General features: G+C 63.2%; 209 protein-coding genes, 5 tRNA genes and 25 pseudogenes (1 of these 239 only partly in view). 71 read left to right on the top strand and 168 right to left on the bottom strand.

The genetic code is table 11. From position 1 onward, the window contains the following. Positions 1-162: 162 nt before the first annotated feature. Positions 163-657, bottom strand: coding sequence for a transcription/translation regulatory transformer protein RfaH (rfaH, locus tag ACFQDL_RS06270; RefSeq protein ID WP_379908269.1), 495 nt, complete (start codon positions 655-657; stop codon positions 163-165). A gap of 90 nt (positions 658-747) precedes the next feature. After that, on the bottom strand, positions 748-2,031 hold the full coding sequence (tviB, locus tag ACFQDL_RS06275) for a Vi polysaccharide biosynthesis UDP-N-acetylglucosamine C-6 dehydrogenase TviB (protein ID WP_379908270.1): 1,284 nt from the start codon (positions 2,029-2,031) through the stop codon (positions 748-750). A 303-nt stretch (positions 2,032-2,334) separates the two neighbouring features. On the opposite strand from tviB, the gene ACFQDL_RS06280 reads away from it, so the two are divergent. The 5 genes from ACFQDL_RS06280 (at position 2,335) to ACFQDL_RS06300 (ending at position 6,893) form a co-directional block, all read left to right on the top strand. Next, positions 2,335-2,799, top strand: a complete 465-nt coding sequence (locus tag ACFQDL_RS06280; protein ID WP_379908271.1) for an IS110 family transposase — start codon at positions 2,335-2,337, stop codon at positions 2,797-2,799. After that, positions 2,796-3,608 carry a transposase gene (locus ACFQDL_RS06285; RefSeq protein ID WP_379908272.1) on the top strand — a complete coding sequence of 271 codons (813 nt, stop codon included), beginning with the start codon at positions 2,796-2,798 and terminating at the stop codon, positions 3,606-3,608. Before ACFQDL_RS06280 ends, ACFQDL_RS06285 begins: the two co-directional genes overlap by 4 nt. Before the next feature lie 568 nt (positions 3,609-4,176). Continuing rightward, entirely contained in the window at positions 4,177-6,129 is a 1,953-nt protein-coding gene (mnmC, locus tag ACFQDL_RS06290; protein ID WP_379908273.1) for a bifunctional tRNA (5-methylaminomethyl-2-thiouridine)(34)-methyltransferase MnmC2/FAD-dependent 5-carboxymethylaminomethyl-2-thiouridine(34) oxidoreductase MnmC1, read from the top strand. 117 nt (positions 6,130-6,246) lie between these two features. Continuing rightward, positions 6,247-6,723 (top strand): DUF294 nucleotidyltransferase-like/CBS domain-containing protein, encoded by a 477-nt coding sequence (locus tag ACFQDL_RS06295; protein ID WP_379908274.1) that lies wholly within the window; start codon positions 6,247-6,249, stop codon positions 6,721-6,723. Further along, complete coding sequence (locus tag ACFQDL_RS06300) at positions 6,687-6,893, top strand: CBS domain-containing protein (RefSeq protein ID WP_379908275.1); 207 nt, start codon at positions 6,687-6,689, stop codon at positions 6,891-6,893. Before ACFQDL_RS06295 ends, ACFQDL_RS06300 begins: the two co-directional genes overlap by 37 nt. Before the next feature lies 1 nt (position 6,894). Here the strand turns inward: ACFQDL_RS06300 and ACFQDL_RS06305 are convergent, their stop codons facing one another. The 17 genes and pseudogenes from ACFQDL_RS06305 to ACFQDL_RS06385 all read right to left on the bottom strand — a co-directional run bounded on the left by ACFQDL_RS06305 (position 6,895) and on the right by ACFQDL_RS06385 (position 21,278). Further along, entirely contained in the window at positions 6,895-7,788 is an 894-nt protein-coding gene (locus tag ACFQDL_RS06305; protein WP_379908276.1) for a DUF4126 domain-containing protein, read from the bottom strand. Between the two features lie 74 nt (positions 7,789-7,862). Beyond that, positions 7,863-8,099: a YheU family protein gene (locus tag ACFQDL_RS06310; protein WP_379908277.1), complete on the bottom strand. Its 237-nt coding sequence runs from the start codon at positions 8,097-8,099 to the stop codon at positions 7,863-7,865. Next, positions 8,090-8,665, bottom strand: coding sequence for a transglycosylase SLT domain-containing protein (locus tag ACFQDL_RS06315; protein ID WP_379908278.1), 576 nt, complete (start codon positions 8,663-8,665; stop codon positions 8,090-8,092). Before ACFQDL_RS06315 ends, ACFQDL_RS06310 begins: the two co-directional genes overlap by 10 nt. After that, positions 8,649-11,011, bottom strand: a pseudogene (ligA, locus tag ACFQDL_RS06320) (NAD-dependent DNA ligase LigA). Before ligA ends, ACFQDL_RS06315 begins: the two are co-directional and overlap by 17 nt. Before the next feature lie 233 nt (positions 11,012-11,244). Then, positions 11,245-11,961 carry a cell division protein ZipA gene (zipA, locus tag ACFQDL_RS06325; protein ID WP_379908279.1) on the bottom strand — a complete coding sequence of 239 codons (717 nt, stop codon included), beginning with the start codon at positions 11,959-11,961 and terminating at the stop codon, positions 11,245-11,247. Then, a complete protein-coding gene (locus ACFQDL_RS06330) occupies positions 11,931-12,641 on the bottom strand; it encodes a hypothetical protein (RefSeq protein ID WP_379908280.1) in 711 nt (236 codons plus the stop codon). Before ACFQDL_RS06330 ends, zipA begins: the two co-directional genes overlap by 31 nt. Positions 12,642-12,941: 300 nt before the next feature. Continuing rightward, positions 12,942-14,198: a c-type cytochrome biogenesis protein CcmI gene (gene ccmI, locus ACFQDL_RS06335; RefSeq protein ID WP_379908281.1), complete on the bottom strand. Its 1,257-nt coding sequence runs from the start codon at positions 14,196-14,198 to the stop codon at positions 12,942-12,944. Further along, entirely contained in the window at positions 14,198-14,674 is a 477-nt protein-coding gene (locus tag ACFQDL_RS06340) for a cytochrome c-type biogenesis protein (protein ID WP_379908282.1), read from the bottom strand. The genes ccmI and ACFQDL_RS06340 overlap by 1 nt, the downstream gene beginning before the upstream one ends. Further along, positions 14,671-15,210 carry a DsbE family thiol:disulfide interchange protein gene (locus tag ACFQDL_RS06345; RefSeq protein WP_465263950.1) on the bottom strand — a complete coding sequence of 180 codons (540 nt, stop codon included), beginning with the start codon at positions 15,208-15,210 and terminating at the stop codon, positions 14,671-14,673. The genes ACFQDL_RS06340 and ACFQDL_RS06345 overlap by 4 nt, the downstream gene beginning before the upstream one ends. Continuing rightward, positions 15,207-17,191, bottom strand: a pseudogene (locus ACFQDL_RS06350) (heme lyase CcmF/NrfE family subunit). The gene ACFQDL_RS06345 and the pseudogene ACFQDL_RS06350 overlap by 4 nt, the downstream one beginning before the upstream one ends. Then, a complete protein-coding gene (gene ccmE, locus ACFQDL_RS06355) occupies positions 17,188-17,649 on the bottom strand; it encodes a cytochrome c maturation protein CcmE (protein ID WP_379908283.1) in 462 nt (153 codons plus the stop codon). Before ccmE ends, ACFQDL_RS06350 begins: the two are co-directional and overlap by 4 nt. Beyond that, the gene (gene ccmD / locus ACFQDL_RS06360; RefSeq protein ID WP_379908284.1) at positions 17,646-17,825 is read right to left on the bottom strand and encodes a heme exporter protein CcmD; all 180 of its coding nucleotides are present in this window, start codon (positions 17,823-17,825) and stop codon (positions 17,646-17,648) included. The genes ccmE and ccmD overlap by 4 nt, the downstream gene beginning before the upstream one ends. Before the next feature lie 104 nt (positions 17,826-17,929). Next, positions 17,930-18,685: a heme ABC transporter permease gene (locus ACFQDL_RS06365; protein ID WP_379908285.1), complete on the bottom strand. Its 756-nt coding sequence runs from the start codon at positions 18,683-18,685 to the stop codon at positions 17,930-17,932. A 10-nt stretch (positions 18,686-18,695) separates the two neighbouring features. Beyond that, positions 18,696-19,415: a heme exporter protein CcmB gene (gene ccmB / locus ACFQDL_RS06370; RefSeq protein ID WP_379908286.1), complete on the bottom strand. Its 720-nt coding sequence runs from the start codon at positions 19,413-19,415 to the stop codon at positions 18,696-18,698. After that, positions 19,412-19,950 (bottom strand): annotated as a pseudogene (ccmA, locus tag ACFQDL_RS06375) (cytochrome c biogenesis heme-transporting ATPase CcmA). Before ccmA ends, ccmB begins: the two are co-directional and overlap by 4 nt. A 535-nt stretch (positions 19,951-20,485) precedes the next feature. Then, positions 20,486-20,950: a hypothetical protein gene (locus tag ACFQDL_RS06380; RefSeq protein WP_379908287.1), complete on the bottom strand. Its 465-nt coding sequence runs from the start codon at positions 20,948-20,950 to the stop codon at positions 20,486-20,488. A gap of 136 nt (positions 20,951-21,086) precedes the next feature. After that, complete coding sequence (locus ACFQDL_RS06385; RefSeq protein ID WP_379908288.1) at positions 21,087-21,278, bottom strand: hypothetical protein; 192 nt, start codon at positions 21,276-21,278, stop codon at positions 21,087-21,089. Between ACFQDL_RS06385 and fliK the strand changes: the two genes are divergently transcribed. Next, the gene (gene fliK, locus ACFQDL_RS06390) at positions 21,218-21,460 is read left to right on the top strand and encodes a flagellar hook-length control protein FliK (RefSeq protein ID WP_379912925.1); all 243 of its coding nucleotides are present in this window, start codon (positions 21,218-21,220) and stop codon (positions 21,458-21,460) included. The genes ACFQDL_RS06385 and fliK overlap by 61 nt on opposite strands. A 13-nt stretch (positions 21,461-21,473) precedes the next feature. Next, on the top strand, positions 21,474-21,743 hold the full coding sequence (locus tag ACFQDL_RS06395) for an EscU/YscU/HrcU family type III secretion system export apparatus switch protein (RefSeq protein WP_379908289.1): 270 nt from the start codon (positions 21,474-21,476) through the stop codon (positions 21,741-21,743). Between the two features lie 237 nt (positions 21,744-21,980). Here the strand turns inward: ACFQDL_RS06395 and ACFQDL_RS06400 are convergent, their stop codons facing one another. The 34 genes and pseudogenes from ACFQDL_RS06400 to ACFQDL_RS06565 form a co-directional block, all read right to left on the bottom strand. After that, positions 21,981-22,394 (bottom strand): DUF2802 domain-containing protein, encoded by a 414-nt coding sequence (locus tag ACFQDL_RS06400; protein WP_379908290.1) that lies wholly within the window; start codon positions 22,392-22,394, stop codon positions 21,981-21,983. A 29-nt stretch (positions 22,395-22,423) separates the two neighbouring features. Continuing rightward, positions 22,424-23,386, bottom strand: a complete 963-nt coding sequence (locus tag ACFQDL_RS06405) for a chemotaxis protein CheW (RefSeq protein ID WP_379908291.1) — start codon at positions 23,384-23,386, stop codon at positions 22,424-22,426. Continuing rightward, the gene (locus tag ACFQDL_RS06410) at positions 23,383-24,156 is read right to left on the bottom strand and encodes a ParA family protein (protein WP_379908292.1); all 774 of its coding nucleotides are present in this window, start codon (positions 24,154-24,156) and stop codon (positions 23,383-23,385) included. Before ACFQDL_RS06410 ends, ACFQDL_RS06405 begins: the two co-directional genes overlap by 4 nt. 265 nt (positions 24,157-24,421) lie before the next feature. Continuing rightward, positions 24,422-25,324, bottom strand: a complete 903-nt coding sequence (motD, locus tag ACFQDL_RS06415) for a flagellar motor protein MotD (protein WP_379908293.1) — start codon at positions 25,322-25,324, stop codon at positions 24,422-24,424. A 6-nt stretch (positions 25,325-25,330) separates the two neighbouring features. Further along, positions 25,331-26,071 carry a flagellar motor protein gene (locus tag ACFQDL_RS06420; RefSeq protein ID WP_379908294.1) on the bottom strand — a complete coding sequence of 247 codons (741 nt, stop codon included), beginning with the start codon at positions 26,069-26,071 and terminating at the stop codon, positions 25,331-25,333. Further along, positions 26,071-27,180 carry a protein-glutamate methylesterase/protein-glutamine glutaminase gene (locus ACFQDL_RS06425; protein ID WP_379908295.1) on the bottom strand — a complete coding sequence of 370 codons (1,110 nt, stop codon included), beginning with the start codon at positions 27,178-27,180 and terminating at the stop codon, positions 26,071-26,073. The genes ACFQDL_RS06420 and ACFQDL_RS06425 overlap by 1 nt, the downstream gene beginning before the upstream one ends. Before the next feature lie 448 nt (positions 27,181-27,628). After that, positions 27,629-29,730 (bottom strand): annotated as a pseudogene (locus ACFQDL_RS06430) (chemotaxis protein CheA). Between the two features lie 12 nt (positions 29,731-29,742). Next, positions 29,743-30,447, bottom strand: a complete 705-nt coding sequence (locus tag ACFQDL_RS06435) for a protein phosphatase CheZ (RefSeq protein WP_379908296.1) — start codon at positions 30,445-30,447, stop codon at positions 29,743-29,745. Positions 30,448-30,461: 14 nt separating this feature from the next. Further along, positions 30,462-30,836 carry a chemotaxis response regulator CheY gene (gene cheY, locus ACFQDL_RS06440; protein WP_379912927.1) on the bottom strand — a complete coding sequence of 125 codons (375 nt, stop codon included), beginning with the start codon at positions 30,834-30,836 and terminating at the stop codon, positions 30,462-30,464. A 103-nt stretch (positions 30,837-30,939) separates the two neighbouring features. Next, entirely contained in the window at positions 30,940-31,650 is a 711-nt protein-coding gene (locus ACFQDL_RS06445; protein WP_379908297.1) for an RNA polymerase sigma factor FliA, read from the bottom strand. Between the two features lie 62 nt (positions 31,651-31,712). Beyond that, positions 31,713-32,519, bottom strand: coding sequence for a MinD/ParA family protein (locus ACFQDL_RS06450; RefSeq protein WP_379908298.1), 807 nt, complete (start codon positions 32,517-32,519; stop codon positions 31,713-31,715). Between the two features lie 19 nt (positions 32,520-32,538). Then, complete coding sequence (gene flhF, locus ACFQDL_RS06455; RefSeq protein WP_379908299.1) at positions 32,539-34,002, bottom strand: flagellar biosynthesis protein FlhF; 1,464 nt, start codon at positions 34,000-34,002, stop codon at positions 32,539-32,541. Positions 34,003-34,146: 144 nt separating this feature from the next. Further along, a pseudogene (flhA, locus tag ACFQDL_RS06460) lies at positions 34,147-36,251 on the bottom strand (flagellar biosynthesis protein FlhA). 171 nt (positions 36,252-36,422) lie between these two features. Next, positions 36,423-37,556 (bottom strand): flagellar biosynthesis protein FlhB, encoded by a 1,134-nt coding sequence (gene flhB, locus ACFQDL_RS06465; protein ID WP_379908300.1) that lies wholly within the window; start codon positions 37,554-37,556, stop codon positions 36,423-36,425. 331 nt (positions 37,557-37,887) lie between these two features. Then, positions 37,888-38,577, bottom strand: coding sequence for a flagellar biosynthetic protein FliR (fliR, locus tag ACFQDL_RS06470; RefSeq protein ID WP_379908301.1), 690 nt, complete (start codon positions 38,575-38,577; stop codon positions 37,888-37,890). Between the two features lie 95 nt (positions 38,578-38,672). Next, complete coding sequence (gene fliQ, locus ACFQDL_RS06475; RefSeq protein ID WP_379908302.1) at positions 38,673-38,948, bottom strand: flagellar biosynthesis protein FliQ; 276 nt, start codon at positions 38,946-38,948, stop codon at positions 38,673-38,675. A 168-nt stretch (positions 38,949-39,116) separates the two neighbouring features. Further along, positions 39,117-39,857, bottom strand: coding sequence for a flagellar type III secretion system pore protein FliP (gene fliP, locus ACFQDL_RS06480; protein ID WP_379908303.1), 741 nt, complete (start codon positions 39,855-39,857; stop codon positions 39,117-39,119). 115 nt (positions 39,858-39,972) lie between these two features. Beyond that, positions 39,973-40,269 (bottom strand): annotated as a pseudogene (gene fliO / locus ACFQDL_RS06485) (flagellar biosynthetic protein FliO); the annotation flags it as partial. Then, the gene (fliN, locus tag ACFQDL_RS06490) at positions 40,266-40,664 is read right to left on the bottom strand and encodes a flagellar motor switch protein FliN (RefSeq protein WP_379908304.1); all 399 of its coding nucleotides are present in this window, start codon (positions 40,662-40,664) and stop codon (positions 40,266-40,268) included. The gene fliN and the pseudogene fliO, both read right to left, overlap by 4 nt. 25 nt (positions 40,665-40,689) lie before the next feature. Beyond that, the gene (fliM, locus tag ACFQDL_RS06495) at positions 40,690-41,664 is read right to left on the bottom strand and encodes a flagellar motor switch protein FliM (protein WP_379908305.1); all 975 of its coding nucleotides are present in this window, start codon (positions 41,662-41,664) and stop codon (positions 40,690-40,692) included. 13 nt (positions 41,665-41,677) lie between these two features. Then, complete coding sequence (locus tag ACFQDL_RS06500) at positions 41,678-42,193, bottom strand: flagellar basal body-associated FliL family protein (RefSeq protein ID WP_379908306.1); 516 nt, start codon at positions 42,191-42,193, stop codon at positions 41,678-41,680. A gap of 51 nt (positions 42,194-42,244) precedes the next feature. Then, positions 42,245-43,612, bottom strand: coding sequence for a flagellar hook-length control protein FliK (locus ACFQDL_RS06505; RefSeq protein WP_379908307.1), 1,368 nt, complete (start codon positions 43,610-43,612; stop codon positions 42,245-42,247). A 222-nt stretch (positions 43,613-43,834) separates the two neighbouring features. Next, the gene (gene fliJ / locus ACFQDL_RS06510) at positions 43,835-44,278 is read right to left on the bottom strand and encodes a flagellar export protein FliJ (protein ID WP_379908308.1); all 444 of its coding nucleotides are present in this window, start codon (positions 44,276-44,278) and stop codon (positions 43,835-43,837) included. Positions 44,279-44,354: 76 nt separating this feature from the next. Further along, positions 44,355-45,719 carry a flagellar protein export ATPase FliI gene (fliI, locus tag ACFQDL_RS06515; RefSeq protein WP_379908309.1) on the bottom strand — a complete coding sequence of 455 codons (1,365 nt, stop codon included), beginning with the start codon at positions 45,717-45,719 and terminating at the stop codon, positions 44,355-44,357. Positions 45,720-45,734: 15 nt separating this feature from the next. After that, the gene (locus ACFQDL_RS06520; RefSeq protein ID WP_379908310.1) at positions 45,735-46,487 is read right to left on the bottom strand and encodes a flagellar assembly protein FliH; all 753 of its coding nucleotides are present in this window, start codon (positions 46,485-46,487) and stop codon (positions 45,735-45,737) included. Continuing rightward, positions 46,484-47,496: pseudogene (fliG, locus tag ACFQDL_RS06525) on the bottom strand (flagellar motor switch protein FliG). The gene ACFQDL_RS06520 and the pseudogene fliG overlap by 4 nt, the downstream one beginning before the upstream one ends. After that, entirely contained in the window at positions 47,486-48,226 is a 741-nt protein-coding gene (locus ACFQDL_RS06530; protein WP_379908311.1) for a flagellar M-ring protein FliF C-terminal domain-containing protein, read from the bottom strand. Before ACFQDL_RS06530 ends, fliG begins: the two are co-directional and overlap by 11 nt. 68 nt (positions 48,227-48,294) lie before the next feature. Then, positions 48,295-49,158, bottom strand: a pseudogene (gene fliF / locus ACFQDL_RS06535) (flagellar basal-body MS-ring/collar protein FliF); the annotation flags it as partial. A 44-nt stretch (positions 49,159-49,202) separates the two neighbouring features. Then, a complete protein-coding gene (gene fliE / locus ACFQDL_RS06540; protein ID WP_379908312.1) occupies positions 49,203-49,556 on the bottom strand; it encodes a flagellar hook-basal body complex protein FliE in 354 nt (117 codons plus the stop codon). A gap of 321 nt (positions 49,557-49,877) precedes the next feature. After that, positions 49,878-50,495 (bottom strand): 3'-5' exonuclease, encoded by a 618-nt coding sequence (locus ACFQDL_RS06545; RefSeq protein ID WP_379912928.1) that lies wholly within the window; start codon positions 50,493-50,495, stop codon positions 49,878-49,880. 2 nt (positions 50,496-50,497) lie between these two features. Then, positions 50,498-50,821: a putative nucleotidyltransferase substrate binding domain-containing protein gene (locus ACFQDL_RS06550; RefSeq protein ID WP_379908313.1), complete on the bottom strand. Its 324-nt coding sequence runs from the start codon at positions 50,819-50,821 to the stop codon at positions 50,498-50,500. A gap of 292 nt (positions 50,822-51,113) precedes the next feature. Beyond that, positions 51,114-52,328: pseudogene (locus ACFQDL_RS06555) on the bottom strand (DUF294 nucleotidyltransferase-like domain-containing protein); the annotation flags it as partial. 184 nt (positions 52,329-52,512) lie between these two features. After that, positions 52,513-54,311 (bottom strand): annotated as a pseudogene (locus tag ACFQDL_RS06560) (sodium:solute symporter family protein). A 33-nt stretch (positions 54,312-54,344) separates the two neighbouring features. After that, on the bottom strand, positions 54,345-54,605 hold the full coding sequence (locus ACFQDL_RS06565; RefSeq protein WP_379908314.1) for a DUF4212 domain-containing protein: 261 nt from the start codon (positions 54,603-54,605) through the stop codon (positions 54,345-54,347). 502 nt (positions 54,606-55,107) lie between these two features. On the opposite strand from ACFQDL_RS06565, the gene ACFQDL_RS32855 reads away from it, so the two are divergent. The 3 genes from ACFQDL_RS32855 to ACFQDL_RS32865 are packed head-to-tail and all read left to right on the top strand — an operon-like array spanning position 55,108 to position 58,696. After that, complete coding sequence (locus tag ACFQDL_RS32855; protein WP_417568586.1) at positions 55,108-56,631, top strand: SLC5/6 family protein; 1,524 nt, start codon at positions 55,108-55,110, stop codon at positions 56,629-56,631. Beyond that, positions 56,628-58,553 carry a hybrid sensor histidine kinase/response regulator gene (locus ACFQDL_RS32860; RefSeq protein ID WP_417568587.1) on the top strand — a complete coding sequence of 642 codons (1,926 nt, stop codon included), beginning with the start codon at positions 56,628-56,630 and terminating at the stop codon, positions 58,551-58,553. Before ACFQDL_RS32855 ends, ACFQDL_RS32860 begins: the two co-directional genes overlap by 4 nt. After that, positions 58,550-58,696 carry a hypothetical protein gene (locus ACFQDL_RS32865; protein ID WP_417568588.1) on the top strand — a complete coding sequence of 49 codons (147 nt, stop codon included), beginning with the start codon at positions 58,550-58,552 and terminating at the stop codon, positions 58,694-58,696. Before ACFQDL_RS32860 ends, ACFQDL_RS32865 begins: the two co-directional genes overlap by 4 nt. Before the next feature lie 288 nt (positions 58,697-58,984). Here the strand turns inward: ACFQDL_RS32865 and ACFQDL_RS06575 are convergent, their stop codons facing one another. From ACFQDL_RS06575 to ACFQDL_RS06620, 10 genes are all read right to left on the bottom strand, one after another. Beyond that, a complete protein-coding gene (locus tag ACFQDL_RS06575; protein WP_379908315.1) occupies positions 58,985-59,650 on the bottom strand; it encodes a response regulator transcription factor in 666 nt (221 codons plus the stop codon). Between the two features lie 200 nt (positions 59,651-59,850). Further along, positions 59,851-61,803, bottom strand: coding sequence for an acetate--CoA ligase (gene acs / locus ACFQDL_RS06580; protein WP_379908316.1), 1,953 nt, complete (start codon positions 61,801-61,803; stop codon positions 59,851-59,853). Positions 61,804-62,001: 198 nt separating this feature from the next. Next, entirely contained in the window at positions 62,002-63,369 is a 1,368-nt protein-coding gene (locus ACFQDL_RS06585; protein WP_379908317.1) for a sigma-54-dependent transcriptional regulator, read from the bottom strand. A 43-nt stretch (positions 63,370-63,412) separates the two neighbouring features. Then, complete coding sequence (locus ACFQDL_RS06590; RefSeq protein ID WP_379908318.1) at positions 63,413-64,504, bottom strand: sensor histidine kinase; 1,092 nt, start codon at positions 64,502-64,504, stop codon at positions 63,413-63,415. Beyond that, positions 64,501-65,931, bottom strand: coding sequence for a sigma-54 dependent transcriptional regulator (locus ACFQDL_RS06595; RefSeq protein ID WP_379908319.1), 1,431 nt, complete (start codon positions 65,929-65,931; stop codon positions 64,501-64,503). Before ACFQDL_RS06595 ends, ACFQDL_RS06590 begins: the two co-directional genes overlap by 4 nt. A gap of 90 nt (positions 65,932-66,021) precedes the next feature. Then, entirely contained in the window at positions 66,022-66,423 is a 402-nt protein-coding gene (gene fliS, locus ACFQDL_RS06600) for a flagellar export chaperone FliS (RefSeq protein ID WP_379908320.1), read from the bottom strand. Between the two features lie 214 nt (positions 66,424-66,637). Continuing rightward, on the bottom strand, positions 66,638-68,251 hold the full coding sequence (gene fliD, locus ACFQDL_RS06605) for a flagellar filament capping protein FliD (protein WP_379908321.1): 1,614 nt from the start codon (positions 68,249-68,251) through the stop codon (positions 66,638-66,640). A 53-nt stretch (positions 68,252-68,304) separates the two neighbouring features. Continuing rightward, entirely contained in the window at positions 68,305-68,694 is a 390-nt protein-coding gene (locus ACFQDL_RS06610; protein ID WP_379908322.1) for a flagellar cap protein FliD N-terminal domain-containing protein, read from the bottom strand. A 75-nt stretch (positions 68,695-68,769) separates the two neighbouring features. After that, the gene (locus ACFQDL_RS06615; protein WP_379908323.1) at positions 68,770-69,171 is read right to left on the bottom strand and encodes a flagellar protein FlaG; all 402 of its coding nucleotides are present in this window, start codon (positions 69,169-69,171) and stop codon (positions 68,770-68,772) included. 43 nt (positions 69,172-69,214) lie between these two features. After that, a complete protein-coding gene (locus ACFQDL_RS06620; RefSeq protein WP_379908324.1) occupies positions 69,215-71,287 on the bottom strand; it encodes a flagellin N-terminal helical domain-containing protein in 2,073 nt (690 codons plus the stop codon). 280 nt (positions 71,288-71,567) lie between these two features. Here ACFQDL_RS06620 and ACFQDL_RS06625 point away from each other — a divergent pair, with 280 nt between their 5' ends. Further along, positions 71,568-71,888: a flagellar protein FliT gene (locus ACFQDL_RS06625; RefSeq protein WP_379908325.1), complete on the top strand. Its 321-nt coding sequence runs from the start codon at positions 71,568-71,570 to the stop codon at positions 71,886-71,888. Between the two features lie 195 nt (positions 71,889-72,083). Here the strand turns inward: ACFQDL_RS06625 and ACFQDL_RS06630 are convergent, their stop codons facing one another. The 15 genes and pseudogenes from ACFQDL_RS06630 to ACFQDL_RS06700 all read right to left on the bottom strand — a co-directional run bounded on the left by ACFQDL_RS06630 (position 72,084) and on the right by ACFQDL_RS06700 (position 87,485). Further along, on the bottom strand, positions 72,084-72,614 hold the full coding sequence (locus tag ACFQDL_RS06630) for an REP-associated tyrosine transposase (RefSeq protein ID WP_417568589.1): 531 nt from the start codon (positions 72,612-72,614) through the stop codon (positions 72,084-72,086). 775 nt (positions 72,615-73,389) lie between these two features. After that, the gene (gene flgL / locus ACFQDL_RS06635; RefSeq protein ID WP_379908327.1) at positions 73,390-74,607 is read right to left on the bottom strand and encodes a flagellar hook-associated protein FlgL; all 1,218 of its coding nucleotides are present in this window, start codon (positions 74,605-74,607) and stop codon (positions 73,390-73,392) included. Between the two features lie 12 nt (positions 74,608-74,619). Next, positions 74,620-76,626: a flagellar hook-associated protein FlgK gene (gene flgK, locus ACFQDL_RS06640; RefSeq protein ID WP_379908328.1), complete on the bottom strand. Its 2,007-nt coding sequence runs from the start codon at positions 76,624-76,626 to the stop codon at positions 74,620-74,622. Between the two features lie 384 nt (positions 76,627-77,010). Next, complete coding sequence (gene flgJ, locus ACFQDL_RS06645; RefSeq protein ID WP_379908329.1) at positions 77,011-78,039, bottom strand: flagellar assembly peptidoglycan hydrolase FlgJ; 1,029 nt, start codon at positions 78,037-78,039, stop codon at positions 77,011-77,013. Then, positions 78,039-79,112: a flagellar basal body P-ring protein FlgI gene (locus tag ACFQDL_RS06650; protein WP_379908330.1), complete on the bottom strand. Its 1,074-nt coding sequence runs from the start codon at positions 79,110-79,112 to the stop codon at positions 78,039-78,041. The genes flgJ and ACFQDL_RS06650 overlap by 1 nt, the downstream gene beginning before the upstream one ends. A 211-nt stretch (positions 79,113-79,323) precedes the next feature. Further along, entirely contained in the window at positions 79,324-79,998 is a 675-nt protein-coding gene (flgH, locus tag ACFQDL_RS06655) for a flagellar basal body L-ring protein FlgH (RefSeq protein ID WP_379908331.1), read from the bottom strand. 21 nt (positions 79,999-80,019) lie between these two features. Then, positions 80,020-80,803: pseudogene (gene flgG / locus ACFQDL_RS06660) on the bottom strand (flagellar basal-body rod protein FlgG). A 23-nt stretch (positions 80,804-80,826) separates the two neighbouring features. Continuing rightward, positions 80,827-81,570 (bottom strand): flagellar basal-body rod protein FlgF, encoded by a 744-nt coding sequence (gene flgF, locus ACFQDL_RS06665; protein ID WP_379908332.1) that lies wholly within the window; start codon positions 81,568-81,570, stop codon positions 80,827-80,829. A 332-nt stretch (positions 81,571-81,902) separates the two neighbouring features. After that, positions 81,903-82,334: a flagellar hook-basal body complex protein gene (locus tag ACFQDL_RS06670; protein ID WP_379912930.1), complete on the bottom strand. Its 432-nt coding sequence runs from the start codon at positions 82,332-82,334 to the stop codon at positions 81,903-81,905. Then, a complete protein-coding gene (locus ACFQDL_RS06675) occupies positions 82,319-83,839 on the bottom strand; it encodes a flagellar hook-basal body complex protein (protein WP_379908333.1) in 1,521 nt (506 codons plus the stop codon). The genes ACFQDL_RS06670 and ACFQDL_RS06675 overlap by 16 nt, the downstream gene beginning before the upstream one ends. Positions 83,840-83,853: 14 nt before the next feature. Continuing rightward, positions 83,854-84,528, bottom strand: a complete 675-nt coding sequence (locus ACFQDL_RS06680) for a flagellar hook assembly protein FlgD (RefSeq protein WP_379908334.1) — start codon at positions 84,526-84,528, stop codon at positions 83,854-83,856. Positions 84,529-84,547: 19 nt separating this feature from the next. Further along, positions 84,548-84,979, bottom strand: a complete 432-nt coding sequence (gene flgC, locus ACFQDL_RS06685) for a flagellar basal body rod protein FlgC (RefSeq protein ID WP_379908335.1) — start codon at positions 84,977-84,979, stop codon at positions 84,548-84,550. A gap of 2 nt (positions 84,980-84,981) precedes the next feature. Further along, positions 84,982-85,383 carry a flagellar basal body rod protein FlgB gene (gene flgB / locus ACFQDL_RS06690; RefSeq protein ID WP_379908336.1) on the bottom strand — a complete coding sequence of 134 codons (402 nt, stop codon included), beginning with the start codon at positions 85,381-85,383 and terminating at the stop codon, positions 84,982-84,984. A gap of 294 nt (positions 85,384-85,677) precedes the next feature. Continuing rightward, positions 85,678-86,529: a CheR family methyltransferase gene (locus ACFQDL_RS06695; RefSeq protein ID WP_379908337.1), complete on the bottom strand. Its 852-nt coding sequence runs from the start codon at positions 86,527-86,529 to the stop codon at positions 85,678-85,680. Between the two features lie 11 nt (positions 86,530-86,540). Then, on the bottom strand, positions 86,541-87,485 hold the full coding sequence (locus ACFQDL_RS06700) for a chemotaxis protein CheV (RefSeq protein ID WP_379908338.1): 945 nt from the start codon (positions 87,483-87,485) through the stop codon (positions 86,541-86,543). 76 nt (positions 87,486-87,561) lie between these two features. Here ACFQDL_RS06700 and ACFQDL_RS06705 point away from each other — a divergent pair, with 76 nt between their 5' ends. The 4 genes from ACFQDL_RS06705 (at position 87,562) to ACFQDL_RS06720 (ending at position 89,256) form a co-directional block, all read left to right on the top strand. After that, positions 87,562-87,777: a hypothetical protein gene (locus tag ACFQDL_RS06705; protein WP_379908339.1), complete on the top strand. Its 216-nt coding sequence runs from the start codon at positions 87,562-87,564 to the stop codon at positions 87,775-87,777. 74 nt (positions 87,778-87,851) lie between these two features. After that, entirely contained in the window at positions 87,852-88,265 is a 414-nt protein-coding gene (flgA, locus tag ACFQDL_RS06710) for a flagellar basal body P-ring formation chaperone FlgA (RefSeq protein ID WP_379912932.1), read from the top strand. 183 nt (positions 88,266-88,448) lie between these two features. Further along, positions 88,449-88,766 (top strand): flagellar biosynthesis anti-sigma factor FlgM, encoded by a 318-nt coding sequence (flgM, locus tag ACFQDL_RS06715; RefSeq protein WP_379908340.1) that lies wholly within the window; start codon positions 88,449-88,451, stop codon positions 88,764-88,766. Then, entirely contained in the window at positions 88,759-89,256 is a 498-nt protein-coding gene (locus tag ACFQDL_RS06720; protein WP_379908341.1) for a flagella synthesis protein FlgN, read from the top strand. Before flgM ends, ACFQDL_RS06720 begins: the two co-directional genes overlap by 8 nt. On the opposite strand, the gene ACFQDL_RS06725 is transcribed toward ACFQDL_RS06720, so the two are convergent. Continuing rightward, a complete protein-coding gene (locus ACFQDL_RS06725) occupies positions 89,253-90,212 on the bottom strand; it encodes a methyl-accepting chemotaxis protein (protein WP_465263951.1) in 960 nt (319 codons plus the stop codon). The two genes, ACFQDL_RS06720 and ACFQDL_RS06725, sit on opposite strands and share 4 nt — an antisense overlap. An 8-nt stretch (positions 90,213-90,220) precedes the next feature. On the opposite strand from ACFQDL_RS06725, the gene ACFQDL_RS06730 reads away from it, so the two are divergent. Next, positions 90,221-90,418 (top strand): hypothetical protein, encoded by a 198-nt coding sequence (locus ACFQDL_RS06730; RefSeq protein ID WP_379913482.1) that lies wholly within the window; start codon positions 90,221-90,223, stop codon positions 90,416-90,418. A 2-nt stretch (positions 90,419-90,420) separates the two neighbouring features. Here ACFQDL_RS06730 and ACFQDL_RS06735 read toward each other — a convergent pair whose 3' ends face one another. From ACFQDL_RS06735 to dctP, 22 genes and pseudogenes are all read right to left on the bottom strand, one after another. Next, positions 90,421-91,533 carry a protein-glutamate methylesterase/protein-glutamine glutaminase gene (locus ACFQDL_RS06735; RefSeq protein ID WP_379908343.1) on the bottom strand — a complete coding sequence of 371 codons (1,113 nt, stop codon included), beginning with the start codon at positions 91,531-91,533 and terminating at the stop codon, positions 90,421-90,423. 19 nt (positions 91,534-91,552) lie between these two features. After that, positions 91,553-92,406, bottom strand: a pseudogene (locus ACFQDL_RS06740) (CheR family methyltransferase). A 36-nt stretch (positions 92,407-92,442) separates the two neighbouring features. Continuing rightward, on the bottom strand, positions 92,443-94,752 hold the full coding sequence (locus ACFQDL_RS06745; protein WP_379908344.1) for a methyl-accepting chemotaxis protein: 2,310 nt from the start codon (positions 94,750-94,752) through the stop codon (positions 92,443-92,445). Beyond that, a complete protein-coding gene (locus ACFQDL_RS06750; protein ID WP_379908345.1) occupies positions 94,749-94,973 on the bottom strand; it encodes a chemotaxis protein CheW in 225 nt (74 codons plus the stop codon). The genes ACFQDL_RS06745 and ACFQDL_RS06750 overlap by 4 nt, the downstream gene beginning before the upstream one ends. After that, entirely contained in the window at positions 94,973-95,284 is a 312-nt protein-coding gene (locus ACFQDL_RS06755) for a chemotaxis protein CheW (protein WP_379908346.1), read from the bottom strand. Before ACFQDL_RS06755 ends, ACFQDL_RS06750 begins: the two co-directional genes overlap by 1 nt. Next, complete coding sequence (locus tag ACFQDL_RS06760) at positions 95,253-97,322, bottom strand: chemotaxis protein CheA (protein WP_379908347.1); 2,070 nt, start codon at positions 97,320-97,322, stop codon at positions 95,253-95,255. Before ACFQDL_RS06760 ends, ACFQDL_RS06755 begins: the two co-directional genes overlap by 32 nt. 6 nt (positions 97,323-97,328) lie before the next feature. Then, positions 97,329-97,691, bottom strand: a complete 363-nt coding sequence (locus ACFQDL_RS06765; protein ID WP_379908348.1) for a response regulator — start codon at positions 97,689-97,691, stop codon at positions 97,329-97,331. A gap of 38 nt (positions 97,692-97,729) precedes the next feature. Then, entirely contained in the window at positions 97,730-98,056 is a 327-nt protein-coding gene (locus tag ACFQDL_RS06770) for an STAS domain-containing protein (protein ID WP_379908349.1), read from the bottom strand. A 275-nt stretch (positions 98,057-98,331) separates the two neighbouring features. Then, positions 98,332-98,856, bottom strand: coding sequence for a gamma carbonic anhydrase family protein (locus ACFQDL_RS06775; protein ID WP_379908350.1), 525 nt, complete (start codon positions 98,854-98,856; stop codon positions 98,332-98,334). 81 nt (positions 98,857-98,937) lie between these two features. Beyond that, positions 98,938-100,017, bottom strand: coding sequence for a 4-hydroxyphenylpyruvate dioxygenase (gene hppD, locus ACFQDL_RS06780; protein WP_379908351.1), 1,080 nt, complete (start codon positions 100,015-100,017; stop codon positions 98,938-98,940). A 119-nt stretch (positions 100,018-100,136) separates the two neighbouring features. Continuing rightward, positions 100,137-100,856: an LrgB family protein gene (locus ACFQDL_RS06785; protein ID WP_379908352.1), complete on the bottom strand. Its 720-nt coding sequence runs from the start codon at positions 100,854-100,856 to the stop codon at positions 100,137-100,139. Next, complete coding sequence (locus tag ACFQDL_RS06790) at positions 100,853-101,185, bottom strand: CidA/LrgA family protein (RefSeq protein ID WP_379908353.1); 333 nt, start codon at positions 101,183-101,185, stop codon at positions 100,853-100,855. The genes ACFQDL_RS06785 and ACFQDL_RS06790 overlap by 4 nt, the downstream gene beginning before the upstream one ends. Positions 101,186-101,225: 40 nt before the next feature. Further along, positions 101,226-102,053, bottom strand: a complete 828-nt coding sequence (locus ACFQDL_RS06795) for an IclR family transcriptional regulator (protein ID WP_379908354.1) — start codon at positions 102,051-102,053, stop codon at positions 101,226-101,228. A gap of 233 nt (positions 102,054-102,286) precedes the next feature. After that, positions 102,287-103,495, bottom strand: coding sequence for a glycolate oxidase subunit GlcF (glcF, locus tag ACFQDL_RS06800; protein ID WP_379908355.1), 1,209 nt, complete (start codon positions 103,493-103,495; stop codon positions 102,287-102,289). Positions 103,496-103,579: 84 nt separating this feature from the next. Continuing rightward, entirely contained in the window at positions 103,580-104,461 is an 882-nt protein-coding gene (gene glcE / locus ACFQDL_RS06805) for a glycolate oxidase subunit GlcE (RefSeq protein ID WP_379908356.1), read from the bottom strand. Between the two features lie 96 nt (positions 104,462-104,557). Next, on the bottom strand, positions 104,558-106,012 hold the full coding sequence (locus tag ACFQDL_RS06810) for an FAD-linked oxidase C-terminal domain-containing protein (protein WP_379908357.1): 1,455 nt from the start codon (positions 106,010-106,012) through the stop codon (positions 104,558-104,560). Positions 106,013-106,050: 38 nt separating this feature from the next. Further along, a complete protein-coding gene (locus tag ACFQDL_RS06815; protein ID WP_379908358.1) occupies positions 106,051-106,476 on the bottom strand; it encodes a GlcG/HbpS family heme-binding protein in 426 nt (141 codons plus the stop codon). A 65-nt stretch (positions 106,477-106,541) separates the two neighbouring features. Next, positions 106,542-108,720 (bottom strand): annotated as a pseudogene (locus ACFQDL_RS06820) (malate synthase G). A 118-nt stretch (positions 108,721-108,838) separates the two neighbouring features. Continuing rightward, a complete protein-coding gene (locus ACFQDL_RS06825) occupies positions 108,839-109,066 on the bottom strand; it encodes a TRAP transporter large permease subunit (RefSeq protein WP_379908359.1) in 228 nt (75 codons plus the stop codon). Continuing rightward, a complete protein-coding gene (locus tag ACFQDL_RS06830; protein WP_379908360.1) occupies positions 109,036-110,391 on the bottom strand; it encodes a TRAP transporter large permease in 1,356 nt (451 codons plus the stop codon). The genes ACFQDL_RS06825 and ACFQDL_RS06830 overlap by 31 nt, the downstream gene beginning before the upstream one ends. Further along, entirely contained in the window at positions 110,391-111,089 is a 699-nt protein-coding gene (locus ACFQDL_RS06835) for a TRAP transporter small permease subunit (protein ID WP_379908361.1), read from the bottom strand. Before ACFQDL_RS06835 ends, ACFQDL_RS06830 begins: the two co-directional genes overlap by 1 nt. Before the next feature lie 60 nt (positions 111,090-111,149). Further along, positions 111,150-112,274, bottom strand: a complete 1,125-nt coding sequence (dctP, locus tag ACFQDL_RS06840) for a TRAP transporter substrate-binding protein DctP (RefSeq protein WP_379908362.1) — start codon at positions 112,272-112,274, stop codon at positions 111,150-111,152. A gap of 285 nt (positions 112,275-112,559) precedes the next feature. Here dctP and ACFQDL_RS06845 point away from each other — a divergent pair, with 285 nt between their 5' ends. The 4 genes and pseudogenes from ACFQDL_RS06845 to glxR all read left to right on the top strand — a co-directional run bounded on the left by ACFQDL_RS06845 (position 112,560) and on the right by glxR (position 117,237). Beyond that, positions 112,560-113,318 (top strand): FCD domain-containing protein, encoded by a 759-nt coding sequence (locus tag ACFQDL_RS06845; RefSeq protein ID WP_379908363.1) that lies wholly within the window; start codon positions 112,560-112,562, stop codon positions 113,316-113,318. Between the two features lie 257 nt (positions 113,319-113,575). Then, positions 113,576-115,350: pseudogene (gene gcl, locus ACFQDL_RS06850) on the top strand (glyoxylate carboligase). Between the two features lie 112 nt (positions 115,351-115,462). Further along, positions 115,463-116,245 (top strand): hydroxypyruvate isomerase, encoded by a 783-nt coding sequence (gene hyi, locus ACFQDL_RS06855; protein WP_379908364.1) that lies wholly within the window; start codon positions 115,463-115,465, stop codon positions 116,243-116,245. A gap of 107 nt (positions 116,246-116,352) precedes the next feature. Continuing rightward, the gene (gene glxR, locus ACFQDL_RS06860) at positions 116,353-117,237 is read left to right on the top strand and encodes a 2-hydroxy-3-oxopropionate reductase (RefSeq protein WP_379908365.1); all 885 of its coding nucleotides are present in this window, start codon (positions 116,353-116,355) and stop codon (positions 117,235-117,237) included. 95 nt (positions 117,238-117,332) lie between these two features. Here the strand turns inward: glxR and ACFQDL_RS06865 are convergent, their stop codons facing one another. The 3 genes from ACFQDL_RS06865 to ACFQDL_RS06875 form a co-directional block, all read right to left on the bottom strand. After that, the gene (locus ACFQDL_RS06865; RefSeq protein ID WP_379908366.1) at positions 117,333-117,923 is read right to left on the bottom strand and encodes an NADPH-dependent FMN reductase; all 591 of its coding nucleotides are present in this window, start codon (positions 117,921-117,923) and stop codon (positions 117,333-117,335) included. Between the two features lie 49 nt (positions 117,924-117,972). After that, complete coding sequence (locus ACFQDL_RS06870; RefSeq protein ID WP_379908367.1) at positions 117,973-118,308, bottom strand: hypothetical protein; 336 nt, start codon at positions 118,306-118,308, stop codon at positions 117,973-117,975. Positions 118,309-118,540: 232 nt separating this feature from the next. After that, positions 118,541-118,616, bottom strand: a tRNA-Arg gene (locus tag ACFQDL_RS06875). Positions 118,617-118,878: 262 nt separating this feature from the next. Here ACFQDL_RS06875 and ACFQDL_RS06880 point away from each other — a divergent pair. Genes ACFQDL_RS06880 through ACFQDL_RS06900 form a run of 5 tightly spaced genes read left to right on the top strand, consistent with a single transcriptional unit; the run spans position 118,879 to position 121,222 of the window. Beyond that, entirely contained in the window at positions 118,879-119,652 is a 774-nt protein-coding gene (locus ACFQDL_RS06880) for a MotA/TolQ/ExbB proton channel family protein (RefSeq protein WP_379908368.1), read from the top strand. Next, positions 119,642-119,830: an ExbD/TolR family protein gene (locus ACFQDL_RS06885; RefSeq protein ID WP_379908369.1), complete on the top strand. Its 189-nt coding sequence runs from the start codon at positions 119,642-119,644 to the stop codon at positions 119,828-119,830. Before ACFQDL_RS06880 ends, ACFQDL_RS06885 begins: the two co-directional genes overlap by 11 nt. Continuing rightward, positions 119,755-120,036, top strand: a complete 282-nt coding sequence (locus ACFQDL_RS06890; RefSeq protein ID WP_379908370.1) for an ExbD/TolR family protein — start codon at positions 119,755-119,757, stop codon at positions 120,034-120,036. The genes ACFQDL_RS06885 and ACFQDL_RS06890 overlap by 76 nt, the downstream gene beginning before the upstream one ends. After that, the gene (locus tag ACFQDL_RS06895; protein ID WP_379908371.1) at positions 120,033-120,461 is read left to right on the top strand and encodes an ExbD/TolR family protein; all 429 of its coding nucleotides are present in this window, start codon (positions 120,033-120,035) and stop codon (positions 120,459-120,461) included. The genes ACFQDL_RS06890 and ACFQDL_RS06895 overlap by 4 nt, the downstream gene beginning before the upstream one ends. Next, positions 120,458-121,222 carry an energy transducer TonB gene (locus ACFQDL_RS06900; RefSeq protein WP_379908372.1) on the top strand — a complete coding sequence of 255 codons (765 nt, stop codon included), beginning with the start codon at positions 120,458-120,460 and terminating at the stop codon, positions 121,220-121,222. The genes ACFQDL_RS06895 and ACFQDL_RS06900 overlap by 4 nt, the downstream gene beginning before the upstream one ends. A gap of 47 nt (positions 121,223-121,269) precedes the next feature. Here the strand turns inward: ACFQDL_RS06900 and folE are convergent, their stop codons facing one another. Both folE and ACFQDL_RS06910 read right to left on the bottom strand, forming a co-directional pair. Next, positions 121,270-121,908: a GTP cyclohydrolase I FolE gene (folE, locus tag ACFQDL_RS06905; protein ID WP_379908373.1), complete on the bottom strand. Its 639-nt coding sequence runs from the start codon at positions 121,906-121,908 to the stop codon at positions 121,270-121,272. Between the two features lie 344 nt (positions 121,909-122,252). Next, a complete protein-coding gene (locus tag ACFQDL_RS06910) occupies positions 122,253-123,380 on the bottom strand; it encodes an FAD-dependent monooxygenase (RefSeq protein WP_379908374.1) in 1,128 nt (375 codons plus the stop codon). A 141-nt stretch (positions 123,381-123,521) separates the two neighbouring features. Between ACFQDL_RS06910 and ACFQDL_RS06915 the strand changes: the two genes are divergently transcribed. The 3 genes from ACFQDL_RS06915 (at position 123,522) to ACFQDL_RS06925 (ending at position 125,225) form a co-directional block, all read left to right on the top strand. Continuing rightward, the gene (locus tag ACFQDL_RS06915) at positions 123,522-124,010 is read left to right on the top strand and encodes a helix-turn-helix domain-containing protein (RefSeq protein WP_379908375.1); all 489 of its coding nucleotides are present in this window, start codon (positions 123,522-123,524) and stop codon (positions 124,008-124,010) included. Then, complete coding sequence (locus ACFQDL_RS06920) at positions 123,905-124,333, top strand: IclR family transcriptional regulator (protein ID WP_465264012.1); 429 nt, start codon at positions 123,905-123,907, stop codon at positions 124,331-124,333. The genes ACFQDL_RS06915 and ACFQDL_RS06920 overlap by 106 nt, the downstream gene beginning before the upstream one ends. 109 nt (positions 124,334-124,442) lie before the next feature. Further along, the gene (locus tag ACFQDL_RS06925) at positions 124,443-125,225 is read left to right on the top strand and encodes an IclR family transcriptional regulator (protein WP_379908376.1); all 783 of its coding nucleotides are present in this window, start codon (positions 124,443-124,445) and stop codon (positions 125,223-125,225) included. A gap of 68 nt (positions 125,226-125,293) precedes the next feature. Here ACFQDL_RS06925 and ACFQDL_RS06930 read toward each other — a convergent pair whose 3' ends face one another. Beyond that, positions 125,294-126,388: a porin gene (locus ACFQDL_RS06930; RefSeq protein ID WP_379908377.1), complete on the bottom strand. Its 1,095-nt coding sequence runs from the start codon at positions 126,386-126,388 to the stop codon at positions 125,294-125,296. 475 nt (positions 126,389-126,863) lie between these two features. Between ACFQDL_RS06930 and ACFQDL_RS06935 the strand changes: the two genes are divergently transcribed. From ACFQDL_RS06935 to ACFQDL_RS06945, 3 genes are read left to right on the top strand one after another with little or no spacing between them, the layout of a single operon-like run. After that, positions 126,864-127,652 carry an ABC transporter ATP-binding protein gene (locus ACFQDL_RS06935; RefSeq protein ID WP_379908378.1) on the top strand — a complete coding sequence of 263 codons (789 nt, stop codon included), beginning with the start codon at positions 126,864-126,866 and terminating at the stop codon, positions 127,650-127,652. A 21-nt stretch (positions 127,653-127,673) separates the two neighbouring features. Then, positions 127,674-128,642: an ABC transporter substrate-binding protein gene (locus ACFQDL_RS06940; RefSeq protein WP_379908379.1), complete on the top strand. Its 969-nt coding sequence runs from the start codon at positions 127,674-127,676 to the stop codon at positions 128,640-128,642. A gap of 30 nt (positions 128,643-128,672) precedes the next feature. Next, on the top strand, positions 128,673-129,437 hold the full coding sequence (locus ACFQDL_RS06945) for an ABC transporter permease (protein ID WP_379908380.1): 765 nt from the start codon (positions 128,673-128,675) through the stop codon (positions 129,435-129,437). 375 nt (positions 129,438-129,812) lie between these two features. Here ACFQDL_RS06945 and ACFQDL_RS06950 read toward each other — a convergent pair whose 3' ends face one another. The 19 genes and pseudogenes from ACFQDL_RS06950 to aptA form a co-directional block, all read right to left on the bottom strand. Beyond that, a complete protein-coding gene (locus ACFQDL_RS06950) occupies positions 129,813-130,298 on the bottom strand; it encodes a nucleotidyltransferase family protein (RefSeq protein WP_379908381.1) in 486 nt (161 codons plus the stop codon). A 96-nt stretch (positions 130,299-130,394) separates the two neighbouring features. Beyond that, on the bottom strand, positions 130,395-131,804 hold the full coding sequence (locus tag ACFQDL_RS06955) for an aspartate ammonia-lyase (protein ID WP_379908382.1): 1,410 nt from the start codon (positions 131,802-131,804) through the stop codon (positions 130,395-130,397). Positions 131,805-132,083: 279 nt separating this feature from the next. Then, complete coding sequence (locus tag ACFQDL_RS06960; protein WP_379908383.1) at positions 132,084-133,724, bottom strand: thiamine pyrophosphate-binding protein; 1,641 nt, start codon at positions 133,722-133,724, stop codon at positions 132,084-132,086. Between the two features lie 32 nt (positions 133,725-133,756). Next, positions 133,757-135,134, bottom strand: a pseudogene (locus ACFQDL_RS06965) (aldehyde dehydrogenase). Between the two features lie 101 nt (positions 135,135-135,235). Next, complete coding sequence (locus ACFQDL_RS06970) at positions 135,236-136,012, bottom strand: aspartate dehydrogenase (protein ID WP_379912936.1); 777 nt, start codon at positions 136,010-136,012, stop codon at positions 135,236-135,238. After that, on the bottom strand, positions 135,894-136,757 hold the full coding sequence (locus ACFQDL_RS06975) for an SDR family oxidoreductase (protein WP_379908384.1): 864 nt from the start codon (positions 136,755-136,757) through the stop codon (positions 135,894-135,896). Before ACFQDL_RS06975 ends, ACFQDL_RS06970 begins: the two co-directional genes overlap by 119 nt. Before the next feature lie 73 nt (positions 136,758-136,830). Continuing rightward, positions 136,831-137,712 carry an alpha/beta fold hydrolase gene (locus ACFQDL_RS06980; protein ID WP_379908385.1) on the bottom strand — a complete coding sequence of 294 codons (882 nt, stop codon included), beginning with the start codon at positions 137,710-137,712 and terminating at the stop codon, positions 136,831-136,833. Between the two features lie 2 nt (positions 137,713-137,714). After that, the gene (locus ACFQDL_RS06985; protein ID WP_379908386.1) at positions 137,715-138,236 is read right to left on the bottom strand and encodes a cupin domain-containing protein; all 522 of its coding nucleotides are present in this window, start codon (positions 138,234-138,236) and stop codon (positions 137,715-137,717) included. Positions 138,237-138,328: 92 nt separating this feature from the next. Beyond that, positions 138,329-139,582, bottom strand: a complete 1,254-nt coding sequence (locus tag ACFQDL_RS06990) for an MFS transporter (RefSeq protein WP_379908387.1) — start codon at positions 139,580-139,582, stop codon at positions 138,329-138,331. A 40-nt stretch (positions 139,583-139,622) separates the two neighbouring features. Further along, positions 139,623-140,843 (bottom strand): NAD(P)/FAD-dependent oxidoreductase, encoded by a 1,221-nt coding sequence (locus tag ACFQDL_RS06995; RefSeq protein WP_379908388.1) that lies wholly within the window; start codon positions 140,841-140,843, stop codon positions 139,623-139,625. A 63-nt stretch (positions 140,844-140,906) separates the two neighbouring features. Further along, positions 140,907-141,515: a VOC family protein gene (locus tag ACFQDL_RS07000; RefSeq protein WP_379908389.1), complete on the bottom strand. Its 609-nt coding sequence runs from the start codon at positions 141,513-141,515 to the stop codon at positions 140,907-140,909. Between the two features lie 344 nt (positions 141,516-141,859). Continuing rightward, on the bottom strand, positions 141,860-142,618 hold the full coding sequence (locus tag ACFQDL_RS07005; RefSeq protein WP_379908390.1) for an SDR family oxidoreductase: 759 nt from the start codon (positions 142,616-142,618) through the stop codon (positions 141,860-141,862). After that, a complete protein-coding gene (locus ACFQDL_RS07010) occupies positions 142,611-143,633 on the bottom strand; it encodes an aromatic ring-hydroxylating dioxygenase subunit alpha (protein ID WP_379908391.1) in 1,023 nt (340 codons plus the stop codon). The genes ACFQDL_RS07005 and ACFQDL_RS07010 overlap by 8 nt, the downstream gene beginning before the upstream one ends. Before the next feature lie 17 nt (positions 143,634-143,650). Next, positions 143,651-143,950 carry a recombinase-like helix-turn-helix domain-containing protein gene (locus tag ACFQDL_RS07015; protein ID WP_379908392.1) on the bottom strand — a complete coding sequence of 100 codons (300 nt, stop codon included), beginning with the start codon at positions 143,948-143,950 and terminating at the stop codon, positions 143,651-143,653. Positions 143,951-143,961: 11 nt separating this feature from the next. Then, the gene (locus ACFQDL_RS07020; RefSeq protein ID WP_379908393.1) at positions 143,962-144,270 is read right to left on the bottom strand and encodes a non-heme iron oxygenase ferredoxin subunit; all 309 of its coding nucleotides are present in this window, start codon (positions 144,268-144,270) and stop codon (positions 143,962-143,964) included. 723 nt (positions 144,271-144,993) lie between these two features. Further along, positions 144,994-145,119, bottom strand: a complete 126-nt coding sequence (locus ACFQDL_RS07025; protein ID WP_465263952.1) for a hypothetical protein — start codon at positions 145,117-145,119, stop codon at positions 144,994-144,996. Continuing rightward, entirely contained in the window at positions 145,089-145,781 is a 693-nt protein-coding gene (locus tag ACFQDL_RS07030; RefSeq protein WP_379908395.1) for an IclR family transcriptional regulator, read from the bottom strand. The genes ACFQDL_RS07025 and ACFQDL_RS07030 overlap by 31 nt, the downstream gene beginning before the upstream one ends. 133 nt (positions 145,782-145,914) lie before the next feature. Continuing rightward, entirely contained in the window at positions 145,915-147,405 is a 1,491-nt protein-coding gene (locus ACFQDL_RS07035; protein WP_379908396.1) for a CoA-acylating methylmalonate-semialdehyde dehydrogenase, read from the bottom strand. Between the two features lie 229 nt (positions 147,406-147,634). Beyond that, complete coding sequence (gene aptA, locus ACFQDL_RS07040; RefSeq protein WP_379908397.1) at positions 147,635-148,978, bottom strand: omega-aminotransferase AptA; 1,344 nt, start codon at positions 148,976-148,978, stop codon at positions 147,635-147,637. Positions 148,979-149,113: 135 nt separating this feature from the next. Here aptA and ACFQDL_RS07045 point away from each other — a divergent pair, with 135 nt between their 5' ends. From ACFQDL_RS07045 to ACFQDL_RS07060, 4 genes are all read left to right on the top strand, one after another. After that, entirely contained in the window at positions 149,114-150,034 is a 921-nt protein-coding gene (locus ACFQDL_RS07045) for a LysR family transcriptional regulator (RefSeq protein ID WP_379908398.1), read from the top strand. Positions 150,035-150,198: 164 nt separating this feature from the next. Continuing rightward, complete coding sequence (locus tag ACFQDL_RS07050; RefSeq protein WP_379908399.1) at positions 150,199-151,683, top strand: NCS1 family nucleobase:cation symporter-1; 1,485 nt, start codon at positions 150,199-150,201, stop codon at positions 151,681-151,683. 64 nt (positions 151,684-151,747) lie between these two features. Next, positions 151,748-153,193, top strand: coding sequence for a dihydropyrimidinase (gene hydA / locus ACFQDL_RS07055; protein WP_379908400.1), 1,446 nt, complete (start codon positions 151,748-151,750; stop codon positions 153,191-153,193). A gap of 375 nt (positions 153,194-153,568) precedes the next feature. Further along, complete coding sequence (locus ACFQDL_RS07060; RefSeq protein ID WP_379908401.1) at positions 153,569-154,123, top strand: magnesium transporter; 555 nt, start codon at positions 153,569-153,571, stop codon at positions 154,121-154,123. Between the two features lie 297 nt (positions 154,124-154,420). Here ACFQDL_RS07060 and ACFQDL_RS07065 read toward each other — a convergent pair whose 3' ends face one another. Beyond that, positions 154,421-154,762, bottom strand: a complete 342-nt coding sequence (locus ACFQDL_RS07065; protein ID WP_379908402.1) for a cytochrome C oxidase subunit IV family protein — start codon at positions 154,760-154,762, stop codon at positions 154,421-154,423. Positions 154,763-154,772: 10 nt separating this feature from the next. Next, positions 154,773-154,994, bottom strand: coding sequence for a cytochrome c oxidase subunit 3 (locus ACFQDL_RS07070; protein WP_379908403.1), 222 nt, complete (start codon positions 154,992-154,994; stop codon positions 154,773-154,775). A gap of 138 nt (positions 154,995-155,132) precedes the next feature. Between ACFQDL_RS07070 and ACFQDL_RS07075 the strand changes: the two genes are divergently transcribed. After that, positions 155,133-155,288: a hypothetical protein gene (locus ACFQDL_RS07075; protein WP_379908404.1), complete on the top strand. Its 156-nt coding sequence runs from the start codon at positions 155,133-155,135 to the stop codon at positions 155,286-155,288. A 174-nt stretch (positions 155,289-155,462) separates the two neighbouring features. Here the strand turns inward: ACFQDL_RS07075 and ACFQDL_RS07080 are convergent, their stop codons facing one another. From ACFQDL_RS07080 to ACFQDL_RS07090, 3 genes are read right to left on the bottom strand one after another with little or no spacing between them, the layout of a single operon-like run. Then, positions 155,463-156,113 carry a cytochrome c oxidase subunit 3 gene (locus tag ACFQDL_RS07080; RefSeq protein ID WP_379908405.1) on the bottom strand — a complete coding sequence of 217 codons (651 nt, stop codon included), beginning with the start codon at positions 156,111-156,113 and terminating at the stop codon, positions 155,463-155,465. Further along, complete coding sequence (gene ctaD / locus ACFQDL_RS07085) at positions 156,110-157,873, bottom strand: cytochrome c oxidase subunit I (RefSeq protein ID WP_379908406.1); 1,764 nt, start codon at positions 157,871-157,873, stop codon at positions 156,110-156,112. Before ctaD ends, ACFQDL_RS07080 begins: the two co-directional genes overlap by 4 nt. A 4-nt stretch (positions 157,874-157,877) precedes the next feature. Further along, positions 157,878-159,305, bottom strand: coding sequence for a c-type cytochrome (locus ACFQDL_RS07090; RefSeq protein ID WP_379908407.1), 1,428 nt, complete (start codon positions 159,303-159,305; stop codon positions 157,878-157,880). Positions 159,306-159,850: 545 nt separating this feature from the next. Between ACFQDL_RS07090 and ACFQDL_RS07095 the strand changes: the two genes are divergently transcribed. Genes ACFQDL_RS07095 through ACFQDL_RS07110 form a run of 4 tightly spaced genes read left to right on the top strand, consistent with a single transcriptional unit; the run spans position 159,851 to position 162,138 of the window. Beyond that, the gene (locus tag ACFQDL_RS07095) at positions 159,851-160,948 is read left to right on the top strand and encodes a tryptophan 2,3-dioxygenase family protein (RefSeq protein ID WP_379908408.1); all 1,098 of its coding nucleotides are present in this window, start codon (positions 159,851-159,853) and stop codon (positions 160,946-160,948) included. Positions 160,949-160,964: 16 nt separating this feature from the next. Further along, complete coding sequence (locus ACFQDL_RS07100; RefSeq protein WP_379908409.1) at positions 160,965-161,273, top strand: hypothetical protein; 309 nt, start codon at positions 160,965-160,967, stop codon at positions 161,271-161,273. Next, complete coding sequence (locus tag ACFQDL_RS07105; protein WP_379908410.1) at positions 161,225-161,953, top strand: aminotransferase class V-fold PLP-dependent enzyme; 729 nt, start codon at positions 161,225-161,227, stop codon at positions 161,951-161,953. Before ACFQDL_RS07100 ends, ACFQDL_RS07105 begins: the two co-directional genes overlap by 49 nt. Beyond that, the gene (locus ACFQDL_RS07110) at positions 161,890-162,138 is read left to right on the top strand and encodes a hypothetical protein (protein WP_379908411.1); all 249 of its coding nucleotides are present in this window, start codon (positions 161,890-161,892) and stop codon (positions 162,136-162,138) included. Before ACFQDL_RS07105 ends, ACFQDL_RS07110 begins: the two co-directional genes overlap by 64 nt. Positions 162,139-162,311: 173 nt before the next feature. Here ACFQDL_RS07110 and ACFQDL_RS07115 read toward each other — a convergent pair. The 15 genes and pseudogenes from ACFQDL_RS07115 to ACFQDL_RS07185 form a co-directional block, all read right to left on the bottom strand. Further along, positions 162,312-163,639 (bottom strand): annotated as a pseudogene (locus tag ACFQDL_RS07115) (NAD(P)(+) transhydrogenase (Re/Si-specific) subunit beta). Positions 163,640-163,643: 4 nt separating this feature from the next. Then, entirely contained in the window at positions 163,644-163,931 is a 288-nt protein-coding gene (locus ACFQDL_RS07120; RefSeq protein ID WP_379908412.1) for an NAD(P) transhydrogenase subunit alpha part 2, read from the bottom strand. Next, positions 163,931-165,093 (bottom strand): annotated as a pseudogene (locus ACFQDL_RS07125) (NAD(P) transhydrogenase subunit alpha). Before ACFQDL_RS07125 ends, ACFQDL_RS07120 begins: the two are co-directional and overlap by 1 nt. 32 nt (positions 165,094-165,125) lie before the next feature. Next, complete coding sequence (locus tag ACFQDL_RS07130; RefSeq protein ID WP_379908413.1) at positions 165,126-166,358, bottom strand: Zn-dependent hydrolase; 1,233 nt, start codon at positions 166,356-166,358, stop codon at positions 165,126-165,128. A gap of 134 nt (positions 166,359-166,492) precedes the next feature. Then, positions 166,493-167,500 (bottom strand): TIGR03842 family LLM class F420-dependent oxidoreductase, encoded by a 1,008-nt coding sequence (locus ACFQDL_RS07135; RefSeq protein WP_379908414.1) that lies wholly within the window; start codon positions 167,498-167,500, stop codon positions 166,493-166,495. Positions 167,501-167,560: 60 nt separating this feature from the next. Continuing rightward, positions 167,561-168,229, bottom strand: coding sequence for an NADPH-dependent F420 reductase (gene npdG / locus ACFQDL_RS07140; RefSeq protein ID WP_379908415.1), 669 nt, complete (start codon positions 168,227-168,229; stop codon positions 167,561-167,563). Positions 168,230-168,297: 68 nt separating this feature from the next. After that, positions 168,298-169,146: a coenzyme F420-0:L-glutamate ligase gene (cofE, locus tag ACFQDL_RS07145; RefSeq protein WP_379908416.1), complete on the bottom strand. Its 849-nt coding sequence runs from the start codon at positions 169,144-169,146 to the stop codon at positions 168,298-168,300. A gap of 4 nt (positions 169,147-169,150) precedes the next feature. Then, a complete protein-coding gene (locus ACFQDL_RS07150) occupies positions 169,151-169,927 on the bottom strand; it encodes a hypothetical protein (RefSeq protein WP_379912938.1) in 777 nt (258 codons plus the stop codon). A gap of 39 nt (positions 169,928-169,966) precedes the next feature. Continuing rightward, positions 169,967-170,730 (bottom strand): annotated as a pseudogene (locus ACFQDL_RS07155) (2-phospho-L-lactate transferase CofD family protein); the annotation flags it as partial. After that, positions 170,727-171,842, bottom strand: a complete 1,116-nt coding sequence (gene cofH, locus ACFQDL_RS07160) for a 5-amino-6-(D-ribitylamino)uracil--L-tyrosine 4-hydroxyphenyl transferase CofH (RefSeq protein WP_379908417.1) — start codon at positions 171,840-171,842, stop codon at positions 170,727-170,729. The gene cofH and the pseudogene ACFQDL_RS07155, both read right to left, overlap by 4 nt. A 115-nt stretch (positions 171,843-171,957) precedes the next feature. After that, a complete protein-coding gene (locus ACFQDL_RS07165; RefSeq protein WP_379908418.1) occupies positions 171,958-172,119 on the bottom strand; it encodes a hypothetical protein in 162 nt (53 codons plus the stop codon). Positions 172,120-172,166: 47 nt separating this feature from the next. Beyond that, complete coding sequence (cofG, locus tag ACFQDL_RS07170; RefSeq protein WP_379908419.1) at positions 172,167-173,084, bottom strand: 7,8-didemethyl-8-hydroxy-5-deazariboflavin synthase CofG; 918 nt, start codon at positions 173,082-173,084, stop codon at positions 172,167-172,169. A 410-nt stretch (positions 173,085-173,494) separates the two neighbouring features. After that, positions 173,495-174,097, bottom strand: coding sequence for a TetR family transcriptional regulator C-terminal domain-containing protein (locus tag ACFQDL_RS07175; protein ID WP_379912940.1), 603 nt, complete (start codon positions 174,095-174,097; stop codon positions 173,495-173,497). 120 nt (positions 174,098-174,217) lie between these two features. Further along, the gene (locus tag ACFQDL_RS07180; RefSeq protein ID WP_379908420.1) at positions 174,218-174,877 is read right to left on the bottom strand and encodes a hypothetical protein; all 660 of its coding nucleotides are present in this window, start codon (positions 174,875-174,877) and stop codon (positions 174,218-174,220) included. Further along, positions 174,835-175,830, bottom strand: coding sequence for a tetratricopeptide repeat protein (locus ACFQDL_RS07185; protein WP_379908421.1), 996 nt, complete (start codon positions 175,828-175,830; stop codon positions 174,835-174,837). The genes ACFQDL_RS07180 and ACFQDL_RS07185 overlap by 43 nt, the downstream gene beginning before the upstream one ends. 535 nt (positions 175,831-176,365) lie before the next feature. Here ACFQDL_RS07185 and ACFQDL_RS07190 point away from each other — a divergent pair. Further along, a complete protein-coding gene (locus tag ACFQDL_RS07190) occupies positions 176,366-177,289 on the top strand; it encodes a histone deacetylase family protein (protein ID WP_379908422.1) in 924 nt (307 codons plus the stop codon). 130 nt (positions 177,290-177,419) lie between these two features. On the opposite strand, the gene ACFQDL_RS07195 is transcribed toward ACFQDL_RS07190, so the two are convergent. The 13 genes and pseudogenes from ACFQDL_RS07195 to ACFQDL_RS07255 form a co-directional block, all read right to left on the bottom strand. Next, entirely contained in the window at positions 177,420-178,721 is a 1,302-nt protein-coding gene (locus tag ACFQDL_RS07195) for a sodium ion-translocating decarboxylase subunit beta (protein ID WP_379908423.1), read from the bottom strand. 12 nt (positions 178,722-178,733) lie between these two features. Further along, positions 178,734-180,518, bottom strand: a pseudogene (gene oadA, locus ACFQDL_RS07200) (sodium-extruding oxaloacetate decarboxylase subunit alpha). A 53-nt stretch (positions 180,519-180,571) separates the two neighbouring features. Then, entirely contained in the window at positions 180,572-180,823 is a 252-nt protein-coding gene (locus tag ACFQDL_RS07205) for an OadG family protein (RefSeq protein ID WP_379908424.1), read from the bottom strand. Between the two features lie 533 nt (positions 180,824-181,356). Continuing rightward, positions 181,357-182,817, bottom strand: a complete 1,461-nt coding sequence (thiI, locus tag ACFQDL_RS07210) for a tRNA uracil 4-sulfurtransferase ThiI (RefSeq protein WP_379908425.1) — start codon at positions 182,815-182,817, stop codon at positions 181,357-181,359. A gap of 1,176 nt (positions 182,818-183,993) precedes the next feature. Further along, a tRNA-Arg gene (locus tag ACFQDL_RS07215) sits at positions 183,994-184,070 on the bottom strand. Positions 184,071-184,208: 138 nt separating this feature from the next. Beyond that, positions 184,209-184,285, bottom strand: a tRNA-Arg gene (locus tag ACFQDL_RS07220). A gap of 80 nt (positions 184,286-184,365) precedes the next feature. Further along, positions 184,366-184,442, bottom strand: a tRNA-Arg gene (locus tag ACFQDL_RS07225). A 10-nt stretch (positions 184,443-184,452) separates the two neighbouring features. Then, a tRNA-Ser gene (locus ACFQDL_RS07230) sits at positions 184,453-184,541 on the bottom strand. 59 nt (positions 184,542-184,600) lie between these two features. Beyond that, the gene (gene csrA / locus ACFQDL_RS07235; RefSeq protein WP_379908426.1) at positions 184,601-184,792 is read right to left on the bottom strand and encodes a carbon storage regulator CsrA; all 192 of its coding nucleotides are present in this window, start codon (positions 184,790-184,792) and stop codon (positions 184,601-184,603) included. A 223-nt stretch (positions 184,793-185,015) separates the two neighbouring features. Continuing rightward, the gene (locus ACFQDL_RS07240; protein WP_379908427.1) at positions 185,016-186,251 is read right to left on the bottom strand and encodes an aspartate kinase; all 1,236 of its coding nucleotides are present in this window, start codon (positions 186,249-186,251) and stop codon (positions 185,016-185,018) included. A 191-nt stretch (positions 186,252-186,442) separates the two neighbouring features. Continuing rightward, positions 186,443-187,060: a DHHA1 domain-containing protein gene (locus ACFQDL_RS07245; protein WP_379912942.1), complete on the bottom strand. Its 618-nt coding sequence runs from the start codon at positions 187,058-187,060 to the stop codon at positions 186,443-186,445. Continuing rightward, positions 186,976-189,047, bottom strand: a pseudogene (gene alaS / locus ACFQDL_RS07250) (alanine--tRNA ligase). The gene ACFQDL_RS07245 and the pseudogene alaS overlap by 85 nt, the downstream one beginning before the upstream one ends. A 172-nt stretch (positions 189,048-189,219) precedes the next feature. After that, positions 189,220-189,672 (bottom strand): regulatory protein RecX, encoded by a 453-nt coding sequence (locus ACFQDL_RS07255; RefSeq protein WP_379908428.1) that lies wholly within the window; start codon positions 189,670-189,672, stop codon positions 189,220-189,222. Positions 189,673-189,915: 243 nt separating this feature from the next. On the opposite strand from ACFQDL_RS07255, the gene ACFQDL_RS07260 reads away from it, so the two are divergent. Next, positions 189,916-190,479 (top strand): thioredoxin family protein, encoded by a 564-nt coding sequence (locus ACFQDL_RS07260; protein WP_379908429.1) that lies wholly within the window; start codon positions 189,916-189,918, stop codon positions 190,477-190,479. 21 nt (positions 190,480-190,500) lie between these two features. Here the strand turns inward: ACFQDL_RS07260 and ACFQDL_RS07265 are convergent, their stop codons facing one another. Next, on the bottom strand, positions 190,501-191,493 hold the full coding sequence (locus tag ACFQDL_RS07265; protein WP_379908430.1) for a calcium/sodium antiporter: 993 nt from the start codon (positions 191,491-191,493) through the stop codon (positions 190,501-190,503). Positions 191,494-192,210: 717 nt separating this feature from the next. Next, positions 192,211-193,341 carry an FAD-binding oxidoreductase gene (locus tag ACFQDL_RS07270; RefSeq protein WP_379908431.1) on the bottom strand — a complete coding sequence of 377 codons (1,131 nt, stop codon included), beginning with the start codon at positions 193,339-193,341 and terminating at the stop codon, positions 192,211-192,213. A gap of 409 nt (positions 193,342-193,750) precedes the next feature. Between ACFQDL_RS07270 and ACFQDL_RS07275 the strand changes: the two genes are divergently transcribed. From ACFQDL_RS07275 to bfr (ACFQDL_RS07345), 15 genes and pseudogenes are all read left to right on the top strand, one after another. Next, positions 193,751-195,025, top strand: a complete 1,275-nt coding sequence (locus ACFQDL_RS07275) for an aromatic ring-hydroxylating oxygenase subunit alpha (RefSeq protein ID WP_379908432.1) — start codon at positions 193,751-193,753, stop codon at positions 195,023-195,025. 190 nt (positions 195,026-195,215) lie between these two features. Then, on the top strand, positions 195,216-196,457 hold the full coding sequence (locus ACFQDL_RS07280; protein WP_379908433.1) for a hypothetical protein: 1,242 nt from the start codon (positions 195,216-195,218) through the stop codon (positions 196,455-196,457). Continuing rightward, on the top strand, positions 196,427-197,179 hold the full coding sequence (locus ACFQDL_RS07285) for a GGDEF domain-containing protein (protein ID WP_379908434.1): 753 nt from the start codon (positions 196,427-196,429) through the stop codon (positions 197,177-197,179). Before ACFQDL_RS07280 ends, ACFQDL_RS07285 begins: the two co-directional genes overlap by 31 nt. After that, positions 197,107-197,787 carry an EAL domain-containing protein gene (locus ACFQDL_RS07290; RefSeq protein ID WP_379908435.1) on the top strand — a complete coding sequence of 227 codons (681 nt, stop codon included), beginning with the start codon at positions 197,107-197,109 and terminating at the stop codon, positions 197,785-197,787. The genes ACFQDL_RS07285 and ACFQDL_RS07290 overlap by 73 nt, the downstream gene beginning before the upstream one ends. A gap of 248 nt (positions 197,788-198,035) precedes the next feature. Beyond that, the gene (locus ACFQDL_RS07295; protein ID WP_379908436.1) at positions 198,036-198,770 is read left to right on the top strand and encodes a siderophore ferric iron reductase; all 735 of its coding nucleotides are present in this window, start codon (positions 198,036-198,038) and stop codon (positions 198,768-198,770) included. After that, complete coding sequence (locus tag ACFQDL_RS07300; RefSeq protein ID WP_379908437.1) at positions 198,754-199,521, top strand: ABC transporter ATP-binding protein; 768 nt, start codon at positions 198,754-198,756, stop codon at positions 199,519-199,521. Before ACFQDL_RS07295 ends, ACFQDL_RS07300 begins: the two co-directional genes overlap by 17 nt. Positions 199,522-199,532: 11 nt before the next feature. Continuing rightward, a pseudogene (locus tag ACFQDL_RS07305) lies at positions 199,533-199,991 on the top strand (ABC transporter substrate-binding protein); the annotation flags it as partial. Between the two features lie 98 nt (positions 199,992-200,089). Further along, complete coding sequence (locus ACFQDL_RS07310; protein ID WP_379913484.1) at positions 200,090-200,440, top strand: TroA family protein; 351 nt, start codon at positions 200,090-200,092, stop codon at positions 200,438-200,440. Between the two features lie 38 nt (positions 200,441-200,478). After that, positions 200,479-201,387: pseudogene (locus ACFQDL_RS07315) on the top strand (iron chelate uptake ABC transporter family permease subunit); the annotation flags it as partial. 44 nt (positions 201,388-201,431) lie between these two features. Beyond that, positions 201,432-201,689: pseudogene (locus ACFQDL_RS07320) on the top strand (iron chelate uptake ABC transporter family permease subunit); the annotation flags it as partial. 73 nt (positions 201,690-201,762) lie between these two features. Next, positions 201,763-202,395 carry an iron chelate uptake ABC transporter family permease subunit gene (locus tag ACFQDL_RS07325; RefSeq protein WP_379912944.1) on the top strand — a complete coding sequence of 211 codons (633 nt, stop codon included), beginning with the start codon at positions 201,763-201,765 and terminating at the stop codon, positions 202,393-202,395. A 23-nt stretch (positions 202,396-202,418) separates the two neighbouring features. Continuing rightward, a complete protein-coding gene (locus ACFQDL_RS07330) occupies positions 202,419-202,733 on the top strand; it encodes a hypothetical protein (protein ID WP_379913486.1) in 315 nt (104 codons plus the stop codon). 394 nt (positions 202,734-203,127) lie between these two features. Beyond that, the gene (locus tag ACFQDL_RS07335) at positions 203,128-205,245 is read left to right on the top strand and encodes a TonB-dependent siderophore receptor (protein WP_379908438.1); all 2,118 of its coding nucleotides are present in this window, start codon (positions 203,128-203,130) and stop codon (positions 205,243-205,245) included. Between the two features lie 169 nt (positions 205,246-205,414). Then, positions 205,415-205,879, top strand: a complete 465-nt coding sequence (bfr, locus tag ACFQDL_RS07340) for a bacterioferritin (protein ID WP_379908439.1) — start codon at positions 205,415-205,417, stop codon at positions 205,877-205,879. A gap of 15 nt (positions 205,880-205,894) precedes the next feature. Next, entirely contained in the window at positions 205,895-206,362 is a 468-nt protein-coding gene (bfr, locus tag ACFQDL_RS07345; RefSeq protein ID WP_379908440.1) for a bacterioferritin, read from the top strand. Between the two features lie 107 nt (positions 206,363-206,469). On the opposite strand, the gene ACFQDL_RS07350 is transcribed toward bfr (ACFQDL_RS07345), so the two are convergent. From ACFQDL_RS07350 to ACFQDL_RS07360, 3 genes are all read right to left on the bottom strand, one after another. Beyond that, positions 206,470-206,955, bottom strand: a complete 486-nt coding sequence (locus ACFQDL_RS07350) for a pyridoxamine 5'-phosphate oxidase family protein (RefSeq protein WP_379908441.1) — start codon at positions 206,953-206,955, stop codon at positions 206,470-206,472. A gap of 29 nt (positions 206,956-206,984) precedes the next feature. Beyond that, a complete protein-coding gene (locus ACFQDL_RS07355) occupies positions 206,985-207,239 on the bottom strand; it encodes a hypothetical protein (RefSeq protein WP_379908442.1) in 255 nt (84 codons plus the stop codon). Between the two features lie 168 nt (positions 207,240-207,407). Continuing rightward, positions 207,408-208,997 carry a BCCT family transporter gene (locus ACFQDL_RS07360; RefSeq protein WP_379908443.1) on the bottom strand — a complete coding sequence of 530 codons (1,590 nt, stop codon included), beginning with the start codon at positions 208,995-208,997 and terminating at the stop codon, positions 207,408-207,410. A gap of 1,191 nt (positions 208,998-210,188) precedes the next feature. On the opposite strand from ACFQDL_RS07360, the gene ACFQDL_RS07365 reads away from it, so the two are divergent. From ACFQDL_RS07365 to ACFQDL_RS07430, 14 genes and pseudogenes are all read left to right on the top strand, one after another. After that, the gene (locus ACFQDL_RS07365; protein ID WP_379908444.1) at positions 210,189-211,109 is read left to right on the top strand and encodes a LuxE/PaaK family acyltransferase; all 921 of its coding nucleotides are present in this window, start codon (positions 210,189-210,191) and stop codon (positions 211,107-211,109) included. A 32-nt stretch (positions 211,110-211,141) separates the two neighbouring features. Continuing rightward, positions 211,142-211,375: a hypothetical protein gene (locus tag ACFQDL_RS07370; protein WP_379908445.1), complete on the top strand. Its 234-nt coding sequence runs from the start codon at positions 211,142-211,144 to the stop codon at positions 211,373-211,375. Between the two features lie 26 nt (positions 211,376-211,401). Beyond that, a complete protein-coding gene (locus ACFQDL_RS07375; RefSeq protein WP_379908446.1) occupies positions 211,402-211,782 on the top strand; it encodes an iron-sulfur cluster assembly scaffold protein in 381 nt (126 codons plus the stop codon). After that, on the top strand, positions 211,779-212,975 hold the full coding sequence (locus ACFQDL_RS07380) for a cysteine desulfurase family protein (protein WP_379908447.1): 1,197 nt from the start codon (positions 211,779-211,781) through the stop codon (positions 212,973-212,975). The genes ACFQDL_RS07375 and ACFQDL_RS07380 overlap by 4 nt, the downstream gene beginning before the upstream one ends. 14 nt (positions 212,976-212,989) lie before the next feature. After that, positions 212,990-213,802: pseudogene (locus ACFQDL_RS07385) on the top strand (AMP-binding protein); the annotation flags it as partial. 20 nt (positions 213,803-213,822) lie between these two features. Then, positions 213,823-214,665, top strand: a complete 843-nt coding sequence (locus tag ACFQDL_RS07390) for an AMP-binding protein (RefSeq protein WP_379912946.1) — start codon at positions 213,823-213,825, stop codon at positions 214,663-214,665. A 20-nt stretch (positions 214,666-214,685) separates the two neighbouring features. Beyond that, complete coding sequence (locus ACFQDL_RS07395) at positions 214,686-214,958, top strand: acyl carrier protein (protein WP_379908448.1); 273 nt, start codon at positions 214,686-214,688, stop codon at positions 214,956-214,958. Continuing rightward, positions 214,958-216,025 (top strand): flavin-containing monooxygenase, encoded by a 1,068-nt coding sequence (locus ACFQDL_RS07400; RefSeq protein WP_379908449.1) that lies wholly within the window; start codon positions 214,958-214,960, stop codon positions 216,023-216,025. Before ACFQDL_RS07395 ends, ACFQDL_RS07400 begins: the two co-directional genes overlap by 1 nt. Continuing rightward, positions 216,022-216,702 (top strand): RND transporter family protein, encoded by a 681-nt coding sequence (locus ACFQDL_RS07405; protein ID WP_379908450.1) that lies wholly within the window; start codon positions 216,022-216,024, stop codon positions 216,700-216,702. Before ACFQDL_RS07400 ends, ACFQDL_RS07405 begins: the two co-directional genes overlap by 4 nt. An 8-nt stretch (positions 216,703-216,710) precedes the next feature. Then, the gene (locus ACFQDL_RS07410) at positions 216,711-218,369 is read left to right on the top strand and encodes an efflux RND transporter permease subunit (RefSeq protein WP_379908451.1); all 1,659 of its coding nucleotides are present in this window, start codon (positions 216,711-216,713) and stop codon (positions 218,367-218,369) included. After that, positions 218,359-219,165 (top strand): outer membrane lipoprotein-sorting protein, encoded by an 807-nt coding sequence (locus tag ACFQDL_RS07415; protein WP_379908452.1) that lies wholly within the window; start codon positions 218,359-218,361, stop codon positions 219,163-219,165. The genes ACFQDL_RS07410 and ACFQDL_RS07415 overlap by 11 nt, the downstream gene beginning before the upstream one ends. A 6-nt stretch (positions 219,166-219,171) precedes the next feature. Continuing rightward, positions 219,172-220,353, top strand: coding sequence for a hypothetical protein (locus tag ACFQDL_RS07420; RefSeq protein ID WP_379908453.1), 1,182 nt, complete (start codon positions 219,172-219,174; stop codon positions 220,351-220,353). A gap of 9 nt (positions 220,354-220,362) precedes the next feature. Next, the gene (locus ACFQDL_RS07425) at positions 220,363-221,151 is read left to right on the top strand and encodes a 4'-phosphopantetheinyl transferase family protein (RefSeq protein ID WP_379908454.1); all 789 of its coding nucleotides are present in this window, start codon (positions 220,363-220,365) and stop codon (positions 221,149-221,151) included. Positions 221,152-221,215: 64 nt separating this feature from the next. Beyond that, positions 221,216-221,899, top strand: coding sequence for a MaoC family dehydratase (locus ACFQDL_RS07430; protein ID WP_379908455.1), 684 nt, complete (start codon positions 221,216-221,218; stop codon positions 221,897-221,899). Between the two features lie 549 nt (positions 221,900-222,448). Here the strand turns inward: ACFQDL_RS07430 and etfB are convergent. The 4 genes and pseudogenes from etfB to dgcA form a co-directional block, all read right to left on the bottom strand. Then, positions 222,449-223,225: an electron transfer flavoprotein subunit beta gene (gene etfB / locus ACFQDL_RS07435; protein ID WP_379912948.1), complete on the bottom strand. Its 777-nt coding sequence runs from the start codon at positions 223,223-223,225 to the stop codon at positions 222,449-222,451. A gap of 38 nt (positions 223,226-223,263) precedes the next feature. Next, on the bottom strand, positions 223,264-224,448 hold the full coding sequence (locus ACFQDL_RS07440) for an FAD-binding protein (RefSeq protein WP_379908456.1): 1,185 nt from the start codon (positions 224,446-224,448) through the stop codon (positions 223,264-223,266). Next, positions 224,448-226,392, bottom strand: a pseudogene (locus ACFQDL_RS07445) ((Fe-S)-binding protein). The gene ACFQDL_RS07440 and the pseudogene ACFQDL_RS07445 overlap by 1 nt, the downstream one beginning before the upstream one ends. Before the next feature lie 95 nt (positions 226,393-226,487). Continuing rightward, positions 226,488-227,421, bottom strand: partial view of a dimethylglycine demethylation protein DgcA gene (gene dgcA / locus ACFQDL_RS07450; RefSeq protein ID WP_379908457.1) — the final stretch only. It continues 1,130 nt past the right edge of the window; 934 of the gene's 2,064 nt are visible here — the last part of the coding sequence; the start codon falls outside the window, past its right edge — the gene reads right to left on this strand; it ends in the stop codon at positions 226,488-226,490.

The following is a 227,421-nucleotide window of genomic DNA, read 5'->3' on the forward strand; positions in this document are numbered from 1 at the left end:
TGGGTTGCGCTGCGCTCCACCCAACCTACATCCGGTGTTTTCAAGATAGTTGGCGCGCAACCCGTAACGCGCCACCGCCGATCAGGCACGCTACCGCCCCAGGATTGACCGTCAGTTTCCTGAGAACGCGGCCGGAGGCTGTGGCTGCCCGCGGGCAGCGGTTCAGGCCCGGCGGATGTTCGCCAGCGGCATGCTGAGCCGCTGGGTTCTGTGCATCAGGTTGAGCAGTATCACCACCCGTTCGGTGCCGTCATAGCACTCGAAGACCGCGTCCAGCTCGGCGAAGGCGCCCTGGCAGATATGCACGGGATCGCCGGATTTCAGTGCCTCTTTCGGCTGCTTGTCGGCGATGCGCTGGCGCAGCCGCTCGATGATATCGCCGGCGACCGGCAGGGGCATGTCGTTGAAGGTCACGAGTCGGCTGACGCCGCGGGTGGAGCGGATCGGGCGCCAGTTGTCGGCGACCTGGTCCAGATAGATAAACAGATAGCCGGGGAACAGCGGTTCGGTCACAGTCTGGCGCTTGCCGGCGCGGATGCGCTCGACATTGAGCATGGGCGCAAAAACTTCGAAGCCCTGGTTCTCGAGGTTTTCCAGGGCCCGGGCGTCCTGTCGCGGCTTGGTCTGCAGCAGGTACCAGGCGCGCTGTACTGCCATGGCGCTCTCCATTATCCGTGCGTTCCCGGTAAGCATTAGCACTATAGGCGGAAAGGGCTCGTCAATCCACCCGGTTTTCAGCTGTTCGGATCAGAGTCGCTTGTCGACCTGATCCAGCGGCAGCATCGCCTTCACATCGAACAATACGCTGCGACCGGCATCCCTGCAAAGACCCCGGATCTGCTCTGCGCCCATCTCGCGGAACTGGTTGTGGGCCACCGCCAGTATCACCGCGTCGAACCGGCCCGGCTCGAGTGTCTCGAGCAGTTCGAGGCCATATTCCTCCTTCGCCTCTTCCACCGACACCCAGGGATCGTGGATCTCCACGGTGGCGCCGAAGCCCTCGAGCTGGCGCACCATGTCGATCACCTTGGTGTTGCGGATATCGGGGCAGTTTTCCTTGAACGACAGCCCCAGCATCAACACCCTGGCGTCGGCGACATGGACGCGGCGCTGGATCATCAGTTTGACCACCTCTTCGGCGACGTACTGTCCCATGCCGTCGTTGATGCGACGCCCGGCCAGGATCACGTCGGGGAAGTAGCCGGCGGCCTGGGCCTTGTGGGTCAGATAATAGGGGTCGACGCCGATGCAGTGCCCGCCGACGAGGCCGGGACGGAACGGCAGGAAGTTCCACTTGGTGCCGGCGGCTTCGAGCACTTCGGTGGTGTCGATGCCGAGCTTGCCGAAGATGATCGCCAGCTCGTTGACCAGCGCGATATTGAGGTCGCGCTGGGTGTTTTCGATCACCTTGGAGGCCTCGGCCACCTTGATGCTGCTGGCCCGGTGGGTGCCGGCGGTGATGATGCTGGCGTAGAGGCTGTCGACGAACCCGGCCACCTCCGGCGTCGAGCCCGAGGTCACCTTGACGATGCTCGGCAGGCGATGCTGCTTGTCGCCCGGGTTGATCCGCTCGGGGCTGTAGCCGACGTAGAAGTCGCGGTTGAACGCCAGGCCGGAGGCCGCCTCGAGCTCCGGCACGCAGACCTCTTCGGTGGCGCCCGGATAGACGGTGGACTCGTAGATCACGATATCGTTGCGCTTGAGCACCGACCCCAGCGCCTGGCTGGCCCTGCGCAGCGGCGACAGGTCCGGCTGCTTGTGGGCATCGACCGGTGTCGGCACCGTGACGATATAGACGTTGCAGTCCGCCACGTCCTGCAACTCGGCACTGAAGCGCAGCCTGTCCGCGTTCGCAAGCTCCTGCGGCTCGACTTCGAGGGTACTGTCTTCGCCGGCGCTGAGCTCGTCGACCCGCGCGCGGTAGATATCGAAACCGACGGTGTCGAACTTGCGGCCGAACTCGACCGCCAGCGGTAGGCCGACATAACCCAATCCCAGTACACAGATCCTGATGCTGTTCAGGTCGAACATTCGCTACGCCCTTGTGCTCGCAGTTTGGCAAAGAGGGTATCATATCAGCTGGGCGACGGGCGCGGGTAGATGGATGCGTTACGGGTGACCGCCAGGGATGGCAGGAACACTTGCATTGCAGGAGTAAATGCAAGTGGACGGGTTAGGGGTTAGGGGTTAGGGCGTAATATTGCGACGCATACGGCACGAATGGAGTCAGTTATAACTGGGGAGAAATTCTGGTAGGAAGGGGGACCCTCGAGGGTCGTCATCGAAATAACGACCCGTTCCAAGCGAAGTAAGGAAGCAGAAGGTGTCCCCCAGATGAGCAAGCGTAAATTTCGCAGCACAGCTTTGCAAGATGTTGACTGGACCAATGTCCGTGAGAAGCTGAAGAACCAGCCGGTCGTGGTGGCTGTCGATGTTGCCAAGATTGACTTCTACGCCACCCTGATGACGCCTGATCGTCAGATGCACGTCATCCTGCGCTGGAAGCACCCGCTCCAGACACGGGCCCTGGTGGAGACGCTGCAGGCGCAGCTGGCAGGCATGAACTTCGTGGTCGTCATGGAGCCGACCGGCACCTATGGCGACCCGCTACTCGATCTGCTGCATCAGGCCCGGATCCCGGTCTACCGAGCGGCCCCCAATCGCACTAATAAGGCGGCGGAACTCTACGATGGCGTGCCTAGCATGCACGATGCCAAGGCCTGCTACGTCATCGGCCGGCTGCACCGGAAAATAACACCGAGCGCTGGATCGAGCCGACGGCACAGCAACGCGAGTTGAAAGCCGAGCTGAAGTTGTTGGAGATGTACCAGGAACGCAGCCAGCGCAGCCTGAATCGGCTGGAGGCGCTACTGGCCCGGCACTGGCCGGAGGCGCCCCACATCCTGTCACTGGACTCCGTCACGCTGCTGCAAACCTTGGCACACTACGGCTCTCCTGCCGCCGTGCGGGCAGCTCCGGAGGAGGCGCTGCAGCTGATGTGCCGAACCGGGCGCTCCGGGTTGAAGCCCGAGACCAGCGCACAGCTGCTGGCCAGTGCCGAGACCACCATTGGGAGGGCGTGCGAGGACGCCGAGCGGTACCTGCTGCAGACACTGGCCGAGGACCTGCTGGCCCAGCGTTTGGCGATTAGGGAGCTGGAGCGGCGTCTGGAGGCCCGCCTGGCCGATGATGAGATGCTGTCACGCCTGCACACCGTCGTGGGCCGTGTCACAGCCCTGATGCTGCTGGCTGAGCTAGGCTCGCCACAGGACTATCCCAGTGCGGCCCATTACCTGAAGGCACTGGGCCTCAACCTGAAAGAGCGCAGCAGCGGCAAACACAAGGGTCAGCTGAAGATCACCAAGCGCGGCCCCAGTGTTGCCCGCCGCTACCTGTACTGGGCGGCGCTCAGGTGGCTCAAACACAACCGGGTGGTGAAGCATTGGGCCGAGGCAAAGGCGCAACGGGATGGTGGCAGCAAGAGCAAGGCGATCACCGCCATCATGCGCAAGCTGGTGCGGGCACTCTGGCACGTCGGGCGCGGAGCGATCTTTGATCCGAACCGCTTGTTCAATGTCGCGGCGCTACCCGCACTCAAGGCGGCCTGACGACTGAGTCGACAATGGCGCCAAACGCTACAACCGAACGGAAGCAATCGACCATGCGTTAACACCAGACGATACGAGCAACCCTTTGTGTCCTTGGGCGTGACCTTCGACCCATCCTGAGGCCCTTGCAGGCCCTTCCGGAGTCACGAGGCACGCCCCGGGATACTTCATGGACCGACATGCCCAAGGTAACTGAGTCGATGCCACCAAGCGGACATCCGATACTGAGAGGTTAGGCGTACCCCATGAAGGTCAATCCGGGACAGAAAGACCGCTCTTGGCACCCTGGCAAACAACACGGACCTCAATCTGCAGCAGTCTAACCGCAGGTCACAAATCCGTGTTGCCAAGAGACACCGTAAAACAGTGAGAAACAGGAGTTGACTAAGCTATGAGAGGGTGGGTAGAGCGATGCACCCCGCCCAACCGAAACGCTTCGCACCTCGCATGGGCATCGCGAAACCCGCCATATCGATCGTATTGCAGATCGATTTGTCACCGGCGGCACGACAACCGGCGACAGCCGCGGGTTACGCGTAACGCGTCACCTTCAACAACGAGAACGAATGTGAACAAAATTCAAGCCGCCGAACTGCGCTGGGAGGCGGACACGCCGGTGTCCGGGCAGTTCGACGATATCTATTTCAATCAGGACGGCGGCCTTGCCGAGACCCGGCACGTTTTTCTGGACGGCAACCGGCTGGCCGAACGCTTCGGCGCGCCCGAGGGCGCGCATTTCACCGTTGCCGAAACCGGCTTCGGTACAGGCCTGAACTTTCTCTGTGCCCGCGCGCTCTGGCTGGAGCGGGCGCCACAGGACGCGCGCCTGCATTTCATTTCGGTCGAGAAGTTTCCGCTGAGCCGCGAGGACCTGGCCAGGGCACTGGCCCACTGGCCCGGTTTCCGGGACGGCGGCGAGCAGCTGCTGGCGCAGTACCCGCCGCCGGTCGCCGGCTTTCATCGCCTGGTACTCGATGAAGGACGCATCGTGCTGACACTGATGCTCGGCGATGCGATCGACCGTTACCGCGAGCTCGAAGCCCGGGTCGATGCCTGGTTCCTGGACGGTTTCGCCCCGTCGAAGAACCCGGACATGTGGCAGCCCGAGCTGTTCGGGCAGATGGCCAGGCTCAGCCATGCCGGTACCACCCTGGCCACCTTCACCGCCGCGGGGTTCGTGCGCCGGGGCCTGCAGGCGGTCGGCTTCGAGATGGAAAAGGTCCCCGGCTTCGGCCGCAAGCGCGAGATGCTGCGCGGGCAGCATCGAGTCGCCGCGACAACGCCTTCGGCCGCGCCCTGGTTCGACAGCCCGACCCCGGCCGGCAGGCCCGGGTCGGCACTGATTCTCGGCGGCGGCCTGGCCGGCTGCAGCGCCGCCCGGGCACTGGCCGAGCGGGGCATCCGGGTGCAGCTGCTGGAACAGTCGGCGGAACTGGCCAGCGGCGGCTCCGGCAACCGCCAGGGCGCGCTCTACGCCAAGCTGCCGGTACGGCCGACCAAGCAGGGCCTGCTGCACAGCACAGGCCTGCATTACAGCCACCACCTGCTCGAACGCCTGGTGCCGGACGACCAGTGGTCGGCCTGCGGCCTGCTGCAACTGGCGACCGGCGACCGGGAGGCGCAGCGCCAGCAACAGCTCGCCGACGAAGCCCTGTACCCCGATGAACTGGTCAGAGCGGTTTCCCCTGACGAGGCGACCTCGCTGGCCGGCCTGCCGGTGCACCTTAGCGGATTGTTTTTCCCGCTCGGCGGCTGGGTCTCGCCGCCGGCCTTCTGCCGCAGTCTCGTGGACCACCCGCTGATCGAGTTACATACCGGCTGTCGCATCGGGTCGCTCGGGCGCAGTGCCGGCCGCTGGCAGGCCACGACGGACGGGGGCCGGCCCTTCGAGTCGGAGGTGGTGGTCGTGGCGACGGCCGGTGCTGCCAGGACACTGGAACAGCTCGGTCATCTGCCGCTGAAATCGATCCGCGGCCAGGTCAGTCACGCCCCCTGCCCCGCCGGCGTACCCGCGCTTGCGACGGTCGTCTGCGGCGACGGCTACATCTCGCCGCCACTGGAGGGCCAATACGCCTTCGGCGCCACCTTCGACCTGCATGACGACAGCCGGGCGCTGCGCCCCGAAGACCATCAGCGCAATCTCGACACCCTGGCTGCGGCGCTGCCGGAGCTGGCCGGGGCACTGGCCGACAGTCCCGCCGGGGGCCGGGTCGGCTTTCGCTGCTCGACGCCGGACTATCTGCCCATTGTCGGCCCGGCGCCGGTTTACGAGCGCTTTGTCGAGGATTACGGCCGCCTGCGGCAGGATCGAAAATGGCCGTTCGACCGGGCACCGACGCACCATCCGGGGCTCTATATCAGTGTCGGACATGGCTCCAAGGGGCTGCTGACCTGCCCGCTGGGCGCCGAACTGCTGGCGGGCATGATCTGCAACGAGCCGCTGCCCCTGGGACGGGAGCTGGTCGAAGCGCTGAGTCCGGCGCGCTTTATCATCAAGAATCTGATCCGCGGGTCGATATAGGTAGGAAGTGACAGACGCCTTGTGGGAGCCCACTCTGTGGGCGAATAGTGAGCACCAGACAGGGTTCGCCCGGAGACCGGGCTCCCACAAGGGCTGTCCGTTACCCAAGGAGGCATGATGGCGCTTGTAATCTACGATCAGGGTTACCGGATAGAGACGCCGGTGCGGGCCCTGTTCAAGCCCGGGGGTGTCGAGCCGGTCGAGGAGATCAAGGCAAGCCACGTCACGGCCGGGGAAGAGCAGCGGGTCCATGCCGAAGGCGAGAATTTCCGCGTCATGGATTTCGGCAGCCGGCCGCGCCAGCCTGCACCGGGCAGGGCCAGCGTGCGCGGCTACCCGGAGGCGGCCCGGGAGAAGCCGCCGCAGGAAGCCGCCAGGTTGCCGGCGACGCTGTTCATGAGCTCACCGGTACAGTGGATCACCCGCAACACCAGCATCGCCGATGCCCGGGACCGGATGCGCAACCAGAAGATCGATCACCTGGTGGTCATGTCCCCCAGGAGCGCCCGCTCGGTATCGTGTCCCTTGGCCAGCTCGACCGCAGCGGCCAGCATCCGATGGTCAGCGTCGCCAATATCTACAGCCGCCACCTGATCGCCGCCACACCCCAGACCGAGGCATCACGGCTTGCCGCCACCTTCGTCGAGTACAATGTCGGCGCCATACCGATCGTCGATGCGAAAGACCAGCTGGTCGGCATCGTCACCCGCACCGACCTGTTGCGCCTGCTGATCAGCGGTGCCCATATCGAGAGTTGGGCGTGAATCACGGTGCGGTGCGCTTCGCTTCACTATAAACCGCTCCTGCGTTTATAGTATTTCCACCGTCCATGGTAGTCACCAGCACCCTACGACGCCGGCGACAAGGTGCCGGATTACGTAGGGTGCTGCTGAACGCAGTGACCGCCATGGAGGGCGGGAAGGTCGGTATTGCAGGAGCAAATACCGACGAAGCGCACCGGCTTTTGCAACCCGTTACACGTAACCCGTCAGTGCCGGTGCTTCGAATCGTTCGGTAACGCCTGGCTCGGGGGAGCGGCGGCGGTTCGCTGCCGTTGCCGCCGAACAGCCGGGCCAGGAAGCGGAATACCCGTTTGACGCCGCGCCAGACCTTCGGCAGCAGCCAGACCAGCAGCAGGACAAAGATCACCAGTCCACCGAGGAACAGCCAGGGATTGAAGAGCGCCGCCCAGAGGCCGGCGACCACCGCGACATCCTCGGTCACCGAAGCGGTCCAGTTGGAGAAGGGTTCCGGCGAGGTGTTGATCATGACGCGACTGCCCGCCTTTAACGCGTGCGTTCCGGCGGAGAGACCGCCCCCGACGATGGCCGCCGCCAGACCGACGACCGGCGAGATGTCCCCCACCGCCCCCGCCGCCAGCGCCGCCCCCGCGGGAATGCGAACAAAGGTATGCAGCGTATCCCAGCCGGTGTCGACGCCCGGCACCTTGTCGGCGAAGAACTCGACGCAGTACATGAAACCCGCGGCCATGATCACCAGCGGGTCGCCGACCACCTCCAGCCCCGGCGGCAGCACGATATGCCCCATGTTCGACAACACCCCGAGCATCAGCAGGGTGGCATAGAGGTTGATGCCGCTGGCCCAGGCCAGCCCCATGGACAGGGCGATCATCTGGGTGATCTGGTCGAGCTGCTCCATGATGGGCCTCCGGGGGTGACGCGTGACGCGTTACACGTTACACGTTACACGTTAAGGATACACCGGTACGCGCGTCAGGCGTCGCCCGTCACGCGCAAGCTGTCTTTTGCCACTATATTGCACTCCCCTGTACTTTCGCTGAACAGGATCACCGCCTCGCCGCGGTCCAGCAGGCGGCGCACCTGAGCGATGCGCTCGGCGAGGGAGGTTTCGACCTCGCCGTAGTCGGTGCCGTCCCGGGTGACGAATTCGCTGATCAGGTTGTCGAGGGTGTCCGGTGCGATTTCACGATGGGGTACGATCAAAACCACCTCCAGAGGCGCTGCCACTCCCAGCGACTGGGCTGGACCAGCTCGGGACACTGCGCCAGATCGGCGGCATAGCCGCGGGCACGTCCGGCGACCCGCCCGGCTTCCTTTTCCAGCCAGATGCCACGGTGTACACCCTGACTGTAGGCGCCGGGCCCGAGGCGGTAGGCGAGATAGAACGCCTCGGTCTGATGCCAGTCGAGCTTCAGCAGGCGGCGGTTGCGTTCGGCATTCCAGCCTAGGAAGTCGACCGCGTCGGCCAGGTCCGAGCTCTGCGCCGACCAGTTCCGGGTGGCGATGCGGTACTCGTCCCAGGCATTGCCGTAGGGCAGCACATGACGCTGCTTGGCCCGGCCCGGCGGCGGCTCCAGCAGCGCCAGCCCGAGTTCCGGCGGCAGGCTCCAGTTGGCACGGGCGTCCTGAAGGGCAAGCCGCAGGCCACCGCGTTCCTCGAGCAGGCGGCAGGTCGCGGGCGTCTCGCCGGCCTTGTCTGTCGACGTCAGCACGGCGCAGCCCCCGAGCCAGAGCGGGGCCGTCAGGCACAGTGCGGGCTTAAGTGTTGATGCCATTCTGCTGCAGAAATTCAACGAACTCTCCTTCATCGATGACTCTGACACCAAGCGACTCCGCCTTGGCGAGTTTGGAGCCGGCTCCGGGGCCGGCCACGACACAATCGGTCTTGCCCGAAACGCTGCCGGAAACCCTGGCTCCCAGCGCCAGCAGATGATCCTTGGCTTCGTCGCGGGTCATCGTTTCCAGGGTACCGGTCAGCACCCAGGTCTTGCCGGCCAGCGGCTCGCCCGCTGCGCCGGCGGACGCCTCGCGACAGCTCCAGTGCATGCCGAATTCCAGCAACTGGGCCTCGACGGCCCGGGCTTCGCTGCACCAGTCGTCGTCGGCCAGCCGGGCCAGCAACCCCTTGCGGGCGCGTGCCGAGAGCTTCGGCACCGCATCCAGCTGCGCCTCGTCCGCCCCGAGCAGCGCATCGAGCGAGCCGAAGTGGGCGGCGAGATGCTCGGCGCCGGTCTTCGCCACCGCCGGAATATCGAGCTTGGCCAGCAGTTCGGCCAGGGTCGCGCGCCCCTTCAGTGCCGCGGCCAGTTCACCGCTTTCGTCCGGCACCACGCCGAGCTCGGCCAGATCCGCGATCACCTCGCGGTTATGGCTGTCGGTGAAGAAGTTGGCGATTTCGTGGGCGACCTCCAGACCGATATCGGGCAGCCAGGTCAGCAGCAGCGGCCGCGCCGAGGCGATGCGTTCCAGGCGGCCGAGGTTCTGCGCCAGCGCACGGGCCGTCCCCTCCCCGACTTCGGGAATGCCCAAAGCATAGATAAAACGGGCCAGCGGCACCTGCCTGCGACCCTGGATGGCATGGTAGATGTTCTTCGACGACAGCTCGGCAAAGCCTTCCAGCTCCCTGAAGTCGGCGATCTTCAGCCGGTAGAGGTCGGCCGGCGAGCGTACCAGCTCGCGCTCGACCAGCTGTTCGACGTTCTTGTCGCCCAGTCCCTCGATATCCATGGCCCGGCGCGAGACGAAATGAATGATCGCCTGCTTGAGCTGTGCCTGACAGGCGAGACGGCCGACGCAGCGATAGACGGCGCCTTCGCTGACCTCTTCCCTGCCCTTGCCGCGACGCACCAGCTGGGTACGCTCGATATCGGAGCCGCAGACCGGGCAGTGCGCAGGGATCGCCACCGGCGTTTCGCTGCCATCGCGACGCTCCGCCAGCACCCTCACCACCTGGGAATCACATCCCCGGCGCGGCGCACCACGACGCTATCTCCAACCCTAAGATCGAGACGCCGAATCTCGTCCATATTGTGCAGGGTCGCGTTGCTCACCGTCACGCCGCCGACGAACACCGGCTCGAGGCGCGCCACCGGCGTGACCGCGCCGGTACGCCCGACCTGAAACTCGACGGCATTGACCCGGGTGACCTCCTCCTGGGCCGGAAACTTGTGGGCGATGGCCCAGCGCGGCGCCCGGGAGACGAAGCCCAGGCGCTGCTGCAGCGCCCGGTCGTCGACCTTGAAGACGATGCCGTCGATATCGTAGGCCAGACTGTCGCGCCGTGCCGCGAGGTCCTCGTAGTATTCCAGACACCCTTCCACGCCCCTGACCAGGCGCATTTCCGGGTTGATGCGAAAGCCCCAGCGATGCAGCAGTTTCAGCGTCTCGTAGTGGCTGTCAGGCAGTCCGCCGCCTGCGACGACCCCGGTGCTGTAGCAACACATTTCCAGCGGCCGGTCGGCGGTAATGCGCGGGTCGAGCTGGCGCAGACTGCCGGCGGCGGCGTTGCGCGGATTGACGAAGGTTTTCTCGTCACGTTCGCGCTGACGCGCATTCAACGCCTCGAAGCCGGCCCGCGGCATGTAGATCTCGCCCCGGACCTCCAGGCGGCGCGGCCAGTCCCCGGCATTCAGCTCCAGCGGCACGCTGCGCAGTGTGCGCACGTTCAGGGTGATGTCCTCGCCGGTGGTGCCGTCGCCGCGCGTCGCGGCCCGAACCAGCACGCCGTCCTCGTACAGCAGGCTGACGGCAATGCCGTCGAGCTTGGGTTCGCAGGCGATGGCGACCTCCCCGATGGCGACATCGCCCAGGCGCTCCTGCACGCGGCGCCCGAAGTCCCGCAGATCCTGTTCGCTGAAGGCGTTGTCCAGCGACAGCATCGGCAGCTCGTGCTGCACCTCCCTGAAGCCGGTGGCCGGCCGCGCGCCCACGCGCTGGGTCGGCGAGGTAGGTGTGATCAGTTCCGGATGTTCCGACTCGAGTGCCTTGAGGCGCTGAAACAGGCGATCGTACTCGGCATCCGGCACTTCCGGATCGTCGAGGACGTAGTAGCGGTAATTGTGGTGGTTGAGGGACTCGCGCAGTTGCCGCACTTCCTGTTCAATCGAGACTGCCGAAGACATGGGGTTGAAGCTTCCTGAATAACTGACCGAATGCTGGGACAGGGACTTGGTAAAGGCGGAAACCTGCCAGTATTAATGGTTACAGGTGACGCGTTACGCGTGACGAGGAACCCGAATCGGTGCGGTGCGCTTCGCTTACCAGCACCCTACGGTATTTCGTAGCCTGTAGGGTGCTGGTGAGTGCAACGAACCGCACCGGCAATTGAGCGCGTAACGCGCAACGCGTCACCGTTTTAAGCCCGGGACACATTGCGCCGGCTGCGGTTGTGCATTTCGAAGTCGCGAATGCGCTGGCGATAGTGTTCCTTGGTCTGGGGCCTGAGCACCGAGTGGTTCTCGTCCAGCAGGTCGCCGTGCAGGTGCCGCGCCAGGGTTTCGGCCGTCGCCAGCATGCACTCGAAGGCATTCATCACATCACGCGGCTCCTCCATCGACATGAAGAAGGTCACGCCTGGCGTGTGCATCCCGTCGATGGTCGCCAGGTCGAAAGTGCCGGGATTGACCGCATTGGCCATGCTGAACTGCACCGGACCCGAGTCGCTGCCGTCTTCGTGGCGGTGGAAGATGTCCATTTCACCGAAATGCAGGTCGCAGGCCTTCAGAATGCGGTACAGGCCCGCGCCCGGAAAGCCCTCGTCCCGGGTCGAGACCGCGGTGATCACCAGCACATTCTCGGGATCCGGCAGCTCCGGGCTGGCCATCTGTCCGGCCGATTCCGGGGCCCTGCCCGCCTTCGTCTCGGCAAACAGCGAATCCTGTTGCGGCGGTTCCGGCGTCGGCATGCTGGCGGCGCGAGCCGGTCGCGGCTTGGCGACCGGTGCCGTCCCGGCATTTTCCGGAACCGGCCCCAGTGGCATTTCCGACTGCTGAACCGCTTCCGGTTCGGGCTCCGGTGTCCGGGGTCTGCGCACGCGCTGCATCAGCATCGGCACCGGCTTTTCCAGGTCCACCTCAGGTGCCTCGGCAGGCGCCTCGACGGGCGCGTCGTCGGCGATTTCATCAAAGAGCGGGTCCGCCCCGACGGAGGCCGCCGGCGCGAAAGGCCCCGCGGGGGCGACTGGGGGATCTCGACGGACTGCCGGACCGGCTCGGGCCCGGGTACGGGCTCCGGCGATGCGGCACGGGCCGCGACAGGCTCGGGCTCCTGCTTTTTGCCAGCGGACTGCACCGACGGCGGTGCTTCGGGCTGCTGCCGCTCGACCTGTGCCGCGGCCGGCTCGTCGAACAGCGGGTCGACGTCGTCGTCCGGATCGAACGCCGACAGCGAGGGTTGCGGAGCGGCAACGGACCCTGCCCGGGCGTCCGGATCCGGCTCGTCGCCAAAGGTGGGCTCTATGCGCTCGGATGCACTCTGTGCCACGGCACGGCGTGCCGGCTGGGAGGGCGCGGGTTTCGCAGCAGGCCGGGGCTCGGATTCGGTAACGGAATCGCCGGCCGGCCGCGCGCCGCCATAGGGCAGTTCCGGGTTGTTCGGTTCATCCGCATCCTCGGCCTGGTTTTTGAGCCGACGGTCGATATCCATGCGCAGGCTGCTGCGGCCGCCCCTCACCCGTCGCCATCCGTCGAATACGATCAGCGCGATGACCACTACACCGCCGATAACAAGCCACTCTCTGAGGCTGATCTCCATAATACCGCTGCTATCCCAAGATTGACTTCCAAACGTACCCGAAGCTCGAGCTTCAAAACTCTGATGGTGGAATTCGCGGCGCTCATTCCACCCTACATTAGGCGCAAATTACGCTTACTATAGACCGAGCCGCTCCCACTCCACAACCGTGGCGGTTCGCACCGGGGCGGCGCTCCTACGCGAGCCTGACCCTCACCCGCAGGAGCCTCGCCCCGAGGCGAAAAAATCCGGCACCATGGTTTCTTTCATACCGCGGAAATTCGCCCCGGGGCGGCAATTCGCGACGGGGCGTCGCTGCTACTACTCCACAACCTGGTCGATCACCAGTTCCAGCACGCCGGCCTGCCCCTGAACCGCCACCGGGCTCAGGGTTCCGTACAGATCGCCGCTCTGCGCCGCCGGGGTGCCCGACAGCGATATGCGGGCACTGACCTCGACCTCGTCGACACTGGACAGGCGCGCTTCCGGCGTCATTGCCAGGCTGTCGTCCAGCACCACTTCGCTGGGCAGGTCGGAGACCTGCAGCCTGACCGCCGCCAGCGGCATGCGCCCGCCCACCGGGCGGGCGAAGACGAACACCGTCTGATCGGGCGCCAGATCCTGACCGACCCCCTCACCCAGGCGCACCGCCACGCGAATCTCGGCGGCCTCGAGCCCGGGCACCTCCGGTACCGGCTGTCCCAGCGCCGCCAGTTCCTGCTGCGCGCGCCGGATGCCGGCCCGCAGCGAGCCCGCCGCCGCCGCATCATCGGCCTGCTGCAGCGCCTTGGCCCAGTGCCCGATCGCTTCGGCGTAGCGCTGCGACTCGAAGGCATCGATCCCCAGCAGCCCGAGCGATGTCACCTCCCACGGATCGAGCGCCAGCGTCGCCTCGACCTGGCTGCGGACCCGCTCGCTCATGCGCGCTTCATTGGCGAAATAGAGCGCCTGGGCATACTGCCCCATCACGCCGGCATACTGGGGCGCATCCTTGGGCAGCTGTTCCAGCACCCGGGCAAAGGCGGCCACGCCGTCGCTGTAGCGGCCGACGCCCATATAGGTGGTCGCCAGCAGATACCAGCCCTCCGGATTCTCCGGGTTCGCCTCGAGCTCCTGCTCGAGGCGCCCAACCGCCTCCTCCAGCGTCGGCGTGCGGCCATCGAAGGGATCCGGCTGCGCCTGGCGCTCCAGCGCCAGCTGCAGCTTCGGTGCGCTGCCCAGCTGCCAGTAGAGGCCGAAAGCGATCGCCGGCACCAGCAGCGCCAGCAGCACCCCGGTCAGCCACTGTCCGCCACTGACGGACGCAGTCTGGCTGCGACGGGGCTGGTCGCCGACATCCTCCAGCAGGCCGCGCTCGAGCTCCAGCTTCAGCTCGGCGAAGTCGCCGTCGGCCAGGTTGCCGACCGAGCGCTCCTGTTCCAGTTCGGCCAGGCGTTCGCGGAAGATATCGATATTCTGGCGGTCACGCTCTTCGGCCAGTTCCTGCTGCGCCAGCCGGCGGGCGCGCAGCAGCGGCAGCAGTACAAAAGCGACCGCCAGTGCGGTCAGCAGGGCAATTCCGGTCCACAGACCCGCCATTACTTCTCTTCCTGTTTCAGCAGTTCGTCCAGACGGCGTTTTTCCGCCTCGGAGAGCCCGGATTCGGGATGGTCGTCAGCGCCGGTCCCACGGTCTCGCCGCCGGCGGGTCAGCACCAGCACGACGATGGCTCCGATCACCAGCAGGCCGAAGGGGCCGTACCAGAGCAACATGGTATGCCCGGTCATGCGTGGACGATAGAGCACGAACTCGCCGTAGCGGGCCACCATGAAATCGACGATCGCCTCGTCGGACTCGCCGGCCTGCAGCATGCGGTGGATCTCGACGCGCAGGTCCTCGGCGATCGGCGAATTGGAGTCGGCGATATTGTTGTTCTGGCATTTCGGGCAGCGCAGCTCGGCGGTCAGGCGCTGAAAGCGCTCGCGGGTCGCCTCGTCGCGAAACTCGAAGGTATCGATCGCCGCCTGCGCCGAGAGCGGCAGCCAGAGGGCCAGCAGGAACAGCAGTCGCTTCATGAGGCGCCTCCGTCGAGGCCCTGCATGATTTCACGCAGCTGCTGCCAGACCTTCTCGTTGACCTCGCCGACATGGCGATAGCGGATCACGCCGTTGCGGTCCAGGACATAGGTTTCGGGCGCACCGTAGACCCCCAGGTCGAGCCCGAGCGTGCCCTTTTCGTCGTAGATGTTGATCACATAGGGGTCTTCGTAGCGCTGGAGCCAGTCCCGGGCCTTGGTGCGATCGTCCTTGTAGTTGATGCCGTAGATCGTCACGCCCTCTTCGCGGGCAATTTTGTTCAGCTGGGCATGCTCCTGCTTGCAGGTCGGGCACCAGGTGGCCCAGACATTCAGCAGCGCCGATTTGCCCTGCAGATCCCGCTCGGTCAGGGTACGACTCTCGTCGTAGAGCGAACTGAGCTGGAACGCCGGCATCGGCTTGTCGATCAGGGCCGACGGTAGTTCCGTCGGATCGAGCTGCAGCCCGCGCCAGAGAAAGATGCCCATGACGAAAAAGATCGCCAGCGGAATGAAAAGTATCAGTCGTCGCATCATGCCGGATTACCCTGTGTCTCGAGTTTTTCGCGCCGGGCCTGCTCACGCCGCGCCTGTTTGCGGTAGCGTGGATCCGAGGCCGCCAGCAGGCCGCCGAAGGTCATCAGCAGCGCACCAAGCCAGATCCAGCGTACATAGGGCTTGTACTGCACCCGGATCGCCCAGGCGCCGTCGCCGAGGGACTCTCCCATCGCGACATAGAGATCGCGGAACAGGCCGGCATCGATCGCCGCCTCGGTCATGACGTTGCCGCGGGCGCTGTAGAAGCGCTTTTCCGGGAACATCTGACCATAGGCCTCGCCATCACGCAGCACCTGGATCCGGGCCATGTCGGAGACGAAGTTCGGTCCCTGTCGTTCGCGCACGCCGTCGAAGACAAAGGCGTAGCGTCCGAACTCCAGGCTGTCGCCCGGCGCCATGCGCAGATCCCGGCCTCGCTGTAGACCGAGACCATGGTGATGCCGACAATCGTCACCGCGACGCCCACATGGGCCAGCACCATCGCCCAGTAGCTGCGCGTCAGGCTCGCAAGGCCCGCCAGCAGGGTCCGCTTGTTGCGCACCTTGGCGAGCAGGTCGCGCGACTGGGTGAGAACCACCCAGGCCGCCAGGGCCATGGCCAGCGCCACCCGGATATCGAAGGCGCCGCCGGCCAGCAGCGGCGTGGCGATCCCCAGTCCCAGCGCCAGCACGGCCGGCAGCCAGAGCTGGGAAACCATCTGCGAAACCCGGGTCTGCTTCCAGCGCGCCACAGTGCCAAGGCCCAGGAACACCGCCAGCACGGACATCAGCGGAATGAACAGCGCATTGAAATAGGGCGGTCCCACCGAGATCTTGCCGAGGTTCAGTGCGTCCATCAGCAGCGGGTAGAGGGTGCCGAGCAGCACCATCAGGCAGACCACTACCAGCAGGATGTTGTTGACCAGCAGCATGGTCTCGCGCGACAGCAGCGAGAACGAGGATTCGCTCTTCACATGGGCCGCGCGGATGGCATAGAGCAGCAGCGAGCCGCCGATGCTGATGCCCAGCAGCACCAGCACGAAGTAGCCGCGGGCCGGATCGGTGGCGAAGGCATGGACCGAGGTCAGCACGCCGGAACGCACCAGGAAGGTGCCGAGCAGGCTCAGCGAAAAGGCGAAGATCGCCAGCAGCACCGTCCAGCTTTTGAACACGCCGCGCTTCTCGGTGACGATCAGGCTGTGCACCAGCGCCGTGCCGATCAGCCAGGGCATGAAGGAGGCGTTCTCGACCGGATCCCAGAACCACCAGCCGCCCCAGCCCAGCTCGTAATAGGCCCACCAGCTGCCCAGGGCGATGCCGAGGGTCAGGAAGGCCCAGGCCACGACCGTCCAGGGCCGCGACCAGCGCGCCCAGGCGGCATCGAGACGGCCGCTCAGCAGCGCGGCGATGGCGAAGGCGAAGGCGACCGAGAAGCCGACATAGCCCATGTACAGCATCGGCGGATGGACGATCAGGCCGAAATCCTGCAGCAGCGGGTTCAGGTCGCCGCCCTCGCGCGGGAAGTTCGGCAGGATGCGTTCGAACGGGCTCGAGGTCAGCAGCGTGAAGAGGATGAAGCCGACACCGATCATGCCCATCACGCTCAGCACCCGGGCGACGATATCCAGCGGCAGATCATGGCTCTTGGCCGCCACGGCCCAGGTCCAGCCGCCGAGGATCAGCACCCAGAGCAGCAGCGAGCCCTCGTGGCCGCCCCAGACGGCGCTGAACTTGTAGAAGTACGGCAGCGCCGTGTTGGAGTTTCCGGCGACATAGGCCACCGAGAAGTCGTCGCTCAGGAAGGCCTGCACCAGACAGGCCATGCTGATGGCCAGAAACAGGAACTGCGCCCGCGCCAGCGGCCGGGCATATCCCATCCACAGTAGGTTGCCGGTACTGGCGCCAACCAGCGGCACCACCGCCAGCAGTCCGGAAAGACAGAGCGCCAGGATCAGCGAGTACTCACCAAGCTCGGGAATCATTTGTTGAACACCTCCGCCTCGGGGGCCGGCATCTTGCCGGCGGCCTGCAGCGCCTCGGCCACCTCGGGCGGCATGTAGTTTTCGTCATGCTTGGCCAGCACTTCCACCGCCTGCAGCACGCCATTGCCGTCGATGGATCCCTGGGCGACGATGCCCTGACCTTCGCGGAACAGGTCCGGCAGGATGCCGGTATATTCGACCGAAACGGTTTCGGCGTAGTCGGTCAGGTCGAAACGTACCAGCAGCGACTCGGTATCGCGCACCACGCTGCCCTCGACCACCATGCCGCCGGCACGGATGCGGGTATCCTGGGGCGCTTCGCCCTTGGCGATCTGGGTCGGCGAATAGAACAGATTGATGTTCTGGCTCAGCGCGAACAGGGTCAGCCCGACCGCAATTCCGACGCCGACCAGAATCGACAGCACGATATACAGGCGCTGCTTGCGTTTCGGTGTCATGACAACTTCCTCTCCCGTCGCAGGCGGCGCGACTGCTCACTGAAAAACTGCCGGGTCATGCGCAGCGGCTGCCACACATTGAGCACCAGTATCACCAGGGCGATGCCGTAGGCCAGCCAGACGTAGAGTCCGTGCCCTCCCATCGCCAGAAAATCGGCCAGATTGTCGAACTTCACCTTTACCTCTGCAACTGAACCTGTGTGAGCTCTTGTGGGAGCGGCGCCCCGCCGCGAATGATCCAACGCTTCGCGGCGGGGCGCCGCTCCCACGCACTACAAAACTATCGTTGTTCCACCAACTCCTGCACCCAGCTTGCGCGGCGTTCGCGGCGCAGGATCTCGTGGCGCAGGCGCAGCATCAGCGATACCGCGAAGAAACAGTAGAACCCCAGCACCATCACCAGCAGCGGCAGCCACATCTCCACCGGCATCGCCGGCTTCTCGGTCAGTTTGAAGGTCGCGGGCTGGTGCAGGGTATTCCACCACTCCACCGAATACTTGATGATCGGGATGTTCACCAGCCCCACCAGCGCCAGCACCGCCGCGGACTGGGCCGCGGTGTTGTCGTTCTCGATCGCCGCATGCAGCGCCATGACGCCGAAATAGAGAAACATCAGGATCAGCATTGAGGTCAGGCGCGCATCCCAGACCCACCAGGAGCCCCAGGTCGGCTTGCCCCAGATGGCGCCGGTCGCCAGCGCCAGCAGCGCCAGCGACGCACCGATCGGGGCGCAGGACTTGGCCACCATGTCGGCGACCTTCATTTTCCAGATCAGGGCGATGGCGCCGGCGACCGCCATCAGCATGTAACAGGACTGGGCCAGAATTGCCGACGGTACATGGATATAGATGATGCGAAAACTGTTGCCCTGCTGGTAATCCGCCGGCGCGAACAGCAGCGACCAGAGGGTGCCGCCGATCAGCAGCGCCAGCGACAGCAGCGCGAAGATCGGCAACAGCTTGCCGGTGATGCCGTAGCACCAGCGTGGCGAGGCCAGCTGGTAAAACCAGCGCGGCATCCATTTCTTTTCAGCCATACGTTCTCTACTACCCGCTAACAGAAATTCTCAATGCCGCCGCTATCGCCAGCGGAGCCAGTACCAGCCCCAGCGCCAGAATGGCGCCGAGCAGCGCCAGATAACCGGCCAGCGGCAGTCCGGTCACCGCGGCCTGTACCGCCGCCGAACCGAAGATCAGCACCGGTATGTAGAGCGGCAGCACCAGCAGCGATATCAGCATGCCGCCCTTGCGCAGCCCCACCGTCAGTGCCGCACCGATGGCGCCGATCAGGCTCAGGGTCGGGGTGCCGAGCAGCAGGCTCAGCACCAGGCCGCCCATGCCCTCTGCCGGCAGAAACAGCATCACGCCCAGCAGCGGTGCCATCAGCGTCAGCGGCAGCCCGGTCATGACCCAGTGCGCCAGCACCCGCGCCAGCACGATCAGCATCAGCGGCTGGGGACTGAGCAACGCCTGTTCCAGGGTGCCGTCCTCGTAATCGGCGCGAAACAGGCTGTCCATCGACAGCAGCGTCGACAGCAGCGCCGCCACCCAGACCAGCCCCGGCGCCAACTCCGCCAGAAAACCCGATTCCGGGCTCACGCCGAGCGGGAACAGCGTCGCCACCATCAGAAAGAACACCAGCGGATTGACCAGGTCCCGCCGGTTGCGAAATGCCAGCAGCAGATCCCGCCTCAGGGCGGCACGAAACACCCCGGGTACCCGGGTGCCTGATGGCGCAGCCGGCTCTTTAGTCGCTATCTCGCTCATGAAGTTCCAGCCAAATCGTCCAGATTGAGCCGCCGCAGGCCGGCGATGGTCAGGTCGTGGTGGGTGGTCAGGATCACGGTCCCGCCACGCGCCGCATGATCGAGGATCAGCTGCTCCTTTTCCGCCACGCCGCGCTTGTCGATCGCGGTGAAGGGTTCGTCCAGAATCCACAGCGGCGCCCGGCTCAGATAGAGCCGCGCCAGACTGACGCGCCGGTGCTGCCCCGCCGAGAGGTTGTGACAGGGAACGTCCTCGTAACCGGCCAGCCCCACACGCCGCAGGGCCTCGGCAATGCCGGCACCGTCGATGGTCGCGTGCAGCGCCGCATACCAGTCGAGGTTTTCCTCCGGGGTCAGCGTCGCCTTGACGCCCGGCTGGTGGCCGAAATAGAGCAGCGACTCGCGAAAATCCAGCGCAACCTCGCCCAGGGGCGCCCGCGCCAGTACATTTCGCCCTCGTAATTGCGCGACAGACCGCTGAGAATGCGCAGCAGCGTGGTCTTGCCGCTGCCGTTCTGCCCCTCGATCTGCAGCACCTCGCCGGCCCGGACCTCGAACGACAGACCGTCGAACAGGATACGGTCATCCCGCTCACAGTACAGGTTCTCGACTTTCAATAGCGGCTCGGTCAACCCGGGTTCCTCAACGACATCGACGGCAGGCTATACTAGCAGCCTGTCGGGCTAAACGCTGATCTACTGCGGAAAAGCCGATTTTGGTCATCCTTTGTTCTCTTTTTCGTTAAATAGAACCACTATTCGCCTCAAAAGAGCTCAAAAACTGCCTCAAAACGGACTTTCCCTCGCTACGATCGGTCAAGCCCGACAGGCTGCCGGAGGCCTTTCGATAAAAATTCGCCATTATAAACAAATTAAAGCGTCGCGGTGCAGCCACAGTCACTGATACTTTGGGGGCTATTACCTGCGACCTTGATGCTGGACAGGAAGTACCCTTGATACCCGCTTCACTCCCCCATCACAGGGCCAGACGGCCAACTCCGCCGGCACGGACCTGAACGCCCTGCTGCCGGCAGGTCAGGCCCGGACAGCGACCGTCCGGCACCTGCAGCCGCTACCGGGGCAGGGCGAGGGTTACCGTATCGAGGTCCTGATCGGCAACCGGCCGCTCGCGCTCAACGTGCCGCGGCCGATCCCGGCCGGCACCTCCGTCAGCCTGACCCGGGATGCCGGCGGCCAGATCAGCATTGCCCCGATGCCCGCAGGCCGCACGGCACCCACGCCTTTCGGCACCGCGCCCCGGATACAGAGCGTGGAGGATGCCGCCCTGCGCACCAGCCTGCCGCTTCAGCAGCCGGTTGCACTCGTGCTGAACCGGCTCTCCGGGCTGACCCTGCCCGCCTCCCCCGCGACACAGCCGCTCGACCTGGCTCTGCAGTCGCTGCTGCAGCTGTTCGGTATCCGGCCGGGTCATCGCGACGGCACCGCGGCGGTTCGCCGCAATATCGAGCAGGGCGGCTTTTTCACCGAAGCCGCCCTGGCCCGGGCCCGCGAACAGGGCCCGCCTCCTGGATATCAAGGCCCGCCTCGGTCAGCTGCTGCAACTGTCCGAGCAGCTGCCGCCCCAGGCCCGCGAACAGCTGCAGAAGCTCATCGACAGCCTGGTCGCGCGGGTCACGACCCGGCAGCTCGGCAGCGCACAGCAGAACCGGGAGCTACCCGACGGCAGCAGTGACAGGCACTTCGCGCTGGATTTGCCGGTACGCGTCGGCGAGCGCTTCGACAACGTCGCGCTCGATGTTCTGCGCCACCGCGCCACCGAACGGGATGACGGACAGAACGGCTACTGGCGTATCAGGCTGCACTTCGATCTCGAGGCACTGGGCAGCCTCGATGCCGAACTGCACCTGGGGACGATGCCCGGGTCAGCGCACGCTTCTGGGCCGCCGAAGCGGATACGGCAAGGCGCGTGCAGCAGCGTCTCGACAGCCTGGGCACCGACCTGGGTCGCCAGGGGCTGCAGGTCGAGACCCTGAGCTGCCACCAGGGCTCGGCCCCCGCGCCAAAACCGGCATCGACCGCCAGCTGATCAATCTGCGCACATGAAAAAAGACAGGGAAACGCGAAAGCGCGCCATCGCGCTCGGCTACGAGCCGGAGAAAAGCGGGGCACCGACCCTTGTCGCCAAGGGCCAGGGCCTGATCGCCGAACAGATCGTCCGCCTGGCCGAGGAACACGGTGTCCATATTCACAGGAGCCCGGAACTGGTGGAGGTCCTGATCCGCCTGGAACTCGGCGAGGAGATTCCCGAAGCCCTCTACCAGGCCATCGCCGAAGTCATCGCCTTCGCTTACCGGCTGAAGACGCCTTGAGTTTGCCTCATTGCGCTTTAGCGTGACAACGGCGTCTTTCGTAGGATGGGTGGAGCCGCAGTGGCACATTGCCGCGGGGACGCCGCAGATTGGCTGCGGCGTAACCCATCATGGGATCTCGACTCGACCGCGGAAACCGGAAGCATCGATGGGTTATGCGCGCATTAAGATCCGAATACGGCCAAACTTCTTGCGATGCGCGCTCCACCCATCCTACAAGCACAAGGCGGGCAAGGCTTATCGTTTCGGGCTGTGGCCGATGGCTTCGGTGGACTGGAGCTCGCGGTGCAGCAGGGCCATCAGCTCGGCTTCGGGGCGGCCGATGCCGCAGCTTTTCACCAGATCATCGACACCGGCGCCCATTTCCATCAGGCGGGCGGCCTGGTTGTAGGCCAGCACGCCGGGGTCGCGGTTTTCGAGTTCCTGCTGCTTTTCGGCGGTGATATTGAGTTTCTGCTCGACCTCGACCAGTCGACGGCCCATGCCGATGGAGCCGCTGGTCATCGAGCGGATCTCGTTGCGCAGCACGGTCACCAGCGCCTGCTGCTGGCGTTCGTAACGGCGCATGCGCCTATACAGCAGCACGCAGGCGATGACGGTCGTCAGCACCAGCAGCAGACAGAGCGTTAGCAGGAGGGTCGTTTCAGTCACAGCCGATATTCATTTAGCGTTGACAGGCACTAGAGAATACCACGGGTATCGCCCGGCGCCGAGAAAGCCAATTCGAACTGTTCCAGCAGCACCGGCACATCGACCAGGAAGCAGCGCTCCGGCAGATAGGTCCCCAGCAGCCAGGGCCTCTGCTTGCGGTTGCCGTTCCACTTGACCTGGTCGCTGCTGAGCGGCAGCGAGCGGACCAGTTCATCGCAGGCCAGTGCCCAGTGACGCCCCGGCAGTACCAGCGCCTCCTGGTATTTCGCCAGCTCCGGATTGTACCGGTCGCGGATCAGCCATAGCGCGGTATCGACCACCTGTACCTGACCCGTACGCGACTCGTAGCGCCCCAGCACCCAGTCATGCGCCCGATCCAGCATCAGCGACACCGCCTTGAGGGGCTGTACGCCGTCGACCTGGTCGAAGGGCAGCGCCAGGTTCAGCCCGTGCATCCGTACCATCACGCAGTTGAACTCGTCGGCCAGGGACGCAGGACGATAGACCAGCGTCGGATTGTCGGCCGACTTGCGGGCCGAAGCCCTGCGGGGCGCCGGCGCTTCATCGGCGGCATGCTCGTCCTCCTGGCCATGGGCGGCCAGCATCGCGGCATTGGCACGGCTCTCGGCGTCGTCCGCCGGTGCTGCGGGTTCGGGCTCCGCCGCCGGGCCCGATGCCTCTGCGGCGGCATATGCCGCCATCATCGCGGCGTCGGCACGCGCCTCGGCATCCTCGTCATCCGGCTGCACCGAAGCCCCGGCCTCGTCTGCCACCAGATCCTCTTCGGCTCCGAAGGCCGCGATCATTTCGGCATTGCTGCGAGCCTCGGCCCCGGCATCTTCGTCCGGCACGTTCTGCACGTCGGGTTCCGCCGGGGCGGGCGCCTCGCACTGAACATCGATTTCGGTTTCGGTTTCGGTTTCGCTTTCGGGATCGAACAGCAGGGCATCCAGATAGTCCTGAACCACCCGCTGGGGGTGCTTGTCTGTCATGATGTTGGCCGCTCGAGCAGGTTGCGCAGCACATGGGCATAGGCCTTGATCCCGCGGCTGCCGGCATCCAGCGACGAAGGCACGACGCCCTGAACGCTGGCATTGCGAAACTTGGTGTCCACCGGCACGACGCTGCCGGCGATCTCGTCCGGATACTGGTGATGCAGCTGCCGCAGGCAACTGACCGACGCCTGGGTGCGGCGGTCGTAGAAGGTCGGCACGATGGTGAAACGCAACTTGCGCCTGCGCGCGCGGTTGATCATCGCGATGGTACGCACCATACGCTCCAGGCCCTTGAGCGCCAGGTGTTCGGTCTGCACCGGCACCAGCAGCTCCTGACAGGCCGCCAGCGCGTTGACCATCAGTACGCCCAGTACCGGCGGGCTGTCGATCAGGACATGATCATAGCGTCCATCGAGCTGTCGCAGCGCCTTCGCCACCTGCAGCCCCATCCCCTCCTTGCCCACGGCCCGTCGCTCCAGCGTCGCCAGCGCCGTCGACGACGGCATCAGGCGGATCTGCTCGTGGGTGGTGGGCAGCAGCAGCGCTTCCAGCCCCGCCGCATTCAGCGGATCACCGGCGAACAGATCGAATACGCTGTGATCGAGCTCGTCGGGGTCGTGCCGAAAATAGCTGGTCAGGGAACCGTGGGGATCGAGATCCACCACCAGCACCCGGTGACCGAGCTCGGCCAGCAGACCGGCCAGCGCCACCACCGTGGTGGTTTTGCCGACCCCGCCCTTCTGGTTCGCTACAGACCAAACCTTCATGTCCTGTTACTGCTCCTGCTGCCGATACCTGCTCACTGTGACGCCCCGCCTCTTCGTGTCCGACAGGCGATCCAAATTGCCTTCATGTCCTGTTACTGCTCCTGCTGCCGATTCCTGCTCACTGTGACGCCCCGCCTCTCCGTTTCCGCCAGGCGATCCAAATTGCCTTCATGTCCTGTTACTGCTCCTGAATCCTAGCGGTGCGGTGCGCTTCGCTTACCAGCACCCTACGTTTTCGGATTGTCCGTATCCAATGTTCGGTGATCTACTGCGCGTCCGGTTCCGCGCGCCGAATCAGAATGCCGCCCGATTCCGTTTCAACCTGCTCGATCGCCGGTTGCGGCGGCGACGGCTCGGCTTCGAGCAGCTCGCTGACCGCATCGGTACTGATCTGCTGACTGCCGAAGGCCGAGACGGCACGGCGCACCCGCTCGTCACGCGAGATCACGATCAGCACCCGGCGATTGCGACTGCGCCCCTCGGCGGTACGATTGCTGTAGGCCGGCTGATATTCACCGTAGCCGACCGCCGCCATCCTGTCGGGCCGCAGGCCGTTGAGCGCCAGGATCCGCACCACCGCGGCGGCCCGGGCCGCCGACAACTCCCAGTTCGACGGATACTGGTCGGTCTCGATCGGCTGGTTGTCGGTAAATCCCTCGACATGCAGCGGGTTGTCGAGCCCCTGCAACAGGCCGGCAATATCCCCCAGCAACTGGTCCGCCTCGATCTCCGGCAGCGCGCTGCCGCTGGGAAACAGCTGCGCCGCCCGCAGCTCGATGGCGATCCAGAGGTCGTTGCCGTCGACTTTCATGTCACCGGTTTCGATACGGGCCGAAAAGCGCTGCTGCAGCTGCTGCTGCAGACTGCGCAGTTGCCCGGTCACCTCCGGGTCCGGCGGATCGATCTCGAGTGGCGGCGCATCGGGCACCTGAGCGGCGCCTATGGCAATATCGTCGGCCAACCGGTTACCGCCCTGCCCCGGCAGCCGGCCGGAGCCGTCGAACACCCCCGACAGCGCCTCCGACAGTATCCGGTACTTGCCCTCGTTGAGCGACGAGATCGCATACATGACGACGAAAAAGGCCAGCAACAGGGTGATGAAGTCGGCGTAGGAGATCACCCAGCGATCCTGCCGCAAATCATCGCTCGGAGGGAGACGGCGCGGCATGACGGCTTACCCGATGTAGCCCAGCAGACGCTGGCGGATCAACTGCGGACTCTGACCCTCGGCGATCGACATCAGGCCTTCGAGCATCATCTCCTGATATCGATAGCGCGCCAGCACCAGGCTCTTTATCTTGTTCGCCAGCGGAATCAGCAGCAGGTTGGCAAGCCCGACGCCATAAACGGTGGCGACAAATGCCGTGGCGATGCCGGCGCCGAGGCCGGCGGGATCCGCCAGATTGCTCATCACCTGAATCAGGCCGATCACCGCGCCGAGAATGCCCAGTGTCGGCGCATAGCCGCCCATGCTTTCGATCACCCGCGCGCCCTGCAGGTCACGCTGCTCCTGCGACACCAGGTGCACCTCGAGCATGGCCCGGATGACCTCGGCGTGCTTGCCGTCGACCAGCAGCTGGAGACCGCCCCGCACCACCGGATCCTGTGCCTTTGCGACCTCCTTTTCCAGCGCCAGCAGGCCCTGACGCCTCGCCGCGCCGCACCATTCCACGATCTGGCCGATACCCGCCTCGAAATCGAAGCGCGGACCGCGAAACAGCCAGCCCAGCAGTTGCAGGGCACGGCGAAAATCATCCGCCGGCGACTGAATGGCCGCCGCCGCCAGGGTACCGCCAATCACGATCAGCATCGCCGGGACATTCAGCAGCTGCTGCAGTTGCCCGCCCTCGAGATAATGGCCGCCGGCGACGGCAAACACCGCCAGCAGCAGCCCCAGCAGGCTGAGCCTGTCCATCAGCGCCGCTCACCGGCCAGCAGCGGGCCGAACTCCGACAGGTCCAGCTCGGCATCGGCGAGACCGGCCTTGACCACCGCCTGCGGCATGCCGTAGATGGTGCAGCTGTCGCGATTCTGGGCCCAGATGGTGGCGCCGGTCTTCTTCAGCAGCCTGGCGCCCTCGCAGCCGTCGGCACCCATCCCGGTGAGGATGATCGCCAGGGTACGGCGGCCATAGCTGCGCGCCGCCGAACCGTAGGTGACATCGACGCTGGGCTTGTAGGTCAGGCGCTCGTCACCGGGCAGCACCCGGACGCGGTCCGGGCGATTGCTCTCGATGAACATCTGCTGCCCGCCCGGCGCCAGCAGCGCCAGTCCCGGCTCCAGCCGGTCGCCGTCGACGGCCTGGCGCACGCGGATCTGGCACTGCTGGTTGAGCCGCTCGGCAAACACCGGGGTGAAGGTGGACGGCATGTGCTGAACCAGCAGGATCGGATAGGGGAAGGAGGCCGGCAGCCGGGTCAGTATCTGCTGCAGCGCCGCCGGGCCGCCGGTGGACGAACCGATCACCACGAGGCGGCAGTCCGGCATCCGCGGACGGGCCGGGCTGCGTGACGGCGCAGGCGTCGCTTCCCGCCCGGCCGGGCGGATCAGATGGGTGCTGGAACCCTTTGCCGCCGTGGACCCGGCTCCTGCGCCGACGCCGAAACGCCCGCCGCTGCGAAACCGCGGCGACCGCGCCAGGCCGATCAGGCGATCGATCAGCTGGCTGCTGACCTGACCGGAGTTGTCGATCCAGGCGCGAATATCCTTGGGCAGGTAATCCACGGCACCGGCCTCGAGCGCCTGCAGCGTGGTCTGAGCCCCGGCATGGGTCAGCGACGAGACCATCAGGATCGAGGTCGGTGCTTCACGCATGATCTGCCGCACCGCTTCGATGCCGTTCATCTGCGGCATCTCGACATCCATGGTGATGACGTCGGGTTTCAGCTGCTTCGCCTTTTCCACACCTTCGCGGCCGTTGGCGGCGGTTCCGACGACCTGAAGGCGCGGATCCTTCGACAGCGCCTCGCTGATACGGTGACGGAAGAAGCTGGAGTCGTCGACTATCAGTACTTTTACAGCCATGAGTCCCTTCTTCTTTGCACCTTGATCAAGCCGCGTAGCGCTTCAAACCGTACAGGCAGCCGCCCTGCGACAGCGCCGCACAGATGCGGTCACGGATCAAGCTGGAGTCGTCGACAATCATCAATTCTCGTACCGCCATGAGTCCCTTCTTCTTTGCACCTTGATCAAGCCGCGTAGCGCTTCAAACCGTACAGGCAGCCGCCACCCTGCGACAGCGCCTCGCAGATGCGGTCACGGATCAAGCTGGAGTCGTCGACAATCATCAATTCTCGTACCGCCATGAGTCCCTTCTTCTTTGCACCTTGATCAAGCCGCGTAGCGCTTCAAACCGTACAGGCAGCCGCCACCCTGCGACAGCGCCTCGCAGATGCGGTCACGGATCAAGCTGGAGTCGTCGACAATCATCAATTCTCGTACCGCCATGAGTCCCTTCGAGTCTGCGCCGCTGTCAGGCGGCGTAGCGCTTCAATAAATTGGGTATGTCGATGATCAGCGCGATGCGACCGTCGCCGGTAATGGTTGCACCGGAAAGCCCCGGCGTCCCGTGCAGGATACTGCCCAGCGGCTTGATCACCACCTCCTCCTGCCCCACCAGCTGGTCCACGACGAAGCCGACCCGCTGGGTTCCCACCGTCACGATCACCACATGCCCCTGTTTGGGCAGCTGGGCACTCTGGGCGCCATCCACCAGCCAGCGCTTGAGATGGAACAACGGCAACGCCTGGTCGCGCACGACGATGACCCGCTGGCCGTCGACGACGTTGGTCTTGGTCAGGTCGAGATTGAAGATCTCGTTGACGTTGACCAGCGGCAGCGCGAACGCCTGCTTCTCGAGAATCACCATCAGGGTCGGCATGATCGCCAGGGTCAGCGGCACCTGGATCGCGATCCGGGTGCCCTGCCCCAGCACGGAATCGATGCTGAGGGTGCCGTTGAGCTGGGTGATCTTGGTCTTGACCACGTCCATGCCGACCCCGCGCCCGGACACGTCGGAGATCTCGGTTTTGGTCGAGAAACCCGGTGCGAAGATCAGGTTGAAACACTCCTGGTCGCTCAGGCGCGACGCCGCCTCGGCGTCGAGCATGCCGCGGCTGACCGCCAGCTTGCGCAGCTTGTTCGGGTCCATGCCGCCGCCGTCGTCCTGAATCACCAGCAGGATATGATCCCCCTCCTGCTCCGCCGACAGCAACACATGACCTTCGCGCGGTTTGCCCAGTTGCTCGCGCCTGGCAGGCGATTCGATGCCGTGATCGACGGAGTTGCGCACCAGGTGGATCAGCGGATCGGCCAGTGCCTCGACCAGATTCTTGTCGAGATCGGTCTCCTCGCCCCTCAGCTCCAGCCGTATCTCCTTCTTCAGGCTGCGGGACAGGTCCCGGATCAGGCGGGGAAAGCGGCCGAACACCTTTTTCACCGGCTGCATGCGGGTCTTCATCACCGACATCTGCAGATCGGCGGTGACCATGTCGAGGGTGCCCAGGGCCTTGCCCATCTCCTCGTCCTCCTGGGCGCCGCCGAGGCGCACCAGTCGATTGCGCACCAGCACCAGTTCACCGACCATGTTCATGATGGTATCGAGCAGGCGCGTATCGACACGGACACTGGATTCCTGGTTGCTGCGCACCGGCGCCGCCTGCGGTGTCTGGGGCGTTGCCGCAACCGGCTCGTGTTCGGGCTCCGGCCTGGGCGGCGTTCCGGCATCGCCGGACGGCGGCGCGGCGAAGGCCCCCTTGCCCTCGGCCTGGAGCTTGTCGAGCAGCGCCTCGAACTCATCCTCGCTGATCAGTTCGCCGTTTGCCGCCTTGCCGGCACCGGGTGCGGGTGCGGGTGCGGGTGCCCCGATGTCATCGAGCAGCGACTCGAACTCATCTTCCGCGCTGCCGGACGGCCCTTTCCCGGGAGCGCCCCGGCTGCCGTGCAATTCATCGAGCAGGGATTCAAATTCATCCTCGGTGATCAGGTCGTTCCCGGGGGCCGACTTGCCGGGGCGCCGCCGCTGCCATGCAGTTCGTCGAGCAGGGAGTCGAACTCGTCCTCGGAGATCAGGTCCGGATCGGCCGGGGGCTGCTGACCCAGCGCCTCGCCGAGACCGACTTCCGTCCCAACCGCCTTCTCGGGCACCCTCGCGGCCGGTTTCGGTGCTTCGGGCACTTCGGCCAGTTGCCCGCTCGCGGCCGCGGCCAGGCTCTGCAGCAGTGCCGGGGAGGCGTGCTCCGGCTCATCGCCGGCCCGGACCTGGCTGAACATCTGGTTGACGGCATCGAGAGCCTGCAGCACCAGATCCATCAGCCCGGAGGATACCTTCAGCTCCCCGGTACGCAGCAGGTCGAACAGGTTCTCGGCCTGGTGGCAGCACTCGACCATGGCCTCGAGCTGCAGAAAGCCGGCCCCGCCCTTGACGGTATGAAAGCCACGGAAGATCGCATTGAGCAGGTCGCGATCATCGGGACGCTGCTCCAGATCCACCAGCTGTTCGGACAGCAGCTCCAGTATTTCGCCGGCTTCCGTCAGAAAATCTTCAAGGATCTCCTGATCCACATCCAAACTCATAGGGCGCTCCTTTCAAAAGCCCAGACTGGACAGCAATTCGTCGACGTCATCCTGGTTCCGGGCCACCCCGGTGCCGTCGCCGGCCTTGAGCTGGGGGCCTTCGGCGCGCTCGGGATCGGCAGCGGCGACCGGCGGCCTGACCTCGTCCGACCGCACGCCACTGAGCCGGTCGACCTTGGCCGCCATCTCCATCAGCTTGACCAGATGGTTCTCGACCTGGGTCAGCAGATGAATCACGCGCCGGATCAACTGGCCGGTGATGTCCTGGAATCCCTGGCCGACCAGTATCTCGGTCAGCTCCCCGCGGACCTGCTCCAGCAGTGGCGAGAGCGCGGACGCGCCCGGCTCCCGGGCGATGCGATCCACCAGTTCCAGGGTCCGGTCGACGCGATCGAGGGTATCATGGGCTGACTGTTCGGTCAGCTGGATGACATAATCCAGCCGCTCCGAGGCATCGCTCATCGCCGACAGCTGATCCTGCCGCTCCGGCGGTACACCGATGTCACTGGAAAACGACTTGATCGCTTCGTGCAGCCCGCGGGTGAGGTAACCCACCTCGTGATAAAAGGCATTGTGACGGGCCTGCTGCAGCTCGCTGATCAGCTCCATCGCCTGCGGCAGGTCGCCGAACTCGAGCACCTGGACCAGCTCACGCGCCTTTTCCTGCAACAGCTTTTCAAGCGAATCGGTGGTGATGTTCAGTTGGTTATCGGCCATGACAGGCACTCCCTTCAGCCTTCAAGGCGCTCGAAGATCTTGTCGATCTTTTCCTTCAGCACTGCCGCGGTAAACGGCTTGACCACGTAGCCGTTAACGCCGGCCTGGGCGGCCGCGATGATCTGTTCACGCTTGGCCTCGGCGGTGACCATCAGCACCGGCGTCGCCGCCAGCTTCGGGTCCTTGCGGACCTCCCGCAGCAGATCGATGCCGGTCATGCCGGGCATGTTCCAGTCGGTGACGAGGAAGTCCACGCCGCCCTGTTTCAGGATCGGCAGTGCGGTTTTGCCGTCGTCGGCCTCGATCACATTGCTGAATCCCAGATCCCGCAGCAGGTTCTTGATGATGCGCCTCATGGTGGAAAAGTCATCCACCACCAGGATCCTGATGTCCTTTCTCAAGACGGGCTCCCCCAAACAGTAAAACGCCGAATTCAAAGTTCAGCAGTATATCGGCCAACCGGGCCGGTTCTGCAATGATTCGTTGAGAAATTTATCGCCAGTCGCGCAGCCGGCCGCGCAGCCGGTGGGCGGCCTGACTGTGAATCTGACTGACCCGGGACTCGCTGACTCCCAGCACCTGGCCGATCTCCTTGAGGTTGAGCTGCTCGTCGTAGTAGAGCGCCAGTACCAGCCGTTCCCGCTCCGGCAGGCCCTCGATGGCCTTCGCCAGCGCGCCGGCGAAGGCCGCCTGCTCGACGGCACCGCCCGGTTCCGGGTCCTCGGAGGCGAACTGCTCGCCGACACTCTCGTCATCGGGGTTCTGCATCTCCTCGAAACTGAACAGCCGGCTCTCCATCGCATCCTGCAGCAGGCCGTGATATTCACTGACGCCGATCCCCAGCTCCGCCGCGATTTCGGCATCGCCGGCGTCGCGCCCGAGGCGGGCTTCGAGCTGATGAATGGCATCGGAGACGCGACGGCTGTTGCGGTGAACCGAGCGTGGCGTCCAGTCGCCCCGGCGCACCTCGTCGATAATGGATCCGCGAATGCGGATGCCGGCATAGGTCTCGAAACTGGCGCCCTTGCCGGGGTTGTATTTGCGGGCGGCCTCGAGCAATCCGATCATGCCGGCCTGAATCAGGTCCTCGAGCACGACACTGTGCGGCAGCCGGGCAAGCAGATGGTAAGCAATACGCTTAACCAGCGGGGCGTACTGCTCTATCAGGTCCTGACTGGAGGTGTAATCCAGCTGGTTATACATGGAGTCCCTTTGGCATGTTCTTTTACAGGCCCATCGTCCGATCCCGTGGATGAACTTCTTTCTTATATTCCCTGGACCAGCCGCTCGACAAAGAACTCGAGATGTCCGCGCGGCGTGGTCATCACCGGCCAGCTATCGACCCTGTTGGCGAGCTGGCGGTAGGCGAGAGCAGCTTTGCTATCGGAAAACGCTTTCAATACAGCAGCTTGCCGTTGAACAGCCTTTCTCACCGACTCATCATAAGGGATTGAACCCACGTATTGAAGGGTTACCTCAAGGAAACGGTCGGTGACGGTCAGCAGCTTGTTGAACATGTTCCGGCCTTCCGCTTCGCTACGCACCATATTAGCCAATACCCGGAAACGCGTCACACGGTGGTCCCGGTTGAGTAGCTTGATCAGCGCATAGGCATCGGTGATCGAGGTCGGTTCGTCGCAAACCACCACCAGCACCTCCTGGGAGGCGCGCAGAAAGCTCACCACCGATTCTGAGATACCGGCGGCGGTGTCGATCACCAGCACGTCGATCTCGTCGGCGATATCACTGAAGGCATGGATCAGCTCGGCATGCTCGTGCGCCCCGAGCGCCGTCATCTCCTGGGTCCCGGACGACGCCGGCACGATACGCACGTTTTCGCCGGCCTGGAGCATGACCTCGGCCAGGCCGCACTCCCCCGCCAGAACATCGGTGATGTTCTTGCGCGGCCTCAGCCCCAGCAGCACATCGACATTGGCAAGCCCCAGGTCCGCATCCAGCAGCACCACACGCCGTCCCATCTGCCCCAGCGCCAGGGACAGGTTGACCGAGACATTGGTCTTGCCGACGCCGCCCTTGCCACCGGTCACCGCCACCACTTTGACTGGATGCATGCTCTGATTCACCCCTGGGTCACCCCGCCTGTCCGATAAAGGACAGACCGGGGTCGTCACCCGACTGCTGTTCTCGTTCCAGCGCCTTCTGCGCCGTGACCACTGCCCGGCTCACCAGGTCGTGGCGACGCGCCACGCCGATATCGTCGGGAATTTTCTGTCCATCCGTGACATAGGCTATCGGCAGCTGTCGCTCGATCGCCAGGGTCAGGGCTTCGCCGAGACTGCCCGACTCGTCCAGTTTGCTCAGCACGCAGCCGTTCAGCCCCAGTCCCCTGTAGGTCTCGTAGGCACTCTCGAGTACCCGGCGCTGACTGGAGCAGGACAGCACCAGCAGCTTCTTCAGCCGCAGCGATATCCCCTTGAGCAGCTCGATCTGTTCTCCGGTGTGGGGCTCGTTGGCGCTCATTCCGGCGGTATCGATGAGCACCAGCCGCTTGCCCTTGAGCGACCGCAGCACCTCGTCGAGGGAGTGATTCTCGTCCGCCACCCGCACCGGCACATCGAGAATGCGGCCGAAGGTACGCAGCTGCTCATGGGCCGCGATGCGGTACGAATCGGTGGTGACCAGCGCCAGGCTGGAACTGCCGTACTTGAGCACGTAGCGTGCCGCCAGTTTGCCGATGGTGGTGGTTTTGCCGACCCCGGTCGGGCCGACGAAGGCCACCATGCCGCCCCGCTCGATAAACTCCTCGCCGACCACGGGAATGGCATCGGAAAGACGTGCCAGACTGCTGCGCCAGGCCTTGTCGAGCTCGATGCCCTGCTCGATATTGCCGACCAGATGACGCACCACGCGGCCGCCGATACCGAGGCTGTCGAGACGCCGGGTCAGCTTCGCCTGGGCCGCGGGCACCTGAGGCCGGGGTGACGGCTGCGGCTGAGACTGCGGCGCCTTCATCTGGTTTTCCAGCATCGCCCTTAACTGCTGAATCTCCTGCTGCATGGTCAGGATCATGCGGTGATCGCCGTCCTGGCCGGCCTGCTCCTGCGACTGCGGCTGCGGCTGCGGCTGCGGCTGCGGATCAGGCATGCGGCGCGGCGGTTCGGCATCCAGCGGCGGAAACTCGGCGCGCGCCTGCTGCCGCGACTTCAGGGTTTCGAGGATACTGCGCAGGTCCTCGTCGTCCTCGCGCTCGATCTGACGGTTGCGTACCACGCCGAGGCCGGGCTCTTCGGGCCTTTCGACCTGCTGCTGCGCCGAGGCGATGCGGGCGCGCACCTTGCGCATCTCGTCATCCAGCCCCGCCTCCTGGCGCCCGCCCGCCGGCTGACGCGGTGGCGACTCCCGCCGGCGTCGCTCCTCGTTCTGGCGCTTGAATTCGGCCTGGGCGGCTTCATATTCCTGCTCGTGAGCCGCCACCACCTCGACGCCGCCCGCAACCCGGTGATTGGAGACAATGACCGCATCGGGACCGATCTCTTCCCGGACCCGCCGCATCGCCTGGCGCATGTCAGGGGCAAAAATGCGCTTTACTTTCATGGTCGTCCTCCGGGCAATAGCTGACGCGTTACGCGCTGCCGCCTATCGGTGCGGTGCGCTTCACTTACCGGCACCCTACGTTATCCCCGGCACTGCGGCGCAAAGGTGGCGCCCTGTAAACTGTCAACTGGTCGCTGTTCACTCTCAAGAGCCACCCACCGTGGCGACAATCGTCACCTTCTTGTTCTCCGGTATCTCCTGATAGGAGAGTACATGGATTACATGATTGCCGTAACGGACGAATTTGGCCATCAACGGCCGCACCGGCGCCGCCACCAGCAGAATCGACGGCTTCCCGGCCATCTCCTGATTCTGCGCCGCGTTCGCCAGGGACGTCTGCAGGCGCTCGGCCATGCCGGGCTCCAGCGCCAGGCCGTCGCCACCGCTCTGGCTCTGTACCGAATTCAGCAGCAGCTGCTCGAGCTTCGGATCCAGGGTGATCACCGGAATCTCGTCACCGGAACCGTTGATCTCCTGGATGATCAGCCGCGACAGCGACACCCGCACTGCCGCCGTCAACGCCATCGGGTCCTGGGTACGCCCCACGGCCTCGGCGAGCGCTTCGGCGATGCTGCGGAAGTCCTTCAGCGGCACCTGCTCCATCAGCAGCCCCTGCAGCACTTTCAACAGAGCGCTGACCGAAAGCTTGCCCGGCACCAGCTCTTCGACCAGTTTCGGCGAATGCCTGCCCAGCATCTCCAGCAACTGCTGCACTTCCTCGTGCCCGAGCAGCTCATGGGCATGGGTCTGCAGCAACTGATTCAGATGGGTCGCCACCACGGTGCTGGCGTCGACCACCGTATAGCCGAGCGACTGGGCATGCTCCTTCTGACCAGCCTCTATCCAGACCGCTTCGAGACCAAAGGCCGGATCCTTGACCGCAACCCCTTTCAGGGTACCGAATACCTGCCCCGGATTGATCGCCAGCTCCCGGTCCGGATAGACCTCGGCCTCGCCGACGATCACCCCCATCAGCAGGATGCGGTAACCGCCCGGCAACAGGTCGAGGTTATCGCGAATATGCACCGAAGGCACCAGAAACCCGAGATCCTGGGACAGCTTGCGCCGGACCCCCTTGATTCGGCCAAGCAACTGACCGCCCTGCAGCTTGTCGACCATCGGAATCAGCCGGTAGCCGACCTCGAGACCGATCATGTCAACCGGCATCACATCGTCCCAGTCGAGCTCCTTCTGCTCTTCGGGGCCCGACATCGGCTGGGTACGGGCCAGCTCCTGCTGGTCGGCGGCCGCCTCCACCGCTTTCTCGCGTTGCCGCTTCAGGATCCACCAGGCCACGCCACCGGCCGCGGCGGCAAGTGTCAAAAAAGCGACATGCGGCATGCCGGGCACCACGCCGATAATCGCCAGCACCGCCGCCGCGACGATCAGGGCCCGCGGTGCCGCGAACATCTGGTCCAGCACCTGATGCCCCATGTCCTGGGAGGAGTTCTGCCGGGTCACAGTGATGGCGGCGGCGGTCGACAGCAGCAGTGACGGAATCTGCGCCACCAGGCCGTCACCGATGGTCAGCATCGAGTAGTACTGGATCGCCAGATCGAAGCTGAGACCATGCTGCAGCATCCCGATCGCCAGGCCGCCGATCAGGTTGATGGCCAGGATCAGAATCCCGGCCACCGCATCGCCGCGGACGAATTTCGAGGCACCGTCCATGGCACCGTAGAAGTCCGCTTCCTGGGTCACTTCCCGACGGCGCTGTTTCGCTTCATCCTGACTGATCAGGCCGGCATTGAGGTCGGCATCCACGGCCATCTGCTTGCCCGGCATGGCGTCAAGCGTAAAGCGGGCACTCACTTCGGAAATACGGCCGGCACCCTTCGTCACGACGACGAAGTTGATGATCACCAGGATCAGGAACACCACGATACCGACGACATAGTTGCCGCCGATCACCACCGAGCCGAAGGCCTCGATCACCTTGCCCGCCGCATCGCCGCCTTCGTGGCCGTACAGCAGCACCACCCGGGTAGACGCCACGTTCAGCGCCAGGCGCAGCAGGGTCGCAACCAGCAGAATCGTGGGGAAAACGGTGAATTCCAGGGCCGCAGCGCATAGACGCAGACCAGCAGCACCACCAGAGACAGCGCGATATTGAACGAGAAGAAAACGTCGAGCAGGAAGGGCGGTATCGGCAGCGTGACCATCGCGATCACGACCAGCAGCAACAGCGGTACCCCCAGGTTACCCTGGCTCAGGTTGCGTACGTTGCTGAGAATAACGGCTCTGTCCAACTGGCTTCCTGTCAAATTTCAGTCACCCGATCCCGGGATCCAGTGCACTGTCGCCGGAGTCAGACCCGCGACGGAAAGAAGTTCAAAATTTTGACGCCTATAAAAGCGTGCAAAAGAATGGATGCAATAATCTAGCCAACCCGGCCCGAGTATCCGGTGCGGTGCGCTTCGCTAAGACCGCAAATCATCCGGTATATCGAGATCATCGTCACGCATCGGCGGCGGCGCATCGGCCGCGCGCTGGCGATAGCGTCTGAGCTGGTAGACATAGGCCAGCACCTGGGCCACGGCCTTGAAGAGCCCGGCCGGGATCTCCTGTTCAAGCTCGGTATGCTGGTATAGCGACCGCGCCAGCGGCGGCGCCGACAGAATCGGCACTTCGTGCTCCACCGCCAGCTCGCGGATCTTCAGCGCCACGAAATCGGCCCCTTTCGCCAGCACCACCGGCGCCCGGCCGGACTCGGGATCGTATTTCAGCGCCACCGCATAGTGGGTCGGGTTGGTGATCACCACATCGGCCTCGGGCACCCGCGTCATCATCTTGCGCTGGGAGATCTCGCGCTGCAGCTGACGGATACGGCCCTTCACCTCGGGCTTGCCCTCGGTGTTCTTCATCTCGTCCTTCACTTCCTGCATCGTCATCTTCAGCTTCTTGCTGTAATCGTACAGCTGGAAGGGCACGTCGATGAATGAAATCAGGATCAGGGTGGCGCTGATGGCCAGGAAGGCCCAGATGACAATCTCCACGGCATCGCCGATGGCCGTCATGACATCCTGGGCACCAAGGGCCAGAAGCCGGGGCTGCAGCACCCCCAGCACCAGCACGGCCCCTGTCGCGACCAGCACGAACTTGGCCAGGGCCTTGATCAGTTCCACCAGCGCCTTGAGGGAAAACATGCGCTTGAGGCCCGACAACGGATTGATGCGACTGCCCTTGGGCTGGATCGCCTGGGCGCTGAAGTTCCAGCCACCGAGCGCAATCGGGCCGATGATGGCCGCCAGCAGCACCAGCCCGAAAAAGCCCGAAAATGCCAGCAAGGCATCGAACAGGGAGCGTGCCAGATGGGCAAACATCATCGCCGGATCGAACACCGTTTCCCGATCGAGGCTGAAGTTGCCGCTCATCATGCCCGCCATGAGACGCGCGACTTGGCCGCCGAAGATCAGCGCACTGGCCGCCGCCGCCAGCAGCAGCACCGTCGCCCCCAGCTCCCGGGATCGCGGTACGTCGCCCTTTTCCCGCGCCTCGCGCAGGCGTTTGGGAGTCGGGTCTTCGGTCTTTTCCTGACCGCTCTCGTCAGCCATGGATCAACTGCCTCTGCCAACCATTCGTCGTTACGGTCTTTTCCTGACCCTTTCGATTAACTGCCTCGCATCAGCCATGGATCAACCGCCTCTGCCAACCATTCGTCGTTACGGTCTTTTCCTGACCCTTTCGATTAACTGCCTCGCATCAGCCATGGATCAACCGCCTCTGCCAACCATTCGTCGTTACGGTCTTTTCCTGACCCTTTCGATTAACTGCCTCTCGTCTGCCATTGGTAACTCCGTTAGGCGTTACGCATTACGCGTCACGATTAACCCAGCCATGTAGGGTGCCGGTAAGCGAAACACACCGCACCACCTGCAACGTCACCTACCCGCCGCCGAGAAAAATCAGGCTGATCTGCTCCAGCGCTTCGGTCGCAATGCGCTGGTACTGGCCGAGAAAGCCGCTCAGGCTGGCCCAGGCGATCAGCAGGCCCATCAGCATGGTGAAGGGAAAGCCGATGGCGAAAATGTTCAGCTGTGGTGCTGCCTTGGTAATGATGCCGAAGGAGAAGTTGATCACCAGCAGTGCCGTGATCGGCGGCAGCGCCATCAACAGCGCCGACGCGAACATCCAGCCGCCGCTGCGGGCGACATCGGCGAAGACGCGGCTGCCGAGCCCCTCCATCCCCACCGGAATCAGCTCGAAACTGCGGGCCAGCGCATCGATCATCACCAGATGGCCGTCCATGCCGAGGAACAGCAGCATCACCAGCTGCAGCAGGAACTGGCTGAGCACCACCACCGAAACGCCGTTGACCGGGTCCGAGACCGATGCGAAGCCCAGGCCCATCTGGGTCGAGATCAGCTGACCGCCGACGACAAATACCTGCAGCAGAATCTGCACCATGAATCCCATGGCCGCCCCGATCAGGATCTGCTGGGCGATGACCAGATAACTCTGGATCGAAAAGGCCTCGAAGACCGGCATCGGCGGCAGCACCGGCACCAGCAGCAGCGTGACCGCCAGCGCCAGGCCGAGCCGGATGCGGGCCGGCACCAGCGTGCTGCCGATCATCGGAATCGCCATGAAAAAGAAGCCACGCGAAACAGCGGCCAGAGAAAGCGGGCCACCCAGTCCTCGATTTCCAGCAGACCGATCTCGAACATCGACTACACCACCCCGATCAGCTGGGGAATGGCTTCGAAAATCATGCGAAAGTGATCCAGCAGCCGGGTCAGGATCCAGGGACCGGCCCACATGATCATGCCCAGCGTGATGATCAGGCGCGGCAGGAAACTCAGGGTCTGCTCGTTGATCTGGGTCGCGGCCTGGAACATCGAGATCAGCAGCCCGACCAGAAGACTCGGCAGGATAATCAGCGTCACCAGCAGCACCACCAGCCAGAGGGCTTCGGCGAAGATATCGAGCGTCAGCTGTGGTGTCATGGATTTTATTCCTCCTCGAGCCGGACCGCTCGCGTAGGGTGGAATGAGCGAAGCGAATTCCACCGGTGACCTCGGGCGGCCCGGAGTCTGGTTTAATTCAGCCGCGGTGACCGCCGGTGGAATTCGCACCTTCGGCGCTCATTCCACCCTACGAAATCGTATAGCCATTTACAGCCCGAAACTGCTGGCCAGGGTGCCAACCACCATCACCCAGCCGTCGACCAGCACGAACAGCATGATCTTGAACGGCAGCGAGATGATCACCGGCGACAGCATCATCATCCCCATCGCCATCAGCACGCTGGCGACCACCAGGTCGATCACCAGGAAGGGGATAAAGAGCATGAAGCCGATCTGGAACGCCGTCTTCAGCTCGCTGGTCACGAATGCCGGCACCAGCACGCTGAAGGGTATCTGCTCCGCCGACTCCACCGGCGCCGTCTTCGAAAGCTGCATGAACAGCTCGAGATCGTTTTGCCGGGTCTGCATCATCATGAAATCCCGGAACGGTGCGGCCGCGAGCCGCACCGCTTCGAGCGGCTCCAGTTGTTCGTCGAGATAAGGCTGTACCGCATCCTCGTTCACCCGCTCCAGCACCGGCGTCATGATAAAGAGCGTCAGGAACAGCGACAGACCGATCAGCACCTGATTGGACGGTGTCTGCTGCAGGCCCAGCGCCTGGCGCAGAATCGCGAATACCACGATGATACGCGTAAAGGAGGTCATCATCATGACCAGTGCCGGCAGGAAGGTCAGCATGGTCATCAGCGCGAGGATCTGGATCGTTACGCTGTAACTTGTAGTGCCGTCCTCGGCGGTGGTGATATTGACCGCCGGAATGCCGATATCCTGGGCGCTGACGGGCAGCGCGAACAGCAACAGCAGCGGCCAGAGCCGCGCCAGCCGCATCAGGGACCGCCCCTGCGGTCGAGAGCCTCGCGCAGCCGTGCGCCGAAGGCACCGCCTTCCCCTGCACGACGACCGGCTCGTCGAAGCGCTCCAGCAGACTGACGCGACCCGGCGCCACCCCGAGCAGCAGTTGACGTTCGCCAACCTGCACCAGTACCGCCTTCTCGCGCGTGCCCAGCGGCAGCGCCGCTATCACCTTCAGATGCCGGCTCTGGCCGCCGATCGCGGTAAAGCGCTTCAGCACCCAGAGCACCAGCAGGATGGCAACAACCACCACCAGCAGCCCCAGCAACAACTGCCCGAGCATCTCGACCGAGACCGGATCCCGCACCGCCGGACGCGCGCCCGAAGCCGTCTCGGCCAAGGCCGGGACAGCCGCCAGCAGTGCCAGACCGGTTACAGCCCTGCTCATCGGCGCAGTTTCTTGATGCGTTCCTGAAGGCTGATCACGTCGGTCAGACGGATACCGTAGCGGTCGTTCACGACGACCACTTCACCGTGGGCGATCAGGGTGCCGTTGACCTTGACGTCGAGCGGCTCGCCGGCCATCCGGCTCAGCTCGATCACCGAGCCCTGGCTGAGCTGCAGCAGGTTGCGAATCGAAATCTCGGTATTGCCGACCTCCATCGACAGCGTCACCGGTATATCGAGAATGACATCCAGCTGCGGGTTCGTCACCGGCGTCGATTCATCCTCCAGCTCGTCCAGCTCGACCGCCCTGGCGTCAGTGGTCTGCTCTTCCATTGCCGCCGCCCACTCGTCCGCCATGGCCTGGTCGTCGACGGCCTTGTCCTTTGCATCGTTCATTTGAATTGGATCTCCGCGACGCCGCTCATTCCGGCGCCTTGAATTTATCGACTATTTTCACTGCCAGATTGGACCTGGAGACCCCCAGACGGCAGTTGAAAACCGGGACCCCCGCGGCACGCAGAATCAGCTCATCGGGGATTTCCACGGGGATGACGTCTCCGGCCTCGAGCTCCATCACGTCCCGCAGCGTGATCTCCCGCTCGGCGACGCTCAGGTTCAGATCCACGTCGGCCGACATGATGTCGCGCTTGAGCGCCTGCATCCAGCGCTCGTCGACCTCGGAGTGCTGAAACCCCGACATCAGCAGGTCCCGGATCGGCTCGAGCATCGAGTAGGGCATGGTGATCTGCAGCTCGCCGCTGCCGCCCTCCAGGTCGACCTGGAAAGTGCTGACCACCACGACCACAGTCGGACTGACCACACTCGCCATCGCCGGGTTCATTTCGTGTCCGGCATGCTCGAAGCGCAGATCCATGACGGGCCGCCAGGCTTCCTGCAGGTTATCGAACAGCAGAGCCAGCGTCTTGTAGACGAGACGGGTCTCGGTCGGCGTGAAGTCCCGCCCCTCGATCTTGGCATGACGGCCGTCGCCGCCGAAGAAGTTGTCGACCAGCCTGAACACCAGCTTGGCGTCGAGAATGAACAGCGCCGTGCCATGCAAGGGGCGCACCCGCACGAGATTCATGCTGGTCGGCACGTAAAGCGTATGGATATAGTCGCCGTACTTCATCATGCGAATACTGCCGACACTGACGTCGACGGTCTTGCGCAGAAGGTTGAACAGGGAGTGGCGGGTATAGCGGGCAAAGCGCTCGTTGATCATTTCGAGCGTGGGCATGCGCCCGCGGACGATACGCTCCTGACTCGCCAGGTCGTAATTGTTGACTGCGCCAGCGTCCGCGGACTCGACCTCTTCGGGTTCTTCAACATCCCCGTCGTCGACACCATGGAGAAGCGCATCGATTTCGTCCTGTGACAGCAGATCCTTAACCGACATCCGGACCGCTCCGTTACTGCATGACAAAGTTGGTGAACAGGATAGTCTCCACACCGGGCTGGCCGATCTTGTCCTGCATGATCCCCCGTACCAGGTCGGTCGCCTCCTGGCGCAGCCGCTCCTTGCCCTCCAGGGTTCGCAGCTGCTCGAATCGCTGGGTCCCGAAAAGCGCATTGAGGCGCGCGACCACCAGCGGCATGTGCAGCGCCAGCGCCTCGTCGACTTCGGGATTGCGGCTCTTGGCCTCGACATAGGCCTGCATGTAATGACGACGACCATCGTCCGAGGGCAGCGTCACGACGAACATCGGCTTGCCCTCGAGCGTACGGACCTTGGTATAGAGGGCCTTGGCGCGCTCGTCCCCGGCCTCGGCCTCCTCCGACGAAGACCCGTCGGACCCGAGCAGGAAATAGGCCGCAGCTCCACCGCCACCGACCAGCAGCACAAGCCCGACAAGGCCGATATAGAGCCATTTGCGCGATTTCCTGCCACCCGCACCGGCCTCTGCCGCTTCGTTTTCCTGCGCCATGAGTCCCCTCCCTAACGTTGGGGCTTACTATAACACACTGATATTAAGGCTCTAAACGTACTGGTCCACCAGCGAGAGGCTCAGCGCCTCCTCCGCGCCAGCCCCCGATCCGGCCTCGTCTGCCGGCTCCGCCAGCAAAGCCGCCGGACCGGACCCGCGACCCGAACCCTGGTCCCGACGCCCCGAATCCTCGGCAACGGTACTGTGCTCGAGATTCAGCCCCTGCTCGGCCAGCATCTCGCGCAGGCGTGGCATCTGCTGCTCGAGCGCGTCCCGTACCGCGGCATGGGGTGAACTGAAGCTCAGGCTGACCTGCTCGTGCTGGATCTGCAGCCGCACCTGCAGGCTGCCCAGCTCCGGCGGATCGAGCTGAATCTCGGCCACCTGCAGGTTGCCGGCCGACATCACCAGAATACGCTCGCCCACCGCCTGCCCCCAGGCCGGCGTACCGGGCGGCAACCCCGGCGGCAGACTCATGCCCGCCGCGGGCGGCGCAACCCCGTTCCCCGGCGCTCTGGCGGCGGCGTGCGGTGTCTGCGCCAGCGCCCTGGGAGCAGACTCGTCAGCCCCGTCCTCGGCCGCGCCACCCGGCACCGCTTCGGCACCGGACTCCGCCTGGGCTATAGCGTTCGCGGCAGCGGCCAGGGCCTGACCCGCTCCGACTCCTGCCGCCCCGGCGTTCACCGAGCCAGGCACAGGCGCTCCCGCCGGCAGGACTGCCGGACCCGGGCCACCGGCACCGCCCCCGGCGATCGCAGCCCCCTGCATCACCGGGACCTGTGGGGCCTGCCCCGACTGCCGGGCCTGGATCGCACGCGCGACGCCGTCTGGCAAAGGCTTGCGTTCCGCCTGCTGCACGCGCTGCAGAAGGGCGCCGATATCGCCGGCCCGATCCTGGTTTTCGCCCGCCGTCGGGCCGTCGTTTGCCGGTGCCGCGGCCGCAATCGGGGACCGGGAGGCCACTGCCGTCGCATTCGGCTCAAGACCCGCACCGGCGCCGGCTTCGCGGCCGGCATCACCTGCCCGTCCCGGCTGCCGGAGTCCCGGGGCGGACGCTGCAGCAACATCACCGGCTGCAACCGGGCTGCCGGCAGCGGCAGCGGCAGCGGTACCAACGCTGGCCATCGACCGCCCTCCGGCGACGGCCTCCGCGCCCGGCGACCCGGGAGTGCCGTCTTTAGCGAAGGCGCCCGGCGAACGGGTTCCGGGGCCGTAATCCGCTGCCGCCGCGCCGGCGTTCGCCAGGCCGCTCCACCCGGGCGCCGCCTGCATCGGCGGCGGCGACAGCACAGCCCCTTCCGGCACCAGGGATGCATCCTCCGTGGCGAGATCATCGACGTCGATTCCCGGCTGCAGAACGCTGGCCGCGGCCGGGCCGGCTGCCGCTGCCGCCGGCAACGGAGCCGTCGCCGGCGGCAACGTTTCGCCGCCTTCAGCGGCCTGCGGCTGCGCACCCGAGGCCCCGGCGAATACGTCGGCAAACGCGGGCCGGGACGACGACGTTTGCGCGAAGCCCTCTCCCTGCGGCGCTCGGACGGTGGCGGACAGCAAGCTTCCTGGGGATGCCGGGATCAGCGAGGCGACCATCGATGACTCCTGAAAAAATATGGATACCCGGATAACAGCAAATAGCGGGCCAATCTAAATAAACGGCGGGCGGATCAGCTGGGAACGTTCATCGAGGGCTTTCTGCAGCTGCTTTTCGGCATCGGCGCGCTCCTGGTCGAGCGCCCGGTCGGTGAGTTTCTGCATCGCCTTGAGGTGGCCGTAGGTCTGGCGCCAGTACTGCTCGACCTGTTCGAGCTGCTCGCGGTTGGTCTTCATCGCTTCGCGGTGCTGGCGCAGCGTGGATTCGATCTTCTCGATAAAGGCCCGCGCCATCAGCAACTGATCCACCGCGACGCCCTGCCGCCCCTTGTGCTGGAGCTGCTGCTGGTATTCGGCGAGAAACTGTTCGAGCTGGGCCAGGGTAGCCTCGTCACGCGTCACCCGGGCGCGGCTGTCGGCAAGGAACTGGTCGGCCTGGCGTTTCTTGCGCTCGGCCAGGTCCGCCAGCAGTGACATGCGATCGGAGCGTTTTTTCATTGGTGGGAGACCGCTCTGTGGGCGAAGGGCCAGGGTGCCGACTTCGTTCGCCCGGGGGCCGGGCGCCTACGGGCATTCATCGCTTGGCTCCCGCGGCCGGCGCCGGCGCCGTCGGTGGCGGCGACAGCACCATCGCCAGCTCCTGGATGCTCTGGGCCAGCGGTTTGGCCTCGTTCAGCCCCTGCTGCAGAAAAGCCCGCAGCACCGGCATCCGCTCGATGGCAAAATCGGTGTCGGGGTCCGTACCCCGGGTGTAGGCCCCGACGGTGATGAGGTCCTCGTTCTGCTGATAACGCGACATCAGCTGCTTGAAACGCATCGCGGTGGCCAGGTGGTTGGCGTCGACGATGGACGGCATGGCGCGACTGATCGAAGCCTCGATATCGATGGCCGGATAGTGCCCCTGCTCCGCCAGGCGGCGCGACAGCACCACGTGACCGTCGAGAATCGCCCGCGCCGAATCGGCCACCGGATCCTGCTGGTCGTCGCCCTCGGTCAGAACCGTGTAGAAGGCGGTAATGGAGCCGCCGCCGGTGGCGCCGTTGCCGGCACGCTCGACCAGCCGCGGCAGCTTGGCGAATACCGAGGGTGGATAACCCTTGGTCGCCGGCGGCTCGCCGACCGCCAGGGCGATCTCCCGCTGCGCCTGGGCATAGCGGGTCAGCGAGTCCATCAGCAGCAGCACATTGCGCCCCTCGCTGCGAAAGTGCTCGGCAATCCGCGTCGACAGCTGCGCCGCCCGCATGCGCATCAGCGGCGAGTCGTCCGCCGGCGATGCCACGACCACCGACCGCGCCAGCCCCTCCTTGCCGAGGCTGTGCTCGATGAACTCCTTGACCTCGCGACCACGCTCGCCGATGAGCCCGACGACGATGATTTCGGCCTCGGTGAAACGGGTCATCATGCCCAGCAGCACCGACTTGCCGACGCCGCTGCCGGCAAAGAGCCCGAGGCGCTGACCGCGCCCGACGGTCAGCAGCGCGTTGATCGCGCGAATGCCGACATCGAGGGTCTGCTCGATCGGGTGTCGCTCCAGCGGATTGATGGTCTCGCCGCTCAGCGAGACATGGGTCTGCGCCTCGATCGGCCCCTTGCCGTCGAGCGGTCGCCCGACGCCGTTGAGCACCCGCCCCAGCAACCCGGGTCCGACAGCCACCTGGCTGGCGCCGCCGAGCGGCATGACGACGGCACCCGGCTGCAAGCCGTCAATACTGTCGAGCGGCATCAGATAGATGCGGTCGCCGGAAAAACCGACCACCTCGGCCTCGACCTCCAGGCCCGGCCTGACGCGAATCAGGCAGTACTCGCCGACCGCCACCTGCAGGCCGACAGCCTCGAGCGTGAGACCGATCAGACGGGTAATCCGGCCCTCGGCCTGAGCCCGGGGCGGCTGGTAGTCGAGGTCGAGGTAACGCTGCAGGCGCTGCAGAACCCGGGACATGGCGTCAATATTCCGTCACAGGTCTTGCGCGTCCGACGGATTGGCGGCCAGCCGCTCGCGCAACTGGTCCGCCACCTGACGAAAACGGCTTTCGACCGTCTGGTCGACCCGGCTGTTGTCGGTGCGCAGGAGACAGCCACCCGGTGTCACGGCGGCATCGGGCACCAGGCTCCAGTGCTCACGGCTCTCGACCAGCGGCTGCAGCAGCACCTCGTTCTCGGGATTGACGTGAATGCGCACCGGACCGCCCTCGCCCGGCAGCTGGGCCAGCGCCTCGTCGACGGACCGGCGGATCAGCTCGGGCCGGCAGCCCAGTTCGTGCTGCGTGACCGCCTCGGCCAGCTGAATCACCAGCTGCATCAGGCAGTGTTCCAGCTCCAGGGTGCGTGACGCCAGCGGCGCCTCCAGCTCGTCGAGCATGGCACCCAGGCGCTCGAGGGAGCGGGCAATCTCCTGCTGTCCCTGCTGCAACCCCTCCTTGAGGCCCTGCGCACGCCCCTCGGAAAGCCCCTGTTCGAAGCCTTCGCGGCGCCCCTCTTCCAGCCCCTCCTGACGCGCCTCCTCGCTGATGCGCTCGAGCTCGGCCAGGGTCAGCTTGCCGTCGCCGAACGGCACATCCTCCGGCTCGAGCTGCTCCTCGACCGTCTCGGGTTCCCGCTCCACGAGCGCGATGCGGTGCTTGCCCTGAACCTGCGGCAGCTGCCAGGGCTTGACCTGACCGACATCCGCCGCCCTGATTCTGACCGGGACCTTGTCTGCCGGATTCAAATCAGCTCCTCGCCGCTACCGGCCAGGACGATCTCGCCCTCTTCGGCCAGACGGCGCGCCACCGACAGGATCTCTTTCTGCGCCGCCTCGACCTCGCTGACCCGGACCGGTCCCGCCGCCTCGAGATCATCGCGCAACAGCTCGGCTGCACGCTTTGACATGTTCTTGAAGATTTTTTCCTGCAGTGCCGAGTCGGCGCCCTTGAGCGCCAGCACCAGCAGGTCGGTCGAGATCTCGCGCAGCAGCACCTGGATGCCACGGTCGTCGACATCGACCAGGTTGTCGAAGACGAACATCAGGTCAGCAATCTGCGCCGCCAGCTCCTCGTCAGCATCACGGATACCGTCCATGACTTCCGCCTCGACGGCGCTGTCGATAAAGTTGATGATATTGGCGGTCGCCTTGACGCCGCCCAGGGTCGCGCTCTTGCTCGCCGTGGTACCGGCGAACTGCACCTCGAACAGGTCATTCAGCTCCTGCAGCGCCTGCGGCTGGATCTGGTCCAGCGCCGCCACCCGCATCAGGATATCGAGCCGCACCTTCTCGCTGTAGAAGCTCAGCACCTGGGCCGCCTGATCCGGATCCAGGTAGGCGATCACGACCGCCTGAATCTGGGGGTGCTCGTAGCGCATCACCTCGGCGATCTGACGCGGCTCCATCCAGCGCAGCGTATCGAGTCCGGAGGTGGTGGTGCTCATCAGAATGCGATCGATCAGGGTCTTGGCCTTTTCCTCGCCCAGCGCCTGATTGAGCATCGAACGGATATAGCGGTCGTTGTTGATGCCGATGCCGGTCTGGTCGCTGACCACATGCATGAAATCCGACACCACGGCCTCGACCTGGGACTGGGGCACGTTGTCCAGCTGGGTCATCGCATAACCGATACGCTGAACCTCCCGCGCCCCAGGTGCTTGAGCACCTCGGCGGCATCGGCCTCGCCCAGGCTGATCAACAGTATCGCGGCCTTTTCTATACTGCTCAGCTCACGACCGCCGGCATTATCGCTCATTCTCACCTACCCACTGCCTCACGGCCTGCGCCACCCGCGCAGGATCTTCGGCCACCATACTACGAATGGTATTGATCTGGTATTCGAAGCTTTCATTCGGCGACGGCAGCATATCGCCGCCACCGCCACCGCCGAAGGTGACCCGGTCATCGGGCAGCTCGGCCCCCTCGAGCCCCTCCAGCTCCGCCGCCACGGTACCGGCGCTGCCCAGCCCCGCATTCGCTTCCCGGCCGCCGGACGAGGCAAGATTCTTGAGGATCGGCCGCAGCACCCCGAACACCAGCAGCAGCACGAAAAGCGCCGCCAGCAGCTGCTTGACCAGATCCCAGACCCAGTCCTGCATCCAGATCGGCGTTTCCTCGGTCTCGACCGGACCCTCGGGTGCCGCAAACGGAGAGTTGATCACGTTGACGCTGTCGCCACGCTGCGGCGAATAGCCGACGGCATCCTGGACCAGGATGCGCAGTCGATCGAGCTCGTTCTGGGTCCAGGGTTGCCGCTGCCCTGCGCCGGCGGCGGACATGTCATCCACCACCACGGCCACCGTGAGACGACGGATGCGCCCCATCTGATGACGGGTATAGCTGATCGAGCGGTCCAGCTCATAGTTGCGCACCGCCTGCTTGCGACTGCTGCCGCTGGCCTGCGCGGGACTGCCGGGCACGGCGCCATTGGCCTGCTCCGGCACGGCGGCCGGCCCCGGCGGCTGATTGGACAGGGCACCCGGCACGCCGCCGGGCGACGGTCCCCGGCGCGACTTTCGTCGATGGTCTGCTCGCTGCGCAGGGACGGCAGGTCCGGATTGTAGAGTTCATTGGTCTGCTCGACCGCGGTGAAGTCGATATCGGCGGACACCTCGGCGCGGTAGTTGCCCAGGCCGACCACCGGCTGCAGGATACTGTTGACCCGGTTCAGCAGCGTCTCTTCGACTTTCTGGGTGTAGTCGAGCTGCTTGGCCGCCAGCACCACATCCTCGTCGACTTCACGGGTATTGAGCAAACGCCCTTTCTGATCGACCACGGTGACATCGCGCTGGTCCAGCTGCGGCACCGACGACGCCACCAGGCTGGCGATCGCCGCGACCTGATCCGGCTCCAGCCGGCGTCCGGCGAACAGCTCGATAAAGACCGAAGCGCTGGGTTTGCGCTCGTCGCGGATAAAGACGGTACTTTTCGGAATCGCCAGGTGGACGCGGGCGCTGCGCACCGCCACCAGACTGGCGATGGTACGGGCCAGCTCGCCCTCGAGGCCGCGCCGGTAGCGGGCATTTTCCATGAACTGGCTGGTGCCGAGGGTCTGCTCCTGGTCCAGCAGCTCGAAACCGACGTTCTTGTCGGCGGTGAAACCTTCGGACGCGAGCTTCAGCCGTGCCTGATGCACATGCTCCTGGGGCACCAGGATTGCCCGGCCTTCGGCATCGAACTTGTAGGGCGTGTTATAGAGCCTGAGCTGCTCGATCACCTGATTGGCATCGGCAAAGGAGAGATTGGAGAAGAGCACCCGGTAATCCGGCTGCTGTGACCAGAGCACCACGGCGAACCCGATCGCGACACTGGCCGCCAGACCGACCATCAGGCCGATCTGCCGCAGGATGCTGAGGCTGTTGAAGCCGGCCATCAGGCCGCCTCGACCGCCTTCGAGTGGTGCCGGTGCGTTATCCATTCAGGTGAAGCCGCTTTCCTATCCGTTGTCGTTGCTGTTCCGTATCAGATCGGCATTTTCATGATGTCTTCATATGCCGTCACCAACCGGTTGCGCACCTGCGTCATCGCCTCGAAGGACACCGAAGCCTTTTCCATGCTGATCATCACCTGGGGAAGATCGACAGTGGGGTCGCCCTGCTCGTAGGAAACCGCCATTTTTTTGGCGTCACCCTGCAGATCATTGACCTTGTCGACGGCATTCTTGAGCAATTCGCCGAAGCCGGTTCGATCCACAGCTCCGGGCGCGATGCCCGCACCCTGAAGCGGCGTTTCGATCGGCTTGATCCCCTGCTGCGCCTGGACTTGCAGCGCCCGCATCTGCATCAGCACGCTGTTGATATCGGCTCGATCCACCATTGGGGCCTCCCTTCTGCTCGCCCGGCAGCAATTTGACATTATATGTCGCGAATCCACGTCAGCAAACGACCAATGGACAAAAACGACAAAATATCGTCACCGGGACGTCAATTTTCACGTTGCGCAGAGGTTACCAAGCAAAAAGTGCGCCAAACATATGTTTTATATTTGACGGTGAGGCGAAAATTGTAGGAGCCCGGTCCTCCGGGCGAACTGATTCGGCACCGCGGTCATTCGCCCGCGGAGCGGGCTCCCACAGTGTCGTAGGGTGCCTGTAAGCGAAGCGAAGCGCACCGCACCGACCGTCACCCGTCACCGTCGTTACGGCGCCTCGCCATACTTGAGGCGCACATACATCAGCGCCACGGTGATGGCATCGCCAAGGGCGGTGTGGCGCTCGATGATCGGCACTTCGAGTTTGGAGGCGATGGTATCGAAGCGCAGATCGACGCTGCCGCCGACGGACTTCCATTTGATGATGTCGTGATAGACGTGGGAGAGTTCGATGGTTCGGTTGGGCAGCCCGAATCCGTATCGCGGGCGCAGGTACTTGTCCAGCATCCGCACATCGAAATTGATGTAATAGCCCAGGATCGGCCGGTTGCCGATAAAGGCCAGCAGCTGTTCCAGCGCCTCGTCCATCTCGATACCGTCGGCCAGATCGCTGGCGCGGATCTTGTGTATCTTGATCGAATCGCCGGTCAGGCTGGCCGGCGGTTTGAGCTTGATATCGAGGCGTTCGCTGGTCAGCACCCGCTTGCCGCGTATCTTGACCGCACCGATGGAAATGATCTCGGCGCTACGCACATCCAGCCCCGTCGTCTCGCAGTCAAGCGACACCAGTTCATCCCCCTGATAGGACTCGAACAGCTCGGCGTGGGGGCCACCCCGGTGATCGAGCCTGTCCTTGAATCGCCGGATTGTTCGGGGAATGATCATCATCACACCTCCAAGTGATACCGCTGCGCCAGATGCTTCTTGAATCCCTTGACGATCTGCAGCGCATCACGCAGCAGATCGCGCTCCATCTTGTTCAGCGCCTGCAGGTCGAGCAGGTTCGGCGTCGGATCCCGATCCTGGTCGGACGCCTCGAGGCGGCGGATCTGATGCCGCAGACGCAATTGAACGAACCAGCCCAGCGCCTCGCCCAGCTCCCGTCCCTGCTCCTGCTGCAGCTGTCCCATCTCGGTCAGAGCCTCGATACGGCCGAAGGTGTTGGTGGCGAGAATGCGATGCTCCAGCGCCAGGGTCCGGATACCGTGCACGATCGGAAAGATCCCCCTTCTTGATATCCAGCTGCGCCTTGTCGCGCAGGTTGCCGAAAAAGGTCAGCGGCGTGTCGAACTCCAGTGCCGCGCGGGCGAAATGGGAGAAGAAAACGTCGTTGTTGCGCAGGTGACGCAGGAACCAGTTGCGCGCCGCCTTGAACAGTGCCGGGTTGCCGGCCACCGGCTTGGCATCGACCGCGATCGCCAGTTTCATCACCGACTCGCCGTCGCAGCTGTCGGCCCAGCCGCTGAGCCTGGCGGTCCAGTCGCCGAGCGAATTGACCCACTCGGGGTTGGACACCATGATATTGCCGGGACAGGGCGGAAAACCGAACTGGATCAGCTGTTCGCTGAAGCGTTGCAACGTCGCGGCCATGGCGGGCCAGATCAGCCCCTCGCGGTAGATCACGGCATTGTCCTGGTCGGTCTTGAGAATCTGTTCACCGCGTCCCTCCGATCCCATCACGATCAGGCAGACGTGGGGATGCATGTCTGACGGTATCACCAGATCGAACAGCTTGGACATGATGCGGCCGTTCATGGCCGCCATCAGATCCATCGTGAAGCGGACCTTGACACCATGGGACACCAGCGCCCGGATCAGGTCGTTGAGCCCCCGGGCCGCCTCGCGCAGGCCCTCCACCGTCTGCGCGCGCTCGATGCGCAGGCCGATCACATGGGAGTGGCTGGAGAAATAGCTGAGGATATCGGTCAGCGCCACGATCCCCACCAGTTCTTCGCCCCGCATCACCACCAGCCGCTCGATATGCTGTTGCGTCATCAGCACCAGGGCATTGAACAGGTAGTCGTCCGGGTCGACGGTGACCAGCCGGAAACTGGCGATCTCCGCGATATCGGTCTCCTGCGGCAGACTTCTCAGCACCAGCGCCTCGAGCAGATCGGTCTTGGTGATCATGCCGTGCCGATTGCCCTTGCGCACCAGCACGCAATCGGCTTTCTGCTCGCGCATCAGCTCGGTCGCCTGGCGGATACTGGTGCCCTCCAGCACGCTCAGCGGTTCCTGCATCAGGCCGCTGCTGACCCGTGCCAGCATGAACTCCGCCATATCCTGGTCCTGGCCATGCTGCGCCACGATCTCGGACTTGGCGGAGAGGTTCTGCTGGAAGTAATCGGCGAACTGGGAATTGCCGGATACCAGCTCGAGCAGGATGCGGGTCGGCAGTATATGGCAGATGGTCTCCTCCTCGGCGATGAAGTTGTGGATCGCGCGACCGCGCAGCGCCGACCAGCCGCCAAAATAGTCCTCCTCCTGGTAGTGGACGAAGGCCTGGTGAGGCGCCTCCGTATCGGAGGGTTGGCTGACATCGTTCTCGCTGACCCGCCCCTTGAGAACGATATAGACCCCTTCGGGCTCGCTTCCCGCCGCAATGATGGTCTCGCCCTTCTGGTAGTAGGCGATATCCAGATGCTGCTGCAGATAGGCCTGTTCCTTCTCGTCGAGCAGACTGAACGGCAGGTTGCTTATATTGAATGTTGAGGACATGGGTGCATTCTTCCAGTCTTTGCGTGTACCGTCACCGCAGCGGATTCGGGTGGTTGGTTACGGGTTACGCGTGACGCGTAAACGGTGCCGATCTGTCACGCGTAACGCGTCACCAAAACCAAAGGGCACGCCGGCGAGTTCGCAGGCGTGCCCTTTTCCTATCGAGCCCGCAGGCTCCTACAGTTTAGTGCGCGTGGGCGACACCGGCGCCACGGGGAATACGGATATCCTCGACGATGTGCTGGATATCTTCCGGCGGTGCCGGGGTCATCACCGCGACGACGTAGGCGGTCAGGAAGTTCAGGATCATGCCGACGGTACCGAAGCCTTCCGGCGAGATACCCAGAATCCACTGGTCGGCGGTACCGCCCATGAACTTGAAGTAGATGATGTAGGCCATGGTCACCACCAGACCCACCAGCATGCCGCTGACCGCGCCCTGGGTGTTCATGCGCTTGCTGAAGATACCCATGACGATGACCGGGAACACCGAGGCACAGGCCAGACCGAAGGCCAGGGCCACCACCTGGGCGACGAAGCCCGGCGGATTGATGCCGAAGTAACCGGCAATGGCGATCGCCACGACGGCCGCGAGACGGGCGTACATGAGCTCCTGCTTGTCGGTGATGTTCGGGTTGATGGTCTTCTTCATCAGGTCATGGGAGATCGCCGTCGAGATAACCAGCAGCAGACCCGCAGCTGTCGACAGTGCTGCCGCCACCGCACCGGCGGCCACCAGGGCGATGACCCAGTTTGGCAGATTGGCGATTTCCGGGTTCGCCAGCACCATGATGTCGCGGTCGACGTAGACTTCGTTGGCGAAAGGCGCGCCGTTGACGGCAGCCGGAGCCGTCGCCGGGTTGCTGACCATGCGCTGACCGTGCTCGCCGGTGCCTTCGACAAAGGCCGGCTTGCTGCCTGCGAAGGCGTTGCCCGCGGCATACTGCACCTTGCCGTCGCCGTTATGATCGTACCAGCCGATCAGACCGGAGTTTTCCCAGTTCTTGAACCAGCCAGGCATCTGCTCGTAAGAGGTACCGGCATTGTCGGCGCCGTTGATGGTCTCGATCAGGTTGACGCGACCGAAGCCGGCCACACCCGGGATGGAGGTGTAGAGAATGGCGATGAAAATCAGCGCCCAGCCGGCGGAGGTACGGGCATCCTTGACACGCGGCACGGTGAAGAAGCGCACGATGACATGGGGCAGACCCGCGGTACCGGCCATCAGCGCGACGGTAAAGAAGATCATGTCGATGGTCGACTTCTTGCCCGTGGTATAGGCATCGAATCCCAGATCCACGGAGAGCTGATCGAGGGTTGCCAGTACCGACTGACCGCTGCTCAGGGTTGCACCCAGACCGGTCTGCGGCAGGAAGTGACCGGTGATCTGCGCCGACAGGAAGAAGGCCGGCACGGTGAAGGCCAGGATCAGCACGCAGTACTGAGCCACCTGGGTGTAAGTGATGCCTTTCATGCCGCCGAGCACGGCATAGAAGAACACGATCGCCATGCCGATCACGACACCGGTGTTGATGTCGACGTGCAGGTAGCGGGAGAACACGATACCGACACCGCGCATCTGACCTGCCACATAGGTGAAGGAGATGACGATGGTACAGATGACCGCAATGGTACGGGCGGTGTTGCTGTAATAGCGGTCACCGACGAAATCCGGCACCGTGAACTTGCCGAACTTGCGCAGGTAGGGCGCCAGCAGCATGGCCAGCAGCACGTAACCACCGGTCCAGCCCATCAGGTAGGCGGAACCGTCGCGACCGACGAAGGAGACGATACCGGCCAGGGAGATAAATGATGCCGCCGACATCCAGTCAGCTGCGGTGGCCATGCCGTTGGCGACCGGATGCACGCCGCCACCGGCGACGTAGAACTCTTTGGTCGATCCCGCCCGCGCCCATATCGCAATACCGATATAGAGAGCGAAGGACCCCCGACAAAAAGATATGTTAGGAAATCGAGACTCATGATTATGCCGTCCTTCCAGTGCTGTTATCGTTGTTATTCGTGAACGTCATATTTTTCGTCGAGCTTGTTCATGCTGAACACATAGGCCCAGATCAAGCCGACGAAAACGAAGATGGAACCCTGCTGCGCAAACCAGAAGCCCAGCGGAAAGCCGAAGAACTGGATATTGTCGAGCTGATCGACGAAGAGGATGCCGCAGCCATAGGATACGATGAACCAGATCACCAGATAGGTACTGATAATCCGCAGGTTCTCGCTCCAGTAGGCTTTGGCTTTTTCAGTACTCAGAGACATAGCCGCATACCATTATTGTTGTTGATGTCAGTTCGAATCTAACAAAGCGCGACCGAATACAAAGCCCCGACTTTAGTCAAAGAACGACCGTCACCGGACCCGATGGCATGCTATAACCATCTAAAAACAAAGGATTTTTTACACTTTCAAACAGGCAGAAGCGCGACGGGCCAGAAGGGTTATACAATAGTCGTACGGTGCCCGTGCGAGCGGCCGGATTTTGTAGGATGGGTGTAGCCGCCACCGGCAGTACCTTTTCGCCTGGTACCGTCGGCCGCGGCGGCGTAACCCATCATATCGATCATATTGCAGATCGATTGGTTTCGGCCGGCACCTGGGGTCGCTGGTGTTGGGTCCACCGCTTCGCGGCTTGACCCAACCTACCCGGTAGGGGCATCGCGAAACCCTTCGGATCGATTGTTTTGCAGATCGATTCATCGCAGGCGGCACGGACCATGGCAATGGCGGTCCGTTTTTAAAACTACGCGGAGTCGGCGAAACTATGCTGTCCGGTTGGTCCATCATTCTGATTTCACTGGCCTATGTGGGGCTGCTGTTTGGCATTGCCTACTATGGCGACGCCACCAGCAAGGGTCGCTCCTACGCCGCCAATCCGGTGATCTATTCGCTGTCGCTGGCCGTGTATTGCTCGTCCTGGACCTTCTACGGCGCCGTCGGCCGTGCCGCCTCTAGCGGCTGGGAGTTCCTCGCCACCTATCTCGGGCCGATACTGGTGTTCGTCTTCGGCTGGCGCCTGATCGAAAAGGTGATCCTGGTCAGCAAGGAGCAGAACATCACCACCATCTCCGACTTCATTTCATCGCGCTACGGCAAGAGCCAGAGCCTGGCGATCCTGGTGACGCTGATTGCGGTGCTCGGCACCATTCCCTACATCGCGCTGCAGCTGAAGGCGGTCGCCATCAGTTACGACGCCCTGGCACCGGCCGCCAGCGACAGCCTCAGCAAGGGGCACGACACCGCGCTCTTCGTGGCACTGCTGATGGCGGTGTTCGCGGTGCTGTTCGGCACCCGCCATATCGACGCCACCGAGCACCACGAGGGCCTGGTACTCGCCGTCGCCTTCGAATCGATCGTCAAGCTGGCCGCCTTTATCTGCGTCGGCCTCTTCGTCACCTTCCAGGTGTTCGAAGGTGTCGACGACATGCTCTTCAACCTGGCGTCCCAGCTCAGTTACAACGAGAACTTCGGCACCCTGTTCAAGGAAAGCTTTCTCACCGAGACGCTGCTGGCCTGCGGCGCGGTACTCTGCCTGCCGCGCCAGTTCCATGTCACCATCGTCGAGAACACCAACGTCCTGAACCTGCGTACCGCGCGCTGGCTGTTCCCGCTGTACCTGGTCGGACTGGCCGCCTTCGTGCTTCCGATCTCGGTTGCCGGCTATCTGGTGTTCGGCGCGGGCCAGGTCGACGCCGATACCTTCGTGCTGATGCTGCCGCTGGCCGGCGACCACAAGACGCTGGCGACCTTCGCTTTCATCGGCGGACTCTCGGCGTCCACCAGCATGGTGATCGTCGCCAGCGTGACCCTCGCGACCATGGTCTGCAACGACATCGTCATGCCGATGCTGCTGCGCCTGCCGCGGCTGCGGCTGGCGCAGAACAAGGACCTCGGCGCCCTGCTGCTGCGGGTGCGGCGCGTCACCATCTTCCTGCTGCTGCTGCTGGCCTATTTCTACTACCGCATCCTCGGCGACCAGGGTTCGCTGGCCTCCTTCGGCCTGCTGGCGTTCGTCGCCGCGATCCAGTTCCTGCCGGCCATCCTCGGTGGCATCTACTGGAAAGGCGGCAGCCGCTACGGCGCCCTGGCAGGCCTCACCGGCGGCTTCTGCCTCTGGGTCTACACCCTGGTGATCCCGACCCTGATCGACGCCAACCTGATCTCCCATTCACTGCTGCCGGAAGACATCATGAGCGGCGGCTCGCTGTCGCCGACCAACCTCTTCGGCCTCGGCGGTGCGGATGGCCTGGAACCGCTCAGCCACGGCGTCTTCTGGAGCCGGCGGTGAATACCTTCCTCTACCTGCTGATGTCGCGCTACAGCAGTTCGCGCCTGGTGGACCGGATCCAGGCCAGCGCCTTCGTCGACGTCTACAGCAAGGAGCTGCTGGACCCGGGCCGCCACTACGGCCAGGTCACGGTCGGCGACCTGCAGCTGCTGACTGAACGCTTCCTCGGCCTCAGCCGTACCCAGCATGCCTTCACCGGCTTTTCGCTGCAGCGCAACGAAAAACCGCCGCTGTCGGGGGACAAGGCGATGCCGGAGATGATCCAGTTCACCGAGCGGCTGCTGGCCGGCGTGATCGGCGCCTCCTCGGCACGCATCGTGCTGGCCTCGATCCTGCGCGGCAAGGAGATGCAGATCGGCGACGTCGTCACCATCGTCGACGAGGCCTCACAGGCACTGCGCTTCAACCGCTCGCTGCTGCAGTCGACCATCGAAAACATCACCCAGGGCATCAGCGTGGTCGACCAGCAACTGCGGCTGGTCGCCTGGAACCGTCGCTATGTCGAGATGTTCCGCTACCCGGAAGGACTGATCTGCGTCGGCCGGCCGGTCGAGGAGATCTTCCGCTACAACGCCGGTCACGCCGAGTACGGCCAGGGTGACATCGAGACCCTGGTCCGGGAGCGGCTCGATACCCTGCAGGACAGCCAGCCGCACCAGTACGAACGGCAACGTCCCGACGGCACCGTGGTCGAGGTGCGGGGCAATCCGATGCCCAACGGCGGCTTCGTCACCACCTATACCGACATCACCAGCCACAAGCAGATCGAGGCGGCGCTGCGCGAGAGCGAGCGCAACCTGAAGGAGACCAACGAAACCCTGGAGCAGAGAGTGCGCGAACGCACCCTGGCGCTGTCCACCGTGAACCGCGAGCTGCGCAAGGAGAACACCGTGCGGGCGCTGATCGAGGACGAACTGCGCCAGGCCAAGGCCGAAGCGGAGGCCGCCAACCTGGGCAAGACCCGCTTTCTGGCCGCCGCCAGCCACGACCTGCTGCAGCCGCTCAATGCCGCCCGGCTGTTCACCTCGGCGCTGGACCAGCAGACCCATGACGAGAGCACCCACCAGCTGGTGCGCAACCTCGACGGCTCACTGAAGGCGGCGGAAGAGCTGATCACCACCATCCTCGATATTTCCAAGCTCGATGCCGGTGCACTGGAACCGAATATCACCGACTTCTCGATCAGCGCCATGCTCACCAACCTCAGCACCGAGTTCAGCCTGCTGGCCGGCGAGAAGGGACTCGGCCTGCGCTGGCGCGACAGCCAGCAGGTGGTGCGCTCCGACCAGGCGCTGCTGCGGCGCATTCTGCAGAACTTCCTCTCCAACGCCATCCGCTACACCCAGCACGGCAAGGTACTGCTCGGCACCCGCAGGCGCGGCGACCGGCTGCGCCTCGAGGTCTGGGATACCGGAGTCGGTATCGCGCCGGACAAGCTCGGCGAGGTGTTCGAGGAGTTCAGGCGCATCGACAACCCCAAGCACAGCCAGGTGAAGGGGCTCGGACTGGGACTGGCCATCACCGAGCGCATCGCCCGCATGCTCGGACACCGCATCGAGGTCCGCTCCTGGCCGGGGCGCGGCACCGTATTCAGCGTCGAGGTGCCGCTCGGCGACCCGGCGAAAGCGGTGAAGCAGAAAGCCGAACAGCGCGGCTGGATCCGCAGCAAGGGGCTCAACGGGGTGAGGGTGCTGGTGATCGACAACGAGCCGAAAATACTCGAAGGCATGCGGGCACTGCTGGGCGGCTGGTCGTGCGAGCCGATCACGGCGCTGTCGGTCGGCGAAGCCCGGCAGCGACTCGATGAGCTGGCGGTCGAGCCGGACATCATACTCGCCGACTACCACCTCAACGAAACCTATACCGGACTGATGGCGCTCGAGGAACTGAGCCCGCTCTGGTCAAGGAGATCCCGGCCGTGATCATCACCGCCGACCGCACCGACAAGGTACGTGACGAGATCGCCGCCGCCGGCGCCCAGCTGCTGACCAAGCCGGTCAAGCCGGCGGCCCTGCGGGCGATGATCAACAAGCTGACGGCGAGCGCGGCGGCGCAAGCTTCGTGACGGGGAAGAGATGCGTTACGGGTTGAGCGTGACGTGAACTGCGAACGGATCGCCGCCGTTAACGGCTTTGGTGCTGTGGTGTTTCGTAGGTTGGGTCTAGGTCCGAAGGACCGTAACCCAACACGCTCTCTGCCAGCCGAAACCAATCGATCTGCAATACGATCGATATTGCGGGTTATGCGATGCCCGTATCCAGCGGAAAACCTTCAAATTAATGGGATGCATCGCTCCACCCACCCTCCGGTTCGTGCGTTCGATCGGGTCACGCGTAACCCGTCACCCGCCACTTCACCCCAACTCGGTTTTCGGCGCCTCGACGCCGAGGCGCTGGGCGGCGATGACGGCCTGGGTGCGGCTGTGCACGCCAAGCTTGCGCAGAATCGCGGTGACATGGGCCTTGATGGTGGCCTCGGAGACATTGAGCTCATAGGCGATCTGCTTGTTCAGCAGCCCTTCGGTCAGCATGTTCAATACGCGGAACTGTTGCGGCGTCAGGGAGACCAGGGCCCGGGCGAACTGCTGATCCTCGGCCGATACGTCGTCCTCGGTATCGGCGATCTCCTGCGGCAGCCACTCCTCGCCCTGGAGCACGGCGGTGATGGCTTCGGCGATCGTTTCCAGCGGTGCGGACTTGGGGATAAAGCCCGAGGCACCGTATTCGATCGCCCGTTTCATCACCTGAACTTCTTCGCTGCCGGACACCACCACCACCGGAATGCCGGGGTTCTGCCCCCGCAGGAACACCAGCCCCGAGAAGCCGTTGGCGCCCGGCATATGGATATCCAGCAGCACCAGATCGGCATCGTCATGCTGTTCGACCGCCTCCTGCACCGCCGCCAGCGTATCGGCCTCGACGGTCTGAACCCCAGGCACTGCCTGGCTCACGGCCTGTTTCAAGGCAGCCCGGAACAGCGGATGGTCATCGGCGATGATGATCTTCTGTGCCAATTGCATATTGCATCTCCCCTCTGCGAGTCCGTTCCCGGACTTTTATTATAGGTATCCCAGGATGCTGTCCGCACTGACGGACAGTATCAACCAACCCCAGCCCCGACTCCTGTCCGGGCACTGCACCGACTTTAAAGACAAAAAGCCCCCGCGACCAGAGGCCGGGAGGCTTTTTTGGATGGGCGTGACGCGTTACGCGTCGCCTGTCACTTCCGGTTCAGGCGGTTCTCGATCAGGTCGTCGACCACGGTCGGGTCCGCCAGGGTCGAGGTATCGCCGAGGGCACCGTAGTCGTCCTCGGCGATTTTGCGCAGAATGCGGCGCATGATCTTGCCGGAACGGGTCTTGGGCATGCCCGGCGCGAACTGGATCAGGTCCGGCGAGGCGATCGGGCCGATCTCACTGCGCACCCAGTTGCGCAGTTCCTTCAGCAGCTCATCGGAGGCGTCGAAGCCCGCCTGCAGGGTGACGTAGACGTAGATGCCCTGTCCCTTCAGGTTGTGCGGATACCCCACCACGGCCGCTTCCGCCACGGCCGGATGCGCCACCATCGCCGATTCGATCTCGGCGGTGCCCATGCGGTGACCGGAGACGTTGAGTACATCGTCGACACGGCCGGTGATCCAGTAGCAGCCGTCCTCGTCACGGCGGGCGCCGTCACCGGTGGTGTAGTAGCCCTTGAAGGTGGAGAAGTAGGTCTGAACGAAACGCTCGTGATCGCCCCAGATCGAGCGACTCTGGCCCGGCCAGGAGTCCTTGATCACCAGGTTGCCGTCGACGGCGCCCTCGAGCTCATTGCCCTCGTTGTCCACCAGCGCCGGCTGCACACCGAAGAACGGGCGGGTGGCGGAGCCCGGCTTGGCATCGGTCGCGCCCGGCAGCGGTGCGATCATGATGCCGCCGGTTTCGGTCTGCCACCAGGTGTCGACGATCGGGCAGCGGCCCTTGCCGACCACGCGATGGTACCACTCCCAGGCCTCCGGGTTGATCGGCTCGCCGACGGAGCCGAGCAGGCGCAGGCTGGAGAGATCGGAATCACCGAGCACGTCCTCGCCCTGCTGCATCAGCGCGCGGATGGCGGTCGGCGCGGTGTAGAACTGGTTGACCCCGTGCTTTTCGATGACGCGGCCGAAACGGCTGTTGTCCGGATAACTCGGCACCCCCTCGAACATCAGGGTGGTGGCGCCGTTCGCCAGCGGACCGTAGACGATGTAACTGTGGCCGGTGACCCAGCCGACGTCGGCGGTGCACCAGTAGATGTCGCCTTCCTTGTAGTCGAAGACATACTCGTGGGTCATCGACGCATAGACCAGGTAGCCACCGGTGGTATGCTTGAGCCCTTTCGGCTTGCCGGTAGAGCCGGAGGTGTAGAGGATGAACAGTGGATCCTCGGCGTTCACCTCCTCGGCCGGGCACTCGACCGAGGCCCTGGCGGTGATGTCGTGATACCAGACATCGCGGTGGTCGTGCCAGGCCAGGTCGTCGCCGGTGCGCTTGACGACCACGACCTTCTCGCAGAACTTGGCCGCCGCCGGATCGGTCAGCGCCTTGTCGACATTCGCTTTCAGCGGCACGACCTTGCCGCCGCGCAGCGAGTAGTCGGAGGTGATGACGAGCACGGATTCGGCGCCCTCGATACGGTTGGCCAGGGCTTCCGGCGAAAAGCCGCCGAAGACGACCGAATGCACGGCCCCGATGCGGGCACAGGCCAGCATCGCCACGGCGGCTTCGGGAATCATCGGCATGTAAAGGGTCACGACATCACCCTTCTCGACGCCCTGGGCCTTGAGCGCATTGGCCAGACGGCAGACGCGCTCGTAGAGATCGCGATAGGTGATACGGGCGCTTTCGCTGGGATCGTCGCCTTCCCAGATGATGGCAACCTGATCGCCGCGGGTTTCCAGGTGCCGGTCGAGGCAGTTGTAGGCGGCGTTCAGGGTGCCGTCCTCGAACCAGCGGATGTCGACGTTGTGCGGATCGAAGGACGTATGCTTGACCCTGGTGTAGGGATTGAACCAGTCCAGACGTTTGCCGTGCTCGCCCCAGAAGGCGTCGGGGTCGTTGACCGATTGCTCATACATCGCCTGATACTTGGCGTTGTCGATGTGCGCCTTGGCGGCGAATTCCGGATCGACCGGATAGACCTTCACTTCACTCATCTCGGGTGCCCTTAGATTGCTTGTTGTAATTCTGCGTTCCGGAAGCCGTTCCATGACCCGCCGGTTTTATTATCCGAAGTTATACAGAACCGACCACATCCATTTGAATTAGACATTCGTCGCCCCGTACTGAGACCTTGGTGCTGTTTGGAAAGAATAGACGGTTACGGGTGACGCGTTACGGGTTACGCGTAACGATCACAACTCGAATCCGCTCTCGCGCATTTTCGCCAGCTTGTACCTGAGGGTCCGCGGGCTGATGCCGAGCTTTTCCGCGGCGTCCTTGCGGCTGCCACCGGCCTGTTTCAGCGCATCGACGATCAGCTGGAACTCGTGCTGGCGCAGATCGCTGCCAAGCTGGCCCGCCGCCTCATCCTCATGCTCCGCGACCGGCTCGGCCGCCGAAACCTGACTGACCGCATACTGACTGATGCTGATCGCGCCCGGCGCCAGATGCAGATCACCGGGCAACAGCTGCGGCCCCGGCTGCAGAATCAGTGCGCGCTGGATCACATTGTCGAGCTCGCGCACATTGCCCGGCCAGCCGTGCTCCGTCAGCTGTTGGCGCGCCTCGCCACTGAGGCTGGCCGGCGGGCGATGCATCTTGACGCAGTGCTTGGCCAGCAGCCGCTCGGCCAGCGGCGCGATATCCGCCGGCCGCTCGCGCAGCGGCAGCCACCGCAACGGGAAGACATTGAGACGGTAATAGAGATCCTCGCGGAACCGCCCCTCGGCGACATGGGTTTCCAGTGTGCGGTTGCTGGTTGCCAGCACCCGCACATCGAGACGAATCAGCTTGCGGCCGCCGATGCGCTCGACCTCCTGCTCCTGCAATACACGCAGCAGCTTGGCCTGGAGCCCCAGATCCATCTCGCTGATCTCGTCCAGCAGCAGAGTGCCGCCATTGGCCTGCTCGAACTTGCCGGGATTGCTGCTGTAGGCACCGGTAAAGGCCCCCTTCTCGTAGCCGAACAGCGTCGCCTCGAGCATGTTTTCCGGGATCGCCGCGCAGTTGATGGCAACGAAGGGCCTGTCGGCCCGCGCCGAATGCTGATGGATATACTGCGCCAGCACCTCCTTGCCGGTGCCGGACTCGCCGGTGATCAGCACCGTCGAATCGGTATCGGCCACCCGGCGCGCCAGCTGCAGCAACTGCCGGCTCGAGTCATCCTCGGCAATCGGCGGCTCGTAACTGGCCGAACGCACGCCGCTGGCGAAGCGGCGGATGGCTTCGATCAGCTGCTCGGGCTCGAAGGGCTTCATCAGGTAATCGACGGCGCCGGCCCGGATCGCCTCGACCGCCTTCTGCACCTGGCCGAAAGCCGTGATCAGCACCACGGGCAGGCAGGGCTGGGTCTGCTGCAACTGCGCCAGCAGCGCATGACCGTCCATCCCCGGCATATTGACGTCGCTGACGACAATATCGACGCTTTTGCGCTTGAGCAGCTCCAGCGCCTGCAGGCCATCGCCCGCCTCGAGATACTCGAAACCGGCCAGCGCCAGGGTATCGGCCAGCGCTTCGCGCAGCTCCTGGTCATCCTCGACGATCAGTACCTTGATTCCCATTGATTCCCTGGTGTCCTTTTATCGATTACGAATCGGTTACGCGTTACGTCAAAAACGGTAACAACAATGCCGCCCGGGTTCCAAGCCCCGGCGCGGATTCGAGCTCGAAACGGCCATGGTGCGCGCGCGCCACCACCTGGGCGACGGCGAGCCCCAGGCCGGTGCCGTGGGACTTGGTGGTATAGAACGGCTGCAACGCCTGCTCCCGCGTCTGTGCATCCATTCCGGGCCCCCGATCCGCGACCTCGAGCCGCAAATGCTCCCCCTCCACCCGCGCCGAGAGCTCGAGCTCCGTACCCGGGCCGCAGGCCTGAAGGGCATTGTCGACCAGGTTCTGCAGCGCGCCGAGCAGGGTTTCGCGGTTGCATTGCAACGTCACGCCAGGCGCCTCGTTGCGACAGTCGCAGTCGGCGTCCTGCTGCGACAGCGGTGCATCGAGCATATCCTCGATGGCGCGAAACAGCTCCTCGGTGACAATGCGGTCGTCGAGTCGGGTTTCGCCACGGGCGAACACCAGCATGTCGCGCACCTGCTGCTCGAGGTTCACCAGCCGCGACCGGACCTTGCCGGCAAAGCAGATGCGCTGCCCGTCGGTCAGCTCCGGCCGCCCCAGGTGCCCGGCATAGAGCAGCGCGGCCGACAGCGGCGTGCGGATCTGATGCGCCAGCGACGCCATCATCCGCCCCATTTCCGACAGCCGCTGGTAGTGCGCCAGCCGGGTCTGCAACAGACGGGTATCGGTCTGGTTGGTCAGCAGCACCAGCTGGCCCGGCTCGTTGTCCATCGCCCGGGTCGCCAGACTGACACGGCGCCCGTCCCGCAGCGACACCTCGTGACCATCGTCGCTGCGCGGCGCGAAGCTGCGCTGGATAACGCCGATCCAGGGCTCGCCCAGCAGCGGTTCCCCCAGCAGATCGGCCGCCGCCGGGTTGCACTGGGCGATACGCCCGTCGCCGCCAATCAGGATCACCCCGGCCGGCAACAGATCCAGCAGCTTGCGCATGCGCTCCACCAGCCGGGCGGCATGCTCGCGTTCGAGGGCATGGGCCTCGCGCTCGCGCTCCAGTTCCGCGCGCGCCCGGGAAAGCTCGGCTTCCAGCTCGGCGATGCGTCTTTGGGCGGCGTTCGGGCTCATTTTCGGCTGATCCCGTACTTGCGCATTTTCTCTACTAGGGTCGTGCGGCGAATCTGCAGCAGGTCGGCGGCACGCGCCACGACACTGTCACAGGCATCCAGCGACTGCTCGATCAGCTCCCGCTCGATACCCTCCAGATGGGCTTTCAGGTCGAGCCCGGCCCCGGGCAATCGGGCCGGATCACCGGCCGGTTCCGGCACCTGCACAGCTGCGCAGGCTTCTGCTGTCCCGGCGATCCGGCGGTATCGCTCGGGATGGGGTTCTTCGACATGCCGGAACTTCGCCGGCAGTTCGGAAACGCCGATGACGCCATCCGGACACATGATCGCCAGACGCTCGAGCAGGTTCGCAAGCTCCCGGACATTGCCGGGCCAGGGATGGCGCTTCAGGGACTCGAGGGCCTCGGGCTGAAAATGCAGCTGACCGAACCCCTGCCTGCGCAGGCGCGCGCAGAGTTCGTCGATCAGATGGGGAATATCGTCGCAGCGCTCGCGCAGCGCCGGCAGTTCGATCGGAAAGACGTTCAGACGGTAGTAGAGGTCCTCGCGAAAATCGCCGGCTTCGATCATCTGCTCGAGGTTCTTGTGGGTCGCGGCGAGAATCCGTACATCGGCCTCGAGGGTCTTGCTGCCGCCGACCCGTTCGAACTGGCGCTCCTGCAGTACGCGCAGCAGCTTCACCTGCATGGGCAGGGGCATATCGCCGATTTCATCGAGAAAGAGCGTGCCGCCCCGGGCCAGCTCGAAACGCCCCGCACGGCTCGAGATCGCACCGGTAAAGGCGCCCTTTTCATGGCCGAACAGCTCGCTTTCCAGCAGATCGGCCGGAATGGCACCGCAGTTGACCGGCACGAAGGGGCCGCCGCTGCGGCCGGAGTGGTCATGCAGGCTGCGCGCCACCACCTCCTTGCCGGTGCCCGACTCGCCGGTGATCAGCACGCTGACATCGCGTTCGCTGACCTGGGCCATCATGCGCCTCACGGATTGCAGGGAGGGGCTGCTGCCGATCAGATCGGGAAAGAGGTGCATCAGGCAGGACTGCTCGGCACCGGACTGCTGCCGATAGGCCTGCGCCAGATGCAGGTGGTCGGCCAGTGTCGCATAGTCCGGCTCGGCCGGCAGCGAGGCAATCAGCATCGCCTGCAGCTCGGCCGGCAGGGAGGTCCGCTCGCTCCAGTCGCACAGCAGGATGACGGGCATCGCCGGATCCTGCGCCCGCAGCTCGGTCAGCAGTTTTTCAAGGGACAGGGGCAGCCGGCATTCGCCAAGAAGAATAACGCTGCAGCCCGGCGGTGCGTCGACCCGCTGCAGCCAGGAGACGAAATCCGTCGCGATCGATCTCAGACCGACAAAGGACAACAGCTGACTCAGGCGCTCGCGTCGCCCCGCATCGTCCTCGATCAGCTGTATCTGCAAACCTGGCCGCATCGTCCTCATCCGTCCCTGGGTACCAGGCTGTCAAATTTATGGCATTGACGGACAGGTTACAACCGTGCTGTAACAAATTTTTGACACCTGTTACGGATTGGTGACGTTATGCTCCGCGGCCGGGATCTGGGACCAGCCATCGGCGATTTCGGTCAGCAGCCCGCGGACTTCCCGCACCTTCACCTCGTCGTTGTCTCGGTTGGCCTCGGCCAGACGACGCACCATGTAGTCATAGAGTCCATCCAGCCTGGATGCGATTTCGCCGCCGGTTTCCAGGTTGAGCGTGCCCTTGAGATTGATGACGATATCGGTCGCCCTGTTGATCTGGGCGGTACGCAGACCGATATCCTTGCGCTCGATGGCACCGGCCGCCTTGGCGAGCGCTTCCTGGGCACCATTGAACAGCATGGCAATCAACTGGTGAGGCGTCGCGGTGGCAACGGTGGCCCGCAGATCGACGCTTTTGTACTGTTTCAGGGCATTGATATTCATAGTGGCTGTTCACTCGATAACGATTACGGGCAATAACCTTTATTGCCATATAGATAATTGGCGGTGGAATTCGCTCCGCTCATTCCACCCTACAGTGGCCTATTTCTGCGCCGTAAACGGCAGTTTCGTAGGGTGGAATGAGCTTGCGAATTCCACCGGGTGGCGTTCCACCGGCGAATCGCATTCCGGGTGGCGTTCCACCGGGGTTCCATATTTACTTCTGCGCCGTAAACGGCAGGCGGTCCAGAATGCCGTCCAGGGAGTCGCCGGTCGAGTTGAGGCTGCTGATGATCCGCTCCATCGCCAGGAACTGGGACATCAGGCGCGTTTCGTATTTTTCCATGCGCCGATCGAGGTCTTCGCGGTCGGTGGCGATATCGTCCAGGCGATCGTTCAGGTTCTCTTCGCGGTTGGCGATCGAACCGGATTTGCCGAGCATGCTCTCGATCATGTTGTTCATCTCGCCGGCAAAGCCCCGGGAGAAGCCGACACTGAACGCGCCCTGGGAGGAAGCCCCGGGCAAGACGGTAAAGTTCAGCCCGTAGGCATCCGACTCGAGGTCGGGCAGCAACACTTCGCCGGCACCGAACCCCGCAACACCATTGATGGTGCCGGCCACATCCTTGCCGGCCGTACCGCTCAGTGAGGTATTGATACCCAGTTGCCCGATATCGGCTCCGGCTGCGCTGAATGACACCTTCGAACTGCTGCCGTATTCGCGCGAGGTAAAGGTGAAGGCATCCGTTGCCGCATCATAGCTGACATCGACCGAGGCGCGGGCGGCGCTCAGCTTTTCGTCGCCGTTGATCAGCGACTGCAGCTCGGAGCGGACCTCCTCGATGCTGGAGTAGGTACCCGTCAGCGTGATGGTATCGGACTCGGTGCCATTGACCCGGACCTTGAAACTGAAATCGCCCAGCGACGTATCCAGTGGCGACGTGAAACTGTCGGTCAGGGCATCGAATTCAGTGGCCGTCAGGACATCGCCCGTGATCAGCCCCTTGGCCGGGTCCTGGGTGATCAGAATCTCGTAGCTGCCGGCGACGACACCGGACGACCGGGTCCCCACACCGACCTCGACGTAGTTGTTGCCGGATTCCGTATTGCGGGCGAAGAGGGTTTCGACCAGGTCGAAATTGTCGTTCAGCGCGGCCTTGAACTCGTCCTCCTCGATCGACAGGCTGCCATCGAGTTCGGTACGGATCCCCAGGTTGGTCAGGGCGTTGTAGCCCGACTCGACACCCGGCACCGTCGACCCCATGAGGCTGCGCAACTGCCGCAGGACCGTCTTGGCGGTACCGTCGGTCGCCAGATCGCCGCGCACGGTATTGTTCTCTTCGTCCTTGCTGTAACCGGTCAGGTTTTGGGCGGCTTCGTAGAGGCTGTTGTAGGCATCGACAAAATCACGGATCGCCTGCTCGGCGATCCCCCTGTCCTCATCGACGCTGAAGGTGATCTTTTCCCCGCCGCTGTCCTTGTTCAGCGTGAAATTGAAACCGCCGATCACATCGTCGATCTCATTGCTTTCGCGCTTCACCGTCAGGCCGTTGACCTTCAGTTCTGCATCGCTGGCCTGCTGCGTTTCGGTGACGCCGGCAAAACTGGAGGCATTGAACTCGAATCCGGCCAGGGACGGATCGCTGCCGCTGATCTGCAGTGCATTGCCGGCGCCGGACGGCGCCGTGAGCATCAGCTGGTACTGATCGTCGACCCTCAGCACCGACGCCTGGATGCCGGAATCGGTGGCATTGATCTTCTCGGCAATCGTCTGCAGCGAGTCCGAGGCCTCGACCGTGATATTCAGTGCAGCCCGGTCGTCATTGAGCACAAAGCTGTCAGGCTCGTTCGAGCCGTTGTAGCTCCACTGGCCGAACTGAATGCTCAGCTCCCCGAGGCACCGATCGCCGCCTTCTGATCGGCGGTGGTACCCATGACCAGCGACTGCGAGCGCGCCACATCGACCACTTCGATCTGATAGGTTCCGGTCTGGGCACCGGCATCGAGCGAATTCGGCGTAATGACGTCGGTTTCCGGAAAGGCCACCGAGCGCGCGTTGAAGGTGTCGTTGTTGGCCAGCGGCGACAGGATGCCCTGAAACTCGGACAGGGCGCTCTTCAACGTACCGTAGGCCGAGATCTGGGCCTCCAGTTTCTCCTGGCGCGAGTCCAGCCGGTTCTGCACCGGAGCCCTTTCCGCCTCGACCAGCTGGGAAACCAGGCTGGTGGTGTCGATGCCCGAGCCGATGCCGAGCGAGGAGATAATATTGGCCATGACCGCCTCGGTTGGAATTGCAAATGGATAACGCCGATCGCCGTCCGATTCTATCAGAGCGCGCGGCGCAGAGGGTCAGACCGTCTCATCGAAGATCAGACCGATCATCCCTTCTATGTATTCGGCCAGTTTCAGGGATTCTTCAGTGGGAATTTGCCGGATAACCTCGTCTGTATGCACATCCATGACCTTCACCACCGTCCGCTCGGTCGAACTGTCCACCGAGAAGCTCAGCGAGCGCTGGCCGCTCTGCATCAGCTCGTTCAGCCTGTCGACGGCAGCCTGCAGTTTTTCGGCGGATACGGCTGCCGAAGCGTTCTCGCCATTCCCTGCCACCGGTGCGGAAGCAGCCGGCTGCACGGCGACACCGGACTGCACCGAAACCTCCTGGGGCGCAGTGCCCTGGGCCATCGGCGGGGCCATATTCGAAGCTTCAATGCTCATATGCTTTTCCCTTAAACCAAAAAGGCTGCCCATCGAAGGGCAGCCTTGGTCAGATCATTGACGAATCAGCGTCCCCTTACTGCAGGAGCGACAGAACCTGCTGCGGCGCGGCGTTGGCCTGGGCCAGCATCGCGGTACCGGCCTGCTGCAGCACCTGGGCGCGGGACAGCGCCGCAGACTCGGCCGCGAAGTCGGCATCCTCGATCCGCGAACGGGCAGATGCCGCGTTTTCGGAAACGTTGGACAGGTTGTTGATGGTGAAGTCCAGGCGGTTGTTGATCGCACCGAGATCACCACGGGTTTCGTTGATGCTATCCAGGGCATTGTCGATTATGCCGATCGCCTTTTGGGCGCCTGCCGCGGTGGAGATATCGATACTGTTTACAGCTGCGCCAAACTTGCCTTCACCTGCTGTATTTGACTCCAGAAATCCGATATCAGCAGCAGTTGCGCTAGCCCCCAGTTCTACAGAGATCGGGCTCCCATTATCGGACTCAAGCTTGATACCTCCATCTACCGTATCGCCATCAGCGACTGCTGCTCCGGCAATGCCTGCTGCCTCGTCTGCGCTACTCTGAAGCACGGCAGTATTGGTAGCGTCCCCAAAAGCCGCATCCAAGTCACCAGCTGAACCATCTCCGAAATTCATTGAAGCGACGTCACCTTCCAGGACCAGCTTGGTACCTAGAACCTGTGCGCTAACTCCGGTTGCATCGGTAGAACCATTGATGTCATCCGCAATATCCTGGAGAGTACCAGTACCGCCACCGGCCCCTATAGTAATGGTTGTACCATTCAAATCGAAATCACCGCCGGTCAGATTTGCCACATCCACGCTAGCAAAATCCAGGGTTGCGGCGGAGAAGGCCGTTGCGGTCACACCCGTTTCAGAGGACACCTCGTTGATATTGGCGATCTTGCCAGCCAAGCTATCGCTATTGTCCGCAGAGATCGCAACACCATTGATTGTCACGTCACCGACACCCCAGGCGTTTGTCGGGGTAGCAATACCAACGCCCTCAATCGTGCCAGCCGTATTGCTTTCCCTGAAGCCCAGCGCGTCCAACTGTTCGAGTGTACCACTGGAACCACGCTCTATGGTGATTTCTTCACCATTATCGGAATTCAGTATTAGCTGCCCACTCGAGTCGGCAATAGTACCAAGACCCGTACCTGCGGCATTGTCTGTAATGGCGATAGCAGATGCGTCGACGGCGGAAATGGAGATTGCACCATCATCGTTTATCGAGGCAGTAATCGATCCATTTCCTTGCTCATTGATTTTATCGACAACTTCACTAAGGGATTCGGTATCGGTGATTTCAAGGGAAGTCGTCGTGCCATCCGTCTTGGTTACATCGATGGTGAGGCTGTTCGCAGTGCCCGAAAAAGTACCATCACCGACATCAGTGGCGGTAGATACTGAAATCATGGAGGCAGTTACACCAGAAACATTGGCATTGATAGCGTCAATGATCTGCTGCGCCCCATCCGCATCAGTTCCATCGATAGGGGAGTCTCCAAGAGCAACAATAGACTGCCCGTTAATCAGAACGTCATTATAGCTCAGATCCTCAGTCCCTGTCAGAGTAGCCAAGGTCGACTCAGCCCCAAGCTGATCCACGCTGGTTGAACCCATACCCAGCGTCTTGGCATCCATTGCCTGAATACCGAACTCAATGGTCTGGTTCGCTTCGGAGCCGACCTGCAGGGCGACCTTGCCAAGGGAACCGTCGAGGATGTTCTGGCCATTGAAGGAGGTGGTTTCGGCGATACGATCCAGTTCCTTGACCAGCTGCTGCACTTCCGCGTTCAGGGTCGCGCGGTTGCCGGAGTCGTAGGTACCGTTGGCGGACTGGATGGACAGCTCGCGCATACGCTGCAGGATGTTGGTGGATTCGTCCAGCGCACCTTCTGCGGTCTGGATCAGGGAGATGCCGTCGTTCGCGTTACGCACCGCCTGGTTCAGACCCTGAACCTGGGAGGTCAGGCGGTTGGAGATACCCAGGCCTGCCGCATCGTCGCCGGCGGAGTTGATCCGCTTGCCGCTGGTCAGGCGTTCCATGGCCTGGTTTTGATCGTTCTGCGAGATCGTCAAGTTGCGCTGAGCGTTCAGCGACATGATGTTGGAGTTGATGACCATTGCCATGAGTGATTCTCCTCAGCATTACTACAGCCAGATCTGACCGGCCGGTTTGGTATTCGCAGGCCGGATCGCGACGACCCTGGCATCTGTTGTCCGTTGTTTATCGGCGACACTTTCAGCAGCTTTAGAACTTTCTTGACGGCCGCACTGTATCATTCCGTTAACAGCAGTTAACGGCCGCCCGCAGCCAAACATAAGGACTTTTTTCACGGAAAATTTTGGCTCGAATTGCCAGCAGACAGGGGACGGGGCAGACTGGAGCAAACGTCTATGGCGAGGACAGATGATGAACCAGGCCAACGATATCGCAACCCGGCTCGAGCAGCTGACAACGGAACTGCTCGAGCTGGCCCGGGGCGACAACTGGGAGCCGGTCGAGGCGTTGCAACAACAGCGCTTCGACCTGATTGAACAGCTCGATACGGCACTGGCCAGGGGCAATCCGACCGACGCCAGCCCCGAACTGCGCCGAGCGCTTGAAAAGGTAAGAAAGCTGGAGCTGGAAGCTCAGGCACTGTTCGAAGCCCGCAAGAAAGAGCTCGGCGATGAGTTCCAGAAGCTCAAGCAGGGGCAGCGCGCGAAGAAGGCGTACGGGGGCTTCTGAACAAAATCACGACTTGCCCTCGAACACCCTGTAGGTTGGAATGATGCCCCGAAGGGGCGATTTCCGACATGCGCGATTGGCACGATGGTTGGCGGAACCCGGAATTCGATTCACCGGTGGTATTCGCAAGCTCATTCCACCCTACGACATTCAGGATTCCCGCCATCCCTCGCGGTCATCCCACCCTACCGCACCTTATTCGTAATCGAGCTTACCCGCGCGGGTATCATCCGCCCAATCAGGCGGGTACACGCCCAGCTCGACATAGCGATGGAAAGTTGAAAAGGGCCAGTCGGCCACCCTCTCGACCAGACCGTGCTTGAGCGGGTTGATGTGGATGTAATCCAGGTGGGCTTCAAAGTCTCTTTCATCGCGGATCAGGTGCTCCCAGTAGCGGCGCTGCCAGATGGCCCGCTCCCTGCGACGGATTTGGCTGCTGGAGCGTGTCTCCAGAGCAGGCAAGTGGCGGCTGAAACTGCTCTTGATTAGAAACCAGCGCACGGCGAAATCCGAATCGCCTGCGGGAAGCTCGATCAGACAGTGCAGATGATCCGGCAGCACGACCCAGCCATGGATACGAAATGGATGACGTTTGAGGACCTGACGAACAGCCTTGCGCAGCAGGTCTATTTCGCGAACCAGCAGGTCGTTGCCGTCGCGATTTGCCAGGGTAACGGTAAAGAAATAGCAGCCGCCGGGCTGCCACAGGCGATGATAGTGGGGCATCCTTGCCTCCCAACCCTCGATGGCTTCACCAATTAGCATAGCTTCTGATTTGCCCGGGACAGCGAAGTAACCTGAAGCCGCCGGTGGATCGCCACCCGGAATGCGATTCACCGGTGGAACGCCACCCGGTGGAACGCCACCCGGTGGAATTCACAGGCTCATTCCACCCTACAAGTGCCGTGCCTTGTATATGTAGGGTGGAATAAGGGCCGAAGGTCCGCATTCCACCGGTGGTATCGGACTCCGGCGGGGCCAATCAAAACCAGCCACGGAGTATTCGGAAACCACCGGTGGATCGCCACCCGGAATGCGATTCACCGGTGGAACGCCACCCGGTGGAACGCCACCCGGAGTGCGACTCACCGGTGGAATTCGCAGGCTCATTCCACCCTACAAGTGCCGTGCCTTGTATATGTAGGGTGGAATAAGGGCCGAAGGTCCGCATTCCACCGGTGGTATCGGACTCCGGCGGGGCCAATCAAAACCAGCCACGGAGTATTCGGAAACCACCGGTGGATCGCCACCCGGAATGCGATTCACCGGTGGAACGCCACCCGGTGGAACGCCACCCGGAGTGCGACTCACCGGTGGAATTCGCAGGCTCATTCCACCCTACAAGTGCCGTGTCTTGTACGCGTAGGGTGGAATAAGGGCCGAAGGCCCGCATTCCACAGGCGATACCGGACACCGGCGGGTTTATCAAAGCGCCACAGGATATCGAAGGGATCAATCAAAATGGACCCCGGGGTATCCCGAAGTCGACCGTAACGCTCCATCACTGGATGTAATTGAACAGGCTCAGGTTGCGGATCTGGTTGAAGCTGGAATAGGCGGCTTCGAGCACCGTCTGCTGCAGCGTGAAGCGACTGATCGCCTCGGCATAGTCCAGGTCCTCGAACGACGACAGCGCTTCGGTAGTGAAGAGCTTGACGTCCTCGTTCACCAGTTCCTGCTGCTCCAGCGCATTGGTTCTGCCGCCGATCGAGGTACGGGCACGAATGTTCGCCTCCTCGGCCTGACCCAGCGCATCCAGGGTATCGGCAATCGATGCGCTGAAGTCGGCCTGCCCCATTTCGGAATCCTTCAGCACACGGCTCAGGGTCAGGGCCGCATTGAGCACATTGGTCGTGCGCGGCCGCGCCTGGATTTCGGCCTCAACGGGCGGATCACCCAGGACCGGCACATTGCCGACTTCCAGGTCCATTCCATTGAATGAGACCGTGCTACCGACGCCAACCGGGCCTGCAAACGCCTCCGAGCCATCGGCCGAAGTAACGGTCAGGGTGCTCCCCATGGCATCGGTTGCAATGCTGATATTGAAGGGCAGCTTACCGGCCGCATCCGCCTGCTCGAACGCTTCCATATCGCTTACCGCCAGTGCAGCAACCGCATCGTTGAGATCGTTGACCATGCGCGGTTCGACTCCGGCGCTGAGCCGCTCGAACAGGTCCAGCCCCGAGTCCGTCGATGCGATCTGGTTGCTCGGCCCAACCTGAATAAAGCGTTGCCCGCTATCGCCCTGGTAGACATACTGCTCGGAAGCCGCGTCATAGGCATAGGCCTGGGTTTCACCCTTGAAGCCCGAGAACAGATATTCGCCCTGGGCGTCTTTTGTATTCATCAGCCCGTACATCTGGTTGATGATCTGATCGACCTCGCTGGCCAGGGATTCCCGGTCCGCCTGCGACAGGATGCCGTTGCCGGCCTGAACGCTGAGTTCCCTGAGCCGCACCGTCTGGTTGAACATCTGGTCCAGGGTGATCTCTTCCAGCTCCAGACGCCGTTTGGATGCATCGATATTCGACTGGAACTGTTCGGTGCGCGCGATCTCCTTCTTCAGTTTGATGATCTGGGCCGAGGCCAGCGGATCGTCCGAAGGCTGCAGAATGTTCTTGCCGGTGGCGATCTGCTGCTGGGTCTTGAACAGCTCGCCGTTGGCGCGGCTCAGCGCATCGACGTTATTGAGAAAGACCTGACTGGTGGAGATACGCATGATAAGGACTCCTTACACCGCCGCCAGCAGCGCATCGAAGATGGTCTGGGAGGCTCGAATCAGCTGCGACGATGCCTGGTAAGCCTGCTGGAACTGGATCAGTTTGGCGGCTTCCTCGTCGAGGTTGACGCCGGAAATGCTGGAGCGGGATTCTATATTGGCATCCAGCACCGATTTGCTGGCCTGGGCATTGATCTGGGCCACCTGGGTCTGGGTGCCGACCCGCTCGATCAACTGGCCGTACTGATCCTGATAGGAGGCGCCATCGACCACTTTCGCAAACTGCAGATCGGACATCGCCAGGGCATTGCGGTTATCCGAAACACCACCTTCATTGAAACTCAGGGTAAACCCATCGCCGGCATCCGGGCGGTTGTCGATGGTAAAACTGTAACCGAAATTTTCGATTTCAACGGAATCGCCGGCCGTAAACGGGTTCAGCGCGCCCGGCGAGACGACCGCATTTCCATCGAGGCCGATCTCAAATACGTTTTGAGGGTCGGTTACGTTGTAGAGCCGGAAACCCAAATTACCGGCACCGTCATCGCTGAACTCGATCCGGATCTCCGGAATCGGCTGACCGGACATTGTAAAATCCTTTAGCGTATCGCCATTAACGACCTCGACGCTGGCAACGCCGGAGCCCTGATTGCCGGAATCGGCTTCGATCTTGAGCGGCGAGGCCAGCGCCAGCTCACGCGGCTCCTTCAGTGCCAGAGCGATATCGGAGGCGGCGGTTCGCGCCGGCCGGATCAGCACCTGATCCCCCTGCACGAAGTTGCCGCCAGTGCCGGTCTGCAGCGTCAACTCGAAACCGTCGACCTGGAGTGTCATCTGACGCTTTCCATCCACCGTCGAGAACTGCGCCTCGACATCGGACGGGGTGAACTGGCGTCCGTCACTCTCCCGGATCAGCGTGAAACTGTCGGTTCCGGAAAAGACCAGCCGGTACTCGCTGGCTTCCAGCTCGGCGGCATTCTCGATATCGATACGTGCGCTGCTGAGCGGCGAGGCATTGCCCGCGTTGGGCAGCACCTGCCCGACGTTCCTTGTCAGGTCGTTGAACAGGTTCCCGCCCAGCTCGCCATCGAGATCCATGCCTTTGCCATGCTGTTCGTTCATGGTCGCGGCAAAACCGAGCGCCACTATGCCGATTTCATCGCGGGCGCGGTCCAGCACGGTCGAGCGGTATTCGAGCAGCCCGCCGATCTGGCCGCCCGATATCTGACTGCCGACCTCGTTGAGGTTGCGGCCCACCTGAAGCGAGACATTCAGCTTGCCGGCATCGGCCGGATCCAGCGTCATCACCAGCGGGTTGGCGTCACGGCCGACGATCAGCGGCTGGCCGTTGCCGATAAAGACGTCGATTTCGCCGGTATCGGGTGTTTCGACTGTCGTGAAGTTGACGAAGCCCGACAGCTGCTCCAACGCCCGGTCGCGCTGATCGAGCAGTTCGTTGATCTGGGCGCCCGATGCCGATGCGATTCGCAGTTTGTCGTTCAGGGTCGCGATATTGGATGTGATCGCATTGACCTGCTGCACCGAGCTTTCGAGCCGCCCGTTGAGGCTGTCGTTCTGACGTTCGAGGCTGGCGTCCAGATCATTGAAGCGGCGGACAAGGGCATCGGCCTCGGCCAGGAAAAGCTCGCGGTTCGGCAGGCTGACAGGGTCATCGACCACGGTCTGCAGGGCACCGAAGTATTCGTCCATCGCGACGGAGATACTGGTGACATCCGACGCCAGTAGATTGTCCAGCTCATTGGCGTATCCCTCGAACGCCAGGGCATTGTTGTAGCTCGAGGTATCGGACCAGATCTGCCGGGTCAGGAACTGATCGGCGATCCGCGAAACGTCCAGAATCTGCACACCACCGAGCTGCTCGCGCGAGCCGAACTCGGCACGCTGGCGGCTGTAGCCTTCGGTATTGACGTTGGCAATGTTCTGGCCGACGACATTCAGCGCCGTGCTGTTCGACTGCAGCGCCTGAATGCCGATGTTCATCAGATTGAAACTGGACATTTGAATCTTTCTCCCCGCCGGCGGCGGTCACTGGGCGCCGGTCTCACTGTTGACGGCCGATTCCCGCGAAACTTGAGCATTGTTTGTACATTGGTGGCCGAAATTCACCTGGATGGTGGAATTCGGTTCCCTCACCGGCATTTGCTCCCGGCTCCGCTGCCTGCTGATATCGCCGGTGGAATTCGCGCCTTCGGCGCTTATTCCACCCTACGCACTACGGAACCCTGTAGGGTGCCGGTAAGCGAAGCGCACCGCACCGGCGGATTAACGGTGCGGTTCGTTGCACTCACCGGCACCCTACATAATGATCGCGACGTAGGGCATGAGGGAGCCGAATTCCACCGGTGAATCGCATTCCGGGTGGCGTTCCACCCTCCATTGCGATTATTCACCGTTATCCCCAAAACTTCCCGCCAGCTGATCGCCCTGGAAAATCTGCTCGATCTTCTTCGCATAGGCCGGGTCGGTGGCGTAGCCGGCGGCCTGCAGCTCGCGCAGGTAGGCCTGGGGGTCGGCGGCCTGTTCCAGCGCCTGCTGGTAGCGCGGGTTCTGCTGCACGAAGCGGACGTAGTCCTCGAAGCTGTCGGCGTAGGAGCCGTAGGCCCTGAAGGCAGACGGCTCGCGCACCGCCACGCCATTGCGGTATTCCAGCGTGGTCACGCCGACCCTTTCGCCCTGCCAGCGGCTGTCCGCCTTGATGTTGAACAGGTTGCGGCTGCTGTTGCCGCCGCCGTCCTGCACGATATGACGGCCCCAGCCGGTTTCGAGCGCAGCCTGCGCCAGCAGCACCTTCGGATCGACGCCGATTTCAGGCGCCAGCCGCTCGGCATGGGGCAGCAGCGTCTCGACGAAATGCGCCGGCGACTCGAATGCCGAGGGTTCATGGGCCTTCGCAGCCTTTGCAGCGCGGTCGGGTGCGCTGACGTGCGGCGGCGCTTCCGTCTTCTCTTTGCCCGCAGCGGCTATCGCCGGCTGGCCCAGCTTTGCCTGTGCAGCAAGGCTGGCGCCGTTGTCGAACGCCCGGCGCAGCATGCGGTCGGATTCGCTCAGGGGCTTCAGTTCCCGTTGCTCGCTGTTCTCGTCGCCGATATTCAGCTGCTGGCCGAGCTGCCGCACCAGCACCTCGGCCAGCCCCATACCCTTGCCCTGGGCCATCTCCATCGTCAGTTGTTGATCCAGCATGCCCTGGTAGAACTGCACATCGCCGCTGCTGAACGGGCTGTCTTCGCTGAAGGCGGCATTGGCCTCGCGCATGCTCTTGAGCATCATGCTCATGAACATCTGCTCGAACTGCTTCGCGACCTGGGCCAGCGCCTCGGGGCTGTCCTCCCGGGAAGTACGCTTGATCTCGCTCAGCTGATTGAGGTCGGTGTAGAGTTGCGCCTTCTGGCCCATGCCATTGCTGCGTTCCATCAGATCACCACCAGTTCGGCACGCAGGGCGCCGGCCTGCTTCAGGGCTTCGAGAATCGCCATCAGGTCGCCCGGCGCGGCTCCGACCTGGTTGACCGCCTCGACGATATCCTGCAGCGTCGCGCCCGGCGCGAACTCGAACATGTGGCCCGAGCCTTCGTCGACCTCGATGCCAGTGCGGGGCGTCACGACGGTCTGCCCCTCGCTCAGCGGACCCGGCTGACTGACGTCGAAGGACTCGGTGATCGATACGGTCATGCCGCCATGGGTGATCGCCACCGGCGAGATGCGCACATTCTGGCCGATGACGATGGTGCCGGTACGGGAGTTGATGATAACCCGGGCGACCTCCTCGGCCGGCTCGACCTCGAGATTCTCCAGCACCGACAGATAGGACACCCGCTGGGAAGGATCCCGGGGCGCCCGCACCCGGATCGTGGCGGCATCCATCGCCGACGCCATCTCGGGCCCCAGCAGGCCGTTGATCTGTTCGGCGACACGGCGAGCGGTGGTGAAGTCGGCGTGGTGAAGGTTCAGCATCAGGCTATCGCCCTGGGCAAAGCCGTTCGGTACCGAGCGCTCGACGGTGGCGCCGTTCGGGATGCGGCCGACACTCGGCACGTTGACCGACAAACGGGAACCGTCGCGGCCCTCGGCGCCAAAGCCGGACACCACCAGATTACCCTGTGCCAGCGCATAGACCTGACCGTCGGCGCCCTTGAGCGGCGACATCAACAGGCTGCCGCCACGCAGACTCTTGGCATCGCCGATCGCGGAGACGGTGATATCGATGGTCTGTCCGGGCTTGGCGAAGGCCGGCAGCTCGGCGTGGATCGCCACCGCGGCAATATTCTTCGACGAGGGGTTCTGATCGGCCGGAATCGCCACACCGAAATTGTTCAGCATGTTGCGAAAGGTCTGGGAGGTGAAGCTGGTCTTGTCGCCGGTGCCGTCGAGGCCCACGACCAGGCCGTAACCGACCAGCTGGTTCGGGCGCACACCCGCCACCGAGGCGATATCCTTGAGGCGGTCGGCCTGAGCCACGGAGGCGACCCAGCTCAGACACAGGATCATTAATACGTAGGATGGGTGAGCGACGCTTTTGTACCTTTTTTCAAAGTGAGGTGAATGTTTGGGCGTCGCGTAACCCATCATGCCACTTGTGACAACCGTTGATGGGTTACGGCGCGCTTCGGCTCCTGAGCAACGGCCGAATCGCAGCCATGCGCGCCTCACCCATCCTACGACCGTGCAAAGTGTCTTGAGCCACATAGCCTGTCTCTCCTCAGAACAGCCAGAGCGGGCTGATAAAGAACTTGCCGAGCCAGCCCATGACGTTGGACTCATGCACGGCGCCGGTACCGCTGTAGGAGATCCGGGCATCGGCCAGCTTGGTCGAGGATACCGTATTGTCGGCACCTATATCCCGCTCCCGGACAATGCCGCTGACCCTTATATACTCGTCGCCCTGATTCAGCGTCAGCCATTTCTCGCCCTTGACCAGCAGGGTGCCATTGGGACGGACCTCGTGGATGGTCACGGTGATGTTGCCACTGAGGCTGTTGCTCATGTCCGAGGTCCCTTCGCTCTCGAACTGGCTGTCGGTACCGGCCGAAAAGCTGATCGGGTTGCCGAAGGCGCTGAGCCCGCGTCCGAAGAGCTCCGGCTGCGGCAGGCTGACATCGTTGCTCTTGTCGATGTCGGTGGCGGCTTTCTTCGTCGACTGGGTGCGTTCCGACAGCACCACGGTGATGATATCCCCGACCCGGCTGGCACGGCCGTCGCCATACAGGTTCACGCTGGTCGCCTGATTGTAGAGCGAGCCGTTGACCGGCGCCGGCGCCTGATACGCCTGCGGGGGTATCGGCGCGAAATAGGGATTGTCTGGTTTCGGCGGCTTGCTGACACAGCCGCCCAGCACCAGGGCCAGTATCAGGATCAGGGAGTTGCGGACGATCATCGAAGCCACCCCAGTCTGTTGTCAGAGCTGCTGCGTCACGAAGGACAGCATCTCGTCGGCGGTCGAAATGACGCGGGAGTTGAGCTCGTAGGCCCGCTGCGTGGTGATCATGTTCACCAGCTCCTCCACCGCGTTGACGTTTGAGCCCTCCAGCGAGCCCTGCTGCAGCAGGCCGGTACCGGCCTCGCCCGGAATCGCCAGCTGAGGGCGCCACTGGCGGCCGTTTCGATAAAGAGGTTCTGGCCGATCGCCTCGAGTCCCTGGGGTTGACGAAATCGGCCAGTTCCAGCTGACCGATCTCCTGCGGATTGGGATCCCCCGCCACCGTCGCCTGAACGGTACCGTCGAGGCCGATGGTAAAGCTCAGCACCTCGTCCGGCAACGTGATCGCCGGCTCGATCAGGAAGCCCTCGGCAGTCACCAGCTGGCCGTCACTGTTGAGCTGGAACTGGCCGTTGCGGGTATAGGCGATATCGCCGTTGGGCTGCACGACCTGGAAGAAACCGCGGCCGTTGATGGCGACGTCGAACGCCTCTTCGGTGATCTGCAGGTCTCCGGTCTCGAACTGCTTGTGAGTGCCGACGGTACGCACGCCGCTGCCAAGCTGCAGGCCGGATGGCAATTGTGACTCCTGGGCCGACTGGGCGCCGGGCTGGCGCTTGATCTGGTACAGCAGATCCTCGAACACCGCGCGGTCCTTCTTGAAACCGACGGTGCTGACGTTCGCCAGGTTGTTGGAGATCACCTTGAGGGCGGTATCCTGGGCGCTGAGGCCGGTCTTGGCGACGAACAGGGCTCCATTCATGAATATTTCTCCTGGATTCGCGATCAGCTCAGCTGCAGCACACGGGCAGCGGCGGTGGAATTTTCTTCGGCGGTTTTCATCAGCTTCACCTGCATCTCGAACTGACGCGCCAAGCTGATGATGTCGGTCAGCTCACTGACCGCATTGACGTTGCTGGTTTCGAGATAACCGGGACGCAGGCTGACATCCAGGGCCGGCGGCAGCGGCTGCGGCGTACCGGAACGCATCAGGCCGTCCTGCCCCTTGAACAGGGTGCCGGCCTCGGGCCGCACCAGCTTGATCCGGTCCACCAGCAACAGTTCTGCCGCATCCTCGCCGAGCGGGCGCGCCGTGATGGTACCGTCAACAGCAATATCGATCTTTTCCGAGGGCGGAATGATGACCGGAATGCCACCGGCGCCCATGACCGGCAATCCGCTGCCCGTGACCAGCTGATTGGCGGCATTGATCTGCAGCTCGCCGGCCCGGGTGTAGGCCTCGGTGCCATCCGGCGCCAGCACCGCGATCCAGCCCTCGCCGTCGATGGCGACATCGAGATCGCGCCCGGTCTGTGTCAGGGTGCCAGTACTGATATCGGTCGCCGGACGTTCGGTCTGGGCATAGACGCGGCTCGGCAGTCCGTCGCCGAACACCGGCATCGCCCGCGCCTGGGCCAGATCCGCCTTGAACCCCGTCGTGGTGGCGTTGGCCAGATTGTTGGCGTGGGCCTGCTGCGCCAGCATCGTCTCGCGCGCGCCGCTCATCGCGACATAAAGCACTTTGTCCATCTGCAGCCTCGCTGGGAAATCCTTTGCCGCTTTCACGGCGTTTGTCTAAAGAAAGCAGGATATGTGCCAACGAGCGATAACGGGAGACAGGCGCGTGAAAAGCAAAAGCGGCACCAGGTGATAACCTCGATGCCGCTTCTTTTGGCGTAGGGTGGCGTTAGCGGCGCAAGACTGCAGGCTCAATGCCCTTTGCGTCGTTCGGGCGCCGCGTAACCCACCATGTCGGGCGCAGCCCGACCTCTTTGACGCGTCACGCGTAACCGCCAGGGTCGGTGGAAATCCTGAAAATGAAGGAGCAATTTTCAGGGAACCGGTCACGCGTAACGTTCATATCAGATCTGCAGAATGTTCTGCGTCACCGTATTGAGGGTTTCCAGGGTCTTGGAGTTGGCCTGGAAGTTACGCTGTGCCTCGATCAGCCGGACCAGCTCCGCCGACAGGTCGACGTTGGACTGTTCCAGCGCCGCCGAGCGCAGGGTGCCGTTCAGGCCGGCCCCCGGCGGGTTGGTGATGGCGTCGCCCGAATCCAGGGTCGCGATCCATTCGGTATCGCCGCTGGGCTGCAGTCCGGACTGGTTCTCGAAGGTCGAGATCGCCACCACGCCCAGCGACTGGTTCTGGCCATTACTGAAGGACGCGACCATTTCCCCCTCGCTGCTGAAGGTCACCCCGATCAGGTCGCCCTTGGTGTAGCCGTCCTGCTGCTGGCTCTTGACGATGGACGCCGAGGCGAACTGCGTGGTGTTGGTCAGATCGAGCCGGATTTCGGTTTCGCTGTTGGCCGGATCCGCCCCTTGATCGTCAGTGCCGGCACAGCGCCACCGACGGGAAACTGACGGCCGTTGATGCTATTCAGCATGCCGCTGGTCGGATCGAAAGTGATGAGCACGGGCCCGACCTCGGTCTGATCCGCCTGATAACCGGGCTCGCCGGGATCCACGGTCTTGCCTATATCGAGCAGCTCGTCGCCGTTGAGATACGCATACACCCGGTAGACGCCCTGGAAGCTGTTGTCACCGGGAACGATCGTGGGCGATCCGAGAACCGAGCCGGGATCCGAAAGGGCCAGCAGGCCGTTCGCGACATTGCCGGACTCGGCCTTGAACGCGATCTCGATCTCATCGGTATTGGTGTTGTAGAGCACCGATTCCACGTCCGGATTCAGGTCCTTGATAGCCCCCTGGAACGAGACGATGGCCTGCCCTACCTGGGTCGCCGTCATCCCCGCATCCAGCTGAATCTCCACACCGCCGATGGTCAGGACACTATCGGCTGCCAGCGGCGTATTGCCGATGCCATAGGTATGGGTCTCGTTGGCCGCCAGCTGTTCGCTGGTGATGCTGCTCAGGGTTGCAGCGCTGGGATTCGCCACCTGAATCTCGTCGATATCGGTTGCCGACGCCCTGAATGTGATGATCAGGTCATCATTGGCGGTATCCACTGTCACCGAGGCGATGCGTGAGTCGCCGGTCGTCGTGTCCATGAGCGCCGCTATTTCCGCGTCCGCCGCGGCCTGCTCGGCGGGAGTTGCCCCCGGTGCGCGCCCAGTGGCCAGTATGTCCAGGTCAACCGTCACGCCCGAGATGTCGACGGTCCCGCTCAGGCTGTCGAAATCCAGCGTCTGCACTTCCCGCTCGGGCGGCTGCTCGACCATATTGAACTTCACGGTATGCTCGTTGCCCAGGCTGTCGAAAGTCCTGACCGTCGTGCTGTAGGTAAAAGACGAAGGCTCATCCTTGTCGTAGGGCCTCAGCAGCAACGACGAATCCTTCCGCGCATCGATATTGAACGACAGGTCGATATCCTCGGTCGCCTTGGGCGGGCTTTCCTTCTGGGTCACGGACAGGTTGCCGACCGGCAGCAGGTTGCCCTGGTCATCCAGACCGTAGCCCTGCAGGTACTTGCCGCTCTTCGAAATGATATTGCCGTCCTTGTCCAGCTCGAAGGCACCGGCGCGGGTGTAGGTCACGCCACCCTGGCCGTCGTCGAGCTGAAAGAAGCCGGAACCGTTGATCGCCAGATCCAGGTTGTTGTTGGTGAATTCGATGGTGCCGGCGCTGAAGTCCTGGGCAATATCGGAGACGGTCACACCGGAACCCGGGGTGTTGCTCGAGCCTGCGCCGACGACAGCGGTGGCATAGATATCGGCGAACTCGGTGCGCGAAGCCTTGAAGCCGACGGTGCTGGAATTGGCGATATTGTTACCGGTGACATCGAGATCGGTCGATGCGGCTTTCAGCCCGGTAATTGCCGTATTGAAACCTGCCATGTTCTGCTCCTTGGTTAACCGAGCTGCTTGATGTTGTTAATACCGGTCGAGCCGACGTCGGTGTTGACCTGCATGCCGATGCCGTTCTGCCCCAGGGTGACGCTGTTGATCCGGTGGCCAAGGTAGATCGGCAGGGTTTCCAGGTTTTCGCCGTCCACGGACTGGGCCACGATGCGGTACTGGCCCGCGGGCGTGTTCTCGTTGCCGTGCCAGACAAAGCTGTGATCGCCGGCCACGCGGGCGCCCATCTGCTGACGGTCCACCAGGGTGCCGTCGCGGTCGTAGATCGACAGCCAGACATCGGAGGCACTGTTTTCCAGCGACACCACGCCGTCCACCTGACCATCCTCCGGCAGCACCGCCAGATCGGTTTCGACGAAGGCGCGCTGGCCGACCATCGACGAGGCCTGAAGCGCCGCCTGGCTGCTCATCAGCGACTGCCCCATTTTCTCGACGGCCGTCGACAGATTGGCAATGTTCTCGACCGTGCTCATGCTGGCGATCTGCTGCATGAAGTCGGTGGTATCGGCGGGGCTGGTCGGGTCCTGGTTCTGCAACTGCGCGATCATCAGTTTCATGAACATCTCGCTGTCCGACTGATTCTGCGATTTCTGCGTACTGTTGCTCTGATTGGCCTGGTTGATCTGGTCAAAGACATTGCTGCCGTTGACGTTGTTGACGGTGCTCATCTTCTGTTACCTCCCGGGCTTATTGCCCGAGCGACAATGTACGCTGCAGCATCTGCTTGGCAGTGTTCATGATGTCGGCATTGATCTGAAAGGAGCGTGACGCCGAGATCATGTCGGCCATCTCCTCGACTACATTGACGTTGGGGTAATAGATATAGCCGTTCTCGTCAGCCATCGGGTGATTGGGACTGTACTCCTGACGCAACGGCGCCTCGCTCTCGATCACCCCGCCGACCCGCACGCCCTGCCCCGCCTCGGCGTCTGTCGCCGGCCAGAGGCTGTCCTGCTGCAGCGGCTGGACCTCGAACACCGCCTTGCGGGCGCGGTAGGTCTCGCCGATGCTGGAGCCGATGCTCTCGGCGTTGGCCAGATTACTGGCGGTGGTGTTCAGCCGCACGGTCTGGGCGTTCATGGCGGAGCCGGCGATATTGAAGACATTGGACAGCGACATGCTTATTCACCCCTCAGCGCTTTGCTCAAGCCCTGGAACTTGCGGTTGAGAAAATCGAACGAGGCCTGGTAGTCGATGGCATTTCCGGTGTAGCGGGCCATCTCCTGCTGCACTTCGACGGTATTGTCGTCGACACTCGGCTGCACCGGCACGCGGAACAGCAGGTCGGCGGCCAGCGACGGATCCACGATCGCCTGCTGATGACCGGTGCGGGTCAGTTGCAGCCCGGGCGCGGCAGGCTCCGCCTGCTGCCCCTTCAGCAGCGCCTCGAAATCGAGATCCCGGGCCTTGAATCCCGGAGTGTCGGCGTTGGCGATATTGTTGGCCAGCACCTCGGCACGACGGGCCCGCACCAGCGTGGCCTGCTCGTGAATTCCCAGGGCATTGTCAAAGTTGATGGACATCCGCTTGCCTCTTTTTCGCGTCTGGGTGTAACGAAGCAAGTGGTGTGCCAAGGAAAGAAAAGCCACTGATTACGGGCTTCAGGGAAAATCAGGCGGCTGACGGCGGTAAGGCATTGCCGCTTTGCCGGCCCGGGCGGCAAAGCGTATGAGATTATGAGATAAGGTGGGAGCCCGGTCCTACGGGCGCACAGATCCGGCGCCGAGGCCATTCGTCCGTAGGAGCCCGGCCCTCCGGGCGAACATGGTTTGGTACAGAAGCCATTCGCCCACAGAGTGGGCTCCCACAAGATGCGGTCAGATCGCCTGGTAGATGATCCCGGGGCGGCAGTGAATCATGCGGTAGCAATCGGATAGCCCGGACAGGGACTCCGAGGCGCCGAGGAAGAGATAACCGCCGGGACGCAGCTGCTGACGCATGCGCCGCAGGATGTCGAGCTTGAGCTCGGCGGAAAAATAGATCAGCACATTGCGGCAGAAGATGATGTCGAACTGGCCGAGACCGCCATAGGCCCCCTGCAGGTTGAGGCTCTGGAACCGAACCCGGGTGCGGATCGGCGGCTTCAGCACCCAGCTGCCGTCGGCCTCGCGAATGAAGTGCCGCTGCAGCCGCTCCTGGGACAGCCCGCGCCCGATCGCCAGCATTTCGTAGCGGGCGCTGCGCGCCTGCTCGAGCACCCGGCTGGAGATATCGGTCGCGAGAATCTCTTCACCGCTCGGATAGGCGCCGGGATTGGACTGGCGATACTCATCCAGCAGCATGCTGATCGAGTAGGGTTCCTGACCGGTGGAGCAGGCCGCCGACCAGATACGCAGCCGGCGCATACCGACGCTCTGACGCAGCTCCGGCAACACCTGGCGGGACAGGATCTCGAACGGGTGAGCGTCACGAAACCAGAGGGTTTCGTTGGTCGTCATCGCGTCGATCACCTGCTCGCGCAGACGCAGACCGGCGGGCCCCTGCAGACGTTTGAGAAGGTCGCTCAGACTGCCGACCTGCAGATCGCGCATGATGCCGTTGAGCCGGCTCTGAACCAGATACTGCTTGTGCTCGGCCAGCAGAATGCCGCAGCTCTTTTCGAGAAACTGGCTGAATTGCCGGAAATCCTCTCCGTTTATGCTGAAGGACCTTCCCGTCCCCTGAATCATGCCGTTATCCTTCAGTGGGCTCGCTTCGATGCCTGCTCGATACGCTCGACCACCACGGTGGCCAGATCATTGGGGTTGAACTTGGCCAGGAAGCCGTCGGCGCCGACCTTTTTCACCATCGAAACATTGAAGCCGCCACTGAGCGAGGTATGCAGCACCACATTCAGATCGGACATCCGCGTATCCTCGCGGACCATCGAGGTCAGGGTGTAGCCGTCCATCTCGGGCATCTCGATATCGGAGATCATCATCAGGAAGACCTCGCTTGGCTTGTGCCCCTTGTCGGCGATCTGGCACAGCAGGTTCCAGGCCTGGCGGCCGTTGTTGGCCGCGGTGACCTTGACGCCGAGGTCCTCGAGGCTTCGCTGCATCTGGTTGCGGGCAACGCTGGAGTCGTCGACGATCAGCACATGGTACTGCCGCGCCTGCCTGCGCACATCCTCGGTCGCGACCTCCTCGCTGACCGTGGTGGGGGTAGGGTACAGGTCCGCCAGGATCTGTTCCACATCGAGGATCTCGATCAGACGGCCTTCGTATTCGAATACCGCCGTCAGATAGTTCTCGACGCCGATCTCGGCCGGCGGCGGCATGATCTGATCCCACTGGGTATTGAAGATACGGTTCACGCTGCGCACTAGAAACGCCAGGGTGCGCTTGTTGTACTCCGCCACGATCAGGAAGCAGTCGCGACGCTGGTCCTGCGGGATCGGTGTCCGGCCGATCGCTTCGGACAGATCCAGCACCGGTATGGTTTCGCCGCGGATATGGGCCATACCTTTCACCGCGGTGGTCTGACGCGGCACTTCGGTCAGGTGGGGGCACTGCAGCACCTCGCGCACCTTGAACACATTGATGCCGTACTGCTGATCGGTTTCCAGACCGAACAGCAGCAGTTCCAGCCGGTTCTGACCGACCATCTGGGTTCTCAGGTTTACAGTGTCCAGGATACCTGACATTATCAACACCCGTTGCAGAGATCTGAATTTGCGGTGAGAGCCACTTCAGCGCCCTGAACCCAGTCAGGACATCCGTGTGAGCAGCCTTTATTTAACACCAGTTATCGCTTGCCTGACCACCTTTTTACTCATCACAACGGCCCGGGCCGAAACCACCGCCGCCCAGGTCGAAGCCGCCGCGAACCGATTTCTCGACCAACACTATCAGCGGGCTTTCCCGGATGCCAATATCCGGCTGCATCTGAACCCGGTCAGCACCGCCCTCTCCCTGCCCGATTGTGAAAGCCCCTGAGTGTAGAACCGCCACGCGGCAGCGGTAGCCGTCTCACCACCCGGGTTTCCTGTGCCGGTCCCCGGCACTGGGGGATTTTCGTCACCGCCAGGGTGGAGATACTGCGCAACGTCATCATCACGCGCCGCCCGCTGGGACGGGGCGAGTCGCTGGGCAACCGGGACATCGAGATACGCCAACTCGATATCAGCGACGAAACCCGCGGCTACTTTACCCGCCCCGAGGACGTGATCGGCCGCAGCACCAGCCGCCACCTGCCCAATGGCAGCATTCTCAACGCCGGCATGCTGACCGAGCCGACCCTGATCCACCGCGGTGACAGCCTGATCATCGAAGTCCGCAAGGGCGCCCTGCAGCTGCGCGCCCAGGGCACGGCGCTGGAGGATGGCGAGAAAGGCGAGCAGATCAGGGTACGAAACGACAGCTCCGGCCAGGAAGTCCGCGCCCGCGTGATCGCCCGCGGCCTGGTGCGCCCGGTATCACGGTAATCGTAGGAGCCCGGCCCTCCGGGCGAATATGGTTTGGCACAGAAGCCATTCGCCCACAGAGTGGGCTCCCACAGGATATAATGTGCAGAAGTCCGGTCGTAAGTTTTGCGATCGCAAAAAAGGCTAAAGTTTTCCGTGCTGCGTCCGATAACGGGTGCATAAGCGAAACAGAGGATCACCAGGATGGCAATCAATTTTACGGGACTGCCACCGAACAGCCAGACCACCGGTACCCGTAGCAAAACCGACAACGAGCCTGTCGGCGGCCAGTCGCCGCAGCAGAGCGAAACACAGAAAGCGGGCGGCGGTCATGCCGACGAAGTGCGTCTGAGCGACTCGATTCAGGCGCTGCAGGCAGCCGACAAGCGCCTGGCCGACACTCCCGCCGTCGACGAGAGCCGGGTGGAAGCACTGCGCAATGCGATCGAGAGCGGCAGCTATCAGATCGACTACCAGCGCGTGGCACAACGCATGCTGGACTTCGAGCAGTCTCTTGACTAACCCGGCACAACTGCCGTCGGCAGAATCCTTCGTTACCCTGGCCCGCCAGAGTATCGGCGTTCTCGACGCGCTCGGCCAGCAGCTTGACGCGGAACTCGAGGCACTGCAGCGGCATGACCTCGAGGCCCTGCGCCGCTCGACCGGCGCCAAGCAGCAGCTGCTCGAGGAATTTTCAGGCCTGAACCAGTCGCGCGAGCAGTTGCTGGCCGGACAGGGCTTCCCTGCCAGCAGCGAGGGCGTGCTGGCCTGGTTCGACAGCCTGCCCGAGACGTTGCGCGCAGACGCCACCACGGCATGGCAGGCGCTGCAGCAACAGCTCGAGGGCATAACCCGCCAGAATCAGCGCAACGAGCAGGTTATCCTGCGCAACAGCCGCAATACCGAACAGCTGCTCTCGCTGCTGCGCGGCCAGAACCAGAATCAGACCCTCTACAATGCCACCGGCGCCAAGGGCCCGGCCTCCGCGCAGAACCGCCTCGGCAAGGCCTAGAACAACTCCACTTCGCCCTCGTCCATGGACTGCTGGGACACCGAGCGCGCGCGATCGCGCTCTTCGGTTGTGGCACGCAGCGCCAGGCTGCGGGCTTTCAGCGATTCCATCGCCTGGCAGCGGCCGGTATCGTCCAGGCTGTCCAGCCGGCCGATGCTGTCGGCGAGTTCCTGCAGCACCTCGATGTTGCGACGCAACGATGCCAGCGACTGTGTCGTCATGTCCTCGAACTGCAACGCCCGCACGGCATCGCCGACCGCGCTCTGCACCTGCTCGGTAACCTGCGATATCTCGCCCACCCGGGTATCGACGTAGCGGTCCATTTCGCCGAACTGGGTCAGCATCGCGCGGACGCTCTCCTTCGAGCTCAGGGTCTCGTTCATGTCAGTGGCCGCCATGTTGCCGACGGACTCGCGCAGCCGGCTGATGGTCTGGCGCGCGGCCGCGATGCCGTCACGGATTTCGTTGTTGAGCTCGCCGGAGTTGCGCGACAGGGTGCGCACCTCGTCGGCGACCACCGCGAATCCGCGGCCCGCCTCACCGGCCCGCGCCGCCTCAATGCTGGCGTTGAGCGCCAGCAGGTTGGTCTGGTTGGCCAGGTCCTCGACCTTCTCCAGCAGGCTGAAGATGCCATCCAGTCGCGCCACCATATCGTCGATCTGTCCGACCACACCGAGGCTGTGTTCGCTGACGTTCATCATCACGCCCACCAGCCGGTCCATCATCTCGCCGGTGCGCTGGATAAAGGCCTGGACACTGAACGCCTCTCCATTCTCGCCGCTGCGTGAAATCACCTCGGCACTGAGGGTGCCCTGACGCTCCGACAGCTCGGTGAGACGATGAAAGCTGGCGGCCATCAGCTGCACTGCGTCCCGCACCAGGCCGTCGGCACGCTGCACTTCCTGATCGACAATCGCGGCCTCCTGCGACAGCGTCAGCCCGAACTCCGACAGCACCCCCGGGCATGGCGCCAGCCTCTCCCGGACTCTCCGCTTCCGCGCGGGCATCGGGACGTCGCGCCAGCCGGATCAGGTTCAGCGTTGCCAGCAGCACCAGTGCCAGGGCGCCGAGTCGCCACGGCAGCGCCAGCATCAGCAGTTCCGCCATCAGCGTCAGTGCCAGCGCCGCCAGCGGTGCAAGGTATACCTGGCTCGTCCATTGATACTATTCATCAGCCAGAACTCCATCGGATTGAAGGTTCACCGCGACTGCATTCTGTTGCAGAACCTCGGACGCCGACCGCACCAGGGCTCCGGCGATTCGTGGCAGCGGCAGGATCTGCTGTGCCGCGCCCAGCTCGACGGCCGCACCCGGCATGCCCCAGACCATGCTGGTCGCCTCGTCCTGCACCAGCGTGCGGGCACCGGCATCGCGCAGGCGTCGCATCGCCGCAGCACCGTCCCGGCCCATGCCGGTCAGCATCACCGCCGTGCAGCAGCCGGGCTCGAGGACAAGCAGCGAATCGAACATCACCTCGACCGAGGGCCGGTGGCGGTTGACCGCAGGCCCGCTGTCCAGCCGGCAGCGATAACCGTCGCCGGCAGCCACCACCCGCAGATGGCGGTCTCCCGGGGCGATATAGACATGCCCCGGCTGCAACGGCTGCTGGTCCGCCGCCTCCTGCACCCTCAGCGGGCCGTTTTCATCGAGACGGCGGGCGAAGCGCCCGCTGAAGGAGCCGGGGATATGCTGGGTGACGACGATCGGGGGCATCCAGTCCGGCAACGCCTCCAGCAGCTGCTTGAGTGCCTGGGTGCCGCCGGTGGAGGCGCCGATGGCGATCAGCGCACGGGGATCCGGCTGCCGGGCCGGCCCCGCCGATTCACCTTCCGTCACTACCCGGGTGGCCCGCAATCCGGTCCGCAGCTTCGGCGCCGCCGCCGCGGCCGCCCTGACTCTGGCCAGCAGCCCATCGCGAAAGCGCTCCAGCGCCTGCTCATCGCTGCCGACTCGCGGCTTGGCCATGAAGTCCACCGCGCCCAGTTCCAGCGCCTGCAGCGTGACCTCGGCCTTCTCCGTGGTCAGGGACGACAGCATCACCACCGGCAGCGGTCGCAGACGCATCAGGTTGCGCAGAAACGTCAGGCCGTCCATGCGCGGCATTTCGATATCCAGCGTCAGCACGTCGGGCTGCAGCTGCTTGATCTTTTCCCGTGCATCGAAGGGGTCGACGGCCGTCCCGACCACTTCGAGCCCCGGATCCGAGGCCATCAGTTCAGTCAGCACCTGGCGCACGACCACCGAGTCGTCCACGATCAGCACCTTGATCGGATCCATCCATACTCCTTATTCAAAACTAGCGACAGCGCCGGTAGACCGTATTGCCGACAAGCCGGAAGCGATCCGTGAGGCGGCCCGGCGTTTCCGAATGACCGACGAACAGCAGGCCGCCGGGCCTGAGCAGATCGGCCATTCGCTGCAGCAGCCGCTGCTGGGTCTGCTGGTCGAAGTAGATCATCACGTTGCGGCAGAAAATCACGTCCAGGGCCCCGTCATCGGCCAGGGCCGCATCAGGTTAAGCTCTCTGAAGGTCAGCAGGGCACGCAGTTCATCCCGCACCCTGACCTGCCCGGCCGAGGCGCCGACGCCGCGCAGAAACCAGCGCCTGCGCACCGCCTCGGGCAACGTCGCCACCCGCTCGGCGGCATAGATGCCCTGTTGCGCCACGTCCAGCACCCGGGTGTCGATATCGGTCGCCAGAATTCGGACATCCCGATCCGCATCGGCAAAACGGCTGCCCATGACCGTCATCGCGATGCTGTATGCCTCTTCCCCTATCGCGCACCCGGCGGACCAGATCCGCAGCCGCCTCTGGCCCTGTCGATCCAGCTCCGGCAGCAGTTGGTCGGCCAGATAGTCGAAATGGTGAGGTTCGCGGAAAAAGGCCGTCAGGTTGGTGGTCATGGCATTGATAAAGCCCTGCAGGGCTTCCGGATGCTCCTGCAGATACACCAGATACTCCGCAAACCCCGCCAGCTTCAGCTCGCGTATCACCCGCACCAGCCGGTTGTAGACCATATCCTTTTTGCTGTCCGCCAGCACGATACCGGCATGGCGGTACAGCAGCGCCCGCACCTGCTCGAAATCGTGCAGGGTAAAGCTGAACGCCCTTTCGGCCGATACCAGAGGCCTTGTCCGGGTCACGAGCATGGGGCCTCCCTGCCAGACGGCGTGCCGGTCCCGCTATCAGAACTCCTGCCACTCGGTATCGTCGCCCGCCACCGCCGCGACAGACGTCCGGCGGCCGGTCTGGGCGGCCATGTCGCGCAGCCGGCCGACCAGTGCGGCCTCCGACGGACGGCTGTCCCCGTCCGCCACCCGGAAGGCATTGACCAGCCGCTGCAGCTGCTGCGCCTGTTCCTCCATCGCCTGGGAGGCGGCCGCAACCTGCTCGACCAGCGCCGAATTCTGCTGCGTACCCTCGTCCATCTCGGTGACCGCGATATTCACCTGTTCGATACCGCTGGCCTGCTCGCGACTGGCCGAGGCGATCTCGACCACGATCGACGACACCTGCTCGACCGCCGACATGATTTCGCCGAGGGCCTTGCCGGACTCGTCGACATGGCGTCCGCCCTCCTCGACCTTCTGCACGCTGTCGCTGATCAGCTCCTTGATCTCCTTGGCGGCACTGGCACTGCGCTGTGCCAGATTACGCACCTCCGAGGCCACGACCGCGAAACCGCGCCCCTGCTCACCGGCCCGGGCGGCCTCGACGGCGGCGTTCAGCGCCAGCAGGTTGGTCTGGAAAGCGATTTCGTCGATCACGCCGATGATCTCGGCAATGCGCGACGAACTGCGGCTGATCTCGGCCATGGCGCTGACGACCTGCGACGAGATATCCCCGCCCCGCTCGGCCAGCGTCCTGGCGTTCTCCGCCAGCCGGCTGGCCTCCTGGGCATTGTCGGCATTCTGCTTCACGGTGCTGGTCATCTGCTCCATGCTGGCGGCGGTTTCTTCGAGGCTCGCGGCCTGCTCCTCGGTGCGCTGGCTCAGGGTGTTGTTGCCGGTCGCGATCTCCGAGGCGCCGTTGGCGATATTGCCGCCGGCCTGGCGGATATCGCCGACCATCGTCTGCAGCTTCGCCAGGGAGCTGCCCAGCGCCTGGTTGAGTTCGTCGAAGTCGCCATGGAAATCGCCGCTCATCCGCTGCGTCAGGTCGCCGTCGGCCAGTGCATTGAGCACCCGCTTGACCTCCCGCACCGGCTCGACCACGGTCTCGAGCATCTGGTTGATGCCCTCGGCCACGTTCTTCATGAAACCCTGGTAGATCTCGGCATCGAGGCGCTGGTCCAGCTGCCCCTGGGCGGCCTTTTCGATCAGCGCCTCGATCTCGCGCTCGGCGATCAGCTGATCGGTAATGTCCTGCCACTCGACCACGGTGCCGAGGCGCTCGCCCTGTTCGTCCACCACCGGGGTGGCAACCAGGTCGAAACTGCGCTTGCCGATGGCGATGCGGCTGCGGAAGGTATCCTTCATTGCCTCGAGCAGCTTGCGCTGGTGCTCGGGATGCTTGTGGAAACTGTCGATATTGGCGCCGACCAGCCGTTCGGCATCGAAATCCGGCAACTGGGTGCGGATGTCTTCCTGGGCCTTGCGCATCATCTGCAGCACGGCCTCGTTCATATAGATGATCTCGCCGCGGGTATCGGCCATCATCACGTTGGAGGTGACGTTATCCAGCGCCACCTTGACCCGTTGCGACCGCCGCGCCTGCTCCCGGGCATCGTTGAGTTCGAAGCCGAGCTTGATCGCCAGCGACTTGACCACCCGCTTGAGCTGCCCCAGCTCGCCCGGCTCCTCGACCGCAATCGCGATCTGGTAGTCGCCCTGGGTGATCTGGCGCACCAGCTGGCCGGTCGCGGTCAGGGGTTCGATCAGATCCTTTCTGAACAGCCGCGCCATGCCTGCCGCCAGCACCACGAAAGCGACGACCGGCCCCGCCATCAGCACCAGGTCGTGCGCGCCCGCGGCGAAGAGCCCGCCGGTCAGCACCACCATCAGCGCAACCGACATCAGCATCCAGCGCAGCGCGTTGCGATAGAGAGTCTTCTGCGGCAGCGCCGCCGGATCCGGCAACCGCGTCTCCTCGCTGGCGAGCCTGCCATAGAGCGCCTCGGATGCGGCGATCTCCTGTTCGCTGGCACGGGTGCGCACCGACATGTATTCGACCACCTGGCCGTTCTTGTAGACCGGTGTGACATTCGCCTTGACCCAGTAGTAGTCGCCGTTCTTGCAGCGGTTCTTGACCAGCTTGCACCAGGGGCGCCCGAGCTTCAGCGTCGCCCAGAGATCGGCGAAGGCGGCGGGCGGCATGTCGGGGTGGCGCACCACATTGTGATTGCGGCCGACCAGCTCGTCGGCACCGAACCCGCTGACCTCGACAAAGGCCGGGTTGACGTAGGTAATGATCCCCTTGAGGTCGGTCTTGGTGACCAGTTCCTGGCCGTCACGCAGTTTCACCTCGTGATCGGTTACCGGCATGTTGATCTTCATCCCTGCTCTCCTTCATCGCTCTGGCGGGTGATCCGGTCGGTCAGTGCCAGTTCGCCCGAATTCATCATCGCATCCACGTCCAGCACCACGATCATCTTGTCGTCGAGGGTCGCAAGACCCCTGATGAACTCCTGATTGATCACCCCGATCGGCGGGGCGGGCCGTATATCGGCCTCGGCGATGCTGTAGGTTTCGGCGACCGCATCGACCACCACCCCCATCACCCTGTCCTGCCCGCCGCTGCGGACCCGGAGCACCACCACCACGGTGGTCGGGCCGTAGTCCAGGGCTCGAGCGCGAAACGCTGGCGCAGATCGATCACCGGGATGATGGCGCCCCTGAGGTTCAGCACCCCTTTCAGATAGTCCGGCGTGTTCGGAAGCCGGGTGACCGGCATCCAGCCACGGATCTCCTGCACCCGCAGGATATCGACCGCATACTCTTCGTCAGCCAGCAGAAACGTCAGGAACTGCCGGCTCAGACCGGCCTGTTCCGACGCCTCAATGGCGCTGTTGGGTTGCAGCGTCGTCATGTGCTTTCCCTGCCCTGCTTGTGATGAATTCATGACCGCCATCGGCCGCGCCCGGGCGGGCGTCAGGCCCGCGCTTGACCAGTCCGGCGACATCCAGGATCAACGCCACCCGGCCATCGCCGAGGATGGTCGCGCCGGCCAGGCCCTCGACACGCCGGAAATTGGACTCGAGACTCTTGATGACCACCTGCTGCTGACCCAGCAGCTCGTCGACCACCAGTCCCGCCCGGCGCTCGCCGGCCTCGACCACCACCACCAGCCGGCTGCGGTTGTCACCGCCGTCACTGTCGAGCCCGAAGGTTTCGCCAAGGCGCAGCAGCGGGATGTACTCGTCGCGAAAGTGCAGCAACCGTTCCGCGCCGGCGACCCGGTTCAGCGACTGCGGACCGGTCTGCAGCGTCTCGATGATCGAGACCAGCGGAACGATGCAGGTCTCTCTGCCGACCCGCACCAACTGACCGTCGAGTATCGCCAGGGTCAGCGGCAATCTGACGCTGAAGGTGCTGCCCCGCCCCACGGCACTGGCCAGGCTGACATGACCGCCGAGGGCCTCGATATTGCGTCGAACCACATCCATGCCGACACCGCGTCCGCTGAGATCGCTGACCTGTTCGGCGGTGGAGAAGCCCGGCAAAAAAATCAGTTCCTGCATCGCCTGTTCCGACAGGCCGGCATCGGCCGCCACCAGCCCCTTTTCCACCGCCTTGCGGAAGATCCTGTCGCCATCGAGACCACGCCCGTCGTCGCTGATCTCGATCACGATAAAACCGCCCTGGTGATAGGCATTGAGCTGCACCAGGCCGGTGCTGTCCTTGCCTGCGGCCAGACGCTCGGCGGGCATCTCCAGGCCGTGATCCAGGGCGTTGCGCACCAGGTGCATCAACGGGTCGCCGATCTTTTCCAGTACCGTCTTGTCGAGTTCGGTCTGTTCGCCGTGCAGGCGCAGTTCGACCTCTTTGCCGAGTTTCGCGCCGACATCGTGCACCAGGCGCGGAAAGCGGTTGAAGACGAAGCTGACCGGCAGCATCCGCACCCGCATCACATCTTCCTGCAGCTCGCGGGTATTGCGCTCGAGCTGCGCCAGCCCGGCCTGCAAGCGTTCCAGCGCCTCGCTCTCGAGGCCCGCCAGTTCCTGACCGAGCTGCCCGAGCATCGCCTGGGTAATCACCAGCTCTCCCACCCGGTTGATCAGCGCGTCGACCTTGTCGATCGCCACCCGGATCGACCCGCTGTCCTGTTTCGCGACCGGCGCCGGCGGCCGGGCCGCGACGGGGGCTCTATCGTCCTGCGCGGGCGTCCAGGCGGCAACCCGCTCGGAAGCCGGCGCCGCGGCTGGCTGCAGCGGCATGATCTGCAGATCGCATTCGTCTTCGACCCACTCGAAAATCTCGCGGATCTCGTCCTCGCCACAGGCGGCGTGGAGCTCCAGCTCCCAGGCGAGATACAGCTGCTCGGGCTCCAGCGCCTCCAGCGCCGGCAGCCGGCCGCAATCCGGTCGCACCTGCAGGGGACCCAGTTCGGCCAGGGCATCGAACATCAGCAGCGGCTCGTTGCCGGTCTGCAGCAGGCCGGGGTCCGGCACGAAGCGGATCAGCCAGCCCTGGTCGGAGGCCGCGACTGTTGCCGGTGAAGAGACCGGCGGGGCGGCCGTCGGCTCAACTGCCAGCGCGGCTTCCAGCCCCTGGCGAACCTTCGCGACAGGCGCCGGTGCATCGCTATCGCCGTCGCGTGCCGCCTGCAGCAGCAGCCGCATCGCATCGACGGCTTCAAGCAGCAGGTCGACCAGGGCGGGCGCAGCCTGACGGCGCCCGCTGCGCAGCTGATCGAGAAGGGTTTCGACATGGTGGGTGAATTCGGCCAGCGCCGTGAAACCGAAGGTGCCGGCCCCGCCCTTGATCGAGTGAGCGGCACGAAAAATGGCATTGATGGTCTCGCCGTCATCGGCATCCAGCGCCAGCAGACTGGACTCCATCACCTCCAGCCCCTCGGAGCTTTCCTCGAGGAAGGTCGGCACGAACTGCGACATGTCCAGGCTCATGGCAACCTACCGGATTACGCGCTTGACGGTGCCGATCAGTTTCTCCGGATTGAACGGTTTCACCAGCCACCCGGTCGCCCCCGCCGTCTTGCCCCGGTCCTTCATCTCCGGCGAGCTTTCAGTGGTCAGCATCAGAATGGGGGTGAACTTGAATGCCGGCAGCCGGCGCAGTTCCGAGCACAGGGCAATGCCGTCCATCACCGGCATGTTGACGTCCGTCAGCACCAGATCGAAGCCTCCGCTGCCGGCTTTCGCCAGGGCATCGCGGCCATGCTCCGCCTCGACCACCTCATACCCCTCCTGCTTGAGGGTAAAGCTCACCATTCCCCGCAGGGAGGCAGAATCATCGACTACCAGTACCGTTGCCATGGTTATCACTCTCCGTGTTGTAACAGGCGGGCCAATTATCAGATTCGATCAGTCGGAAGGGGCGGGCCATCCGGCAGCAACAGATCGGGAGCCAGCCCGAGGCGCTGTGCGGCATCGAAAATCACCACCGGATGCCGGGTCCATTCGATATCGACACCGAGCCTGCGGGCATCGCGAATAAAGGTCAGAAGCAGCTGGATACCAGCCGTATCGATACGGGTGACGGCATTGCCATCGAGTTCAAGCGAGGATCGGGAGATATTATCGGACAGTTCTGTTTTCCATGGCCCTGCAGAAACAATAGTAAGCTCTTCGGGCAGCGTTATTCGTGAAACTGCAGTAACGGTTTTATTATTGCATTCCATTACAGACCCTCTTAATTCAAGGCCAAGTCCCGACGCCAATCCATACTAGTGTCTGCAATGAGATACATCAAACGTTTTTTAGTTTAAAAATACTTTTTAAAACAACAGCGTAAATCAGAAACAAAAAAGTAAATATGGAAGATTATTTTTATCGAACATTCAACTATTTAAAAGACACGACCAATTCGGAAAACCATGTAAAAAAATAAACGAGTGATAATTCAATATGAACGATTGGAGACGCCAGGCAGGAGCTCCGGCCTGGCGTCTTTTATTCAATCGATGCGTTCAAGAAGCGCCTTGTGAATACGACCCTTTTCCACATAATGCCCGGCATTGGCGCCCAGTTTGGCGACCGCCTGCGCATCGAGCTCTCGCACCACTTTCGCCGGTGCCCCCAGAATCAGCGAATTGTCCGGAAAGACCTTGCCTTCGGTGACGATGGCGCCGGCACCGACCAGGCAGTTTTTGCCGATCACGGCCCCATTGAGCACCACGGCCTGAATACCGATCAGGGAGCCTTCGCCGACAGTGCAGCCATGCAGCATCGCCTGGTGACCGATGGTGACATTGTCGGCGACGCTGAGTGGATACCCCATGTCGGTGTGCAGCACGGCCCCCTCCTGCACATTGCTGGCGACGCCGATCTCGATCGTCTCGTTGTCGCCACGCAATACCGCCTGGGGCCAGACGCTGGCTCCCTGCTTCAGTACCACCTTGCCGATCACCGTCGCCTGTTCGGCAACATAGGTGTCGTCATGAATCTCGGGGCAATGCTCCCCGTACCGATAGATCGCCATTGAGTGGCCTCCTGGTGCACCTGTTCGCTGAGAATCGATCAAAGATTGACGGGGTTGAAGCCGCTGCATCCCGCTCCGATCTCATTCTTTTTTGATAACGCCGCGCTGGATCTGATCGCGCTCGATCGACTCGAAGAGCGCCTTGAAGTTGCCCTCGCCGAAGCCCTCGTCCCGCTTGCGCTGGATAAACTCGAAGAACACGGGCCCCAGCAGCGTGGCCGAGAAGATCTGCAACAGCAGCTTCGGCTCGCCACCTTCGGTGCTGCCATCGACCAGGATGCCGCGCGCCTTCAACTCCTCCACCGGTTCGCCGTGGCCTGGCAGGCGCTCTTCGAGCATATCGTAATAGGTATCCGGCGGCGCGGTCATCAGCGGCACGCCATTCTTGCGCAGACGGTCGACACAGGCCGGCAGATCGTCGCAGCGCAGCGCGATATGCTGCACCCCTTCGCCGTTGAACTGCATCAGGAACTCCTCGATCTGGCCTGTGCCACCAGCCGATGCCTCCTCGTTGAGCGGTATGCGGATCTTGCCGTCCGGCGCCGTCATCGCCTTCGAGGTCAGCCCGGTATACTCGCCCTTGATGTCGAAATAACGAATCTCGCGGAAGTTGAACAGACGCTCGTAGAAATCGGCCCAGAACGCCATCCGGCCGCGATAGACATTGTGCGTCAGATGGTCGATCTCGTAAAAGCCGCACCCCTGCGGATGCCGGTCGACGCCGTCGAGGTACTCGAAGTCGATATCGTAGATCGACGAGCCCTCCTCGAAACGGTCGATCAGATAGATGGGCGCACCGCCGATCCCCTTGATCGCCGGTAGCCGAAGCTCCATCGGCCCGGTCGGAATATCCAGCGGCTGGGCCCCCTTCTCGAGAACATGGTTGTAAGCCTGGTGCGCATTCCTGACCCGGAAACCAAGACCGCAGGCCGAGGGCCCGTGCTCCTGGGCGAAGTAGTCGGCCAGGCTTTTCTTCTCGCGATTGAGGATAAAGTTGATGCCGCCCTGGCGATAGAGGTCGACCGCTTTCGAACGGTGCGTCGCCACCTTCATGAAGCCGAGCAGCCTCAATACCTCCGCGACCTTCCCGGGGTCGGGACCGGCAAACTCGACGAACTCGAAACCGCAGAGCCCTGCGGGATTCTCGAACAGATCACCCATGGTTGCTCTCCTCTTTGCATTCAAAGGCTGGACGGCTCCCGGTTGCGCCAAGCGACCGCAACCGGCCGTTCAGACCTGGAAATATGATGATGCATTAAGGATAGCTCCGGAATGGGTGGCTACAGCCAGGCAACCAGTAGAGTCCCGGCCAGCACCGCGGTGAGCACGGCATTCATCGCCATGCCGATGGAGCTGTAAACGCCGGTAACGCTGTGCTGCTGGAAGGCGGCCGCGGTGCCGATACCATGGGCCGTGACGCCCAGCGCCAGTCCCTGTGCGCGGCGATCACGGATGCGCAGCCACTTCATCAGAGGCAGCGCGAGCACGGCGCCGAAAATGCCGGTGACGGCGCAGAGCACCGCCGCCAGCTCCGGGATGCCGCCGAGATCCTGGGCAATGCCCATCGCTACCGGCGCCGTGACCGACTTGGGCACCAGTGTCAGCAGCAGGGTGCGATCGAAACCGAACAGCCAGGCCAGTCCCAGTGCGCTCAGTACCGACACCAGGGAGCCGGCCAGCAGCGCCGGCACCAGCGCTGGCAGGCTGCGTCTGAGACTGCGCCGATTCTGCCAGATCGGCAGCGCCAGACAGACGACCGCAGGTCCGAGCATGACATGGATAAACTGGGCACCGGCAAAATAGTCCTCGTAGGAGACGCCGGTCAGCGACAGGAAAAACACCAGCAGGCAGACGCTGGTCGCCACCGGATTGAGCAGCGACGATTGCCGCGCCCACCGGTGCAGCCACTGGGACAGCGCATAGGCGGCCAGGGTCAGCAGCAGCCAGATCAGCGGATCCCGTTCCAGATAGACCCAGAACTGCCCGAGCTCGGCATTCATGGCTCCAGCTCCTCTTCCCGTGCCGGCGCAATGCGCCGAGCCAGTACAGCGAAAACCCCGGCCGTCACGACCAGACCGACCAGCAGGCTGACCAGCAGCACCACCAGCAGTTGCAGCAGTATCGGGCTGACCAGCCCCAGGTGACGTACGATACCGACCGCCGCCGGCACGAACAGCAGCGACAGGTTGGCGAGAAAGAAGCGGGTCACCTGTTCGAGGTCCGGCCAGCCGCGGGACATGGCCGGCAGCACCAGCAGAAACAGCAGCATGCCGAGTACCGGACCCGGTACCGACAGCCCCAGCAGTTCGACCACCAGGGTGCCCAGCACCGGAGCCCGATGATCAATGTCAGCGCCGCGAGCATTGGCCCTACTCCGGTCGGCGGCCGCCGATGGCGTGCGTGATCTGGTCGGCCGCCGCCATGACTGCCGCGCTGTAGACCGGTATTCTGTCGGCCCGGACCCTGACCGAGGGCCCGGAAATCGAGACGGCGGCGATCGCCTCGGCGTTTTCGTCGTAGATGTTGGCGGCCACGCAGCGCAGCCCCGAGGTCTGCTCCTCGTTGTCGACCGAATACCCCTGGGCGCGGATCCGCCCCAGCTCCTCGAGAAAAGCGCTGGGCGAGGTGATGGTATTCGGCGTCATCGCCTCGAGCCCGGTGCGTTTGATGATCGTCATCACCTCGTCATCATCGAGCGCCGACAGCAGTGCCTTGCCGACGCCGGCGGCATGCAGGGCGCCGCGACTGCCGATCTGCACCACCATGCGCATCACCTCGGAGCACTCCACCTGACCGACGAAAACGTGCTGCACGCCCTCCAGCACCGCGAGATTCGACGTCTCGCCGGTCTCGGCCACCAGCCGCTTCATGAAAGGACGGGCCTGGGCGACGAAGTCGCGCTTCTTGAGATAGGCGCTGCCGACCGAAAAGGCGGTCACGCCGACCGACCATAGGCCGCTCTGCTCGTCGAAGTCGACGAAGTCGAGCTGGCGCATGCTGTTGAGCAGCCGGTGTGCGGTAGAGGGCGCCAGTCCGAGACCGCCGGACAGTTCCGTCAGATTGAGGCCGATATCGGAGGTCGCCAGCCGCTCCAGCAGGGTCAGTGCCCGGGTCAGGGACTGCACCTGCACGGCGCTGGAGGTGGCGGTTTTCTTGCTGGTCTTGCTGCTGCGCGCGTCGCTACGGCGGTCACTCATCGAGGCGTTGTCCCTGCTAGACGAAAAACCGCCACAGCATAGCACCCCAGCGCGCATCATCGAAGCAGGCTCGTTGCCGGTGCGGTGCGCTTCGCTTCCTGGCAATCGCTCCTGCATTGCCAGGATTCACGCGGGGCGGCCTTCCGCCATCCATGGCGATAACCAGCACCCTACGATATATCAGACCCTGTAGGGTGCTGGTGAGCAACGCGAACCGCACCACTCAACCGCCATCACCGGTCCAACAGCTCGATCCAGTGCTGCACCGGCACCTCGGCCTTGGTTTCGAGGTGCAGCTGGCAACCGATATTGGCGGTGACGATGCGGTCCGGGTTGTCGACGGTCAGCGCCTCGAGTTTGTTGCTCAACAGCCGCTGGCTCATTTCGGGCTGCAGGATCGAGTAGGTACCGGCCGAACCGCAGCACAGGTGCCTGTCGTGGGTCGCGGTCAGTTCGACACCGGCCTTGCGCAGCACCTGCTCGACCACCCCGTTCTGCTTCATCGCGTGCTGCAGCGTACAGGGACAATGGAAGGCAACCCTGTCGGCTCCCTTGCCCAGCCCCAGCTTCGACAGGTCCTCGTCGAGCAGCACCGCGCCGAGATCCCGCGTCAGCTCGCTGACCCGGCGCGCCTTGTCGGCATAGCGCGGATCCTGACGCAGCAGATGGCCGTACTCCTGCACCATGGCGCCGCAGCCGGAGGCGGTCATCACGAGCGCCTCGGCACCGGCTTCGATCGCCGGCCACCAGGCATCGATATTGCGCCGCATGAAATCGAGACCGTCCTCGTGCGCCGTCAGGTGGTAGCTGACCGCACCGCAGCAGCCGGCCTTCGGCGCCTCGACCAAGGTGATGCCCAGGCGGTCCAGCACCCGTGCCGCGGCGGCATTGGTATTGGGCGCGGCGGCGGGCTGGGCGCAGCCGGCCAGGGCGATCATCACTCTTGGGTGGCTGCTCGCGGGCCAGGGTTTCGCCTCGCGCCGCGGCGGCACCTTCGTTTTCAGCGGTGCGGGCAGCAGCGGCCGGAACAGCTGGCCGGCCCGCAGCAGCGGACCGAAGCGGTGGCGGTAGGGCAGCACCTGACGCAGCCCCCAGCGCAGCAGCCGCTCTTTCGGCGGTCTCGGCAGCTGCTCCTCGACGAGGCCACGTCCGATATCGATCAGCCGGCCGTACTGGACGCCCGACGGGCAGGTGGTCTCGCAGCTGCGGCAGGTCAGGCAGCGGTCGAGGTGGGTGCGGGTCTTCTCGGTGACCTGTCCGTCTTCGAGCAGCTGCTTGATCAGGTAGATGCGCCCGCGCGGCCCGTCACGTTCGTCATTGAGCTCCTGGTAGGTCGGGCAGGTGGCGGTACAGAAGCCGCAGTGCACGCAGGTGCGCAGGATCTCTTCGGCCTCCTGCCCCTGCACGCTGTTCTTGTATTGCGGAAGAATAGTGGTTTTCATGACGTCACATCCAGCTATAGAGGCGGCCGGGGTTGAACAGGCCGTCCGGGTCGAAGGCCTTTTTCAGACGCTGCTGAATCAGTTTCAGCGCCGGCGCCTGGGGTGCATCACCTCGCCACAGCGGTCGCCGCCGCGAAACAGGCTGACCTGACCGCCGGCCGCTGCGGCCAGCTGCTCCATCCGTTCCCGGTCCGAATCGCCGCGGTACCAGCGCTGGGCGCCGCCCCAGTCGATCAGCCAGTCGCCATCGAGCGGCAGGGGGTCCGCACTCGAGCGGATCGAGAAGCGCCACAGCGGCCTATCCTCGTCGAAGAAGCCGAGACGCTGGTCGCGCAACGCCTGCCAGAACGCCTGATCATCCTCCAGCCGCTCCCCGCCCCACTGACGCACCGTGGCATCGACGGCCGTGCGGGCCCCCGAGAGGCGCAGGTAGAGCCGGCCATCATGCCAGCAGGCCGCCGACAGCGGTTTCGGCTCGCCGGCACGCTCGTTCATCAATCGCACGGCCTCGGCCAGGTCGGCTTCACACACCAGGGTGACCGTCGCGGCCGGCCTGGGCAGTACCTTGAGGCTCACCTCGGTGATGACACCCAGCGTGCCCATGGCCCCGGCCTGAAGCCGCGAGACATCGTAGCCGGCGACATTTTTCATCACCTGGCCGCCGAAGCGCAGCTGCTCGCCCAGGCCGTTGATCAGCCGGATGCCCAGCACCTGATCCCGTACCGATCCCCACCAGGGACGTGCGGGACCTGACTGGTTGCAGGCCAGGGTCCCGCCGAGCGTTGCCTGGCCGCCAAACAGCGGCGGCTCGAACGACAGCATCTGTCCCTGTTCGTCCAGTGCCGCGGCGATCTCGCTCAGCGGTGTGCCGGCCCGGGCCGTCAGCACCAGCTCCACCGGCTCGTAGCTGAGGATGCCGCGATGACCGCCGACATCGAGCGGCTCGCCGCTGCGTTCGCGACCCATGAACGACTTGCTGCCGCCCCCTGAATGTTCAGTTTGTCCCCGCTCTGCCGGGCCTGCAGGACCTGATCCTGCAGTTGTTTGCTGATATCGCTCATTTCAGGCTCCCACGGGTTCGGGTGTGGATTCGATCGACCGGTATTCCTGGCAGTGGCGCAGCGTCGGCACGCCCTTGCCGGGATTCAGGGTCCCCGCCGGATCGAAAGCGTCCTTGATCGCATTGAACTGGCGCAACTCCTGCTCGTTGAACTGCACCGGCATCTGGCGGATCTTCTCGATGCCGACACCGTGCTCGCCGGTGATGCAGCCGCCGACCTCGACGCAGAGCTCGAGGATCCTGCCGCCGAACGCCTCGGTTTTCTCGAACTCGCCCGGCACGTTGGCATCGAACAGAATCAACGGATGCAGGTTGCCGTCGCCGGCATGGAAGACGTTCGCGACCCGCAGCCCGTAACGCTCCGACATCCGCTCCATCTCGGTCAGTACCCGGGCCAGCTGGCCGCGCGGAATGGTCCCGTCCATGCAGTAGTAATCCGGCGAGATGCGCCCGACCGCCGGGAAGGCCGACTTGCGCCCTTTCCACAGCAGCGCCCGCTCCGCCTCGTCATGGGAGGTGCGGACCGAGGTGGCACCGAGCTGGCGGAACAGGCTCTCGACCTTTTCGATATGCTCCTGCACCTCCTCCGCCGTGCCGTCGACCTCGCACAGAAGCAGCGCCCGGGCATCCCTCGGATAGCCGGCCCGGGCGAAATCCTCGGCCGCCTGGATCGCATGGGTGTCCATCATCTCCAGCCCGCCCGGAATGATGCCCGCGGCGATGATGCCGCCGACCGCATCGCCTGCGGTCTGCACGCTGTCGAAGCCGGCCATCACCACCCGCGCCCGCTCAGGCGTCGGCAGCAGTTTCACGCGCACCTCGGTGACGATGCCCAGCAGGCCTTCGGAACCGGTCATCAGCGCCAGCAGGTCCATGCCGCCGCTGTCGAGCCCTTCGCCGCCGATCTGCACCCGCTCGCCTTCGACGGTCAGCATCTCGATGCCGAGGATATTGTGCACCGTCAGGCCGTACTTGAGGCAGTGCACCCCACCGGAGTTCTCGGCCACGTTGCCGCCGATGGTGCAGGCGATCTGGGACGACGGATCGGGCCCGTAATAGAGGCCGAACTCGGCCGCCGCCTCGCTGATCGCCAGGTTCCGTACCCCGGGCTGCACCCGGGCACTGCGCGCGAGCGGGTCGATCCCGAGAATGCGGTTGAACTTCGCCAGCGACAGCACCACCCCTTCGGCATGGGGCATGGCACCGGCGCAGAGGCCGGTACCGGCACCGCGCGCCACCACCGGCACCTGTTCGCGATGGCAGATGCGCAATACCTCCTGCACCTGCTCGACGGTCTGGGGCAACACCACCAGCATCGGCCGCTCGCAGTACATCGAGAGGCCGTCGCACTCGTAGGGGCGCAGCGTCTCGTCATCGCTGATCACGTATTCGGGATCAATGAAGCGTCGAAAGCGGTCCGCCAGATCCGATTTCTTGGGGTTGTTCAGATTGCTCATCGGCCACTCCGGCTGAAAAGATGGGTTTTCGATTCGCCTCAGCCCAGGCTGCGATGCAGGTGATCGATACCCGCCTGGGCGCAGGCCATATCCTGCTGCGGCGTACCGGAACTGATGCCGATCCCGCCGACGACCGCACCGCCGACCTCGACCGGCAGTCCGCCGCCGACCACACTGATGCGTCCGCCCAGCGCGGTATGGATACCGAACACCAGGTTTCCCGGCGTGCAGGCCTGGTTGTATTCGTGGGTCGCCTTGCGTGCCGCCGCCGCGGTGAAGGCCTTGTCCTGGGCGACGGTGACACTGGTCACCTTACCACCGTCCATGCGCTCGAACGCAATCAGGTTGCCGGACTCGTCCGTCACCGCAATACACATCGGCACCCCGATCTCGCGGGCATGCCGCGCGGCACCCTCGATAAGAACGCGGGCCTCGGCCAGCTCGAGTCGTTGAATGGACAACATCTTTGCTCACTCCTGTTCGACAGAAAATTTCCTGTATTGCTTCATGACTAACGGATGCACGAAACCTACACACTCGCTTTCACTTCGCGGCGCCAACGGTGCAACAGCGGCTCGGTGTACCCGTTGGGCTGCTCGCAGCCCTTGAAGATCAGGTCGCAGGCGGCCTTGAAGGCGAGGCTGCGGTCATAGTCCGGGTCCATCCGGCGATAGGCCGGGTCACCGGCGTTCTGGTTGTCGACCACCGCCGCCATCCGCCGCAGCGTATCCATCACCTGATCGTCGGTGCAGATACCGTGCAGCAGCCAGTTGGCCAGGTGCTGGCTGGAGATCCTCAGTGTCGCCCGGTCCTCCATCAGTCCGGTGTTGTGGATATCGGGTACCTTGGAGCAGCCGATGCCCTGATCGACCCAGCGCACTACATAACCGAGGATGCCCTGGACGTTGTTGTCGAGCTCGGCCTGGATCTGCTCCGGGCTCAGGCGCTGCTCGCCGAGCAGCGGCGGCGTCAGCAGCAGGTCCAGGCTGCCGCGCGCCCGTTCGGCCAGTTCGCGCTGGCGTGCCACCACTTCGACCCGGTGGTAGTGGACGGCATGCAGCGTCGCCGCCGTCGGCGAAGGTACCCAGGCACAGTTGGCGCCGGCCCGGGGATGGGCGACCTTGGCTTCCATCATCCGCGCCATCTCGTCCGGCATCGGCCACATGCCCTTGCCGATCTGCGCCACGCCCTGCAGACCGCACTCGAGGCCGATGTCGAGGTTGCGGTCCTCGTAGGCCTGAATCCAGGGCTGCACCTTGATCGCCTCTTTCGGCAGCACCGGCCCCGCCTCCATGCAGGTATGGATCTCGTCGCCGGTACGGTCGAGGAAACCGGTATTGATGAACACCAGCCGCTCGCGCACCGCACGGATACACTCCGCGAGGTTCGCCGAGGTGCGCCGCTCCTCGTCCATGACGCCGACCTTGAGGGTATTGGGCGCCAGGTCCAGGGCCGTTTCGACTCGGCCGAACAGCCTGTTGGTGAAGGCGACCTCGTCGGGCCCGTGCATCTTCGGCTTGACGATATAGAGACTGCCGCGGCGGCTGTTGCGGTACCGTCCCAGCCCCCGAGGTCGTGAATCGCGCAGAGACTCGTGACCATCGCATCGAGAAAGCCCTCGGGTACCGGCCGACCGTCGCGGTCCAGCACCGCATCGGTGGTCATGAGATGGCCGACGTTGCGCACCAGCAGCAGGCTGCGGCCATGAAGGCACAGGCGTTCGCCATCCGGCGTACGGTATTCCCGGTCCGGATTGAGACGCCGTGTCATCGAGCGCCCGCCCTTGACGAAGGTCTCCTCCAGGGTTCCCTTCATCAACCCCAGCCAGTTGCGATAGACACCGACCTTGTCATCGGCATCGACGGCCGCGACCGAGTCTTCGCAGTCCATGATGGTGCTGAGCGCCGACTCCAGTATCAGGTCGCGCAGACCGGAACTGGCCATCTCGCCGATCGGATGGCTGCGGTCGATCTGCAGCTCGAGGTGCAGGCCATTATTGCGCAGCAGGATCACCCGGATGCCGTCCTCGTCGCGGAACCCGGCGAACTGCGCCGGATCCTGCAGGCCGGTGGCACGACCGTCGGTCAGGGTTATCACCAGCTCCGTACGACCGTTGCGACGCTCCAGCCCGTAGTCGGCCACCTCGGCATGGCCGCCCGCCGCCAGGGCGCGGCCTGATCGAGAAAATCCGCCGCCCAGGCAATTACCGCCAGCCCCCGTTCCGGGTTGAAGCGGTTGCCCTTGCCCAGGCCACCCTCCTCCGGAATCACGTCGGTGCCGTAAAGGGCATCGTAAAGGCTGCCCCAGCGGGCATTGGCCGCGTTGAGGGCGAAACGCGCGTTGTTGACCGGCACCACCAGTTGCGGCCCTGCCACCCGGGCGATTTCGTCGTCGACGCCCGTGGTGGTGATGCTGAAAGGCTTCCCCTCCGGCACCAGGTAGCCGATGTCGCCGAGAAAGGCGCGGTATTCGGCCATGTCCAGCGGCTGACCCTTATGGCTACGGTGCCACTGATCCATCAACGTTTGTATCTCGTCGCGCTTTTGCAGCAGGGCCCGGTTCATCGGCGCCAGATCGTCGACGATGGCCTCGAACTGCGCCCAGAAACGCTCGGGCTCGATACCGGTTCCCGGTGCGATCTCGTCGGCAACCAGTCGGTAAAGCGGCGCCGCGATCTGCAGACCACCGAGTTGGATTCTGTCGTTCATGCGCTCTCTCACTTGTTGTTCATACCCGTGCGCCCCCTGCAGGCAAACACCTGCATGACGGACAACAGGGGGAATCATCGGGGGCGATCCGGCGGCGCCCGCCGGATCGCATCAGCGTTTAGCCGTACACCAGATTGGGCAGCCAGGTGACCACACCCGGCAGCAGGATGCAGACCATAAGCCCCAAAGCCTGCAGTGCCAGGAACACCAGCGACGACTTGAAGATGGTGCCCATCGATATCTCCGGCGGGCAGACGCCGCGGATATAGAAGAGCGCGTAGCCGAACGGCGGACTCAGGAACGACATCTGCATGTTCACCAGGTAAAGCACGCCGAACCAGAGCACCACGTCCTCCCCGGCACCGCCGGCAGGCCGAACAGGCCGTCGAACTCCAGCGCCTGAACGATGGGAATGAAGATCGGCACCGCCAGCAGCAGGATGCCGACCCAGTCCAGGAACATGCCGAGAACCACCAGCAGCACCATCAGCATGAACAGAATGCCGTAGGCCGAGAGGCCCGTACCGAGAATGGTCTCGGTGATGAAGTCCTGACCGCCCTGGAGGATGTAGAAGCCGACGAACACCGAGGCGCCGAACATGATCCAGAGCACCATGGCCGAGGCCTTGGCCGTGGTCACCGAAGCGTCCTTGAGGGCCGCCACCGAGAAGGCACCGTGTTTCCAGGCCACCAGCATGGCGCCGAAGGAGCCGATACCGGCCGCTTCCACCGGCGTCGCGATGCCGCCGAACAGCAGGCCCAGCACCAGCATCACCAGGATCAGCGGCGCGACCAGATCCTTGAGCAGCAGGATCTTTTCCTTCAGCGATATGCGCTCCTCGACCGGCACCGGCGGGCCCATCTCCGGCTTCAGCCAAGTGCGGATCAGCACATAGGCGATATACATGCCGGACAGCATCAGACCGGGCACGATGGCACCGAGATAGAGTTCGCCGACCGACTGCTGCGCCACCACGGCATAGAGAATCGCCAGGATCGACGGCGGAATCAGGATCCCGAGGGTGCCCCCGGCCATGATCGAACCCAGCGCGATCTGATGATCGTAGCCGCGCTTGAGCATCGCCGGCAGCGCGATGATGCCCATGGTCACGACGGCGGCGCCGATCACGCCGACCATGGCGGCGAGGATCGTCGATGCGAGGATCGTGGCCGTGGCCAGACCGCCGCTCAGGCCGCCCATCCACTTGTAGACGACGTTGAACATTTCCTCGATCAGACCGGCACGCTCGAGCATCGACGCCATGAAGATGAACAGCGGAATCGCGGCCAGATCGGAGTTGGTCATCATCGGGAAGATGCGCCCCGGAATGATGTTCAGCATGGTGGCATCGCCGACCAGGTAGATGAACATCACCCCCAGGCCGCCGGTGACGAAAGTCAGCGGCAGGCCCATCATCAGCGCCACCAGCAGCGAGCCGAACATCAGATAGGTCAGCGGTCCTATCTCGACATCGGCCAGGCTTCCGGCGAGGCGGAACAGGAAATAGTCGTCCTCGTAGGGATCGAAAAACAGCGTATTGAGGGTTTCGACACCGATCACGACCGCCATCGCCACCGTGGCCAGTACCATCAGCCAGGTACCGAGGGTACCGGTAAGGGTGGAGCCCCGGGCGGCCTTGAACTCGATTGGATTCATAACCTTGGTATTCATCAGAAGGCCTCCCGTCCCATGCGGACGAACAGCGCGACGTCCTTGATCAGTTTAGAAAGACCGGCCAGCAGGATCAGCACCGAGCCGAGCAGCATTACGGCTTTCACCGGCCAGTACTGGATACCCCAGGTCTCGACGGTGGTCTCGCCCATCGACCAGGCATTCATGAAGAAGGTCCAGGAGGTTCCTGTCAGCGCCAGCGCGAAGATGAAGAAAAACATCGAGGTGAAGATGTCCATGCCCACCCGACCGCGCTCCGGCAGGAAGTTGTACATGACATCGACACGCACATGGGCGCCGTGCAGCAGCGCGAAGCCACCGGCCATCAGATACTGCATGCCCAGCAGCAGATAGCTGGCCTCGTGCACCCAGATGGTCGGCATGTTGAACAGGTACCGCATGACGACCTCGAAGAAATAGAAGCAGACGGCGTTGACCGTCCAGAACGCCACGAAGACGCCCGATTTCTCGCTGATCCAGTCGATGACGCGGGTCAGGCGATTGCCTTCGATATGGCGCTGAATCAACGGATCCTCTTCGGCCTGCACCTCGCCCATGACCGGGTGCGAGGTTTCCGCTGCAGCCCCTTTGCGGGCCTGGCGCCGGTCCAGCGCGATCATGATCAATGGCATCACTGCCAGCCAGCCCCAGTACAGCCAGTGGGGCATTACGAAACCGAATCCTTCCAACTCAGACATGATGTACAACCTCTCGTGTTGAGTCCGGGGGCGGGAACCGCCCCGGAAGGGATTCGCCCGTTATTCCATGCCCTTGATATCGTCAGCCGTGATGTAGCCGACGGTATCGTTCATCATGTACTTGAGCTGCAGCTCGAAGATTTCCTTGGCGTCGGCATCCTTGTTGGCCCACTTGTACCAGACCGGGATGGCGGCACGACGGAAGCGCTCGAGGTCCTCCTGACTCAGGCGCGAGACCCCGCTGCCGGCGGCCTTGAACTTCTCCATCGCTTCGACGTTGCGTTTCTGGATGGTCAGATAGTGCTTCTGGGAGTAGTTGCGCACCTCGTCCTCGACGATCCGCTGCACCTTCTCCGGCAGTTTCTCCCAGGCCCGCAGATTGACGGTCAGATCCATCAGGTCCACCGGCTGGTAGATGGACATCACCCCCGGCGGCCCCATCAGGATGTTGTCGGTGACCTGGGCGAAGCCCAGCTCGTAGTTCACCGCCGGCCCGACATAGTCGGCGGCATCGATGGTTCCTTTCTCCAGTGCCGGGAAGATATCGGAACCCGGCAGGCTGACGGTCGAGACGCCGAACTGCTGGAATACCTCGGCCACCATGCCGCCCGGCAGGCGGACCTTCATGCCCTTGAGGTCATCGAGACTGTTGACCGGTTTTTTCGAATGGATGATGTTGGCATCGTGCTGAATCGGACCGACATAGAAAAGCCCGAGCTTCCTGTAGATCTCGCGGGTCTTTTCCAGCATGCCCATGCTGTAGAACATAGTGTCCCACTGGTGTGGCTGGTCGGGACCGGCCGGATAGGAGGTCAGAAATACGGACGCCGGAATCTTGCCGGACCAGTACAGGGTGAAGGGGTTCATGCCCTGCAGCACGCCGTTGCGCACCGCATCGAACAGCGCATTGTTGTCCGCCGCGACGGACTTCGCCGGGAAGCATTTGAACTTCAGCTCGCCACCGGTTTTCTCCTCCATGCCGTTGCACCACTCCTCGAACAGCGTGTAACCCACGGTGCCGGCATCCCAGACCGACTGCACCTTCCAGGTCTGGGCGGCCTGGACCGGTGCCGCGGTCAGGGCGGAGACTCCGAAAACGGCGGCCGAGGCCAGGACCAGGGATTTCAGGAAACCGCGCCGGTGCGATGCGCCGGATGCAGTGTTGTTGTCTTTGCGATAGCTCATGGATTCTCTCTCCAGATGCGTTGTTATTGTCGGTGCCAACGGGGCGGAACACCGGTTGAAGGTGCGACAGGACCCTGAATCAGGGCCGGCCCGCAGCGAAGCACGGAGCGAGTTTCAGCCGGCTCCGACAGGCCGTCCACTCAATTGAGAACTGGTCCGACCAGTTTCTTGACCGGCGCCATGGACGGATCTACGGGAATACCCGATAGTAGCGGTGCAGTCGGCCACTGCACCGGCCCCTGACCGAACCTGCGGAGGACTGGTCCAACCAGTGATAGCGCCAACATGAACAACAATAAGCAGCAGCCCATTGCCCAGGCCATCGCCCACCGCCTGGAGCAGCTGATCCTGGACGGCAGTCTGGCGCCGGAACAGAAGATCCCGTCCGAGCGCCAGCTGGCGGCCAGGCTCGGGGTGTCGCGCTCGATCATCCGCGAGGCGCTGCACGAACTGCACGGCCGCGGCATTATCGAGACCCGTCACGGCAAGGGCTCCTTCGTCGCCGCGATCGTGCCGGAGCCGGAAGACGAAAGCCCGCTGATGCAGCTGTACTTCGGCCATGCCCGCACCCTTTTCGATCTGCTCGAGGTACGCGAACAGCTGGAGGGGCAGGCCGCGTTCCTCGCCGCCCAGCGTGCCACCGACAAGGACCAGTACCGCATCACCCGCGCCTTTGAAGCCATGGAGGCGGCGGACCCTCTGACCAACGCCGACCTCGACCATGCCTTTCACCGCGCCATCGTCGAGGCGTCCCACAACCCGGTGCTGATCCATGTGCTGAACAGCCTCAAGAGCCTGATGCTGCACTCCGTCCAGGCCTCGGTACTCAACCTCAGCCATCGCACGGCGTTCAAGCAGCAGATCGACAAGCACCACCGGCAGATCTACAACGCCGTGATCAGCGGACAGGCCAACTGGGCACAGAAGGCCGCCATGGCCCATGTGCGCCATGTCAGCGAGGCGTTGCGCCAGATCGAGCAGGAAGAGAAGAGCCTCATCCGCGCCGCCATCGACGCCGGCCGCGAGGCCGAAACCACAAACTGAAATCAACTTCCAAAAATATAGAGCCAAGGTGGCGATTTCCAAAAACCGTCGCCTTGGCTCTTTTTGTTTATATAAACAATTGTTTTTAATGATATTGGTATTTTCCAAAAACAGCCATGCAGATATTTCACAATCCACATTGTGAAATTCATTTCCATTTTTTGTTGAAATCGTTGGTTCGAACTGCTTTTATTGAAGCCAACAGCGGGCCGGGCCGCTCCGGGTTTCCACTTAACAGCGAAGGGGAGGAAGCTTCCATGGCAAAAATGCGAGCGATAGAAGCAGCAGTCGAGATACTCAAGAAGGAGGGCGTCGAAACGGCCTTCGGTGTACCGGGGGCCGCGATCAACCCGTTCTACGCGGCGCTGAAGAAGCTCGGCGGTATCGACCATGTGCTTGGCCGCCATGTCGAAGGCGCCTCCCATATGGCCGAGGGTTACAGTCGTGCGAGACCCGGCAATATCGGCGTCTGCATCGGCACCTCGGGACCGGCCGGAACCGACATGATCACCGGTCTGTATTCCGCATCGGCGGACTCCATCCCGATGCTCTGCATCACCGGCCAGGCGCCGCGCGCCCGCCTGCACAAGGAGGATTTCCAGGCCGTCGACATCGAATCGATCGCCAGGCCCGTGACCAAGTGGGCCACGACGGTGCTGGAACCGGGGCTGATTCCCCAGGTGTTCCAGAAGGCGTTTCACCTGATGCGTTCGGGCCGCCCGGGCCCGGTGCTGATTGACCTGCCGTTCGATGTGCAGATGGCCGAGATCGAGTTCGACCCGGATCTGTACGAACCACTGGTGCCCTACAAGCCAACCGCGACCCGCCGCCAGGTCGAGCGGGCACTGGAGATGCTGCAGGCCTCGGAGCGACCACTGATCGTCGCCGGCGGCGGCATCATCAATGCCGATGCCTCCGACGCTCTGGTCGAACTCGCCGAGAGCCTCGGCGTACCGGTGATTCCGACGCTGATGGGCTGGGGCACGATCGCCGACGACCATCCGCTGATGGCCGGCATGGCAGGACTCCAGACCTCACACCGCTACGGCAACGCCACGCTGCTGACGTCGGACTTCGTGCTCGGCATCGGCAATCGCTGGGCCAATCGTCACACCGGCTCCGTCGAGGTCTATACGAAGGGACGTACCTTCGTTCACGTCGATATCGAACCGACCCAGATCGGCCGGGTTTTCACGCCGGATCTGGGCATCGTCTCGGATGCCGGCGCCGCCCTGGAACTGTTCGTTGAAGTCGCCCGCGAATGGCAGGCCTCCGGCAGGCTGAAGGACCGCTCCAGCTGGGCCGCGGACTGCCGCGAGCGCAAGCAGACGATGCAGCGGCGCAGCGATTACGACCAGGTCCCGGTCAAGCCGCAGCGCGTCTATGCCGAGATGAACAAAGCCTTCGGCCGCGACACGCGCTACGTCACCACCATTGGTCTGTCGCAGATCGCCGCCGCCCAGCAGCTGCACGTCTACGAGCCGCGCAACTGGATCAACGCCGGACAGGCAGGACCGCTGGGCTGGACAGCGCCGGCCGCGCTCGGGGTCGTCAAGGCCGACCCGGATCGCGAAGTGGTCGCGATCTCCGGCGATTACGACTTCCAGTTCATGATCGAGGAGCTGGCGGTCGGCGCCCAGTTCAACCTGCCCTACCTCCATGTCGTGGTGAACAACTCCTACCTGGGGCTGATCCGCCAGGCGCAGCGCAACTTCGATATCGACTACTGCGTGCAGCTGGCGTTCGACAACATCAATGCGCCCGAACTGGAGGGATACGGCGTCGACCATGTCGCCGTCGTCGAAGGCCTGGGCTGCAAGGCGATCCGGGTGCGCGATCCGAACGAGATCGGTGCGGCCTTCGAGGAGGCCCGCCGGCTGATGACCGAATACCGGGTACCGGTCGTCGTCGAGATCATTCTCGAGCGGGTGACCAATATCGCCATGGGCACCGAAATCGATGCTATAAACGAATTCGAGGAGCTGGCCTAGGAGGCACCGATGCCCCAACGGCGAGCTCGCTGCAGGATTAATACGTGGGAGCGGCTTTAGCCGCGAAGTGGGATAGCACCATAGGTGGCTGTTCGCGGCTGAAGCCGCTCCCACAAGAAGCCGCTCCCACAACCGACTGAATGGAGGTCACAAATGCCACGCTTTTGCGCCAACCTGTCGATGCTCTTTACCGAGCACGACTTTCTCGACCGTTTCGACGCCGCGGCCAGGGCCGGTTTCAAGGGTGTCGAATATCTCTTCCCGTACGACTACGAGCCGAACGAGATCAAGGCCGTGCTCGAGGCCAACGGCCTGACCCAGGTACTGTTCAACCTGCCGGCCGGCGACTGGGCCGCGGGCGAGCGCGGCATCGCCTGCCACCCGCACCGTGTCGAGGAGTTCCGTGCCGGCGTCGACAGGGCGATCGAGTACGCCCGGGTGCTCGGCAACGGCCAGGTCAACTGCCTGGCCGGTATAAAGCCTGCGGACGTCAGCGACGCAGTCGCCGAAGAGACCCTGGTCGAGAACCTGAAGTACGCCGCCGGTAAGCTCGAGCAGGCCGGCATCCGGCTGGTAATGGAGGCGATCAACACCCGCGACATCCCGGGCTTTTTCCTCAACAACACCCAGCAGGCGTTGCGCATCCGCGAGCGCGTCGGCAGCGGCAATCTGGCGCTGCAGTACGACATCTACCATATGCAGATCATGGAGGGCGATATCTGCCCGACGCTGGAAGCGAACATCGGCGCCATCCAGCATGTGCAGCTGGCAGACAACCCGGGCCGTCACGAGCCGGGGACCGGCGAGCTTAACTACCGCTTCATCTTCGGCTTCCTCGACCAGCTCGGCTACGACGGCTGGATCGGCTGCGAATACAAGCCGGCCACGACCACCGAAGCCGGTCTGGGCTGGATGAAAGAGCACGACATTCTGTAACCACTAAATATGTGGGAGCGGCGCCCTCGCCGCGAATAAGGCGGCGTCGGATGCCATTCGCGGCGGGGCGCCGCTCCCACAACAAGAGCACAAACGGAGGCAAAACAATGGCCAAGATCGGATTTATCGGCACCGGCATCATGGGCCTGCCCATGGCGCAGAATCTCGCGAAAGCCGGCCACCAGCTCTACGTATCGACCCAGCGCAGCCCGGTCCCGGCGGACCTGGACTGCGCCGAAGGCTGCCCGACACCGAAGGCGGTCGCGCAAGCGGCCGAATTCATCATCCTGATGGTACCCGACACCCCCCAGGTCGAAGAGGTGCTGTTCGGTGAAAACGGCGTCGCCGAAGGCGTCGGCGAAGGCAAGGTCGTCATCGACATGAGTTCGATCTCGCCGCTGGCCACCAAGACGTTCGCCCGGCGCATCAACGAACGCGGCGGCGAATACCTCGACGCCCCGGTCTCCGGCGGCGAAGTCGGCGCCGTGGCCGGCACCCTGTCGATCATGGTCGGCGGCAGCGAGGAGACCTTCGCCCGCGCCCGGCCGCTGTTCGAGATCATGGGCCAGAACATCACCCTGGTCGGCGGCAACGGCGACGGCCAGACCGCCAAGGTGGCCAATCAGATCATCGTCGCGCTGAATATCCAGGCGGTGTCCGAGGCGCTGCTGTTCGCGTCGAAAGCCGGCGCGGACCCGGCCAAGGTGCGCGAAGCGCTGATGGGCGGCTTCGCCTCGTCGAAGATCCTCGAGGTGCACGGCGAACGCATGGTCAAGGGTACCTTCAACCCGGGATTCCGGATCTCACTGCACCAGAAGGACCTCAACCTGGCCCTGACCGGCGCCCGGGAGCTGGCCCTGAATCTGCCCAACACCGCTCTGGCGCAGCAGAACTTCAGCACCTGCGTGGCGCTCGGCGGCGGCGACTGGGATCACTCGGCCATGATCCGGGCACTGGAGCACATGGCGAATCACAGCATCCGCGACGAATAATCGACCTCGATGGCGGGAAAAATGCAGGTTGGGTGGAGGCCCGCAGGGCCGAAACCCAACGATGGCCTCGGACCAACCTGCTGCCGGCAGCTCGATCAGGTCCCGGGCTCGCCACGCAGCACTTCTTCCAGGCTGACCTTGTGGCAGATGGCATCGCGAATATAGTCGATCAGGTTTCGGGCCGAGCGGCGGATGTACTTCTCCATCTCCGGATCGAGACAGTTGCCCTCTTCGTCGAAAAGCTGCTGCACCTTCGCCACCGAAACCGCCATCGGCAGCGGAATCGCACCGACGTGGGCACAGATGGCGCGCAGCTGTTCGGTCGACTTGATCGCGCCAATCACCCCGGCCGCGACGCCAAGCAGTGACACCGGCTTGTCCGCCAGCATGCTGGGAAAACCGAGGTTGTCGATCGCCAGTTTCATCGGGCTGCTGATGCCGCCATGATATTCGGGCGAGGCCAGCAGCACGCCGGTCGCCTCGCCGACCGATTTTTGAAACTGCTCGATGGCGGCGGGATTTTTCGCCGGCAGACCCGGCAGCGGCAGGTCCAGCGACTCCAGATAGACAGGCAAGACCTCGACATCCGGAATCCTGGAAAACTCGTCCAGCGCCAGTTGCAGCGCCTTCGCGGTGTAGTTTCCGGGCCTTACGCTTCCGCAGATAGTGACAATTCTGATGGCCATAACAGTCTCCAGTCTGTCCTTCGGGCACCGCCCTGTTGAAGAAGGCAATTTAGTATGGTTGCGTCTGCCTGACGGATGTGACGCGACCCTCGTACACGCCGACGGTATACTCCATGCCATCACGAACATAGATCCAGCGCTCGAGGTTGCCGATTTCTGTGCAGTCGTTCGTCAGGCAGATCCTCTCGTAACGTACGGCCTTGGGTTCGCCGGCCAGCTCAAGCAATATCTCGGCCAACTCGCCTTCCCTGATAACGGTCCCGCCGACGACCATCTCGTCGGCGACGGAGCCGAGCGGCAACAGAACCAGTACCAGCGCCGCCAGTTTCGTCATGCGCGCGCAACCGCCTCCATTCCCCCGGTACAACTGAAAAAATGTGCGCACCTTACATCTCCTTGCCAGCCGACGGCTACGACGCATCCACCTGCGACAACTGGATTGAAATTTCACCTTTTGCCGGTTTCAAGCATAGCAGGGTATTTCGGGGCGGGGCCTGCCGCGGCGGCCGCAGGACCGAATACATACTCAGGCGCTGGACCGTTCGAACGGCAGCGGAAAGAACAGGATCGAAATCGACAGGAGCGACAGCATGGCTACGGCCATGCCTGAGAAAAAATGGCCTCCCCGCAGGGACTCGAACCCCGATTTAAGCCTTAGGAGGGCCTCGTTCTATCCAGTTGAACTACGGGGAGAGGCACGGTCACGGATCGGCTGGTGGGACCCGTGTTCTGAGTTGCGAAGCGCATGCTATTGAATTCCCGGCGGTGCGTCAACCTGCACGAGGCAATGAACGAGCTGACGACTCTCTAATTTCAGTCTCCCTCAGCAGACCCTGACCCTTCCTGCCGTGCTTTTTCGCTGCCACCGAAAACACGTCAATCCATATTGATACAACCAATGATAATTATTATCATTACTATCCTTTTTATCCTCCCCCCCCCCAAGGATTGAACCATGGATGAGATCTCGCAGCTCCAGCAGCCACCATCCACAGCCGTTATCGCCGATACTCCGGCCGCTGCGGATACAGGCTTTGCGACCGACGCCCTGTCTTCGACTGCCTCCCTCTCGCTGAGGGATCCGTTGCTGGATTTTCTCCAGGTCGGCGGCCCGGTGGTCTGGATTCTGCTCGGTTTTTCCGTGCTCGCCCTGAGTATCGCCCTGATCAAGCTCTGGCAGTTCGCCCGGCTGCGTCCCGAAAGCAGCGGCGATATCGAAGAAAGTCTCACCCACTGGCAGGCCGGACAGGCCGGTCCTGCGCTCGAAGCTCTCAAGCCCCGGCGTCCGGCATCCGAACTGGTGGCGCTGGCGATGCAGGGCCTCAGCGACGAATCGCGCGACCTCCCGCTGTTAAAGGACGAACTCGAGCGCGTTGCGACGCTGCGCCTGAACCAGTTGCGCGCCCTGCTTCGCCCGCTCGATGTCATCGCGACCTTGAGCCCGCTGCTCGGCCTGCTCGGCACGGTGCTCGGCATGATCGTCGCGTTCCAGCAGATGGAAGCGGCCGGCAGCCAGGTCGACCCCTCGGTGCTGTCCGGCGGCATCTGGCAGGCGCTGCTGACCACCGCCGTGGGTCTGGCCGTGGCGATTCCGGTGGTCACGGTGCACAACTGGCTCGAGCGCAAGACCGAACGGGTCGCCGCACTGATGAACGATGCCGTGACCCGCGTATTCACCGGCCGGCCGGGAAAGCTGAAGCTGGCCGAGGCGGGCCGTCATGCGGCTTGATGTCGCCCTCCCGTCCAGAAGACGTGCCATCAGCCTGACCCCGCTGATCGACGTGGTCTTCATTCTGCTGCTGTTCTTCATGCTGTCATCGACCTTCCTGCAGTGGCGCCAGATCGATCTGTCGACGCCGGGCGAGACAGCGACCGAGGCGCGGAGGTCCTCCGCGTCCACCTGCTGACCGAGGATGGACGTTTCGAACTGAACGGACGGCAGTACGGCATCAGCGATCAGGCCGCTCTGGTCCGGCTCGTCGCAAGCAACCCTGATGACGTCTATGCCCTGAGCGTGGCGCCGGGACTGACAACCCAGGCGATGATCCGGCTACTGGATGCACTCAAGGCCGCCGGCGCCATCCATGTATCCCTGACGGAAACGGCGCCATGAAAATCGCCTTGACCCAGAATCGCAGCCGGCCGGCCGGCGACGACAACCTGATCCCGCTGATCAACGTCGTCTTCCTGATGCTGATCTTCTTTATGGTCGCCGGCCAGATCAGCCGCTCCGATGCGCTCAGGATCCTGCCACCGGCCTCGATCAGCGAGACGCGGACAGCCGATGAGAACCGCGCCCTGGTGCTGATTGCCGATAAGCTGCTCTATCTCGACGATGAAGCCGTGACGCTGGACAGCCTCGGCGACAGCCTGGCACGGAAGTTCGAACAGGCAGAGGTTCCGGAGGACTTTTCGGTGCTGGTCAAGGCCGAGGCCAGCACACCGGTCGACGAACTCCAGGCGGTACTGAGGCAGATCCGCTCGGCGGGACTGATGAAGGTGTCGCTGGCCACCCGGCTTCGGGGAGAGTCGGCATGATCGGCACCCGTCACTGGCTGACAGCGCTGCTGCTGGCGGTTGCGCTTCACCTGCTCGGATTCGTTGTCGTGATGGCGCAGGAAGCGGACGACGGCGCGAAAGGTGCGGGCGAACAGGGCATCGAGATCGACCTCGGCATGCTCGGTGACCTGGGGGCAGAGGCCGAGACCCTCGAGGCGGTGGCACCGGAACCGGAGCCCGAGCCGATACCCGAGCCCGAGCCCGAGCCTCAACCGGAACCGGAGCCCGAGCCGGTCGCGGAGCCGGAGCCGGTAACGCCGCCCAAGCAACAGGCGGAGGTACGCACCGAGCCAATGCCGGAACCGAAACCGGCACCGAAACCCAGGCCCGAACCGGCTTCCAAGACGGAGCAGACGGCGAAGAGCGGGAAGACGCAGCAACCGAGCAGCCGCAAGGCCGCAACCGGCCGTGCAAACGCGGCCAGCAGCGGCGGCGACCCGGCGGTCCGGCAGTCCTACTACGCGGTACTGGCGGCACATCTGGCGAAGCACAGGCGCTACCCGGTCGCCGCCCGCCGCCGCGGCGAGGAAGGTATCGTCAAGCTGTTCTTCGTGCTCGATCGCAACGGCGAGATCGAAGAGTACCGGATCAGCGAAAGCTCGGGCCACCGCCGGCTCGACGAAGCGGTGATCCGGATGCTGGAGAGCGCCCGCCCCTTGCCGGCCTTCCCGACCGGGATGAAGGAGATGCAGCTGTCGGTCAGTCTTCCGATCGCCTTCGCGATCAACGAGCGCCGCTAACGGTTGAGCCGGCCAGAAGCGACGGGCAGGCCCAACCGTCGACTAACTCAGCGCAGAAACTCTTCGCGGGTGCGGGCATCGCTTTTGAAAATGCCGCCCAGCGCAGTGGTTTCGGTCTGGGAGTTGACGTCCATCACGCCACGGGATTTGACGCAGTAGTGGGTCGCATTGATGGTCACGGCGACGTTGTCGGTCTCGAGCAGCGTCTGCAGCGCCACCAGAATCTGCTGCGTCAGGCGCTCCTGCACCTGCGGACGCTGGGCGAAGAAACGCACGATGCGGTTGATCTTGGACAGGCCGATAATCTTCCTGCCCGGTATATAAGCGACCTTGGCGGCACCGTCGATGGTAACGAAGTGATGTTCACAGGTGCTGACGACGGCAATATCGCGCACCTTGATCATCTCCTCGACGGCCATTTTGTTCTCGATCAGGGCCATTTTCGGAAACTGACTGTAATCGAGACCGGCAAAGATTTCGCTGACGTACATCTTGGCGATCCGGTGCGGGGTCTCCGTCAGGCTGTCGTCCTCGAGATCGAGTCCCAGCGTACCGACCACCTCGGTCATCAGTCCCTTGATACGCTCATACTTCTGTTCGCGACTCATGCCGTTGTCTTTGAGCGGCGTCTCGAGTCCCTTCTCCTGCAACACCTCACGAACCAATTTCGCTTCGTCGGAAATCATCTTCTCACCCTGGGTTCGCCCGATACTATCGGTGCATATGATTCATTTACGAGTCTCTCCCGCGATTGGATTGTCCTGGTCGTGCGGGTCCCGTTTTTGACGCCGACAAGTGTGGCGCAATGATGATCAGCACGGAAGCACTTTCTGTCTCCGTTTTGTCATGTTTAATTGCTAATCGGCAATCCGGATGAATACTTTAGCGGCACAGCAGCAATACGAAAACAGTCAGGGTGTAAATGATGCCAAAGTCGCAGCCGTCACCACCTGGCGGGTGACGGCAAGGACCAAACCGGGCGCACATCCATGGGCACCGCTGACGGCAGCCCCGTGGATGCGTTTCTGCATCACCCCGGCGAAACCGACCAGGCATCGTAGCCGTAGACCCAGTCGGCGTTGCCGCCGGCCTTGAGCCACTCGTTGCCGCGCGAGCCACGCTGAACCCGGGCGGTCCTTTCCTTGCGCCCCGCTTCATAGCGCTGGAAGGCTGCCGCGACACCCTTGCAGTCGACACCGGCCATGGCCCGGCCCAGCACCACCGCATCCTCGATCGCCATGCAAGCGCCCTGAGCCATGAAAGGTACCATCGGATGGGCCGCATCACCCAGAATCGTCACCGCCTCCTTCGACCAGACCGGCAGCGGCTCGCGGACGTAGAGCGCAGACTTGGTGACCTCGGTGCAGGCCTCGAGCAGGGCCCGGGCTTCGGGATGGAAGTCACGGTAGATCTCCCGCAGCTCCTCGACGTCACCCGCCAGGGTCCAGGATTCCTGATGCCAGTTGTCGAGCGGCGTAGTCGCGAAGATGAAGGTATCGCGGCCGCAGTTCAGCGGGAAGGTCACGATCTGCATCTCCGGCACCGGGCCCCACCACTTGGTAAAGGCATCGAGATTGGGAATGTCGAGTTTGTCCGAGGGCACCACCGAGCGATAGGAAACGATGCCGGTGAACTCGGGACTGTCCTGTCCGAACAGCGCCGTGCGAATGGCCGAATGGATACCGTCGGCACCGATCAGGGCGTCACATTCGAATTCAGTGCCATCGGTAAACTGCACCCGGACGGCCCCCTCGCCCTGTTCGAAACACTCCACCTGTTTGCCGAAGCGGACCGAGTCTTCGGGAATCGAGGACAACAGTGACTGCAACAGGTCCGCGCGATGAATGGTCAACTGGGGCGCACCGTATTTCCGTACCGCCGTATCGGCCATTTCCAGCCGGGACGTTTCCTCACCGCTGTCCCACAGACGGCTGATGCGGTAGGTCGGGCGGGCCGCCGTCTCGCGCAGCTTGTCGCCCACGCCCAGGCCGTCGAGCGCCCTGACCGCATTGGGCGTCAGGTTGATATCCGCACCGATGCGAAAGAACTCTGCGGCCCGCTCGAACAGTACCACTTCGTGCCCCTGGGCCCGCAATGCGATCGCCGCCGCGACACCGCCGATACCTGCACCGCTGATTGCTATGGTCAAACCCGCCATGCTGCTGTCTCCAAGTCGATTATTTTATGTTAGTTCATATATGAACATTTTGTTCAATTATGAACTAGTGTACTATGCAGCAGAGGCGCAGGCCCGTCAACCGGGGTCGCCCCGGCAGAATCAGACAATGCGGAGGATCCAATGGACGCAGACTCGAAAGCGAAGGTGTTGACCGAAGAAGGCAGCCGCGACTACCGGGTACCGCCGGTGATGCGAGCCTTCCATCTACTGCGCTTCATCGGCAGTGGTCAGGATTGCAGCAACGTTCAACAGGCGGCACAGGCCCTGGGCATCAACCGCACCACCCTGATCCGGCTGCTTCAGACCCTGCTCGCAGAGCGGGCGATCGCGCGCACGACCGATGGCCGCGGCTACCGCCTGGGTCCGGGCCTGGTCTCGCTCGCGGCCCAGGCCCTCGAGCAGCAGGACCTGGTCGAAGTCGCCCGGCCGGTACTGCTGCGGCTGTCAGGGAGCTCGGCCTCTCGGCCTACCTCGGCATTCGCGATGGCGACTGCTCGCTCTATCTGGCAAGACAGACGCCGCAACGCAGCCTGGTCAGCAATATCCGGGTCGGCAGTCGGGTGCCGCTGCCGGCCACCAGTATCGGGCGGGTGCTGCTGGCCGGGATGAGTGACGACGCGATCAGGGAACTGTTACCGGAAAAGCAGCTCGCCGACCTCAGCCAGGGCCAGTTCGAACAGCACGCAGAACTGCTCAAATCGTTGCAGCAGGATCGTCGGGAGGGTTTGAGCTGGAGCATCGGATGCTACGAGGCGGGAGTCGGCTCCTGTGCGGTACCGGTTCCGGATCGCCGCGGACACGCCGTTGCCGCGATCAACGTCGTCGGCCCGCAGCCAGCCTTCGAGAGTGCCGCCGGGCGTGCCCGCATCGGCGAGCACCTGCGACGGGCTGCAGCCGAGATCGCGGCACCCTCGGGCATGGCACGGGACTGACAGGCACGGCCAACGCGCCAACACTGACCGGAATCAATAAACGGCCGTTGACCCGGATGAATCGATCATGATTCAATCAAGCAACCATATATAAAATATATTTTCCTATATGAACAAAAAAACGGAACAATATATCGTCCCCGGACTGGTTCGGGGCCTGGCCGTACTGCAGGTGTTCGACAACCGCCACAAGGAACTGTCGATGGCCGAGATCGCCGAACGTATCGGTCTCAACCGCTCCAGCGTCTTCCGGCTGGTCTATACACTCGAGAACGACGGCTTCCTGCAGCGCATCGCCGGCGGCAACCGCTACCGCCTCGGCGCACGGGTACTGGACCTGGGCTTCCGCTTCCTGACCGGTCTCGACATGCTGGAACCGGCCCGCCCCATTCTCACCCGTCTCTGCGACGATACCCGGATGACGGCCCACCTGGTCATTCGCGACGGTACCGATATCGTCTATGTCGACCGTTACCAGGCCAATACACCCTTTACCAGTACCGTCAGCGTTGGCACCCGCTTTCCCGCCTATGCCACCACGCCCGGTCAGATACAGCTCACGGGACTGGGCGAATCGCAGATCCGCAGGCTCTTTCAGGGTATCGAGATGCAGCCCTTTACCAGCCGCACGCCGACCAGCATCGAAGCGTTGCTCGAGCGCCTGGAGCATATACGACCGCAACCGGCGGTGGTCAGCTGGGGGCATTTCGACACTCGCATCTCGGCCTGCACGGCACCGGTGCTTGGTCGCGGCCAGAAGATCGTCGCCGCCGTGTCGGTCAGCTGCCCGATCGGCAGCGTGGCCCGGGAGGAACTCGAAGGCGGCGTGCGCGACAGCGTGATCCGGGCCTCGCGGGCACTTTCGAAAACCCAGGGATGGTTTGCGGGGTGAAAAAACCAGCCCGGTGTCGAGGCCGACACCGGGCTGGAAATCATCGAAGGGGTTGCGACACCTGGTTATCAGAAACGCACGTTGACGCCGATACCGAAGTTGTCGTTATCCGACTCGTCGTAGGCTCCGGCTTCGGCCCAGAAGTCGAGATGCCCGTCGTGGGTGTATTTCACCTGGGCGAGCACTGCGCTGTCTTCGGTCAGTGCACCGGAGGTTGGTTCCTCGCGATCCTGGTAGGACAGCGAGTAGGCGAACTTGTTGCGGGTGTAGGTACCGGTGACACCGTAGACATCGAAGTCGGCACCGGTGGCCCCGAGGTCGCGGTTCGCCTCGTAGACGCCGGCCAGGCGGAAGTGGTCCCAGTTGTAGTGCGATGCCACGACCCAGCGCTCGCGGTCGGTTTCGCCTGAACTGATGCCGATCATCTCCTTGTCATAGACACTCAGATTGACACCGAACATGAAGCGGTCGGTCTTGTAGACACCATGTGCGATCTTGAGGTCATCATCGGTCGAGCTGCCGTTATCGACGCTGGCGAGCACGAACTTGGCATAGAAGTTGTTCCAGACCGGGGTTTTGTACACCAGGCCATCCTTGCTCCACTTGGTCTGAGTCCACATGCGCGCGCCGTTGGGTGCGCCCGATGGCGTGCTGTCCTGGGTGTTCAGCTCGAAGACATCCACCGGCTCGTAGAACTCTTCGTAGACGCCGGATTTGGCGTCACCGAACGCGAAGAGACCATAGTCGGTAATAAAGGCCGCGCCAGCATAGCGAATGAAGATATCGTCATCGTCATCGTGCAGCTGGTTGATTGCACTGTAATAGATGCTCTTGGTGCCATCACCGTCCGCCAGAGGCGCAAAGTCCGCTTCGAAGCGGTATGCCAGCTTGAGGCTGTCCGACAGAAGATGCAGTCCGCGCGCGCCCAGTATCGCCTTGGAAAGATAGGGGTGGAGTCGGTATCGTTGCCGAGAAAATTGCTTTCCTCGAAGTGGGCAATACGACCGCTGAGCTGACCATAGACGGTCGGCATTTTCATTTCGGCCTGGGCGCCAAGGGAGGCGGTCGCACAGGTGACGGCAAGGGCAACAGCAGAACGTTTCATCGATAGACCTCGGTCTTGTTGTTGTAGTTTTGAATATGAACTCTTCATTTAAATTCAAACACAACCTAACCCTGCTCGTTTTCTAGATCAACTATCGATTTACATATAAAACTTTTATGCTTCATTTCATATACTAAATCCCAGTACCTCGCTATCCAGCCGGTCCCGGCATCGCTCTTTCGATCACCTCCTCCTGCCAGACCCGACGCGATCACTCGCCAGCACGAACACAGGACCTGGCCGCAAAACAATTATTTAAATCCATAATTTCAATACCTTAAACAAACCTCACCTAACCTTTGAGGCCACAACCATCCCGTTCAGGTCCTGACCGGTAACGTCCGACACGGTTCTCGCGACCTCCTTCCAGGGTTGCATTGGGGTATCAAAGCTGATATTCCTAATACGAAACGCTAGTTCACATTTAAAACAATATCGATCTGGACAGCTTGCCGTGAACGCCTCGACTGCCTCGAGCGGCAAGCAGCAGCGTCCGGCTTCGGAAAACCAACAGGGTCTAGTGGTACATAACAATGAATAGCCTGCCGTCTGCACTCGAGTTCCGCGGAGTCACCAAGGGGTTCCGGCTCCCGAACTCGACCGACACCCGCATCGCCATCAACGATGTCAACTTCAACGTCCGCAACGGCGAGTTCGTCGCCATCGTCGGCCCCTCGGGTTGCGGCAAGAGCACCATCCTCAACATGACCGCCGGGCTCTACCAGCCTACCGCCGGCGAGGTCTATGTCAGTGGCGAACAGGTCACGAGCCCCAACTCCCATGTCGGCTTCATGCTGCAGAAAGATCTGCTGCTGCCCTGGCGGACCATCGTCGGCAATGTCGAGTTCGGCCTCGAAGCACGGGGCATGGGTAAAGCGGATCGCCGCGAAGTGGCGCTGAGCGAACTCAAACGCTGTCACCTGGAGGATTTCGCCAACCACTATCCCTACCAGCTGTCCGGCGGCATGCGTCAGCGCGCCGCCCTGGCCCGCACCCTGGCGATCGATCCGGCGATCGTGCTGCTGGACGAGCCGTTCTCGGCGCTGGATGCCCAGACCAAGCTGCTGCTGCAACAGAATTTCGGTGAAACCATCATGCAATCGGGCGTGACGACGCTGCTGATCACCCACGACCTGTCGGAAGCGGTGTTCATGGCCGACCGCATTCTGGTGCTGAGCGAGCGGCCGGCGACCGTGATCGAGGAGATCGTCGTCGACCTGCCGACACGCGGCAACCTGATGGAAAGACGCAAGTCCCCCAAAGCCTCGGAGTACATCGGCCGTCTCTTCGAGCTGCTGAAACTCGAGTCCCGTGCAATCTGAGAACAACAACAAGGTGAACCCATGATCAAGACACTGAAAAAAGCCGCTGTCGTACTGGCCGCCTCGCTGGCGGTGCAAGGTGCCGTCGCGGCCGACAAACTGACCTACCTGTTCCCGGCTCCGGATACCCTGCCGGCCTTCGCACCTTTCCAGATCGCCAAACACAAGGGCTACTATGCCGACGAGGGGCTCGATGTCAGTTTCCAGATCGGCAAGGGCGGTGCCGATGTCGCCAAGCAGGTGGCGATCGGCAATGCCGACATGGGCGGCGGCATCGGCGACACCCCGATCGTCACCCGCGCCAACGGTCTCAAGGTCAAGGGGGTCGCATTGCTCGGCGGCCAGGCGCTGACCCAGATCGCGGTCCGCCGTGACGCCGGCGTCAAGTCGATGGCGGACCTCAGGGGCAAGGCGATCGGCGTGCTCTCCTACAAGGACACCACCTATTACAACCTGCTGGCGGTGCTGGCCAGCGCCGGGCTTTCGCAAAGCGACGCATCCGTTCAGGCGCTGGGCCCCGGCGGCATCATCAAGCTGATGATCTCCGGCGATATCCAGGCGATGTCCGGGGTGCCGGAATGGGTTGCCGCGGTACAGGGCGCCGGCATCGAGGTCGACGTCTTCAATATCAACGACATCTTCCCGGCCATGGCCCAGGCGATGCTGGCCTCCGATGACACCATCGCCAAGCGCCCCGAAGCGGTGCAGGGTTTCGTCAAGGCGACCCTGAAGGCCGTGCGCGAGATCCGGCCGACCCGCAGCAGGCGGCCGCCGACTACATCGCCGCGGTGCCGAACCACACCGGCAAGGAAGCCCAGATCGCCGACATCCTGGGCCGCTACAGCCGCCTGGTCTATCCGACCGCTGCGCCGCTCAAGCTTGGCCAGTTCGATGCGGCACGTCTCAAGACGGTACAGGACTTCTACCTGCAGAACGAAATCGTGCGCCGGGCCGTACCGATCGAGGAAACCTTTACCAACCAGTTCGTGATGGACTGAGGTCTGCCGGGAGGCAAGCGAGATGAACAAGAACTACACAATGGCCTCCCTGATGGTCGCGATCGCCATGATCGCGGCCTGGGAGTTTCTGCCGGCGCTTTTGAACATTCCGTCCTACATCATCCCGACCTTCAGCGAGACGATGAAGGAACTGGGCTACATGTACAGCAACAACGACCTGCTGGGCCATACCCTGTCGACCTTCCAGATGACGGCACTGGGGTTCATCATCGGCAGCGCGCTGGGCGCGGTGCTGGGCTTCCTGCTGGGTGCTTCCCAGCTCCTCGAGAAGGTCATATCGCCCTATATCCTGGCACTGCAGATCGCCCCGAAGGTCGCCTTCGCGCCGCTGTTCATCATGTGGTTCGGCTACACCGCCTGGCCCAAGCTGCTGGTGACCATCCTGATCGTGTTCTTCCCGATCCTGGTGAACGTGCTGCAGTCGATGAAGACCATCGACCGCGACCTGATCAACCTGGCGCGGGCCTACAACCTCAGCCGTTTCCAGATCTTCATGAAGATCGAGCTGCCCTCGTCGCTGCCGAACCTGCTGGCGGGCCTGCGCATCTGCGCCACCCTGGCGGTGATCGGCGTCACCGTCGGCGAGATGGTTGGTGGCAACATCGGCCTCGGCTTCCTGATCTCCTACGGTGAAGGCCAGGCGAACGCCGCCATGGTGTTCAACGCCATCGCACTGCTGACGCTGATCGGCATCCTGCTCTACAGCATCGTGGTCTGGATGGAGAACCGCATCCTGCACTACATTCCGAGGGCGGAGCACCGTTAAACGCGTAGGAGCGCCGCCCCGGTGCGAATCACCGCCGTGCCAACCCCGTTCGCCTCGAGGGCGAGGCTCCTACTGGATGACGGTCAGATCCCGCGTAGGAGCGCCGCCCCCGGTGCGAATCACCGCCGTGCCAACCCCGTTCGCCTCGGGGGCGAGGCTCCTACTGGATGACGGTTAGATCCCGCGTAGGAGCGCCGCCCCGGTGCGAATCACCGCCGTGCCAACCCCGTTCGCCTCGGGGGCGAGGCTCCTACAACCTTCGAATAATTCGATACCGCTCCCGCAACGCCTCGAGATCCTCGGGCCGGTCGGCATCCATCAGCACCCCCGGATCGTCCACTGCGATATGCATGCAGGCTTCAAGGTGGCGGTGGATTACCGACCGTGCCCCCTCCTCCCCTGCAGTTGACACAGCTCACCCCAGAAATCCCGCCCGAAGATCACCGGATGGCCGGCGCGGCCATGATATTCGGGCCGGACGATCCGATCCGCCGCGGCATGCTCCATCAGAACGCTGAAAGTGTCGGGTTCGATACAGGGCATATCGCCGAGCAGCACCGCCGCGGCGACCGCCTGCGAATGCTTCAACGCCGCAAAGCCATCGGCGATACTGAACCCCATCCCTCTGTCAGCATTCAGGGATCGCACCAACTTCTCATGCCCTATATGCATTGCTTCGCCATCGTCTTCTGAGCGCACCACGACGAAAACGGATTCGAAGAACGGCGAAACCGACGCCACCGTGGCTTCGAGCAGCGTCTTGCCGCCCTCCAGCTCGATGCCTCGCTTGTCAACGCCGAACCGCTTTGCGCGTCCCGCCGCCAGAACCAGGGCGACAATGCCCCTGTCATGCTGATTCATGCCCGTTGTCCTTCGATAGGTCCCGGTCAGTTTAACGCCGCACCCGGAAAGCAAAAAGCCGGCACGAGGCCGGCTTGGGTATTTCCAAACGAGAGGTCAGCCGGCGGCGATCATCCGCTCGGGGCGCAGCACCTCGCGCAGCTGGTCCGGTGCCATCAGGCCCTCCTCCTCGACCAGCTCCACCACGCTGCGATTTTCCTGCAGCGCGCGCCGGGCGATGCGGGTGGCGTTCTCGTAGCCGATATGGGGATTCAGCGCCGTGACGATGCCGATGCTGTTGTGCACCAGCGAGGCGCAGTGCTCGGGATTGGCGGTGATGCCGGTGATGCACTTCTCCTCGAACATCTGCATCGCGCGCTTGAGCAGGCGCATCTGCTCGAGGATGTTGTAGGCGATCAGCGGTTCCATCGCATTGAGCTGCAGCTGACCCGCCTCGGCCGCCATGCTGATCGCCAGGTCATGGCCCATCACCTGGTAGGCGACCTGGTTGACCGCCTCCGGGATCACCGGGTTGACCTTGCCCGGCATGATCGAGCTGCCCGGCTGCTGCGGCGGCAGGTTGATCTCGTTGATGCCGGCCCGTGGCCCCATGCTCAGCAGGCGCAGGTCGTTGGCGATCTTCGACAGCTTGATCGCCAGGCGCTTGAGCATGCTCGAGAACAGCACGAAAGCGCCCATGTCGGACGAGGCCTCGATCAGGTCCTCGGACTGGCGTAGCGGGATGCCGCTGATGCGCGACAGATGGGCGATCGCCAGGGTGCCGTAGCGCGGATCGGCGTTGATGCCGGTGCCGATGGCGGTGCCGCCGAGGTTGACCTCGGTCAGCAGCTCCGACAGCGAAGCGATGCGGCTGATGTCCTCGCCGAGGGTGCTGGCCCAGGCGCGGAACTCCTGCCCCAGCGTCATCGGCACCGCGTCCTGCAGCTGGGTGCGCCCCATCTTGATGACCTGGGCGAACGCCTCCGCCTTGGCGCTGAAGGCGCCGCGCAGCGACACCAGCGAGGTGACCAGGTCGCCGTGGCTCAGCAGGATCCCCAGGCGCACCGCGGTCGGATAGGCGTCGTTGGTGGACTGGGACAGGTTGACGTCGTTGTTCGGGTGCAGCGCCCGGTAATCGCCCTTCCCGCGGCCCAGGAACTCGAGGCCGACATTGGCGATCACCTCGTTGGCGTTCATGTTGGTGGAGGTACCGGCGCCGCCCTGGATCATGTCGACGACGAACTGGTCGTGGTACTCGCCGCCGATGATCGCCTGGGTCGCGGCCTGGATCGCCTGCGCCTTTTCAGGAGGCAGCTGCCCCAGCTCGGCGTTGGCCTGGGCCGCCGCCTGCTTGACCATCGCCAGCGCATTGATCAGGCGCGGAAAGTGCTGCAGCGTGACGCCGCTCAGGGCGAAGTTGTTGCAGGCACGCAGGGTCTGAATACCGTAATAGGCGTTTGCCGGTACGGGCAGTTCGCCCAGCAGGTCCTTTTCCAGCCGCACCGCGGCTACGGTCGGGTCCGACATCGTTCGTATCTCTCAAGGGTGGGTAGAAAAACCCGTCCGGAATCGCTATCAGTGCGGTGACTCCGGACGGGTGGCTTAAAAATGGTGACGCGTTAGGCGTGACAGGACGCCACCGCGGTATCCCGAAACGTAGGGTGCCGGTAAGCGAAGCGCACCGCACCATTACGCTCCGGATGGTGCGGTTCGCAGGCTCACCAGCACCCTACATCCGTGCCTTCGATTAACGCTCCACCGCTCCTGTACATCCTTGTACTCGCGGTATTAGTGCATCCATGCACGTCAATACAACTTCTTCTGCGGCGGGCCGGCGAAGTTGAGCGGGCCGACGCTGTGCATGTCGACCTCGATAACGGCCGGGCCGTCGATGGCGATGGCTTCCTTGATGGCGCTGGCGAACGCCTCGACCGAGCCGACCTGCCAGCTCGGCATGCCCATGGCGGTGCCGACGTCGCGGTAGTTCGGGGTGTGCAGTTCGTTGTAGTACTGCCGCCCTTCGAAGTAGTTGTTCTGGATGCCGCGCATGACGCCGTAGCCGCTGTCGTTCATCACGATCAGCACCAGATCGGTGTTTTCCTGCACCATGGTGGCCATCTCGCCGATACCGAGCATCAGGCCGCCATCGCCAACAACGGCTGCGACCTTCTTCTGCGGGTTGGCGATGGCGGTACCGATGCCGTGGGCCAACCCCAGACCGATGGCGCCGGCCAGCGAATGGATATTGCGGTTGGCGCCGTTGATCTCGAACAGGCGGCTGCCCCAGGTGCTGCCGGAGATGGTGATGTCGCGCACCAGGATGCCATCTTCGGGCAGCGCCTCGCGCAAGGCGGCGCAGATACCGGCGTAGTTGCCGATCTGATCGCTCAGCGCGCCAACGGCCTGCTCCACCGCCTCCGCCACCGCGCGGTCGTAATCGGCATCGATCTTCTGGCCGTCGGCCAGCGCATCGCCCAGGTAGGCCAGTGCCACTTTGGCGTCGGAGCAGATAAAGCGATCGGCACGGTAGTTGCGGTTCTGGGCCGCGGCGTAGGCGTCGATCTGCACCAGCGTCTTGCCCAGCTCCAGAGAGTAGCTCAGGGTCTCGTTGCTGCGCAGGCGCGAACCCGCGACGATCACCAGGTCGCTGTCCTTGAGCAGCTCCTTGACCTTCGCGCTGTTGTGGAAGGCACGCAGGCTGCGCGGATGGCTGTCCGGCAGAATGCCGCGGCCATGGGTGCTGGAGACCACCGGCACGCCCTTGTCCGCCAGCGCCTTCACTTCGGCCTCGCAGCCGGCGGCGCCACCACCGATCCAGAGCAGCGGACGCCTGGCGGCCTTCAACTGGGCCGTCAGGTTTTCCAGTTCGGCCGCCGCCGGCACCGGCAGGCTCGAAGGCTCGATCGGGCCGAGGTCGGCCGGCAGTTCGATCTGCGCCGCCTGGACGTCGATCGGGATCTCGATGCTGACCGGGCCCATCGGCACGCTGCGGGCGACGCGGATCGCCTCGCGGACGATGCCGGCGGCGGTCTCCGGATGGCTGATGCGGTACGCGGCCTTGCTGCTGGCCTTGAGGAAGGTCAGCTGATCCTTGGCTTCGTGGATGAAGCTGGCGTCGCGGTCGAGGTATTCGCGCTCGACCTGGCCGGTGATGTGCAGCACCGGGCTGGCGGCATTGCAGGCTTCGATCAGGGAGCCGATGGCATTACCGGCGCCTGCGCCGGTGCTGGTCAGGGCCACGCCGAGACCGGCGAAGCGGGCATGGGCATCGGCCATGGTCACGGAACCGGCTTCGCCGCGCGCCGGCACGAAGCCGATCCTGCCGCGACGGCCGATGGCATCGGCCACCGGCAGGTTGTGGATGGAGATCACGCCGTAGACGTTGGCAACGCCATGGGCTTCGAGGATACGGGCGACGACTTCGCCAACGGTGACTTGCTCAGACATTTTTTTCTACCTGTTCTATAGGGACAATCGGCTTACTCGGCCCAGGGGTTGGCGACGTCGCTCAGCCCCAGATAAACGCTTTTCTGCTGCATGTACTCGAGCACGCCCAGGCGTCCCTTCTCGCGGCCCAGCCCGCTCTCCTTGAAGCCGCCGAACGGCGCCGAAATGGAGAACTTCTTGTAGGTGTTGATCCAGACGGTACCGGCTTCGAGCTGACGACCGATGCGCCAGGCGCGGCGGAAGTTCTCGCTCCAGATGCCGGCCGCAAGGCCGAAGACGCTGTCGTTGGCCTGGGCCAGCAGGTCCGCCTCGTCGTCGTATTTCAGCACCACCAGCACCGGGCCGAAGATCTCCTCCTGGCAGACGCTGGAGTCGTTGCCAAGACCTGCGATGATGGTCGGCGCATAGTAGGAACCCTTCGCGAGATCTCCGCCGCTCAGGCGCTCGCCGCCGCAAAGCACTTTGCCGCCCTGCGCTTTCGCCTGCTCGACGAAGGCCGCGACGGACTCCAGGTGCGCCTCGTTGATCAGCGGGCCCATATGCACGCCCGGCTGCTCGGGGTGACCGACGCGCAGGTTGCGGGTCAGCTCCAGCAGGCGGTCCATAAAGCGGTCATAAACGGCCGCGTGGACGAACAGCCGGGACCCCGCGATGCAGGCCTGGCCCGCGGAGCTGAAGATGCCGTAGACGACACCCTTGGCCGCGAGCTCGATATCCGCGTCCTCGAACACGATGGTCGGCGACTTGCCGCCCAGCTCCAGCGAGGTCGGGATCAGCTTCTCGGCGGCGATATGCGCCAGGTGACGGCCGGTACCGGTACCTCCGGTGAAGGAGATCTTGCGCACCAGCGGATGGGTCGCCAGCGCCTCGCCGACCACCGAACCGCGGCCCGGCAGCACGCTGAGCAGGCCTTTCGGCAGTCCGGCTTCCTCGAACAGCCCGGCCAGCGCCAGTGCCGCCAGCGGCGTGGCATCGGCAGGCTTGAGGATCACGGCGTTGCCGCCGGCCAGCGCCGGGGCGATCTTCTGCATCTCGCTGGCGATCGGCGAGTTCCAGGGTGATCGCGGCGATGACCCCGATCGGCTCGTGCACGCTCAGGGTCATGAACTCGCCCGAGCGCTGGCTCGGCAGATCATCATCCAGGGTTTCGCAGGCAGCGGCGAAGTAACGCGCGGTGCCGGCGGCGCTCAGCACCAGGCCGCGGGTCTCGGCCAGCGGCTTGCCGTTGTCGCGCATCTGCATCGCAGCCAGCTCGTCGACCCGCCGGGTGATCAGATCGGCCACGCGGTAGAGGACCGCGGCCCGCTCGTGCGGCAGACGGTTGCGCCATTCGGGTGCCCGCCGAGGCGCGCTCGGCCGCCTGGACCGCCTCTTCGACATCCTCGGCGCTGGCGGTGGCAATCTCGGCATTGAGGCTGCCGTCCGCCGGGAAATGGGTGGCGCGTACCGGACCGCGTCCTTCGCGCCATTCTCCGCCGATAAAGATGGGCTTGACCATTTTCATGACCTCCTCAGATCAACAGGGAAGATGTGCTGTGGCGACAGGCTCTGACCACACTCAGGGCCGCCAGCGTCGATGTCTTGGGATTGCTTTCCAGCGGCAGGCCGGAGAGCTCGATGTTCAGCTCGCCGAAGCGGCCGCAGGCACGGATCTGGTGCTGGTTGCGGCATATGCCCGGATCGGCCATCAGCTCGACGCGGGTGTCATCCATACCGATGCCGGCCAGGGCGATGGTCGCCGCGACATTGGCATTGGCCGGAAACTGCAGCGCCGCTTCACGGGCGGTGCCGCGGTAAAACACGGTCGGTTCCGTAATACCGTCCAGATCCACCAGCGTCTCGGCCGGGCTGCCCTTCCAGCTTCTGGGGCTCTTGCGCGAGGTATAGACGACTTCGTCGAGACCGCCCTCTTTCGCCGCGGCGATGCCGTCGATACCGGCGATGGCACCGGCCAGGGCGTAAATGTGCGCGTTGCCGGCCACGGCCGCACTCTGCAGGCGATCCAGCAGGGCGTTGTCGGCGAAGGCGCCGACGGATATCACGCCCAGGTCCCAGCCCCGCGAGAGCACCGACTCGGCATGCTCACGGATCGCGCCCTGGCCCGCGCATTCGACGACCAGATCCGGGGTGCCGTCGCAGGCCGCCACTTCGCTGATCACGCACACCTCGTCACCCAGCTTCGCCCGGGTCGCGACGACGCTGTCGGCCGGCACCACCAGCCAGCGCAGCTTGAGATCTTCCGGCAGCAGCGCCACCACTTCCTGCGCCATGGCGCCGAATCCGATCATCATCAGTTGCTTCATTCGCGAGGCTCTCCTTATAAGTGACGGTTGAAGCCGCCGGACACATCCAGGGCCGCGCCGGTGGTGAACGAGGCCAGGGCGATGCCAGGAACACCAGCGCCCGGGCCGGTTCCTGCGGTCGGCCGAGACGCCCCATCGGAATGCCGCGTTTGGCGGCGATGCCGGCAATCCAGCTATCCCAGCCGAGGCTCCTGTCGCTGCGCGCCTCGAAGCGGCGGCGCCACTGCCCCGACTCGACCATGCCGAGCAGGATGGAGTTGACGCGAATGCCCTTGGCCGCGAATTCGTGGGCCAGCGAGTGGGTCAGGTTGAGCAGCCCCGCCCGCGCCGCCGACGTGGCGATCATGTGCGGTTCCGGCTGCAGCGCCAGCAGCGAGTTGACGTTGGTGATCGAAGCGCAGTCGGAGGCCTCCAGCAGCGGCAGGAAGGCCCGCACCGGATGGATCACACTGAACAGCTTCAGTTCGGCCTCGGCCAGCCAGTCCTCGTCGAGGGTTTCGTCGAAGCTGCTGACGCGGCCCTGGCCGGCATTGTTGATCAGGCAGTCTGCACCGCCGAAGGCCTCCCGCACCTGGGCGGCGAAGGCATCGACCTGGCTGCGATCGAGCACGTCGCAGGCAAAGGTCAGAATCCCGCTCTGCGGAAATTCTTCGCGCATCAGGCGCTCGGATTCGGCCAGTCGCTCGGGGTTTCGACCGCACCAGGCAACGCGGGCGCCTTCGGTCAGCAACAGCCGGACGGTTTCGAGTCCGATACCGGAGGATCCCCGGTCACCACAGCGACCCTGTTGGCCAGATTAAAGCTCATCGTTCACCTCCAGAAACTTCGGATTGACCCGCACGCAGCACCTGCGCGAATCCGGCGACCGCATCGCCGAACGCCTCGGGCGCATCGATATAGCTGGCATGCCCCGCCTGCGGCAGCGCCACGTACAGCGCCTTGCCGTAACGCTCGGCCAGGGCCACGGCCGATGCGGGCGGAGTGATGCTGTCTTCGTCGCCGCAGAGCACCAGCAGCGGCGGCCCCTCTGTTGGCAATGAGTCCGGCAGGTAGCGCCAGATATCGTCATGGGCCAGCAGCCAGGACGCGGCACTGAAGCCGGGCAGTTGCAGGCGCTGCATGCCGTCGGCCACCAGCGCGACCTTCTCGGCCGTGGCGCCCGGGGACAGCAGTGCCGCCGCGCGTGCCTGCGCCAGCCCGTCCGGCCCCAGCGCTTCGAGCATCGCCGGACGTTTGCGGAAAACCTCCTGCTGCGTCGCAGCGTCCGCCTGGCCGTAGCCCTGGGCGGGGTCCGCCAGCACCAGTCCGGCCAGCCGTTCGCCATAGGCACAGGCGAAGGCCGAGGCCTGCAGCGCACCGAGGGAATGGCCGACCAGCAACGGCCGCTCCAGGTCCAGCGCCTCCACCAGCCCCCGCAGCACCCGGGCATAATCCATCGCCGTCGGGGTTGCAGTATCCAGCGGCTCGCTGCCGCCATAGCCCGGCGCATCCCAGGCGACCACGCGGAAGCGGTCACTCAGGTCTTCGAGCTGGCGGACCCAGGAGCCAGAGCCCGAACTGATACCGTGCAGCAGCAGCAGGACCGGTCCCTCGCCCGCCTCGCGGTACGCCAGGCGGCGGCCATTCAGCTGCAGTGTCCGCAACGGAAAACGGCTTAGCTTGTCGATCAGCACGGACTCCGTCATGCTCAGCCCCGCTTGATCTTGGACAGCGGGTGATCTTGCGGGTAGGTCGGGATCTGCGGCTTCGGCGTACCCAGCATCACGCACATCAGCGCATCTTCCTGACCCGGGTTGAACAGGCCGCGATAGATACCCGGCGGAATGGAGATCAGGTCACGCTCATGCAGCGTGGTCTCGAACTTCTCGCCGTTATGTTCGACAAAGAGGTTGATCTTGCCGCGCAGCATGAAGAACACCTCTTCGACATCGTCGTGCACGTGCAGCGGCCCTTCGCACTGACCCGGCAGCACCATGGTCGAGAAGGTGAAGTGCTCGGCCGGCACGGTGTTGTTGTCGGCATTGACCCCGGTCGCCCCGGTGCCCATGTAACGCATCTGGGCACGACGATACTTGGGGTCGAAGTCGGCCTGGAATTTCAGTGCGTTGAAGTCGTAGGTACGCTCCTCGAAGCGGGCGATGCGGCCGTTCAGCCAATCACCCAGGGACTTGTCCTGCGGCTTGACCCAACCTTCGAATTTAACCGTCATGTTACTTTCCTCTTGTTAACGGCTCGGGACAGGCAATGGAAACCCTTACCCATTGAGCACGGGAGTTTTCGTTCGGGATCAGGAATGGGGTTCTAGTACTTGCGCACCAGCGGCAGCAGCACCAGCGATCCAACGATGGCGATCACCACCAGGAACATGATGCCGTTGTCGAAACTGCCGCTGCGGGTGACGATGTAACCCATGATCACCGGGGCCGCGGCACCGGCGAAATTGCCGAAGCCGTTGAAGACGCCGCCGGCGGTGGCACTGACATTGTCAGGGCTGACCCGGGCCAGCAGCGCGAACACCGACGCGACACCGAAGCCCCAGCTCATGGCGCTGACCGACATCGCCAGAATGGTCAGCATCGGGCTTTCGATCTGCGGCACCGCTGCCATGGCAATGCCGGCAACCAGCAGACCGGCGAAGACCTGGGCGGCACGCTTGCCGGTCTTGTCGGACAGGAAAGCCCCGGCGACTTCACCGATGAGCATGGCAATGAACGGCAGCGACGACAGCGAACCGAACTCCTTGAGGTTGATGCCCTTGGCCTCGATCAAGTAACTCGGCAGCCAGCCATTCAGGCCCCAGAGGTAGGTCAGCAGCGCCGTGTTGAACAGGCACACCGCCCAGAACGCCGGCGCGCCGAACAGCACCTTGCAGTTCTCGAGATGCTGCTGCCAGCCCATTCGCTTGCCGGCGTTGAGTTCGGCGCCGGTCTTGAGCACCACGTCACGCAGCCCGGCGACGACGACCAGCACCACCAGCAGCGTCAGGCCTGCCATGACGAAGAAGGTCATCTGCCAGCCGAAGTTGGCCAGAACATAGGCGGTGATCGGAAAGCCCAGGGCTGCACCGATCGGCGTACCGAGCAGGAACATGGTGCTCGCCCGAGCGATCTGATGCGGCTGGTAGCACTGCTTGACGATGGTGTAGGCGAGCGCGAACAGCGGACCTTCGGCGATGCCCAGCAGCACACGCAGAACCAGCATCTGCTCGTAGCTCTTGGCCATGCCCATCAGCGCCATCAGCAGACCCCAGAGCACGACACAGGCGGTGAGGCATTTTTTCGGATTGACCAGGTCGCCGGCCACGCTGAGAAAAATCGACGAGAAGCCGTAGGCCAGCAGGAAGCTGGTCATCAGCCAGCCGAGGGCGGTCTTGTCGCCACCGATCCCCATCGCCGTCTGGAACGAGGGGTCGGAGAACAGCACCGCGATGCTGATCTTGTCGAAGAACGCCAGTACGACGCAGACCATCAGGACTGCTGAAATCGACCAGTGTTTCAGGTTGGAGCCTGTCCGCGACATGCCCTCGACCGCCATTTCACCCTTCAAAGTTTGCATATTAGTACCTGTTTATTCTTATGGCGTCGGAACGCACGGATTAAGGTTTCAGCTGCATCAGGTTTTGCGCGGGATCCGCCAGCATCTCCGGCGGCAGCTGCATGCCCGCCTTGATCCAGCGCTTGCCGAGCTTGATCAGTTTCGGGTCGTTGACCGCGATCAGCGACTCGAGCCGGTTGTCGGCATCCAGGCGGATAAAGGAGACCTGATCGTTGCCGCAGACGCGGCGGATCTCGGTACCCTCGCCGTTGCCCGCCGCGCCCAGGATCTGGATGTTGCAGTGATACTGATCCGACCAGAGCCAGGGAACATCGGCATAGGGCGTTTCCTGGCCCAGCAGTGACAGTGCCGCCGAGATCGCCTGGTTCTGGGCATTGGCCCAGGACTGGATGCAGTAGCCGAGTTCCGGGTGGATGGCGACGTCGCCGGCGGCATAGATGTCCCGATCCGAGGTCCGGCCGCAGGCGTCGACCACCAGACCGGAAGTGGTCTCGAGACCCGCTTCGCGCCCCAGCTCCGAGGCGATTTCCGCCCCGGCACCGACCACCACGGCGTCGAAACGGCCGGCCGGCGTACCGGCCAGCGACAGTTCGACGCCGCCGCCGGCGGCCGGCTGCAGATCGATGGCGCCGCAGCTCAGGCGTACGTCGACGCCCTGGTCGCTGTGCAGCCGGTAGAGGAAATCGGACACATCGGTACCGACGCTGCGGGCACACAGGCGCTCGCCCAGCTCGAACAGCGACACCTCGAGGCCCTGCTTGCGCGCGGTCGCGGCCACTTCCAGACCGATCCAGCCGCCGCCGATGATCGCCATGCGTCGTCCCGGCTCCAGCTCCTCGCCCAGGCGCCGGGCATCGTCCAGCGTACGGACGGTGTAAACGCCGTCGAGCTCGGCCCATGCCTTGACCGGCACGCGGGCACGGCTGCCGGTGGTCAGCATCAGCTTGTCGTAGCCCAGCACCTTGCCGCTGGCCAGACGCACTTCCTTGCGCTCGCGGTCGATGGCGACGGCGGTGTCGGGCTTGTGCCATTCGATGTTCATCGCTTCGATGGCGTCGGCCGGGAACAGCAGGGTCGAGGCCGCATCCATTTCGCCGGCCAACACCTGCTTGGACAACGGCGGGCGCTCGTAGAACACCTGGCTCTCGTTGGAAACCACCGCCAGCGTGCCGTCGAATCCGTTCTGCCGCAGCGTGTGCGCCGCCCAGGCGCCGGCCTGGCCGGCGCCGATTATCAGAATGCGGGAAATGCCGTTGCTCATGGGGTTAACCTCTCTCTTTATCTGCACTGGATTTCAGACCGGACAGGTCCGTGCATCGGGCCGTCAACCGACTTGCTTGACGACCTGGCGGCGGGTCGTGCCGTCGAGACCGCCTTCCACAGCCCATTCGGTGAAGGTTTCCAGGCTGTGCTGCAGCGTGCGGGGCTGCCAGGCTTCGGTCAGGTAATCGTCGTTGGTGTAGTACTCGAAGGCGCCGCCGAGCGGACTGTTGACGTACCAGAAATAGGCCGAGGAGATCGGGTGACGTCCCGGACCGATAAAGGTGGACCAGTCCCTGCGGTTCATCGCCAGGCCGCCGCCGATCACCTCGTGAATGTCGCGCACGGTAAAGGCGACATGGTTGAGGCCGGCCGGCTTGTTCGGCACATGCAGCAGGAAAAGGTCGTGGTGATGGCCCTCCTTGCCGGCGCGCATGAAGACGCCCTTGCCGACGTAGCGGTCGGAGGCGCGGAAACCCAGCTTCTCGCCGTAGAAGGCCTCCATCGTCGCCAGATCCTCGACGAAGAACACCACATGACCGATACCGATCGGCTGGGCGCGTTCGTAGACGGGGCTCGGCGCGTCGACGCGGCGGATATCACCGTGCTGGTTGATGCCCGGTACCTGGATCTCCACCGTTTTCTGCGTCGACACCTCGAAGCGCAGGCACATGCCCTGGGGTCCCGGCAAGTGACCGAGTCGGCGTCGCGGGCGAAACCCGGTTCATCGGCCAGGCGCCCGGCCAGCTCGTCGAGGTCCGCGGACTGCTCCACGCCCCAGACCAGGGTGCGCAGCGTCGAACCGCCCTCGAAGGCCGGCGGCAGGCGGGTGTCGTTCTTGTCGAACAGGTAGACACGGCTCTGGTTTTGGGTGCGGTACAGGTCCGCATCCTGGACGTCGGAGGCTTCGGCGCTGAGGCCGAAGTCGCCCAGAAAGCGACGGGCTTTCTCGACGTCCTCGACGCCGAAACGCAGTTCCTCGATTCCCTTGATATTCATACTTTCTCTCCGGGCCAATCAGTTGAAAACGAAGCCGCCATTGACCGGCAGCGTCTGGCCGGTGACGAAGCCGGCCAGGTCCGACAGCAGATAAAGCACGCTGCCGGTGACATCTTCGGGCACTTGCTCACGCGCAATGGCGCGGCCGTTGACGTACAGGTCGTGACGGTCCTGCGGCACGTATTCGGTGGCCTCGCACAGCGTCAACCCGGGACAGAGGGTGTTGACGCAGATATTCTTCGGCCCCAGCTCCCGCGCCATCGAACGGCTCATGCTGATAACGGCCCCCTTGCTGGCGACGTAGGCCATCAGCCGCGGCGCGCCCCAGAGCGCGGTATCGGAGGCGATGTTGACGATCCTGCCGCGGCCCGAGGCGGCCAGGTACGGCACCATGGCACGGCTCATCAGCCAGGTACCGCGGACGTTGACCGTCGCGACTCGGTCCCAGGTATCCAGTTCCAGCTCGCACATGTCCGGGCCGCCGATGCCGGTGGCAATGGCACCGCAGTTGACCAGGCCATCGACCGCGCCGAGGGTCTCGCCGGCGAATTTCGCCACCGCGTCGATGGCATCCGGGTCGGCCAGGTCCAGCCGCACTGCTGTGGCATCATGACCCTGCTCGGCCAGTGCCCGGGCTTCCTCCGTGACCAGCTCGTCGAGAATGTCGGCCATCACCACCCGGGCGCCTGCCGCGCAGGCACGGCGGGCGAAGTCCAGCCCCAGCCCGCGGGCGGCACCGGTGATCAGCAGGCGCTTGCCTTCGAGCAGCTTATTCATCGGTCACCGCCTCGATCCGGGCCAGCTGTTTCTGCGCCATCTTCTTCATCATCCGACGCAGCCTGGAGAGGCCGACATCGTGCTGGTAGAGGAATTCGTGATCGCGGGCGTTCGGCGCCATCTGCTCGAGAATGATCTGGTCCTGGACCAGGACATCCCAGTGCAGCTTTTCCAGACGGTTGCGGTAGAGGAAGCGCCAGGTATCGCGCTGCCAGCCCTGCACCTTGCGGGCGCGCCAGAAGAAGACGCGGGTATGGTGCTCGTCGATCGGCGTCGCCTGGCCGACGATCCAGAACTCGCCGCCGGGGCCGAATTTCTGCTGGTACGGAATCGACAGGCGCAGCCAGAAGGTGCCGCTGTCGCCGAACTCGACCCAGTCGAAGTTGACGCCGCTCTGGCCCACCTTCTCGAACTTGAAGCCATGTTCGGTATCGACCACGCGCATGTCGGCGCTGCGCTCGCCCTCGGACATCGAGTGGGAGGTGCAGTGCAGGTAGGTGCCGTGCATCGGGTCCATGACATTGTCGACCGCGTAGCGGTAGTTGCAGGCCCAGTCGGCGGTGCAGAGAAAGCTGCTCCACTCGGGGCTTTCGAGCTGCTCCGGCAGCACCAGGTCGGCCGGCGGCGCGTCCGGATCCAGGCCGAACCAGACAAAGATGGCGCCGTGCTTTTCGATCACCGGATAGGCGCGCACGCAGTTGCTGCCGGTCATCGGGCAGTTGCTGACAGCCGGCACGTCGGCCACTTCGCCGTCGCCTTTGACTTCGACGCCGTGGTACCAGCAGGCCACGCGGTCGCCGAGGTTCCAGCCCAGGGACAGGCGCGCGCCGCGGTGCGGGCAGCGGTCCTCGAGGGCATGGACCTGACCTTCGCGGTCACGCCACAGCACGATGTTGTCGCCAAGGCGGGTAATGCCGACCGGGCTGGTGGAGACTTCCCAGCTCGCCACGACCGGATACCAGAGATCGCGCAGGCCGCGGTCCATGTAGCTTTCGAGAGATTGTTTGTCGTTCACGTCAGACCCCTTGATTCTCAGTAACCCAGTCGCGCCATCTCGGCCTGGAAGCTTTCCGCCGTCCAGAACGCCGAGTTTTCGGTGCGCGAGCCCCGTGCGTTCAGCGCCTCGACCAGCGACTCGAGTTCGACCACGCCGGTGGCGAAGATCGCTTCGAGGTGCTCGACCAGTGCCTGCTCGTAGCGGCTGGGCTCACGGTGGCGGGTCTGCCAGATGATGTTCCCGGTCCTGCCGGGCACCTGGATATTGTTGATGCCGGCCTCGGTGCAGGGCTCGTTCTTCAGCCAGGTGGCCAGCTTCGGGTTGTAATCGGTCATCGGCAGTCTCCTCAGGCCAGTTGCAGCTGAATGTCTTCGCCTTCGACCCGAACCGGATAGGTCACCAGGTTGCGGCAGCCCGGGCCGCTCTCGAGCTTGCCGGTGGGGATGTCGAAGATCGCCTCGTGCAGCGGGCACTCGACGGTACGGCCCTCGATAAATCCCTGGGTCAGCAGGGCATAGGCGTGGGGACAGATGTCTTCGATGGCGTAGAAACCGTCTTCGACCTTGAACACACCCACGTCCTTTTCCTCGACCTTGACTGAAAACGGGCTGTCCTCCGTTACCTCGCCCACCTTGCAAACTGACACCCAATTCATCTCGATCACCCTTTGTTTTATATATAAACGTGCGTCTTACATACGAACACAAAGTTACTCTGTGAAATTCGATGCGTCAAGCCGCCATGGCCCCGAAAAATGTCGGGGTATCGCACTCAGGCCCGCGCCGGAAGCACCAAAAAGGGCATTATTTCATTTAAATCAAAAGGATAGGTTTTGAAGGACGGTCAGAAGCAAAGGCTGAAAAAAGACAACAGGGCGAGGAAAGGTCAGCGGAGGACGTTCACATAAAGACCAGATTGATCATATATGAAACAAAAACAACACAGGGTGGGTCAGGCGCGCTATCTACCTGCCATCATCCGGCAGGGATTTCGGGCGCGTCGTAACCCACCATGGAGGTAAGGGTTGCACAAGGGGGAATTGGAGGACGCCGGGCCGGCTGAGCGCAGGCTCCCGGAATTCGCACACTCATTCCAGGCTACGCCCTAACACAGAGCCAACGGTGGGTTACGCGACGCCTGGGAGCCTGTCTGACTTAGCCGGTCGTAGCGAGGGAAAGTCCGTTTTGAGTCAATTTTTGAGCGATTTTGCGGCGAATAGTGGTTCTATTTAACAAGAAAGCGCTCAAATAATGGCCAAAATCGGCTTTTCCGCAGAAGATCAATGTTAAGTCCGACAGGCTCCTAGGCAACGGAGGTGTCCGGAAGAGAGTATCGGTGCGTCGCTAACCCACCCTCCTCCGCTGCGGCGGGGAAAGCGTCAGAGCTGCGAGGAGTGCAGACTCAGGGTACGGGAGAGCTCCTTCGACGCAGTGATGACCTCGTCCCGGATGCGGCCGTCGAACTCTTCGCGGCTCAGGCTGCCCAGTGGGCAACTGACCGACACGGCTGCGACGATGCGATTGTCGTCCACGCTGTGGATCGGTGCGGCACAGGCCGCCATGCCGGGGTTGAAGTACCCCAGGCAGTGGCCGCAGGCTGGTTGCGAAAGCTTTTCACCCGTTCCAGCAGACTGTCGATATTGGTCGGTGTCTGTTCGGTGAAGCGCTGGAAGCTGAAGTCCCGGTAGATCTCGCGCAGCTTCTCTTCCGGCAGGCTCGACAGCATCAGCTGCCCGACGGCAGTGGCATGTGCCGGCCAGCGGGTCCCGACGGATACCGTGCTGGTGAAGGGGCCGGTCGCCTGGAAGCAATCGACGATCACGACATCGCGTCCCTCGCGCACCATCAGCTGACAGGCAAGGGTCGTGCGGTTGCGCAGGGCCTCCAGAATGGGCCGCGACGGCTCCAGCAGGTCGAGGCTGGAGAGAAACTGGAAGCCAAGATCCAGTACCCGGGAACTCAGGGTATAGCGATTGGTATCGGCAATACGGCGCAGAAAGCCGCAATGCTCGAGGGTATGCACCAGACGGAAGGTACTGGAGCGATTCACCTCTATTGCTTCGGCCAGTTCCGAGATCGACAGCTCCCGCCTGTTTCTGCTGAACTGCTGCAATACGGCCAGTCCGCGCACCAGGCCCGGCACTATATAACGGTCATCTGTTTCCATGATTTTCCGACAAGGCTGAAACGACCTGCGATTGGAGCACGAGGCCCCCGGACTGTCAAACGAACGAAAGAGCGGCGGCCAGAGGCCACCGCTTGGAGAGATACCTGTGACGGGCGCAAGCGCCCGCTGGGATTCAGGACGGGAAGGCGAATTGGGCGCCCTCGCGCACCCCGGCGGACGGCCAGCGCTGGGTGATGGTCTTGCGCTTGGTGTAGAAGCGCACCGCATCGGGGCCGTAGGCATGCAGGTCGCCGAACAGCGAGCGCTTCCAGCCGCCGAAGCTGTGATAGGACACCGGGACCGGCAGCGGTACGTTGATGCCGACCATGCCGACCAGGATGTTGTCGCTGAAGTAGCGCGCCGCTTCGCCGTCACGGGTGAAGATGCAGGTACCGTTGCCGTACTCGTGGGCATCGATCAGGTCCATCGCCTCCTGCATGCTGTTGACGCGCACCACCAGCAGCACCGGGCCGAAGATCTCCTCCTGGTAGCAGACCATCTCCGGGGTCACACGGTCGATCAGGGTACCGCCGACGAAGAAGCCGTTCTCGTAGCCGGGCACCTTCGGGTCGCGGCCATCGACGACGACCTCGGCGCCCTGCTCCTCGGCACTATTGATGTAGCCGACCACCTTCTCCTGATGCGCCCGGGTGATCACCGGACCGAAGTCGTTGCGCCTGTCATCGAAGGCCCCGACCTGGAGGCCCTGCATCTGCGCCGTCATCTTCTCTATAAAGGCATCTGCGGCTTCGTCACCGACGGCCACGGCCACCGACAACGCCATGCAACGCTCGCCGGAGGAGCCGAAGGCGGCGCCGGTGAGGGCGCTGACGGCGTTGTCCATGTCCGCGTCGGGCATGATGATCGCATGGTTCTTGGCACCGCCCAGGGCCTGGCAGCGCTTGCCGTTGGCGCTGGCGCGGTTGTAGATGTATTCGGCGATCGGTGTCGAGCCGACGAAGCTGACCGCCTGAACCCGCGGGTCGTCCAGCAGAGTGTCGACCGCTTCCTTGTCGCCGTTGACGACGTTGAGCACGCCGGCCGGTAGGCCCGCCTCCAGCAGCAGTTCGGCGATGAACAGGGTCGAGCCCGGATCCCGCTCGGACGGCTTGAGCACGAAGGTGTTGCCGCAGGCGATCGCCATCGGGTACATCCACAGCGGCACCATGGCCGGGAAGTTGAACGGGGTGATGCCGGCGACCACGCCCAGCGGCTGGAACTCGCTCCAGGAATCGATCGCCGGGCCGACGTTCTTGCTGTGCTCGCCCTTGAGCAGCTCCGGCGCGCCACAGGCATATTCGACGTTCTCGATGCCGCGCTGCAGCTCGCCCATGGCGTCGTGGACGATCTTGCCGTGCTCCTCGCCGATCAGGCGGCAGATCTCCGCGGCATTCTGCTCCAGCAGTTCGCGGAACCGGTACATCACGCGGGCGCGCTTCGCCGGCGGTGTGTCGCGCCAGGCCGGGTAGGCGGCCTGCGCCGATGCAATCGCTTCTTCAACGGTCGTCCTGCTGGCCAGCAGCACCTGCTTCAAAACTTCGCCTGTCGAGGGGTTGTAGACGTCCTGGCTGCGCTGGCCCTCGGTAGTGACTTTACCGCTGATCAGATGTCCGATGGTTTTCATACGCATACCTCTTCAATGTGCAGTGCGTTCGAAACGATAACCTTAGCTACCTTCGTCCGAATCGCAGTAGTTACCGAATATGTAGGATGGGTTAGCGGCGCACCTTTACATCAGGTGCCGGTTCCCGTCGGGCCTCGAGCGCCGCGTAACCCATCATATCGATCCGGTTATCCGGATCGATTGGTGTCAGCGGACAGTAGATTGTCCGATAACTTATTTGTGTAGGGCGTTAGCCGAGTTCGTTGATCGCGTCGCCGAGGGCGTTGATCACCCGGTCTATTTCGTCACGCTCGACGATGAACGGCAGACCCAGCTGGATGGTGTCTCCGCCGTAACGGACGTAAAAGCCCTTTTGCCAGCACTTCATCGCGATCTCGTAGGGCCGGCGGGCAGGCTCACCCGGATAGGCCTCGATCTGCAGCGCGCCGGCCAGGCCGTAATTGCGGATATCGCTGATGTACCGGGAGCCCTTGAGGCTATGCAGCGCGGTCTCGAAGATCGGGCTCATTTCCCGGACCCGGTCGACCAGATTGTCCTTCGCGAGAATATCCAGCGATGCCAAAGCGGCGGCGCAGGCAACCGGATGGCCGGAGTAGGTGTAGCCGTGGGGCAACTCCATCATGTATTCGGGACCGCCCTGCTCCATGAATGTCTGGTAGATCTCGTCCTTGACGATAACCGCTCCCATCGGCACCGCCCCGTTGGTCAACTGCTTGGCCACGTTCATGATGTCCGGCACCACACCGAACTCCTCGGCGCCGGTCATCGAGCCCATGCGGCCGAAACCGGTGATCACCTCGTCGAAGATCAACAGGATGTCGTGCTGATCGCAGATCTCGCGCAGACGCTTGAGATACCCCTTGGGCGGCGGTATGACACCGGCGGAGCCTGCCATCGGCTCGACGATCACAGCCGCGATATTGGAGGCATCGTGCAGTGCGATCAGTTCGAGCAGCTCATCGGCGCGTTCGGCTCCGGCCTCCGGCATGCCACGGCTGAAGGCGTTCTCCTTCAACAGGGTATGGGGCAGGTGGTCCGCATCGACGCCCTGCCCGAACAGCGCGCGGTTGGCTCCGATACCGCCGAGGCTGAAGCCTCCGAAGTTGACGCCGTGATAGCCCTTGGCACGGCCGATCAGCTTGGTCTTGGTCGACTTGCCCTTCTTGCGCCAGTAGGCCCGGGCGATCTTCAGCGAGGTGTCGGCGCTTTCGGAGCCGGAGCCTGTAAAGAAGACGTAGTCGAGTCCGGCCGGGGTCAGCTCGCGGATGCGGTGCGCCAGCTCGAAGGCCTTCGGGTGGCCGTACTGGAACGCCGGCGCATAATCCAGCTCGCGCAGCTGGCGCGACACCGCTTCAGCGATTTCGGGCCTGTTGTGGCCGGCACCGCAGGTCCAGAGCCCGGACAGGCCGTCGAAGATGCGACGCCCGTCGGCATCGGTGTAATAGCCACCTTCGGCACCGACGATAATGCGCGGGTCGGCCTTGAACTGGCGGTTCGCGGAATACGGCATCCAGTACGCATCGAGCTGTTCGGGGCTGAGCCCGGCGTTACGCTGTACATCGAGTTCTGACATGGCGACACCCTCTTTTATTTTCTTGGGGGCAAAGTGGATAGGACCAGTCTCGCTTCCGGAATTAGTAATTTAAATACAAACTTATTTATTCTTATGTAAGCTATTACTTAACATTGAAACGGGAGGACAGCGCAGATGAAACAGCGCAAGGCAGTATTGCCGGGCCAGATCAGTGATGCCGACCTGCGTCTGCTGCGCATCTACCGCAAAGTCGTCGAGTGCGGCGGCTTTTCCGCCGCCGAGGTCGAGCTGAATATCAGCCGGGCCGCGATCAGCATGGCAATGAACGATCTCGAGAGCCGGCTGGCGCTGCGTCTTTGCCAGCGCGGTCGCAGCGGCTTCGCCCTGACCGAAGAGGGTAACGAGGTCTACCAGGCGGCCCTCCAGCTCCTCGCCGCGATCGAGGGGTTTCGCACCCGCGTCAACAGCCTCCACGCCCAGCTCAAGGGCGAACTCAATATCGGCATTACCGACAACCTGGTGACGATGCCGCAGATGCAGATCACCCACGCCCTCAGCGCCCTGAAGGAGCGCGGCCCGGATGTGCACATCAACATCCGCATGATACCGCCGAGCGATATCGAGCTCGGCGTGCTGGACGGACGCCTGCATACCGGCGTGATTCCGACACTGAAGCCCCTGCCCGGCCTGCAGTACCGCGCACTTTACGAAGAGGCCTCGAAGCTCTACTGCAGCCTGACCCACCCGCTTTTCGCCGGCCCGGGCAGCGCCACCATTGCCCTGGATGGCTGGGATGCCGTGATTCCCGCCTATGCTCAGACACCGGAAATCAAGTCTCTTCACGAACCGCTCAAGGCCGCGGCCTCCGCAAGCGACCGCGAAGGCATCGCCTTCCTGATACTGACCGGTCGCTATATCGGCTACCTGCCGACCCACTATGCCGAGCGTTGGGTGCGCGATGGCCAGATGCGGGCCCTCAACCCGGACAGCTGTCACTACATCACCCAGTACAGCGCCATCACCCGCAAGGGCGCCCCGCCCAACCTGGTGCTGGAAAGCTTCCTCGAGGAACTCGACAGCCTCGCCGGCGAATAAGATCACTCCTGGACGGCCGGCGGAACGCATTGCTACCGCCCAATAATTTTACCTTTTGGAAAATTTTATTTGCATCCCTGAAAATTCCCGCTATATATTGACCACGCGGTAAAAATAATATTGATAGCCAGTGCAGATAACAATAACAGTAGAGGACTCAAGCTATGCAAAGCGCCAACGAAACCGCCGGCTACGCTGGCGGCGTCGCCGACAGTGCCAGCGACGATCTCTGGAACGAGGACCTGGCTCCGGCCCGGGCCGAGGACAAGACCTGGAGCTGGCAAAACATCTCCGGCCTCTGGGTCGGCATGGTGGTCTGCGTGCCCACCTATATGCTCGCAGCCGGCCTCGTCTCGGAAGGGATGGCCTGGTGGCAGGCCGTACTGACGGTTCTGCTGGGGAACATCATCGTGCTGGTACCGATGATGGCGATCGGCCATGCCGGCACCAAGCACGGCATTCCGTTTCCGGTTCTGCTGCGTTCTTCCTTCGGGACCTCCGGTGCCAAGCTTCCGGCGATGCTGCGCGGTCTGGTCGCCTGCGGCTGGTTCGGCATCCAGACCTGGGTCGGGGGTTCGGCGATCTATATCATCGTCAACACCCTGACCGGCGACGCCATCACCGGTAACCCGATGCCGTTTCTCGGCATCGATGCCGGCCAGTTCGTCTGCTTCCTGCTTTTCTGGGCCATGCATGTCTATTTCATCGCCCGCGGTACCGAGTCGATCCGCTGGCTCGAAACCTACGCGGCGCCCTTCCTTATACTGATGGGTCTTGCGCTGCTCGCCTGGGCGTATTTCACTGCCGGCGGCTTCGGCGAAATGCTGTCGTCACCGTCTCAGTTCATCCCGGGCGGCGCCAAGGATGGACAGTTCTGGTCGGTCTTCTGGCCGGGCCTTACCGCCATGGTGGGATTCTGGGCCACCCTGGCGCTGAACATCCCCGATTTCACCCGCTTCGCGCGCAGCCAGAAGGACCAGTTCCTCGGCCAGGCGCTGGGACTGCCTCTGCCGATGGCGCTGTTCGCCTTCATCGGCGTTGCCGTGACCTCGGCCACCGTGGTGATCTTTGGCGAGGCGATCTGGGACCCGGTCGCACTGACCGGTCGCATGGGCGGCATGGCGGTCATCGTTGCATTGGCGGCCCTGATCATCGCGACCCTGACCACTAATCTCGCGGCCAACGTGGTGGCGCCGGCAAACGGCTTCTCCAACCTGAGCCCCAGCCGCATCTCGTTCAAGATGGGCGGCTACCTGACCGCGGGTATCGGTATCGCCATCATGCCCTGGAAACTGCTGGAGTCCACCGGCGCCTATATCTTTACCTGGCTGATCGGATACTCGGCGCTGCTCGGTCCGGTGGCGGGCATCATGATGGCCGACTACTTCCTGATACGCAAAACCCGCCTCAACCATGCCGACCTGTTCCGTAGCGACGGCCAGTACAGCTACCGCAACGGCTGGAACCCAGCGGCGCTGATTGCCTTCACCCTCGGCGTGCTGCCGAACCTGCCCGGCTTCCTCCACGTCGCCGGCTTCATCGACAGCGTGCCCCTGTTCTTCTCGACCCTTTACACCTACGCCTGGTTCGTCGGTCTGCTGATCGCAGGGGGCGTCTACCTGGTGCTGATGCGAAACCGAACCCGCTGATTGTCTCCGGGGCCCGGTGAAGCCTCATCGCCGGGCCCTCTTTTTCAGAGCAAGGAGAACTCCCATGTCCGTACTGATCAAGGGCGGTACCGTCGTGACCGCCGACCAGAGTTTGCGCGCCGACGTCTATTGCGAAAACGGCCTGATCGCCGCCATTGGCGAAAACCTGGAAGTGCCCGCCTCGGCCGAGGTGATCGACGCCGGCGGCCAGTATGTCATGCCCGGCGGCATCGACCCCCATACCCATATGCAGCTTCCCTTCATGGGCACCGTCGCCAGCGACGACTTCTACACCGGTACCGCGGCCGGGCTTGCCGGCGGCACCACCAGCATCATCGACTTCGTGATACCGGCGCCCCGGCAACGCCTGATGGACGCCTGGGAACAGTGGCGCGACTGGGCCGGCAAGGCCGCGGCCGATTACAGTTTCCATGTCGCCATCACCTGGTGGGACGAGTCCGTGCATCAGGATATGGGCACCCTGGTGCGCGAGCACGGCGTCAACAGCTTCAAGCACTTCATGGCCTACAAGAATGCGATCATGGCCGACGACGAAATCCTGGTGAAAAGCTTCCGCCGCTCGGTCGAGCTCGGCGCCATGCCGACCGTGCATGCCGAAAACGGCGAGCTGGTCTTCCAGCTGCAGCAGGAGATGCTGGCCAGGGGCATCACCGGTCCCGAAGCACATCCGCTGTCACGGCCGCCAGTCGTCGAGGGCGAAGCCGCCAATCGCGCGATCCAGATAGCCCGGGTCATGAACGTGCCCATCTATATCGTCCACGTGTCCTGCAGGGAGGCGCTGGATGCCATTACCCGTGCGCGCAACGACGGCCAGCGGGTCTACGGCGAAGTACTGGCCGGACATCTGGCGATTGACGACAGCGTTTACCGGCATCAAAACTTCGAATTCGCGGCCGCTCATGTGATGAGCCCTCCGTTCCGGTCGAAGTCCCACCAGGAGGCGCTCTGGCAGGGTCTTCAGGGAGGCAATCTGCAGACCACCGCGACCGACCATTGCTGTTTCTGCGCCGACCAGAAAGCCGCCGGCAAGGACGACTTCACCAGGATTCCCAATGGCACCGCCGGTATCGAGGATCGCCTGGCCGTGCTCTGGGACGAGGGCGTCAACAAGGGCCGTCTGACCATCAACGAATTCGTCGCGGTCACCTCGACCAACACCGCCAGGCTGTTCAACATCTACCCGCGCAAGGGCTCGGTTACCGTCGGCGCCGATGCCGACCTGGTGGTCTGGGACCCGGCCGGCACCCGCACCATCTCGGCCAGGACCCATCATCAGAGCGTGGACTTCAACATCTTCGAGGGGCGCACCGTCACCGGCATTCCGAGCCATACGCTGAGTCAGGGCAAGGTGGTCTGGTGTAACGGCGACCTGCGGGCCGAACGCGGTGCCGGACGCTACATCGAGCGTCCCGCCTTTGGCCCGGTATTCGACGCCATGGCCCGCCAGGGCGAATTGAAGATGCCACAGCCGGTGCATCGCGAAGACTGACCACCCCGTCTCCAGCCTGCTGCCACTCGGCGGCGGGCGCCCGCCGGGCAGGGTGCCGCCGGTGCGCCTCTGATCACAACGGCTCCGGCGGCTGGACTGGAAATGATCCTGTCGGGGCAAAGTTGCGTAACGGAACAGGGTCCGGGCGTCGAAGCTGACCAAGAGCCTGTCATCGCATCCATACCCGGATCAAACCCTTTTATATCATTGGTTTATATATTTACTTCCAAATTGCATAAATTCGACTCCCGGTCTCCGCTGCTATACTTATCGTTGGCATAAAGACTGGATTATGGACAAAAGCGACGCCGTGAACCGCCATCGCACTCGGGAAACGGCAGGGAGAAACAAGGGGGAACAAACCGGAGGTGTGACATGAACCGGCACTTTTACGTCAGCGACAACCTCGACGACCTGGAGAATGTCGAGCACGAACTGGAAGCCAGCGGCATCAGCACCGAGCAGATCCACGTGCTCAGCGAAAAGGATGCCGAAGTCGAGGAGCATCACCTCCATGAGGTGACATCCTTCATGAAACAGGATGCCGTACATTCCGGCGAAATCGGTGCCGTCATCGGTGTGGTGCTTGCCGCCGTGATCCTGGTCGGCGCCTGGCTGTTTGGCTGGACCGAGACGGCGGCCGGCTGGATTCCGTTTATCTTCCTCGCCGTCGTCGTACTGGGTTTCTGTACCTGGGAAGGCGGTTTCTTCGGTTTCCAGGAACCAAACGCCCATTTCCGCCGCTTCAAAAAGCTGCTCAAACACGGCAAGCATATCTTCTTTGTCGATGTCGAGCCGGAGCAGGAAGACGCCCTGAAACGGGTCGTCAAGCAGCATCCCCATCTCAAACGGGCCGGCGACGGCGACGCCGCACCGCACTGGATCGTTGCCTGGCTGCAGAAATGGCACCAGTTCAAGCGCACGATCTAGGAAGCAAGCTGTAAGCTTCAAGCGGCAAGCGGGTAGGATGGGTTAGTGGCGCAGGGGCGATGATTTGACTGTTTGGCACCTGTTCGGTGCGCCGCGTTAACCGTCATAGACGCCGGAGGCGCCTTGGTCTCCGTTGGCAGCGCGTAGGTCAATGAGCGCCGCCGGCGTGATTTCCAACGGGTGGCGCTCCACCGGGTGGCGTTCCGCTAGGGTTTCGCCCACCACTCTGCCGACGCCGACCGACAGCAATCGATCTGTAATGCGATCGATATTGCGGGTTACGCCTTTCTCCTGCCTTTACCCGCCATTGGCGCCGAAAAACAGCAACCGGCTCAGCCATACGTAATCCGCCTCCGCGGCCATCAGTCCCATCAGCACCAGCAGGCACAGCGGTGGCAACAGGATGGCGTAGACCATCGCCAGCCGCTCCCAGGCCATGTGCATGAACACCGAAACGATCAGGCCCGCCTTCAGTAGCATGAAGGCGACAATCAGGGTCCAGCGCAACAGTCCCTGAAAGTGGAAGTAGTCGACCAGGTAGGACAATGTGCTCAGCAGGAACAGCAACCCCCAGATTTTCAGATAGAGCCCGACCGGATGTTGCTGACCCTCTGGTTGCTGACTTTCTGTATGTTCCATCGCAGACTCCTCACCAGAGATAGAAAAAGGCAAAGATAAAGACCCAGACCAGGTCGACGAAATGCCAGTAGAGGCCGGCGATCTCCACCAGCTGGTAGTTGCCGGCTCGGTCCAGGTCACCCCGCAGGACCTTGAAGGCGACCCACAACAGATAGAGCACCCCGATCGAGACGTGCAGCCCATGAAAGCCGGTGATGGTGAAGAAGGCGGCGCCGAACTGCGCCGCACCCATCGGATTCCCCAGGGACGCACGCCCTCGTGGATCAGCTTGGTCCACTCGAACGCCTGCATGCCGATGAAACTGGCGCCGAGCAGCGCCGTGATCAGCATCAGTAGCGCCGTGACGCGCCGGTTGCGGCGATAGCCGAAATTGACCGCCATCGCCATGGTGCCGCTGCTGCTGATCAGGATGAAGGTCATGATGGCGATCAGGATCAGCGGAATCGAGCGGCCGGCAATGGTCAGCGCGAACACTTCGCTCGGTACCGGCCAGGGTTCGGTGGTGGTCATGCGCACCGTCATGTAGCCAATCAGGAAGCAGGAAAAGACGAAGGTATCGCTGACGAGGAAGATCCACATCATCGCCTTGCCCCAGGACACCTGCTTGAAGGCATCCTTCTCCGAGGCCCAGTCGTGGTAGATCGCCTGCCAGCTGCGGTTTATTCTGCCCTGCACCTCTTTGTGTCCACTGTCCATGGGCTCACCCCAGGCCGCAGAGCGCGGCGATTGTCCGGTAGGTGTCCGGCGTGCTGGTCAATACGAGAAATAACAATAGCCAGAGTCCCAGAAGGAAATGCCAGTAAATGGCGCAGAGTTCGATCCTCAGGCTCAACCGGGCCGGCCGCAGCCCCCGAAAGCCCACGAGTATCACGCCCCAGACCACGAGCCCGCCGAACAGATGCAGGCCATGCAGCCCGGTCAACAGATAGAAGAAGCTGCTTGCCGGATTTGACGAAACGCCATAGCCCCAGAGTTCGAACTGCCACCAGGCCCCGAGCTGGCCGGCGAGAAAGGCAAGGGCGCTGAGGCCGCCAAGCCAGAGGCCAGCCAGGCATTCCCTGCGCCGGCCATGACGGATGGCGACCCGGGCCCACTGCAGCGACAGGCTCGCAAGGCCGAGCACCAGCGTATTGATCCACAACAGCCAGGGCCGGCTCAGCGGCGCCGCCGGGTCGGTCAGCGGCCGCCAGTCGCCGCCCTGGGAACGGGCGATGAAGGCGATCAGCAACAAGAGAAACAGCATCGTCACGACCGTTAGAAAGATGCGCATGCCGGCGATCGTCGTGCGCCGCCGGTTACCTTCATGTGCCCGCGCGCTGCCCGGGAAACCGTCAAGCGGCAGCTCGTTCATCGCTCCTCCTCCGGATCCGGGTCGGCGGAGAGACCGTGCATCTCATGTGCCGACACCGTCTGGGGTATAAAGTCCTGCTTCATGCCCGGCACGCTGTAGTCATAGGCCCAGCGGTGTACCACCGGCAGTTTCGGTCCCCAGTTGCCGTGGGCCGGCGGCGTCTGCGGCGTTTGCCATTCGAGACTGGTCGCCTTCCAGGGATTGGGGCCGGCTGGCCTGCCGCGAAACGCGCTCCAGGCAAGGTTGAACAGGAACAGCAGCTGGCTGACGCCGACGATCAGCGCCGCCAGGGTAATGAAGACATTGAGATCATGGGCGGACTGCGGAATGAACTCGTAACCCTCATAGGCATAGTAGCGTCGGGGCATGCCGAGAAAGCCAAGGTAATGCATCGGAAAGTAGATCGCATAGGTACCGAGAAAGGTGATCCAGAAATGCAGCTGGCCCAGACGTTTGTTCAGCAACCGCCCGGTGATCTTCGGATACCAGTGGTAGATGGCGCCGAATACGACCAGGATCGGCGCCACTCCCATCACCATGTGAAAGTGGGCCACGACGAAATAGGTATCGGACAGCGGTATATCGACAATGACATTGCCGAGAAAGAGGCCTGTCAGGCCGCCGACCAGAAAGGTCAGGATAAACGCCAGCGCAAACAGCATCGGCACCCTCAGGTGGATATCGCCGCGCCATAGCGTCAGCACCCAGTTGTAGACCTTGAGCGCCGTCGGCACCGCGATCACCAGCGTCGTGGTGGCGAAGAAGAAGCCAAAATAGGGATTCATGCCACTGACGTACATGTGATGCGCCCAGACCACGAAGCTGAGCACGCCTATGGCGACGATGGCCCAGACCATCATGCGGTAGCCAAAGATGTTCTTGCGTGCATGGACACTGATCAGATCGGAGACCAGGCCAAAGGCCGGCAGCGCGACGATATAGACCTCCGGGTGGCCGAAGAACCAGAACAGATGCTGGAACAGGATGGGACTGCCGCCGCTGTGCTCCGTCTGCTGCCCCAGCATGATCATCTCCGGCATGAAGAAGCTGGTGCCGAGCAGGCGGTCGAACAGCATCATCACCGCGCTGACGAACAGCGCCGGAAATGCCAGCAGCGCCAGTACCGTCGCCATGAAGATGCCCCAGACGGTCAGCGGCAGGCGGAACAGCGTCATGCCGTGGGTCCGCGCCTGCAGTACCGTGGTGACATAGTTGAGCCCGCCCATGGTCGCGGCGACGATGAAGATCGCCAGCGATACCAGCATCAGCACGATGCCCCACTCGCTGCCCGGCGTGCCTGGCGTAATGGCCTGGGGCGGATAGAGCGTCCAGCCGGCACCGGTGGGCCCGCCCGGGACGAAAAAACTGGCCAGCAGCACCAGCACCGAGACCAGGTAGAACCAGTAGCTGAGCATGTTGAGGTAGGGGAACACCATGTCCCGGGCGCCGACCATCAGCGGGATCAGGTAGTTGCCGAAGCCGCCGAGAAAGAGCGCCGTCAGCAGGTAGATCACCATGATCATGCCGTGCATCGTCATGGCCTGGTAGTAGGCCGCCGGATCCAGGAACTCGAGGCTGCCGGGAAAGGCGATCTGCAGCCGCATCAGCCCCGACAGCACCAGCGCGATCAGGCCAACGAAAATCGCCGTCAGCGAGTACTGCACCGCGATCACCTTGTGATCCTGGCTCCAGATATAGCGGGTCAGAAAGCTGCGCGGTTCATGGACAGCTTCGAGCTCGGCCTGGTCTGCATAGGCCATGGCGTTACCTCCCCGCAGCCGGGTCGCCCAGTTCGCCGATATAGGCGACCAGGGCGGCAAGCTGCGCCTCGTTCAGGTCGTAGGCCGGCATCATCGGGCTGTACCCCTGCACGATCCTGGCATTGGGTTCGAGAATCGACTCGCGCAGATACGCCTCATCGACCCGCACAGCCGTACCGTCACTCAGGTTTTCCCGGCTGCCGTAAAGTCCCTGCCAGCCTGGCCCGGTGCCGGCGCTGCCATCGATGCTGTGACAGCCACGGCAACCCAGGCTCTCGGCCAGCATCCGTCCCTCCTCCGCCATGGCGGCGCGGTCCGGTTGCTCGCCGAGTGAGCGGATCAGCGCCAGCAGTGCCTTCAGGCTGTCGTCGTCCAGCGCGTAGGCAGTCATTACGGGCGAATACCCCTCGACGATGCGGGCCGCCGGGTCGAGAATCGACTCGCGCAGATAGGCCTCGTCGACCAGAACCTCGCTGCCGTCGACCAGGCGCTCGCGGCTGCCATAGAGACCCCGCCAGCCGGGCCCCAGGCTGTCGCTGCCATCCAGGCTGTGGCAGGCGGTGCAGCCGTGGCGCCGGGCCAGCTCCCGCCCCCGCTCCACCAGCGGGTCGGCCGGCCGGCCCTGTGCCTGCGCGCTTTGCAGGGCGGCGAAGGTCGGCTGTTCGCCCAGCCAGCGGTCAAAATCCGATGTTTCCTCGACCAGCAGCCGGCCGCGCATACTGTAATGGCCGACACCGCAGAATTCGGCGCAGAGGATCTCGTAACGGCCGGTCTCGGTCGGAGTAAACCAGAAATGGGAAACCATCCCGGGCACCAGATCCATCTTGGCGCGCAACTGCGGAACATAGAAATTGTGCAGCACATCCTTCGAGCGCAGCAGCAGCTTCACCGGTCGTCCGACCGGCAGGCGCAGTTCGTTACCCTGCACGACGATATCGTCCTGCCCATCCGGATCGCCGGGATTGATCCCCAGCGGGTTGGCCGCGCCGATCCACTGGATGCCCGAGGTGCCCAGTTTCCCGTCCTCTCCGGGAAAGCGAAAAGCCCACTGCCACTGCTGGCCGACCGCTTCGGTCACCCGGGCATCGTCCGGAACCCGGACGAAATCGTTGTAGATCACCAGTCCCGGGGCCAGCAGGCCGACGATGCCGACGCTGGTGATGCCGATCAGCCACCATTCGAGCCGCTTGTTTTCCGGTTCGTAGTGGGCCCGCAGACCGTCACGGTGGCGATAGCGCCACAGCGCCAGTGCCACGAACAGCCCGATGGCGACAAAAAACAGACCGGTGATCACCAGCGTCAGGAACAGGGTGTCGTCAATGGCCCCCCAGTTGGAGGCCGGCTCGGTCGCGTGCCAGGGTTCAGCAGATGAAAGAGTACCGAGCCGACGACGATGATCACGAAGAAGAATGCCAGCGTCATCAGTGCTCAACCTCATTCCCCGGGCTGTCACCGGGGGCTCGCCGGCACCGTCGCCGAAACGTGCAGCGTTTCGACCGGGCTCTGTACGGCTGGGTCAGAGACTGAATCACCCGGTCGCGGTAGACGGGCCAGACTGTAACCGGCGCAATCCCCTGATTGCGCCGCCAATGCGTTCCATTCAAGCGTAGCGGCCGCGAATCGATTATGCGAACCGGGACCGCGGCCACCTGCGGCCCGCCGCTGTGGAAAAGCTGGGCACCAAAACGATCGGTCAGTGACCACTATCACTACAGGCACGAGTCTTGCTTTATTCAAGTCGATTTGTTGCGCAGTCTCTTCAACCCCTCGCCATCTCTGCGCTGCAGCCAGCTTAACGGGGCTTATCCAAAGGTTGCGCACAGCCTTGCTCAGGGATTCTGTGCATGAAAAACGCACTTCTACACAGGCCTGTTATCCACACAGGGTTATGCACAAGCTGGACGAACGGAGATCGTCTCCTGCCCTTGCCTATACTTCAGGAAGAACCCCCGGCAAGCGGGGAAAGCAGGAGGCCTTATGTCCGGCAACGGAGAACCCGAGCTCTATTACGCCGATTACCTGCAGCTCAAACGTCTGCTGGGTGCCCAGTTGCCGGAAAGCCGTCGCCGGGGCGCCGAGGCTCACGACGAGATGCTGTTTATCATCGTTCACCAGGTTTACGAGCTCTGGTTCCGGCAGATCCTCCACGAGCTCGATGCGGTGCTGCAGATATTCGGCGGCGAGCACCTCGACGAGCGCAGCCTCGGCGGTATCTGCGCCAAGCTCGAACGGATCACGGTCATCCAGCACCTGCTGGTCGAGCAGATCGACGTGCTCGAAACCATGGCACCGCAGGACTTCCTCGAGTTTCGCGATCTGCTGGTGCCGGCCTCGGGCTTTCAGAGCGTGCAGTTTCGCGCCATCGAAGCCAAACTCGGCCTGCGCGGGCAGGAGCGCCCCGGTGGCAGCGGCTACCGGCGCTTCCAACCGGAAGATGCCCGCTATCTGAAGTCGCTGCAGCAGCAGCCGAGTCTGTTCGACCGGGTCGATGCCTGGCTGGCCCGCATTCCCTTCCTGCAGGACGAACACTACGACTTCTGGGCCTGCTATCGCGACACCATTCAGGAGATATTCGACAGCGACCGCCGCGTGATCGAACAGCACCCGCAACTCACACCGGATGAGCGCCGGCAACAACTGGAGCAGCTGCAGCGGAGCCGTCGGCAGTTCGACTGTCTGTTCGACCCCGATGACTTCGAACAGCAGCGGGCGGCCGGCCATGTCCGGCTCTCGAGACTGGCGTTCCAGGCCGCGCTCTTCATCCACCTGTATCGCGATGAACCGCTGTTGCAACAGCCCTTCCGGCTGCTGAAACTGCTGGTCGAGATCGACGAGCAGCTGACCGCCTGGCGCTACCGCCATGCGTTGATGGTGCAGCGGATGCTCGGCAGCCGCATCGGCACCGGGGGCTCATCCGGCCACGAATATTTGCGCAAAAGCGCCGAGCGGACGCAGATTTTCACCGACCTGTTCAACCTGGCGTCCTATCTGCTGCCGCGCTCGCGTCTCGAGCCCCTGCCACCGGCACTGGCGCGCAAACTGGACTTCCATTTCAGCACCCTGAGCCGGGGATAAAAGGGAGCTTGGGGTCATGTTGAAGCAGCATTACCGGCGCTTTCTCGCCGCCCACCCGAACGAGCTGCATTTCACCGCCCACAGCCATCACTACTGGCCCGATGTGACCCGCGATGCAATGCTGCGGTGCTGGGACGATGCGGCCCGGCTGGTCGACGACAAGTGGAGCAAGCTGCACGGCGAACTGATGCCGCGGCTGCAGCGGCGCATCGCGACCCTGCTGGGCTCTGCGACCCCCAGCAACTCTGCTTCGCGCCGAACACCCACGAACTGCTGGTGCGGCTGCTGTCCTGTCTGCCGATCGACCGACAGGTACGGGTCCTGACATCGACAGCGGAATTCCACAGCTTTGAGCGACAGCTGAGACGACTGGAGGAAACCGGCTGGTGCCGGGTCACCCGGATCCCGAGCGAGCCGGTCGGCGAATTCGCGCCGCGAATGGAGGCGGAGCTTCGACGCCAGCCCTGGGACCTGCTGTTTTTCAGCCAGGTCTTCTTCGATTCGGCCCTGGCGGTCACCGAGCTGGGCCGCATCGTTGCGGCGACACCCGACGACTGCCTGGTGGCCATCGACGGCTACCATGCCTTCGCCGCCCTGCCGCTGCAGCCAGGCCCGCTGCTGCAGCGCGCCGTCTACCTGGCCGGCGGCTACAAGTACGCCCAGGGCGGCGAAGGCTGCTGCTTCATCCATGTACCGGTGAACTGCTCCCTGCGGCCCGCCATTACCGGCTGGTTCGCCGATTTCGAACATCTGGAGCGCCGAGGGGACGGGGTCGGGTATGCCGCCGACGGCCGGCGCTTCGCCGGCGCCACCTTCGACCCGGCGGCACTGTACCGGCTCGATGCCGTATTGGGGCTGTACGAAAAGGAAGGCATACTCATCGCCGACATCCACCGTCACGTGCAGACGCTGCAGCAGCGCTTCCTCAGGGGCTGGCGGACGTGCCCTGCCTGGCCGCCGGGCGCTGGCTCTATCAGCCCGGACGGCCCCATGGCCATTTTCTGACCATCGAGCTGCCGCCGGGGCATGCCACGGCGCTGCTGCAACAGCTGAAGCAGCGCGGCATCCATGCCGATCGCCGCGGCGAGCGGCTGCGTTTCGGTTTCGGCCCCTACCACGACAGCGCCGATATCGACCGGCTGCTGCAGGCGCTGCGCAGCCTTCCTCCCGTCGTTTCGCCGGGGCAATGATCTGTTGGGTTGCGCTGCGCTCCACCCAACCTACATGCAAGCAAGCTCTGTGATTGCAGGCCGGTTGAGGCTCGAAGAGCCGCAAATCAATCCAGACCCGCACCGGGTTCAGGCCGCGTCGTTGACGGCCGCGGTCAGATCCAGAACCGCCTTCTTGCCGTCGCCGAACAGCATCAGGGTGTTCTCTTTTGCGAACAGGGGTTCGGCAGGCCGGCAAAGCCCGCACTCAGACTGCGCTTGACCACCACGACGGTGCGGGCCTTGTCGACGTCGAGGATCGGCATGCCGTAGATCGGGCTGCCCCTGTCCTCCCGCGCCAGCGGGTTGGTGACATCGTTCGCACCTATGACAATGGCGACATCGGTCTGCTCGAAGGTCGGATTGACCTGCTCCATCGTCTGCATCTTGTCGTAATCGATCTCCGCCTCGGCCAGCAGCACGTTCATGTGCCCCGGCATGCGACCGGCGACCGGGTGAAGGCCGTAGATCACCTCGATGCCGCGGCGCTCCAGCGAGTCCGCCAGATCCCGCACCGCGTGCTGTGCCTGCGCCATCGCAAGGCCGAATCCCGGGACGATCACCACCCGGCGCGCGGTTTCCAGCAGCATGCCGACCTCTTCCGGCGACGACGACTTCACCTTGCCGGCATAAATCTCGTCCGCATCCTGCACAGGGCCCGACGCTTCCGCCAGGGAACCGAACAGCACCGCGCTTAGCGAACGGTTCATCGCCACGCACATGATCCGGGTCAGGATGATGCCGGAGGCACCGACCAGGGCGCCCGAGACGATCAGAACGCTGTTGCCCATGATGAATCCGGCGGCGGCCGCGGCGATGCCGGAATAGGCGTTCAGCAGTGCAATCACCACCGGCATGTCGGCCCCACCGATCGGCAGTACCAGCGTAATGCCGAGTACCAGCGCCAGTGCAACCAGCAACAGCAGCGGAGCCACACCGCCCTGCCCGGCCACCAGCGCGGCGCCGGCGCCAAGCGCCGCGAGCAGCAGAGCGAGGTTCAGGCGGCCGATCCCCTGAAGCCCACCGGCCGTCCCGGCAACAGCTCCTGCAGCTTGCCGAAGGCCACCGCGCTGCCGCTCAGCGTGACCGCGCCGATCAGCAGCGTCAAACTTATCGCCACCAGGCTGATGAGACCGGTGGCGGTCGCGGCATCCCCGCCGGACAGGAAGCTGGCCGCGGCGACGCACAGCGAGGCCCCGCCACCGAAGCCATTGAGCAGCGCCACCATCTGCGGCATCGCGGTCATGCGAATCCGTGTGGCCAGCAGCACGCCCGCCAGCGAGCCCAGCACGACACCGGCCAGAATCCAGCCGTAGGACAGGATGCCGCGATCCAGCAGGGTCACCACTACGGCAATCAGCATTCCCGCCGCCGCCAGCAGGTTGCCCCGTACGGCCGTGCGCGGCCGGGTCAGGCCCTTGATGCCGCCTATGAAGAGCACCGCGGCCAGAAGATAGAATATATTGACGATCGACAGTCCCATGGCGTTAATTCCTTTGCTTGAACATGCGCAGCATGCGATTCGTCACGAGGAAGCCGCCCACGACGTTGATGGTGGCCAGCGTGACGGCTACCAGCCCGAGCCAGGGCACCCAGGCGTCATGGCCGTCACCGGCACCGGCCGCCAGCAACGCACCGACCAGGGTGATGCCCGAGATGGCATTGCTTCCGGACATCAAGGGCGTGTGCAGCGTGGCCGGCACCTTGGTGATCAGCTCGACACCGAGAAAGACCGCCAGAACGAACAGAGAGAGCTGCATGATCAGCATATCCATCAGGCGACCTCCTCCAGTGATGCCTTGGCCGCCTGCAGGCGCTCGAGCACGCGGGCATTGCACACCGCTCCGGCATGGGTGACGACCGCCTCGGCGAGAATCTCGTCGTCGAAGTCGAATGCCAGCCGACCCTCCTCGTCCAGCAGGTGCAGCAGCAGGTTCTCGATATTGCGGCCGACCATCTGGCTGGCGTGATGCGGCACGCTGGCGGCGATATTCTCCGGACCGACGATGGTGACACCCTGTACCTCGATGCTGCGTCCAGCCTGGGTCAGTTCGCAGTTTCCACCCCGCTCGGCAGCCAGATCGACGATCACCGCTCCCGGCTTCATCCGGGTCACCATCTCAGCCGTGATCAGCACCGGCGCCCGGGCTCCGGGAATGGCGGCCGTGGTGATCACCACGTCCTGCTGCGCCAGCACCGCCGCCATCTGCTCCCGTTGCCGGGCCAGGAAGCTCTCGTCCTGTTCGGTGGCATAGCCGCCACGGCCTTCGGAGGCTTCCGTCTCCAGTTCGAGCGCCACCGGGCGTGCACCGACCGAAAGGATCTGCTCGCGAGCGGCCGGACGCACGTCGTATGCCTCGACCAGAGCACCGAGACGCCGGCCGTGGCGGCCGCCTGCAGACCGGCGACGCCCGCGCCCATGACGAAAACACGCGCAGCGGTCAGGGTGCCGGCGGCGGTCATCATCATCGGGAAGATGCGCGGTACCGTCGAGGCGGCCAGCAACACCGCCTTGTAACCGGCGAGCGTCGCCATCGAAGACAGCACGTCCATGCTCTGGGCCCGGCTGATGCGGGGCACCAGCTCGAGCGCAAGCGCCGAGACGTTCTTGCGAGCCAGGGTCTCAAAGCGCCCGGGCTGGCCGAGCGGGTCCATGAGACCGATAACCAGCTGGCCCTCCCGCAGCGACGCCAGCGCTTCGTCGTCCGTGGCATCGACGCAGAGCAGAATGTCACACCGCGCGAGCAGTCGTTCCCTGTTCTGGACGATCTCGGCGCCCGCGGCGCTATAGGTTTCGTCGCCATAGCCGGACGCGACTCCGGCGCCCGTCTCGATCAGCAGTTCACAGCCCTTTTCCACCAGGGATGCCACATTGGCGGGCGTCAGGGCGACCCGGCGCTCGCCGGATCGCCGCTCCCGCAGCACGCTTATTTTCATTATTTTTCTCCTCAGTGCGTTGCCCCGGCGGCTCAGTCGTTGGCCCGTTCCAGCACCGCCTGCAGCAGCACGTTGCAGCCGGCCGCCAGGTCCGCAGGGTCGGCGTTCTCCGCCTCGTTGTGGCTGATACCGTTCTCGCAGGGCACGAATACCATCGAGGTCGGCGCCACCCGGGCGATATAGCAGGCGTCGTGGCCGGCACCGCTGACGATATCGCGATGGCTGTAACCGAAGCTTTCAGCGGCGTTGCGCACCGAGTCGACGCAATCGCGGTCGAAGGGCACCGGCGGCGAGTGCCAGATCTGCTCGAACTTCATCTCCAGTCCGAGTTCCTCGGCTACCGCCGCAGAGACTTCACGCAGGGCCTGATCCATCTTTGCCAGCACCCCGGCATCCGGGTGACGGAAATCGACGGTAAAGAACACCTGGCCCGGAATCACGTTGCGCGAGTTCGGAAATACCTGCATCAGGCCGACGGTCGCGCAGGCGTTGGGCTGGTTGTCCAGCCCGATCCGGTTAACCCGGTCGACAATGCGCGCGGCGCCGACCAGGGCATCGCGGCGGCGCGCCATCGGGGTCGGACCGGCATGGGATTCCTGCCCCGTCAGGGTGATCTCGTACCAGCGCTGTCCCTGGGCATCGGTGACAACACCGATCTGCTTGCCTTCGTCCTCGAGGATCGGCCCCTGCTCGATATGCGCCTCGAAGAACGCCTTGAACGGACGTCCCCCCACCTCATCGGGCCCGGCATAGCCGATGCGCTCCAGCTCCTCGCCCATGGTCTTGCCGTCGAGATCGGCCCGGCTCAGACCGTACTCGAGGTCGAAGACGCCGGCGAAGACGCCGGACGCCACCATCGCCGGCGGAAAGCGGGAGCCCTCCTCGTTGGTCCAGACCGACGCCTCGACCGGCGCCCGCGTCTCGATGCCGTGATCGTTGAGACTGCGGATCACCTCGAGGCCGGCCAGCACGCCATAGATGCCGTCGAACTTGCCGCCGGTCGGCTGGGTGTCGAGATGGCTGCCCATCACCACCGGCGGCAGCGAATCATCCTGCCCCGGACGGCGGGCGAAAATATTGCCCATCCTGTCGATGCGAATGCTGCAACCGGCCTCGCGGCACCAGCGCACGAACAGGTCCCGTCCCTGCTTGTCGAGGTCGGTCAGCGCCAGGCGGCAGACGCCGCCCTTCTCGGTGGCGCCGATCTTGCCCATGTCCATCAGGCTGTCCCACAGCCGCTGCTGATTGACGTTCATTTTTTTCATGATCAAATTCTCTTTCTCGGTAGCTGCACGGACTCCCGGCCGCAGGCAAAGTCTCCCCGTCCGGCTCGGGCCGGAACAACGGACGCTGCGCAAGGGAATGACGGACGGCCGGATGTAGCCGCCCGCAGGTTTCATCAGGCGCTTTTGAAGTGCGGAATGATGTGCTTGCCGTACTGGGCGATGATGTTTTCCTCGTCGCCGTTGTCGAGGTAGATATTGAACTGGGTGGTGCCGGCTTCCTTGAGATGCTTCAGCTTGCCGATATGCTGTTCGACCTCGCCCAACACGCAGAACCCGTCGACGATCTCCGGGGTGATGAAGTCCAGGTAGGGGTTGTCGCTCTGGCCGTGCTTGGAATAGTCGTACCCCTTGCGCTTCTCGATGTAGTCGGTGAGGCTCTTCGGTACCAGGCCGCTGTCGGTGCCGTACTTCTCCACGATATCGGCCACATGATTGCCGACCATCGCCGGGAACCACCGGGTCGCCTCGGTGCAGCTGTCCTTGTCGCCGAAATAGGCCGGCGCAGCCGCGATCACCTTGAAGTTGGACATGTCACGACCGGCGGCTTCGCCGGCCGATTTCGCCTGATCTGCGAACCACTTGACCAGTGACGGCTCGCCGATCTGCAGGATGACGCCATCGCCCACCTCACCGGCGGTTTTCAGCGCCATCGGGCCGTAGGCGCCGATATGAACCGGCAGCTCGTAGCCGTCCGCCCAGGGCAACTTGACCGGCTCGGGACACTCCCCGTAGTGCACCTCATCGCCGCGCACCATCGCCTTGACCTTGGTGGTGAACTCCGCGACGCGGGCCAGCGTCGCCGGCTTCTTGCCCATCACTCGCACCGAGCTGTCGCCGCGCCCGAGGCCCACCTCGAAGCGGCCGCCGCTCTGCTTGGCCAGGCTGCCGAACAGGCTGGCGGCCAGCGACCAGTCGCGGGCATTGGGGTTGGTGACACAGGGGGCGAATTTGATGCGCGAGGTATGCTCCATGCACATCGCGATCGCCGGATAGCACTCGCGCCAGAGGATGTGCGAGTCGTAGAACCAGCAGTAGTCGAAGCCGGCTTCCTCGGCCTGCTTCACCAGGCTGCGGGCACGCTCGGGGCTGACAAAACCTTTGAAAGTGATACCGAATTCCATCGTCGTTCTCCAGATTGCTATTGTTGTCGTCTCGGATAATGACCCGCCATGCGGCGGCGTTCAGGCGTCGGGCGCCCAGATGCGGATGCCCGCATGGGTAAAGGGAACCTTCCTGGAGATGTTCAACCTGATCAGGATCGGCGTGATCGCCTCGATGCAGCGGGCATTGACGGCCGGACCACAGTTGTAGGCCCGGACATCCAGCTTCTCGATCAGCGCCATCACCTTCTCCTTGGCCGCAAGATCGTTGCCGCAGACAAGGACGTCGCAATTGATCCGGTGCTCCAGGTCATTGAGTACCGTGGCGGACACATTGTGCAGCGCACCGACCACCGGAATCCGCTCACCCAGCAGGGCCTGGGCCGCTTCGGTCGCGGATCCGGCCTCCGGCATCGCCACGGCCTTGGGGTCGCCTTCGGCCAGGGGCACCACGATGTCGATAAGGACCTTGCCCTCGAGCAGATCGCGGATAGACTCGAGGGTCGCGTCATGCGCCGACGCCGGCACGGCCAGAATGACCATTTCGTCCGCCGCGGCCACCGCACCGCGAATGTCACGACCGGCGATACGGGCGGCCCCGCCCTCCAGCTGTCCCTGCAGCTCGGCCGCCGCCTGCTCGGCCCGGCCGCCGTCGCGGGAGCCGAGCGTAACCGGCACCCCGGCGCGGGCGAAACGCAGTGCCAACCCCCGGCCCTGAGGCCCGGTGCCACCCAGAATTGCAATTGTCATCGGAACAGTTCCTCTTGTTGTGTTCTTCTCGGATCTTGTTCGGAAAGGGCTCTTCCGGCCCCGCCCGCTCAGCGAAAAAGGTCCTCCTGCGGCGGTCGCACGAGGTCCCGGGCCCTGCTGTGCACGGGCTGCCAGTCGACGCCGCGAAACAGGATCGCCGGGGTCTTGCCGTCCTTGCTCATCAACAGGCCGGAGGCGGCCGCCAGCTCGTCGGCCAGGGCCGGTACCGTCACGGACAGCTCGCGGCCGAAGGCATCCCGGCCGCCGATCAGGCTGACCTGACTCGGCACCCGGGCCAGCCCGACCGCCACGTTAACCAGGCCCATGCGCCAGGGACGGCCGAAGGTATCGGTGATCACGACGCCGACCCGTACGCCGAAGTGCCGCTCCAGGCGCTCGCAAAGCCGCCGTGCGCTGCGGTCCGGATCCTCCGGCAGCAGGATCACTGTTTCGGCGCTGCCGACGTTGGATTCATCCACTGCCGCATTGGCGCAGATAAAGCCCAGCCGGTGCTCGGCAATCAGGGTGCCCTCGCTCTGCTGCGCACGTTTCACCGCCCGCACCACCCGGGTCGATTCCCTCAGGATCACCTCGACCTTGCGCGGATCCTTGCCGACCTCGGCGGCCAGTCGCAACGCCTCGGCGCCGGGCTCGACATCGCACAGCCGCACGATCCGGCCCTCGGCCTTGGAGACGACCTTGTGGGCGATCACCAGGATGTCGCCGTCGCGCAGCGCCATCCCGGCTCTTTCCAGCGACTCGATCAGTAGCCGGGCCAGATCGTCGCCGGGTTCGATATCCGGGATACCGGGCAGCGCCTGCAGGGCGACCTCGCCACCGCCGAGCTGCACCGGCGCCGCAGACGCGGCCAGCGCCGGCTTGACCGGCTCCGTCATCGCTGTATTCAGAGGTTCCATGGCATCACCCGCTCCTGCGGCCCTGGCCGCTGTTGTCTTGTATCAGGCTGTCGAGATCGTCGGGGGTATCGACATCGAAACGCAGATGCTCCATCTGCAGCAGTTCGCAATGCAGCCCGCGGCGCAGGGCTGCCGCATGGTGCAACGCGCTGGACCGCTCGCCGAAGCAGAACGGAATCGCATCCGGCGGCGTAGTCAGCAGCGCATTGGTGCCGGCATCGCTGGCCGGACAGATCAGCACGCACGGGCCGCGGCTGCGGTGGTCCAGCAGCCGGCGCAGCTCGCTTTCATCGAGCCGGGCGATATCGGCGGGAATCAGCAGCTGGGCTTCATAGCCATGTCGCCGGCTCCACTCGGCTGCACGCTGTGCCGCCACCGACAGCCCCCGGCCTGCGGTTCCAGCAACACGGCCGCGCCGTATTGCCGGGCCAGCCCGGCAATCTCCCGGGAAGCGGTCACCACCAGCCTGTCCTGCTCCGGCAGACGATCCTGGAAGAACGCCAGGGTGCGCTCGCAAAGGCGCCGCGCCAGCGCCGCCCGGCGCTCGGGCGGCAGTACCGGGCCGAGACGCGTCTTGGCCTGGCCGAAGTCCTTCACCGGTATCACGACCAGGGTCCTTAGCCGCATAAGCGCGCCCCCGGCCGAAGCCGGCGAAATCGAGCAGTTCGGCCGCCAGCCGCGCCTTGTCGGCACCGTCGCGCATCAGCGTCCGGGTCACGCAGACCGCCAGGCCACGCTCCTGCAGGGGCCCGGCATCCGCCGCATCCTGCTCGTCGATCATCAGCCCGTCGATCAGCCCGGCGTAGCTGTCGGCGACGCCGAAGCTGTTGCAGTCGTAGCCGGCCGCGACCAGCATCCGATCGGCAGGCCCCTTGACGGGGGCGCCACCGATCAGCGGCGATACCGCAAATTTCGGTGCCGGGGAGGCCTCAAATGCGCGCCGCAACCCCGGGATCGACAGGATGGGTCCGATACTGACCACCGGGTTGCTCGGTGCGATCAGCAGCAGATCCGCATTCTGGATGGCCGCCAGCACTTCGGCGGTCGGCTGTGCCTCCTCGAGCCCGTCGATGCGGACCTCGAGCACCTCGGGACGGTACTGCTCGCGCACGAAATACTCCTGGAACGCCAGCCAGCCGGCCGGAGTCCTCACCCGCGTCTGCAAGCGGTCATCGGTCGGCAGCACGATGTTGGCCCTGACACCGAGCGCCTGGGCGATGCTCTGGGCGATGGCGCTGGGCCTTACCCCTGGCAGCGCAGTTCGGTGCGATAGATATGGGTGGCGAAATCCTGGTCACCCAGGTACATCCAGTCGTCACAACCAAACCGTTTCAGGCCATCGAGTGTGCGGTTGCTTTCGTTCGCCAGACCCCAGCCCCTGCCTTGGTCGATCAGACCGGCGAGGCTGTAGGTCAGAGTATCGATATCGGGTGATACCCAGAGGCCGTGAAATTCCTGATCGTCGGCGACATTGCCGATGACCGTCAGTTGCTCGGGGTCACACAGGGCCGCCAGCCCCACCGCCAGCTTGGCCCCGCCGACGCCGCCGGCCAGCAGAGTGATACAGGGACTGAAAACGCTCATACCTGTCCTCCCGCGACCACCGTCCGATCCTGCGCCGGCATGTCGAACGACTCGAGATGCCGGTAGAGGGTGCTGCGACGGATCGGCTTGCGCTCCATCTCCCGCATCATGCGAACCAGGTCTTCCGGGCGCATTTCCTGCCCATGCTCGCCGCCGGCGGCACGGGAAATGCTCTCGTTCATCAGGGTGCCGCCGAGGTCGTTGGCGCCGGCCGCCAGCATCTGCTGTGCCAGCGCAGGCCCGAGCTTGACCCAGGACGCCTGGATATTGTCGATCCAGCCGTTGAGCATCAGCCGCGCCACGGCGTGCATGCGCACATGCTCGAGCCGGGTCGGCCCGGGGCGCACGCCCTCGTGCTCCAGGTACAGCGGCGTCTTGTAGTGGATGAAGCCCAGCGGCACGAACTCGGTGAAGCCGCCGGTCTCCTTCTGGATATCCCGCAACAGCGCCAGATGCGCCGCCCAGTGTTCGGGGCCGTCGATATGGCCGTACATGATGGTCGCGGTCGTCGGCAGCCCCAGCCGATGGGCCGTCTTGACGATCTCGACCCATTCGGCGGTGGTCAGCTTGTCCCGCGTAAGCTGCCTGCGGATCTCGCTGTCGAGAATCTCCGCCGCGGTGCCCGGCATGGAGCCCAGGCCGTGATCGATCAGGTCCTGAAGCACCTGCGCATAACCGAGACCGCTCTTGCGCGCCGCGAACCAGACCTCGAACGGCGAGAAGGCATGGATGTGCATGTCGGGCAGCGCCGACTTGATCGCCTTGAGCATGTCACGGTAGAAATGGCCGGGAATATCGGGGTGCAGTCCACCCTGGATGCAGACCTCGGTCGCGCCGCGGTCCCAGGCCTCCTGCGCGCGACGCACGATCTCGTCGAGGTCGAAGAATTCCGCTTCAGGGTCGTCCTTTCGCTTGGCGAAGTTGCAGAAGCGGCAGCCCATGTAGCAGACGTTGGTGTAGTTGATATTGCGGGTGATCACGAAGGTCGCCGTATCACCGACGCGCTCGCGGCGCAGCCGGTCGGCGGTCGCGGTCAGGGCGTCGAGTTCCTCGCCTTCGACGCCGAACAGCATGATCGCATCGGCCTGGCTCAACTCCTGCCCCGCCAGCACCCCTGGAGAAGTTCCCGAACCCGCTGCCGGACCCCGGGCCTGAACAGGTCCGGGACTTGCCCGGTAGCGGAGATGATCGATGCGGGCACTCTTGCGTTCATAGTCTTTCTCCTGTTCAGAGGCACTGCTGGCGCGCCAGGCCGTCGGCCCGGGCGATACCGGCTATGCGGGCGGCGATCGAGGCGGTGAAGAAGCGCTCCGGCCGGTGCAGGTAGCGGGGATAGACCGCCAGGCGCTCCTGCAGCCCGTAGCCGCAGGCGCGGGTGGCGGCGCGCATCTCGTCGATCTGGGGCCAGGCCCGCTCGGGGTTGATATGGTCGAGGGTTAGGGGGAGATGCCGCCCCAGTCGTTGATGCCGGCGCCGATATAGGCGGCAAACCGCTGCTGCAGGTTCGGCGGCGCCTGCAGGCTGATGGACGGGTCGAGCAGCAGCCGCGCCATGACCAGGGTCCGGACCATGTCGTCGAGATCCGGCTCCGGGTGCCGGGCCATGGCGGTACCGGGTTTGGCCCGGAAGTTCTGCACGATCACTTCCTGGATGTGGCCGTATCGTCGATGCATCTCGTTGATCGCCAGCAGGCTGTCAACGCGTTCGGCCCAGGTTTCGCCGATGCCGATCAAAATTCCGGTAGTAAAGGGAGCACCCTGGCGCCCGGTGCGCTCCAGGGTGCGCAGCCGCTGCACCGGAACCTTGTCGGGGCAGGCGTAATGCGCCTGGCCGCGCGCGATCAGGCGACGGCTGACGTTCTCCAGCATCATGCCCATGCTGGCACTGACCGGTTTCAGTCGAGCGACGTCGTCATCGGACAGGGTGCCGGCGTTGACATGGGGCAGCAGCGTGCTTTCGTCCAGCACCCGCTGACACATCTCGGCCAGATAGCCGACCATGCTGTCATGGCCGAGCCGGTGCAGGGCGTCGCGCGCCTCCTGGTAACGCAGCTCCGGCTTCTCGCCGAGGCTGAACAGCACCTCTTTGCAACCGAGCCTTTCGCCCTCCTGCACCACGGCCATGACTTCGTCGGGGGTCATGACACGCGCGGTGGCTGAGCCAGGCTTCTGCACAAAGGTGCAGTAGCCGCAGTCATCGCGACACATGTTCGTCAGCGGCACGAACACCTTGCGGGAATAGGTCAGCGAGACTCCCCAGAAGGCATCACGCAGGATGGCAGCCTGGCGTCGCAGATCTTCGAATTCGTCTTCGCCGGCGTTTTCGATGGCCAGCGCCTGGTGTCGGGTCAGCATGCTGTCCGGTGCCTCCGTTGTTGTTGTTATGGGGCTGTTGCTGATCGACCGAAGCGCGGGGCGGCCTCGATCAATCTTTTTTACCAAACGGTAAATTTAATCTACACCATGTTTTTCCGAATGGTCAAATTATTTTTTGAGGCAACAGTTGGGCGTTGACAGATGACAGTAAGAGCGGGACGAGGGACGGCGACGGATGGGCAGCAAAAGGGCTGAAAGCGGAGCAAGCAAAAAGCCAGGAACCGGGAAAACGAGAACGGTAACCCGGGACCTGTTAGCTGTTAGCTGTTAGCTGTTAGCTGTGAACTGTTCACTGGCGTCTGTGAACTGGAAATCAGGCCGCACCGACGCCAAGGACTGCACCGGTGCCGAAAGACGTGGGGGAAGCGACAACAGGCCTGGTGGCCAGGTCAGCCCTTGAGTCCCGTGCCCTTGAGGACGATATGGGTCAGGAAGTCACCGGCTTTTCTGAAGTCGGCCTCGTCGAGGCTGTCCTTGTCCAGCGCCAGTTCGATCTGGGCGGAGAAGTCGGCGTATGTCTGGGTTGCCGCCCAGATGGTGAAGAAAAGATGTTCGGGTTCGATCGGATCCATCAACCCCTGGTCGATCCAGCCTCGCACCAGGGCGATATCGGCTTCCAGCTGCGGAATCAGGTTCTTGCGCAGATAGTCGCGCAAATGGGGCGCACCGTTGATAATCTCGTTGGCGAAGACCTTGGAGCCATTGGGGTGGGCTCTGGAGATCTCGAACTTGCCGCGTATGTAGTTCTCGAGCATTGACGCCGGGTCTTCACCCGACTGTGCCAGCAGCGTCATCTTCTCGAGCCAGAGGTCGAGAATATTCTCCAGCACCCGATGATAGAGTATCTCCTTCGACGGAAAATAGTAGAGCATGTTCTGCTTCGACAGGCCGGCCCGTTCTGCGATCGCCTCGATCGCGGCGCCGTTGTAACCAAACTGGGCAAAGATATCCTCGGCCGCCGCCAGGATCCGGGCTTCATGCGCTTCCCGGATGCGTGAGCGCCGACGGGGTTTGACCTCCTCCCCTTTTGATTACTTTTTCCTATCATCAAAAGCTCCGTAATAGCCTATAAAGCTCAAACGCGCAATTTTACCATACGGTACATAATCAGCCTAGCGCAGCAACGCGCCCAGACAGCCCTCCGGCAATGCCTCCAGTGGCTGGGACCGCAACTGCTTCAGCTTGCGCTGCCTGCCCAGTGCCGGCTCCTGCAGCGGCAGACGTTCGGTCAGGCGCAGATAGCGATCCACCATCTTGAGCCGCTCGGCACGCTTGTGTTCCACATCCCGGGCCAGCTCCAGAAACAGCTGGGCCAGATTGAGCAGCGCGAAGGCATTCGACGGATCATACTCGATCGCCAGACCAAAATAGCGAAAGGCCTGCGACATTTTTGCAGCCATGTAATGCTTCACACCCAGCCGGTTGACCTTGTCGCTCATCGCACTGTCCCGCTTGACTCCGGCCCGCTCCGGGGCAGGGACAGGCGGCTGTGCCGGCTCCAGCGTCGGCACCTGGTCGCCGCTGAGACTGAGTTGTTCGCGCTTCAGGTCCAGCGGCGATTCGAGCTGCTGGTTGATCTGCTCGGCCTCGCGCAGACAGCGCTCGGCGTCTGATGCCTTGTCCAGGTCCTGGAACAGCTGACTGCGCACAAGTGCCACCTGGATCTTGCAGTGCGGATCCCGCGGAAACTGAAAGGCCGCCTGATTCAGCGTCTGATCGAAAGCATCCCTTAACGCCTTCTGCTGACGCGGGTCTGCGTTCTGCAGCGCCAAACGCTGGATATTCGCCAGACGCAGATAGGGTTCGGGGGAGCGATGGACACTGCGATTCCCGAGCTGGATCGACTTGCGATAGGCCACTTCCGCGGTCCCGAGCTCCCGGGTCTGGGTAGCAACCCGGCCGAGCTCAAGTTGCCGGGGATCCCCAGCGGACTGCGCGCAGTGGCTTCCGTCAGCACCTCCCGGGACGCCTCCAGCTCTCCGTTGCGCTCGTGCAGCGACGCCAGCAGATCGTAGGCGGCAATCATCAGCGGGTATTGCTCAGTCAACCCCCGGAGTATCTCGATCGCATCGCCCAGCTGACCCAGTCCGGCCAGCGCCTGGGCCAGATACAGACCGGCTTCCTTGTCCTGACTCTGCCAGTAGCGGGTTTCGAAGAGGGCCTTCGCTTCCTCGAAGCGTCCGGCACGGATCAGCAGCTTGCCCTTGACCAGCTGCACCGCATCGTAAAGCGGGTCCTGCCGGGGGACCCGGTCACTACAGGCGGTGATCGCAGCGTCCAGATTACCCTGTTCGACAGCCTCGTCGACCGGTCGCAGCACCGCCTTGCGCGCCACCAGCGCATCGAGCCGGTATTTCAGGTCCTCGACCGAAAAGGGTTTGGTTATGAGCACGTCGGGATGGCTGTCGATGGCATGGAGTACGACCTCCTGACTGGCATCGCTGGTCATGAACACCCAGCAGGCGCTGGGTTTGATATAGCCGCGAAAGCGCGCCTCCTCCAGTATCTGGATGCCGGTGAGGGTATCGCTGCCGTTATGGCCGAGCAGAATGATATCGAAGTCACCCTCGGCGATCAGCGGGAGAACCCGCTCGTTGATGCTGACCGCCTGAATGTTGTTAACACCGAGATGTCGCAGCATATGCAGGATGGCTGATCGCACGTTGCCACTGCTGTCGATGAGCAGTACGCGCTTGCCTGAGTAATCGACCTGTCTGCCTGCCACCGAGTGATAATTCCTGCGCCCGCCCCAGCTGTTGCCAGCAGTATAAAAGGCGGGGGGCCCAAAGGAAAACGCTACTCACATGAGCGCTACGGAGGACGGGGACGGGTGACGGGACCAAGCTTGGCAAGATGTTCAGGTGTGCCGTCAGTGCCGACCGAAACACGCCGCTCCTGCGCATGAGCGCCATGGATGGGGCAAATGCAGTATTTGCAGGAGCGAAAAACTGCCCATGCGCCCGCGGCATGACCGACAGGGATGTCGGGAATATCGTCACCGCAGGAGCATGTGACGATGACCGTACATCCTGTACATAAAAAAAGCACCGGCTGCAGGGTGATACAGACGGTGCGTAATACAGTTCTATGCTGTAGAGCCATCATAGTACGACCCCGTCGCCGGCGGCATGACCCAGATCAACGAAGACGCAGGCAGCGCAGCGTAATGCTGCTAAGACCTTAGACTAGAAGCATCGCCCGCGACGATCCGCTACACTCGAGCGCGCGAACGCATAAATAGAATAGAAGAGCGCCCCGTCATGACCACCGCATTCATATCGCACCAGGATTGCGCCCTGCACAACATGGGCCCCGAACACCCGGAGAGCCCGATCCGGCTGGCGGCGATCCGCAAGGTGCTGGACCGGACCGGGCTGCTGCAGGAACTCGACTGTCAGGCGTCCGTTGCCGCCACCCCCGAACAGATCCAGCTCGCCCATGCCAGGCTGTATCAGCAGCGTCTCGAGCGGCTGCAGCCCAGCGAGGGCGTCGTCTATACAGACGAGGATACGGCGCTCTGCCCCGACTCGCTCCATGCCGCCAGCCTGGCGGCGGGATCCACCATCCTGGCGACCAATCGGGTGCTGACCGGCGTCAACGACAATGCCTTCTGTGCAGTGCGTCCACCTGGACATCACGCCGAGCATGATCTGCCGATGGGGTTCTGCTTCTTCAACAACGTCGCCATAGGTGCCCTCCATGCACTGCAGCAAAACGGTATCAGCCGCGTCGCAATCGTCGACTTCGATGTCCATCACTGCAACGGCACCGTCGATATTTTCAAGGACAGGCCCGAAGTACTGGTCTGCTCGACGTTCCAGCATCCCTATTACCCAGAGCGCTACCACGACATCCGGCGCGACCATATCGTCAACTGCCCACTGCCCGCGTTCAGCGAGGCCGCTCTCTTTCGCAACGCCCTGGAACAGCGCTGGCTACCGGCACTGGAAGCACACAAACCCGATATCATCTTCATATCGGCCGGCTTCGACGCCCACGCAGAGGATCCGATGGCCGACCTGCAGCTGTCCGAAGAGGACTATCGCTGGGCCACCCAGCTGCTGACCGATGTGGCACGCCGACACTGCGCAGGCCGTATTGTCTCGGTACTCGAGGGCGGCTACAACCCGGTAGCCCTGGCCTTTTCCGTGCAGGCGCATGTGGAAGTGCTGGCGGGATACTGAGCCGAGGAGCCCGCTCCGCGGGCTAAAGGACGGCCACCGGGACTGAATGTGGTTCGGCATTCGCTCACAGAGTGAGCTCCCACAACGCAAAAAGGGCCCGAAGGCCCTTTTTCGTTGTCAAATCCGTCGATCAGCCGACGAACTTGATCATCACACCGGCAGCAACCGCCGAGCCGATAACACCGGCAACGTTCGGTCCCATGGCGTGCATCAGCAGGAAGTTCTGGGCATTGGACTCCAGACCCAGCTTGTTCGACACACGGGCCGCCATCGGCACCGCCGATACGCCGGCCGAGCCGATCAGCGGGTTGATCGAGTTGCCACCGGCCATCTTGTTCATTGCCTTGGCCATCAGAACGCCACAGGCGGTACCGATACCGAAAGCCACGATGCCCAGGAGCAGGATACCCAGCGTCTGGACATCGAGGAACTTGTCGGCGGACAGTTTGGAGCCGACCGACAGACCAAGGAAGATGGTAACGATGTTGATGAGCGCGTTCTGTGCCGTATCGCTCAGACGATCGACCACACCGCACTCGCGCATCAGGTTACCGAAGCAGAACATGCCCAGCAGCGGCGCAGCGTCCGGCAGCAGCAGAGCCACCAGGATCAGCAGCACGATCGGGAACAGGATCTTCTCGGTCTTCGATACATGGCGCAGCTGGCTCATCTTGATCTTGCGCTCGGCCTCGGTGGTGAGGGCGCGCATGATCGGCGGCTGAATCAGCGGTACCAGCGCCATGTAGGAGTAGGCCGCAACGGCGATCGCCCCCAGCAGCTGAGGCGCCAGCAGACTGGTGACGTAAATCGCGGTCGGGCCGTCGGCGCCACCGATAATGCCAATCGCGGCCGCATCCTGGATGCTGAAGTCCATCACGCCGGTCAGGGTCAGCGCGACCGCTCCCAGTACCGTGGCGAAAATGCCGAACTGGGCCGCCGCGCCGAGAAACAGCGTCTTGGGGTTGGCCAACAGCGGACCGAAGTCGGTCATCGCACCGACCCCCATGAAGATCAGCAGCGGGGCGACGCCGGAAGCGATGGCCACCAGGTAGAAGTTGTACAGCATGCCGTTGCTGTATCCGGCATCCTGAGCCACCAGTGACGCCGTCGCGTGGGTCGATGCATTGGAGCCATGGTAGGCGTGCAGAATGTCATGGGGATCGGCGCTGCTGATGTTCAGCACCGATGCCAACGTCTGCAGCACTTCCGGCTTGGCGAAATGCACCGCGTTTTCGACCGCCGAATAGGCCAGTCCCGCTTCCGGAATATTGGCCAGGATGCCGCCGAAACCGATCGGCACCAGCAGCAGCGGCTCGAAGTTTTTCCGGATCGCCAGGAACAGCAATCCCAGGCCGATCAGTATCATGAAGAACTGACCGCCCGAGATATTGTATATCCCGGACGCGGTCAGAAGAGTCAGGAGCTTTTCCATGCCGGGCCTCGCTTATGCCAGCGTCAGAAGGGAGTCGCCGACCTGCACGGCATCGCCTTCCTTGACGTCGACGGAGACCACGTTGCCGGCACGGGCGGCACGGACTTCGGTTTCCATCTTCATCGCTTCGAGGATGACCAGCACATCGCCTTCCTGCACGGACTGACCGGCGCTGACCTGCACCTTCCAGATGTTGCCGGCCAGCGGTGCCGGCACTTCCTCGCCGTCACCGGCCGGTGCGGGGGCGGCGCTGGCAGCGGCAGGTGCAGCGGCCGGCTGGATCTTGGAAATATCGCCACCCTCGGTGACCTGTACCACGTAGTTCTGGCCGTTAACGGTGATGGTGTACACTTCCGGGCCGGATTTCTTCGGTGCTGCCATGGTCTGAGCGTCCTCTAAAGTCGGTACAGGTTCAAATGCGTCGGGGTTACCACGATTTTCCAGGAATTTAAGGCCGATCTGCGGGAACAGCGCATAGGTCAGGACATCGTCGATCTCGTTCCCGCCGGACGCGAGCTTGATACCCTTCTCCTGTGCCTGCTTGCGCAGCTCCTCGGTCAGCTTGTCGAGCTCGGGCTCGAGCAGGTCGGCCGGGCGGCAGGTGATCGGCTCCTTGCCTTCCAGCACGCGCGCCTGAAGTTCGGCGTTATAGGGCGCCGGTGCCGCACCGTATTCGCCCTTGAGAATCGCCTGTACTTCCTTGGAGATGCTCTTGTAGCGTTCGCCCATCAGCACGTTGATGACCGCCTGGGTACCGACGATCTGCGATGTCGGGGTCACCAGCGGAATCAGGCCCAGTCTTCGCGCACGCGCGGTATCTCGGCCAGTACCTCGTCGAACTTGTCGGCCGCGCCCTGCTCGCGCAGCTGGCTTTCCATGTTCGTCAGCATGCCACCCGGTACCTGAGCGATCAGGATGCGGGAGTCGGTGCCACGCAGCGAGCCTTCGAACTTCGCGTATTTCTTGCGCACCGCGCGGAAATAGGCGGCGATCTCTTCGAGCGGCTCGAGCTGCAGGCCGGTATCGCGATCCGTGCCCTGCAATGCCGCAACGACGGTTTCGGTGGCGGTGTGGCCATAGGTCATGGACATCGACGAAATGGAGGTATCGACACGGTCGATGCCCGCTTCGATCGCCTTCAGCAGCGTCATGTCGGCCAGGCCGGAGGTGGCGTGGGACTGCAACTGAACTTCGAGGTCGGTCTGGTTCTTCAGACGGCTGACCAGGTCGAAGGCATCGTAGGGCGTCAGAATGCCGGACATGTCCTTGATGCAGATGGACTCGGCGCCCATGTCCTCGAGCGTCTTGGCATAGTCGACCCAGTTCTCGATGGTGTGCACCCGACTGGTGGTGTAGGAGATGGTGCCCTGGGCATGTTTGCCGGTAGCCTTGACCGCCTTGATTGCCGCTTCTAGGTTGCGCGGATCGTTCATCGCATCGAAGATACGGAAGACATCGACGCCATTGGTCGCTGCACGCTCAACGAATTTGGCCACCACATCGTCTGCGTAGTGACGGTAACCGAGCAGATTCTGACCGCGCAGCAGCATCTGCTGGCGGGTGTTCGGCATGGCTTTCTTCAGTTCGCGGATGCGTTCCAGGATCTTCGCCGATAAAGCGGATGCAGGAATCGAAAGTTGCACCGCCCCAGCTTTCCACGGACCAGTAGCCGATCTTGTCGAGTTTCTCGGCAATCGGAAGCATATCGTCGAGGCGCATGCGGGTCGCCAGCAGGGACTGGTGACCGTCGCGCAGCACCACATCGGTAATGCCTAGAGGTTTCTTCGCATCGGACATGTTAAGGGCCTTTTATCGAATGAATGCAGATTTTCTTGTCGTTACCGCTGCAATCAGTGGGAGCGGTACTTGTGTACCGCAGCGGTGATTACGGCCACGAGTTCGTCGTTTTTGGCCGTGGCAGCACCGGTGGGCTCAGCCTGGCGAGCCGTCTTGCGGGCCGGCTTCGGTTCCGGCGCCGGGGCATATTTCGTGACTACCTTTGACATCAGACCGGTCGCGATGACCAGCAGAGTCAGGAAAACGAACACGAACCCCATGCCGAAAACCATCAGCGAGAGGCCTTCGGAGAGCAGATTATCCATTTTCGAGGATGCTCCTTGTATTGTTCGAGCCACCGCCCGATTCGTTGAAAAGCTCTTATCTTTCAAAAAACCAGCAACAAATCAGAACATTTTCTGACGTCGAGCACTGACGATTAAACCGGAAACACCCATTCCCGGCAATATGAGCCAGCGTATTTTAGACAAAAGCGGTGGGGCTGGGGAGCCAAGTGTCGACACCAGATTTTATGGCAGACATTTAACAAAACTTATAGCTGACCCCAGTTCGATTAAAGGCAGCTTTGAGACCGAGGGGCGCCCCGCTCCGGCGCATGAGGTACAGGGATGTATCGAATGCAGTTTCTGCAGGAGCATGAAACTGTCCATGCGCTCACGGGATAAGTACATCCCTGTACAAGCCCCGTTCCTGCGCATGAGGTACAGGGACGTACCGAATGCAGTTTCTGCAGGAGCATGAAACTGTCCATGCGCTCACGGGATAAGTACATCCCTGTACAAGCCCCGTTCCTGCGCATCCATGCGCTCACGGGATAAGTACATCCCTGTACAAAACCTCAGGCGCCCTCGGGACGGTAGACCTTGACGTTGCTGTAACCTCTCTCCTGCAGCTGGTGCGCCTGCATCTGGCTCATGACGCCTTTTTCGCAGTACAGCAGGTATTCCTTGTCGGCATCGAACTGCTCGGCGGCAGTGCCAAGCTTGAAGAACGGGATGGAGAGTATTTCGCAGCCCGGCATATTCAGCGGCTTCTTCTCCTGCTCATGATTCGCGCGAATGTCGACAATAATCTGGTTCTCGCCCACCCGGGTCAGCGCCTCGACGGTGGCATGGGCATTGACGTCCTCGACAATATCGTCGATCGCGATCACCTGGACACGCTTCAGCGCCTGCTCCAGCACCTCGTAATCGAAATGCCCCTCCTCTTCCAACACCCGGTCCAGCTTGGCCCGGGTGGTTGGACGGTCCGAGATCACGCCGCAATACTCGGGCATGCCCTTGGCGAATTCGAAGGTGCCGATGCTCTTCGACAGGTCGACGATCTCCTGCTTGTCCATGGTCACCAGCGGGCGGATCACCAGCTTTTTCGTCACCTGGTCGATGATCGCCAGGTTCGGCAGGGTCTGGCTCGAGACCTGGGCGATGCTCTCGCCGGTCACCAGTGCATCGATCTTCATGAAATCCGCGACCCGCTCGGCCGCACGCAGCATCATGCGCTTGAGAATCACGCCCATGTGGGAGTGATGGACGCTCTGCAGGATCTCGCCCACCACCTCCTCGAACGGCACGGTGATGAACTTCACCCGGGCGCTGGAGCCGTACTTCTGCCACAGATAGAGTGCCACCTGCTTGACCCCGATCTCGTGGGCATGACCACCGAGATTGAAGAAGACGAAGTGTGTCTTGCAGCCCCGGCGCATGGTCATGTAGGACGCGACCACGGAATCGAAACCGCCCGAGATCAGCGACAGCACCGGCTCCTGGGTCCCCAGCGGAAAACCGCCGAGGCCTGGATGCCGCTCGGTGACGATAAACAGCCGGTCCTGCTGAATTTCGACATCGACATAAAGATCGGGGTTATGGACATCCACTCCGGCCGCCTCGGTATGCTGATTCAGCCCGCCGCCGATATAGCGCTCCATCTCGACCGAAGTGAAGTCGTGCTTGCCGCTGCGCTTGACCCTGACCTTGAAGGTCCTGCCCTTCAGCAGCTCGGCATAGGCATCACGGGTGCGCTCGTAGGCATCGTGGAAGTCCACCAGCGGAAACTCGCGCACCTCGAGGAACGCCTGAATACCCGGTGTACGGCTGAGCACCGAGACCACCTCATCGCGCAATACCTCGTTGCCATCGCCGCAATGCACGTCGATCCGGTCCCAGGTGGTCTTGACCCTGATACCCTCGTCAACCCGGCGCAGCATCACGTCCAGATTGGTGCCCAGACGCTGAATCAGACGCTTGCGCACCGGACGGCTCTTGATGGTGATTTCGGGAAACAGCTTGACGATAAATTTCATGCAGGGGACCAGGGCACTGAACGGAAGAACGGAGGCCGGCTATTATACCGCAACCAAGGGGCCGATGGGCAAAGTGGTGAGCGTGAGGCGTGACCAGTACCGGGCATCGTAGGTTGGGTAGAGTGGCGTAGCCGCGAAACCCAACAAGCGCTCTGCCGGCCGACACCCATCGATCTGCAATGCGATCGATATGACGGATTTCGCGATGCCCGGAAATCGGAGTGACGTTGAGATCGATGCGCGTGCATCGCTCTATCCATCCTACAATTCCGGATACTTGGGAAATCTTTGGAAAATGGCGCGCCCGGCACGATTCGAACGTGCGACCGCCTGGTACCGCGGAGCTTATGGAAAGCCCAGGTACTCTATCCGGACGGATTTGGATACGTAACGATTTTTGAGAAGATGGCGCGCCCGGCACGATTCGATCGTACGACCGCCTGGTACCGCGGAGCTTATGGAAAGCCCGGGTACTCTATCCGGACGGATTTGGATACGTAACGATTTTTGAGAAGATGGCGCGCCCGGCACGATTCGATCGTACGACCGCCTGGTACCGCGGAGCTTATGGAAAGCCCGGGTACTCTATCCGGACGGATTTGGATACGTAACGATTTTTGAGAAGATGGCGCGCCCGGCACGACTCGAACGTGCGACCGCCTGGTACCGCGGAGCTTATGGAAAGCCCAGGTACTCTATCCGGACGGATTTGGATACGTAACGATTTTTGAGAAGATGGCGCGCCCGGCATGATTCGATCGTACGACCGCCTGGTACCGCGGAGCTTATGGAAAGCCCAGGTACTCTATCCGGACGGATTTGGATACGTAACGATTTTTGAGAAGTTGGCGCGCCCGGCACGATTCGATCGTAGGACCGCCTGGTACCGCGGAGCTTATGGAAAGCCCAGGTACTCTATCCGGACGGATTTGGATACGTAACGATTTTTGAGAAGATGGCGCGCCCGGCATGATTCGATCGTACCACCGCCTGGTACCGCGGAGCTTATGGAAAGCCCAGGTACTCTATCCGGACGGATTTGGATACGTAACGATTTTTGAGAAGTTGGCGCGCCCGGCACGATTCGAACGTGCGACCGCCTGGTACCGCGGAGCTTATGGAAAGCCCAGGTACTCTATCCGGACGGATTTGGATACGTAACGATTTTTGAGAAGTTGGCGCGCCCGGCACGATTCGAACGTGCGACCGCCTGGTTCGTAGCCAGGTACTCTATCCAGCTGAGCTACGGGCGCGTAACAGGTATGAGGACTATTCAGGAAAGTTGACCACTTCTATCTAACTGGCGCGATCTGCAGGTTTTCAACCTTTGACCGCCTGGTACCGCGGAGCTCATGAGAGCCCAGGTACTCTATCCAGCTTCTTTTCGAAGTTGGCGCGCCCGGCACGATTCGAACGTGCGACCGCCTGGTTCGTAGCCAGGTACTCTATCCAGCTGAGCTACGGGCGCTTCCTGTATATCCCCAAGGGGACTAGCGGTTGATGCTTTTCTGCCTTGTTAGAGTCACTCTTTCGAGTCACTCTTATAAGTGGCGCGCCCGGCACGATTCGAACGTGCGACCGCCTGGTTCGTAGCCAGGTACTCTATCCAGCTGAGCTACGGGCGCTTACAGAAAATGGCGGTGAGAGAGGGATTCGAACCCTCGATACCCAGGAGGTATACACCCTTAGCAGGGGTGCGCCTTCAGCCACTCGGCCATCTCACCGCATCAACGGCGCGTACTATACAAGACTGATTTTTAAAAGAAAAGGGAAAATTGAAATTTTATTCCTGTTCCTGGCTATCGCCGGATTTTTCGCGCTGGATGCGCTGGTAAATCTCTTCGCGATGAACAGAAACGTCCTTCGGTGCATTGACACCTATACGGACCTGGTTGCCCTTGACGCCCAGCACGGTCACGGTGACGTCGTCGCCGACCATCAGGGTTTCGCCCACACGACGGGTTAGAATTAACATCTGTCGGATCTCCTTAAGCTTTCCTAGTACTGCAGGCCCGTGGATTCGTCGGCCAGCCGCTTTTTTCGAGAACCGTCCGCCGGTTCCATACCCCCATGGCTCCACAGCCTGACGGACAATTCCAGACCCCTGCCTGCCCGGGCCACTGCGGCACGCAGACACCCGTGCACAAGCGAGGGTCATTTCAAGGCTGACTTAACTATAGCCTACTTCAACAACGCCACTATTCGCTGACAGTATCGACCTTGTCGAGTTCGAATGCCGAATGCAGACCGCGTACGGCCAGCTCCAGATACTTCTCGGCAATCACCACCGACACCTTGATTTCGGAGGTCGATATCATCTGGATATTGATGTTGTCCTGCGCCAGCGCATCGAACATCTTGCTGGCCACACCGGCGTGGGAACGCATGCCGACGCCGACGATGGACACCTTGGCGATCTTGTTGTCCCCCAGTACCTCACGGGCCCCCAGCTCGGTACAGACCTGCCTGAGGATATCCTGCGCCTTGGCGAAGTCGTTACGATGCACGGTGAAGGTGAAGTCGGTGGTGCGGTCGTCGGCGACGTTCTGCACGATCATGTCGACTTCGATATTGGCCCGGCTGATAGGCCCGAGAATGCGGGAGGCAACACCGGGAATATCGGGCACGCCCATCACGGTCAGTTTCGCTTCGTCACGGTTGAAAGCGATACCGGAGATAACTGGTTTTTCCACTGTATCCTCATCCTCTATGGTAATCAGGGTGCCAGGGCCGTCCTGGAAACTGTGCAGCACGCGCAGCGGCACTTTGTACTTGCCGGCGAATTCGACCGAGCGGATCTGCAGCACCTTCGATCCCAGGCTGGCCATCTCCAGCATCTCCTCGAAGGTGATCTTGTCGAGACGGGTCGCCCCCTCGACCACGCGGGGGTCGGTGGTGTATACGCCGTCGACGTCGGTATAGATCTGGCATTCGTCGGCCTTCAGCGCCGCGGCAAGAGCCACGCCGGTGGTATCGGAGCCGCCCCGGCCCAGGGTGGTGATATTGCCGTCAGGGTCGACGCCCTGGAAGCCGGCGACAACAACAACGCGCCCGGCTGCCAGGTCGCGGCGCATGCCATCCACTTCGATATCCTGAATCCGCGCCTTGTTGTGGGCACTGTCGGTCAGAATCTTGACCTGACTGCCGGTATAGGAACGGGCACCGACACCGCGCTTCTCCAGCGCCATGCACAGCAGCGCAATCGTGACCTGCTCACCGGTCGAAACCAGCACGTCCAGTTCGCGCGGATTCGGCGTGTCCTGAATGGCGTTCGCCAGCCCGATCAGGCGGTTGGTCTCGCCACTCATCGCCGATACCACGACCACCAGGTCGTGTCCCTCTTCGCGGAAGCGCTTGATCTTGTCCGCCACCGCTTCGATTCGTTCTACAGTACCAACGGACGTCCCGCCGTATTTCTGTACAAATAGAGCCATTTTCCTCTGTTCCTTATAAAGGCCCGCTGCTGACTGACATCAAGTCGCCTTCGGCGCCTGTGATGGGTTCCCTGGTAATCCGCTCCTGCGTTTTCAGGATTCCCGCCATCCCTGGCGGTTACGCGGCGCCCGGAGGGCTGAGCCGCCAACCCATCCTACGTTTCTGTTCGCTGTAAACTGTTAACTCGCCGTCAGAGTGCCGCTTCGAGCAGCCCCGGCACCGCCGCCAGCGCCGCCGGCAGAGCCGCCACGTCAGCGCCACCGCCCTGGGCCATATCCGGACGACCACCGCCCTTGCCGCCCACCCTGGCCGACAGCTCCCGAATCAGGTCGCCCGCCTTGACACGGCCGGTCAGATCCTTGGTGACACCGGCGACCAGGCTGACCTTGTCGTCCTGTGCCACGGCCAGCACGACCACACCGCTGCCAAGCTTGTTCTTGAGCTGGTCCAGGGTATCGCGCAGCGCCTTGGGCTCGACACCGTCGAGCTTCTCGACCAGCACCTTGACGCCCTTGACCTCAACCGCCCTGCCCACCAGCTCACCGCCCTGCAGGCTGGCCAGCTTGCCCTTGAGCTGTTCCAGCTCCTTCTCGAGCTGGCGGTTGCGATCCGACAGGCCGCGAACCTTGTCGACGAGGTTGTCGCGGCTGCCACGGGTCAGGCTGGCGATCTCGCTGCAGGTGTTTTCGAGCTGTCCGAGATAGGCCTCGGCACCGGCACCGGTCACCGCCTCGATACGGCGCACGCCGGAGGCGATACCGCTCTCGGCAACGACCTTGAGCAGACCGATATCACCGGTGCGGCGCACATGGGTACCACCGCAGAGCTCGGTGGAAAAGTTGTCGGAGCCCATGGACAGCACCCGCACCTGCTGGTCGTACTTCTCGCCGAACAGCGCCATCGCCCCCTGGACTTGGCCGCCTCGATATCCATGATCTCGGTAGTGACCTCGGAGTTGGCCCGGATCTGGGCATTGACCATCTCCTCGACTTCGCGCAGTTGCTGCGGTGTCAGCGCCTCGAAGTGGGTAAAGTCGAAACGCAGGCGCTCGGCGTTCACGAGGGAGCCCTTCTGCAGCACATGTTCGCCGAGCACACGACGCAGCGCCTCGTGCAGCAGGTGGGTGGCGGAGTGGTTCAGCGCCGTGGCCTGACGACGGGCCCGATCGACCTCGGTCGCGACCTTGTCGCCGATTTTCAGCACGCCCTCGGCAACGCGGCCGTGGTGCAGATGGTTCTTGCCTTCCTTGCTGCAGTCCTCGACGGCGAACTCGCCGCGATCCCAGCGCAGGCGGCCGGAATCACCCACCTGACCGCCGGACTCGGCATAGAAAGGCGTATTGGAGAGCACCACGATGCCAGACTCGCCGGCCGACAGCTGGTGCACCGGCTCGCCTTCGCGGAACAGGGCTACGACGCTGGCGCTGTCTTCCAGCAACTCGTAACCGCTGAAGGCGGTCTCGCCCTCGAGTTCGAGCCTGTCGTTGTAATCGACCGAGAAGGAGCCGGTGGCCCGAGCGCGCTGGCGCTGCTCGGCCATCGCCTGTTCGAACGCATCCATATCGACGCTCAGGCCGTGCTCGCGGGCGACATCGGCTGTCAGGTCAACCGGGAAGCCGTAGGTATCGTAGAGGCGGAACAGGGCATCGCCGGGAATCACGCTGCCGTCGAGTTCGTCGATCACCTGCTGCAGCAGACGCATGCCGTTGTCGAGGGTGCGGGCAAACTGCTGTTCTTCTTTCAACAGCACGCGCTCGACCTGGTCCTGCTGTTTGACCAGTTCGGGATAAGCGCCCCCATCTCGGCCACCAGGGCCGCCACCAGCTTGTGGAAGAACGGTTCGCGGGCGCCGAGCTTGTTGCCGTGACGGATGGCGCGGCGGATGATGCGACGCAACACGTAACCGCGGCCTTCGTTCGACGGCAGCACGCCATCGGTGATCAGGAAGGAGCAGGAACGGATATGGTCCGCGATCACGCGCAACGACTTGCTGTCCAGATCATCGGTACCGACGGTTTCGGCCGCGGCCTTGAGCAGGTTCTGGAACAGGTCGATTTCGTAGTTGCTGTGCACACCCTGCAGCACTGCGGCGATGCGCTCAAGACCCATGCCGGTATCGACGGACGGGCGCGGCAGCGGCTCCATGGTGCCGTCGGCGGAACGGTTGTACTGCATGAAGACGACGTTCCAGATCTCGATATAGCGGTCGCCGTCTTCGTCCGGGCTGCCCGGAGGGCCACCGGCCACTTCCGGGCCGTGATCGAAAAAGATCTCGGTGCAGGGACCGCAAGGGCCGGTATCGCCCATGGCCCAGAAATTGTCTTCGTCGAGCCTGGAGAAACGCTCGGGGTCGATGCCGACCTCCTCTTTCCAGATGCGCTCGGCTTCGTCGTCGCTGTGGTGAACGGTGACCCAGAGACGCTCCTTCGGCAGTCCGAACACTTCGGTCAGCAGCGTCCAGGCGAAACCGATCGCCTCGCGCTTGAAGTAGTCGCCGAAGCTGAAGTTGCCCATCATCTCGAAGAAGGTGTGGTGTCGGGCGGTATAGCCGACGTTTTCCAGGTCGTTGTGCTTGCCGCCGGCACGGACACAGCGCTGCGCGGTCGTGGCACGGCTGTAATCGCGCTTGTCGTCGCCGAGAAAGACATCCTTGAACTGCACCATGCCCGCGTTGGTGAACAGCAGTGTCGGGTCATTGGCAGGAATCAGCGGGCTCGACGGCACGATTTCGTGGCCCTGCTGTTTGAAGTAGTCCAGGAAAGCCTGGCGAATCTCGGCACTCGTCATGTATTTCATTAGCACGAACCGTTACGGATGGTTGGTTGCTCGACTGGCTTCAGGGTGGCGTATTTTCCGGGCCTGAAACCCGGGCCGAAAGCCACGCAAAAATGGCGAGACAGTATATAACGTGGGCGAAAATTGTACGAACTTTTTTCCGATTTCGGCCTTGATTTACGCGGCTGGCGGCTTATTCCGCGTCGTCCTGCTCGAGCGCATAACGGGCCTGATCGGGACTGTAGCCGCGTGCGGTCAGATAGCGCATCCGCTTCGCCCAGGTCTGGCGGTCATCCCGTGCCACAGGCGGGAAGCGCCGCCGGGCCAGATCGCGGGCCTGCTCGAACCAGTCGACCGGCTCCTCGTCCAGAGCCTGCTGCCAGAGTTCCTGACCGATACCCTTGCGACCGAGATCGGACCGGATGCGCATCGGGCCAAAGCCCTGGGCCGCCTTGCTGCGAAGATAGCTGGCTGTGAAACGGGCGTCGCTGAGGTAACCCTCGTGCTGCAGCCGATCCAGCGCCTCCTGCAGTAACGCGCTGTCGCAGCGGGCCGCCAACTTCTGCTCCAGTTCTCGCCGGCTGTGCTCGCGTCGCGCCAGCAGGCGAATCGCCGCTGCCTTGATTTCCGTCTCCGTTTCGTACATGGCCACTCCCCCTGAAAAGACAAGCAATGGTAAGGATAGATAAGTCCGGCGGCCAGCCGCTCCGTTGGCCGTCGCAACAAGCTGCTACTATTCAGAGGCGTCCTTGCACGGCGACTTTTCCGGATACAGACAGGCGCGGAATTCCCGGAGCACGTCGATGCCGGAGCTTCCCGAAACCTTCGGTGGAATTCGCTTCGCTCATTGCCACCCTACCCGTTGCTCCACAACGAACAGGAGATTCCCATGGCCGTCACACCTTCGACAATGATGCCCCTTGGCACCCGCGCACCGGACTTCGAGCTGCTGAACGTTCTGAGCGGTGAGCCACTGACGCTGCAGGAGGGCGCCGGCGCCCAGGGCACCCTGGTCATCTTTATCTGCAACCATTGCCCTTTTGTGCGCCATATCGAGGACGCCCTGATTGAATTCGCCTGGGACTACCAGCCCCGCGGCATCAACGTCATCGCGATCTCGGCCAACGATGCCGCCGCCTTCCCCGACGACAGGCCCGAATGCATGAAAGACCGGGCCTCGGCCAAGGGCTATCCTTTTCCCTACCTCTATGACGAGACCCAGGCGGTGGCCCGCGCCTATGACGCCGCCTGCACGCCGGACCTGTTTCTCTTCGACAGTCAGTTCAGATGCGTCTACCGCGGCCAGTTCGACGACTCGCGCCCCGGCAATGACCTTCCGGTCACCGGCCAGGACCTGCGCAGAGCCTGCGACGCCCTCTTTGCCGGCAACCCGGTGGACCCGGACCAGAAGCCGAGCAGCGGCTGCAACATCAAGTGGAAATCGGAAGCCTGAAGGACGCTCGCAGGCGCGCTATCAAGCAGCCGCCGTGATCACCGTCGAAGCCAGGTAGCCGGCATAGCCGATATAGGCCGCCAGCAGTATGGCGCCTTCCAGGCGGTTGATGCGCCCCGGCTTGCGCCGAAAGCCGTAACTCATTACGAATAGCGCCAATGTCAGCGCCGCCATCACGGCCCAGTCGCGATAGAGCACGACGGACTCCACCGACAGCGGATGAATGGACGCGGCAATACCCACTACCGCCAGGGTGTTGAACAGGTTGGACCCGAGCACGTTACCCAGCGCCAACTCATGTTCGTTCTTGCGCACCGCGGCGAGACTGGATGCCAGCTCCGGCAGCGAAGTACCGATGGCGACGATTGTCAGACCGATCACCAGGTCACTGACCCCGAGGCTCTGGGCAATGGACACCGCACCCCAGACCAGAATGCGGGAACTGGCGATCAGCAGCAGCAGGCCCGCTATCAGCCAGAACAGTGCTTTTGACAGCGGCATCGGATGGCTGGCGAACTCAGCACTGGTTTCCGCCTCCATTTCCGCCAGCATCGCGTCGTCGCGTTGACGCAGGCCGCTGCGGATCGACCAGCCCATAACGACGGCGAACACCAGCAGCAGCAGCAGGCCGTCGAGCCGACTGAGCTCGCCATCGAGCAGCTGCAGCGCCGCAAACAGCGTGATCAGCGCCAGCAGCGGCAACTCCTTGCGCAGGATGCCGGACTGGACGGTAATGGGGCTGATCAGCGCCACCAGACCGAGGATCAACGCAATATTGGCGATGTTGGAACCATAACCGTTACCCAGGGCAAGGCCGGGATTGCCGTCGAGGGCCGCCAGCGCCGAGACCACCATTTCGGGGGCCGAGGTACCGAAGCCGATTATCACCATACCGATCAGCAGCGTCGGCATGCCGGCATGCTTCGCGGTCGCGGCCGCGCCGTCGACGAAGCGGTCGGCACTCCACACCAGCAGCACCAGGCCGCCGATCAAAGCAAGCAAAGGCAGCATCATGACAGCACCTCCCGGGCGGCGGTTTGACGCAGGCAATCGAAGGCTGCGGACAGGCGTCCGCGACAGGCATTTGAATGAATCGGGCTGAAAGCAGGCATGATGACATTTCGGGGCCGGCACGGACACGGAGACAAACCGAAAGCGCCGGCCCTGGTGGCATTCGGTCAGTCTCAGGTCTCATCAATCCGATACCGGACATGGCCGCCACGGACCTGCGGGTCCGGAGCTTGTTGACGACCATCCTGGCGGGCGCCAGGAGACTACTCCCCTAAGTGGGGTGAAGAATAGCAGGGATGGATCGCAAAATAAAAGCGTTACGGGTGACGCGTTACGCTTGACCCGTAACCATAAAAAAAGGCTCTTCGCAGATTGGAGGGAAGCCAGACGACAATATCGTAGGATGGGTGAAACGACGCCGGGATACGGGATATCTGATCCCGACGCAGCCAGGGCGTCGTGTAACCCATCTTCGGGCGTCAAGTCAGCACTGCGGAAGCTGAAGTCATTGATGGGTTGCGCCGCGCCACCTTCGTTGCCTATCGACAACAGAGTGCCATTGCGGCTCCACCCATCCTACGAATGATGCCTTCTTCCCGCTAAAGCGCGATGAACCTAAAAAAACCCGGCGCAGGGGCCGGGCAACAAGACAACGGTATTCTTTAGCAGGCGGTCAGGCCGTTACCACTCACCGCTCATCATTTACCACTCACCTGCCAATCAATATTCGACGACCACGTCGCCCTGGGGTACGCTGCAGCAGGACAGGATGTAGCCCTCTTCGACGTCCTCGTCGGTGATGCCGCCGTTGTGCGTCATCTCGACGTCGCCGGAGACCTTCAGCACCTTGCAGGTACCGCAGATGCCCATGCCACAGGCCTTCGGGATATGCAGACCCAGTTTCGACGCCGCCGCGTGGACGGTCTCGCCCGGAACGATCTGGACGCTCTTGCCGGTGCTCGCGAAGTCGACGCGCAGCATATCGGAGGCCTGGATCGCTTCGGCTTCTTCCACCGCCTGTTCGGCGAACTCTACGACTTCTTCCTGCACCTCGACCGGGGTCGCACCGAAGGACTCCTCGTGGTAGCGGCTCATGTCGAAGCCGTTTTCCATGAGCAGCTTCTTGACGGCGTTCATGTAAGGCGTGGGGCCGCAGCAATAGACTTCGCGTTCCATGAAGTCCGGCGCCATCAGCTCGAGCATCGACTGATTCAGATAGCCGCGGAAACCGAACCAGGCCTCGCCCAGCTTGTCGCTGTGCTCGCAGACGATATGCAGCTTGAACTCGGGTATCCGCGAGAAGATATGTTCCAGCTCACGGTGGTAGATGATGTCCTTCGGCGAGCGGGCGCTGTGGATGAATTCCACGTCCACGGCGGAATTGGTGTCGAAGTACCAGCGGACCATGGACATCAGAGGGGTGATCCCCACGCCGCCGGAGAGCATCAGCACCTTGTCTGCGGGGAAATCCATGCAGTTGAACTGGCCGACCGGTCCGTGCACGGCCAGTTCGGTGCCTTCGACCATGTTGTCGTGCAGCCAGTTCGACACCAGGCCGCCCGGCGCGCGTTTAACTGTGATCGAGAAGCTGTAGGGCACCGACGGCGAGCTGGAGATGGTGTAGGAGCGAAAAATCTGCTCGCCGTTGATTTCCAGTTCCAGCGTCACGAACTGGCCGGGCTTGAAGAAGAACATCACCGGCTGTTCCGCCATGAAGCAGAAGGTCTTGACGTCCCAGGTTTCCTGGATCGCCTTGACACAGCGCACGACGTGACGGCCGTTGCTCCAGGTCCGGGTGGTGACCAGATTCGACGCCTCGGTATTCACCAGGCTGACAGTGGGGTTGTTCATGGCGCTTCTCTCGTATTGTCCGCAGACGCAGGTTGGGTCGGGAAAGCCTGAATGCTTTCAGGTTCCGCGGAGGGGGCGACGTCCTGATATATGTCAATTCTGCCCCTGTTGTTATGGCGCCATTGTGTGCCCGGCCGAAGCCAGCCACTTAACTCTCAGCGACACAAACTTGTCTGTCTACACCACCCCAAACCCGCGCGATTACTGGGACGTCGAAAAGAACACTCCGGCATGTCGCAAATAGATAAACCCTACCTTTTGTGTTGGCGCACTATTCGCCTCAAGACGCCTTCTCAAGGTACCCGCTTCAGGGCTCACGCTGACGGACAGGCGGCGTCTTTAAACGACAACAAGCATCAGGTTCTCACGGGCGGCCAAAGCCCCCACGGCGAACGAGGATAAGCACTAAATGAACCAGAACGACCTGCTCAACATTTCCTACGCCGATGTCGATACTGCGCGCAAGGAGATGGACCGCCTGCTTAAAACCCGCCAGCGTAACTACTCACTGCCGCGTGAGCTGTACAACGACCCGCAGATGTTCCGCATCGATATGGAAGAGGTCTTCCAGAAAGAGTGGCTCTTCGTCGGCATGACCAGCGAGATCCCGAAGAAGGGCGACTACATGACCGTCGAAATCGGTCAGAACCCGGTACTGGTCGTGCGCGACGCCGACGGCTCCGTCAATGCCTTCCACAACACCTGCCGTCACCGTGGCTCGCGTCTGTGCTCGCAGCACCGCGGCAAGGTCGCCAACCTGGTGTGCCCGTACCACCAGTGGACCTACGACCTGAAGGGCAACCTGCTGTTCGCCGGCACCGACATGGGCGAAAGCTTCGACAAGTCCCAGCACGGCCTGAAAAAGGCGCACTGCAAGACCGGCGGTGGTTTCATTTTCGTCTGCCTGGCCAAGAACGCGCCGGAAGGCGACTTCGACGACTTCCTCGCGACCCTCGAGGAGTACATGGAGCCGTACGATGTGGAGAACACCAAGCTGGCGGTGGAATCCAACATGTACGAGCAGGCCAACTGGAAGCTGGTCATCGAGAACAACCGCGAGTGCTACCACTGCGCCGGCAACCACCCGGAACTGCTGAATACCCTGCTGGAGTGGGACGACACCGAAGACCCGCGCGCCTCCGAGGAGTTCCTGGCCCAGTACAAGCGCCAGGCTGCCGAGTGGGACGCCGAGGGCATTCCCCACGAGCACAAGAGTTTCGGCGTGCGCAACCGCATCGTGCGGATGCCGCTGAAGGAAGGCACCCAGGTCATGACCATCGACGGCAGCGAAGGCTGCGACAAGCTGATGGGCCGCATCAAGAACCGCCACCTCGGCTCGATGCGCATCCTGCACCTGCCGAACTCCTGGAACCACATGCAGAGCGATCACTTCATCGTCTTCCGCGTGCTGCCGATCTCGGCCCAGGAGTCCCTGGTCACCACCAAGTGGTTCGTGCACAAGGACGCCGTCGAAGGCGTCGACTACGATCCCGCCAAGCTGCGCCAGGTCTGGGACGCCACCAACGACCAGGACCGTCAGCTGGGTGAAGAGAACCAGCGCGGCATCAACTCCCTGGGCTATGAGCCGGGCCCGTACTCCGAGACCTTCGAGTTCGGCGTGATCAACTTCCTGGACTGGTACAGCGAAACCGTCCAGAAGAACCTCGAAAGCTCCGACAAGTAAGCCCCGCCAGCCCCCCGGCCCGCTCGCCCCCCTGGCAGCGGGCCTTTTTTGTATCAGGCGAACGCTATTTTCTGCCCTGGTGAAGCCTCCTTCCTTGAGATGTATCAATTTAGCGACACATGTTTGTAACAAATGCCCCGAGTGGGTGTAGACTCTCCTACCTTTAACTTGGCCGCCGAGAAATCAGGGAATGAACAGACGCCCGACCAGCATCCGACGCTACCTGCTGCAGAGAACCCTGCTGTTTTCCGCCATCGGTTTCCTGCTGCTGCTCGTCGTTGCCGGCCAGGCCTATAACAGCAGCATCCGCGCCAACGCCGAACAGGTCGCCCGCTCCGTCGCCCAGAGCACCTTCAATGCGATGTACCTGATCATGAGCCAGGGTTGGACCCGCCAGCAGCTCGAGCAGTTCATCGGCCGGCTGGAAGAAGCCAACGACGAAGAGCAGCTCAAGGTCTCGATCTACCGCGGCCCCCTCGTTACCGAACTGTTCGGACCGATTCGCCAGCCCGCCCTCGATACCGAATTGCAACAGGTACTGGGCCACGGCGAAGTCGCCCGGCATACCGCCGACGACAATCTGCGCTACCTGTACCCGCTGCGCGCGGAAAAGACCTGCCAGGCCTGTCATACCAACGCCCGTATCGGCGATACCCTGGGCGTGATCGAGGTGCAGCAGGACCTGAAGGAGCAGTTCCGTTCCGCCAACCGCACGCTGCTGCACTATCTGCTGCTGCTGTCGCCGCTGCCGCTGCTGTTCGCCTTCTGGGCCGTGCGCAAGGTCACGACCCGGGTCAACCGCTCGGTGGAACACCTGTCGAACAGCATCCGCCAGGTCGAGTCGCTGTCGGACCTGCCGCAGCTGGCGCTGCGCGACCGCGACTTCGGTTTCCGTGAACTGAACCGGATCTTCACCCAGGTCGCCCAGCTCAGCGACAAGCTGCGCACCATCGCGGTGGACAAGGACCTGCTCGAGTTCGAGATACGGCTGCTGGAAAAATTCGTCATCACCTCCGAAGTGGTGCGGGACTGGCGTGAGTATGTGCAGGTACTGATGCAGGACATCAGCCAGGTACTGAAGATCTACACCATGTTCTCGATCTTCAAGGTCGACGACGAAATGTTCGACCTGGAGATTTTCTGGCACGGCCAGCCCACGCCCGAAACCCGGCAGATGATGGAGGACGCCGTGCTCAAGCGGCTGCGCGACAGCAACTCCCCTTCTGCATCAGCGAATTCCAGGTCCATCACAACATCACCCAGGCGGACCACCCACTTGAACTGGCAGCGAGTCAGATCGAGCTGCAGACCAAGTCGCTGCTGGTCGAAACCCCGAAGATCGGCGGCATCGTCGGCATCGGCGTCCAGGCCGACATCGTCAAGGATGCTACCCGTGTACTGGTGTTGGAGAGCATCCTGTCGACGCTGCTGAACGTGGTCGGCTCGGTCAAGGCGATCTACAAGTACACCCGCGATCTCGAGTATTACGCCACCCGTGACCCGCTGACCAATCTCTACAACCAGCGCATGTTCTGGGAGCTGCTCGAATACGAACTGGACCGCTGCGAGCGTCATGGCTACAAGGTCGCACTGCTGATGCTCGATCTGGACAACTTCAAGGCGATCAACGACGGCTACGGCCATGCCTGCGGCGATCAGCTGCTGACGGAGCTGTCGGCCGTTTTGCAGCAGCAGCTGCGTACCGGCGATGTCCTGGCCCGTTACGGCGGCGACGAATTCGTCGTTATCCTGCCGGAGGCCAGCCTGGAAGTCGCCGCTGAGACCAGCGAACGCATTCTCGCCGCGACCCAGGACTTCGGCATGCAGCGGGACAACGGCGTCACCGTTCGGGTCACCAGCTCCATCGGAGTCGGACTCTATCCGGACCATGCCCGCAATCGCAAGGACCTGTTCATGTTCGTCGACAACCTGATGTACCGCTCCAAGTCCCTGGAAAGGACCGCATCAGCCTGCCTCACGAACAGGACCTGGCCGATATTTTCCGCGATCTCAACCGCAAGTCCCTGCTGGTCAGCGAGGCGATCGAGAATCGCAGCGTCATCCCGGCGTTCCAGCCGATCATGCCCAATGCCGACGGCGAACCGATGGCGGTGGAAGTACTGTGCCGCATCCGACTGCCCGACGAGCGCCTGATGAGCGCCGGCGAGTTCATCGAGCTGGCCGAATCGATGGGCAAGGTCCATCAGCTAGACTACGTGGTGATGGAGAAGGCGTTCGAAGCGGTGCAGCGCAGCGGCTATGACGGTCTGCTGTTCATCAACCTGTCACCGCGCTCGATCCTGATCGACGATTTTCTGCGCCGCATCCGCACCCTGACCCGGACCTACGCGATCCACAACGAACGCATCGTCTTCGAAATCACCGAGCGCGACACCGTCAAGAGCATGGCGACACTGGAGAAATTCGTCAGTTGTCTCAAGGACAGCGGTTTCAAATTCGCGATCGACGACTTCGGCTCAGGCTTCTCGTCCTTCCACTACCTCAAGCATCTGCCGATCGACTTCGTCAAGATCGAGGGCGAGTTCATCGCCAACATGGCCAACGACAGCCGCGATCTCGCCTTCGTCACCAGCATCACCCGGCTGGCCGGCGAACTGAAGGTCAGAACCGTCGCCGAGTTCGTCGAGTCGGCCGAGATCCTGGAACAGGTCAGGGCGATCGGCATCGACTACGCCCAGGGCTACCATATCGGCCATCCAACGCTGTCGCTGGAAGAGCTGGTGGGAGACCTGAGGACGTAGGTTGGAATGATGCCCCGAAGGGGCGAATTCCGACGGGGTGGTGTCGGTTGCCGCCAAAGGGATACCCCGGAATTCGCTCGCTCTTTCCAGGCTACGGGCTATCCCACCCTTTACACCTTACGCACATACAAATGCGAATCATTGTCATTATTCTTAGCTTAATGTATTCTCACCTCCGGTAAATCGTCACCGGATCTGAAAGGATGCAATCGATACAACCCCAGCACCGACCCGACCTGAGAGGGCTCATGGCGCACACGGCCGGGCTCGTACCGGCCCTGCAGGGCCGCATCGGCCGGCCACGGTCGGGAGATATCGTCACTGGCGCCGACAACAGCCGCGTCATCGCATCGTTGCTCGAGCATCTTCGGCATCATTACCCGGAAGCCGGTCACCACTACTGGTCGGTCCGTTGCTGGGGCCTGCTGATCTGGCAGCCGGTGGTACTGGGACTCGCCGCCGTGCATCTGGGCGGCTGCGCGCTTCGTTTTACAAATCTCGGCCAACAGGCCGGCGACGGCATCGTCGCCGGTTACTCCCTGCCCGACCAACCGCTGCAACCCGGATCGGAGTCACGCCTGATCGCCCAGGCAGCATATGAGATCCGCAGCCTCGGCGATCCGCTGCTGGAGCAGCTGGCGGGGCTGGTGCGGATCAACCCGGTCCTGGCCCGGCGCCTGCTCGCCGACCGCGTGCTGGCGACGCTGCTGCATCTGCAGGCAGAGTCACAGCAGCCGGACAACGACGCCCTCCACGATCTGGCCCGGTGCTGGCTGACAGCCCTGGACCTGGACGGGGCCAGCGACCTGATGAGCATCGACCGGCCCGGCGGCGGCCAGCGACTGGCACTCGACCGCAAGGGCTGCTGCCAGCATTACCGCCGTCTTGACGGCGGGCTCTGCAGCACCTGCCCGCGCCTTGCGCGGGCCGAACGCATCGAACGACTGCAACTGGAGTGGAGCGACCATGCTGGAACTGAATGATATCCGCATCTACCGTCAGGGCCGCACCATCCTGAGCCTCGACCTGCTCAGGCTTGCCGAGGACCAGATCACCGTGATCCTCGGTCACAACGGCTCGGGCAAGTCGACCTTGATGAACCTGGCGGCACGCCAGCTCGTGCCCGACGAAGGCCGGCTGTACCTCGACGGCAAGCCCCTCGAGTCCTTTTCGCAGCGCGCCTTCGCCCGCCGTATCGCCTTCCTGCCGCAGCGTCTGCCCGAGGTCGCCGGCCTCAGCGTGCGCGAGCTGGTACGCCTGGGCCGCTTCCCGTGGCGGGGGCTGCTCGGCCGCTGGCAGGCCGACGACCTGGCGCACGTCGACCAGGCCATGGCGCAGACCGACGTCGCCCACTATGCCGATCACCTGACCGACCTGCTGTCCGGCGGCGAACGCCAGCGGGCCTGGGTCGCGATGCTGCTGGCCCAGCAGTCGCCGCTGCTGCTGCTCGACGAGCCGACTTCGGCGCTGGACCTGTCGCACCAGTACGAACTGATGACGCTGCTGCGCCAGCTCAACCGCGACAGCGGCCGTGGCATCGCCGTCATCCTGCACGACATCAACCTGGCACTGCGCTTCGCCGATCGCATCATCGCCCTGAAACAGGGCCGGCTGGTATTCGACGGCGCCCCCTCCGAGCTGCTGTGCGAACAGCGGTTGTCGGCGCTCTACGATATCGAGATCCGTCTCTGTGATCATCCCAGCCAGCCCGAACAGATCGCCGTCGTCGCCTGAGAACCCTTTCCATGTATCAATACCTGCTGATTTCCCTGCTGCTTTTCGCCCTGTCCCATCCACTGTTCGCCGCGACCATCGAGGTGCGTGACAGCCTCGGCGTGCACCATTTCGAGCAACCGGCCCGTCGCGTCGTGACATTGAACTGGGGCGCCACCGAAGAGGTGATCGAGCTCGGCGTCACGCCGGTCGGGGTCGCCGAAATCCAGGGCTACCGCGACTGGGTCGTGCAGCCTGCGCTCAGTGCCGACAGCGCCGACGTCGGCACCCGCGCCGAACCCAATATCGAGCGCATCGCCGAACTCACGCCGGATCTGATCGTCGTCGGCACCCTGCAGCGCGACCTGGTCGAGCGGCTCGAGCGCATCGCGCCGGTGCTCTATTTCGACAACTACCGCATCGATCACGACAACCACCAGGCCGTACTGCGATCCTTCCGCCAGCTGGCCCGGGCCCTGGGCCGCGCAGCCGAAGCCGAGCGCCGCCTCGCCGAGCGCGACGCGCGACTCGAGGAACTGAAGCGCCAACTGCGTGACCACTATGGCGACGCCCTGCCCGGGTCACCGCCGTGCGCTTCATGGATACCGCCCATGTCCGCGTCTACGGCGACAACTCCATGCCACAGGTCGCGCTCGAGGCCCTGGGACTGGCGCCGGCGCTGCCGATCCCGCCATCCGTCTGGGGACAGAGCCAGAGGGCGCTCACGGACCTGGCGAAGATCGAGGACGGCACCCTGCTCTACATCGAGCCCTTTCCCAAGGCCGAAGCGCTGTTCTCGATGCCGCTCTGGCAGATGATGCCCTTCGTCAGGAACAACCGTATCGCCGCCGTCGCGCCGGTCTGGACCTACGGCGGAGCCCTGTCGATCCAGTACCAGGCCGAAGCCTTCACCGAGTCCCTGCTAAAGCTCGCGCCATGACCCGTCGTTACCTGATCACCCTGGCGCTGCTGGCGCTGATGGCACTGGCACATCTGCAGCTCGAAACCGATCTGCCGCTGGCCCGCCAGTGGAGCCTTTTGCTGGGGCAGCCCCCGGCGGACTTCGCCGACTTCCAGTACCATTTCTCCAGCCTGCCGCGCCTTGCGCTGGCGCTGCTGATCGGCGCCGCCCTGGGACTGATCGGCAGCCTGCTGCAACAATTGCTACAGAATCCCCTGGTCTCGCCGATGACGCTGGGCGCCACCTCCGGCGCCTGGTTCGGCCTGCTGATCACGACCATCGCCTGGCCGGCATTCGCCGCCGGGCACGGTGAATGGTCGGCGATGCTCGGGGCCGCCCTGGCGGTGCTGCTGGTGATGACGATCGCCGGCCGGCACGGCCTGCGGGGGCTGCCGGTGGTGCTGGCCGGGATGGCGGTGAACCTGCTGTTCGGTGCGCTCGCTTTCGGCCTGGTGCTGCTCCACGACCAGTATGCCCGCGATGTCTTCATCTGGGGCTCCGGCAATCTCGCCCAGACCGACTGGCAGCAGGTACAGTGGCTGGCGCCGCGCCTGCTGCCGATCCTGCTGTTGCTGCTGATCGCACCGCGCCCGCTGACGCTGCTGCGCCTGGGCGATGGCGGCGCCGAGGGCCGCGGCCTGAGCCTGCTGCCGATCATGCTGGGGTTGCTGCTGCTGGTGCTCTGGCTGACCGCCGTCTCGATCACCGCGGCCGGCATGATCGGCTTCATCGGCCTGCTGACCCCGAACCTGGCGCGCATGCTGGGCAGCCGCGGCGCCCGTGACGAACTCTGCTACAGCCTGCTGCTCGGCGCCCTGCTGCTACCCGCCACCGATGCCATCGCGCTGGCCTTCAGCCAATGGTCGACCGAGCTGGTGCCCACCGGCGCCGCGGCGGCGCTGATCGGCGCACCGGCGCTGATCTGGCTGTCGCGCCGCCGTCTCGCCGCCGGCGACCAGGAGGGGGACGGATGCCGACGGGCCGCCTCGAGCTGCCGCGCCGTCTCTGGCAGGCGGTCGCCCTGGCGCTGCTGGGTGCGGTACTGGTATCGGTTGCCTTCGGCCCCGCCGGTTCCGGCTGGCGCTTCGAGTGGCCCGACGCCCTGCTCTGGTCGCTGCGCTGGCCGCGCATCCTCGCGGCGGCTGCGGCGGGCTTCGGACTGGCGATCGCCGGCGTCATGCTGCAGCGCCTGATCCGCAACCCGCTGGCGAGCCCCGACATCCTCGGCCTGTCGGCCGGCGCGACGCTGGCGCTGGTGATCGCGGCGATGACGTTCGGCGGCTCGATCCGCACCGCCGGCCCTGGTCGCCTTCGGCGGCAGCCTGTCGATCCTGCTGCTCCTGCTGGCGCTCGGACGGCGGCATCGCTATGCCCCCGGGATCATGGCGCTGATGGGAATCTCGCTGGCCGCCCTGCTGGATGCCGTGCTGCGCTTCACCCTGGCCACCAGCAGCGAAAACGCCGTCGCCCTGATCGGCTGGTTGTCGGGCTCCACCTACCGGGTATCCGAATCCGAAGCCCTGCTGCTGAGTGCCGGCATTCTCGTCACCGCCGCGCTCGCCCTCGCCTGCCAGCGGGCACTGACGCTGATCTCGATCGGCGAAGGTATCGCCGCGGGGCGCGGGCTCGACCTGGCCCGCACCCGCATCCTGCTGCTGACCCTGGTCTCGCTGATCTGCGCGCTGGTGACCTCGGTGATGGGGCCGGTCGCCTTCGTCGGCCTGCTGGCACCGCATATGGCGACCCTGCTCGGCGCACGCAAGGCGCTGCCGCAGCTGCTGCTGGCGGCCTTTATCGGCCTGCTGCTGATGCTGCTGTCCGACTGGCTGGGGCGGGTCGTCGTCTATCCGATGCAGATCCCCGCCGGCCTTGTCGCCTCCATCGTCGGCGGCAGCTATTTCGTCTGGCTGCTGGCCCGGCGCCGTCTGGCCTGAGCCTTTTCATTGCAAGGATCTCCATGTTCAACTATTTCGAACGCCTGACCGAGCCGTTTCCCGAGACGCCGGTCCAGCAGCCACCGGGCTCGCGGCTGCTGCGGCTCAAGAGCCTGTCCCAGTTCATCATGTGGGAGATCGCCGGGCTGTTCCGCAATATCGGCACCGTCCAGGACGGTCTCAACACCCTGTCCCGCCCCCAGGCCGTACGGGACGCGCCGGAGGCCCGCCAGTTGCAGATTCGCGGCGGCGGCATCCGCTTCGAGCTGCTGGCGCTGAACGGCCGCTACGCCCAGCTCTGGCGCCACCAGAGGGGCGGCTTCCTCGGCACCACATAGGTTGGAATGACGCCCCGACAGGGACGGATTCCGACAGGAGGTCGGCACGGCAGTTGAAACATCGCGCCACGTAGGTTGGGTGCAGGGGCGAAGCCGCGTAACCCAACACCATTTCCATACCGCCTTCGACCAATCGATCTGCAAAACGATCGATATGACGGGTTTCGCGATGCCTGTACCCCCTCAGTATTTTTGGATTGGTGCCAAGGCATCGCCCTACCCATCCCGCTACCGGGAATGCCGAATTTTTCCTGAATCTACATTCAAATGAGATTGATTTTTATTTATATTACTAGACATCTAACTATATATTCATTTAGCAAAACCCCGCATCGAACCGACAAGCTCGTAAACCCGTCGCCGGGGGCAGGAACTGCAAGGAGAACGTCCGACCATGGCATTCAGGAAACAACCGCTGGCAATCTGCGTGCTTACCGCCCTCGGCACGACTGCAGCCACCGGCCTGCAGGCAGCCGAACAGCAGCAGGAGGTCCTGCTGCAGACCCTGAACGTCTCCGGAGTAGGCATCAGCGCCGAAACGGAGCATTCCGAATCCTACCGGGCTCCGCTGGTCAGCAGTGCCACCCGGCTCGAACTGACGCCACGCGAAACCCCGCAGGCGATGGCGACCGTCACCCGGGCCCAGATCGAGGATTTCAGTCTCGATACCCTCAACGAGGTGCTCGATTTCACCCCCGGCGTCTCGGTCGAGCGTGTCGAGACCGATCGTACCTATTACACGGCCCGCGGTTTCGACATCACCAACTTCCAGGTCGACGGCCTTGGGGTTCCGTCGATCTATGACAATATCTACGGCGATCTCGACACCGCCACCTTCGACCGCGTCGAGGTGCTGCGCGGCGCCAACGGCCTGCTCTCCGGCACCGGCAGTCCGTCCGCCACCGTCAACCTGGTGCGCAAACGCCCGACCGACAGCTTCCAGGCATCCGTGGATGCCGGTGTCGGTTCCTGGGATCATTACCGCCTGCAGGGCGACGTTGCCGGCCCGCTGAACGACGCCGGCACGGTACGCGGCCGTCTGGTCGCGGTCGCCGACAACGGCGGCTCCTACCTGGATCGCTACGAGAAGGAACGCAACGTCCTGTACGGCGTCGTCGAAGCGGACCTGGGCAAAAATACCCTGCTGACCCTGGGTCACACCGAGCAGCGCGACTATGCCGACAGCCCGCTCTGGGGCGCCCTGCCGATGCAGTTCACCGACGGCACCCCGACCGATTACGACGTCTCGACCAGCACCTCAACCGACTGGGCCTACTGGGACAACGCCACCAGCGATACCTTCGTCGAGCTGAAGCAGCAGCTCGCCAACGACTGGTACGGCATTGCCCGCCTCACGCGGATCAAGAGCAAGTCCTACAGCAAGCTGTTCTACGTTTACGGCGCGCCGGATACGGATACCGGGCTTGGACTCTCCGCCTATCCCAGCCGCTATGACTTCAAGAGCGATCAGCTGATCGCCGATTTCTATGCCACCGGCCCGTTCAGCCTCGGCGGCCGCGAGCACGACCTGGTACTGGGAGCCCAGTGGTACGAATCCGAGGTCTGGGACGAGTCCAATTACGGCCGAGGCATCGGCACGGCCCTGGACCCGCTGGAGGATTTCGACGGCGACTACCCGGAGCCTGCCTTCGACGCCGCCGTGGCCGGCAGCGAGTGGGAAGACGAGCAGACCGCCGTCTACGGCGCCGCGCGCTGGAGCCTGACCGACCGGCTGTCGCTGATCACCGGCCTGCGCGTCACCAGTCTGGATTCCGAGGGCCAGAGCTACGGCACCCGCCAGGATACGTCCTACGACAACGAGCTGACGCCTTACGCCGGCGCCGTTTACGATCTCAACGACACCTGGTCGGCCTACGTCAGCTATACCGAGATCTTCGATCCGCAGAGCGAAGTCGACATCAACCGAAAGCGCCTCGAGCCGATCGAAGGCAGCAACTACGAAGTCGGCCTCAAGGCGGATCTGTTCGACGGCCGTGCCTACGGTGCCCTGGCGGTGTTCCGTTCGCAGCAGGAAAACGTCGCCGAAGCCGCCGGCACCATTCCGGGCTCCGTGGATACCTACTATGTCGGCGTCGACGGCATGACCAGCGAAGGTTTCGAGCTGGACCTCGCCGGCGAGGTGCTGCCGGGGCTGCAGGCACTGGCCGGTTACACCTATGTCGATATCGAGGACGCCGACGGCAATGGGGCCAAGAAGGACACGCCGCACCACCTGTTGAAGCTGGCCACGAACTATCGTCTGCAGTCGCTGCCGCAGCTCAGGGTCGGTGCCGCCTACCGCTGGCAGGACGAAGTCTCCAGCGGGGCCGCCCGTCAGGACAGCTACGGCCTGCTGGACCTGATGGCGATGTACGAGTTCACGCCGAACCTGTCGGCGACACTCAATCTCAACAACGGCACCGACGAGAAATATCTCAACAGCGTCCGCTGGGATCAGGCCTACTACGGCGCGCCGCGCAATGCGATGTTGAAGCTGAACTGGACATACTGACTGTCCCCCGGGAGAGCTCCGGCCTTCCCCCTTTTTCAACAGGGCCGGCCGGAATTACAGGTTCCCGCCGCCCGACCACATTCGCTGAATCCGCGACTGGCTCAGACGGCAATTCTCGCCTAGTCTTCAAACACTGAAAAAGCAGATCATGTAGCCAGCGGAGGCTGTCATGCAGGGTGACAAGAAAGTTATTTCCCTCCTCAATCAGGTTCTGACCACTGAACTCACGTCGATCAACCAGTACTTTCTCCATGCCCGGATGTTCAAGAACTGGGGCCTGGGCGAACTCAACGAAAAGGAATACAGGAAATCGATCAAGGACATGAAGCAGGCGGACGACCTGATCGAACGCGTGCTCTTCCTCGAAGGGCTTCCCAATCTCCAGAAACTCAACGCCCTGCGTATCGGCGAGCATACCGAAGAGATGCTGCAGTGCGACCTGGATCTGGAGATGGAGCAGCTGGCTCAGCTGCGCGAAGCCATAGCCTACTGCGAGTCCCAGGGCGACTATGTCAGCCGCGAGCTACTGGAAGATATCCTCGAAGACGAGGAGGAATACGTCGACTGGCTCGAAACCCAGCAGACCCTGATTCGGGATATCGGCATCGAAAATTATCTGCAGTCGCAGATGTAGGCGGGAGGTCGCTCAATGAAAGGCAACAAGAAGGTCATCGACAGCCTGAACACCCTGCTGGCCAGCGAACTCGCGGCGATGGATCAGTACTTCATCCATTCCCGGATGTATCAGGACTGGGGATTCAACAAGCTGTACGAGCGCATCGACCATGAATTCGACGACGAGAAAGGCCATGCGGCACTGCTGATCGAACGGATCCTGTTCCTCGAAGGGACACCGGACATGACCAAGCGCGACGACCTCAGGATCGGCAAGTCGGTACAGGAGATGCTCGAGAACGATCTCCAGCTCGAGTACGACGTCGACAAGGCCCTGAAGGACGCGATCAAGCTCTGCGAAAGCCAGAAGGACTACCAGAGCCGGGAAATTCTGGAGAAGCTGCTGGCCGATACCGAGCAGGATCACGCCTACTGGCTGGAAAAGCAGCTCGGGCTGATCAAGAAGGTCGGGCTGCAGAACTATCTGCAGTCGCAGATGTAGCCCACCCCGCCGTCCGCGTCGGCAACAGCACCGGACCTACACCCTGGCCCGGTGCCGTCCCTCCTGTCCGAACACCGGCGCCACAGTCACCGTTTGTAGCTTGAAGCTTACAGCCTGCCTATCCTGTACGCCTTGCCGAACCCCTTCACATACCGGCCATTGGCCGGCACCAGCTCGAACAGATTGAAATCCGCCAGCGTCCTGAGCTGGTCGATGACCGATCCGAAACGCTCGCCGATACGTTCGAGCAGCGGTGTCCATCGGGGATCATCGCGACCGATCAGTGCCGCCTCGACATCGAAGCTCAGCCGCAGCCGGGCAAAGGGCTGGCGGGTATCGGCTTCGTCGGCAGCCAGCATCAGCGAAGCGTGCGGATTGGTCTTCAGGTTCACCGCATGTTCGGAAAGATCACTGAGGAAAAGATAGAAGCGGCCATCGACGACCAGGAAAGGAGCCGTGCTGGCATGGGATCGCCCGCCGGGCGTGAGACTGGCGAGGAAAAGCAGCTTGCGCGAGGCGATGAAATCCTGCACTTCTGCGATCAGTGCCGGATCATCGTCCGCCGAGCTCAGCACTGGCCCCTTGTTTTCCATGCCGTCTCACTCCACTACTATGCACGGAATCAGCGCCCCAGTGCCGGTACCAGATACTGATCGATAGCCCTGGCAACATCCGGCAGCATCAACTCGCGCTGCGCCCGCAGCTCATGGACCAGTGCTGTCGCCTGCGCCTTGCTGACAGCCCCCTGGGGCTTGGCCAGCCAGTTCAACAGTTGCCGGCAACAGCTTTCCGCATCGGAGCCATTGCTGATCGGCACCCCGAGATGCACCAGTCGCTCGCGGAAATCGTCCTGATCGATCAGATCGGCATACATCATGATTGTGTCCTCTCTCTGCCGCAAAAGAAAAGGGGCGCCGACCCGCGTCGGCACCCATTGTTTTGCTTTCGTAAGGCGTTAAGCGTTAAGCGTTAAGCGTTAAGCGTTAAGCGTTGGAAAATATAATCCCGCGCCTTACGCACCTACGCCTTACGACATACACAGCCTTCAGTAAATCTCCGTTTTCAGCCCCTTGTACAGACTCACACACATCAGCGTCAGCACCAGAGTGAACGGCAGCCCGGTCGTGATCGCACCGGCCTGCAGTGCCGTCAGCGCATCGGCGCCGCCACCGATCAGCAGCACGCCGGCGATGATACCCACCAGCGTAGCCCAGAACAGGCGCTGCAGCATCGGCGCATCGGTCTTGCCGCCGGACGTGATACTGTCGATGACCAGGGATCCGGAGTCGGCCGAGGTGATGAAGAACACCAGAACCAGCATGACGGCGACGGAAGACATCAGCATGGTCAGCGGCAGGTTCTCGAACATCTGGAACATGGCCAGTGAAACATCGGAGATACCGCCCGCCAGGGCACCGACGCCGGACTGTGCCTGCTCGAGGGCGGTGCCACCGAGCACGCCCATCCAGACCACGGTCACCAGGGTCGGGACCAGCAGCACGGCGATCATGAATTCACGCACGGTACGACCTTTGGACACCCGCGCAATGAACATGCCAACGAACGGCGACCAGGACACCCACCAGGCCCAGTAGAACACGGTCCAGCCATGGAACCAGGTGCCGTCTTCACGGCCGACCCAGTTGCTCAGCGGCACGATGTTTTCGGCATAGCTGCCCAGGATGGTGCCCATGGAACGGAAGATCTCCAGAGTGGGCCCCAGAACGATGACCAGCGCAATCAGGCCGGCGGCGATGATCATATTGATGTTGCTGAGCAGCTTGACGCCACCATCGAGACCGCGGGCCACCGACAGCAGCGCGACACAGGTCACACCGACGATCACGGCGATCTGGGTACTGATGTTGTTCTCGATGCCGAACAGGTAGTTCAGACCGCTGGCAGCCTGCTGAGCGCCAAAACCCAGCGAGGTTGCCAGTCCAAAGATGGTCGCCAGTACCGCCAGGATGTCGATGACGTGACCGATCGGCCCCCAGCAGCGCTCACCCAGCAACGGATAAAACGCCGAGCGCACGGTCATCGGCAGACCCTTGTTGTAGCAGAAGAAGGCCAGTGCCAGCGCCACTACACCGTAGATCGCCCAGGGATGCAGGCCCCAGTGAAACATGGTGGCGCCCAGCGCCATCGAAGCGCCTTCAGGCGTCTTCGCGGCAACATTCAGAGGCGTACCGTACCAGTCGGTGTAGTAGGCAACGGGTTCGGCTACGCTCCAGAACATCAGCCCAATGCCCATGCCGGCAGCAAACAGCATCGAGAACCACGATACAGTGGAAAATTCCGGCCTGGCGGCGGTGCCACCGAGACGGACCCGGCCGATCGGCAGAACGATCAGGGCCAGACAGAAAATAACGAAGGCATTGCAGCCAATCATGAATAGCCAGTCGAAGTTTTCGATCGACCAGCTTCTGGCGCCGGTCATGGCAACCTTGGCTTCAGCGGGGAACAGCAGCGTTCCCATAATGAAAAGAAGAATCAGGCCGGCACTGACGCCGAAGACAGGATTATGGATATCCATACCCATAATCTGTACGTTATCTTGACCCAATTCATAGTCCGTGTCGTACTCGTTTCTTGTTACGGCTGTAGCCGTCGCGGTTTCTACACCAGCGTTCATGCAGCACTCCTCACCCGTATCGGGTTGATTGTCCGATCGTCGTTATTGTTATTTTGCGCGGTTTTCGTTCCTGCATGCCGACAACAAAGACTTGATATGCATCAATGCAACTGGCAGCAGAAACCTCTCGGCGCAATGGCCAGACAATCTTACAAAGCCCCCCGGAGCCAGTGTTCTGATAACGACACCAACATTGCCGAAATGACGCTATGGCGACATTGGAATCCTGATAGCGTCGTTCGTGCCGACTGACAACAGAGTCTTTTCGACCCGCAAACGCGCAACCGGAACCGATGGAAGCAACCGGTCGGACAGCCGGACACCGCCTCCTGCTGTCGGCTCACTCCGACGGCCACCGGCGACCGGGAAACCGGGACGACAACGATGGGCGCACATAGCCGGCAAAACCCGTATTATCAGAAGTCAGACCTCACTACCGGAATATCCGACACCCAAACATAACCCATCACAGAATGCCTATTATCTACACAAAATTCACCAGCACCAAAATATTAACCCGGCGGATTAATACATGAAGCAGGGATGCTTCACCATTGGCCGCAGGCCAATGCGAACGCCACCAAAGCCAGCATGTCCGCGCACCTGCGCCCGCTTTTGTGGCGTGACTGACAAAATAGGCAGGGAACCTATTTGTCAGCCAGGTTAATAGTTGAACACAATAGCCATAAAACCTCAAATTTCGGAATTACTGGAAAATATATAGAAACAAAATCCACCGATAAATCATGTTTCAAAATATAAACAAAAGCGCAATCAAACAACTGTTTGACAATTTGACTTCCTTTCGATGAATCAGTATCTTCAAGCAGCTTCATGCCACAGTCATAATAAAGTGTCAGAATCTTTTATGACCGGCGAGCTGTAGCGAAGCATTGCAGGGACAAAAATACCACGGAAGGTAGCACGATGATTGAACGCCCATGCGCCCTTTTTCGGGCCTTTCACAGTGCCGGCAGCAAGACCTCCGCTTGCCTGCCAGGCAGCGCCCAGCCGTCACTCCCCCCGCTCCCCCTGAAGTTGCATCAGGAATTGCTCGATTAATACGTCAGACCTGATGATTCCAGCCGACTCTCAAGGCGGACGCCACCAGGCGTAAAAAATAATAACAACCGGCTTATGAAAAAAGCGAGTAAGCCGCAACCCAACATGACCTTTTAAAAGGAAATTGAAATGTCGACGCTGCTGCATAAAACCCTGAAGGATAACGGACTGGACCCCTTGAAAGTGGCACTATCGTCGGTATCGGAACTTTATGCGATGCCGGATGAAACACTGCTGGATTTCAAATCAGGTCTTATCCGCGAAGCCTTTTCCTTTCACTATGAACGCAACGCCTTTTTCCGTACCGCCTGCGACGACAAGGGCGTGACGCCCGATACGATCCAGTCTCCGGCCGATCTGGTCCGAATTCCGCTGATTCCGATCGAGCTGTTCAAGTCCAACGACAGCCACAAGCTGCTTTCGGTCAGTCTGCGTGACGTCGAACTGGAAATGCGCAGCACCGGTACCTCCGGCATCCCCAGTGTCTCGCGCCGCTGCGCAAACACGGTCGACAATGCAGTGCTGGGGATCTACGCCATGTACCGCGAGTTCCTCAAGATATCCAAGGGCGCCGGTCTCTACCTCTGCCCTTCGACCGAGGAAATTCCGGAAATGGGCATGATCAAGGCGCTCAACATGCTCGCCGGCCTGCTGGATACCCACCGTTTCATGGTCCGTGAGGAGTCGTTCAAGCCCGAAGAGGCGCTGGCGCAGCTCGAGGACTGGAATCAGAAGTTCAGCCGTCACCTGATCGGCCCGCCGTTCCTGATCAACCGTTTCATCAGCTACCTCAAGGCCACCGACACCCGCGTCAAGCTCGACAAGAGCAGTTACATCATCACGCTCGGTGGCTGGAAACGCTTCTCCGGCCAGATGCTGTCGCGCGCGGAGTTCAACCGCGAATGCATGGAGTATCTGGGTGTCGAGGAGAGCCAGATCCGCGATATCTATGCGCTGGTCGAATCCAACGTCATCGCCATCGACGACGAGCACGGCGTCAAGCACGTCTCCCCTTCATCCACTTCTCGGTACGCGACCCGAAACAGCTGAACCGCGAGGTCGCGCCGGGCGAGACCGGCCAGTTGGCGATTCTCGACCCCCTCGCCCGCTCCACGCCAGGCTTCATGCTCACCGAGGATCTGGTACGGCTGCTGCCGGAACCGAGCCGTTCTGGCCGCAGCGGCCAGCGCATGCAGTACGTCATGCGACTGCCCGAGTCGAAGGAATTCGGCTGCTGCGCGGTGAACCTGGACAAGCGCCTGGAAGACCTGGACTCAGAGCAGGCCGCAAGCGGCAGCTGTCCGGTCGTTGCCTGAACGAAGCCAGGAAAAGAGAAGCCAGCATGTACAACGACATCATCATCGACAACTTTTCCGATCCCGCCCACGTCGGCGATATAGACGAGCCCGATTACGAATACGAAATCGGCAACCCGGTCTGCGGGGACCGTATCCGCATCCAGATCAGTGCCCACGGCGGCCAGATCGAACATGCGAAGTTTCGCGCCTGGGGCTGTGCCACCTCGGTGGCGACAGCCAATATCTTCTGTGCCTCGCTCGAGACCCGGCCTCTCGGGCAGCTGGACGATCGTAGCGAAAGCGAGATCGAGGCCATGCTCGGCGAGCTGGAGCCGTCGCAGCACCACTGTGTCGAGATTCTGCAACAGTTGCACCGGCGTCTGATCGGCCTGGTCGGCGGCGACCGTCGGGAGGCAACGGCATGATCGATGCTCATCCGATCGAAGGTTACTTCGACTACAACGCCACCACCCCGGTTTCCGAGGCGGTCGCGAAGGCGATGACCGCCGCGCTGCGGCGCTTCGCCAACCCGTCGGGCCGCACGGTTCCCTCTACCAGCAACCGCGAACTGATGCGCGAGTCCAAGGCCCGGGTCGCCTGCCTGCTGGGCACCGAACCGGAAAAGGTGTTTTTCACATCCGGCGGCTCGGAGGCCAACAACTGGGCGATCAAGGGCAGCTTGCTGAATCACCTGACCTCGCCCGGCCACATCCTGACCACGGCGATCGAGCACCCGTCGGTGCTCGAAACCATCCGCTATTGCGCCCGTCAGTTCGGCTTCGAGGTCACCTGCCTGAAACCGGGAGCGAACGGTGCCGTCAATCCCGATGCCGTCGCCGATGCCATTCGGCCCGATACCTGCTTGATTTCGATGATGTATGCCAACAACGAAACCGGCGTGATCCAGCCGATGGAGCAGGTAGCCCGACTGGCCCGGGCCCGCGGCATTCCGTTTCACGTTGACGCGGTCCAGGCCGTCGGCAAGCGGGCACTGAATGTCGAGACACTGGGGGCCGATTTCGTCTCCTTCTCGGCGCACAAGTTCTACGGTCCCAAGGGAATCGGCGGACTCTATATCCGGGACATCGACAGAATCTCGCCGCTGATCCACGGTGGTGGCCAGGAGATGGCGATGCGCTCTGGCACCGAGAACCTCGTTGCCATCGCCGGGCTCGGCGAGGCCGCCGACGAATGCCGGCGTGAACTCGACAACTGGGACCGGCACAACCTGAACTGCAAGCAGCGACTGATACAGCGGCTGTCCAGTGCCGAAATCGAAACGCGGGTCAACGGGGCCAGCGACTACGACGCCGCCATCTCCAATACCGTCAACCTGTCGATCCCGGGCATCCGTGGCGAGGCGCTGGCGCTGCTGATGGAGAAAAAGGACGGCATCGTGGTGTCGGTCGGCTCCGCCTGCAGCAACAACAAGAGCAGACAGCTGTCCCCAGTGCTGCAGGCGATGGGACTGGCCGATGAGGAGATCCAGAGCGCGATCCGGATCAGTTTCGGCCGCTTCACCCGACTGGACGATATCGATCGTTTCGTCGTGTCCTGGAGCGCCGCGTGGCGCAGCTCAGGGCCATGGATTTCAGCGGATAGGGGACCATCAAGATGAACCAGACTCGCTTCATGGACGTGTTCGAGCGCCATGTGGCCCGGGATGGCAGCCGTATCGCCTGCGTGTTCCAGCCTCAGGGGCCCGACAGCGCGCTATCGCTGAGCTATGGCGATTTGCACCGGCGGGTACAGGGCCGGGCCCGGCTGCTGGTCGAGCGGGGCTACGGCGGACAGCCGCTGGCACTGCTGTATCCCGCCGGACTCGACTTCGTCGTCAACTTCCTCGCCTGCCTGGCCGCCGGCGCCGTGGCGGTGCCGCTGAACCTCAGCCGCAATGCACAGCAGCTCGAACGCACCCTGCGCATCCTCGAGGACGCGAAAACCCGGGCTATCCTCACCACCGCCCGGGCCCGGGAGCAGCTGTGCGAACAGTTGGCGGAGTTGCCGGAAACCCATCTGGACGATCAGACCTGGATCGACGAATACCCGACAGGATCGGCCGAAACCGCGCCGTTGCCGTCTCCCGATCCCGACCAGCTGGCGTTCGTGCAGTACACCTCCGGTTCCACCGGCCAGCCCAAGGGCGTGATGGTAAGCCACGCCAATATCGTCGACAATCAGCTGGCGATTCAGCAGGCCTGTGGCCACCGCGAAGGCCTGATCGCCGGTGGCTGGCTGCCGCAGTTCCACGATATGGGGCTGATCGGACACCTGCTGCAGCCACTGTTCCTCGGCGGCACCTATGTCTTCATGCCGCCGATGAACTTCGTCCAGCGCCCGCGCCGCTGGCTGGAGTTGATCTCGCAATACCGCATCCAGAGCTCCGCCGCACCCAATTTCGGCTACGAGCACTGCGTCAAGTTCATCAGCGATCGCGAGGACCTGTCGGGACTGGATCTCAGCTGCTGGACGGTGGCGTTGAACGGCTCGGAACCTGTCAGCGCCGACACCATGCAGGCCTTCTCCGACCGTTTCGGCCCCTGGGTTTCGACCCCGCCGCTTTTTTCCCCTGCTACGGTATGGCGGAAACCACGCTGTTCGTATCCGGAGGACCGGTGGGCAGCGGCGTTCAGACCCTGACCTTCGCCCCCGCGGCATTCGACAGTGGTCAACTGCAGCCGGCCGACGAGGGACGCCGGGTGGTCAACTGCGGCCATATCACGCCGCGGCTGGAGGTACGCATCGTCGACCCGGCCAGCGGCCGCCTCGCCGGCGCCGAGCGCATCGGTGAGATCTGGGTCAGCGGCGCCTCGGTTGCCCGGGGCTACCTCAACAACCCGCAGAGCAACGACGAGCCGTTCGGCGCCCGGCTGTTGCCGGACGACGGCCGCCGCTACTTCAGGACCGGTGATATGGGTTTCGTCCGCGACCGTATGCTGTACGTCACCGGACGCATCAAGGAGATGCTGATCCTGCGGGGCCGCAACCTCTACCCCTACGATATCGAGCGCTCCTGCAGCAGCCACCCGGACGCGGCCGGCAACAACGGCGCCTCGGTCTTTACCGTCGAGCTGAACGGCGAAACCCGCCTGGCAGCCATCGTCGAAATCCGGCGCAACGCCTTTCTCAACCGCGACCATGCCGAACTGCGACAGGAACTGCGCGAGGCGGTGATGTCGGCGCATGATGTCGGCCTGGACCGACTGCTGCTGGTGAAGCCCGGCGGCATTCCGAAAACCACCAGCGGCAAGGTGCGACGTACCGCCTGCCGTGAACTGATCGCCGCCGAACAGGCGCTGCCCGCCTGACCAGACGAGAGGAAATCGAGATGACGGCTGAATTCTGCACAAAAAATCTGGTGGAACAGATCGCCAGCTTTATCGCGGCCAAGACCCCCGAGTTCTCCATCGACGAGCACAGGGACACCTCCTTCTCGAGCCTGGGGCTGGACTCGGCGGACCATGTCCGCCTGTCGACCCTGGTGGAGGATAGCCTGAGCGTCGAGGTCGACCCGACGCTGGCCTTCGACTACCCGACCATCAACGCCCTGGTCGCCTACCTGGAGCAGCATTTCGGCGACACCGCCGGGGAGGCCGGCTGATGGCACACTACGACTGCATCGTGATCGGCGGCGGCCAGTTCGGCCTTCACACCGCGCGCCGGCTGCAACAGGCGGGGCTCGACTACCTGCTGCTGGAACGGGACGGCATCGGCGACGTCTGGCGCAACCGGCTCGCAGGCATGCAGCTGTTCACCTCGCGCCAGTTCTGCGCCCTGCCCGAGCTGCCGTTCCCCGGAGATCCCGAGGGCTTTCCGACGACGCTGGAAATGGCCGACTACCTGACCCGCTACGCCAAGCACTTCGATCTCCGGATCCGCGAGCGCACCGGGGTCGCACGTCTCGAGCGGCTCCCGGCCGGCAGCTTCCGGCTCGTCCTTACCGATGGCACCTCGCTGCACGCCAGCACCGTGGTCAACGCCACCGGCGCCAACCAGGTGCCGCAGGTGCCGGCGTTCAGCGCTCAGCTCGCCGCGGACGTGCAGCAACTCGACAGCAACCTCGGCTCCACCGACGTCGTCCCCGACGGCAACACCGTGGCGGTCGTCGGCGACGGCGCCAGCGGTCGCCAGATCGCGGACCGCCTTGCCGGGCGTTGCAGCGTCCTGCTGGCCACCGGCGCCCGCCGCGGCCTGCCCCCCAACCGGGTGCTCGGGCGGGACATCTTCTGGTGGCTCGACCGGCTGCGCATCCTCTATGCCGACAAGCACAGCCCGGTGGCGAGAATCCTGAAAAAGCGCAACCCGGTTCCCTGCGGTGATTACAGTAATCGCCGGCTGCAGGCCCGGGGCGTCGAGGTGCTCGGCCGGGCTCTGGAGTGCTCCGGCCACCGCATCCGCTTCGACGCCGCAGGCTGGCGCAACGTCGATACAGTGATCTGGGCAACCGGCTACCGCGATCGCACCGACTGGCTGAAGCTGCCCCACTGCATCGATGGCGATAGCTTCGTCGAGGACTACGGCAAGACCCCGGAACCCGGACTCTTCGTAGTCGGACGCAAATGGCTGAGCTGTCGCGCGTCGGAGCTGGTGATGGGCGTCGAGGCCGACGTGGAGCGGGTGATGGTGCCGCTGCGGACCTTTTTATCGGCAAAGGAAGAAGCACTTTGAACAGAGGCGCAAAGACCGACTGGATCATCCGCTCCGGCGCCAGTCGCTGGCTGCTGGCTCTGATGCTGCTACTGACGCTGGCGTCGGCGGCCGGGTTGACACGGATGGGACTGGCCAGCGACTACCGCATTTTCTTCGATGACGACGACCGCGACCTGCTGCGTCTGGAGCAGATGCAGGACACCTACAGCACCACCGACAACGTCTTCATCATGATCGAGCCGGCAGATGAGAGCGTCTACAACGCACGCACCCTCGGCCTGGTGCACGGGCTGACGCAGGCGTTGTGGCGCCTGCCCCACACCTCCCGCGTCGACTCGCTGACCAACTACCCCTACAGCTCGGCCGACGGCGACGACATCCTGATCGAGGAGTTCGTCTACGAACCCGACGAGATAACCCGGCAACGGATCGCCTATATCGAGGCCGCCGCCAGCCAGGAGCGGGACCTGGTCGGCAGTCTGGTCAGTGCAGACGGCCGCTACACCGCGATCAACGTCACCCTCCGGTTGCCGGGACTCGACAACAAGGCCGAAGTGCTGGCCGTCACCGGCGGCGTCGATGAGCTGCTGCGGTCATTCGAGGCGGACTATCCCGGCTACCGCTTCTCGGTCACCGGCGTAGTGGAAATGAACGGCGCCTTCTTCCGGCAGCGAAAAAGGACTTCGTCACGCTGATTCCGCTGATGATCCTGTTCGTGCTGATCAGCGCCGGCCTGATCCTCGGGTCGCCGGCCGCCGGCGGCGCCATCCTGGCGATCGTGGTGCTGGCCCTGCTCGGCTCCCTGGGCCTCGCGGGCTGGCTCGGCATCCAGCTATCGGCACCGTCGGTGTCGGCACCGATCATCATGTTCACCGTGATCGTCGCGTCGGCCATCCACATCCTCAGCTATATTCAGCGCCAGGTCCGCGCCGGCGCTCCCCGCGAGGAGGCGGTACTGCAGTCCTACCGGCGCAATCTCAAGCCCATCGCGGTGAGCCATATCACGACCATCATCGGCTTCCTGGCGATGAATTTCAGCGACTCGCCGCCGTTCCGCGATCTCGGCAATATCGTCGCGCTCGGGGTGCTGTTTTCGCTGCTGCTGTCGCTGACGGTGCTGCCGCAACTGCTGCTTCGGATCCGCATTTCGTCACGGCCCACCAGCGCCAACCGGCTGCTCGAACGCATGACGCCGCTGTCGGACTGGGTGATCGCGCGCCGGCAGCCGATCCTGTGGCTGATGTTTCCGCTGTCACTGGGTATCGCGGCGCTCAGCCCGTTGAACCAGCTCAACGACGACCTGATCCGCTACTTCGACGAGTCGCAGGCGTTTCGTACCGACGCCGAGCGTATCGACGAGCACTTTTCCGGCATTTACACCATCGACTATTCGCTGTCGAGCGGGCAGCAGAACGGCATGTTTCAGCCGGCGTTTCTGCAGTTCCTGGACAACTTCGAGGCCTGGCTGCTGCAACAGCCCGAGGTGGTCACGACCGCCAGCCCGCTGCACCGGATCAAGGACCTCAACAGGCTGATGAACGGCGACGACGCGGCCTTTTACCGGCTGCCCGGCGATGCCACCGTCGCGGCGCAGCAGTTCCTGCTGTACGAGATGTCGCTGCCGTTCGGACGCGACGTGACCCACCAGGTCAGCTTTGACAAGTCGTCGGCGAAGCTGACCGCACGGCTGAAAAACCAGAGCTCCGTGGGGCTGATCGCGTTCGAGGAGCGGGCCGAACAGTGGCTGCGACAGCACCGGCCGCAGACCATCGAGGTTTATCACAGCAGCCCAGCGGCCATCTTCTCGCATATCGGCCAGTCCAACATCGTCAGCCTGCTCGAGGGCGCCTCGCTGGCGTTCCTGGTGATTTCGCTGACGCTGATGCTGCTGTTCCGTTCACCCCGCATCGGCCTGCTGAGCCTGATTCCGAACCTGTTGCCGATCGCCGCCGCCTTCGGTTTCTGGTCTCTCGTCAACGGCCAGATATCGATGGGACTGGCCGGCGTGTCGGCCATGGCGATCGGCATCATCGTCGACGACACGGTGCACTTCCTCTACCAGTACGTCGATGGCCTTAAACGGGGCCTCAGCCCCGAAGACAGCGTACGCGAGACTTTCGGCAAGACCATGGGCGGCATCCTGATCAGCTCGTTGTTGCTGGTCGTCGGCTTCCTGCTGCTGTCGACCTCCGCCTTCGAGAAAAACGCCCAGATGGGCATGCTCACCAGTATCACCATCGTGCTGGCACTGCTGTTCGATCTGATACTGCTGCCGGCGCTGGTACTGACCGGCATACGCCGCGTGCCGGCGGCGACGACCCGGCACTTCCGCACCGACAAGGAGTTCAACAATGCGAACTGACCCCCACTCCCTGTTCCCGGCGACGCTACTGCTGTGCAGCCTGCTGAGCCTGCCGGCTCAGGCTACCGAAAACGACACGGCCAAGGGGCGAGAGGTCGCGGTGGCTGTGGAGAACCGCGACCTCGGCTACGCTGACACCGTCGCCGAGTTGACGATGATTCTGCGCAACAAAAATGGCGACGAGACCCGGCGCGAGCTCGAGATCAGCATGCTCGAGAACCGCGACGGAGGCGACAAGTCGCTGATACGGTTCGATTTCCCCGCCGATATCCGGGGCACGGCTCTGCTCACGCACCCTCAGCCGGAGGATGCCGACGAGCAGTGGTTGTATCTGCCGGCCTACGCGCGTATCAAGCGCATCTCGTCGCGGAACAAAAGTGGCGCCTTCGTCGGCAGCGAATTCTCGTTCGAAGACCTGGCCGACAAGGAGGTTGACGACTTCAGCTACCTCTATATCGGTACCGAAGCCTGCGGCGACAGTGCCGGGACGTTTCCGTGCGATGTCATCGACCGCACTCCCGAGGACCGGCACTCCGCCTACAGCCGGCAGCGGGTCTGGGTCGACCGGGAGGCCCGACGCATCTTCCGCATCGACTACTACGACCGCAAGGACACACTGCTCAAGACCTTTGCCGCGCGTAATTTCCGGCTCTACGACGAGCGCTACTGGCGGCCGCTGGAAGTGGCGATGCGCAACCTGCAGACAGGCAACGAAACGATCCTGAGCTACCGCAGCATCGACTTCGGCAACGGTCTTGCCGATTCCGACTTCCATCGCAACACCCTGCGGGACTGAGTCGCGATGGCGTCATTCGATTCCCGGGCGCTGCTGAGTCTGTGGCTGCTGGGCGCGCAGGCCCTGGCCAACGGCGTCGTCGACAGCAGCTCGGTGGATATCGCCGCAACCGCCCGCGCCTTTGCGCACGAGGCGCCAGCGGCGATCGGCGAAAGCGATCGCTTTGCGCCGGGATTTCAGGCGGAGGCGGACGTCAGCGGCGATCTCGGCGGCACCGCTTACAAGCTGCGGCTGTTCGGCAACTGGGATGCACAGGACGAAGAGCGACGCTACGCCGATATCCGCCAGGCCAGCCTGCACTGGCGCCGGGACGGACTGTCGCTGGGTCTCGGCGTCGGCACCTTTTTCTGGGGCGTCTCCGAGACCCTCAACATCGTCAACGTGCTCAACCAGTCGGACCTGCGCCAGGCCGTCGACGGCAAGGACAAACTGGGCCAGAGCTTCGCCTCCGTCGGCCTTCGGCTCGGCAGCGGCGAATTGTCGCTGTACTACCTGCCGACCTTTCGCGAGCGCGAATTTCCGCAGCGCCCGTCGTTCGGGCTGCCGGTCTCGGACAGCGCCAGGTTCGAGACCTCCGCCAAGGGCGGCGATATTGCGCTGCGCGGCCTGTTTTACGTCGGCGACCTCGAAGCCGGGCTTGGCTACTTCAACGGCATCCGCCGGGCACCGCTATTGATCCGGGACAGTCCGGTGGACACCGAGCTTAAGCCTTTCTACATCGAGACCGAAAATCTGCTGCTGGATGCGCTCTACCTGGTCGGCGATACGATCCTGAAGCTGGAGGCCAAAACCGGCCGCGAACTGGACCAGGGCTTCTTCGCCGCCAACCTCGGTATCGAATATCCCGTCTATGCGCTCCCGGACGCGGTGCAGGACCTGTCGCTGATCGCCGAATACCTGATGGACGACCGGGACGAGCAGGCCGAAACGCTGGGGCAGAACGATCTCTTTGTCGGCCTCAAGACCACCTTTGGCGATATCGGCAGCAGCCAGTTCCGCGGCGTCATCAGTTACGACTTCGAAAGCGGTGCCAACTATGCGGATCTGAGCCTGAAGCACCGCCTCAACGACTGGTTCCGCATCGAGACCCGGGCGCTGCTGTTCCTCAATGCCGGTCCCGGGGATACCGCGCTGTACCCGGTCCGTGACGAGGATTTCATCGAACTGAAGTTGCACTATTCGTTTTGAGGCGGTCTGATGGATCCCCGGAATCGCGACAATATCAGCATCTGGTTCGCCAACACCGGGCAATTCGCATCGCTGCTGGCGCGACGACCTGCTGCGGTGTTCGCCTGCATCAGCAGGGCGGAACGCGCGCGCTACGAAGCGACGGTCAGCCGGCGGGCCCGGCTGCAGTTTCTGCTCGGGCGCTATCTGCTGCGCCATGCCCTCTGTGCTCAATCCGGCAATACCCGCCTGCCGGCCCACTGGAAGATCATCGCCGACCGCCATGGCAAGCCGGGCCTGTGTCGCCGCACCACTGGAACGATGGCCTTCAATATCGCTCACAGCGGCGACCTGGTCGCCGTCGCGTTCGCGCAGGGCCTGGAGCCGGGCCTCGATATCGAGCCCATCGCCGCGTCGGGGCGCTTCAGCGCCAGGCAGTTGCTGAGCGACGCCCAGCACCGGCATCTGACCGGGTTCGCGCGGGCGCGCCGGGAGGCGCTGCTGGCGCAGGTCTGGTGTATCAAGGAGGCCGCCGCCAAGGCCTACGGCCTCGGCCTGCGACTGCCCTTTCGCACGCTTGATTTCGCACTGGCGTCGCTCGATGACCGGAGCCTGTCAGTCTGGCAGGAGGGCAGCAGAGACGGACATGACGGCTTCCGGTTTCGCCTGCTCGAACTCGGGGAGCGCTACCGCCTGTGCCTGGCCTACGTGTCATCAGGGCAACATCCTGTCGCGTCCCCCGGGGTTTCGCTGTACGCTTTTACGCCGCCGGATACGACAGGGCCCGGCCTGGGTGCTGCATTGGCGACACAGCTGTGATATTCAGGCCTATCAAGATTATCGGGGCCGATAGACCGCAGCCTCACCACGACAGGAACGGATGATGGACGTTTTCGAATACATCAAAGAGAAAGAAAGGTCATTCAGGACCCGTCTCAACAGCCTTGATATCAAAAACACATCCGACGCGCATTTGCGACAGCTGTCCTACTTCATCAGCCACTCGCTGAACAACACCCTGAACAACTCCTGGGTTTCGAGAATCCATCTGTTTTTCGACCCCGCCAGCGAAGATCGGGATCTGCAAGGCGTCAAGAACCTGAAGGTGATCGAGTTCTACCGCGACTGGCAGGAGAGTATCGGCAAGGAGGTGTTCGCCGGTGAGTGGATGACCATCGACCAGCCCCGGATCGATCGCTTCGCCGAGGTGACCGGGGACCGTCAGTGGATTCATACCGACCCCGAGCGGGCCCGCAGCGAATCACCGTTCGGCGGCACCATCGCCCACGGTTTCCTGATCCTGTCACTGCTTCCGGAACTCACCGATACGGTCAACCCGGAAAGGCCGCCCTACCCGGAAGCCCGCATGGTCGTCAATTGCGGCCTCGACCAGGTGCGCTTTCCGCATCCGGTGAAGAGCGGCAGCCGCATTCGCGCCCGCACCACGCTGAAATCCCTGGCGCCCTCGAAACGCAGTGTCGAAATGGTCAACCAGATCAAGGTCGAGGTCGAAGGCTCCGGTCGCATCGTCTGCGTCGCCGACACTGTTTTGAAGCTGTATTTTTGAGTGACGTGTTAGGCGTCACCTGTAACGCGTAACGCGTCACCAAATAAACCCTACTCCTGTACATCCATGTACAAAAAAACCGGGCATTGAGCCCGGTAAAAGAAGCCGTGATGGGGAGGTATGAATCCGTCTGAAAGATCATACCCAAAGACAAGACTGCCAGGATTCGGGTAACCACGCGGTTTCTAGCAAACCCGCAGTTTCAGACACCTTTCGTTATCGGAAAGGCCGGCAGACATCAACGCTTCGGGAGATTGCGGAAAACGGTGCTGATCTCCGGTCTGGACACCCTGTGCGTCGAATGCAGGTGTAGAATACCCCGCCGCCCTTACCTCGAATTGCTTGTATTCGTCGCCCGGTATTCTTTTTACGACAGGGCGGATACTCGTTGTAAAAAATGGCGAATCTACGGCAGGCAATGACCCCGTAGGGTGCCGGTGAATGAAATGAACCGCACCATTGCCCAAACGCCCCGAAAAAAGAGCCAGGGCGCAAACCCTGGCTCTTCTGTCTTGTCACGCGTAACCCGTCATGCGCCACCTGCCACCTTTACCGCAGCACGCCCTCTTCGAGCAGCAGATCGAAGATCGCCTGAGCCTGCTCGCGCGGCGGCTGATCCTTGATCACGCGACCGCCGTCGCCCTGGGACTTGGCCGTGGCCGCCTTGAAACGCTCGGCCGCGGTCTTGGCCTTGACCACCTTGAGACGCTTGGGCCGCTTGCGTGCCGGCGCTTCCTCGAAGGATGCGCGCACCTCGTCTGCGGTCTCCACCCAGGGCAGATTTTCGAGCTCGGCGCGCCGGCCCGGACCGTAGGCGCTCTGGCGCGGTTCCGCGGCGGCATTGTCGACGCTGGCAACGAACGGCAACCGTACCTTGATCGCTCGACGCTGGCCGCGCGGCAGCGCCTGCAGGATCTCGGCTTCGCCGTTTTCGATCCTGGCGATATCGGCAATGCGCGTGACCAGCGGCCAGCCGAGCTTCTCGGCCAGCAGATAGGGCGTCATGCCGGACGATTCCCCGCTTTCGGCGCGAACGCCGGTCAGCACGATATCCGGCTGATGTTCGCTGAGGTAGTCACCCAGCGCGAGCGAGGCATCGGCGCTGGCCGACTGCTGCAGCACACGCATCTGCTTCAGCCCCATACCGGCATAGCTGCGAAGGGATTCCTCGGCGACGTCGCCGGCGTGCAGCACCTGCACTTTTTCGCCGCACAGACGCAGGCCCAGCTCGACAGCGCGGGCGTCCTGTTCGGCGCGGCGGGCGCGACCGGACTTCGGATGCTGGCCCACCGAGACCAGTGCGACAATCTTGAAATCAGGCTGCATTTTCGGCTCCCCCTGACGGTAATCGCGGGCCATCTCGATCAGCTGCGCCAGCACCTGCTGGCTGTCACCGATGATACTGAGGTCCGCGCGCTTGACCATATCGCAACCGGCATCGGTGTTGATCGCCACGACCTTGTCGCACTCCCCGATACCCTGCAGGTGCTGGACGGCACCGGAGATACCGACGGCAACGTAAACCCGGGCGGTAACCCGGTGCCGGTGGCACCGACCTGACGGAAACGCGGCATGAAACCGTCGTCCACCGCCACGCGGCTGGCACCCTCGGTGGCGCCGAGCAGCTCGGCCGCCTGATGGAACTGGTCCCAGTCGCGGATACCGTTGCCCGCCGACAGGATGAATTCCGCCTCGGCCAGCGATACCGAATTTGGATCGACAGCCACCTGCCCGCAATCCTTGATGCGGGCGAGGATGCGTGGCGCCTGCTCCAGCTCGACGGCCAGCGCTTCGTGGCGGGTTTCGTCGATCTGATCGGCACACTCCTCGGCCAGCAGCAGCAGGCGCGGCGTGGCCCGGGTGATATCCTGGAGCCCACCGCTGCCACGGCAGACGCTGCGCTCGGTATCGACCTGCCAGGCCTGGGTAGCCGGACGCTCGCCCAGGCGGGCCGCCAGACGGCAGCCCAGTTCGTTGCCGCCGTTGATGCTGTCCGGGAACAGCCAGTAACGCGGCTTGAACTGCCTGTCGACCTCGACCAGTGCAGCCATGCGCTGCTCAGGACAGTAGCCTTCGAAGTCCTGGTCGCCCAGATGCAGCAGGCGGTCGACGCCTGCCTTGCCGAAGCTCTCTTCCTTGTGCTCGCCGAAGACCACGGCCAGTACGGCACCGTTACCGTCGCAGCCTTTCACCAGCTTGTGCGCCTGGCCCAGCACGTCCTTGTCGTGACCGGTCAGGCGTCCGCCGACCATATCGAGCACCGCCACGACATAAAAGTCGGGGTTCTCGACAGCATGCAGCGGCAGCTCCACCTGCTGAGCGCTCTTGGCTCCGCGACGGATGCCGACGGCGGCGCTGTTGCCGCCCATACGGTCGATGCGCTTGATGCCGTTGGGGCCGATGAAACCGACGACGTGGGGATTCTTGCGAATCAGCCCGGACGGACCGCGGGTTTCGGCGACGGGCGCCACCATCTCGGCGTGCAGCGGATGCAGGCGGTTGCGTGCGATCCACTCGACGCGAGGATCTCTGCGGATAATATCGCTCATCAGGCTACCTCCACGGCCAGTTCGTCACGGCGCCGAGTCCCGGCCGACGGGTTGTCGTCGGCTTCGACCAGCACAGCCGCCGCCAGCTCGGCAATGTCCTTGACCTCGGGGCGCGGCTCGACAACACCTTCAAGCATCGCGGTACATTGCTGACAGCCCACGGCGACCAGCTCGGCGCCGGTGGCGCGGGCATCTTCCATGCGCATGTCGGCGATACGGCGCTCGCCCGGGATATCGGTGATCGGCGCGCCGCCACCACCGCCGCAACAGCGGGAACGGAAGCCCGAACGCTCCATCTCGGCCAGCTGAATGCCCATGGCCGCCAGCAGCTCGCGCGGCGAATCGTATTCACCATTGTAGCGGCCCAGATAGCAGGGGTCGTGATAGGTCACGGTACCGCCCTTGTGGGCTCCGACCCGAATGCGACCCTCTTTCACCAGCTCATTGATAAAGGTGGTGTGGTGCAGCACCTCGTAATCCCCGCCGAAGTCCTTGTACTCGTTTTTCAGCACATGGAAGGCGTGGGGATCGGTGGTGACGATGCGCTTGAAGCGGTACTTGTTCATGACCGCGATGTTGCGCTTGGCCAGGCTCTGGAAAGTGGCGTCATCGCCCAGACGACGGGCCACGTCGCCGGAGTCGCGCTCCTCGTCACCCAGCACCGCGAAGTCGACGTTCGCCGCCTTCATCAGCTTGACGAAGGCCCGCAGGATGCGCTGGCTGCGCATGTCGAAGGCGCCGTCGGAGACCCAGAACAGGACCTCGGCCTCTTTCACCTCGGACATGACCTTGAGGTTCTGGTCGGCGGCCCAGTTCATGCGGCTGTCCGGCGCGAACCCGCTGGGGTTGTCGGTGGCGATCAGGTTGTCCAGCACCTCGGCACCCTTGCCCGGTGTATTGCCTTTTTCCAGCGTCAGGAAGCGGCGCATGTCGACAATGGCATCGACGTGCTCGATCATCATCGGACACTCTTCGACGCAGGCGCGACAGGTGGTGCAGGACCAGAGCGTATCGGGGCTCACCAGGCCTTCGGTGATGGTCGAGTCCGGGCCGCCCTGGCGTTGCCCAGTTCGATACCCGGATAGGGGCTGCCGGCGAACTTGGCGTCGGTGCCGCCCGCCAGGCCGATGACCATATCCTGGATCAGTTTTTTCGGGTTCAGCGGCTGACCGGCGGCAAAGGCCGGGCACATCGCTTCGCACTTGCCGCACTGGACGCAGGCATCGAAGCCCAGCAGCTGGTTCCATTTGAAATCGGTCGGCTTCTGCACGCCCAGAACCGGCGCTTCCAGATCGACCGGCTTCAGACCGGTGGAGCGGCCGCCACCGAAACGCTCGGGACGGCGGTGGAATGCCAGTGCAGCGCGCCGGCGAAGGCGTGCTTCATCGGGCCGCCCCAGGTCATGCCGAAGACCATCTCGCCGAGACCCCAGACGACACCGGCGGCCAGGATCAGGGCCAGCAGCCAGCCACCGAAGCCTTCCGGCAGAATGCCGGCGGCCGGCAGCGTCACCAGGAAGAAGGTGGCCGAGAAGACCAGCAGGCTCTTCGGCAGGCGCATCCAGGGGCCTTTCGACAGCCGCGACGGCGGGTTCTGACGGCGCCGGTAGACGAAAATGGCACCGGTGAACATCAGCACGGAGGCGCCCAGCAGCGCCCAGGCCAGCAACTTGCTTTCGATGCCGAACAGGTGCACCAGCAGGATCAGTGCCAGCGACAGCACGAAGCCGCCCGCCGTTGCCACATGGGTATTGGACATGTACTTGTCGCGTTCGACCACATGGTGCAGATCCACCAGGTAGCGGCGCGGCATTGCAATCAGTCCGCCGATGACGCTCACCGGCGAAGCCTGGCCGGCGCGCCACAGGCTGACGCGACGGATAGCCCCGACCAGCGCCAGCGCCAGCACGGACAGAAGCAGAACGGGAAGTAACCAGTCGAGGATCATGGTTTGCCCTCTCAAAAACGGAAGGCTGCTGCCGCGCAGCAGCCTTCGGTCAGGCCAGGAAGTAGTCCTCTCAGTTTCGCTTCAAAGCGAAATCAGAGGTCCTTGCACAGACGCAGGGCGTCGTAGATCGCGGCATGGGTGTTGCGCTGCGACACGCAGTCTCCCAGGCGCCACAGGATCATGCCGTCGCCCGGCTCGCTCAGGATCGGCTGGGCCTTGGCGGCGAACAGGGTCTCGTTGTCGATCTGACCCTTGTTGCGCGATTCGCCCTTGAGCTCGTAGTACAGCTCCTCGTTCGGGCGGGTGCCGTTTTCGACCACGATCTGATCGACGACGCGCTCTTCCTTCTGACCGGTGTACTCGTTCTCCAGCACCGCCACCAGCTTGTCGCCTTCGCGGTAGACCTTCTCCAGCAACATGTCGGAGGACATGATCACCTCTTTCTCGTAGAGGCTGCGATAGTAGGTCGGGAAGGTGGTACCGCCGATACCGACACCCGGCTTTATATCGTCGGTGACCAGCTCGACCATCGAGCCCTTGGACGACAGGTAGTCGGCCGCGGACATGCCGGAGAATTCGCAGATGGTGTCGTAGACCAGGACATTCTTGCCCGGCTCCACCTTGCCACTGAGAATATCCCAGCTGGATACCACCAGACCCTCGTCAGCGCCCCAATGCGGGTTCTGCTCCAGGAACGGACGCCCACCGGTCGCCAGGATGCAGACATCCGGCTTGAGGTCGCGAATCATGTCGGCATTGGCCTCGGTTCCCAGGCGCACATCGACGCCCAGACGGTCCAGCTCCATTGCCAGCCAGCGGGTGATACCGGCCATCTGATCGCGCTGCGGCGCCTTGGCGGCGATAGTGATCTGACCGCCCAGCTCGTCGGCACGCTCGACCAGGGTCACGTTGTGACCGCGCTCGGCCGCGACACGGGCCGCTTCCAGTCCGCCCGGACCACCGCCGATAACGACCACCTTGCGGACCGGACCTTCAGTCTTCTCGATGATGTGCGGCAGGCCCATG

Origin of the sequence: Marinobacterium aestuariivivens (assembly GCF_042661465.1) — a bacterium.
Taxonomy (GTDB): domain Bacteria; phylum Pseudomonadota; class Gammaproteobacteria; order Pseudomonadales; family Balneatricaceae; genus Marinobacterium_A; species Marinobacterium_A aestuariivivens.

Excerpts from the sequence above, each read along its gene's own strand:
- ACFQDL_RS06900 (WP_379908372.1), top strand. The coding sequence starts at position 120,458 with ATGATCGGCACCCGTCACTGGCTGACAGCGCTGCTGCTGGCGGTTGCG.
- ACFQDL_RS06625 (WP_379908325.1), top strand. The coding sequence starts at position 71,568 with ATGATGAACCAGGCCAACGATATCGCAACCCGGCTCGAGCAGCTGACA.
- ACFQDL_RS06925 (WP_379908376.1), top strand. The coding sequence starts at position 124,443 with ATGAACAAAAAAACGGAACAATATATCGTCCCCGGACTGGTTCGGGGC.
- ACFQDL_RS06745 (WP_379908344.1), bottom strand. The coding sequence starts at position 94,752 with ATGAAGATCAACATGCCGGTAACCGATCACGAGGTGAAACTGCGTGAC.
- ACFQDL_RS06295 (WP_379908274.1), top strand. The coding sequence starts at position 6,247 with ATGGCGCTTGTAATCTACGATCAGGGTTACCGGATAGAGACGCCGGTG.
- motD (WP_379908293.1), bottom strand. The coding sequence starts at position 25,324 with ATGCCGCGCCGTCTCCCTCCGAGCGATGATTTGCGGCAGGATCGCTGG.
- ACFQDL_RS07150 (WP_379912938.1), bottom strand. The coding sequence starts at position 169,927 with ATGATCGACGAGCAGGATGCGGCGGATGCCGGGCCCCTGCAGGAGCGT.
- rfaH (WP_379908269.1), bottom strand. The coding sequence starts at position 657 with ATGGCAGTACAGCGCGCCTGGTACCTGCTGCAGACCAAGCCGCGACAG.
- ACFQDL_RS07255 (WP_379908428.1), bottom strand. The coding sequence starts at position 189,672 with ATGTACGAAACGGAGACGGAAATCAAGGCAGCGGCGATTCGCCTGCTG.
- ctaD (WP_379908406.1), bottom strand. The coding sequence starts at position 157,873 with ATGGCCTATGCAGACCAGGCCGAGCTCGAAGCTGTCCATGAACCGCGC.
- ACFQDL_RS07300 (WP_379908437.1), top strand. The coding sequence starts at position 198,754 with ATGCTGGAACTGAATGATATCCGCATCTACCGTCAGGGCCGCACCATC.
- ACFQDL_RS06575 (WP_379908315.1), bottom strand. The coding sequence starts at position 59,650 with ATGCAATTGGCACAGAAGATCATCATCGCCGATGACCATCCGCTGTTC.
- ACFQDL_RS07065 (WP_379908402.1), bottom strand. The coding sequence starts at position 154,762 with ATGGAACATACAGAAAGTCAGCAACCAGAGGGTCAGCAACATCCGGTC.
- thiI (WP_379908425.1), bottom strand. The coding sequence starts at position 182,817 with ATGAAATTTATCGTCAAGCTGTTTCCCGAAATCACCATCAAGAGCCGT.
- dctP (WP_379908362.1), bottom strand. The coding sequence starts at position 112,274 with ATGAGCTATCGCAAAGACAACAACACTGCATCCGGCGCATCGCACCGG.
- ACFQDL_RS07015 (WP_379908392.1), bottom strand. The coding sequence starts at position 143,950 with ATGACCGATTACAACCCGAAGCTGGCCACCTGGCTGAAGAACGAGCCC.
- folE (WP_379908373.1), bottom strand. The coding sequence starts at position 121,908 with ATGATTTCCGACGAAGCGAAATTGGTTCGTGAGGTGTTGCAGGAGAAG.
- ACFQDL_RS07275 (WP_379908432.1), top strand. The coding sequence starts at position 193,751 with ATGAACCAGAACGACCTGCTCAACATTTCCTACGCCGATGTCGATACT.
- ACFQDL_RS07280 (WP_379908433.1), top strand. The coding sequence starts at position 195,216 with ATGAACAGACGCCCGACCAGCATCCGACGCTACCTGCTGCAGAGAACC.
- fliE (WP_379908312.1), bottom strand. The coding sequence starts at position 49,556 with ATGGTGGATCGAGCCGATATCAACAGCGTGCTGATGCAGATGCGGGCG.
- ACFQDL_RS06775 (WP_379908350.1), bottom strand. The coding sequence starts at position 98,856 with ATGGCGATCTATCGGTACGGGGAGCATTGCCCCGAGATTCATGACGAC.
- ACFQDL_RS07045 (WP_379908398.1), top strand. The coding sequence starts at position 149,114 with ATGAAACAGCGCAAGGCAGTATTGCCGGGCCAGATCAGTGATGCCGAC.
- fliR (WP_379908301.1), bottom strand. The coding sequence starts at position 38,577 with ATGATCGGCAGCACGCTGGTGCCGGCCCGCATCCGGCTCGGCCTGGCG.
- ACFQDL_RS07005 (WP_379908390.1), bottom strand. The coding sequence starts at position 142,618 with ATGAATAAGCTGCTCGAAGGCAAGCGCCTGCTGATCACCGGTGCCGCC.
- ACFQDL_RS32855 (WP_417568586.1), top strand. The coding sequence starts at position 55,108 with ATGCTGTCCGGTTGGTCCATCATTCTGATTTCACTGGCCTATGTGGGG.
- ACFQDL_RS06960 (WP_379908383.1), bottom strand. The coding sequence starts at position 133,724 with ATGTCTGAGCAAGTCACCGTTGGCGAAGTCGTCGCCCGTATCCTCGAA.
- ccmE (WP_379908283.1), bottom strand. The coding sequence starts at position 17,649 with ATGACACCGAAACGCAAGCAGCGCCTGTATATCGTGCTGTCGATTCTG.
- ACFQDL_RS07410 (WP_379908451.1), top strand. The coding sequence starts at position 216,711 with ATGATCCTGTTCGTGCTGATCAGCGCCGGCCTGATCCTCGGGTCGCCG.
- ACFQDL_RS06280 (WP_379908271.1), top strand. The coding sequence starts at position 2,335 with ATGAGCAAGCGTAAATTTCGCAGCACAGCTTTGCAAGATGTTGACTGG.
- ACFQDL_RS07350 (WP_379908441.1), bottom strand. The coding sequence starts at position 206,955 with ATGGAAAACAAGGGGCCAGTGCTGAGCTCGGCGGACGATGATCCGGCA.
- ACFQDL_RS06340 (WP_379908282.1), bottom strand. The coding sequence starts at position 14,674 with ATGAAGCGACTGCTGTTCCTGCTGGCCCTCTGGCTGCCGCTCTCGGCG.
- ACFQDL_RS07030 (WP_379908395.1), bottom strand. The coding sequence starts at position 145,781 with ATGGAAACAGATGACCGTTATATAGTGCCGGGCCTGGTGCGCGGACTG.
- ACFQDL_RS06955 (WP_379908382.1), bottom strand. The coding sequence starts at position 131,804 with ATGTCGGACCCGACCGTAGCCGCGGTGCGGCTGGAAAAGGACCTGCTG.
- ACFQDL_RS07095 (WP_379908408.1), top strand. The coding sequence starts at position 159,851 with ATGTCCGGCAACGGAGAACCCGAGCTCTATTACGCCGATTACCTGCAG.
- ACFQDL_RS06650 (WP_379908330.1), bottom strand. The coding sequence starts at position 79,112 with ATGATCCTGTGTCTGAGCTGGGTCGCCTCCGTGGCTCAGGCCGACCGC.
- ACFQDL_RS07400 (WP_379908449.1), top strand. The coding sequence starts at position 214,958 with ATGGCACACTACGACTGCATCGTGATCGGCGGCGGCCAGTTCGGCCTT.
- cofE (WP_379908416.1), bottom strand. The coding sequence starts at position 169,146 with ATGGAACCTCTGAATACAGCGATGACGGAGCCGGTCAAGCCGGCGCTG.
- ACFQDL_RS06445 (WP_379908297.1), bottom strand. The coding sequence starts at position 31,650 with ATGTATAACCAGCTGGATTACACCTCCAGTCAGGACCTGATAGAGCAG.
- ACFQDL_RS07270 (WP_379908431.1), bottom strand. The coding sequence starts at position 193,341 with ATGAACAACCCCACTGTCAGCCTGGTGAATACCGAGGCGTCGAATCTG.
- cofG (WP_379908419.1), bottom strand. The coding sequence starts at position 173,084 with ATGCTGACCCGACACCAGGCGCTGGCCATCGAAAACGCCGGCGAAGAC.
- fliP (WP_379908303.1), bottom strand. The coding sequence starts at position 39,857 with ATGCGGCTGGCGCGGCTCTGGCCGCTGCTGTTGCTGTTCGCGCTGCCC.
- ACFQDL_RS07100 (WP_379908409.1), top strand. The coding sequence starts at position 160,965 with ATGTTGAAGCAGCATTACCGGCGCTTTCTCGCCGCCCACCCGAACGAG.
- aptA (WP_379908397.1), bottom strand. The coding sequence starts at position 148,978 with ATGTCAGAACTCGATGTACAGCGTAACGCCGGGCTCAGCCCCGAACAG.
- ACFQDL_RS07425 (WP_379908454.1), top strand. The coding sequence starts at position 220,363 with ATGGATCCCCGGAATCGCGACAATATCAGCATCTGGTTCGCCAACACC.
- flgL (WP_379908327.1), bottom strand. The coding sequence starts at position 74,607 with ATGCGTATCTCCACCAGTCAGGTCTTTCTCAATAACGTCGATGCGCTG.
- ACFQDL_RS06405 (WP_379908291.1), bottom strand. The coding sequence starts at position 23,386 with ATGACAGACAAGCACCCCCAGCGGGTGGTTCAGGACTATCTGGATGCC.
- ACFQDL_RS07290 (WP_379908435.1), top strand. The coding sequence starts at position 197,107 with ATGCCCAATGCCGACGGCGAACCGATGGCGGTGGAAGTACTGTGCCGC.
- ACFQDL_RS07415 (WP_379908452.1), top strand. The coding sequence starts at position 218,359 with ATGCGAACTGACCCCCACTCCCTGTTCCCGGCGACGCTACTGCTGTGC.
- hppD (WP_379908351.1), bottom strand. The coding sequence starts at position 100,017 with ATGGGTGATCTGTTCGAGAATCCCGCAGGGCTCTGCGGTTTCGAGTTC.
- ACFQDL_RS06970 (WP_379912936.1), bottom strand. The coding sequence starts at position 136,012 with ATGATCGGATTCGGCGCCATGGCGCAGGAAGTGGTGGCGCTGCTGCCG.
- ACFQDL_RS06935 (WP_379908378.1), top strand. The coding sequence starts at position 126,864 with ATGAATAGCCTGCCGTCTGCACTCGAGTTCCGCGGAGTCACCAAGGGG.
- glxR (WP_379908365.1), top strand. The coding sequence starts at position 116,353 with ATGGCCAAGATCGGATTTATCGGCACCGGCATCATGGGCCTGCCCATG.
- flhB (WP_379908300.1), bottom strand. The coding sequence starts at position 37,556 with ATGGCTGACGAGAGCGGTCAGGAAAAGACCGAAGACCCGACTCCCAAA.
- ACFQDL_RS06395 (WP_379908289.1), top strand. The coding sequence starts at position 21,474 with ATGAAAAAAGACAGGGAAACGCGAAAGCGCGCCATCGCGCTCGGCTAC.
- ACFQDL_RS07190 (WP_379908422.1), top strand. The coding sequence starts at position 176,366 with ATGACCACCGCATTCATATCGCACCAGGATTGCGCCCTGCACAACATG.
- ACFQDL_RS06585 (WP_379908317.1), bottom strand. The coding sequence starts at position 63,369 with ATGGGAATCAAGGTACTGATCGTCGAGGATGACCAGGAGCTGCGCGAA.
- ACFQDL_RS07000 (WP_379908389.1), bottom strand. The coding sequence starts at position 141,515 with ATGTGCCTGCGCTTCGAGGTGTCGACGCAGAAAACGGTGGAGATCCAG.
- ACFQDL_RS06770 (WP_379908349.1), bottom strand. The coding sequence starts at position 98,056 with ATGGAATGCAATAATAAAACCGTTACTGCAGTTTCACGAATAACGCTG.
- ACFQDL_RS06615 (WP_379908323.1), bottom strand. The coding sequence starts at position 69,171 with ATGGGCAGCCTTTTTGGTTTAAGGGAAAAGCATATGAGCATTGAAGCT.
- ACFQDL_RS06700 (WP_379908338.1), bottom strand. The coding sequence starts at position 87,485 with ATGTCAGGTATCCTGGACACTGTAAACCTGAGAACCCAGATGGTCGGT.
- ACFQDL_RS07060 (WP_379908401.1), top strand. The coding sequence starts at position 153,569 with ATGAACCGGCACTTTTACGTCAGCGACAACCTCGACGACCTGGAGAAT.
- ACFQDL_RS07355 (WP_379908442.1), bottom strand. The coding sequence starts at position 207,239 with ATGATGTATGCCGATCTGATCGATCAGGACGATTTCCGCGAGCGACTG.
- ACFQDL_RS06815 (WP_379908358.1), bottom strand. The coding sequence starts at position 106,476 with ATGTTGTCCATTCAACGACTCGAGCTGGCCGAGGCCCGCGTTCTTATC.
- flgF (WP_379908332.1), bottom strand. The coding sequence starts at position 81,570 with ATGGACAAAGTGCTTTATGTCGCGATGAGCGGCGCGCGCGAGACGATG.
- ACFQDL_RS06620 (WP_379908324.1), bottom strand. The coding sequence starts at position 71,287 with ATGGCAATGGTCATCAACTCCAACATCATGTCGCTGAACGCTCAGCGC.
- ACFQDL_RS07130 (WP_379908413.1), bottom strand. The coding sequence starts at position 166,358 with ATGAAAAAAATGAACGTCAATCAGCAGCGGCTGTGGGACAGCCTGATG.
- ACFQDL_RS06300 (WP_379908275.1), top strand. The coding sequence starts at position 6,687 with ATGGTCAGCGTCGCCAATATCTACAGCCGCCACCTGATCGCCGCCACA.
- fliN (WP_379908304.1), bottom strand. The coding sequence starts at position 40,664 with ATGAACGATGCAAAGGACAAGGCCGTCGACGACCAGGCCATGGCGGAC.
- ACFQDL_RS06990 (WP_379908387.1), bottom strand. The coding sequence starts at position 139,582 with ATGCAAACTTTGAAGGGTGAAATGGCGGTCGAGGGCATGTCGCGGACA.
- ACFQDL_RS07380 (WP_379908447.1), top strand. The coding sequence starts at position 211,779 with ATGATCGATGCTCATCCGATCGAAGGTTACTTCGACTACAACGCCACC.
- fliS (WP_379908320.1), bottom strand. The coding sequence starts at position 66,423 with ATGAATATCAATGCCCTGAAACAGTACAAAAGCGTCGATCTGCGGGCC.
- ACFQDL_RS06795 (WP_379908354.1), bottom strand. The coding sequence starts at position 102,053 with ATGAGTGACCGCCGTAGCGACGCGCGCAGCAGCAAGACCAGCAAGAAA.
- ACFQDL_RS07365 (WP_379908444.1), top strand. The coding sequence starts at position 210,189 with ATGTCGACGCTGCTGCATAAAACCCTGAAGGATAACGGACTGGACCCC.
- ACFQDL_RS06810 (WP_379908357.1), bottom strand. The coding sequence starts at position 106,012 with ATGAGCAATCTGAACAACCCCAAGAAATCGGATCTGGCGGACCGCTTT.
- ACFQDL_RS07050 (WP_379908399.1), top strand. The coding sequence starts at position 150,199 with ATGCAAAGCGCCAACGAAACCGCCGGCTACGCTGGCGGCGTCGCCGAC.
- ACFQDL_RS06830 (WP_379908360.1), bottom strand. The coding sequence starts at position 110,391 with ATGAATACCAAGGTTATGAATCCAATCGAGTTCAAGGCCGCCCGGGGC.
- flgH (WP_379908331.1), bottom strand. The coding sequence starts at position 79,998 with ATGATCGTCCGCAACTCCCTGATCCTGATACTGGCCCTGGTGCTGGGC.
- ACFQDL_RS07295 (WP_379908436.1), top strand. The coding sequence starts at position 198,036 with ATGGCGCACACGGCCGGGCTCGTACCGGCCCTGCAGGGCCGCATCGGC.
- ACFQDL_RS07240 (WP_379908427.1), bottom strand. The coding sequence starts at position 186,251 with ATGGCTCTATTTGTACAGAAATACGGCGGGACGTCCGTTGGTACTGTA.
- ACFQDL_RS06315 (WP_379908278.1), bottom strand. The coding sequence starts at position 8,665 with ATGGCATCAACACTTAAGCCCGCACTGTGCCTGACGGCCCCGCTCTGG.
- ACFQDL_RS06565 (WP_379908314.1), bottom strand. The coding sequence starts at position 54,605 with ATGTCTCTGAGTACTGAAAAAGCCAAAGCCTACTGGAGCGAGAACCTG.
- ACFQDL_RS06630 (WP_417568589.1), bottom strand. The coding sequence starts at position 72,614 with ATGCCCCACTATCATCGCCTGTGGCAGCCCGGCGGCTGCTATTTCTTT.
- ACFQDL_RS07165 (WP_379908418.1), bottom strand. The coding sequence starts at position 172,119 with ATGCGCGCCGCCACCCGCGCCTGCGGCTACGGGCTGCAGGAGCGCCTG.
- ACFQDL_RS07360 (WP_379908443.1), bottom strand. The coding sequence starts at position 208,997 with ATGAACGCTGGTGTAGAAACCGCGACGGCTACAGCCGTAACAAGAAAC.
- ACFQDL_RS06835 (WP_379908361.1), bottom strand. The coding sequence starts at position 111,089 with ATGTCTGAGTTGGAAGGATTCGGTTTCGTAATGCCCCACTGGCTGTAC.
- flgM (WP_379908340.1), top strand. The coding sequence starts at position 88,449 with ATGGCAATCAATTTTACGGGACTGCCACCGAACAGCCAGACCACCGGT.
- flgC (WP_379908335.1), bottom strand. The coding sequence starts at position 84,979 with ATGTCGCTGTCCAATGTCTTCAATATCGCCGGCTCCGCCATGAACGCC.
- ACFQDL_RS06420 (WP_379908294.1), bottom strand. The coding sequence starts at position 26,071 with ATGGACAGGCTCAGCCTGCTGGGGCTGCTGCTGGCGGTGTTTGCCGTC.
- ACFQDL_RS06910 (WP_379908374.1), bottom strand. The coding sequence starts at position 123,380 with ATGGCGGGTTTGACCATAGCAATCAGCGGTGCAGGTATCGGCGGTGTC.
- ACFQDL_RS06755 (WP_379908346.1), bottom strand. The coding sequence starts at position 95,284 with ATGACGACGCTGCAACCCAACAGCGCCATTGAGGCGTCGGAACAGGCC.
- ACFQDL_RS06305 (WP_379908276.1), bottom strand. The coding sequence starts at position 7,788 with ATGGAGCAGCTCGACCAGATCACCCAGATGATCGCCCTGTCCATGGGG.
- ccmB (WP_379908286.1), bottom strand. The coding sequence starts at position 19,415 with ATGAGCGAGATAGCGACTAAAGAGCCGGCTGCGCCATCAGGCACCCGG.
- ACFQDL_RS07375 (WP_379908446.1), top strand. The coding sequence starts at position 211,402 with ATGTACAACGACATCATCATCGACAACTTTTCCGATCCCGCCCACGTC.
- ccmI (WP_379908281.1), bottom strand. The coding sequence starts at position 14,198 with ATGGCGGGTCTGTGGACCGGAATTGCCCTGCTGACCGCACTGGCGGTC.
- bfr (WP_379908439.1), top strand. The coding sequence starts at position 205,415 with ATGCAGGGTGACAAGAAAGTTATTTCCCTCCTCAATCAGGTTCTGACC.
- flhF (WP_379908299.1), bottom strand. The coding sequence starts at position 34,002 with ATGAAAGTAAAGCGCATTTTTGCCCCTGACATGCGCCAGGCGATGCGG.
- ACFQDL_RS06365 (WP_379908285.1), bottom strand. The coding sequence starts at position 18,685 with ATGGCTGAAAAGAAATGGATGCCGCGCTGGTTTTACCAGCTGGCCTCG.
- flgJ (WP_379908329.1), bottom strand. The coding sequence starts at position 78,039 with ATGGAACGCAGCAATGGCATGGGCCAGAAGGCGCAACTCTACACCGAC.
- fliM (WP_379908305.1), bottom strand. The coding sequence starts at position 41,664 with ATGTCGGTTAAGGATCTGCTGTCACAGGACGAAATCGATGCGCTTCTC.
- hydA (WP_379908400.1), top strand. The coding sequence starts at position 151,748 with ATGTCCGTACTGATCAAGGGCGGTACCGTCGTGACCGCCGACCAGAGT.
- ACFQDL_RS07205 (WP_379908424.1), bottom strand. The coding sequence starts at position 180,823 with ATGGATAATCTGCTCTCCGAAGGCCTCTCGCTGATGGTTTTCGGCATG.
- ACFQDL_RS06760 (WP_379908347.1), bottom strand. The coding sequence starts at position 97,322 with ATGAGCCTGGACATGTCGCAGTTCGTGCCGACCTTCCTCGAGGAAAGC.
- fliQ (WP_379908302.1), bottom strand. The coding sequence starts at position 38,948 with ATGACACCACAGCTGACGCTCGATATCTTCGCCGAAGCCCTCTGGCTG.
- fliJ (WP_379908308.1), bottom strand. The coding sequence starts at position 44,278 with ATGAAAAAACGCTCCGATCGCATGTCACTGCTGGCGGACCTGGCCGAG.
- hyi (WP_379908364.1), top strand. The coding sequence starts at position 115,463 with ATGCCACGCTTTTGCGCCAACCTGTCGATGCTCTTTACCGAGCACGAC.
- ACFQDL_RS07195 (WP_379908423.1), bottom strand. The coding sequence starts at position 178,721 with ATGGAAAAGCTCCTGACTCTTCTGACCGCGTCCGGGATATACAATATC.
- ACFQDL_RS06610 (WP_379908322.1), bottom strand. The coding sequence starts at position 68,694 with ATGGCCAATATTATCTCCTCGCTCGGCATCGGCTCGGGCATCGACACC.
- ACFQDL_RS06590 (WP_379908318.1), bottom strand. The coding sequence starts at position 64,504 with ATGAGCCCGAACGCCGCCCAAAGACGCATCGCCGAGCTGGAAGCCGAG.
- csrA (WP_379908426.1), bottom strand. The coding sequence starts at position 184,792 with ATGTTAATTCTAACCCGTCGTGTGGGCGAAACCCTGATGGTCGGCGAC.
- ACFQDL_RS06765 (WP_379908348.1), bottom strand. The coding sequence starts at position 97,691 with ATGGCAACGGTACTGGTAGTCGATGATTCTGCCTCCCTGCGGGGAATG.
- ACFQDL_RS06995 (WP_379908388.1), bottom strand. The coding sequence starts at position 140,843 with ATGAGCAACGGCATTTCCCGCATTCTGATAATCGGCGCCGGCCAGGCC.
- ACFQDL_RS06750 (WP_379908345.1), bottom strand. The coding sequence starts at position 94,973 with ATGGGGGTGGTGGTCGATGCGGTCGCCGAAACCTACAGCATCGCCGAG.
- ACFQDL_RS06410 (WP_379908292.1), bottom strand. The coding sequence starts at position 24,156 with ATGAAGGTTTGGTCTGTAGCGAACCAGAAGGGCGGGGTCGGCAAAACC.
- ACFQDL_RS06845 (WP_379908363.1), top strand. The coding sequence starts at position 112,560 with ATGAACAACAATAAGCAGCAGCCCATTGCCCAGGCCATCGCCCACCGC.
- ACFQDL_RS06880 (WP_379908368.1), top strand. The coding sequence starts at position 118,879 with ATGGATGAGATCTCGCAGCTCCAGCAGCCACCATCCACAGCCGTTATC.
- ACFQDL_RS07260 (WP_379908429.1), top strand. The coding sequence starts at position 189,916 with ATGGCCGTCACACCTTCGACAATGATGCCCCTTGGCACCCGCGCACCG.
- flgK (WP_379908328.1), bottom strand. The coding sequence starts at position 76,626 with ATGTCCAGTTTCAATCTGATGAACATCGGCATTCAGGCGCTGCAGTCG.
- ACFQDL_RS07395 (WP_379908448.1), top strand. The coding sequence starts at position 214,686 with ATGACGGCTGAATTCTGCACAAAAAATCTGGTGGAACAGATCGCCAGC.
- ACFQDL_RS06680 (WP_379908334.1), bottom strand. The coding sequence starts at position 84,528 with ATGAGCACCGTCAACAACGTCAACGGCAGCAATGTCTTTGACCAGATC.
- flgB (WP_379908336.1), bottom strand. The coding sequence starts at position 85,383 with ATGTCCATCAACTTTGACAATGCCCTGGGAATTCACGAGCAGGCCACG.
- ACFQDL_RS07420 (WP_379908453.1), top strand. The coding sequence starts at position 219,172 with ATGGCGTCATTCGATTCCCGGGCGCTGCTGAGTCTGTGGCTGCTGGGC.
- ACFQDL_RS06345 (WP_465263950.1), bottom strand. The coding sequence starts at position 15,210 with ATGATGCGACGACTGATACTTTTCATTCCGCTGGCGATCTTTTTCGTC.
- ACFQDL_RS06545 (WP_379912928.1), bottom strand. The coding sequence starts at position 50,495 with ATGATCATTCCCCGAACAATCCGGCGATTCAAGGACAGGCTCGATCAC.
- ACFQDL_RS06500 (WP_379908306.1), bottom strand. The coding sequence starts at position 42,193 with ATGGCGCAGGAAAACGAAGCGGCAGAGGCCGGTGCGGGTGGCAGGAAA.
- ACFQDL_RS06980 (WP_379908385.1), bottom strand. The coding sequence starts at position 137,712 with ATGACGGAGTCCGTGCTGATCGACAAGCTAAGCCGTTTTCCGTTGCGG.
- ACFQDL_RS07120 (WP_379908412.1), bottom strand. The coding sequence starts at position 163,931 with ATGGATATGCTGATCATGCAGCTCTCTCTGTTCGTTCTGGCGGTCTTT.
- ACFQDL_RS06595 (WP_379908319.1), bottom strand. The coding sequence starts at position 65,931 with ATGCGGCCAGGTTTGCAGATACAGCTGATCGAGGACGATGCGGGGCGA.
- ACFQDL_RS06785 (WP_379908352.1), bottom strand. The coding sequence starts at position 100,856 with ATGAATGCCGAGCTCGGGCAGTTCTGGGTCTATCTGGAACGGGATCCG.
- ACFQDL_RS07080 (WP_379908405.1), bottom strand. The coding sequence starts at position 156,113 with ATGAACGAGCTGCCGCTTGACGGTTTCCCGGGCAGCGCGCGGGCACAT.
- ACFQDL_RS07070 (WP_379908403.1), bottom strand. The coding sequence starts at position 154,994 with ATGGGTGCGGCGCAGTTCGGCGCCGCCTTCTTCACCATCACCGGCTTT.
- bfr (WP_379908440.1), top strand. The coding sequence starts at position 205,895 with ATGAAAGGCAACAAGAAGGTCATCGACAGCCTGAACACCCTGCTGGCC.
- ACFQDL_RS06450 (WP_379908298.1), bottom strand. The coding sequence starts at position 32,519 with ATGCATCCAGTCAAAGTGGTGGCGGTGACCGGTGGCAAGGGCGGCGTC.
- ACFQDL_RS06950 (WP_379908381.1), bottom strand. The coding sequence starts at position 130,298 with ATGAATCAGCATGACAGGGGCATTGTCGCCCTGGTTCTGGCGGCGGGA.
- ACFQDL_RS06735 (WP_379908343.1), bottom strand. The coding sequence starts at position 91,533 with ATGGATCCGATCAAGGTGCTGATCGTGGACGACTCGGTGGTCGTGCGC.
- ACFQDL_RS07335 (WP_379908438.1), top strand. The coding sequence starts at position 203,128 with ATGGCATTCAGGAAACAACCGCTGGCAATCTGCGTGCTTACCGCCCTC.
- npdG (WP_379908415.1), bottom strand. The coding sequence starts at position 168,229 with ATGACAATTGCAATTCTGGGTGGCACCGGGCCTCAGGGCCGGGGGTTG.
- tviB (WP_379908270.1), bottom strand. The coding sequence starts at position 2,031 with ATGTTCGACCTGAACAGCATCAGGATCTGTGTACTGGGATTGGGTTAT.
- ACFQDL_RS06695 (WP_379908337.1), bottom strand. The coding sequence starts at position 86,529 with ATGATTCAGGGGACGGGAAGGTCCTTCAGCATAAACGGAGAGGATTTC.
- ACFQDL_RS07135 (WP_379908414.1), bottom strand. The coding sequence starts at position 167,500 with ATGGAATTCGGTATCACTTTCAAAGGTTTTGTCAGCCCCGAGCGTGCC.
- ACFQDL_RS06675 (WP_379908333.1), bottom strand. The coding sequence starts at position 83,839 with ATGGCAGGTTTCAATACGGCAATTACCGGGCTGAAAGCCGCATCGACC.
- ACFQDL_RS07035 (WP_379908396.1), bottom strand. The coding sequence starts at position 147,405 with ATGAAAACCATCGGACATCTGATCAGCGGTAAAGTCACTACCGAGGGC.
- glcF (WP_379908355.1), bottom strand. The coding sequence starts at position 103,495 with ATGAAAACCACTATTCTTCCGCAATACAAGAACAGCGTGCAGGGGCAG.
- ACFQDL_RS07330 (WP_379913486.1), top strand. The coding sequence starts at position 202,419 with ATGTTCAACTATTTCGAACGCCTGACCGAGCCGTTTCCCGAGACGCCG.
- ACFQDL_RS06425 (WP_379908295.1), bottom strand. The coding sequence starts at position 27,180 with ATGGCTGTAAAAGTACTGATAGTCGACGACTCCAGCTTCTTCCGTCAC.
- ACFQDL_RS06865 (WP_379908366.1), bottom strand. The coding sequence starts at position 117,923 with ATGGCCATCAGAATTGTCACTATCTGCGGAAGCGTAAGGCCCGGAAAC.
- ACFQDL_RS06940 (WP_379908379.1), top strand. The coding sequence starts at position 127,674 with ATGATCAAGACACTGAAAAAAGCCGCTGTCGTACTGGCCGCCTCGCTG.
- ACFQDL_RS07440 (WP_379908456.1), bottom strand. The coding sequence starts at position 224,448 with ATGAGCGATATTATCCGCAGAGATCCTCGCGTCGAGTGGATCGCACGC.
- ACFQDL_RS06885 (WP_379908369.1), top strand. The coding sequence starts at position 119,642 with ATGCGGCTTGATGTCGCCCTCCCGTCCAGAAGACGTGCCATCAGCCTG.
- ACFQDL_RS06330 (WP_379908280.1), bottom strand. The coding sequence starts at position 12,641 with ATGGAGATCAGCCTCAGAGAGTGGCTTGTTATCGGCGGTGTAGTGGTC.
- glcE (WP_379908356.1), bottom strand. The coding sequence starts at position 104,461 with ATGGGTCGCGAACGCAGCGGCGAGCCGCTCGATGTCGGCGGTCATCGC.
- ACFQDL_RS06730 (WP_379913482.1), top strand. The coding sequence starts at position 90,221 with ATGGCGCCAGCCTCTCCCGGACTCTCCGCTTCCGCGCGGGCATCGGGA.
- ACFQDL_RS07430 (WP_379908455.1), top strand. The coding sequence starts at position 221,216 with ATGGACGTTTTCGAATACATCAAAGAGAAAGAAAGGTCATTCAGGACC.
- ACFQDL_RS07265 (WP_379908430.1), bottom strand. The coding sequence starts at position 191,493 with ATGATGCTGCCTTTGCTTGCTTTGATCGGCGGCCTGGTGCTGCTGGTG.
- ACFQDL_RS06945 (WP_379908380.1), top strand. The coding sequence starts at position 128,673 with ATGAACAAGAACTACACAATGGCCTCCCTGATGGTCGCGATCGCCATG.
- etfB (WP_379912948.1), bottom strand. The coding sequence starts at position 223,225 with ATGCAGCCTGATTTCAAGATTGTCGCACTGGTCTCGGTGGGCCAGCAT.
- fliI (WP_379908309.1), bottom strand. The coding sequence starts at position 45,719 with ATGTCCCGGGTTCTGCAGCGCCTGCAGCGTTACCTCGACCTCGACTAC.
- ACFQDL_RS06435 (WP_379908296.1), bottom strand. The coding sequence starts at position 30,447 with ATGGCCGATAACCAACTGAACATCACCACCGATTCGCTTGAAAAGCTG.
- ACFQDL_RS06895 (WP_379908371.1), top strand. The coding sequence starts at position 120,033 with ATGAAAATCGCCTTGACCCAGAATCGCAGCCGGCCGGCCGGCGACGAC.
- ACFQDL_RS07020 (WP_379908393.1), bottom strand. The coding sequence starts at position 144,270 with ATGAATTGGGTGTCAGTTTGCAAGGTGGGCGAGGTAACGGAGGACAGC.
- ACFQDL_RS06915 (WP_379908375.1), top strand. The coding sequence starts at position 123,522 with ATGGACGCAGACTCGAAAGCGAAGGTGTTGACCGAAGAAGGCAGCCGC.
- ACFQDL_RS06985 (WP_379908386.1), bottom strand. The coding sequence starts at position 138,236 with ATGACGGTTAAATTCGAAGGTTGGGTCAAGCCGCAGGACAAGTCCCTG.
- acs (WP_379908316.1), bottom strand. The coding sequence starts at position 61,803 with ATGAGTGAAGTGAAGGTCTATCCGGTCGATCCGGAATTCGCCGCCAAG.